Origin of the sequence: Variovorax sp. V213 (genome assembly GCF_041154455.1) — a bacterium.
Lineage (GTDB): Bacteria > Pseudomonadota > Gammaproteobacteria > Burkholderiales > Burkholderiaceae_C > Variovorax.
The window spans coordinates 113244-332827 of the sequence record NZ_AP028664.1 but is presented as its reverse complement, the minus strand read 5'-3'; the positions used below and the strand labels follow the sequence as shown (position 1 = coordinate 332827).

General features: G+C 66.8%; 237 protein-coding genes, 1 tRNA gene and 2 pseudogenes (2 of these 240 cut by a window edge). 91 read left to right on the top strand and 149 right to left on the bottom strand.

Annotated features, from left to right (window positions below):
* The 18 genes from ACAM55_RS01710 to ACAM55_RS01625 all read right to left on the bottom strand — a co-directional run.
* Positions 1 to 512, bottom strand: the 5' end (the start) of a protein-coding gene (locus ACAM55_RS01710) for an NAD(+) synthase (RefSeq protein WP_369654385.1). It extends 1570 nt beyond the left edge of the window; the window shows 512 of its 2082 coding nt (coding positions 1-512); its start codon is at positions 510 to 512; the stop codon falls past the left edge of the window.
* Between the two features lie 103 nt (positions 513 to 615).
* A complete protein-coding gene (locus ACAM55_RS01705; protein WP_369654384.1) occupies positions 616 to 999 on the bottom strand; it encodes a hypothetical protein in 384 nt (127 codons plus the stop codon).
* The gene (locus ACAM55_RS01700; RefSeq protein WP_369654383.1) at positions 996 to 1589 is read right to left on the bottom strand and encodes a hypothetical protein; all 594 of its coding nucleotides are present in this window, start codon (positions 1587 to 1589) and stop codon (positions 996 to 998) included. Before ACAM55_RS01700 ends, ACAM55_RS01705 begins: the two co-directional genes overlap by 4 nt.
* Before the next feature lie 176 nt (positions 1590 to 1765).
* Positions 1766 to 2932 carry a Gfo/Idh/MocA family protein gene (locus ACAM55_RS01695; protein WP_369654382.1) on the bottom strand — a complete coding sequence of 389 codons (1167 nt, stop codon included), beginning with the start codon at positions 2930 to 2932 and terminating at the stop codon, positions 1766 to 1768.
* Positions 2933 to 3010: 78 nt separating this feature from the next.
* Positions 3011 to 3973, bottom strand: coding sequence for a substrate-binding domain-containing protein (locus ACAM55_RS01690; RefSeq protein WP_369654381.1), 963 nt, complete (start codon positions 3971 to 3973; stop codon positions 3011 to 3013).
* A 43-nt stretch (positions 3974 to 4016) separates the two neighbouring features.
* Positions 4017 to 5042 carry an ABC transporter permease gene (locus tag ACAM55_RS01685; RefSeq protein ID WP_369654380.1) on the bottom strand — a complete coding sequence of 342 codons (1026 nt, stop codon included), beginning with the start codon at positions 5040 to 5042 and terminating at the stop codon, positions 4017 to 4019.
* Complete coding sequence (locus ACAM55_RS01680; protein ID WP_369654379.1) at positions 5005 to 6543, bottom strand: sugar ABC transporter ATP-binding protein; 1539 nt, start codon at positions 6541 to 6543, stop codon at positions 5005 to 5007. Before ACAM55_RS01680 ends, ACAM55_RS01685 begins: the two co-directional genes overlap by 38 nt.
* Positions 6540 to 7709: an ROK family protein gene (locus tag ACAM55_RS01675; protein WP_369656484.1), complete on the bottom strand. Its 1170-nt coding sequence runs from the start codon at positions 7707 to 7709 to the stop codon at positions 6540 to 6542. Before ACAM55_RS01675 ends, ACAM55_RS01680 begins: the two co-directional genes overlap by 4 nt.
* A 232-nt stretch (positions 7710 to 7941) precedes the next feature.
* Positions 7942 to 8361 (bottom strand): F0F1 ATP synthase subunit epsilon, encoded by a 420-nt coding sequence (locus tag ACAM55_RS01670; protein ID WP_369654378.1) that lies wholly within the window; start codon positions 8359 to 8361, stop codon positions 7942 to 7944.
* Positions 8362 to 8373: 12 nt separating this feature from the next.
* Positions 8374 to 9774 (bottom strand): F0F1 ATP synthase subunit beta, encoded by a 1401-nt coding sequence (gene atpD, locus ACAM55_RS01665; RefSeq protein WP_015867629.1) that lies wholly within the window; start codon positions 9772 to 9774, stop codon positions 8374 to 8376.
* 124 nt (positions 9775 to 9898) lie between these two features.
* Complete coding sequence (locus ACAM55_RS01660; RefSeq protein ID WP_369654377.1) at positions 9899 to 10276, bottom strand: hypothetical protein; 378 nt, start codon at positions 10274 to 10276, stop codon at positions 9899 to 9901.
* A gap of 86 nt (positions 10277 to 10362) precedes the next feature.
* Entirely contained in the window at positions 10363 to 11238 is an 876-nt protein-coding gene (gene atpG, locus ACAM55_RS01655) for a F0F1 ATP synthase subunit gamma (protein ID WP_369654376.1), read from the bottom strand.
* Positions 11239 to 11259: 21 nt separating this feature from the next.
* Positions 11260 to 12813, bottom strand: a complete 1554-nt coding sequence (gene atpA, locus ACAM55_RS01650) for a F0F1 ATP synthase subunit alpha (RefSeq protein WP_369654375.1) — start codon at positions 12811 to 12813, stop codon at positions 11260 to 11262.
* A gap of 48 nt (positions 12814 to 12861) precedes the next feature.
* Positions 12862 to 13392: a F0F1 ATP synthase subunit delta gene (locus ACAM55_RS01645; RefSeq protein ID WP_369654374.1), complete on the bottom strand. Its 531-nt coding sequence runs from the start codon at positions 13390 to 13392 to the stop codon at positions 12862 to 12864.
* 8 nt (positions 13393 to 13400) lie between these two features.
* Positions 13401 to 13871 carry a F0F1 ATP synthase subunit B gene (locus ACAM55_RS01640; RefSeq protein WP_007830193.1) on the bottom strand — a complete coding sequence of 157 codons (471 nt, stop codon included), beginning with the start codon at positions 13869 to 13871 and terminating at the stop codon, positions 13401 to 13403.
* A gap of 77 nt (positions 13872 to 13948) precedes the next feature.
* Positions 13949 to 14215 carry a F0F1 ATP synthase subunit C gene (atpE, locus tag ACAM55_RS01635; protein ID WP_172672154.1) on the bottom strand — a complete coding sequence of 89 codons (267 nt, stop codon included), beginning with the start codon at positions 14213 to 14215 and terminating at the stop codon, positions 13949 to 13951.
* A gap of 59 nt (positions 14216 to 14274) precedes the next feature.
* Positions 14275 to 15144: a F0F1 ATP synthase subunit A gene (gene atpB / locus ACAM55_RS01630; protein ID WP_369654373.1), complete on the bottom strand. Its 870-nt coding sequence runs from the start codon at positions 15142 to 15144 to the stop codon at positions 14275 to 14277.
* Between the two features lie 4 nt (positions 15145 to 15148).
* Entirely contained in the window at positions 15149 to 15634 is a 486-nt protein-coding gene (locus ACAM55_RS01625) for an ATP synthase subunit I (RefSeq protein WP_369654372.1), read from the bottom strand.
* A gap of 157 nt (positions 15635 to 15791) precedes the next feature.
* On the opposite strand from ACAM55_RS01625, the gene ACAM55_RS01620 reads away from it, so the two are divergent.
* The 15 genes and pseudogenes from ACAM55_RS01620 to ACAM55_RS01550 all read left to right on the top strand — a co-directional run bounded on the left by ACAM55_RS01620 (position 15792) and on the right by ACAM55_RS01550 (position 29276).
* Complete coding sequence (locus ACAM55_RS01620) at positions 15792 to 16685, top strand: D-amino acid aminotransferase (protein ID WP_369654371.1); 894 nt, start codon at positions 15792 to 15794, stop codon at positions 16683 to 16685.
* The gene (locus ACAM55_RS01615; protein ID WP_369654370.1) at positions 16682 to 16990 is read left to right on the top strand and encodes a YbeD family protein; all 309 of its coding nucleotides are present in this window, start codon (positions 16682 to 16684) and stop codon (positions 16988 to 16990) included. The genes ACAM55_RS01620 and ACAM55_RS01615 overlap by 4 nt, the downstream gene beginning before the upstream one ends.
* A 10-nt stretch (positions 16991 to 17000) precedes the next feature.
* Entirely contained in the window at positions 17001 to 17702 is a 702-nt protein-coding gene (gene lipB / locus ACAM55_RS01610) for a lipoyl(octanoyl) transferase LipB (protein WP_369654369.1), read from the top strand.
* A gap of 6 nt (positions 17703 to 17708) precedes the next feature.
* The gene (gene lipA / locus ACAM55_RS01605) at positions 17709 to 18710 is read left to right on the top strand and encodes a lipoyl synthase (protein ID WP_369654368.1); all 1002 of its coding nucleotides are present in this window, start codon (positions 17709 to 17711) and stop codon (positions 18708 to 18710) included.
* Positions 18711 to 18745: 35 nt separating this feature from the next.
* On the top strand, positions 18746 to 20191 hold the full coding sequence (locus ACAM55_RS01600; RefSeq protein WP_369654367.1) for a glycosyltransferase: 1446 nt from the start codon (positions 18746 to 18748) through the stop codon (positions 20189 to 20191).
* Positions 20188 to 20964 carry a hypothetical protein gene (locus ACAM55_RS01595; protein WP_369654366.1) on the top strand — a complete coding sequence of 259 codons (777 nt, stop codon included), beginning with the start codon at positions 20188 to 20190 and terminating at the stop codon, positions 20962 to 20964. Before ACAM55_RS01600 ends, ACAM55_RS01595 begins: the two co-directional genes overlap by 4 nt.
* A 22-nt stretch (positions 20965 to 20986) precedes the next feature.
* Positions 20987 to 21505: pseudogene (gene cysC, locus ACAM55_RS01590) on the top strand (adenylyl-sulfate kinase); the annotation flags it as partial.
* Positions 21502 to 22395 carry a sulfotransferase gene (locus tag ACAM55_RS01585; RefSeq protein ID WP_369654365.1) on the top strand — a complete coding sequence of 298 codons (894 nt, stop codon included), beginning with the start codon at positions 21502 to 21504 and terminating at the stop codon, positions 22393 to 22395. The pseudogene cysC and the gene ACAM55_RS01585, both read left to right, overlap by 4 nt.
* A gap of 46 nt (positions 22396 to 22441) precedes the next feature.
* On the top strand, positions 22442 to 23398 hold the full coding sequence (locus tag ACAM55_RS01580) for a Gfo/Idh/MocA family protein (RefSeq protein WP_369654364.1): 957 nt from the start codon (positions 22442 to 22444) through the stop codon (positions 23396 to 23398).
* Positions 23395 to 24549, top strand: coding sequence for a DegT/DnrJ/EryC1/StrS family aminotransferase (locus ACAM55_RS01575; protein WP_369654363.1), 1155 nt, complete (start codon positions 23395 to 23397; stop codon positions 24547 to 24549). The genes ACAM55_RS01580 and ACAM55_RS01575 overlap by 4 nt, the downstream gene beginning before the upstream one ends.
* On the top strand, positions 24546 to 26084 hold the full coding sequence (locus tag ACAM55_RS01570) for a class I adenylate-forming enzyme family protein (RefSeq protein WP_369654362.1): 1539 nt from the start codon (positions 24546 to 24548) through the stop codon (positions 26082 to 26084). Before ACAM55_RS01575 ends, ACAM55_RS01570 begins: the two co-directional genes overlap by 4 nt.
* Complete coding sequence (locus ACAM55_RS01565; RefSeq protein ID WP_369654361.1) at positions 26065 to 27195, top strand: SLC13 family permease; 1131 nt, start codon at positions 26065 to 26067, stop codon at positions 27193 to 27195. The genes ACAM55_RS01570 and ACAM55_RS01565 overlap by 20 nt, the downstream gene beginning before the upstream one ends.
* A gap of 36 nt (positions 27196 to 27231) precedes the next feature.
* Positions 27232 to 27945 (top strand): AraC family transcriptional regulator, encoded by a 714-nt coding sequence (locus ACAM55_RS01560; protein WP_369654360.1) that lies wholly within the window; start codon positions 27232 to 27234, stop codon positions 27943 to 27945.
* A 79-nt stretch (positions 27946 to 28024) separates the two neighbouring features.
* Positions 28025 to 28876, top strand: a complete 852-nt coding sequence (locus ACAM55_RS01555) for a DMT family transporter (RefSeq protein ID WP_369654359.1) — start codon at positions 28025 to 28027, stop codon at positions 28874 to 28876.
* A 76-nt stretch (positions 28877 to 28952) separates the two neighbouring features.
* Complete coding sequence (locus ACAM55_RS01550) at positions 28953 to 29276, top strand: hypothetical protein (RefSeq protein WP_369654358.1); 324 nt, start codon at positions 28953 to 28955, stop codon at positions 29274 to 29276.
* A 7-nt stretch (positions 29277 to 29283) separates the two neighbouring features.
* On the opposite strand, the gene ACAM55_RS01545 is transcribed toward ACAM55_RS01550, so the two are convergent.
* From ACAM55_RS01545 to ACAM55_RS01495, 11 genes are all read right to left on the bottom strand, one after another.
* Complete coding sequence (locus ACAM55_RS01545) at positions 29284 to 30327, bottom strand: NADP-dependent oxidoreductase (RefSeq protein WP_369654357.1); 1044 nt, start codon at positions 30325 to 30327, stop codon at positions 29284 to 29286.
* 104 nt (positions 30328 to 30431) lie between these two features.
* A complete protein-coding gene (locus tag ACAM55_RS01540) occupies positions 30432 to 31784 on the bottom strand; it encodes an ATP-binding protein (protein WP_369654356.1) in 1353 nt (450 codons plus the stop codon).
* Positions 31785 to 31822: 38 nt separating this feature from the next.
* Positions 31823 to 32527: a response regulator transcription factor gene (locus ACAM55_RS01535; RefSeq protein ID WP_369654355.1), complete on the bottom strand. Its 705-nt coding sequence runs from the start codon at positions 32525 to 32527 to the stop codon at positions 31823 to 31825.
* Positions 32528 to 32639: 112 nt separating this feature from the next.
* Positions 32640 to 33101, bottom strand: coding sequence for a DUF4260 domain-containing protein (locus tag ACAM55_RS01530; RefSeq protein ID WP_369654354.1), 462 nt, complete (start codon positions 33099 to 33101; stop codon positions 32640 to 32642).
* Positions 33102 to 33132: 31 nt separating this feature from the next.
* Positions 33133 to 33600, bottom strand: a complete 468-nt coding sequence (locus tag ACAM55_RS01525; protein ID WP_369654353.1) for a Spy/CpxP family protein refolding chaperone — start codon at positions 33598 to 33600, stop codon at positions 33133 to 33135.
* Positions 33601 to 33642: 42 nt separating this feature from the next.
* Complete coding sequence (locus ACAM55_RS01520; RefSeq protein ID WP_369654352.1) at positions 33643 to 34014, bottom strand: DUF4148 domain-containing protein; 372 nt, start codon at positions 34012 to 34014, stop codon at positions 33643 to 33645.
* Positions 34015 to 34161: 147 nt separating this feature from the next.
* On the bottom strand, positions 34162 to 35955 hold the full coding sequence (ptsP, locus tag ACAM55_RS01515) for a phosphoenolpyruvate--protein phosphotransferase (protein WP_369654351.1): 1794 nt from the start codon (positions 35953 to 35955) through the stop codon (positions 34162 to 34164).
* A 103-nt stretch (positions 35956 to 36058) separates the two neighbouring features.
* Positions 36059 to 36328: an HPr family phosphocarrier protein gene (locus tag ACAM55_RS01510; protein ID WP_369654350.1), complete on the bottom strand. Its 270-nt coding sequence runs from the start codon at positions 36326 to 36328 to the stop codon at positions 36059 to 36061.
* Positions 36297 to 36752: a PTS sugar transporter subunit IIA gene (locus tag ACAM55_RS01505; RefSeq protein ID WP_055807946.1), complete on the bottom strand. Its 456-nt coding sequence runs from the start codon at positions 36750 to 36752 to the stop codon at positions 36297 to 36299. The genes ACAM55_RS01510 and ACAM55_RS01505 overlap by 32 nt, the downstream gene beginning before the upstream one ends.
* Complete coding sequence (locus ACAM55_RS01500; RefSeq protein ID WP_369656483.1) at positions 36749 to 38011, bottom strand: MFS transporter; 1263 nt, start codon at positions 38009 to 38011, stop codon at positions 36749 to 36751. Before ACAM55_RS01500 ends, ACAM55_RS01505 begins: the two co-directional genes overlap by 4 nt.
* Positions 38012 to 38025: 14 nt before the next feature.
* Complete coding sequence (locus ACAM55_RS01495) at positions 38026 to 38571, bottom strand: hypothetical protein (protein WP_369654349.1); 546 nt, start codon at positions 38569 to 38571, stop codon at positions 38026 to 38028.
* Positions 38572 to 38662: 91 nt separating this feature from the next.
* On the opposite strand from ACAM55_RS01495, the gene ACAM55_RS01490 reads away from it, so the two are divergent.
* Positions 38663 to 39160 (top strand): TlpA disulfide reductase family protein, encoded by a 498-nt coding sequence (locus ACAM55_RS01490; RefSeq protein ID WP_369654348.1) that lies wholly within the window; start codon positions 38663 to 38665, stop codon positions 39158 to 39160.
* 177 nt (positions 39161 to 39337) lie between these two features.
* Here ACAM55_RS01490 and ACAM55_RS01485 read toward each other — a convergent pair whose 3' ends face one another.
* Positions 39338 to 39784: a cytochrome c gene (locus tag ACAM55_RS01485; RefSeq protein ID WP_369654347.1), complete on the bottom strand. Its 447-nt coding sequence runs from the start codon at positions 39782 to 39784 to the stop codon at positions 39338 to 39340.
* A 157-nt stretch (positions 39785 to 39941) separates the two neighbouring features.
* Between ACAM55_RS01485 and ACAM55_RS01480 the strand changes: the two genes are divergently transcribed.
* Positions 39942 to 40661: a cytochrome b/b6 domain-containing protein gene (locus ACAM55_RS01480; RefSeq protein WP_369654346.1), complete on the top strand. Its 720-nt coding sequence runs from the start codon at positions 39942 to 39944 to the stop codon at positions 40659 to 40661.
* Positions 40658 to 41245, top strand: a complete 588-nt coding sequence (locus tag ACAM55_RS01475; RefSeq protein ID WP_369654345.1) for a GNAT family N-acetyltransferase — start codon at positions 40658 to 40660, stop codon at positions 41243 to 41245. The genes ACAM55_RS01480 and ACAM55_RS01475 overlap by 4 nt, the downstream gene beginning before the upstream one ends.
* On the opposite strand, the gene ACAM55_RS01470 is transcribed toward ACAM55_RS01475, so the two are convergent.
* From ACAM55_RS01470 to ACAM55_RS01360, 23 genes are all read right to left on the bottom strand, one after another.
* On the bottom strand, positions 41242 to 41748 hold the full coding sequence (locus tag ACAM55_RS01470; protein WP_021012787.1) for a peroxiredoxin: 507 nt from the start codon (positions 41746 to 41748) through the stop codon (positions 41242 to 41244). The genes ACAM55_RS01475 and ACAM55_RS01470 overlap by 4 nt on opposite strands.
* Positions 41749 to 41842: 94 nt before the next feature.
* Entirely contained in the window at positions 41843 to 42112 is a 270-nt protein-coding gene (rpsQ, locus tag ACAM55_RS01465) for a 30S ribosomal protein S17 (protein ID WP_015867662.1), read from the bottom strand.
* Between the two features lie 9 nt (positions 42113 to 42121).
* The gene (gene rpmC / locus ACAM55_RS01460) at positions 42122 to 42331 is read right to left on the bottom strand and encodes a 50S ribosomal protein L29 (RefSeq protein WP_026284221.1); all 210 of its coding nucleotides are present in this window, start codon (positions 42329 to 42331) and stop codon (positions 42122 to 42124) included.
* Positions 42332 to 42386: 55 nt separating this feature from the next.
* Complete coding sequence (rplP, locus tag ACAM55_RS01455; protein WP_015867664.1) at positions 42387 to 42803, bottom strand: 50S ribosomal protein L16; 417 nt, start codon at positions 42801 to 42803, stop codon at positions 42387 to 42389.
* 28 nt (positions 42804 to 42831) lie between these two features.
* Positions 42832 to 43758, bottom strand: a complete 927-nt coding sequence (gene rpsC / locus ACAM55_RS01450) for a 30S ribosomal protein S3 (RefSeq protein ID WP_028259872.1) — start codon at positions 43756 to 43758, stop codon at positions 42832 to 42834.
* Between the two features lie 17 nt (positions 43759 to 43775).
* Positions 43776 to 44108: a 50S ribosomal protein L22 gene (gene rplV / locus ACAM55_RS01445; RefSeq protein ID WP_007838134.1), complete on the bottom strand. Its 333-nt coding sequence runs from the start codon at positions 44106 to 44108 to the stop codon at positions 43776 to 43778.
* A 9-nt stretch (positions 44109 to 44117) separates the two neighbouring features.
* On the bottom strand, positions 44118 to 44396 hold the full coding sequence (gene rpsS, locus ACAM55_RS01440; protein WP_007838132.1) for a 30S ribosomal protein S19: 279 nt from the start codon (positions 44394 to 44396) through the stop codon (positions 44118 to 44120).
* Positions 44397 to 44406: 10 nt separating this feature from the next.
* Entirely contained in the window at positions 44407 to 45231 is an 825-nt protein-coding gene (gene rplB, locus ACAM55_RS01435) for a 50S ribosomal protein L2 (protein WP_015867666.1), read from the bottom strand.
* 2 nt (positions 45232 to 45233) lie between these two features.
* Positions 45234 to 45569, bottom strand: a complete 336-nt coding sequence (gene rplW / locus ACAM55_RS01430; protein ID WP_007838129.1) for a 50S ribosomal protein L23 — start codon at positions 45567 to 45569, stop codon at positions 45234 to 45236.
* Positions 45566 to 46186, bottom strand: a complete 621-nt coding sequence (rplD, locus tag ACAM55_RS01425) for a 50S ribosomal protein L4 (protein WP_013543942.1) — start codon at positions 46184 to 46186, stop codon at positions 45566 to 45568. Before rplD ends, rplW begins: the two co-directional genes overlap by 4 nt.
* On the bottom strand, positions 46186 to 46866 hold the full coding sequence (gene rplC / locus ACAM55_RS01420; RefSeq protein WP_157616207.1) for a 50S ribosomal protein L3: 681 nt from the start codon (positions 46864 to 46866) through the stop codon (positions 46186 to 46188). Before rplC ends, rplD begins: the two co-directional genes overlap by 1 nt.
* Before the next feature lie 243 nt (positions 46867 to 47109).
* On the bottom strand, positions 47110 to 47652 hold the full coding sequence (locus tag ACAM55_RS01415; RefSeq protein WP_369654344.1) for a hypothetical protein: 543 nt from the start codon (positions 47650 to 47652) through the stop codon (positions 47110 to 47112).
* A 14-nt stretch (positions 47653 to 47666) separates the two neighbouring features.
* Positions 47667 to 49256, bottom strand: a complete 1590-nt coding sequence (locus ACAM55_RS01410; protein ID WP_369654343.1) for a hypothetical protein — start codon at positions 49254 to 49256, stop codon at positions 47667 to 47669.
* Between the two features lie 156 nt (positions 49257 to 49412).
* Positions 49413 to 49727, bottom strand: a complete 315-nt coding sequence (rpsJ, locus tag ACAM55_RS01405) for a 30S ribosomal protein S10 (RefSeq protein WP_007838118.1) — start codon at positions 49725 to 49727, stop codon at positions 49413 to 49415.
* Between the two features lie 21 nt (positions 49728 to 49748).
* A complete protein-coding gene (gene tuf / locus ACAM55_RS01400; protein WP_369653460.1) occupies positions 49749 to 50942 on the bottom strand; it encodes an elongation factor Tu in 1194 nt (397 codons plus the stop codon).
* A gap of 196 nt (positions 50943 to 51138) precedes the next feature.
* Positions 51139 to 53238 carry an elongation factor G gene (fusA, locus tag ACAM55_RS01395; protein WP_369654342.1) on the bottom strand — a complete coding sequence of 700 codons (2100 nt, stop codon included), beginning with the start codon at positions 53236 to 53238 and terminating at the stop codon, positions 51139 to 51141.
* Between the two features lie 96 nt (positions 53239 to 53334).
* Positions 53335 to 53808, bottom strand: coding sequence for a 30S ribosomal protein S7 (rpsG, locus tag ACAM55_RS01390; RefSeq protein ID WP_013543947.1), 474 nt, complete (start codon positions 53806 to 53808; stop codon positions 53335 to 53337).
* A gap of 153 nt (positions 53809 to 53961) precedes the next feature.
* Positions 53962 to 54339 (bottom strand): 30S ribosomal protein S12, encoded by a 378-nt coding sequence (gene rpsL / locus ACAM55_RS01385; protein ID WP_013543948.1) that lies wholly within the window; start codon positions 54337 to 54339, stop codon positions 53962 to 53964.
* 172 nt (positions 54340 to 54511) lie between these two features.
* Complete coding sequence (locus ACAM55_RS01380; protein ID WP_369654341.1) at positions 54512 to 55681, bottom strand: D-alanyl-D-alanine carboxypeptidase family protein; 1170 nt, start codon at positions 55679 to 55681, stop codon at positions 54512 to 54514.
* A gap of 41 nt (positions 55682 to 55722) precedes the next feature.
* A complete protein-coding gene (locus ACAM55_RS01375; protein ID WP_369654340.1) occupies positions 55723 to 56361 on the bottom strand; it encodes an alpha/beta hydrolase in 639 nt (212 codons plus the stop codon).
* A 72-nt stretch (positions 56362 to 56433) separates the two neighbouring features.
* Positions 56434 to 56787: a ferredoxin gene (locus ACAM55_RS01370; protein WP_369654339.1), complete on the bottom strand. Its 354-nt coding sequence runs from the start codon at positions 56785 to 56787 to the stop codon at positions 56434 to 56436.
* A gap of 44 nt (positions 56788 to 56831) precedes the next feature.
* Positions 56832 to 57947, bottom strand: coding sequence for a VanZ family protein (locus ACAM55_RS01365; protein ID WP_369654338.1), 1116 nt, complete (start codon positions 57945 to 57947; stop codon positions 56832 to 56834).
* A 9-nt stretch (positions 57948 to 57956) separates the two neighbouring features.
* Positions 57957 to 58385: a CopD family protein gene (locus ACAM55_RS01360; protein WP_369654337.1), complete on the bottom strand. Its 429-nt coding sequence runs from the start codon at positions 58383 to 58385 to the stop codon at positions 57957 to 57959.
* Between the two features lie 369 nt (positions 58386 to 58754).
* On the opposite strand from ACAM55_RS01360, the gene hemB reads away from it, so the two are divergent.
* Both hemB and ACAM55_RS01350 read left to right on the top strand, forming a co-directional pair.
* On the top strand, positions 58755 to 59744 hold the full coding sequence (gene hemB / locus ACAM55_RS01355; protein WP_369656482.1) for a porphobilinogen synthase: 990 nt from the start codon (positions 58755 to 58757) through the stop codon (positions 59742 to 59744).
* 66 nt (positions 59745 to 59810) lie between these two features.
* Positions 59811 to 60962 (top strand): magnesium transporter CorA family protein, encoded by a 1152-nt coding sequence (locus ACAM55_RS01350; protein WP_369654336.1) that lies wholly within the window; start codon positions 59811 to 59813, stop codon positions 60960 to 60962.
* 84 nt (positions 60963 to 61046) lie between these two features.
* On the opposite strand, the gene ACAM55_RS01345 is transcribed toward ACAM55_RS01350, so the two are convergent.
* On the bottom strand, positions 61047 to 61415 hold the full coding sequence (locus ACAM55_RS01345) for a DUF4148 domain-containing protein (protein ID WP_369654335.1): 369 nt from the start codon (positions 61413 to 61415) through the stop codon (positions 61047 to 61049).
* A 218-nt stretch (positions 61416 to 61633) separates the two neighbouring features.
* On the opposite strand from ACAM55_RS01345, the gene ACAM55_RS01340 reads away from it, so the two are divergent.
* Positions 61634 to 62539: a LysR substrate-binding domain-containing protein gene (locus ACAM55_RS01340; RefSeq protein WP_369654334.1), complete on the top strand. Its 906-nt coding sequence runs from the start codon at positions 61634 to 61636 to the stop codon at positions 62537 to 62539.
* A 49-nt stretch (positions 62540 to 62588) separates the two neighbouring features.
* Here ACAM55_RS01340 and ACAM55_RS01335 read toward each other — a convergent pair whose 3' ends face one another.
* Together ACAM55_RS01335 and ACAM55_RS01330 are read right to left on the bottom strand one after the other, a co-directional pair.
* A complete protein-coding gene (locus ACAM55_RS01335) occupies positions 62589 to 63272 on the bottom strand; it encodes a dienelactone hydrolase family protein (RefSeq protein ID WP_369654333.1) in 684 nt (227 codons plus the stop codon).
* 53 nt (positions 63273 to 63325) lie between these two features.
* Positions 63326 to 63931 carry a 2-hydroxychromene-2-carboxylate isomerase gene (locus tag ACAM55_RS01330; RefSeq protein WP_369654332.1) on the bottom strand — a complete coding sequence of 202 codons (606 nt, stop codon included), beginning with the start codon at positions 63929 to 63931 and terminating at the stop codon, positions 63326 to 63328.
* Positions 63932 to 64004: 73 nt separating this feature from the next.
* On the opposite strand from ACAM55_RS01330, the gene ACAM55_RS01325 reads away from it, so the two are divergent.
* Both ACAM55_RS01325 and ACAM55_RS01320 read left to right on the top strand, forming a co-directional pair.
* A complete protein-coding gene (locus ACAM55_RS01325; protein ID WP_369654331.1) occupies positions 64005 to 64751 on the top strand; it encodes an SDR family oxidoreductase in 747 nt (248 codons plus the stop codon).
* 12 nt (positions 64752 to 64763) lie between these two features.
* Positions 64764 to 65405, top strand: a complete 642-nt coding sequence (locus ACAM55_RS01320) for a MarC family protein (RefSeq protein WP_021012807.1) — start codon at positions 64764 to 64766, stop codon at positions 65403 to 65405.
* Positions 65406 to 65412: 7 nt separating this feature from the next.
* Here the strand turns inward: ACAM55_RS01320 and ACAM55_RS01315 are convergent, their stop codons facing one another.
* The 10 genes from ACAM55_RS01315 to purT all read right to left on the bottom strand — a co-directional run bounded on the left by ACAM55_RS01315 (position 65413) and on the right by purT (position 75882).
* A complete protein-coding gene (locus ACAM55_RS01315) occupies positions 65413 to 65874 on the bottom strand; it encodes an EVE domain-containing protein (protein ID WP_369654330.1) in 462 nt (153 codons plus the stop codon).
* A gap of 65 nt (positions 65875 to 65939) precedes the next feature.
* On the bottom strand, positions 65940 to 67106 hold the full coding sequence (locus ACAM55_RS01310; protein WP_369656481.1) for an ABC transporter substrate-binding protein: 1167 nt from the start codon (positions 67104 to 67106) through the stop codon (positions 65940 to 65942).
* 49 nt (positions 67107 to 67155) lie between these two features.
* Positions 67156 to 69036 (bottom strand): long-chain fatty acid--CoA ligase, encoded by a 1881-nt coding sequence (locus ACAM55_RS01305; RefSeq protein WP_369654329.1) that lies wholly within the window; start codon positions 69034 to 69036, stop codon positions 67156 to 67158.
* Between the two features lie 5 nt (positions 69037 to 69041).
* The gene (locus ACAM55_RS01300) at positions 69042 to 69815 is read right to left on the bottom strand and encodes an ABC transporter ATP-binding protein (RefSeq protein ID WP_369654328.1); all 774 of its coding nucleotides are present in this window, start codon (positions 69813 to 69815) and stop codon (positions 69042 to 69044) included.
* A 20-nt stretch (positions 69816 to 69835) separates the two neighbouring features.
* Positions 69836 to 70657: an ABC transporter ATP-binding protein gene (locus ACAM55_RS01295; protein WP_369654327.1), complete on the bottom strand. Its 822-nt coding sequence runs from the start codon at positions 70655 to 70657 to the stop codon at positions 69836 to 69838.
* Positions 70654 to 71730 (bottom strand): ABC transporter permease, encoded by a 1077-nt coding sequence (locus ACAM55_RS01290; RefSeq protein WP_028259733.1) that lies wholly within the window; start codon positions 71728 to 71730, stop codon positions 70654 to 70656. Before ACAM55_RS01290 ends, ACAM55_RS01295 begins: the two co-directional genes overlap by 4 nt.
* A 36-nt stretch (positions 71731 to 71766) precedes the next feature.
* Positions 71767 to 72642: a branched-chain amino acid ABC transporter permease gene (locus ACAM55_RS01285; RefSeq protein ID WP_369654326.1), complete on the bottom strand. Its 876-nt coding sequence runs from the start codon at positions 72640 to 72642 to the stop codon at positions 71767 to 71769.
* Positions 72643 to 72665: 23 nt separating this feature from the next.
* Positions 72666 to 73493, bottom strand: coding sequence for a helix-turn-helix domain-containing protein (locus ACAM55_RS01280; protein ID WP_369654325.1), 828 nt, complete (start codon positions 73491 to 73493; stop codon positions 72666 to 72668).
* 121 nt (positions 73494 to 73614) lie between these two features.
* Positions 73615 to 74559, bottom strand: a complete 945-nt coding sequence (locus tag ACAM55_RS01275) for an alpha/beta hydrolase (protein ID WP_369654324.1) — start codon at positions 74557 to 74559, stop codon at positions 73615 to 73617.
* A gap of 120 nt (positions 74560 to 74679) precedes the next feature.
* Positions 74680 to 75882 (bottom strand): formate-dependent phosphoribosylglycinamide formyltransferase, encoded by a 1203-nt coding sequence (purT, locus tag ACAM55_RS01270; protein WP_369654323.1) that lies wholly within the window; start codon positions 75880 to 75882, stop codon positions 74680 to 74682.
* 188 nt (positions 75883 to 76070) lie between these two features.
* Between purT and ACAM55_RS01265 the strand changes: the two genes are divergently transcribed.
* From ACAM55_RS01265 to ACAM55_RS01255, 3 genes are all read left to right on the top strand, one after another.
* Positions 76071 to 76919: a 3-hydroxybutyryl-CoA dehydrogenase gene (locus tag ACAM55_RS01265; RefSeq protein WP_369654322.1), complete on the top strand. Its 849-nt coding sequence runs from the start codon at positions 76071 to 76073 to the stop codon at positions 76917 to 76919.
* A gap of 119 nt (positions 76920 to 77038) precedes the next feature.
* Positions 77039 to 77857 (top strand): crotonase/enoyl-CoA hydratase family protein, encoded by an 819-nt coding sequence (locus tag ACAM55_RS01260; protein WP_369654321.1) that lies wholly within the window; start codon positions 77039 to 77041, stop codon positions 77855 to 77857.
* Positions 77858 to 77889: 32 nt separating this feature from the next.
* Positions 77890 to 79215, top strand: a complete 1326-nt coding sequence (locus ACAM55_RS01255; protein WP_369654320.1) for a serine hydrolase domain-containing protein — start codon at positions 77890 to 77892, stop codon at positions 79213 to 79215.
* A gap of 12 nt (positions 79216 to 79227) precedes the next feature.
* Here the strand turns inward: ACAM55_RS01255 and ACAM55_RS01250 are convergent, their stop codons facing one another.
* Positions 79228 to 80004 (bottom strand): type III pantothenate kinase, encoded by a 777-nt coding sequence (locus ACAM55_RS01250; RefSeq protein WP_369654319.1) that lies wholly within the window; start codon positions 80002 to 80004, stop codon positions 79228 to 79230.
* Positions 80005 to 80138: 134 nt separating this feature from the next.
* Between ACAM55_RS01250 and lysM the strand changes: the two genes are divergently transcribed.
* The gene (gene lysM / locus ACAM55_RS01245) at positions 80139 to 80600 is read left to right on the top strand and encodes a peptidoglycan-binding protein LysM (RefSeq protein WP_369654318.1); all 462 of its coding nucleotides are present in this window, start codon (positions 80139 to 80141) and stop codon (positions 80598 to 80600) included.
* 54 nt (positions 80601 to 80654) lie between these two features.
* Here the strand turns inward: lysM and ACAM55_RS01240 are convergent, their stop codons facing one another.
* On the bottom strand, positions 80655 to 81065 hold the full coding sequence (locus tag ACAM55_RS01240; RefSeq protein ID WP_369654317.1) for a rhodanese-like domain-containing protein: 411 nt from the start codon (positions 81063 to 81065) through the stop codon (positions 80655 to 80657).
* A gap of 199 nt (positions 81066 to 81264) precedes the next feature.
* Between ACAM55_RS01240 and ACAM55_RS01235 the strand changes: the two genes are divergently transcribed.
* The 3 genes and pseudogenes from ACAM55_RS01235 (at position 81265) to ACAM55_RS01225 (ending at position 85099) form a co-directional block, all read left to right on the top strand.
* The gene (locus ACAM55_RS01235; RefSeq protein ID WP_369654316.1) at positions 81265 to 82374 is read left to right on the top strand and encodes a TRAP transporter substrate-binding protein; all 1110 of its coding nucleotides are present in this window, start codon (positions 81265 to 81267) and stop codon (positions 82372 to 82374) included.
* Between the two features lie 117 nt (positions 82375 to 82491).
* Positions 82492 to 83159 (top strand): annotated as a pseudogene (locus ACAM55_RS01230) (TRAP transporter small permease subunit).
* Positions 83156 to 85099 carry a TRAP transporter large permease subunit gene (locus ACAM55_RS01225; RefSeq protein ID WP_369654315.1) on the top strand — a complete coding sequence of 648 codons (1944 nt, stop codon included), beginning with the start codon at positions 83156 to 83158 and terminating at the stop codon, positions 85097 to 85099. Before ACAM55_RS01230 ends, ACAM55_RS01225 begins: the two are co-directional and overlap by 4 nt.
* Before the next feature lie 21 nt (positions 85100 to 85120).
* Here ACAM55_RS01225 and ACAM55_RS01220 read toward each other — a convergent pair whose 3' ends face one another.
* Positions 85121 to 87187, bottom strand: a complete 2067-nt coding sequence (locus ACAM55_RS01220) for a PEP/pyruvate-binding domain-containing protein (protein WP_369654314.1) — start codon at positions 87185 to 87187, stop codon at positions 85121 to 85123.
* A 138-nt stretch (positions 87188 to 87325) separates the two neighbouring features.
* On the opposite strand from ACAM55_RS01220, the gene ACAM55_RS01215 reads away from it, so the two are divergent.
* Positions 87326 to 89308, top strand: a complete 1983-nt coding sequence (locus tag ACAM55_RS01215; RefSeq protein WP_369654313.1) for a DUF6600 domain-containing protein — start codon at positions 87326 to 87328, stop codon at positions 89306 to 89308.
* A 100-nt stretch (positions 89309 to 89408) separates the two neighbouring features.
* Complete coding sequence (gene gorA, locus ACAM55_RS01210) at positions 89409 to 90767, top strand: glutathione-disulfide reductase (protein ID WP_369654312.1); 1359 nt, start codon at positions 89409 to 89411, stop codon at positions 90765 to 90767.
* Here gorA and ACAM55_RS01205 read toward each other — a convergent pair.
* Positions 90764 to 91672: a ketopantoate reductase family protein gene (locus ACAM55_RS01205; RefSeq protein ID WP_369654311.1), complete on the bottom strand. Its 909-nt coding sequence runs from the start codon at positions 91670 to 91672 to the stop codon at positions 90764 to 90766. The two genes, gorA and ACAM55_RS01205, sit on opposite strands and share 4 nt — an antisense overlap.
* A 110-nt stretch (positions 91673 to 91782) precedes the next feature.
* Here ACAM55_RS01205 and ACAM55_RS01200 point away from each other — a divergent pair, with 110 nt between their 5' ends.
* From ACAM55_RS01200 to ACAM55_RS01185, 4 genes are all read left to right on the top strand, one after another.
* Positions 91783 to 92799 (top strand): hypothetical protein, encoded by a 1017-nt coding sequence (locus tag ACAM55_RS01200; protein ID WP_369654310.1) that lies wholly within the window; start codon positions 91783 to 91785, stop codon positions 92797 to 92799.
* Between the two features lie 19 nt (positions 92800 to 92818).
* Positions 92819 to 93718: a hypothetical protein gene (locus tag ACAM55_RS01195; protein ID WP_369654309.1), complete on the top strand. Its 900-nt coding sequence runs from the start codon at positions 92819 to 92821 to the stop codon at positions 93716 to 93718.
* 31 nt (positions 93719 to 93749) lie between these two features.
* Entirely contained in the window at positions 93750 to 95267 is a 1518-nt protein-coding gene (locus ACAM55_RS01190; RefSeq protein WP_369654308.1) for an AMP nucleosidase, read from the top strand.
* 112 nt (positions 95268 to 95379) lie between these two features.
* On the top strand, positions 95380 to 96390 hold the full coding sequence (locus ACAM55_RS01185) for a Bug family tripartite tricarboxylate transporter substrate binding protein (RefSeq protein WP_369654307.1): 1011 nt from the start codon (positions 95380 to 95382) through the stop codon (positions 96388 to 96390).
* Between the two features lie 9 nt (positions 96391 to 96399).
* Here ACAM55_RS01185 and ACAM55_RS01180 read toward each other — a convergent pair whose 3' ends face one another.
* The gene (locus tag ACAM55_RS01180; protein WP_369654306.1) at positions 96400 to 97095 is read right to left on the bottom strand and encodes an ArsR/SmtB family transcription factor; all 696 of its coding nucleotides are present in this window, start codon (positions 97093 to 97095) and stop codon (positions 96400 to 96402) included.
* A gap of 83 nt (positions 97096 to 97178) precedes the next feature.
* Here ACAM55_RS01180 and ACAM55_RS01175 point away from each other — a divergent pair, with 83 nt between their 5' ends.
* A complete protein-coding gene (locus ACAM55_RS01175; protein ID WP_369654305.1) occupies positions 97179 to 98363 on the top strand; it encodes a cytochrome P450 in 1185 nt (394 codons plus the stop codon).
* Here the strand turns inward: ACAM55_RS01175 and ACAM55_RS01170 are convergent.
* Positions 98357 to 99328: a pyridoxamine 5'-phosphate oxidase family protein gene (locus ACAM55_RS01170; RefSeq protein ID WP_369654304.1), complete on the bottom strand. Its 972-nt coding sequence runs from the start codon at positions 99326 to 99328 to the stop codon at positions 98357 to 98359. The genes ACAM55_RS01175 and ACAM55_RS01170 overlap by 7 nt on opposite strands.
* On the bottom strand, positions 99325 to 99975 hold the full coding sequence (locus tag ACAM55_RS01165; RefSeq protein WP_369654303.1) for a glutathione S-transferase family protein: 651 nt from the start codon (positions 99973 to 99975) through the stop codon (positions 99325 to 99327). Before ACAM55_RS01165 ends, ACAM55_RS01170 begins: the two co-directional genes overlap by 4 nt.
* Positions 99976 to 100091: 116 nt before the next feature.
* Here ACAM55_RS01165 and ACAM55_RS01160 point away from each other — a divergent pair, with 116 nt between their 5' ends.
* From ACAM55_RS01160 to ACAM55_RS01130, 7 genes are all read left to right on the top strand, one after another.
* Positions 100092 to 100982: a LysR family transcriptional regulator gene (locus ACAM55_RS01160; RefSeq protein WP_369654302.1), complete on the top strand. Its 891-nt coding sequence runs from the start codon at positions 100092 to 100094 to the stop codon at positions 100980 to 100982.
* Positions 100983 to 101039: 57 nt separating this feature from the next.
* Positions 101040 to 102017, top strand: a complete 978-nt coding sequence (locus tag ACAM55_RS01155; RefSeq protein ID WP_369654301.1) for an ATP-binding cassette domain-containing protein — start codon at positions 101040 to 101042, stop codon at positions 102015 to 102017.
* Between the two features lie 3 nt (positions 102018 to 102020).
* Positions 102021 to 102869 carry an ABC transporter permease gene (locus ACAM55_RS01150; RefSeq protein ID WP_369654300.1) on the top strand — a complete coding sequence of 283 codons (849 nt, stop codon included), beginning with the start codon at positions 102021 to 102023 and terminating at the stop codon, positions 102867 to 102869.
* 114 nt (positions 102870 to 102983) lie between these two features.
* Positions 102984 to 103436, top strand: a complete 453-nt coding sequence (locus tag ACAM55_RS01145) for a MarR family winged helix-turn-helix transcriptional regulator (protein WP_369654299.1) — start codon at positions 102984 to 102986, stop codon at positions 103434 to 103436.
* An 89-nt stretch (positions 103437 to 103525) separates the two neighbouring features.
* Entirely contained in the window at positions 103526 to 103951 is a 426-nt protein-coding gene (locus ACAM55_RS01140; RefSeq protein WP_369654298.1) for an organic hydroperoxide resistance protein, read from the top strand.
* A 174-nt stretch (positions 103952 to 104125) separates the two neighbouring features.
* Positions 104126 to 105241 carry a DUF2855 family protein gene (locus ACAM55_RS01135; RefSeq protein WP_369654297.1) on the top strand — a complete coding sequence of 372 codons (1116 nt, stop codon included), beginning with the start codon at positions 104126 to 104128 and terminating at the stop codon, positions 105239 to 105241.
* A gap of 33 nt (positions 105242 to 105274) precedes the next feature.
* Positions 105275 to 106318 (top strand): serine/threonine protein kinase, encoded by a 1044-nt coding sequence (locus tag ACAM55_RS01130; protein WP_369654296.1) that lies wholly within the window; start codon positions 105275 to 105277, stop codon positions 106316 to 106318.
* Positions 106319 to 106346: 28 nt separating this feature from the next.
* Here the strand turns inward: ACAM55_RS01130 and ACAM55_RS01125 are convergent, their stop codons facing one another.
* The 4 genes from ACAM55_RS01125 to ACAM55_RS01110 all read right to left on the bottom strand — a co-directional run bounded on the left by ACAM55_RS01125 (position 106347) and on the right by ACAM55_RS01110 (position 111167).
* The gene (locus ACAM55_RS01125; protein ID WP_369654295.1) at positions 106347 to 106910 is read right to left on the bottom strand and encodes a hypothetical protein; all 564 of its coding nucleotides are present in this window, start codon (positions 106908 to 106910) and stop codon (positions 106347 to 106349) included.
* Between the two features lie 47 nt (positions 106911 to 106957).
* The gene (htpG, locus tag ACAM55_RS01120) at positions 106958 to 109003 is read right to left on the bottom strand and encodes a molecular chaperone HtpG (protein WP_369654294.1); all 2046 of its coding nucleotides are present in this window, start codon (positions 109001 to 109003) and stop codon (positions 106958 to 106960) included.
* Between the two features lie 140 nt (positions 109004 to 109143).
* Positions 109144 to 110187, bottom strand: a complete 1044-nt coding sequence (locus ACAM55_RS01115) for an ABC transporter substrate-binding protein (RefSeq protein WP_369654293.1) — start codon at positions 110185 to 110187, stop codon at positions 109144 to 109146.
* Between the two features lie 65 nt (positions 110188 to 110252).
* A complete protein-coding gene (locus ACAM55_RS01110; RefSeq protein ID WP_369654292.1) occupies positions 110253 to 111167 on the bottom strand; it encodes a LysR family transcriptional regulator in 915 nt (304 codons plus the stop codon).
* Between the two features lie 105 nt (positions 111168 to 111272).
* Here ACAM55_RS01110 and ACAM55_RS01105 point away from each other — a divergent pair, with 105 nt between their 5' ends.
* The gene (locus tag ACAM55_RS01105; protein WP_369654291.1) at positions 111273 to 112283 is read left to right on the top strand and encodes an NAD(P)-dependent alcohol dehydrogenase; all 1011 of its coding nucleotides are present in this window, start codon (positions 111273 to 111275) and stop codon (positions 112281 to 112283) included.
* A 173-nt stretch (positions 112284 to 112456) separates the two neighbouring features.
* Positions 112457 to 113167, top strand: a complete 711-nt coding sequence (gene aqpZ / locus ACAM55_RS01100; RefSeq protein ID WP_369654290.1) for an aquaporin Z — start codon at positions 112457 to 112459, stop codon at positions 113165 to 113167.
* A 16-nt stretch (positions 113168 to 113183) separates the two neighbouring features.
* Here aqpZ and ACAM55_RS01095 read toward each other — a convergent pair whose 3' ends face one another.
* From ACAM55_RS01095 to ACAM55_RS01075, 5 genes are all read right to left on the bottom strand, one after another.
* Positions 113184 to 113522 carry a hypothetical protein gene (locus ACAM55_RS01095; RefSeq protein ID WP_369654289.1) on the bottom strand — a complete coding sequence of 113 codons (339 nt, stop codon included), beginning with the start codon at positions 113520 to 113522 and terminating at the stop codon, positions 113184 to 113186.
* A gap of 118 nt (positions 113523 to 113640) precedes the next feature.
* Positions 113641 to 115044, bottom strand: coding sequence for a sensor histidine kinase (locus tag ACAM55_RS01090; protein WP_369654288.1), 1404 nt, complete (start codon positions 115042 to 115044; stop codon positions 113641 to 113643).
* Between the two features lie 164 nt (positions 115045 to 115208).
* Entirely contained in the window at positions 115209 to 115865 is a 657-nt protein-coding gene (locus ACAM55_RS01085; RefSeq protein ID WP_369654287.1) for a response regulator, read from the bottom strand.
* A gap of 118 nt (positions 115866 to 115983) precedes the next feature.
* Positions 115984 to 117087, bottom strand: a complete 1104-nt coding sequence (locus ACAM55_RS01080; protein ID WP_369654286.1) for a winged helix DNA-binding domain-containing protein — start codon at positions 117085 to 117087, stop codon at positions 115984 to 115986.
* Positions 117088 to 117097: 10 nt separating this feature from the next.
* Positions 117098 to 117919 (bottom strand): pseudouridine synthase, encoded by an 822-nt coding sequence (locus ACAM55_RS01075; protein WP_369654285.1) that lies wholly within the window; start codon positions 117917 to 117919, stop codon positions 117098 to 117100.
* 143 nt (positions 117920 to 118062) lie between these two features.
* Here ACAM55_RS01075 and ACAM55_RS01070 point away from each other — a divergent pair, with 143 nt between their 5' ends.
* From ACAM55_RS01070 to ACAM55_RS01055, 4 genes are all read left to right on the top strand, one after another.
* A complete protein-coding gene (locus ACAM55_RS01070) occupies positions 118063 to 119199 on the top strand; it encodes a glycosyltransferase (protein ID WP_369654284.1) in 1137 nt (378 codons plus the stop codon).
* The gene (locus ACAM55_RS01065) at positions 119196 to 119690 is read left to right on the top strand and encodes a hypothetical protein (RefSeq protein ID WP_369654283.1); all 495 of its coding nucleotides are present in this window, start codon (positions 119196 to 119198) and stop codon (positions 119688 to 119690) included. Before ACAM55_RS01070 ends, ACAM55_RS01065 begins: the two co-directional genes overlap by 4 nt.
* Positions 119687 to 120217 carry a tyrosine-protein phosphatase gene (locus tag ACAM55_RS01060; protein WP_369654282.1) on the top strand — a complete coding sequence of 177 codons (531 nt, stop codon included), beginning with the start codon at positions 119687 to 119689 and terminating at the stop codon, positions 120215 to 120217. The genes ACAM55_RS01065 and ACAM55_RS01060 overlap by 4 nt, the downstream gene beginning before the upstream one ends.
* A 102-nt stretch (positions 120218 to 120319) precedes the next feature.
* Positions 120320 to 121450, top strand: a complete 1131-nt coding sequence (locus ACAM55_RS01055; RefSeq protein ID WP_369654281.1) for a zinc-binding dehydrogenase — start codon at positions 120320 to 120322, stop codon at positions 121448 to 121450.
* Positions 121451 to 121497: 47 nt separating this feature from the next.
* On the opposite strand, the gene kdpE is transcribed toward ACAM55_RS01055, so the two are convergent.
* The 7 genes from kdpE to ACAM55_RS01020 are packed head-to-tail and all read right to left on the bottom strand — an operon-like array spanning position 121498 to position 129697.
* Positions 121498 to 122193, bottom strand: a complete 696-nt coding sequence (gene kdpE / locus ACAM55_RS01050; RefSeq protein ID WP_369654280.1) for a two-component system response regulator KdpE — start codon at positions 122191 to 122193, stop codon at positions 121498 to 121500.
* Between the two features lie 4 nt (positions 122194 to 122197).
* Positions 122198 to 124942 (bottom strand): DUF4118 domain-containing protein, encoded by a 2745-nt coding sequence (locus tag ACAM55_RS01045; RefSeq protein WP_369654279.1) that lies wholly within the window; start codon positions 124940 to 124942, stop codon positions 122198 to 122200.
* A 17-nt stretch (positions 124943 to 124959) separates the two neighbouring features.
* Positions 124960 to 125541: a potassium-transporting ATPase subunit KdpC gene (kdpC, locus tag ACAM55_RS01040; protein WP_369654278.1), complete on the bottom strand. Its 582-nt coding sequence runs from the start codon at positions 125539 to 125541 to the stop codon at positions 124960 to 124962.
* Positions 125542 to 125555: 14 nt separating this feature from the next.
* On the bottom strand, positions 125556 to 127652 hold the full coding sequence (gene kdpB / locus ACAM55_RS01035; RefSeq protein ID WP_369654277.1) for a potassium-transporting ATPase subunit KdpB: 2097 nt from the start codon (positions 127650 to 127652) through the stop codon (positions 125556 to 125558).
* 11 nt (positions 127653 to 127663) lie between these two features.
* Positions 127664 to 129469, bottom strand: coding sequence for a potassium-transporting ATPase subunit KdpA (gene kdpA / locus ACAM55_RS01030; RefSeq protein WP_369654276.1), 1806 nt, complete (start codon positions 129467 to 129469; stop codon positions 127664 to 127666).
* A 1-nt stretch (position 129470) separates the two neighbouring features.
* Positions 129471 to 129569 (bottom strand): K(+)-transporting ATPase subunit F, encoded by a 99-nt coding sequence (kdpF, locus tag ACAM55_RS01025; protein WP_369654275.1) that lies wholly within the window; start codon positions 129567 to 129569, stop codon positions 129471 to 129473.
* The gene (locus tag ACAM55_RS01020) at positions 129566 to 129697 is read right to left on the bottom strand and encodes a hypothetical protein (protein ID WP_369654274.1); all 132 of its coding nucleotides are present in this window, start codon (positions 129695 to 129697) and stop codon (positions 129566 to 129568) included. Before ACAM55_RS01020 ends, kdpF begins: the two co-directional genes overlap by 4 nt.
* Before the next feature lie 177 nt (positions 129698 to 129874).
* Here ACAM55_RS01020 and ACAM55_RS01015 point away from each other — a divergent pair, with 177 nt between their 5' ends.
* The gene (locus ACAM55_RS01015) at positions 129875 to 130543 is read left to right on the top strand and encodes a helix-turn-helix transcriptional regulator (protein ID WP_369654273.1); all 669 of its coding nucleotides are present in this window, start codon (positions 129875 to 129877) and stop codon (positions 130541 to 130543) included.
* A gap of 32 nt (positions 130544 to 130575) precedes the next feature.
* Entirely contained in the window at positions 130576 to 131157 is a 582-nt protein-coding gene (locus ACAM55_RS01010) for a superoxide dismutase (RefSeq protein ID WP_369654272.1), read from the top strand.
* Positions 131158 to 131187: 30 nt separating this feature from the next.
* Here ACAM55_RS01010 and ACAM55_RS01005 read toward each other — a convergent pair whose 3' ends face one another.
* Positions 131188 to 131565: a VOC family protein gene (locus ACAM55_RS01005; protein WP_369654271.1), complete on the bottom strand. Its 378-nt coding sequence runs from the start codon at positions 131563 to 131565 to the stop codon at positions 131188 to 131190.
* Between the two features lie 198 nt (positions 131566 to 131763).
* On the opposite strand from ACAM55_RS01005, the gene ACAM55_RS01000 reads away from it, so the two are divergent.
* Together ACAM55_RS01000 and ACAM55_RS00995 are read left to right on the top strand one after the other, a co-directional pair.
* Positions 131764 to 132753, top strand: coding sequence for a Bug family tripartite tricarboxylate transporter substrate binding protein (locus ACAM55_RS01000; RefSeq protein WP_369654270.1), 990 nt, complete (start codon positions 131764 to 131766; stop codon positions 132751 to 132753).
* Positions 132754 to 132813: 60 nt separating this feature from the next.
* Positions 132814 to 133848, top strand: coding sequence for an MBL fold metallo-hydrolase (locus ACAM55_RS00995; protein ID WP_369654269.1), 1035 nt, complete (start codon positions 132814 to 132816; stop codon positions 133846 to 133848).
* A gap of 8 nt (positions 133849 to 133856) precedes the next feature.
* Here the strand turns inward: ACAM55_RS00995 and ACAM55_RS00990 are convergent, their stop codons facing one another.
* The 4 genes from ACAM55_RS00990 to ACAM55_RS00975 form a co-directional block, all read right to left on the bottom strand.
* Complete coding sequence (locus ACAM55_RS00990; protein ID WP_055802363.1) at positions 133857 to 134114, bottom strand: hypothetical protein; 258 nt, start codon at positions 134112 to 134114, stop codon at positions 133857 to 133859.
* Positions 134115 to 134139: 25 nt separating this feature from the next.
* Entirely contained in the window at positions 134140 to 134904 is a 765-nt protein-coding gene (locus tag ACAM55_RS00985; RefSeq protein WP_369654268.1) for an SDR family NAD(P)-dependent oxidoreductase, read from the bottom strand.
* Between the two features lie 64 nt (positions 134905 to 134968).
* The gene (locus ACAM55_RS00980) at positions 134969 to 135439 is read right to left on the bottom strand and encodes a hypothetical protein (protein WP_369654267.1); all 471 of its coding nucleotides are present in this window, start codon (positions 135437 to 135439) and stop codon (positions 134969 to 134971) included.
* Positions 135436 to 136206 (bottom strand): Crp/Fnr family transcriptional regulator, encoded by a 771-nt coding sequence (locus ACAM55_RS00975; RefSeq protein ID WP_369654266.1) that lies wholly within the window; start codon positions 136204 to 136206, stop codon positions 135436 to 135438. The genes ACAM55_RS00980 and ACAM55_RS00975 overlap by 4 nt, the downstream gene beginning before the upstream one ends.
* 84 nt (positions 136207 to 136290) lie before the next feature.
* On the opposite strand from ACAM55_RS00975, the gene ACAM55_RS00970 reads away from it, so the two are divergent.
* From ACAM55_RS00970 to ACAM55_RS00940, 7 genes are all read left to right on the top strand, one after another.
* On the top strand, positions 136291 to 138246 hold the full coding sequence (locus ACAM55_RS00970; protein ID WP_369654265.1) for a long-chain fatty acid--CoA ligase: 1956 nt from the start codon (positions 136291 to 136293) through the stop codon (positions 138244 to 138246).
* Positions 138243 to 139031 carry an ABC transporter ATP-binding protein gene (locus ACAM55_RS00965; protein WP_369654264.1) on the top strand — a complete coding sequence of 263 codons (789 nt, stop codon included), beginning with the start codon at positions 138243 to 138245 and terminating at the stop codon, positions 139029 to 139031. The genes ACAM55_RS00970 and ACAM55_RS00965 overlap by 4 nt, the downstream gene beginning before the upstream one ends.
* Entirely contained in the window at positions 139031 to 139960 is a 930-nt protein-coding gene (locus ACAM55_RS00960) for a branched-chain amino acid ABC transporter permease (protein WP_055802350.1), read from the top strand. The genes ACAM55_RS00965 and ACAM55_RS00960 overlap by 1 nt, the downstream gene beginning before the upstream one ends.
* A 91-nt stretch (positions 139961 to 140051) precedes the next feature.
* Positions 140052 to 141128, top strand: coding sequence for a branched-chain amino acid ABC transporter permease (locus tag ACAM55_RS00955; protein ID WP_369654263.1), 1077 nt, complete (start codon positions 140052 to 140054; stop codon positions 141126 to 141128).
* Positions 141129 to 141205: 77 nt separating this feature from the next.
* The gene (locus ACAM55_RS00950; RefSeq protein ID WP_369654262.1) at positions 141206 to 142531 is read left to right on the top strand and encodes an ABC transporter substrate-binding protein; all 1326 of its coding nucleotides are present in this window, start codon (positions 141206 to 141208) and stop codon (positions 142529 to 142531) included.
* A gap of 127 nt (positions 142532 to 142658) precedes the next feature.
* Entirely contained in the window at positions 142659 to 143471 is an 813-nt protein-coding gene (locus tag ACAM55_RS00945; protein ID WP_369654261.1) for an ABC transporter ATP-binding protein, read from the top strand.
* 43 nt (positions 143472 to 143514) lie between these two features.
* Entirely contained in the window at positions 143515 to 144762 is a 1248-nt protein-coding gene (locus tag ACAM55_RS00940) for a phenylacetate--CoA ligase family protein (protein ID WP_369656480.1), read from the top strand.
* Here the strand turns inward: ACAM55_RS00940 and ACAM55_RS00935 are convergent.
* Complete coding sequence (locus ACAM55_RS00935) at positions 144753 to 145775, bottom strand: hypothetical protein (protein ID WP_369654260.1); 1023 nt, start codon at positions 145773 to 145775, stop codon at positions 144753 to 144755. The genes ACAM55_RS00940 and ACAM55_RS00935 overlap by 10 nt on opposite strands.
* Before the next feature lie 123 nt (positions 145776 to 145898).
* Positions 145899 to 147038 carry a citrate synthase/methylcitrate synthase gene (locus tag ACAM55_RS00930; protein WP_369654259.1) on the bottom strand — a complete coding sequence of 380 codons (1140 nt, stop codon included), beginning with the start codon at positions 147036 to 147038 and terminating at the stop codon, positions 145899 to 145901.
* 82 nt (positions 147039 to 147120) lie between these two features.
* Between ACAM55_RS00930 and ACAM55_RS00925 the strand changes: the two genes are divergently transcribed.
* Positions 147121 to 148344 (top strand): citrate/2-methylcitrate synthase, encoded by a 1224-nt coding sequence (locus tag ACAM55_RS00925; RefSeq protein ID WP_369654258.1) that lies wholly within the window; start codon positions 147121 to 147123, stop codon positions 148342 to 148344.
* On the opposite strand, the gene ACAM55_RS00920 is transcribed toward ACAM55_RS00925, so the two are convergent.
* Positions 148289 to 148858, bottom strand: a complete 570-nt coding sequence (locus ACAM55_RS00920) for a type 1 glutamine amidotransferase domain-containing protein (protein WP_369654257.1) — start codon at positions 148856 to 148858, stop codon at positions 148289 to 148291. The genes ACAM55_RS00925 and ACAM55_RS00920 overlap by 56 nt on opposite strands.
* Positions 148859 to 149015: 157 nt before the next feature.
* Positions 149016 to 150206, bottom strand: coding sequence for a M48 family metalloprotease (locus tag ACAM55_RS00915; protein ID WP_369654256.1), 1191 nt, complete (start codon positions 150204 to 150206; stop codon positions 149016 to 149018).
* Between the two features lie 204 nt (positions 150207 to 150410).
* On the opposite strand from ACAM55_RS00915, the gene ACAM55_RS00910 reads away from it, so the two are divergent.
* Positions 150411 to 151385 (top strand): tripartite tricarboxylate transporter substrate-binding protein, encoded by a 975-nt coding sequence (locus ACAM55_RS00910; RefSeq protein WP_369654255.1) that lies wholly within the window; start codon positions 150411 to 150413, stop codon positions 151383 to 151385.
* A 78-nt stretch (positions 151386 to 151463) separates the two neighbouring features.
* Here ACAM55_RS00910 and ACAM55_RS00905 read toward each other — a convergent pair whose 3' ends face one another.
* Positions 151464 to 153584 (bottom strand): PQQ-dependent dehydrogenase, methanol/ethanol family, encoded by a 2121-nt coding sequence (locus tag ACAM55_RS00905; protein ID WP_369654254.1) that lies wholly within the window; start codon positions 153582 to 153584, stop codon positions 151464 to 151466.
* A gap of 166 nt (positions 153585 to 153750) precedes the next feature.
* Between ACAM55_RS00905 and ACAM55_RS00900 the strand changes: the two genes are divergently transcribed.
* Positions 153751 to 155031 carry a helix-turn-helix domain-containing protein gene (locus tag ACAM55_RS00900; RefSeq protein WP_369654253.1) on the top strand — a complete coding sequence of 427 codons (1281 nt, stop codon included), beginning with the start codon at positions 153751 to 153753 and terminating at the stop codon, positions 155029 to 155031.
* 27 nt (positions 155032 to 155058) lie between these two features.
* On the opposite strand, the gene ACAM55_RS00895 is transcribed toward ACAM55_RS00900, so the two are convergent.
* The 4 genes from ACAM55_RS00895 to xylF form a co-directional block, all read right to left on the bottom strand.
* The gene (locus ACAM55_RS00895) at positions 155059 to 156219 is read right to left on the bottom strand and encodes an ROK family protein (RefSeq protein WP_369654252.1); all 1161 of its coding nucleotides are present in this window, start codon (positions 156217 to 156219) and stop codon (positions 155059 to 155061) included.
* A gap of 40 nt (positions 156220 to 156259) precedes the next feature.
* Positions 156260 to 157042, bottom strand: a complete 783-nt coding sequence (locus ACAM55_RS00890) for an ATP-binding cassette domain-containing protein (protein ID WP_369654251.1) — start codon at positions 157040 to 157042, stop codon at positions 156260 to 156262.
* A gap of 1 nt (position 157043) precedes the next feature.
* A complete protein-coding gene (locus ACAM55_RS00885; protein WP_369654250.1) occupies positions 157044 to 158234 on the bottom strand; it encodes a sugar ABC transporter permease in 1191 nt (396 codons plus the stop codon).
* Between the two features lie 113 nt (positions 158235 to 158347).
* Positions 158348 to 159370 (bottom strand): D-xylose ABC transporter substrate-binding protein, encoded by a 1023-nt coding sequence (xylF, locus tag ACAM55_RS00880; RefSeq protein WP_369654249.1) that lies wholly within the window; start codon positions 159368 to 159370, stop codon positions 158348 to 158350.
* 245 nt (positions 159371 to 159615) lie between these two features.
* On the opposite strand from xylF, the gene ACAM55_RS00875 reads away from it, so the two are divergent.
* From ACAM55_RS00875 to ACAM55_RS00865, 3 genes are read left to right on the top strand one after another with little or no spacing between them, the layout of a single operon-like run.
* Positions 159616 to 160047, top strand: a complete 432-nt coding sequence (locus ACAM55_RS00875) for a VOC family protein (RefSeq protein ID WP_369654248.1) — start codon at positions 159616 to 159618, stop codon at positions 160045 to 160047.
* A gap of 10 nt (positions 160048 to 160057) precedes the next feature.
* Positions 160058 to 160969: an amino acid ABC transporter substrate-binding protein gene (locus tag ACAM55_RS00870; RefSeq protein WP_369654247.1), complete on the top strand. Its 912-nt coding sequence runs from the start codon at positions 160058 to 160060 to the stop codon at positions 160967 to 160969.
* Between the two features lie 39 nt (positions 160970 to 161008).
* Positions 161009 to 161932 (top strand): LysR family transcriptional regulator, encoded by a 924-nt coding sequence (locus ACAM55_RS00865; protein ID WP_369654246.1) that lies wholly within the window; start codon positions 161009 to 161011, stop codon positions 161930 to 161932.
* Between the two features lie 16 nt (positions 161933 to 161948).
* Here the strand turns inward: ACAM55_RS00865 and ACAM55_RS00860 are convergent, their stop codons facing one another.
* The 4 genes from ACAM55_RS00860 to ACAM55_RS00845 all read right to left on the bottom strand — a co-directional run bounded on the left by ACAM55_RS00860 (position 161949) and on the right by ACAM55_RS00845 (position 164582).
* Positions 161949 to 162287, bottom strand: a complete 339-nt coding sequence (locus tag ACAM55_RS00860; RefSeq protein WP_369654245.1) for a hypothetical protein — start codon at positions 162285 to 162287, stop codon at positions 161949 to 161951.
* Positions 162288 to 162352: 65 nt separating this feature from the next.
* Positions 162353 to 163249: an NAD(P)-dependent oxidoreductase gene (locus tag ACAM55_RS00855; RefSeq protein ID WP_369654244.1), complete on the bottom strand. Its 897-nt coding sequence runs from the start codon at positions 163247 to 163249 to the stop codon at positions 162353 to 162355.
* Positions 163246 to 163815 carry a gluconokinase gene (locus ACAM55_RS00850; RefSeq protein WP_369654243.1) on the bottom strand — a complete coding sequence of 190 codons (570 nt, stop codon included), beginning with the start codon at positions 163813 to 163815 and terminating at the stop codon, positions 163246 to 163248. Before ACAM55_RS00850 ends, ACAM55_RS00855 begins: the two co-directional genes overlap by 4 nt.
* Positions 163816 to 163820: 5 nt before the next feature.
* Complete coding sequence (locus ACAM55_RS00845) at positions 163821 to 164582, bottom strand: SDR family oxidoreductase (protein ID WP_369654242.1); 762 nt, start codon at positions 164580 to 164582, stop codon at positions 163821 to 163823.
* A gap of 184 nt (positions 164583 to 164766) precedes the next feature.
* Between ACAM55_RS00845 and ACAM55_RS00840 the strand changes: the two genes are divergently transcribed.
* Together ACAM55_RS00840 and ACAM55_RS00835 are read left to right on the top strand one after the other, a co-directional pair.
* Entirely contained in the window at positions 164767 to 165720 is a 954-nt protein-coding gene (locus ACAM55_RS00840) for a 2-hydroxyacid dehydrogenase (RefSeq protein WP_369654241.1), read from the top strand.
* Positions 165721 to 165739: 19 nt separating this feature from the next.
* Positions 165740 to 166813, top strand: coding sequence for an L-idonate 5-dehydrogenase (locus ACAM55_RS00835; RefSeq protein WP_369654240.1), 1074 nt, complete (start codon positions 165740 to 165742; stop codon positions 166811 to 166813).
* Positions 166814 to 166819: 6 nt separating this feature from the next.
* Here ACAM55_RS00835 and ACAM55_RS00830 read toward each other — a convergent pair whose 3' ends face one another.
* Complete coding sequence (locus ACAM55_RS00830; protein ID WP_369654239.1) at positions 166820 to 167830, bottom strand: LacI family DNA-binding transcriptional regulator; 1011 nt, start codon at positions 167828 to 167830, stop codon at positions 166820 to 166822.
* Between the two features lie 222 nt (positions 167831 to 168052).
* On the opposite strand from ACAM55_RS00830, the gene ACAM55_RS00825 reads away from it, so the two are divergent.
* From ACAM55_RS00825 to ACAM55_RS00815, 3 genes are read left to right on the top strand one after another with little or no spacing between them, the layout of a single operon-like run.
* On the top strand, positions 168053 to 169078 hold the full coding sequence (locus tag ACAM55_RS00825) for a thiamine pyrophosphate-dependent dehydrogenase E1 component subunit alpha (RefSeq protein WP_369654238.1): 1026 nt from the start codon (positions 168053 to 168055) through the stop codon (positions 169076 to 169078).
* Positions 169078 to 170040 carry an alpha-ketoacid dehydrogenase subunit beta gene (locus ACAM55_RS00820; protein ID WP_369656479.1) on the top strand — a complete coding sequence of 321 codons (963 nt, stop codon included), beginning with the start codon at positions 169078 to 169080 and terminating at the stop codon, positions 170038 to 170040. Before ACAM55_RS00825 ends, ACAM55_RS00820 begins: the two co-directional genes overlap by 1 nt.
* 13 nt (positions 170041 to 170053) lie before the next feature.
* Positions 170054 to 170476: a MarR family winged helix-turn-helix transcriptional regulator gene (locus ACAM55_RS00815; protein ID WP_369654237.1), complete on the top strand. Its 423-nt coding sequence runs from the start codon at positions 170054 to 170056 to the stop codon at positions 170474 to 170476.
* Positions 170477 to 170480: 4 nt separating this feature from the next.
* Here ACAM55_RS00815 and ACAM55_RS00810 read toward each other — a convergent pair whose 3' ends face one another.
* On the bottom strand, positions 170481 to 171242 hold the full coding sequence (locus ACAM55_RS00810) for an SDR family oxidoreductase (RefSeq protein WP_369654236.1): 762 nt from the start codon (positions 171240 to 171242) through the stop codon (positions 170481 to 170483).
* Between the two features lie 115 nt (positions 171243 to 171357).
* Here ACAM55_RS00810 and ACAM55_RS00805 point away from each other — a divergent pair, with 115 nt between their 5' ends.
* Complete coding sequence (locus ACAM55_RS00805; protein ID WP_369654235.1) at positions 171358 to 172284, top strand: LysR family transcriptional regulator; 927 nt, start codon at positions 171358 to 171360, stop codon at positions 172282 to 172284.
* 62 nt (positions 172285 to 172346) lie between these two features.
* A complete protein-coding gene (locus ACAM55_RS00800) occupies positions 172347 to 173366 on the top strand; it encodes a Bug family tripartite tricarboxylate transporter substrate binding protein (protein ID WP_369654234.1) in 1020 nt (339 codons plus the stop codon).
* Positions 173367 to 173369: 3 nt separating this feature from the next.
* On the opposite strand, the gene ACAM55_RS00795 is transcribed toward ACAM55_RS00800, so the two are convergent.
* Positions 173370 to 173693: a DUF1840 domain-containing protein gene (locus ACAM55_RS00795; RefSeq protein ID WP_369654233.1), complete on the bottom strand. Its 324-nt coding sequence runs from the start codon at positions 173691 to 173693 to the stop codon at positions 173370 to 173372.
* Between the two features lie 12 nt (positions 173694 to 173705).
* Entirely contained in the window at positions 173706 to 174974 is a 1269-nt protein-coding gene (locus ACAM55_RS00790) for a class I SAM-dependent methyltransferase (RefSeq protein WP_369654232.1), read from the bottom strand.
* 116 nt (positions 174975 to 175090) lie between these two features.
* On the opposite strand from ACAM55_RS00790, the gene ACAM55_RS00785 reads away from it, so the two are divergent.
* The 6 genes from ACAM55_RS00785 to ACAM55_RS00760 all read left to right on the top strand — a co-directional run bounded on the left by ACAM55_RS00785 (position 175091) and on the right by ACAM55_RS00760 (position 182116).
* The gene (locus ACAM55_RS00785; protein ID WP_369654231.1) at positions 175091 to 177478 is read left to right on the top strand and encodes a bifunctional salicylyl-CoA 5-hydroxylase/oxidoreductase; all 2388 of its coding nucleotides are present in this window, start codon (positions 175091 to 175093) and stop codon (positions 177476 to 177478) included.
* A gap of 86 nt (positions 177479 to 177564) precedes the next feature.
* Positions 177565 to 178041, top strand: a complete 477-nt coding sequence (locus ACAM55_RS00780) for a MarR family winged helix-turn-helix transcriptional regulator (protein ID WP_369654230.1) — start codon at positions 177565 to 177567, stop codon at positions 178039 to 178041.
* A complete protein-coding gene (locus ACAM55_RS00775; protein WP_369654229.1) occupies positions 178038 to 178892 on the top strand; it encodes an enoyl-CoA hydratase family protein in 855 nt (284 codons plus the stop codon). The genes ACAM55_RS00780 and ACAM55_RS00775 overlap by 4 nt, the downstream gene beginning before the upstream one ends.
* A gap of 4 nt (positions 178893 to 178896) precedes the next feature.
* Complete coding sequence (locus ACAM55_RS00770; protein ID WP_369654228.1) at positions 178897 to 180090, top strand: acyl-CoA dehydrogenase family protein; 1194 nt, start codon at positions 178897 to 178899, stop codon at positions 180088 to 180090.
* 5 nt (positions 180091 to 180095) lie between these two features.
* On the top strand, positions 180096 to 181721 hold the full coding sequence (locus tag ACAM55_RS00765; RefSeq protein WP_369654227.1) for an AMP-binding protein: 1626 nt from the start codon (positions 180096 to 180098) through the stop codon (positions 181719 to 181721).
* Complete coding sequence (locus ACAM55_RS00760; RefSeq protein WP_093024040.1) at positions 181718 to 182116, top strand: RidA family protein; 399 nt, start codon at positions 181718 to 181720, stop codon at positions 182114 to 182116. Before ACAM55_RS00765 ends, ACAM55_RS00760 begins: the two co-directional genes overlap by 4 nt.
* A 106-nt stretch (positions 182117 to 182222) precedes the next feature.
* Here the strand turns inward: ACAM55_RS00760 and ACAM55_RS00755 are convergent.
* The 18 genes from ACAM55_RS00755 to rplN all read right to left on the bottom strand — a co-directional run bounded on the left by ACAM55_RS00755 (position 182223) and on the right by rplN (position 191143).
* Positions 182223 to 182299: transfer RNA gene (locus ACAM55_RS00755), tRNA-Met, on the bottom strand.
* An 18-nt stretch (positions 182300 to 182317) separates the two neighbouring features.
* Positions 182318 to 182716: a 50S ribosomal protein L17 gene (rplQ, locus tag ACAM55_RS00750; protein WP_015867792.1), complete on the bottom strand. Its 399-nt coding sequence runs from the start codon at positions 182714 to 182716 to the stop codon at positions 182318 to 182320.
* A gap of 86 nt (positions 182717 to 182802) precedes the next feature.
* Positions 182803 to 183792, bottom strand: coding sequence for a DNA-directed RNA polymerase subunit alpha (rpoA, locus tag ACAM55_RS00745; RefSeq protein WP_028258417.1), 990 nt, complete (start codon positions 183790 to 183792; stop codon positions 182803 to 182805).
* Between the two features lie 128 nt (positions 183793 to 183920).
* Complete coding sequence (rpsD, locus tag ACAM55_RS00740; protein WP_013544104.1) at positions 183921 to 184544, bottom strand: 30S ribosomal protein S4; 624 nt, start codon at positions 184542 to 184544, stop codon at positions 183921 to 183923.
* Between the two features lie 130 nt (positions 184545 to 184674).
* Positions 184675 to 185079 carry a 30S ribosomal protein S11 gene (gene rpsK, locus ACAM55_RS00735; protein WP_009124825.1) on the bottom strand — a complete coding sequence of 135 codons (405 nt, stop codon included), beginning with the start codon at positions 185077 to 185079 and terminating at the stop codon, positions 184675 to 184677.
* Between the two features lie 12 nt (positions 185080 to 185091).
* Positions 185092 to 185457, bottom strand: a complete 366-nt coding sequence (rpsM, locus tag ACAM55_RS00730; protein WP_013544105.1) for a 30S ribosomal protein S13 — start codon at positions 185455 to 185457, stop codon at positions 185092 to 185094.
* A gap of 23 nt (positions 185458 to 185480) precedes the next feature.
* The gene (gene rpmJ, locus ACAM55_RS00725; protein WP_013544106.1) at positions 185481 to 185594 is read right to left on the bottom strand and encodes a 50S ribosomal protein L36; all 114 of its coding nucleotides are present in this window, start codon (positions 185592 to 185594) and stop codon (positions 185481 to 185483) included.
* Between the two features lie 74 nt (positions 185595 to 185668).
* Positions 185669 to 186982 carry a preprotein translocase subunit SecY gene (gene secY, locus ACAM55_RS00720; RefSeq protein ID WP_354396815.1) on the bottom strand — a complete coding sequence of 438 codons (1314 nt, stop codon included), beginning with the start codon at positions 186980 to 186982 and terminating at the stop codon, positions 185669 to 185671.
* 26 nt (positions 186983 to 187008) lie between these two features.
* Positions 187009 to 187440: a 50S ribosomal protein L15 gene (gene rplO, locus ACAM55_RS00715; protein ID WP_369654226.1), complete on the bottom strand. Its 432-nt coding sequence runs from the start codon at positions 187438 to 187440 to the stop codon at positions 187009 to 187011.
* Between the two features lie 11 nt (positions 187441 to 187451).
* On the bottom strand, positions 187452 to 187637 hold the full coding sequence (gene rpmD / locus ACAM55_RS00710) for a 50S ribosomal protein L30 (RefSeq protein ID WP_009124818.1): 186 nt from the start codon (positions 187635 to 187637) through the stop codon (positions 187452 to 187454).
* 35 nt (positions 187638 to 187672) lie between these two features.
* Positions 187673 to 188191: a 30S ribosomal protein S5 gene (gene rpsE, locus ACAM55_RS00705; protein WP_042577478.1), complete on the bottom strand. Its 519-nt coding sequence runs from the start codon at positions 188189 to 188191 to the stop codon at positions 187673 to 187675.
* Positions 188192 to 188209: 18 nt separating this feature from the next.
* Entirely contained in the window at positions 188210 to 188575 is a 366-nt protein-coding gene (rplR, locus tag ACAM55_RS00700) for a 50S ribosomal protein L18 (protein WP_038111818.1), read from the bottom strand.
* Positions 188576 to 188589: 14 nt separating this feature from the next.
* Positions 188590 to 189123 (bottom strand): 50S ribosomal protein L6, encoded by a 534-nt coding sequence (gene rplF, locus ACAM55_RS00695; RefSeq protein WP_369654225.1) that lies wholly within the window; start codon positions 189121 to 189123, stop codon positions 188590 to 188592.
* A 24-nt stretch (positions 189124 to 189147) separates the two neighbouring features.
* Entirely contained in the window at positions 189148 to 189543 is a 396-nt protein-coding gene (gene rpsH / locus ACAM55_RS00690) for a 30S ribosomal protein S8 (RefSeq protein ID WP_021012928.1), read from the bottom strand.
* Between the two features lie 20 nt (positions 189544 to 189563).
* On the bottom strand, positions 189564 to 189869 hold the full coding sequence (gene rpsN, locus ACAM55_RS00685; protein ID WP_258502860.1) for a 30S ribosomal protein S14: 306 nt from the start codon (positions 189867 to 189869) through the stop codon (positions 189564 to 189566).
* 8 nt (positions 189870 to 189877) lie between these two features.
* The gene (rplE, locus tag ACAM55_RS00680; RefSeq protein ID WP_013544114.1) at positions 189878 to 190417 is read right to left on the bottom strand and encodes a 50S ribosomal protein L5; all 540 of its coding nucleotides are present in this window, start codon (positions 190415 to 190417) and stop codon (positions 189878 to 189880) included.
* 11 nt (positions 190418 to 190428) lie between these two features.
* On the bottom strand, positions 190429 to 190761 hold the full coding sequence (gene rplX / locus ACAM55_RS00675) for a 50S ribosomal protein L24 (protein WP_015867799.1): 333 nt from the start codon (positions 190759 to 190761) through the stop codon (positions 190429 to 190431).
* A 13-nt stretch (positions 190762 to 190774) separates the two neighbouring features.
* Positions 190775 to 191143: a 50S ribosomal protein L14 gene (gene rplN / locus ACAM55_RS00670; protein ID WP_009124801.1), complete on the bottom strand. Its 369-nt coding sequence runs from the start codon at positions 191141 to 191143 to the stop codon at positions 190775 to 190777.
* A gap of 215 nt (positions 191144 to 191358) precedes the next feature.
* Between rplN and ACAM55_RS00665 the strand changes: the two genes are divergently transcribed.
* Positions 191359 to 192537 (top strand): esterase-like activity of phytase family protein, encoded by a 1179-nt coding sequence (locus ACAM55_RS00665; protein ID WP_369654224.1) that lies wholly within the window; start codon positions 191359 to 191361, stop codon positions 192535 to 192537.
* Positions 192534 to 193391, top strand: a complete 858-nt coding sequence (gene proC, locus ACAM55_RS00660) for a pyrroline-5-carboxylate reductase (protein WP_369654223.1) — start codon at positions 192534 to 192536, stop codon at positions 193389 to 193391. Before ACAM55_RS00665 ends, proC begins: the two co-directional genes overlap by 4 nt.
* Positions 193392 to 193412: 21 nt before the next feature.
* Here proC and ubiA read toward each other — a convergent pair whose 3' ends face one another.
* The 5 genes from ubiA to ACAM55_RS00635 form a co-directional block, all read right to left on the bottom strand.
* Entirely contained in the window at positions 193413 to 194273 is an 861-nt protein-coding gene (gene ubiA / locus ACAM55_RS00655; protein WP_369654222.1) for a 4-hydroxybenzoate octaprenyltransferase, read from the bottom strand.
* Positions 194274 to 194341: 68 nt separating this feature from the next.
* Positions 194342 to 194935 (bottom strand): Dps family protein, encoded by a 594-nt coding sequence (locus ACAM55_RS00650; protein WP_369654221.1) that lies wholly within the window; start codon positions 194933 to 194935, stop codon positions 194342 to 194344.
* A gap of 137 nt (positions 194936 to 195072) precedes the next feature.
* On the bottom strand, positions 195073 to 196038 hold the full coding sequence (locus tag ACAM55_RS00645) for a LysR substrate-binding domain-containing protein (RefSeq protein ID WP_369654220.1): 966 nt from the start codon (positions 196036 to 196038) through the stop codon (positions 195073 to 195075).
* A gap of 109 nt (positions 196039 to 196147) precedes the next feature.
* The gene (locus tag ACAM55_RS00640) at positions 196148 to 196648 is read right to left on the bottom strand and encodes a cupredoxin domain-containing protein (RefSeq protein WP_369654219.1); all 501 of its coding nucleotides are present in this window, start codon (positions 196646 to 196648) and stop codon (positions 196148 to 196150) included.
* Positions 196649 to 196793: 145 nt separating this feature from the next.
* Positions 196794 to 197246, bottom strand: coding sequence for a hypothetical protein (locus tag ACAM55_RS00635; RefSeq protein WP_369654218.1), 453 nt, complete (start codon positions 197244 to 197246; stop codon positions 196794 to 196796).
* A gap of 96 nt (positions 197247 to 197342) precedes the next feature.
* On the opposite strand from ACAM55_RS00635, the gene ACAM55_RS00630 reads away from it, so the two are divergent.
* Positions 197343 to 198281: a LysR substrate-binding domain-containing protein gene (locus tag ACAM55_RS00630; RefSeq protein WP_369654217.1), complete on the top strand. Its 939-nt coding sequence runs from the start codon at positions 197343 to 197345 to the stop codon at positions 198279 to 198281.
* 219 nt (positions 198282 to 198500) lie between these two features.
* A complete protein-coding gene (locus ACAM55_RS00625; RefSeq protein WP_369654216.1) occupies positions 198501 to 199133 on the top strand; it encodes a LysE family translocator in 633 nt (210 codons plus the stop codon).
* Positions 199134 to 199139: 6 nt separating this feature from the next.
* Here ACAM55_RS00625 and recG read toward each other — a convergent pair whose 3' ends face one another.
* Positions 199140 to 201269, bottom strand: coding sequence for an ATP-dependent DNA helicase RecG (gene recG, locus ACAM55_RS00620; protein WP_369654215.1), 2130 nt, complete (start codon positions 201267 to 201269; stop codon positions 199140 to 199142).
* 82 nt (positions 201270 to 201351) lie between these two features.
* Here recG and queA point away from each other — a divergent pair, with 82 nt between their 5' ends.
* Positions 201352 to 202398 (top strand): tRNA preQ1(34) S-adenosylmethionine ribosyltransferase-isomerase QueA, encoded by a 1047-nt coding sequence (queA, locus tag ACAM55_RS00615; RefSeq protein WP_369654214.1) that lies wholly within the window; start codon positions 201352 to 201354, stop codon positions 202396 to 202398.
* An 11-nt stretch (positions 202399 to 202409) separates the two neighbouring features.
* On the top strand, positions 202410 to 203582 hold the full coding sequence (tgt, locus tag ACAM55_RS00610; protein ID WP_369654213.1) for a tRNA guanosine(34) transglycosylase Tgt: 1173 nt from the start codon (positions 202410 to 202412) through the stop codon (positions 203580 to 203582).
* A 22-nt stretch (positions 203583 to 203604) separates the two neighbouring features.
* On the opposite strand, the gene ACAM55_RS00605 is transcribed toward tgt, so the two are convergent.
* Positions 203605 to 203988, bottom strand: a complete 384-nt coding sequence (locus tag ACAM55_RS00605; protein ID WP_369654212.1) for a hypothetical protein — start codon at positions 203986 to 203988, stop codon at positions 203605 to 203607.
* A 126-nt stretch (positions 203989 to 204114) separates the two neighbouring features.
* Between ACAM55_RS00605 and ACAM55_RS00600 the strand changes: the two genes are divergently transcribed.
* Positions 204115 to 204903: an SDR family NAD(P)-dependent oxidoreductase gene (locus ACAM55_RS00600; RefSeq protein WP_369656478.1), complete on the top strand. Its 789-nt coding sequence runs from the start codon at positions 204115 to 204117 to the stop codon at positions 204901 to 204903.
* A 71-nt stretch (positions 204904 to 204974) separates the two neighbouring features.
* Here the strand turns inward: ACAM55_RS00600 and ACAM55_RS00595 are convergent, their stop codons facing one another.
* The 7 genes from ACAM55_RS00595 to ACAM55_RS00565 all read right to left on the bottom strand — a co-directional run bounded on the left by ACAM55_RS00595 (position 204975) and on the right by ACAM55_RS00565 (position 211541).
* Positions 204975 to 205355: a DUF3597 domain-containing protein gene (locus tag ACAM55_RS00595; RefSeq protein ID WP_369654211.1), complete on the bottom strand. Its 381-nt coding sequence runs from the start codon at positions 205353 to 205355 to the stop codon at positions 204975 to 204977.
* Positions 205356 to 205445: 90 nt separating this feature from the next.
* Positions 205446 to 206555 carry a serine endopeptidase gene (locus tag ACAM55_RS00590; RefSeq protein WP_369654210.1) on the bottom strand — a complete coding sequence of 370 codons (1110 nt, stop codon included), beginning with the start codon at positions 206553 to 206555 and terminating at the stop codon, positions 205446 to 205448.
* A 46-nt stretch (positions 206556 to 206601) separates the two neighbouring features.
* Complete coding sequence (locus ACAM55_RS00585; RefSeq protein WP_369654209.1) at positions 206602 to 207408, bottom strand: DUF2145 domain-containing protein; 807 nt, start codon at positions 207406 to 207408, stop codon at positions 206602 to 206604.
* Positions 207405 to 207872 (bottom strand): hypothetical protein, encoded by a 468-nt coding sequence (locus ACAM55_RS00580; protein ID WP_369654208.1) that lies wholly within the window; start codon positions 207870 to 207872, stop codon positions 207405 to 207407. Before ACAM55_RS00580 ends, ACAM55_RS00585 begins: the two co-directional genes overlap by 4 nt.
* Before the next feature lie 53 nt (positions 207873 to 207925).
* On the bottom strand, positions 207926 to 208432 hold the full coding sequence (locus ACAM55_RS00575) for a YiaA/YiaB family inner membrane protein (RefSeq protein ID WP_369654207.1): 507 nt from the start codon (positions 208430 to 208432) through the stop codon (positions 207926 to 207928).
* A 148-nt stretch (positions 208433 to 208580) separates the two neighbouring features.
* Positions 208581 to 210536 (bottom strand): MFS transporter, encoded by a 1956-nt coding sequence (locus ACAM55_RS00570; protein WP_369654206.1) that lies wholly within the window; start codon positions 210534 to 210536, stop codon positions 208581 to 208583.
* Between the two features lie 147 nt (positions 210537 to 210683).
* Positions 210684 to 211541: a hypothetical protein gene (locus ACAM55_RS00565; RefSeq protein ID WP_369654205.1), complete on the bottom strand. Its 858-nt coding sequence runs from the start codon at positions 211539 to 211541 to the stop codon at positions 210684 to 210686.
* A gap of 140 nt (positions 211542 to 211681) precedes the next feature.
* Between ACAM55_RS00565 and ACAM55_RS00560 the strand changes: the two genes are divergently transcribed.
* Entirely contained in the window at positions 211682 to 212416 is a 735-nt protein-coding gene (locus ACAM55_RS00560; protein ID WP_028258392.1) for a helix-turn-helix domain-containing protein, read from the top strand.
* A gap of 112 nt (positions 212417 to 212528) precedes the next feature.
* Here ACAM55_RS00560 and pyrF read toward each other — a convergent pair whose 3' ends face one another.
* From pyrF to ACAM55_RS00530, 6 genes are all read right to left on the bottom strand, one after another.
* Positions 212529 to 213353, bottom strand: coding sequence for an orotidine-5'-phosphate decarboxylase (gene pyrF, locus ACAM55_RS00555; protein ID WP_369654204.1), 825 nt, complete (start codon positions 213351 to 213353; stop codon positions 212529 to 212531).
* Between the two features lie 33 nt (positions 213354 to 213386).
* Positions 213387 to 214160: a uracil-DNA glycosylase family protein gene (locus ACAM55_RS00550; protein ID WP_369654203.1), complete on the bottom strand. Its 774-nt coding sequence runs from the start codon at positions 214158 to 214160 to the stop codon at positions 213387 to 213389.
* Positions 214157 to 214699, bottom strand: coding sequence for a ribosomal protein S18-alanine N-acetyltransferase (gene rimI / locus ACAM55_RS00545; protein WP_369654202.1), 543 nt, complete (start codon positions 214697 to 214699; stop codon positions 214157 to 214159). The genes ACAM55_RS00550 and rimI overlap by 4 nt, the downstream gene beginning before the upstream one ends.
* A 61-nt stretch (positions 214700 to 214760) precedes the next feature.
* On the bottom strand, positions 214761 to 215489 hold the full coding sequence (gene tsaB / locus ACAM55_RS00540) for a tRNA (adenosine(37)-N6)-threonylcarbamoyltransferase complex dimerization subunit type 1 TsaB (protein WP_369654201.1): 729 nt from the start codon (positions 215487 to 215489) through the stop codon (positions 214761 to 214763).
* The gene (locus ACAM55_RS00535; RefSeq protein WP_369654200.1) at positions 215482 to 216501 is read right to left on the bottom strand and encodes a DMT family transporter; all 1020 of its coding nucleotides are present in this window, start codon (positions 216499 to 216501) and stop codon (positions 215482 to 215484) included. The genes tsaB and ACAM55_RS00535 overlap by 8 nt, the downstream gene beginning before the upstream one ends.
* A 67-nt stretch (positions 216502 to 216568) precedes the next feature.
* On the bottom strand, positions 216569 to 217333 hold the full coding sequence (locus ACAM55_RS00530; protein WP_369654199.1) for a DeoR/GlpR family DNA-binding transcription regulator: 765 nt from the start codon (positions 217331 to 217333) through the stop codon (positions 216569 to 216571).
* A gap of 80 nt (positions 217334 to 217413) precedes the next feature.
* Between ACAM55_RS00530 and ACAM55_RS00525 the strand changes: the two genes are divergently transcribed.
* The 3 genes from ACAM55_RS00525 to ACAM55_RS00515 all read left to right on the top strand — a co-directional run.
* Complete coding sequence (locus ACAM55_RS00525; RefSeq protein WP_369654198.1) at positions 217414 to 218001, top strand: GDP-mannose pyrophosphatase; 588 nt, start codon at positions 217414 to 217416, stop codon at positions 217999 to 218001.
* 7 nt (positions 218002 to 218008) lie between these two features.
* A complete protein-coding gene (gene dacB, locus ACAM55_RS00520) occupies positions 218009 to 219442 on the top strand; it encodes a D-alanyl-D-alanine carboxypeptidase/D-alanyl-D-alanine-endopeptidase (protein WP_369654197.1) in 1434 nt (477 codons plus the stop codon).
* A 139-nt stretch (positions 219443 to 219581) separates the two neighbouring features.
* Positions 219582 to 219584 carry the start of an alpha/beta hydrolase family protein gene (locus tag ACAM55_RS00515; RefSeq protein WP_369654196.1) on the top strand. The gene runs 1581 nt beyond the window's last position, so only the first 3 of its 1584 coding nucleotides appear in the window; it begins with the start codon at positions 219582 to 219584; its stop codon lies off the right edge, out of view.

The following is a 219584-nucleotide window of genomic DNA, read 5'->3' as shown; positions in this document are numbered from 1 at the left end:
GGCATCTGCCGCGACTGGAACAGGAGCTCGGCGCCGAAAGGCACGCGCTCGCCGCCGAGTTCGACGTCGGTCGAGAGCGCGGTGTCGGCGCCGTTGAACTGCCGGCCCTCGTAGAACTCGCCGTAGTTGGGCAGGTAGGTCTTCGGCAGCACGCCCAGCACGCGGCCGCCCGCGACCACCGCGGCGCAGTTGAAGAGGCGGTGATCCACCCGCAGCGGCAGGCCCACGACGGCCACGGCGCCGGTGTCCCGCGAGGCCGCGGCCACTTCCAGCAGCGCGCGCTCGCAGGCATCGAGCAGCGCCGCCTGGTGGAACAGATCGTCGCAGGTATAGGCGGAGAGTCCCAGCTCGGGGAAGGCAACCAGCACCGCGCCGTCGGCCGCCGCCTCGCGGTACATGCGGATGGTCTCGGCCACGTTGAATACCGGATCGGCCACGCGGTTGCGCGGCACCGCCACGGCGAGGCGCGCGAAGCCGTGGGTGTAGGGATTGGAGAACTCGTGCTCGGTCATGAACCGGATTGTGGAGCAGCCGGCGAAAGCGGTCACGATCCCGCGCCGATGCGGGCCCGCTCAGGGCGACGGGCGCGGCCAGGCGCCCGCCGCGCGTATGCCGCTAAAGAGACAGAAGGCGCTGGAAGAAGGAGCGATAGCGCCTCAAGGCCAGGCGCAGGTTCTCCGTCGATGGCTGCTCCGCCGTGTCCGTTCCGCCGTCGAGCGTGCTGCGCTCGTTCGAAAAGCTTCGCGACAGATCCTCCAGGACCTGGCGCACCAAGTCGTCGGCCTGGCGCACCGCCTGCCTCGGATCATCGACGAAGCCGATCTGGAGGGCATCCCAGCTGGCGCGGAAGTTCCGCGCCGCGTCGGGAGTGAAAAGCGGCTCCAGCGCGTCGTCTTCGCTCCTGGCGGGCGCCTTCGTCTCGGGCACCGGTACGGGCGCGGGGCGTTCCAGATCGTCCGGCGCGACGGCGCGGTCTGTCTGGGTCGATTCGCGATTCATGATCGGACCTCCACCGGCCTTGCCGGCATCCTCTCCCGCTCGACCTCCCGCACCTCGAGCAGGTCATCGAACAGGGCCCGGTAGTGCACCACCGCCCTGCGCAATTCCTCCGTGTCGGCTTCGCCGCGCAGGTTTCGCGCCCGAATGTCCTGTGCCGCGCGGTAGTTGCTCACGACGGTGGGATGGTCGACGGAGATGTCGGCCGCCCGACGCTCGAAGTCGCCCATCGGATAGCCGCGCTTGAGCATCAGCTCGCGCACCAGTTCATCCGCCTGGGCCACCGCTCCCTGGGGGTTGTCGACGAACTCGGCCTGCAGGCTGTTCCAGGCCGCGCCGAATCTGGCGGCTTCGCCCGGTGCCAGCGCAACGATGCGCAGCCCTTCGACTCGCTGCTGCCGCCTCTTGAGTTCGGCCTCGGCCTTGGAGCGGTCGCCAAGCTCATTGACGACGCGGCCGTATTCCGAACCGAAGCGCTCCTCGAGTTGCCGGGATTGTCGTTTTCGCTGATAGAGGTACACGGCCAGCGCGACCAGTGCAAGGATCACGACGACCCCCAGGACCAACACTGTCTGCGTGTTGACGGCATCCATATGCGTCTCCCTTCGATCGAACGCACCCGTGGTCCGCCGTGATCGGCGGGGCATCGCGGGTGGGTGTAGAGGGATGCTGTTCCGGCTGCCGCGCCGAGCCAGCAGTCCAGGGCAGATTCAACTGTGGGAGGCCACCTACAGCGAACTCGATGCGCGCGGCCGCCTCGCGCGCCAGCTCACCAGGCCGTCCACTTGGCCGCGCTCATGGACGAGGCCACCGTGCGCTCGATGAACCGGACGCCCCGCGCGCCATCTTCCACGCGAGGGTAGTCGGCCGCGAGCGGATCGGCGGCAATGCCCGCGAGCCGCGCGCGGATGTCGGCCACCACGCCGCCGTAGATGTTGGCAAAGGCCTCGATGAAACCCTCGGGGTGCCCCGCGGGCAGCCGGCTTGCGCGCTGCGCCGATTCGCAAAGCCACGGCGAGCCGCGCGTGAGGATGCGCTTGGGCCCGTCGTGCGGCAGGTGCAGCAGCTCGCTCGGCCGCTCCTGCCGCCATTCGAGCGTGCCCAGCGCACCTGAAATGCGCAGGCGCAGATCGTTCTCCAGGCCGGTGTTGATCTGCGAGGCGATCAGCACCCCGCGCGCGCCGCCCTTAAAGCGCAGAAGCAGGCTGCCGTCGTCGTCGAGCATGCGGCCCGGTACCAGCGCGCTCAGGTCGGCGCAGAGGCTTTCGATCTCCAGGCCGGAGACGCTTGCGACGAGGTTCTCGGCATGCGAGCCGATGTCGCCGATGGCGCCGGCTGCGCCGCTGCGCGCGGGGTCGGTGCGCCAGTCGGCCTGCTTGTTGCTGCCGCTGCCTTCGACGTGGCTCGCGAGCCAGCCCTGGTTGTATTCGACCACCACCTTGCGCAACTCGCCGAGCTGGCCCGAGCGGACCATCTCGCGCGCCTGCCGCACCATCGGGTAGCCGGTGTAGTTGTAGGTGACGCCGAACACCGTGCCCTGTCTTGCCACGGCGGCCACCAGCGCGTCGGCCTGCGCGCGCGTGTGCACCAGCGGCTTGTCGCACACCACGTGGAAGCCCGCTTCGGCAAAGGCCTCTGCCACCGGAAAGTGCACGTGGTTGGGCGTGACGATCGAGACGAAGTCGATGCGCTCTTCCGACGGCCGCTTGAGCTCGTCGGCCAGCAGCGACTGCCAGTCGCCGTGGTTGCGGCCGTCGGCCAGGCCCAGGTCGCGGCCGGAGGCGCGCGCCTTGTCCGGACTCGACGACAGCGCACCGGCGACCAGTTCGATCTGGCCGTCGAGCGCCATGGCCTTGCGGTGCACGGCGCCGATGAAGGCATCGCGGCCGCCGCCGACCATGGCGCAGCGCAGCTTGCGAAGTGTTGTATCGGTCATGTCGAGGCGTTCCTGGAAACTGTCCCCTCTCCCCTTGGGGAGAGGGAGTGAAGCGATCGACCGCGCGGCCGATGGCATTCAGAACGGCGAGTTCGGGTGGTAGAAGTCCTTGGCGTTTTCCTTGGTGATCAGCACCGAAGGAATGATCGTCGTCGCGGGCAGCTTCTCGCCCTTCAGCCGCGCTTCGGCCGTGAGCTTGATCGCGTCGTAGATGAACTTGGGCGAGTAGCTCACGTCGGCGCCGATGCGCTTGTCCTTGCCGTCCATGATGGTCTTGACCATTCCCTTGGCACCCGCGCCGCCGAAGACGATCTTGATGTCGTCGCGCTTGGCCTGCTCGATGGCCTTGAGCACACCCACGGCCATGTCGTCGTCGGCGGCCCAGATGGCGTCGATGTTCTTGAAGCGCGTGAGGTAGTCCTGCGTGACCTTGAAGGCGTCGTCGCGGTTCCAGTTGGCGTACTTGGCGTCGAGCAGCTTGATGTCGGGATGGTTCTTGAGCACCGCGTTGAAGGCGTCCATGCGCTCGTTGTCGAGCGTGGTGGCAATGCCGCGCAGGGCGACCACGTTGCCCTTGCCGCCGAGCTCCTTCGCGATGTATTCGGCCGGAATGCGGCCGAAGGCGGTGTTGTCGCCGGCCACGTACGCGTCTTGCGCGCTGGTGTCGGTCAGGCCCCGGTCGACCACGGTCACGTAGGCACCCTTGGCCTTCACCTGCGCCACCGGCTTGGTCAGCGCGGCCGACTCGAACGGGAACACCACGAGCGCGTTGATCTTGGTGACGGTCGAGAGGTCTTGCAGCTGGTTCGCCTGCTCGGGCGCGTTGGCCGCGGTCTTGATCGTGATCTTCAGGTCCTTGTGTTCCTTCTCCAGATCCTTCTTCGCCTGGTTGGCCCAGTAGTTGATGCCGCCCATGAAGCTGTGCGTGGCCGCGGGAATCGAAACGCCGAGGTTCACCTTCTCGGCAGCGAATGCCGGCAGGCTCGCGAGCGCCGCGGCCGCCACGGCCGTGAGTGCGATGCGACGTGTGAAGCTTGTCATGCTGGATGTCTCCTTGTGGTTGATGGATTGGAACGGGAACGCACTAGCGGCGTCCTCTCTGGAGGAACGCGACGATGATGATCACGAAGCCCTGCACCGCGGCGTTCAGGTACACGCTGATGATGCTGGTGAGGTTCAGGATGTTGCTGATGACCGAGAGCAGGATGGCGCCGATCACCGTGCCGGTGATGCTGCCCGCGCCGCCCTTGAGCGCGGTGCCGCCGACGATCACCGCGGCAATGGCTTCGAGCTCCCACAAGAGGCCGGTGGTCGGCGATGCCGATCCCAGGCGCGGCACGTACAGCAGCGTGGCAATGCCCACGCAGACGCCGAGCAGCACGTAGGTGAGGATCTTCACGCGGTCGACGTCGACCGCCGCGTAGCGCGCCACCTGCTCGTTCGATCCGATGGCCTGCACATAGCGCCCGTAGGCCGTGCGGTTCAGGATGACGCCGCCGATGATCGCGACGATCACGAACACCCACACCGGCACCGGAATGCCCGCGAGGCTCGCGTAGTACACCGGCGCATAGAGGTCCGAAAGGTCGTTGTCGAGCGTGAGCGCGCCGCCGTCGGCAAAGTAGGTGAGGTACGCGCGGAAGATGCCGAGCGTGCCCAGCGTCACGATGAAGGGCTCGATGCGCCCTTTGGTGATGAGCAGCCCGTGCGCGAGGCCGAACAGCGCGCCCAGCACCACCGCGAGCACCGCGCCCATCACCACCGCCAGCAGCGGCGAGCCCGAGGCCGGCCCGGCCCAGTTGATGAACATGATCACGCTGCCCGCGATCAGCGCCGCCATCGAGCCCACCGACAGGTCGATGCCGCCCGAGATGATGACGAAGCACATGCCGACCGCGATGATGCCGATGAAAGCGGTGCGCGTGAGCACGTTCATGGCATTGTCGACGGTGGCGAAGTCGCTGTTCAGCAGCGTGCCGGCGATGCACAGCAGCACGAGGCCGATGACCGGGCCGAGGCCGTGCAGGCGTTCGGTCCAGCGCGGCTTGCTCTCGCCGCGGTGTGGCGCGGCTTCAGGCTGCGGCGTGGATGTCTGCTGTTCCGGTGGCATGAGCGATGAGCTCCTCTTCGGTCAAATGGTCAGCGTTGAGCGTGGCGACCAGGCGGCCCGCGCGCATCACCGCGACGCGGTGGCACAGGCCGATGAGTTCCATCAGCTCCGACGAGACGACGATCACCGCGAGCCCTTCGCGGGCGAGTCGCTGGATCAGGAAATAGATGTCGCGCTTGGCGCCGATGTCGACGCCGCGCGTGGGCTCGTCGAGCACCACCACCTTCGGCCTGGGCTGCAGCACCTTGGCAAGCGCGAGCTTCTGCTGGTTGCCGCCCGAGAGCGACGAGGCCTTGACGTCGAGGGAGCCGGTACGAATGCCGTAGTCCTTCACGGCCTCGGCCAGCGCACCGCGTTCGGCCTCGGGCTGGAGCCAGGGCTGGGCATAGCGCTCGAGCGCCATCAGCGTGAGGTTCTGGCGCAGGCCGAAGTTCACGTGCAGGCCCTTGCCCTTGCGGTCTTCGCTCAGGTAGGTAAGCCCGTGCCGCGCGGCGTCGCGCGGGCTGCGCCAGCCCTTCTGGTCGGGCACCGGCCTGCCGAGCATCTCGACATGGCCGCTTGCGGGCCTGAGGCCCAGCAGGCCTTCGAAAAGTTCGGTGCGGCCGGCGCCGACCAGGCCTGCGAAGCCAAGGATCTCGCCGGGACGCACCTCGAAGCCGACATCGTGCGCCCAACCGGGCACACTGAAATTGCGCACGCGCATGGCAGGCGCGTCGGCGGCCACCACCACGTCGCGCGGCGGGTACAAGTCGGCGAGCTCGCGGCCCACCATGAGGTTCGCCATCTGGTGGCGCGTCACCTGGGGCGTGGGTGCGCGCGCCACGAAGCGGCCGTCGCGCATCACGATCACCTCATCAGTCACCTGCTCCACCTCGTCGAGCTTGTGCGAGATGTAGACGATGGTTACGCCGTCGGCGCGCAGCTGCGCAATGAGCTTGAAGAGGCGCTCGGTCTCGCCGGGCGTGAGCGTGGCGGTCGGCTCGTCCATGATGAGCAGGCGCGCACGTCGCGCGATGGCTTTCGCGATCTCGACGAGCTGCTTCTCGGCCACGATGAGCCGCCGCACCTTGTTGCGCGGATCGACCTGCAGGCCGACGGCGGCGAGCGCGGCGGCGGCGTCGCGCTCCATCGTGGCGTCGTCGAGCAGCCAGCCCTTCTTCCTTTCATGGCCCAGGAAGATGTTCTGCGCCACGCTCAGGTCTTCGGCAAGATTGAACTCCTGATGGATCAGCACGATGCCCAGCGCCTCCGCGTCGCGCGAGCTCGTGAACTGCTGCGTCTGGCCGTTGATGCGCAGCGTGCCGCCGGTGAGCGGCTCGTAGCCCGACAGGATCTTCATCAGCGTGGACTTGCCCGCGCCGTTCTCGCCGAGCAGCCCGTACACATGGCCGGGCGCCAGCGAAAAGCTCACGCCGTGCAGCACCTCCACCGGACCGAAGGCCTTCACCACGCCGTCGAATTCGACCGCGACGCTGCCCTTGGTTTCTGCTTGTGCCGTCATGGCGCCACTCCGCGGACTTTCAGTGTTTCATGCATCGCGAGCACGCCAGCGCCGATCAGTCCGCCCTGCACGCCCAGCGGCGCGTACTGGATCTCCAGGTGCCGCGTGGAGAGCGCAAGCGAGCGCTGGTAGACGCTCTGCCGCACGGCCGCGAGAAACAACGGGCCGATGCGCGTGATGCCGCCGCCGATGAACACATGCGACGGATTGAAGAAATTCACCACCGACGCCAGCATCTGGCCGATGAGGTTGCCCGCGCGCTGGATGATGCCGTTGGCGGCCGTATCGCCGGCGCGGCTCGCCTGGCCCACATCGACGGCATCGATGCGCCCGTGCACGCGCAGGCATTCGGCGAGCATGGCGCTTTCGCCGGCTTCGGCCGCCTGCACGGCCATGCGCGTGATGGCCGGCCCCGCGGCCATGGCCTCGACGCAGCCGACATTGCCGCAATGGCAGCGCGGGCCCTCCTGGTCGACGCAGATGTGGCCCACGTCGCCGGCCGAACCGGCCGCGCCGCGATAGACCTCGCCATGGCAGACGATGCCGCAGCCAATGCCGGTACCGATCTTGATCACGAGAAAGTTGTTGAGCGAGCGCTTCAGCCGCCAGAGCTCGCCGAGCGCCATCAGGTTCACGTCGTTGTCGACGAAGACGGGCGCGGCGTAGTCCTCGCGCAGGTAGTCGCGGATCGAGAAGCTGTCCCAGGCCGGCATCAGCGGCGGATTCACGAGCTGGCCGATCTCGAAATTGACGGGGCCGGGCACGCCGATGCCGATGCCGAGCACGTCCTTGGCGCCGCTGTTGCAGCGCGCGAGCAGTTCGCGCATGAGCACACGCACCCGCGCCAGCACCACGGCCGGGCCTTCGCGCACGTCGGCGGGTTCGTCGTGCTGCGCGAGCACGGTCAGGTCAGGGCGCAGCACCGCGACGTCGAGGCTGGTGGCGCCGATGTCGATGCCCACGAGCACACCCAGGCCGGCGTGGAGCTGGAGGTTTTCGGCGCGCCGTCCGCCCGACGAGCGCTGCAGGCCCGCTTCGGCCAACAGGCCCTGGTCGACCAGGCCCGCAATCAGCGCATTGGCCTTGCTCTTGGAGAAGCCGAGCTGCTCGGCCATGGCATGGCGCGACCCGCCAGACGACCAGAAGATGGTCTCCAGCAACCGCATTTCGTCCGCAGTGATGCCACTCCAGGGTGCCACGCGCTGTGTCTCCAATATTCTTCTTGCCCACCGCCCGCAGCGGGTGCTGTTCGGGCGAATGCGAATACTAGGTGCGCGGCTTCAGCCGAACAAGACCGAACTTCGACCAAGTTCAAACCAAAGATGCGGGCATGCAGGGCGCCAGACGCAAAAAAGCCGCCCGGAGGCGGCTTTTCTAGATGAAGAGCCTTCTTGGTTCTTACTTTTTCTGGCGGTACTTGCGCAGCGCTGCGAGTTGCGCGGCCATCACGGCCAGCTCCGACTGCGCCATCGCGATGTCGATGTCGGTCCTGGCGCTCTTGAGCGCTTCCTCGGCAGCCGCCTTGGCCTTGTTGGCCTTCTCGTCGTCGAGGTCCTTGCCGCGGATGGCGGTGTCGGACAGCACGGTGACGGCGTTGGGCTGCACTTCGAGAATGCCCCCGGCCACGAAGACGAACTCTTCGCCGCCGTCGGCCGTTTCGATGCGCACCGCACCCGGACGGATGCGCGTGATCAGCGGGGTGTGGCGCGGATAGATGCCGAGCTCACCGGCTTCACCGGGCAGCGCGACGAACTTGGCCTCGCCCGAGAAGATCGACTCTTCCGCGCTGACCACGTCCACATGAATGGTGCCTGCCATGGTGATTCCTTTTTAAGCGACCTTCTTGGCCTTCTCGAACGCCTCGTCGATGCCGCCCACCATGTAGAACGCTTGTTCCGGCAGGTGGTCGGCTTCGCCGTTCACGATCATCTTGAAGCCGCGGATGGTTTCAGCCAGCGGCACGTACTTGCCGGGCGAGCCCGTGAACACTTCGGCCACGTGGAACGGCTGCGACAGGAAACGCTGGATCTTGCGGGCGCGGGCCACGGCCAGCTTGTCTTCCGGTGCCAGTTCGTCCATGCCCAGAATCGCGATGATGTCACGCAGTTCCTTGTAGCGCTGCAGCGTGCCTTGCACGGCGCGGGCCACGTTGTAGTGCTCTTCGCCGACCACGTTCGGGTCGAGCTGGCGCGAGGTCGAGTCGAGCGGGTCCACGGCGGGGTAGATACCGAGCGAAGCGATGTCACGCGACAGCACCACGGTGGAGTCCAAGTGGGCGAAGGTGGTGGCGGGCGACGGGTCGGTCAAGTCGTCGGCTGGCACGTACACGGCCTGGATCGAGGTGATCGAGCCAACCTTGGTCGACGTGATCCGCTCTTGCAGGCGGCCCATTTCTTCGGCCAGCGTCGGCTGGTAGCCCACGGCGGAAGGCATGCGACCCAGCAGCGCCGACACTTCGGTACCGGCCAGCGTGTAGCGGTAGATGTTGTCCACGAAGAACAGCACGTCGCGGCCTTCGTCGCGGAACGACTCGGCGATGGTCAGGCCGGTCAGCGCCACGCGCAGACGGTTGCCCGGGGGTTCGTTCATCTGGCCGTAGACCATGGCCACCTTCGAGTCCTCGAGCTTCTCGAGGTTCACGACGCCGGAGTCGGCCATCTCGTGATAGAAGTCGTTGCCTTCGCGGGTACGTTCACCCACACCGGCGAACACCGACAGACCCGAGTGAGCCTTGGCGATGTTGTTGATGAGTTCCATCATGTTCACGGTCTTGCCCACGCCGGCGCCGCCGAACAGGCCCACCTTGCCGCCCTTGGCGAACGGGCACACCAGGTCGATCACCTTGATGCCGGTTTCCAGCAGGTCTTGCGACGGCGAGAGTTCGTCGTATGCAGGCGCCTTGCGGTGGATCGATGCGGTGAGGTCCTGGCTCACGTCGCCGCGCTCGTCGATCGGACGGCCGAGCACGTCCATGATGCGGCCCAGCGTGGCCTTGCCGACGGGCACCGTGATGGGTGCGCCGGTGTTGGTCACGATCAGGCCGCGGCGCAGGCCGTCGGACGAGCCGAGCGCAATGGTGCGCACCACGCCGTCGCCGAGCTGCTGCTGGACTTCGAGGGTCAGCCCGCCGCCTTCGAATTTCAAGGCGTCATACACCTTGGGCATCTGGTCACGCGGGAACTCCACGTCGACCACGGCGCCGATACATTGGACAATTTTTCCTTCAGCCATGGCGTTTCCTTCTGGATCTCAATAATGTTGCGACAGGTTCTTGCAGAAGCGTCCTTGTGCCATCGCGGGCCGCTTTTGCAAGAATGCCGGACGGGCCGGCACCCTTGATTTCAGATACTTCCGATCAGCACTTCATTGCCGCCGCCTGTGCGGCGAAGGCATCGCTGGCAGCCTTGCAAGCCTGGCCCAGCGCGGCCTTGTCGGTGCCCATCGAAGCCCAGGCAGCCTTGGTCTGCTCCACGCTCGCCTTCATCGCATCGGCAGCGGCGCCGCTTTGCGCCGACACGCAGGCCTGTGCCTTGGCGAGGTAATCGTTGCACTCTTGCGGCAGATCCGCGGCCGATGCCGTCGGCGCGGTTGCGGCCGGCGGTGCAGCTGGCGCAGGCGCAGGAGCCGGAGCTGGTGCAGCGGCGGGTGCCGGCGGTGCCGCGGGCGCCTCCTCCTTCTTGGAGCAGGCAGTCAGCGCGGCGGCCATGGCCACCAGAACGAGAAGTTTCTTCATTGTTCAGAGTCCCCTAAAAAAGGCCTTCGGTTATCGGGCTCGCAGAGCGAGCCTCGAATGGCAATGTGGCCTGGAACATTGCCTCATCAAACACCGGCGGCCGCAGCGGCGCCGGACACGATTTCCGAAAGTTCCTTGGTGATGCCTGCCTGGCGCGTCTTGTTGTAGACCAGCTTGAGCTCGCTGATCACGTTGCCGGCGTTGTCCGTCGCCGCCTTCATGGCCACCATCCGCGCCGAATGCTCGGACGCCATGTTCTCGGCCACGGCCTGGTAGACCAGCGACTCCACGTAGCGCACCAGCAGTTCGTCGATCACGCTCTGCGCGTCGGGCTCGTAGATGTAGTCCCACGAATGCTGGCCCGCCTCGACTTGCAGCGAGTCTGCGGCCAGCGGCAGCAGCTGCTCGACGAGCGGCTCCTGCTTGATCGTGTTGATGAACTTGGTGTAGCACAGGTACACGGCCGACAGCTTCCCCTCGGCATAAGCGTCGAGCAGCGTCTTGACCGGCCCGATGAGCTTGTCCAGGTGAGGCGTGTCGCCCAGGTGGGTGACGTGGGCCACCACGCGGGCGCCGATGCGATTCAGGAAGCCCAGGCCCTTGTTGCCGATGGCCACCGACTCGATGGCGATGCCTGCGCTCTGCGCTTCCCGCAGCTTGCCGGTGACGGCGCGCAGCAGGTTGGTGTTCAAGCCGCCGCACAGGCCCTTGTCGCTCGTGACGATGATGAAGCCGATGGCCTTGGCCTCGTTCTTCTTCATGAACGCGTGCGTGTACTCCGGATTCGCCTTGCCCAGGTTGGCCGCAATGTTGCGAATTTTCTCGCTGTAGGGGCGGGCGGCACGCATGCGCTCTTGCGCCTTGCGCATCTTGGAAACCGAGACCATTTCCATGGCCTTGGTGATCTTCTTGGTGTTTTCCACCGATTTGATCTTGCCGCGGATTTCCTTACCAGCTGCCATGAGAGCTCCTTGTCCGGCCGATCAGGCGAACGACTTCTTGAACGACGTGATGGCGGCGGTCAGCTCGGCTTCGGCGTCCTTGTCGAGCGCCTTGGCCTTTTCGATCTTGTCGAGCAGCGCAGCATGGCTGGACTTCAGGAACTGATGCAGGCCATGTTCGAACGGCAGCACCTTCTTGATGTCGAGGTCGTCCATGAAGCCCTTGTTCACCGCGAACAGCGTGGCGCCCATCAGCGAGATCGGCAACGGGCTGTACTGGGACTGCTTGAGCAGTTCGGTCACGCGGGCACCGCGGTCGAGCTGCTTGCGGGTGGCTTCGTCCAGGTCGGAAGCGAACTGCGCGAACGCAGCCAGTTCACGGTACTGGGCCAGGTCGGTACGGATACCGCCGGACAGGCCCTTGATGACCTTGGTCTGGGCCGACGAGCCCACGCGCGACACCGAGATACCGGCGTTGATGGCGGGACGGATACCGGCGTTGAACAGGTTGGTTTCCAGGAAGATCTGGCCGTCGGTGATCGAGATCACGTTGGTCGGAACGAAGGCGGACACGTCGCCGGCTTGCGTTTCGATGATCGGCAGAGCCGTGAGCGAACCGGTCTTGCCCTTGACTGCCCCCTTGGTGAAGGCTTCGACGTAGTCGGCGTTCACGCGGGCTGCGCGTTCGAGCAGGCGGCTGTGGAGATAGAACACGTCGCCGGGGTAGGCTTCGCGGCCTGGCGGGCGGCGCAGCAGCAGCGAGACCTGGCGGTAGGCCACGGCTTGCTTGGAGAGGTCGTCATAGACGATGAGCGCGTCTTCGCCGCGGTCGCGGAAGTATTCGCCCATCGTGCAGCCCGAGTAGGCCGACACGTACTGCATGGCGGCCGATTCGGAAGCCGATGCGGCCACCACGATGGTGTAGTCCATCGCGCCGGCTTGTTCCAGTGCACGCACCACGTTCTTGATCGACGAAGCCTTCTGGCCGATCGCGACGTAGACGCAGGTCATGTTCTGACCCTTCTGGTTGATGATCGCGTCGATCGCCACGGCGGTCTTGCCGGTCTGGCGGTCGCCGATGATCAGCTCGCGCTGGCCACGGCCGATCGGCACCATCGAGTCGATGGACTTGAGACCGGTCTGCATCGGCTGGTCGACGGACTTCCGTGCGATCACGCCCGGAGCGACCTTTTCGATCACGTCGGTCATCTTGGCGTTGATCGGACCCTTGCCGTCGATCGGCTGGCCCAGGGCGTTCACCACGCGGCCGATGAGTTCGGGGCCGACGGGCACTTCCAGGATGCGGCCCGTGCACTTGACGGTGTCGCCTTCGGAGATGTGCTCGTACTCGCCCAGAATCACGGCGCCGACCGAGTCGCGCTCGAGGTTCAGCGCCAGGCCGAACGACGGCGTGCCGTCTGCCGTGGGCGGGAACTCGAGCATTTCGCCCTGCATTGCATCGGACAGGCCGTGCACGCGCACGATGCCGTCGGTCACCGAAACGACGGTGCCCTCGTTGCGGATGTTGGCGCTGACCCCGAGGCCCTCGATGCGGCTCTTGATCAGTTCGGAAATTTCTGCGGGATTGAGTTGCATGACTCTTTCCTTCTTTCTTTGAGGCTACAAGTAGAGGGCTGAAGACCGTCAGGCCGCCAGCGCAACTTTCATTTGTTCAAGGCGCGCTTTGACGGAGGTGTCGAGCACCTCGTCGCCGACCACCACACGAATGCCGCCGATCAGTTCCGGCTCTTGCTGGACTGTGACTTGCAGCTTGCGGCCGAAACGCTTTTCGAGCGCGGCCGCCACATTGGCCAGAACCGCGGCGTCGATGGGGAAGGCGCTGTAGACCACGGCGTCGGACGAGCCGCTCTTCGCGTTGGCCAGTGTCCGGAACTGCTTCGCAATTTCCGGCAGCACCGAGAAACGCCCGTTGTCCAGGAGCGCACCCAGAAAGTTCTGGGCGTGGGCAGTCAGCGGTGCACCGAAGGCGCCGGCGACCACACCGAGAACCTGCTCGGCCGTGGCCTTGGGGTTGTCGGCGAACTGCTGGAGCTCCGGATTGGCCGCGATGGCGGCCACCTTGTCGAGCCAGACGCTGGTTCCGGCGACGTCGGACGACGACGCCTTGAAGAGCGCCTCGGCGTAGGGACGTGCGATGGTGGCGAGTTCTGCCATGGCTTCTATCAGAGTTCGGTCTGCAGACGGGCAAGCAAATCGGCGTGGACGCCCGCATTCACTTCCTTGCGCAGAATCTGCTCTGCGCCCTTGACGGCCAGTGCGGCAACCTGCTCGCGCAATGCTTCGCGCGCCTTCAGTGCCTGCTGGTCGGCTTCGACGCGTGCAGCAGCAACGATCTTGTTGCCTTCTTCGGTCGCGCGGGCCTTGGCCTCTTCAACGATGGCCTGGGCGCGACGTTCGGCGTCGGCAAGACGTTGCGCGGACTCATTGCGCGCCTGGCCCAGTTCGGCTTCCACGCGCTTGTTGGCGGCGGACAACTCGGACTTGGCCTTGTCGGCTGCAGCGAGGCCTTCGGCGATCTTCGCAGCGCGGTCGTCCAGCGCCTTGGCGATCGGCGGCCACACGAACTTCATCGTGAACCCGACCAGGATCAGGAACACGATCATCTGAACGATCAGGGTACCGGTAATGCTCACTTTTCACCCTCTCTTTGGGATTGAATGCGAAGCCATTCCACGGAGGGGAACGACGTCACGGGTCCGACGAGAAAGACTTACTTCGGCAGGTTGGCGATCTGAGCCAGGAACGGGTTGGCCGTTGCGAACCACAGAGCGATACCGGTGCCGATAATGAAAGCGGCGTCGATCAGACCAGCCAGCAGGAACATCTTGGTTTGAAGTTCACCCATGAGTTCAGGCTGACGTGCGGCCGACTCGAGGTACTTGCTGCCCATGATGCCGATGCCGATACATGCGCCCACAGCGCCCAGACCGATGATCAGGCCGGCGGCCAGTGCAACAAAGCTAATAACTTCCATGATGACTCCTAGAGGACTTTGGTTGAAGAGAAAACGAAAAAACTAAACCGAAAAACGGACGATCAGTGGTGATCGTGAGCCTGGCCGATGTAGACCAGCGCCAGCATCATGAACACGAAGGCTTGCAGCGTGATGATCAGGATGTGGAAGATGGCCCAGGCCGTGCCCGCGATGATGTGGCCGATGGCCAGGCCGATGCCGGTGGCCGAGAGCGACCAGGCACCACCCATCAGGGCGATCAGCAGGAAGATCAGTTCGCCGGCATACATGTTGCCGAACAGACGCATGCCGTGCGAGACGGTCTTGGCGACGAACTCGATCATCTGCATGGCGAAGTTGAACGGATACAGCGCCCAGTGGTTGCCGAACGGCGCCGTGAAGAGCTCGTGCACCCAGCCGCCGAGACCCTTGATCTTGATGTTGTAGAACAGGCAGACCAGCAGCACGGCAACCGACATGCCCATCGTCACCGAGAGGTCGGCCGTGGGCACGACGCGCAGATAGGCGTGGTGCGGGTCCTCGCCGGCGATGCCGAAGATCTTGGCCCAGATTGCCGGGAACAAATCGACCGGGAACAGGTCCATTGCGTTCAGCAGGAAGATCCACACGAAGATGGTGAGCGCCAGCGGAGCGACGAACTTGCGGCTGGTGGCGTTGTGAACGATGCCCTTGGCCTGCTGGTCGACCATTTCGACCAGCAGCTCGACGGCCGCTTGAAAACGCCCGGGAACGCCCGAAGTAGCCTTGCGGGCGGCCAGCCAGAGCAGCCAGCATCCCAGAATGCCCAACGCGATCGAGAAAAAAAGCGAGTCGAAATTGAAAACCGAAAAGTCCGCAACACCTCCAGGCTTGGAGCTTTGCAGGTGCGTCAAGTGGTGAATGATGTATTCACCCGCGGTCTGACCATGTTCCGCAGCGTTTTCAGCAGCCATTCAGTTACTCGTCTCTATGTTGCCGGCGCCGGGGCGAGAACATCACCGCCAACCAGGCCGCCTTCATTGTCACCACCAAGCCGACCAGCATTGCAGGCCAGCTCAGCGCCGTAATCAGCCTTGGCGCCGCGAACAACATCGCAAGCGACAAGGCCATCTTGACCATTTCCCACAGGAAGAACCCAACCACCGCAGTGCCCGGATTCAGGGAGGAAAACCGGCCGGTCAACCCCCGCGCGAACACCGCAGCAGGAATGACCACCGCGATCGCGCCGTAAGCGGCGGACCAACCCAGATTTTGCCTCCCCGTCAGCCCCCAGGCGGCCAAAGCCACCAGCAGACCGACAACCAACTGCCCCGCGATGACCCACCAAGGGGAAATCGAGGGATGCCTTGCACGCAGTTCACGCGCCTCATCGGCGGTCAACGGCTTGTATTCCGTGTCGAGGTCTTCAGCGACCCTTTCATCTTTTTGGGCGATTGTTTTCATTTCGAATGAAGCCCGGATGACGACCCAGAATTTCTACAAAGCCATTGATTATAAGTAAAAACCCAGCCCGTCCGGCCACTTGAACTGTCGCCGTTGCAAATCGAGGCTTCGTCGCCTGACGAGAACCCGACTTGGCGAGCGCAACCATAATTCCCGCATGCATCCTCTCACTGCCGCACTCCCCACCACGCTCTGCTATCTCGACGGCGAATACACCGCCGTCAAAGATGCCAAGGTCAGCGTGCTCGACCGTGGCTTCATTTTCGGCGACGGCGTCTACGAGGTCGTTCCCGCCTATGGTGGCCAGCCCTTCTGCTTCGAAGAACACATGGCGCGGCTCGATCGTTCGCTGGCCGAGTTGCAGATCGCCGATCCGCTCACGCTCGCCGAGTGGCGCGACATCGTGATGCGCCTGATCGCCCCGGGCGGCGACGCACCGCAAGCCGTCTACTTCCAGGTCACCCGCGGCGTTGCGCCGCGCGACCATGCAATGGTCAAGGGCCTCAAGCCCACCGTCTTCGTGATGGTGAACCCGCTGCCGCCGGTGTCCGATGCGGTGCGCGCCAAGGGCGTGACCTGCGTGACTGCAGACGACTTCCGCTGGCAAAAGGCCCACATCAAGAGCACCAGCCTGCTGGGCGCCGTGCTCTCCCGGCAGATCAGCGTCGAGGCCGGTGCGGCAGAGACCGTCATGTTCCGCGGCGACTGGCTCAGCGAGGCTTCGTCGAGCAACGTATGGATAGTGAAGGACGGCGTGCTGATCGGCCCGCCCAAGGACAACCTGGTGCTCACCGGCATCCGCTATGGCCTGCTCGAACGCCTGTGCCGGGAAGGCGGCATTCCCTTTGCGCTGCGGCGCGTCTCGCGCGATGAAGTATTCGGTGCCGACGAACTGATCCTGTCCTCGGCCAGCAAGGAAGTGCTGCCCGTCGTCACGCTCGACGGCAAGGCCATTGGCAATGGCCATCCCGGCCCCATCTACAAGAGCTTGTATGCAGCCTACCAGCAGGCCAAGCAACGCAACGCTGAGAAGCAAGGAGCCCCGGCATGACCGAGAACACCACCGACGCAGTCACCACACCCATTCCCGATCCGCGCAAGGAGTCGCTGATCGAATATCCCTCGCAGTTTCCGATCAAGGTCATGGGCGCCAAGGTCGACGGGTTCGTGCATGCGATCACGCAGATCGCCGAGCGCTTCGATCCGGCCTTCGACGCCACCACGGTCGAGCTGCGCGACAGCAAGGCGGGCAACTACCTGGGCGTGACGATCACCGTCACCGCCACCAGCCGCGAGCAGCTCGACGATCTCTACCGAGCGCTGTCGGCCCATCCGTCGGTCAAGGTCGTTCTCTAGGCAGGTCCTGATGACGCTGGCAGAGCACCCGGCAGACACCGCCATCGCACTGCGCTGGCTGGGCCGCGTCGGCTATGCCGAGACCTTTGCGGCGATGAAGCAGTTCACGCTCGAGCGCCAGCCGGAGACACCCGACGCGCTATGGATGTGCGAGCACGCTCCCGTGTTCACGCAAGGCCTCGCGGGCAAGCAGGACCATATCCTGAACCCCGGCGACATTCCCGTGGTGCAGACCGACCGCGGCGGGCAGGTCACCTTCCACGGCCCGGGCCAGGTGGTCGGCTATCCGCTGATCGACCTTCGGCGGGCGGGCTACTACGTGAAGGAATACGTCTACCGCATCGAGGAATCGGTGCTGCGCACTCTGGCGCATTTCGGCGTGACGGGGCACCGCGTGCCGGGCGCGCCGGGCATCTACGTGCGGCTGGACGACCCGTTCTCGCATGCGGCGCTGACCGGCCCGCTGCACGCCGGCGACCCGTTCCGGGGTCTCGGCAAGGTCGCCGCGCTCGGCATCAAGGTGAGCCGCCACGCCACCTACCACGGGGTCGCGCTCAACGTCGACATGGACCTCGAGCCCTTCTCGCGGATCAATCCGTGTGGTTATGCGGGGCTCCAAACAGTCGATCTTTCTACAATCGGCATTCAAACCACATGGGAAGAGGCTGCCCGGGTCCTGAGCCAGAAGCTCACCACCTACCTGGCGCCCTAGCATCCAATGAGCTCTACCGAAGTCGTCCGGGACGCACAAAGCGCCGAAAACTACAACCCGCTGGCCAAGCAGAAGGCCGCGGCCAAGCTCTCGCGCATCCCCGTCAAGGTGGTGCAGCAGGGCGAGGTGCTCAAGAAGCCCGAGTGGATTCGCGTGAAGGCCGGCAGCCCCACCACCCGCTTCTACGAGATCAAGCAGATCCTGCGCGAGAGCAACCTGCACACGGTGTGCGAAGAAGCCTCGTGCCCGAACATCGGCGAATGCTTCGGCAACGGCACGGCCACCTTCATGATCATGGGCGACAAGTGCACGCGCCGCTGCCCGTTCTGCGACGTGGGCCACGGCCGCCCCGACCCGCTCGACAAGGACGAGCCGCTGAACCTGGCCAAGACCATCGCCAAGCTGCGCCTGAAGTACGTGGTGATCACCAGCGTCGACCGCGACGACCTGCGCGACGGCGGCAGCCAGCATTTCGTCGATTGCATCAAGAACATCCGCGAACTCTCGCCGATGACGCAGATCGAGATCCTGGTGCCCGACTTCCGCGGCCGCGACGATCGCGCACTCGACATCCTGAAGGCCGCGCCGCCGGACGTGATGAACCACAATCTGGAGACCGCGCCGCGCCTTTATAAAGAAGCACGCCCCGGCAGCGACTACCAGTTCAGCCTCAACCTGCTGAAGAAGTTCAAGGCGCTGCACCCCGGCGTGCCGACCAAGAGCGGCATCATGGTGGGCCTCGGCGAAACCGACGAAGAGATCCTGCAGGTGATGCGCGACATGCGCGCGCACGACATCGAGATGCTGACCATCGGCCAGTACCTGTCGCCGTCGGGCTCGCACCTGCCGGTGCGCCGCTACGTGCACCCCGACACCTTCAAGATGTTCGAGGAAGAGGCCTACAAGATGGGCTTCAGCCACGCGGCGGTGGGTGCGATGGTGCGGTCGAGCTATCACGCGGACCAGCAGGCCGGACACGTTCTGGCGGGTACGCCGGCCAACGATTGAACTCGTCCGCGTTCGCAGTGGAGGCAGCCGCCCCCATGACCGGGCGCCCGTTGCGCATCCTGCTCGCGATGTGCTACCTCGTGCACCGCACGGGCGCGGAGATGTTCACCCGGGATCTTGCCCTGTGGCTGCGGCGGCGCGGCCACGCCGTCACCATTCTTGCAACGGCCTTCGGCGACATGGCCGACGAGTTGCGCCATGCGTCGATCGCGTGCATCACCGACGTGGCCGACATGGCGGCCCGACCCGACGTGATCATCGGCAACACCCACCACGAGACGGTGCGCGCCGTGCTTCACTTTCATGACGTGCCGGTTCTCACGATCTGCCACGACCGCAGCGCAGAGCACGGCCGCCCACCGCAGTTTTCACAGGTGGTGCGCCATATCGCGGTCGACGAGAACTGCGCCGAGCGGCTGGTGCACGAGTTCGGCATCGAGCGCGAGCACATCGAACTGATCCAGAACGGGGTCGATCTTTCACGCTTCCTGCCGCGCACGCCATTGCCGGCCGCACCTCGCGCGGCACTGGTCTTCAGCAACTATGCATCGCACGATGCCCAGCTCGAAGAGATTCGCGCCGCATGCGCGGAACGCGGCCTCACGCTCGACGTGATCGGCAGCGGCACCGGCAACCACCTGCCCGACCCGGCCGCCGCGCTGGGCCGCTACGACGTCGTGTTCGGCAAAGGACGCTGCGCCACCGAAGCGCTGGTCACAGGCAACGCCGTGGTGGTGCTCGATCCGAGCTCGGGCATGGGTGAGATGGTGACGGCGGCCACGGTGGCGCATGCGCGGCGCTGGAACTTCGGCCGGGCACTGATGACTCGACCGATCACGCGGCAAAACGTGATGGCCGAGCTCGACAAGTTCGATGCGGAGGATGCGGGTGAGGCCGCAGCCTGGATGCGCGCGACCGGAGGACTGGATGCAACGCTCTGCGCGCTCGAGGCCTGCGTACGGCGGGTGACCGACGGCCGAGAGATCATTGCAGTGCCCGCCGAGCAGCGTGCGCGCGAAATGGCGCGCTACATGGACGACTGGATCCGGCGTGGAAGCGCCACGACCGCGCACCTCGGCCTTGCCTCGCTGCATCAGCACGTCGCGGGGCTGCATCAGGCACTCAACGATCAGCAGCGCGCCCATCAGGCCCAGATCGAGGTCTGGCGCGCCGAGGCGCAGCGGCAGTCGGAGCATGCCGCTGCGCTGGCGGTGCGGTTGCAGGCGGCCGAAGCCTCGCTGGCCGCGCAGCAGCGGGATGCCGAGTCCGCACTGGCCTCGGCGTCCACGGCGCACGCCGCGCTCAGCGCGCGGCTGGACGAAGCCGGTTCGCGCCTGGCCGACGTCGAGCGGCGGGCGTCCAACGACGCCGCAGGCATGGACGCCCGGCTGCGCGAGATCTACGCCAGCCGGTCCTGGCGCGTCACTGCTCCGCTGCGGCAAATCTCCACTTACATACAGGCCAGAGTTCAGCGCCCATGAAGCACCTGCTGATCGCCGCTCATCCGGGACACGAGCTTCTGCTCTGGAAATGGCTTCGGAACGAACGGCCGGATGTCGTGGTGCTCACCAATGGCGCCGGATCGAATGGCGTGCCGCGGCTGGCCCCCACGGCCGACAACCTGGTGCAAGCAGGCGCAAACTGGATTCCCCAGGTGGTGTCACCCGTGGCCGATGCCGAGATCTATCAGGCCCTGCTGGACGGCGACGCGAACATGTTCGCGCAATGGCTCGACCGCCTGACGGCGCACGTCGTTTCGCAGGGCATCGGGTGCATCGTCGCGGACGAAGCGGAGGACTACAACCCTTCCCACGACCTGTGCCGCCTGTTGGCCAATCAGGTCGCCGCCCACGCGACGGCCCACGGCCATCCGGTTGCGAGTTTCGGCTATCCGACCGTCGGCCATCCCAGTCCCCCGGCGCGCCTCGCGATCGAGAACCATCTGGTGGTCGAACTCGATACGGCGGAACTGCAGGCCAAGCTGGCCGACATGCAGGGCTACGCCCAGCGCTTCGGCGGGCAGTTGCAGCGGGAACTCGACGGCTTCATAGCGGAATTCGGCACCCAAGCCTATGCCAGGGAGTGCCTGTTCGCCGCCCGGCCCACACGCTACGAGCAGGCCGAAACCCCCGTCGCCAAGCCCTTCTTCGAGATCGCCGGCGAAGAGCGCGTCGCGACCGGCGTCTACAAGCATGTCATTCGCGGTGCCCACCTGCAGGCCGTGGCCGACCGGCTGCGCAGCCACGTTCTCTGAAGCGACGATGCGTGCCGATCTGCCTCCTACCCTGTGGCTCACCGGCCTGAGCGGAGCAGGCAAGACGACCCTGGCCCGAACGCTGGCGCAAGCGCTGAACGACAGCGGCCGCCGCTGCGCCGTGCTGGACGGCGACGCATTGCGCCGTGGGCTGAACCGCGACCTGGGTTTTGATCCGGACGCGCGCAGCGAAAACATCCGCCGGACCGCCGAGGTCGCCCGGCTGATGAATGATGCCGGCCTGATCGTCGTGGCGGCGCTGATCTCCCCCCTTCGAGTGGACCGGGCGCACGCGAGCTTCATCGTCGGGACTCGGCGCTTCCTGGAGATCCATGTCAGCACCCCGCTGGAGGTGTGCGAGGCGGCGGATGTCAAGGGCCTCTATCGCAAGGCCCGGCAAGGCGAGCTCGACCAATTCACCGGCGTCAGCGCGCCCTATGAGGCTCCGGAGGCGCCCAGGCTCGCGATCGATCCCATGCGAATGGGGCTGCAGCCCGCCGTGGGCAAACTGCTTGACCTGATCGGAGACTTGACCGCATGAGCAAACATCCTCCAATGCCGGTCGTCGTGGGTGCACCGCGTTCGGGCACGACTCTGCTGCGGCTGATGCTCGATGCCCATCCAGACCTCGCGATTCCGCCCGAAACCAGCTTCCTTGCGGCAGTTTCGGCGCTGGGCCAATCGGACGGCGATCTTCGCGCCCGCTTTCTCGAAACGATCACCGCCTATCCGCCGGGTGCACCCAACTGGCAGGACTTCGGCCTCGCACGCGAAGCGCTCGCCGAAGCCGTGCAGGCGCTCGAACCCTTCACCGTGGCCGATGGACTGCGCGCCTTTTATCGGCTTTACGCGCAGCGCTTCGACAAGTCGCGCTGGGGCGAAAAGACGCCGGACTATTCGCTTCACGTCGGAACGATCGCCGCGCTGTTGCCCGAAGCCCGGTTTGTCCACCTCATTCGCGACGGCCGTGACGTGGCGGCGTCATGGCGCCAGCAGTGGTTCTCACCGGGCCACGAACCCGAAGTACTGGCGCGCGCCTGGGCCGATCGCGTCGAAGCGGCCCGCAACGCCGGTTCCGCTTGCGCCCACTACACCGAGGTCTTCTACGAAGACCTGGTGGCACGGCCTGAACCGGTGCTGCGCCGCCTGTGCGAGTTCCTGGAACTGCCATGGTCGAATCAGTTGCTCAACCATCAGGAGCGCGCCCCCAGGCGGCTCGAGGAACATCGGGCGCGCGTCTCGCTCGATGGCAGTTTCGTGGTGAGCCATGCGCAGCGCCTGCACCAGCAACGCAGAACGATGGAGCGACCGGGCACGGGGCGCATCGGCTCCTGGCGCGAGACGATGAGCGGCCAGGAAGTACAGCGCTTCGAACGCGTCGCGGGCGCCCTCCTGATCCAGCTCGGCTATGAATTGCAGGGCAACAGCTGATTCGGCGACAGGCATCTGCGCGCTTGCGGAACCCGCTGCGTCCTCCATGACCTTCACGACGCCCTCGGTCGATCAAGGCTCGGCGGCCTCCTGCGGCGACGAAGCCGAAGCGGAGATCGCTCTCGCTACCCCCGACTTGACTCATGCCCTCGTGGGCCTGGGTCGTTTCGGCAGCACCCATGCGCGCAAGCTCGCAAGCCTGCCAGGCTTCCGTCTGAGCGCCGTGGTGGACAGCTCTCCCGCGGCCAGGCCCGTCGCCGACCTTGCGGCATTGCCGCTGTTGTCCGGCATAGACGAGTTGCCGCCGGGCATCGAGTCGGCCACGGTCGCAACCAGCGACGGAACACACGCCGAAGTGGCGATGGCGCTCATGCGGCGAGGCTGCCACGTATTGGTCGAAAAGCCACTCTGCATCGACCGGCGGGACGGCGTACAGATGCTTCGGATGGCGCAGCAATGTGGCGTCGTCCTGAGCACAGGACACATCGAACGCTTCAATCCGGCGTTCGATGCGGCCGCGCTGTCGTGGATACGCCGCGCCGCCTTGCGTCATCGGGACAGCGCTCATCCTTTTCTGCGATTCCGTCGCTTTTCCTGCCGCCAGGCGAGCGCCGTGGACAGCGTGCTGGATCTGATGGTGCACGATCTCGACCTGCTCGCCTGGCTCTGCGCCATTCCGGCGGACGCGCAGTTGCAAGTGATCAGTCGGCGGATCGACGTGCGCAGCGCCCGTGTCCAGGTGCGCCTGGGCGGCCTGGTCGCGGAGCTGGAGAGTGGCTACGGCAGCATGCCTCCCGCCGCACGGCTGCAGGTGTGCAACGGCGGACGGCAACACGTGCTGGACCTGCGCAAGCCCCACCGCGCGATGGCGGGCGGCGACGATGCGCTGGCGCGCCAGTACCGGGATTTTCGCCATGCCGTGCAGGGCAACGGCAGGCGCATTGCCTCCGGCGCCGACGGCCTTGCCGCGGTCATCCGCGCGTCCCAGGTGCTGCACGCATGAAGATTCCGTTGTTCCGTTCGGCGGCATGCGTCGAACCCATGGCCGAACGACTTGTCCAGGCGTGTGCCACGGTGTTGCGCAGCGGCATCTATGTCCTCGGTCCACGGGTCAGCGCATTCGAGGCCCGGCTGTCGGACTTGCTGCAACGGCGCGAGGTGGTGGCCGTGAGTTCGGGTTCAGACGCACTGCTGCTCGCCCTCAAGAGTCTGGGCGTCGGCAGCGCGGCCGGAGGGCATCCGGAAGACGAAGTTCTGCTTCCTTCCTACACCTTTGCGGCCTGCGCCGAAGCGGTGATCGCTGCCGGTGCGCGGCCTGTGTTCGTCGACAGTGCCGCCGATGATTTTCTGGTGCCACTCGCGCATTTCCGGAATGCGAAAACGCCGCGCACCCGCGCCGTTCTCGCGGTCGGACTCTTCGGTGATCCCACCGGCCTGCCCGAGTTGGCCGCCTATTGCCGCGACGAGCAGCTGTATCTGATCGAGGACGTGGCCCAGTGCCTGGGTGCCAGCGCTTGCGGCGCGGACGGACGCGCGCAACCCGCCGGCAGCTGGGGCGACGCATCGGCGATGAGCTTCTACCCCACCAAGACCCTGGGCGCCGCCGGCGACGCGGGAGCCCTGGCCTTCAAGAACCCGCGCCATGCCGAGAAGGCGCGCCTGCTGCGCAACCACGGGTACCAGAACGGATTGCACACTTGCCTCGGCCAGAACAGCCGCATGGACGAATTGCAGGCGTGTCTCCTTCATGTGGCGCTGGATGATTTCCCTGCCGCCATTGCGCGGCGCCGCGCCATCGCCGCGCGCTATCTGGCGGCATGGGCCAAGTGCCCGATGCAATTGCCACGCGACGCCGCAGGCCATGCCTGGAACTATTTCGTCGTTGTCCTGCACGGCCCGCACGAGCGGAACGCGCTGGCGGTCCAACTGGCGACAAAGGGAATCGCCACTCGCGTTTACTATGAACAGCCGCTGCACCTGCACGAGGCGCTGGGGCGCTGGCGAGGCGAGAGCACGCTGCCGCACAGCGAGCGGCTGGCCCGCTGCTCGCTGGCCCTGCCGCTTTACCCGATGCTCAGCGACGAGGAAATCGAATACATCATTCACGCCGTAGGAGAGGCCGTCGGCGACGTAACCAGGCACAGTCAGACATGAACACGATGCAGGAGTTCGGCACCATCGCCCAACTGGTTCACGAGCACGCAACGCAAGCGCCCCGGCGCATTGCGCTGGTCGACAATGAGCAAAGCCTGACCTACGGCGCCCTCGACGCGCTGATGGACCGTATCGCGGCCAGCCTGCAGCGCAAAGGGCTCAAGCCCGGCGATGCGATCGCGGTGTGTGCGTCTTCTTCGGTCAACTACGCGGCAGTGTTCCTGGGTGCCTTGCGCGCGGGCGTCGCGGTCACGCCGCTCGCGCCCGGCTCCACCACCGCCAGCCTGGCGCGCATGATCGAGGATGCCGATGCACGCATCCTCTTTACCGACGCCTCGGCGGCCGAGGTCGTCGGCGCCCCGAAGGAAGGCGGCATTCCGCACGTGGCGCTCGACGGTTCCGCTGCCGGGCAGAGCCTCGAGAGCTGGCTGATCCCCGTGGGCACACGGCCGAGCGCCGTCGAAACGCAGCCCTCCTGGCCCTTCAACATCATCTATTCCTCGGGCACCACCGGCGAGCCCAAGGGCATCGTGCAGGGCCACGGCATGCGCTGGGCCCACGTGCAGCGCGGCGCCAAGTACGGATACGGCCCCGACACCGTCACGCTGCTGTCCACCCCGCTCTATTCCAACACCACGCTGGTGGTGTTCTTCCCCACCATCGCCTTCGGCGGCTGCGTGGTGCTGATGCCGAAGTTCGATGCGCTCGGCTACCTGCAACTGGCCGAAAAGCACCGCGTGACGCACACGATGCTGGTGCCGGTGCAGTACCGGCGCCTGATGGCGCATCCGCGTTTCGACGCGCACGACCTCTCGTCGTTCCGCTACAAGTTCAGCACCAGCGCGCCCTTCAATGCCGCGCTCAAGGCCGACGTGCTCAAGCGCTGGCCCGGCGGGTTGATCGAGTTCTACGGCATGACCGAAGGCGGCGGCACCTGCATTCTCGAAGCCCATCTGCATCCCGACAAGCTGCACACGGTGGGCAGCCCGGCCGAAGGCAGCGACATCCGGCTGATCGACGAGGACGGCCACGAGATTCCGCGCGGCAACACCGAACTTGCGGGTGAGGTGGTGGGCCATTCGGCCGGCATGATGACCGGCTACCACCGCCAGCCCGCCAAGACGCGCGAGGCCGAATGGTTCGACGCGAGCGGCAAGCGCTTCATCCGCACGGGCGACGTGGGCCGCTTCGACGCCGACGGCTTCCTGACGCTGTTCGACCGCAAGAAGGACATGATCATCAGCGGCGGCTTCAACATCTATCCGAGCGACCTCGAGACGGTGCTGCAAGGCCATGCCGCCGTGGCCGACGTCGCGGTGGTCGGCGTGCCGTCGGAGCAATGGGGCGAAACGCCGGTGGCTTTCGTGGTGCGCCGTGAAGGCGACGGCACTACCGAAGACGCCCTGCTGCAATGGGCCAACGCCCAGCTCGGCAAGACGCAGCGCCTGGCGCGCCTGCGCTTCATCGACGAACTGCCGCGCAGCGCCATCGGCAAGGTGCTCAAGCGCGAACTGCGTGAACTCGTCGGCCACTGAAGCGCGGGCAGCGGCGCCGTCCGAGGAGGGCGGCGGCAACGGCCTGCTGTGGCTGCTGACCGCCGTGGCGGTCTTGTTCGCCTTCCTGCGCCCGCGTGCGCCCATGGACTGGCTGAAGCTGGTCGATTGGCAGACCGTGGGCGCGCTTGCGGGCCTGCTCGCCATCACCCAGGGCGTGGAAAAGAGCGGCATGCTGCAGGCCGCCGCCCAGCGCCTGCTCGCGCGCACGCACAGCCAGCGCAGCCTGGCGCTGCTGCTGACCGCCAGTGCCGCATTGCTCTCCGCGCTGGTGACCAACGACGTGAGCCTGTTCCTGCTGGTGCCGCTGACGCGCGTGCTTGCCAACCAGGCGCACCTTCCGCTCGCGCGGCTCGTGGTGCTCGAAGCGCTGGCCGTCAATGCGGGTTCGGCGCTCACGCCCATCGGCAACCCACAGAACCTCTACCTGTGGCATCGCTCGGGCGAGAGCTTCGTCGCCTTCATGGGAATGATGTTGCCGACCGTGGCCGTGATGCTGTTCTGGCTCTTCACGGCGGTCTGGCTGCTGGTGCCGCGCACGCCCATCGCGCTGAAGCCCGAGGCCGAGGCCGCGCCGGTGCAGCCGCGCCTCTTGGCACTGGCAGGGGTTCTGTTCGTCGGCTTCGTGGTCGCGCTCGACCGGCACTGGCTGCTGGCGGGACTGGGCGTGGTGTTCGCGGTGTTCCTGGTCTCGTATCCGCGCGTGCTGCGCGGCATCGACTGGGCCCTGCTCGCGATCATTGCGCTGATGTTCGTGGATCTGCGGCAGCTGGCCGAGCTGCCCGCCGTCGTGGCGCTGCTGAACCATTGGCCCATCACCGAGGGATGGCGCGCCTACCTGGCCGCCATCGTCGCTTCGCAATTCATCAGCAACGTGCCTGCGGCGATCCTGCTCGACGGCCACGTGCGCGATCTGCCGGCACTGGCCGCGGGAGTGAGCGTGGGCGGCTTCGGGTGCGTGCTGGGCTCGCTGGCCAACCTGATCGCATTGCGGCTCGCCAGATTGCCGCATGGCCTGCGCGAGTTCCACCGCATCAGCGTTCCCTTCCTGCTGGTGTGCGCGGCTTCCGCATTGCTGCTGCGGCTGGGATGACAGCCGCGGAGCACGGAACGACAATTCGATCCTGCCATGCGAACCCCAGCAATGCACCCTCGCGCCGAACCGCACAGCCTTTCGCTGCGCGAGTACGGCGCTTCGCGCGGCAGCCACGCGCATGACCACTTCCAGGTGCTGATCGGCCTGGCCGGCGTGCTCGAACTCGAAGTGGAAGGCCGCGGCGCGCGCGTCGGCGCCGGTGAGGCGCAGGTCGTGGTGCCCGGCGACCGGCATGACTTCGAATCCCGCAGCGGCAGCCGGTGCCTCGTGCTCGACACCACCCACCCGATGTGGGCGCGCTGCGCCGAGCGCGCGCCCGCAGATGCTTCGCGGCTGCAAGCCCTGGCGCAGTACCTCGCGCAGTGCGCGCAGCACCCGGACGCTTTCGTGTCGACGCTGCAGCATGGCCCTGCGCTGCTGCTCGAAGCCTGGGGTGCGGCCGCGCCGGCCCCTGCGCGAAGCCGGCGCATCGACTGGACCGCGCTCGCGGCCTGGGCCCGGGCGCGCTGGCACGAGCCGCTGGGCGTTGCCGATCTCGCAGGCGTGGCGTGCCTGAGCCCCAGCCAGTTTGCACAACGCTGCCGCGACGAGCAGGGCGTGAGCGCAATGCACTGGCTGCGCACGCTGCGGCTCGCGCATGCCCGCGAACTGCGCCTGGCCGGCATGGGCGTCGCGGAAACGGCGCGCCGTACCGGCTACCGTTCGCCCTCCGCGCTTACGGCGGCATTGCGCAGGCTGGGCAACTGAACGACGGGCAAGACCACGTCGTCGCCCCGCGACGATTCACCGGCGCCGCGCGACGATGGCGCCGCTTAAGCTCGGTGCAATGTCGCCCACGCTTCTTGCCCTTGCCGCCATCGCGCTGTGGGCCACGCTCGCCTCGCTCGGCACCGCGCTCTCGCACCTGCCGCCGTTCCTGCTGACCGGCCTCGCGCTGATCATCGGCAGCATCCCGAGCTGGCCGCTCGTGTTGCGCGACCGCAGCGCCTGGAGCGTATCGCCGCGCACGCTGGCGCTGGGCATCTACGGCCTGTTCGGCTTCCACTTTCTGCTGTTCATCGCGCTGCGGCATGCCCCGCCCGTGGAAGCCAACCTGGTCAACTACCTATGGCCGCTCTTCATGGTGGTGCTGGCGCCAGCGCTGCTGCCGGGCGTGTCGCTGCGGCCGCTGCATCTGGTTGCCGCCACGCTGGGCTTCGCGGGCGCAGCAATCGCAATCCTCGGTGCACGCGATGGCTCCGCATCCAACCCGGTCGCCGTGGCCGGGTACTGGGGTTTCCTTCCGGCGCTGGGCTCGGCATTCATCTGGGCCAGTTATTCGCTCTGGACAAAGCGCGTGGCGGCGTTCCCGACCTCCGCCATCGGCCTGTTCGGCCTGGTCTCGGGCGCGTTGTCGCTCGTCTGCCATGCACTGCTCGAGACCCCGGCCATGCTCTCCGCAAAAGACTGGCTGCTGGTCGCGCTGTGCGGCCTCGGTCCGCTCGGTGCGGCCTTCTTCGTCTGGGACATGGCGCTCAAGCGCGGGGACGCACGGCAGATCGGCATCCTGAGCTACATCACGCCGCTGGGCTCCACCGCGCTGCTGCTGGCCGTGACCGGGCGCCCCCTCACCTGGAGCATCGGGCTCGCGGCCGGGCTGATCATCTCGGCCGCGGTGATGGGCACGCGAGCGCGCTGAATACGCCCGTGTCCGACGACACCGGTGCATGGTTTGTGGCTAGAGTGGAGGCTTCGGAAAAAAGGAGCCCCACCCCATGGATAACAAGAACAAGACCGATGAATTCGAGATCACGCCCAAGCTGGTGTTCGACCTGAACCTGGCGCTGTACCTCGACCTGGTAGCGGCCCTCGAAGGCGCGGGCGCCATCAGCTATCGGCAAATGGCGGCCCGGGTGCTCAACATCAGCATGGACGCCCGAGCCGACGGCGAGGTCGGCCTCTCAACGGTGCTCGAAGGCGTTGCCAAGGGCTTCGCCGGCCACGGCGACGGCCTGTCGATCGAAACGCTCAAGGCCGCCCGAGGCCTGCGCGAGGATGACGCGATGGGCGACATCCCGATGCGCCCCAGCGAGCCCTGAGCCGGCTTCAGTCTTCGGCCACCTGCAGGATCAGCTTGCCGAAGTTCTCCCCCGCGAACAGCTTGTTGAGCGACTCGGGGAAGGTATCGAGGCCCTTCACGACGTCCTCCTTGCTCTTCATGCGGCCATCTTTCAGGTAGCCGGCGAGTTCCGCCACGGCGATATGGAACCGGTCGGCGTAGTCGAACACCACGATGCCTTCCATGCGTGCCCGGTTCACCAGCAGGCTCAGGTAGTTCTTCGGACCGGCGCCCGGCATGCTGTTGGCGTTGTTGTACTGGCTGATGGCGCCGCAGATGATCACGCGGGCCTTGCGTGCAAGCCGCGCCAGCACTGCGTCGAGGATCTCTCCGCCGACGTTGTCGAAGTAGATGTCCACGCCCTTCGGGCAATGGGTCTTGAGGCCGTCGCGCACCGCCGCGGCGCCGGCCTTGTAGTCGATGCAGGCGTCGAATCCCAGCTCCTTCACCACCCAGTCGCACTTGGCGGCACCGCCGGCAATTCCGACGACCCGGCAACCCTTGAGCTTGGCCAACTGCCCCACCGTCTGTCCCACGGCGCCGGCCGCGCCGGAGACGACCACGGTTTCGCCGGGCTTGGGCTGGCCCACGTCCATCAGGCCGAAGTAACCGGTCATGCCCGGCATGCCGAGCACGTTGAGCCACTGGCCGATGGTGCCGGCATTCAGATCGATCTTCACGAGGCCGTTGCGCTTGATCTGGTCTTGCGGAATCAGGATGTATTCCTGCACGCCGAGCATGCCGTAGACCGTATCGCCGACGGCGAACTGCGGATTCTTCGAGGCGATGACCCGGCCGACGCCGCCGGCGCGCATCACCTCGTCGATGCCCACGGGCGGGATGTAGCTCTTGGCATCGTTGAGCCAGCCGCGCATGGCGGGATCGAGCGACAGCGACAGCGTCTTGACCAGCACCCCACCCTCGGCCGGCTCGCCCACGGGCTCGGTGGTGAAGCGCCAGTTCTCGCGGGTGGCCGTGCCCTCTGGACGCTTGGCGAGGCGGACCTGGTGGTTGGTGAGTGAGCTGCTCATGGTGTCTCCTTGATTGACGGGCGCTGGCACGGACGCGCATCGTAGCCCCGCATTGCGCGTCGGCTGGTAGCGCAGGTGACAGCGCAAGACACCGCGAGCGAACCCTACATGCGCACGATGATCTGCAGGCCGGGATGCGCGTTGCGAACCACGAATGTCCCGCCGTGCGCCTCGGCGATCAGCCGGCACAGGTACATGCCGAGCCCCACGCCGCCGGTGGCACGCGCACGCGCGCCGTCGGTGCGGTAGAAGGGCTCGGTCAGCCGCTCCAGTTGCGCTTCGTCGACGCCGGGGCCATGGTCCCGCACCTCGAGTTCGACCCCCTGAACCTTGCCGTCCACCACGGCCCGCAGCGACACGCACGGCGGCCGGGGCGCGCCGGTGCTGTAGCGCAATGCGTTGTCCAGCAGGTTGCGCACCAGGAGGCGAACGCGCATGCGATCGATCGAATGCGCCGGCAGGCCTTCCGCCAGGTCGAGGTGCACGTTCTGCGCGCCCGGCATCTCGGCGACGATTTCGCGCACCAGCATGGCCAGGTCGACCGGCTCGCGCTGCAGCGCCGCATGCGGGCTTGCGAGGCGCTCGCTTTCCAGCAGGTCGCTGATCAGGTCGCGCATCTCGTTCAGGTCGCGCAGCAGCGCCTCGCGCTCGGCCGCGCCCTCGGGCGTGGCGGGCAGCAGCTCGGCATTGAGCCGGGCCCGCGTGAGCGGCGAGCGCAGTTCGTGGCTCAGCGCCAGCAGCAGGCCGCGCTTGGCATCCAGCATGGCCTGGATGTCGTCGGCCATGGTGTTGATGTGCTCCGCAAGGTCTCCGAGGTCGTCGTTCTGGCGGATTGGAATGGGCTGCGTGAACTCGCCGCGGCCGAAGCGCTGTGCGCCTTCGCGAATGTCGATCAGTGGCCGCAGCAGGCGGCTCACATAGACATAGCCCAGCACCATGAGCAGCAGCAGCGCGCAGAGCGTGGCCCAGCCCGCCGCGCGCGGCGCAAGCTGCCAGAGCTTGGGCGCCCAGCCGAAGATGACGCGGTGGCCGTCGGCCGTCGGACGGATGAACCACTTGTCGTTCAGCGGCTCCTCGTCGAGGTTGTGCATCCAGCCGCCGCGGCCGTTGAGGCCGCCGGGGTTGGAATCCCAGTTGACCTTGGGGCCCACGATGCGGATCGTGATCGGCAGCCGGCTCACCAGCGCCTGTGCGCGCGCGATGTCGGGCGGCGTGCCGATCTCGGCGACGAGCCGGTCGGCGTAGTCCACCAGCATGGGCTTTGCGGCCTCGGCCCAGCCGGTGGAGAAGGACTTCTTCATGCCGCCCATGAACACCACAGCCATCACCATCGCCAGCAGCAGGAACATCATCACGAGCCGGATGCGCAGCGAACGCCGCCAGCGGCGCTTGCCCTGCACCTTCTCGTGCCACTGCTCGTGCCATTGCCTGTGCAGCTGCGCGCGGCGGCAGGCCATTTCGCGCCACGCCTTGCGCCAGCCTCTCCTCGCAGATCTCATGCGGGCTCGCTGCGCGCGACGGCCAGCGCGTAGCCGGCGTTGCGCAGCGTCTTGATGCAATCCAGCGGCTCGAGCTTCTTGCGCAGGCGGCTCACCACGATGTCGACCGCGCGGGTGTAGAGCTCGGCTTCATGGCCGCGCAGGCGGTTCAGGATGTCGTCGCGGCTGAACACCTTGCCGGGCTCGGCCGCCAGCAGCGCGAGCAGCTCGAACTCGGTGCCTGTGAGTTCCACGCGCTCGCCATGTCGCAGCACCTGGCGACGGTCGAGGTCGATCGACAGGCCGTCGAACACACGGTACTGCGCGCTGTTGCCGTTGGCCGCCGCCGCGGCGGGCGTGCTGCGCTGGCGCCGCAGGATGGTCTGCACGCGCGCCACCAGTTCGCGCGGCTCGAAGGGCTTGGGCACATAGTCGTCGGCGCCGAGCTCCAGGCCGACCACGCGGTCCATGACCTCGCCGCGCGCGGTGAGCATCACGATCGGAATGTCGCTCTCCTTGCGGATCTCGCGGCACAGCGCAAAGCCGTCCATCTCGGGCAGCATCACGTCGAGGATCGCGGCGTCGTACTGGCCGGCACGCAGCTTGGCGAGCCCTTCGCTCGGGCGCACGGCGCTTTCGAGCGTGCAGCCGAAGCGTGCGAAGTAGGTGGTCAGCGGCGCGGCGAGGTGTTCGTCGTCGTCGATCAGCAGGATGCGCGGCATGGCGGGATTGTGCCTCCTGGCGAACAATTGGCTGACGATCAGGCCCGCCGGCATTGCATCGCCATTGTCATTTCGATGGCCAGCCACCGCGGCGCGCAGCATCGTGCGACCTTCACCACGGATCGGCCCGCCCGATGCGGCCGAGGTGCGTGGCGCCGAAGCCGGCTGCGTACTTGAGACCGTAGCCCAGCGCCCTGTCGAGGCCGATGTGCGCGCACCAGATCAAGCCGCCGGCCACCGCCCATGGCAGCGCGGCGAGCACGCCGAGCACCAGCAGCGCAACGGCGCCGGCGTACGAGTGCGCCGCGTTGTAGAGCACCGCGCCCACGCGCGGGCCCGCGAGGTAGCCGAGCATCGAGAGGTCGGGCACGAGCAGCCACAGGGCGAACACGCCCCAGCCCGCGCCGAACTGCGCATAAGCCGCCAGCGCCGCGGCGAGCACCACCACGCCTTCCGCTCGCAGCAGCAGGCGCACGCCACCCGTCGGCGCCACTGCCTGGTCGTGGGATACCGCGGAACCGGCTTCGCCGGGCCGCAGGTATCGCCCCCTTGCAGGGGGTTGGCGAAGCGACACGAAGTGCGCGAAGCCTGGGGGTGAGCCAAGCCTAGCCACGATGGCCCCAGCGGCGGCCGCCACGGTCCATGAAGTCGCGCACCTTCTGCTGCTGCGCGGCGTTCAGGCTGTCGAAGAAATCGGCGGCGGCCGCGATGATTTCCGGGCTGCCGTTGCGCACGGCCGTGGTCTTCTCGTCGACGAGCCGCGCGGCGCCGGCCTGATCGAGCTTGTTGCCCGCGAACAGCGCCTTGAACTGCGAGCGCGGATCGCCCGCGCCACCCGCGCCGCGCATCGCTTCACGCTGGGCCTGCAGCTTCTCGGCCAGCGCGGTGAGCTTCTGCTTTTGCAGGGTGTCGAGTTCGAGCTTGCTGCCGACGCGCTCGACCATCTTGGTGCGGAACTCGGTGGGGTCGCCGCCGCCCCAGCCATGCCGATGGCCGGCGCAGCCGGCGATGCTGCCCGCCACCACCGCGAGGCCCGCGAAACCGAAGAGAGTGCGTTTGATCCAGTGTTTCATGATGTTCCTTGCGGCCCGGGGCGTGTGCGGCGGGCGTGAGTCTTAAAGCTTGTTGCTGTTGCCGGCGGCTGCGGCACGTGCATCGAGCGGGTTCTGCAGCGTCGAGATCACCTTGCTGTTCACGCGCGAACCCGAGGTCACGTTCTGGTCGGGTGCGGCGGCGGCGCGCATGGCTTCGTAGACGACGCCGGCGCGGTCTCTCGACACGGCCATGGTCTCGGCGCCGCGCGAGCCGCGCACCACGTTCTGGTCCGGCGCGGCGGCCGTGCGGACGGCCTCGGCGTTGACTTCGGCGCGGCTCATCGCCGATGCGAGAGGCTGGACGCCTTCGTAGGATTCAGCCTTGGCACCGGCCGCGGCCAGCAGGGCAAAGGAGCCGACGGTGACGATCTGCGTGAGGGAGAGGGGCTTCATGTTTCAGGCCTTTCTACTTTCTATAGTGGAAGAGGAGACCTGATGGTGCTTGCCGCCGCGCGGCAAGTCCTTTCACCGCAGTTTCAGCATGTTTCGTTTTATGTCAGTTCGCCCTGCATCTGAGCGAATTGAGTGCGGAAGAACTAACTATCCGGCCAGGGCGGCGGCGGGATCGTCCGATTCGAGCACGCTCTTGGCCCAGGCTTCGAGCTTGCCGGTGTCGGCGCGCAGCACTTCCTGCTTGACGGCGAGGATGCGCGAGGGATGCATCGAGAAGCTGCGCAGCCCCAGGCCGAGCAAGAGGCGCGTGAAGGCCACGTCGCCCGCCATCTCGCCGCACACGGCCACGCCCTTGCCCTGGCGGCGGCATTCGGCAATGGTGTCGGCCACGAGCTTCAGCACCGCCGGATGGGCGGGGTCGTAGAGATGGGCCACCGCTTCGTCGGCACGATCGATGGCCAGCGTGTACTGGATCAGGTCGTTGGTGCCGATCGACAGGAAATCGAAGTACTTCAGGAAGGTCTTGAGCGTGAGCGCCGCGGCGGGAATCTCGATCATTGCGCCGAGCTTCACGTTGCCGTAGACAGCGCCGCGGCTGTCGAGCTCCGTGCGCGCGAAGTCGATCAGCGAGAGCGTCTGGCGGATCTCGCTGGCGTGCGCGAGCATCGGAATCAGCAGGTGGATTTCGCCATGCGCCGCCGCACGCAAGATGGCGCGCAGTTGGGTGAGAAACATCGCCGGATCGGCCAGGCTCCAGCGAATGGCGCGCAGGCCCAGCGCGGGGTTCAGGTGCTCCTGCTTGCTGGCCGCCTTGCCGTCGATGGGCTTGTCGGCGCCCACGTCGATGGTGCGGATGGTGACCGGCATGCCCTGCATGCCCTCGACCGCGCGCTTGTAGGCCTGGTACTGCTCTTCCTCGTCGGGCAGGCGGGTCTGTCGCTGCGACTCGCGGCCCATGAATAGGAACTCGCTGCGAAACAGCCCGACGCCCACCGCGCCGGCCTTGACGGCGCCGACGGTGTCTTCGGGCATCTCGATGTTGGCGAGCAGCTCGACGCGCTGGCCATCGAGCGTGACCGCCGGCTTGTGGCGCAGGCGCGCAAGCCGCCCGCGCTCGAGATCGCCCTGGCGCTGCTTGAACCCGTATTCGGCCAGGATGATGGGCGAGGGATCGACGATCACCACGCCGGCATCGCCGTCGATGATGACCCAGTCGTCCTGGCGCACCAATTGGCTCGCGGTGCGCGCGCCCACCACGGCGGGAATGTCCATGCTGCGCGCGACGATGGCGGTGTGCGAGGTGCGCCCGCCCACGTCGGTCACGAAGCCGGCGAACACACTCTTCTTGAACTGGAGCATGTCGGCCGGCGAAAGGTCGTGCGCAATCAGCACCAGCGGCACGTCGATGCCGTCACCCGCGGTGGGGTCGTCGTCGTCCTCGGAGGCGGAGCGCTTGCGGCGCGGCGGGCTGGGGGCGAGCACCGCGGCCGTGCCCTGCATGCGGTGCAGCAGCCGCTCGACCACCTGTTCGAGGTCGGCCTTGCGCTCGCGCAGGTACTCGTCCTCCATCTCGTCGAACTGGCGCGCGATGATTTCGAGTTGCGTGGTCAGCGCCCATTCGGCGTTGTAGAGGCGCTCGGTGATCCAGTGCTTCACGCCGCCGGTCAGCGCCTCGTCCTGCAGCAGCATCTGGTGCACTTCGAGCAGCGCCGCGAGTTCGTGCGGTGCGTCGTTGGGTCCCATCAGCGCCACGTTCGTCTGCAGCTTGGCGAGTTCGTCGGCCACCGCGTTGCGTGCCGTGCGCACCCGGTCGATCTCGGTGTCGACCTCCTCGGGCTTGATGAAGTAGTGCGCCACGTCGATGCGGCTGGACACCACCAGCACCGCGCGGCCAATGGCAATGCCACGGGCAACCGGGAGGCCGTGGACTGCGAAGGTCATGGGCGCCTGCCGAAGTTCATCGGCCGCCGCAGGGCCGCGCCAGGGCGGCCGAGCCCTCTCGGGGAGCAACGACGACTTGCAGTGCCGAGCGTGGGGGCCACATTCATTCGCCTTCGCCGAACTTGTCGTTCATCAACCGGATGATGGCGTCCATCGCCTCGTCCTCCTGCTCGCCATTGGTCTCGAGCTCGACGGTCGAGCCGAGCCCGGCGGCCAGCATCATGACGCCCATGATGCTCTTGGCATTGATGCGGCGGTCGCCGCGCGAGAGCCACACTTCGCAGGGAAAGCTGCCTGCGATTTTGGTGAGCTTGGCCGATGCGCGTGCATGCAGGCCCAGCTTATTGCTGATGGTCACGGATTTCTTGATCACTGTGCTTTCTCTTCGCCTGATTCTGGGGTGCTGCCACGGCCACCTGCATGACACCGGCCGTGCCGCCCGCGATGGCGCGCTGGACCAGCGTTTCGAGCGGCTCGTGGCGGTAGGTGACCGCGCGCAGCAGCATCGGCAGGTTGACGCCCGCGACCAGCCGCGAGCGGACACCGTCCACCAGCTTCTGGGCCACGTTGCAGGGCGTTGCGCCGAACACGTCCGCCAGCACCAGCACCTGCGAACGCGGCGCATTGAGCTGCTGCTCCAGGGTGATGCGGGCGGCGGCCAGCGTTTCTTCGGGGGAGACGTTGGGCAGCACGTCGAGTGCGACGACGGCCTGCTCGCAGTCGGGGAACACATGCAGCGCGCACCGCCGCAGCGCCTGCGCGAACGGTGAGTGGGCGATGATGAGGATGCTGTTCATGCGGGTCGGAGGACTACGCGCCGATTATGCGGGGGCGCCCAAAGGAAGTAGATATATGACATAACGCAGCAGGCCAGCAAGACGGACAACGCGGCGCGGAACGACGCCAACGTGCCGAACCCGGCCCGGGTGAACAGGTCGATCAGCAGGCCGACGCCCCATTGCACGACGAAGACACCTGCGAAAACCACCAGGTTGTAGGCCGACAACGCGCGGCCCGCCAGGGCCGTCGGCAAAGCCAGCGCCACTGCAGGCTGCGCCAGCGTGACCACGGTAGTCGCGCATAAGAAGGCCGCCCAGGCCAGCGTTCCCGCTGCGGCGCCAGCTATCAAAATAAGAGCGAACACGAGCATTCCGAGCGGCAGCCCCCAGCTCAAAAGACGCGCGGCGGGAATGCCGCGTTGCGCCAGCCGCGGGTTGGCCACGCCCCAGAGCCAGTAGGTCGCAAGCAGCGCGATGCTGATCCAGAACAGCGCGCCGGCCGCCTGCTGGGGGGTGTAGCCCGCCACGCGCGTGAGCCACGGCACGACCCAGAGCGTCTGCATCGCGACGAAACCGCCGTAGTTGAAAAAGCCGATGGGCGCGAGCTTGCGAAAGAAAGGATCGCGAAACACCGCCGCGTAGCCGGCCTCTTCGCAATTGCCTGCCTTTTCGGCCTCATCCGCTGCGGCGTCGTCATTGCGCCACGCGGGCGCAGCCCAGGCGATCAGCGCCATCGACACCAGCACCGCTGCCGCCAACAGCCAGAACAGCGGCCGCCAGCCGAGGTACGGCATGAGCCACTGCACCGGCAGGGTCGCGCCGACGAGACCGGTGGAGCCGACCATCAGCATCCATGAATTGCTGCGCAGCTGCATCGGCGGCGTCAGCCAGCGCCGGTAGCCGGTGAGCGGCGCCATCAGGCAGGCGCTCACACCGACACCGGTCAGCACACGTGCGGCCAGCAGCAGCGAAAAATGCGTTGCCATCGAAAACAGCAGGCACCCGGCCACGGCGACCGACAGGAAGCAGACGATCACGCGCTTGGGACCATGGCGGTCGAGCCAGGTGCCCATGGGCAGTTGCGTGAGGGCGAAGCCCAGGAAGTAGCCACCGGCCAGCAAGCCGAGGTCGCGCGACTCGAGTGCGAACTCGGCAGTGAGGACGGGCGAGAGCGTGGCCGTGATGGCACGCACCAGCGTCGAGAAAAAGTAGGCGAAGGCAAAGGCCAGGAACACGGTGGCGATTCGCCGCCGCCCGGCGAGCAGGCCGCCGCCCATGGGGGTTGCCGCGCTCACGGGAGACGCAGCCCCTCGAAGAAAGTCTTCGCTGCCTCGGGGGACGAAGGCCGCCCGAGCACCGTGGCCTGGTAGAGCGCAACGCTGCCGTCTTTTTGGGATTGGGCGAACCAGAGCACCTGGACGGGCGCGGCGCCCTTTTGGGCCGGCTGCGCATCGAGCCGCGCTGGCGCGGGGGCCAAGGTGGCGCGTTGCAAGGCGGCGGCGCCTTCGGTCAGCTGCGCGTCGGCCAGCTGGCTGCGCATGGCCGCGCGCCACGCAGCGAGCCAGGCCTCGGCCTGCGCGGGGCTCCCGGCGGATGCATGGGCAATGGCAAAGGTCGCGCCCCCGGTCTCGCAACCCGCCATGTCGACCTGCACCGACTCGGCGCCGAGCGGCAAGGCACGGTTGGCGCGGTCGGGCTTGCAGGGCAGCAGGGCGACCAGGCCGGCATCGGCAATCGGCACCTCGCGCCAGTTGAAGGTCGGGCTGCAGGCTGCAAGCGCAACGGCGGCGGTGGCTGCGGACAGCGCAGGCCAGGAGCGGGAAACAGACGACAGCATCGGGGAACGATTATCGAGCCGCCCGGGGGCACGCCCCGGCACGATCCGCCCGGCGGAACTAAAATCGCGCCGCCCCTCTCTCTCAGTTGCCATGAAAAAATACATCGCCGTCGCCTCAGTCGTGCTTGCATTGGCCGCCGGCGTGGGCGTGTACCTGGGTTCGGGCGCCACGGCTGCGCCGGCCTCGACCTTCGTGCTGCTCGACGGAAGCAAGAAGAGCACGGATGACTTGAAGGGCAAGGTCACCCTGGTCAACTTCTGGGCCACGAGCTGTGTGACCTGCGTGGCCGAGATGCCGAAGGTCATCGCCACCTACGACAAGTACAAGTCGAAGGGCTACGACACGCTGGCGGTGGCCATGAGCTACGACCCGCCGAGCTACGTCGTCAACTTTGCCGAAACCCGCAAGCTGCCGTTCAAGGTGGCGATCGACAACACCGGCAGCGTGGCGCAGGCCTGGGGCGACGTGAAGCTCACGCCCACCACTTACCTGGTCAACAAGAAGGGCGAGATCGTGAAGCGCTACGTGGGCGAGCCCGATTTCGCCGAACTCCACAAGCTGATCGAGAAATTGCTCGCCGAGGCTTAGCCTTGGCTCGCCCCCAGGCTCCGCGCACTTCGTGTCGCTTCTCCCACCCCCTACCGGGGGCAACACCAGAGGTCCGGCAGAGCCGGTTCCCCGGTGTTTCTGGAAGGGGCAGGCGCGGCCGGTCTGGGCTGCCGGAAACCACGCTCCACTGAGCGCCTTTTGCCTTTCTGCGACGACTTACTGGTTGCGGAAGCTGTCGTGGCAGGCCTTGCAGCTCCCGGCGGTCGAGCCGAACTGGGCCTTGAGCGCGTCGATGTTGCCCGCCTTGGCCGCGACCACCAGCTTGCCGGTCTCGGCGATCATCTTGTCCTGGTGTTCCTTGAACTTCGCGGTTTCCTTCCAGACCTCGGGCTTGCTCTTGCCGCCCTCGGTTGCGGCGGCAAAACCGGCCCAGGGCAACTTGGCCATTTCGGCCACGATCTCGGCGTTGGCTGTGGCGGCCGCCGCGTCGTAGGGGACGCGGCCGTTGGCCATGGCACCGACACGGCTGAAATGCTGGCCCATCACGAACAGCGCGCTCTGGCGGTACTTGACGGCGTCCTCGGGCTTGGCGAACTGGGCCGCAGCCGGCAGGGAAATCGCGGCGCACGCAGCGGCCAGGGCGAACGAAGCAAGTCGAATCATCGGGGGGGTCCTTATAGTTGGTACGACACCGTCGAAAGCGGCGCCGCGCCGAGTGTAGAGGCACCGTTACAGCGCGCATAGCGACAACCCGAAGCATGAAGCCGGCCGGACTTTGCTAATCTGCGCCTTCCGCAGTTTTGCGCACCCAGCCTTCTCGATGACCGACTCCTCCGTGGCCTCCATGCCGGCCGCAGCGTCCGATCCCCCCGTCCGAGCACGCATCTGGGACCTGCCCACGCGGGTTTTCCACTGGACACTGAGCGCCGCCGTCGTCGGCCTGATCGCCACCGGCCTGGGCGGCGTGATGGAGTGGCACTTCCGCCTGGGCTACACGGTGCTCGCCTTGCTGCTGTTCCGCCTGTGCTGGGGCTTCGTGGGCGGGCGCTGGTCGCGTTTTGCCTCGTTCTTCTACGGCCCGGGCTCCGTCGTCGCATACCTGCGCGGGCGGGCCCACCCCCATCATGTGATCGGCCATACGCCGCTGGGCGCACTGTCGGTGTTCGCGGTGCTGGCGGTGCTTGCGGTGCAGGTGGGCACGGGGCTGGTGGCGGACGACGAGGTTTCGGCCGCGGGGCCGCTTACGCGCTTCGTTTCGAGTGCAGTGGTGAGCCTTGCAACCGGTTGGCACAAATCGCAAGGCAAGACGCTCATGATTGCGCTCGTGAGCCTGCATGTGCTGGCGGTGCTCTTCTATGTGCTGGTCAAGCGGCATCGCCTGGTGCGGCCCATGGTTTCGGGCGACAAGCTGATCACAGCGGCCGGTGCCGCAAGCCAGGTGACGCCAAGCCGCGATGACACCGCCTCGCGCGGGCTTGCGCTGGTGCTGTTCGCCATGTGTGCAGGCGTGGCGTACTGGATTGCGTCGCTGCGCGTATGAGTTCCTCGGTTTCGCGCCCCCTGCCGCTGGCCGACACGCCGGCCGTCGTGCTGTTGACGCCCGACGAACCTCATGAGATCGATGCAACGCGCGCGATCTTTCGCGACTACGCCGCTTCGCTGGGCATCGACCTGTGCTTCCAGAACTTCGACGACGAAGTGGCCGGCCTGCCGGGCGACTACGCGGAGCCGCGCGGCGCCCTGCTGCTCGCCCTGGTCGATCCGGCCCATATCAAGGAGGACACCGGACAGCAGGCGCCGACCCTCCTGCGATCCGGTGGAACGCTGGCGCACGTGGCCGGGTGCTGTGCCCTGCGCCCGCTCGACAATGCCGACTACGCCAATTGCGCGGAGATGAAGCGGCTGTACGTGCGGCCCGGCTTTCGCGGGCTCGGCGTCGGACGGCAACTTGCCGAAGCCATCCTCGATGCCGCGCGCGGCGCGGGCTATGCCTGCGTGCTGCTCGACACGCTGGACGACATGGAATCGGCCCGCGCGCTCTATGAAGACCTGGGCTTCGAGGAAGTGCCGCCCTACTATCACAACCCGATTGCGGGCGCGCACTACCTCAAGGTGGAGCTTTAGCCGCGGGCTTGCGCCAGCAGCGTCTCGGCGTTGCTGACCTCGAACTTGCCCGGTGCCTCGACGTTGAGCGAGGCAACCTTGCCGTCCTTCACGAGCATCGAATAGCGGTTGCTGCGCAGGCCCATGCCGCGGCCGGTCAGGTCGAGCGTGAGGCCGGTCGCCTTGGCGAAATCGGCGCTGCCGTCGGCCAGCATGCGCACCTTGGTGCCGGTCTTCTGGTCGCGTGCCCAGGCGCCCATCACGAAAGCGTCGTTCACGCTCACGCACCAGATCTCGTCCACGCCGGCGGCCTTGAAGTCGTCGAAGTGCTGCACATAGCCGGGCACGTGCTTGGCCGAGCAGGTCGGCGTGAAGGCGCCGGGCAGCGCGAACAGCGCAATGGTCTTGCCGGCCGTGGCCTTGCTCACGTCCACCGGGTTCGGGCCGATGCTGCAGCCTTCGCCCTCGACCTCGGAATATTCCTGCAGGGTTGCCGAAGGAAGGGTGTCGCCGACTTTGATCATCTGAGTGCTCCTGAAAAAGAAAAACGGCCCACATTGTGGGCCGTTTCCGGGTGGGTTGCCTTCGCGGGGCTTCCCGAGTTCGATCAACCAGTGATCAGACCAGCACGGCCTTCTCGACCAGGCGGGTCACGACCCAGTTCTTGGTCTTCGAGATCGGACGGCTTTCCGTGATCTCGATGGTGTCGCCCAGCTTGTACTCGCCCTTTTCGTCATGGGCGTGGTACTTGCTCGTCTTGGCCACGATCTTGCCGTAGAGCTCGTGCTTCACACGGCGCTCGACCAGCACGGTCACGGTCTTGGCACGCTTGTCGCTGACCACCTTGCCGATCAAGGTGCGCTTGAGGGATTTTTTAGCTTCCGTCATGTTCACTCCTTACTTGGCGGCTTGGGTTTCTTGCTGCTTCTGAGCAAGAATGGTCTTGGCGCGCGCGATGTCGCGGCGCGTCACGCGCAGCGTCGAGGTGTTCGACAGCTGTTGCGTGGCTTTCTGCATGCGCAGGCCGAAATGGGCCTTCTGCAGGTCCTTGATTTCAGCTTGCAGGCCTGCGACGTCCTTCGTGCGCAGGGTTGCAGCCTTGGTCACCTTGGCCGGAGCCGCAGTTTCTTTTTTCTTACGTGTTGCCATGGATGTTCTCCTCTCAGGCGCCGAGCTGGCGAGCGACGAACGTCGTGCGCAGCGGAAGCTTGGCGGCGGCCAGGCGGAACGCTTCGCGGGCGAGTTCTTCGGGCACGCCGACGATCTCGAACACGATCTTGCCAGGCTGGATTTCAGCGACGTAGTACTCGGGGTTGCCCTTACCGTTACCCATCCGCACTTCGGCGGGCTTGGTCGAGATCGGCTTGTCCGGGAACACGCGGATCCAGATACGGCCACCGCGCTTCACGTGACGCGAAATCGCGCGGCGAGCGGCTTCGATCTGGCGCGCCGTGAGGCGGCCGCGGTCGGTGCATTTGAGACCGAAGTCACCGAAGGCAACCGAGTTGCCCCGGGTTGCGACGCCGGTGTTGCGGCCCTTTTGTTCCTTGCGGAACTTTCTGCGTGCAGGTTGCAGCATTTTTAATACTCCGTAGTTCTAAGACCGATCACTCGGTCTTGGCACCGTCAGCTGCTGCAGCTGGCGCGGCTTTGCGGACGCGCTTAACGGCGGGTTTCGAGTCTGCACCCGGAGCAGCGGGAGCTGCGCCAGTGGCTTCTGCGGGCTTGTCGCTGCCGTCGGCCGGGGCGGTGTTGCCACCGATCGGGCCACGGGCACCGGCGCGCGGGCCGGGACCACGACGGTCCGAACCCGGACGGTCGCCACCCGGGCGGCCATCACGGCGCGGACCACGCGGACGACGCTCTTCGTCGGGACGCGGCGTTTCGACGGCCGGCAGGTCGTTACGACCCAGCGTGTCGCCCTTGTAGACCCAGACCTTGACGCCGATGACGCCGTAGGTGGTCTTGGCTTCCGAGGTGCCGTAGTCGATGTCGGCGCGCAGCGTGTGGAGGGGCACGCGACCTTCGCGATACCACTCGGTACGAGCGATTTCGATGCCGTTCAGGCGGCCAGCCGACATGATCTTGATGCCTTGGGCACCCAGACGCATGGCGTTCTGCATGGCGCGCTTCATGGCGCGGCGGAACATGATCCGCTTTTCGAGCTGCTGCGTGATGCTGTCGGCGATCAGCTGGGCATCGATTTCGGGCTTGCGCACTTCTTCGATGTTCACTGCCACCGGCACGCCGAGCTGCTTGCCCAGTTCGCGCTTGAGGTTCTCGATGTCTTCGCCCTTCTTGCCGATCACGACGCCCGGACGAGCCGAGTAGATCGTGATGCGTGCGTTCTTGGCGGGACGCTCGATCATGACGCGCGAGACCGAAGCGTTCTTCAGCTTCTTCTTCAGGTATTCGCGAACCTTGATGTCTTCGGCCAGCATGCCCGCGAAATCGCGGTCGCTTGCGTACCAGCGGCTGGACCAATTACGGGTAACCGCAAGGCGGAAGCCGGTCGGATGGATTTTCTGTCCCATATTTCTTCCAGGCGTTCTTAGTTGCCAACCGTCACGTACACATGGCACGTGGGCTTGCTGATGCGGTTACCGCGACCCTTGGCTCGCGCCGTGAAGCGCTTGAGCGTGGCACCTTGCTCGACGTAGATGGTCTTGACCTTCAGTTCGTCGATATCGGCGCCATCGTTGTGCTCGGCGTTGGCAATTGCCGACTCGAGCACCTTCTTGATGATCACAGCGGCCTTTTTCTGCGTGAATTGCAGAACGTTGAGCGCTTGATCAACCTTCTTGCCGCGGATCAGGTCAGCGACCAGACGGCCCTTGTCGACCGAGAGGCGGACACCGCGGAGGACTGCACGTGTTTCAGACATGGTCGTTCCTTACTTCTTCTGGACTTTCTTGTCCGCGGGGTGCCCCTTGAACGTGCGCGTGAGCGCAAATTCGCCGAGCTTGTGGCCGACCATTTGATCGGTAATGTAGACAGGCACGTGCTGCTTGCCGTTGTGCACGGCAATGGTCAGGCCGATGAACTCGGGCAGAACCATCGAGCGGCGCGACCAGGTCTTGATCGGCTTCTTGTCCTTCGTCGTCACAGCCTTGTCGGCCTTGGCCACGAGGTGATGGTCAACAAACGGACCCTTTTTGAGAGAGCGAGTCATTTGCTATCCCTTACTTCTTGCGGCGCGACACGATGAAGACCTGCGTGCGCTTGTTGTTACGGGTACGGTAGCCCTTGGTCAGGTTGCCCCATGGGTCGACAGGATGGCGGCCTTCGCCAGTCTTGCCTTCGCCACCACCGTGCGGGTGGTCGACCGGGTTCATCACCACACCGCGAACGGTCGGGCGAATACCCATGTGACGCTTCACACCGGCCTTGCCGAGTTGGCGCAGGCTGTGCTCTTCGTTCGCGACTTCACCGATGGTGGCGCGGCATTCGATGTGGATGCGGCGCACCTCACCCGAACGCATGCGGACCTGGGCGTAGACGCCTTCGCGAGCCAGCAGCGTGGCCGACGTGCCGGCCGAACGTGCGATCTGCGCGCCCTTGCCGGGTTGCAGTTCGATGCAGTGGATCGTCGAGCCGACCGGAATGTTGCGGATCGGCAGCGTGTTGCCGGCGCGGATCGGGGCTTCCGAACCGCTCAGCAGCGTGGCACCAGCCTCAAGACCGCGCGGGGCGATGATGTAGCGGCGCTCGCCGTCGGCGTAGCAGACCAGGGCGATGTGGGCGGTACGGTTCGGGTCGTATTCGATGCGTTCGACCTTGGCCGGGATGCCGTCCTTGTTGCGCACGAAGTCGACAACGCGGTAGTGGTGCTTGGCACCGCCGCCACGATGACGGATCGTGATGTGGCCGTTGTTGTTGCGGCCGGCCTTCTGGAACTGGGGTTCCAGCAGAGGCGCGTGAGGAGCACCCTTGAACAGGTGGTCCCGCGAAATCTTCACCGCGCCGCGTTGGCCCGGCGAAGTGGGTTTCATCTTGATGACGGCCATGATTAAGCGCCTTCCCCGACGAGGTTGAGCTCTTGACCGGGCTTCAGGGTCACATAGGCCTTGCGAACGTTGTCGCGGCGGCCGATGGACTTGCCAAAGCGCTTGGTCTTGCCCTTGGTGTTGAGCACCGACACGCCCTGGACTTCGACCTTGAACATCAGTTCGACAGCGGCCTTGATCTCGGGCTTGGTGGCGTCTTGCAGCACCTTGAAAGTGACAGCGTTCGACTTTTCGCCGACCATCGTTGCCTTTTCGGACACGATCGGGGCGACCAGCACCGCCATCAGGCGGCCTTCTTCGAACGTACGTTCAGCGGCGGTAGGGTTCACGCGGCTCATGCGAACATCTCCTTGAGCTTGTCGACGGCACCCTTGGTGACCAGCACCTTCTTGTAGTGGACCAGCGACACCGGATCGGCGTAGCGGGGTTCGACCACGAGAATGTTGACCAGATTGCGCGAGGCAAGGTACAGGTTTTCGTCGACTTCTTCGGCGATCACGAGCACGGACTCGAGATTCATTGCCTTGAAACGGGCTGCCAGCGGCTTCGTCTTGGGCGAATCCACGGTCAGCGAATCCACCACGGCCAGACGGCCTTCGCGAGCGAGCTGCGAGAAGATGGCGGCCATGCCGGCGCGGTACATCTTCTTGTTGATCTTCTGCGAGAAGTTTTCGTCAGGCATGTTCGGGAAAATCCGGCCACCCCCGCGCCACAGCGGCGAGGACGTCATACCGGCGCGGGCGCGGCCCGTTCCCTTTTGCTTGAAAGGCTTCTTGGTCGAGTGCTTGACCTGTTCGCGGTCCTTCTGGGCGCGCGTGCCTTGGCGGGCGTTGGCCTGGAATGCAACGACGATCTGGTGGACCAGGTCTTCGTTGTAGTCACGGCCGAACACGGTCTCGGGGGCGTCGTACTTCGACGCGGCCTGGCCTTGTTCGTTCAGGAGTTCGAGTTGCATTACTTCGCTCCTTCGGCCGCTTGCGGCTTGGCCTTGATGGCGGGACGCACGGTGACGAAGCCACCCTTTGCGCCCGGGATCGCGCCCTTGATGAGCAGCAGTTGACGCGCTTCGTCGATGCGGAACACATCGAGGTTCTGCGTGGTCTTGGTGACGTCGCCGAGGTGGCCCGTCATGCGCTTGCCGGGGAACACGCGACCGGGGTCCTGTGCCATACCGATCGAGCCGGGAACGTTGTGCGAACGGCTGTTACCGTGCGACGCGCGTTGCGAGCTCATGTTGTGGCGCTTGATGGTGCCGGCGTAGCCCTTGCCGATCGAGGTGCCTTGCACGTCGACCTTCTGGCCCACCGAGAACACGCTGCTCGCGGCGATGACGCCACCAGCCTTGTGCTGGCCGGCGGTGTCGGCGGTCACGCGGAATTCGCGGATGATTTCACCAGCTTCGACACCCGCCTTGGCGAGGTGGCCGGCTTGCGGCTTGGTCACGCGCGATGCTTTGCGCGAACCGAACGTCACTTGCAGTGCGACGTAGCCGTCGGTCTCTTGCGACTTGATCTGGGTCACACGGTTGTTGGACACATCCACCACCGTGACAGGAACTGCGTCCCCGTCATCGGTGAAGAGACGCATCATCCCCACCTTGCGGCCCAGCAACCCGAGGGAGTTGCTCAGACTCATTTGTTTTCTCCAAAAATGGAAACTCCCCTCGCCGCTGCCACTTCAATTGGCGACAGCGTTTGGCCGGTCCCTGAAGGTGCCCGGCCTGCGAAAGAAGGTTGATAAATCTCCGCTCCCATGGCGTCCGCATAGACGCAAGAAGGGCGGAGCCAGCGATTATAGCCCGCGATGCGGGCGCAGTGCAAGCAGCGTTGCGAAGCGGCCCCAGGGCGTGTTCAGCCCCGGAGCGGGCCTGCGTTTTACCTATTTCACCGGCATCGTGATGATGCCGTCACCGCCCGGCGTGGGCTTCATCTCGCCTGGGGATTTCAGGGCGGGCGCCGCCATTCCGGTCTGGATGGGGACCGAAATCGCGCTCGAGGCGCCGCCCTGGATGATGAACACATTGAGGTAGGCCAGGCCTTCGGCCTCGCTCACCACGACGACGGTGGCCGTGGTTCGCTTGCCCGCCGGCAGCCTCAGCGTGCTGTTGCCCTGGAGCGTCAGCCCGCGGTCGGCACTCAGGCGGACCGTGGCGCCCTCAGCCTCGGTCACGTCATCGAACTGCAGCACGACGGGCGTTGCCCGGCCCACTTGCGGCGTGGCGTCGAGGCGGTATTGGAGCTTGACTCCGGAACTTCCGGGCTTTTGCGGTGCGGTGGTCATGGGCGCGGTGCCGTGCTGCGCCCCCGCATGCTTGGGCTTGGCGCTGCGCGCCGCAGGGTCGCCGTCCGCCGCGGCCGGCGCCGACAACGAGGCCAGCGCGAGGTATGCGATGGCCATCATCGAGTTCGATCGGATGTGCATGGCGGCCTTTACTGCTACTGGATGGAGACGTTGAAGCATGTGTCCGTATTGTTGAGGTCCGTCACTGCAAGAACGTACTCGCCAGCCGACAGGCTGACCGTATTGCTTTCTCGAGCAATGAATCCGCCTCTGAAGAGGTCGAAATCGGGATTCGACCCGGCCTGACCTCCGTTGACCACGATCTGGTAGCTGCGGCTGGCAGGCGCGGTGAAGCGAAGGTAGGAGAAGCTGCCCAGCTTGTTGTCGGTACCGGCCGAATTGGAAACGCAGGCCTGGGTCGGCGCGCCGCCGACGGTCGCGACCCTGTACATCGGAAGCGTGATCGCGATTCCGCCATCGTTCGTCTCCGCGCCGCCGTAGGGATCGTTGCCCGTTGCGTGGATGTCCTGCCCGGCGAGCAAGGTTGCCAGCGATGCGGCGCTCGTCGGCGCCGTCGCATTGAAGGCCGCCGCGAACGGATGAATCGATGTGACGGCGGCGCCGCTCCTGAAGAGGATTCCGGTCAGGGTGTCATGGATCGGCTTGAAACCGACCTGTTGATTGAGATTCCAGAAAATCGACTGGATCGAAGGCTCGCGGTACCAGCCCGGCGTCGTCGCGGCGCCGGCAGCGAGGTCGATGTTGATGCTGAACTGCGGCGCCGCCTGCTGGGGGCCGCCCGAGTCGACATAGTTTCGACGTCCGAGCGCGATGCCCGACCAGGCGTTGCCCCAGCCCTCGGAGAAGGCAAGCCGGCGATCGAGGCGCTGGCTCTGCGAATGGGAACCACCCATCGAATCGTCGCGGCTGAAGGCCGATTGGTAGTAATGGCCCCATTCATGCGCGATCACCGAATTGTCGTATTCGTCGGTATCCACGTCTTCCTTGCCGAGCACATAGATTTCGCGGCCGCTGCTTCTGTTGACGAAGAAAGTCGTGCCGATCTGCCCTGCCGCGACACTGCCGGGAGACGGCGCGTTGTTGATGCTCCAGTACACGCGCAGCACCGGAAACGCCGTGGCCGGGGCGACCGACATCACCTTCTGCATGGCGGCGTAGATCGCATCGAGTACCGCAAAAGGCGCTGCCGCCCGATCGCCGGTATAGCTCGAGCCGCCCCAGCCCGACGGCGCATGGATGTCGCGCACCAGCGCCACCGCACCCGACGAGAAAGCGGGGGTCTGCATGCTGTACAGCGCGCCGGACCGGGTGTTGTCACGCACCGTCACATCCCAGCTTGCGCCCGGCCCGCTGCGGGCCAATTGGGCCTTGACGCGCACGGCGACTGCCGTGTTTGCAGGCACAGACACCGAATAGGCGCCGTTGTCGTCTGTGGTCGCCGCGGCCAGCTGCGCGGAGGTTGCCGCATCGAGCACTTCCAGCAGCGCGCCGCGCACCGGCTTGGGCGCGGCGCTGGCATAAACCAGCGTGCCATCCGGGTTCGGAACCGATTCATATGTGGCCGTACCGCTCAGCGTCACCGCGCTCGCCGCCCCAGAAACTGTCGGCAAAAAGGGCAGGCCACCGCCGCCTCCTCCGCCCCCACCACCGCCGCAGCCGACCAGCAGCGATGCGGCCGTGATGCACGCCATCACACCCGACACAAAAGAGATGCCCTGTCTCATGCTGTGCTGCCCTCGTTTGACGCTGACCAATGCCTCTCCACGGGATGGAAGGGCCGCCGCCCCGGCGAGGATGCCACATCCGTGCGACAAAAAACAAAGCCCGCCTGCATTTCTGCAGTCGGGCTTCATCAACAACGCGGCGCGAGGCCGCGGTGCTTATTGCAGCTTGATTTCGACGTCCACGCCGGCCGGCAGGTCGAGCTTCATCAGCGCGTCCACGGTCTTGTCGGTCGGGTCGACGATGTCCATCAGGCGCTGGTGCGTGCGGATTTCGAGCTGGTCGCGCGACGTCTTGTTGACGTGCGGCGAACGCAGGATGTCGAAACGCTTCATGCGGGTCGGCAGGGGCACGGGGCCCTTGACGATCGCGCCGGTGCGCTTGGCGGTGTCCACAATTTCAGCGGCCGACTGGTCGATGAGCTTGTAGTCGAACGCCTTCAGGCGGATGCGGATTTTTTGCTTGGTGGCCATGATGATTCCTTTGCGTCCGGCTTAGATGTCGAGGATCTTGGCCACGACGCCCGAACCCACGGTGCGGCCGCCTTCACGGATGGCGAAGCGCAGGCCTTCTTCCATCGCGATCGGGTTGATCAGCTTCACGGTGATGCTGACGTTGTCGCCAGGCATGACCATTTCCTTGTCCTTGGGCAACTCGATCGCGCCGGTCACGTCCGTCGTGCGGAAGTAGAACTGCGGACGGTAGTTGTTGAAGAACGGCGTGTGACGGCCACCTTCGTCCTTGGACAGCACATAGACTTCAGCGGTGAAGTGGGTGTGCGGCTTGATCGAACCCGGCTTGCACAGCACTTGGCCGCGCTCGACTTCTTCGCGCTTGGTGCCGCGCAGCAGCACGCCGACGTTGTCGCCCGCCTGGCCTTGGTCCAGCAGCTTGCGGAACATTTCCACGCCGGTGCAGGTGGTCTTGACGGTCGGGCGGATGCCCACGATCTCGATTTCCTCGCCGACCTTGATCACGCCGCGCTCGACAGCGCCGGTCACCACGGTGCCGCGGCCGGAGATCGAGAACACGTCTTCGACGGGCATCAGGAAGGTGCCGTCCACGGCGCGCTCAGGCGTCGGGATGTAGGTGTCGAGGGCCTCGGCCAGCTTCATGATGGCCTGCTCGCCCAGGGGACCCTTGTCGCCTTCCAGGGCGAGCTTGGCCGAGCCGTGGATGATGGGGGTGTCGTCGCCCGGGAACTCGTACTTGTCCAGGAGTTCGCGCACTTCCATTTCGACCAGCTCGAGCAGTTCGGCGTCGTCGACCATGTCGCACTTGTTCAGGAACACGATGATGTAGCCCACGCCGACCTGACGGGCCAGCAGGATGTGCTCGCGGGTCTGGGGCATCGGGCCGTCGGCGGCCGAGCACACCAGGATGGCGCCGTCCATCTGGGCAGCGCCGGTGATCATGTTCTTAACGTAGTCGGCGTGGCCGGGGCAGTCCACGTGTGCGTAGTGGCGGTTGGCCGTCTCGTACTCGACGTGGGCGGTGTTGATGGTGATGCCGCGGGCCTTTTCTTCGGGCGCCGCGTCGATCTGGTCGTAGGCCTTGGCTTCGCCGCCGAACTTGCTCGACAGCACCGTGGCGATGGCCGCCGTCAGCGTGGTCTTGCCGTGGTCGACGTGACCGATCGTGCCCACGTTCACGTGCGGCTTGGTGCGGGTGAATTTACCTTTTGCCATTTTTCAATCCTTGAAAGAGCATTCCCGTGTATTGGTTTTATGTCTGCACCCGATTGCTGGTTCGCCCCGCACGGGAACAGGGCGGCACCGGATCGCAGACAAGAGGGGACGCGCACTGCGCGTCCCGACATTCTTTTCAATCAGTTGGGGACAGAGCAAATTTGCTGCGCAAATCCTGGCCTGTCCCGCAAGGACCTTACTTAGCGCGAGCAGCCACGATGGCTTCTGCAACGTTGCGCGGAGCTTCGGCGTAGTGCTTGAACTCCATCGTGTACGTGGCGCGGCCTTGCGACATCGAGCGCAGCGTGGTCGAGTAGCCGAACATTTCCGACAGCGGCACTTCGGCCTTGATGGCCTTGCCGCCACCAACCATGTCGTCCATGCCCTGCACCATGCCGCGGCGTGAGGACAGGTCGCCCATCACGTTGCCGGCGTAGTCTTCGGGCGTTTCGACTTCCACGGCCATCATCGGCTCGAGGATCACGGGGCTGGCCTTGCGGGCGCCTTCCTTGAAACCGAAGATCGCGGCCATCTTGAACGCCATTTCGTTCGAGTCCACGTCGTGGTACGAGCCGAAGTGCAGCGTGACCTTGACGTCGACGACGGGGTAGCCCGCCAGCACGCCCTGGGTCAGCGCTTCGACAACGCCCTTTTCCACCGCGGGGATGTATTCGCGAGGAACCACGCCGCCCTTGATGGCGTCGACGAACTCGAAGCCCTTGCCGGCTTCCTGCGGCTCGAGCTTGAGCACGACGTGGCCGTACTGGCCCTTGCCGCCCGACTGGCGAACGAACTTGCCTTCGGCTTCTTCGACCGTCTTGCGGATCGTTTCGCGGTAGGCAACCTGGGGCTTACCCACGTTGGCTTCCACGCCGAACTCGCGCTTCATGCGGTCCACGATGATTTCGAGGTGCAGCTCGCCCATGCCGGCGATGATGGTCTGGCCCGATTCTTCGTCGGTCTTGACGCGGAACGACGGGTCTTCCTGAGCGAGACGCTGCAGGGCGATGCCCATCTTTTCCTGGTCGGCCTTGGTCTTGGGCTCGACGGCCTGCGAGATCACCGATTCCGGGAACACCATGCGCTCGAGCGTCACGATGGCCGTCGGGTCGCACAGGGTTTCGCCCGTGGTCACTTCCTTCAGGCCCACGCAGGCGGCGATGTCGCCAGCGCGGATTTCGTTGACTTCTTCGCGGTTGTTCGCGTGCATCTGCACGATACGGCCGATGCGTTCCTTCTTGCCGCGCACCGGGTTGTAGACGCTGTCGCCCTTGGTGAGCACGCCCGAATAGACGCGCACGAAGGTCAGCTGGCCCACGAACGGGTCGGTCATCAGCTTGAACGCGAGGGCCGAGAACTTCTCGTTGTCGTCAGCCTTGCGGGTGACGGGCGCTTCGTCTTCATCCAGACCCGAAACCGGGGGGATGTCCAGCGGCGACGGCATGTATTCGACGACGGCGTCGAGCATGGCCTGCACGCCCTTGTTCTTGAAGGCCGAGCCGCACAGCATCGGCTGGATTTCGCCGGCGATGGTGCGCTGGCGGATGGCCTTCTTGATTTCTTCCTCGCTCAGCTCGCCGCCTTCGAGGTACTTGTTCATCAGCTCTTCGCTCGCTTCGGCAGCGGCTTCGACGAGCTTTTCGCGGTATTCGTTGCAGACGTCGGTCAGGTTCGCGGGGATTTCACCGTAGGTGAAGGTCACGCCCTTGTCTTCGTCCCAGATGATGGCCTTCATCTTCACGAGGTCGACGATGCCCTGGAAGTGCTCTTCGGCGCCGATCGGGATCTGGATCACGACGGGGTTGGCCTTCAGGCGGTCCACCATCATCTGGCGCACGCGCAGGAAGTCGGCGCCGGTGCGGTCCATCTTGTTGACGAACGCGAGACGCGGAACCTTGTACTTGTTGGCCTGGCGCCAGACGGTTTCCGACTGGGGCTGCACGCCGCCGACGGCGTCGTACACCATGACGGCGCCGTCCAGCACGCGCATCGAGCGCTCGACTTCAATCGTGAAGTCCACGTGGCCGGGGGTGTCGATGATGTTGATGCGGTGTTCGTCGAACTTGCCGGCCATGCCCTTCCAGAAGCAGGTGGTGGCAGCCGAGGTGATCGTGATGCCACGCTCCTGCTCTTGCTCCATCCAGTCCATCGTGGCGGCGCCATCGTGCACTTCACCGATCTTGTGGTTCACACCGGTGTAGAACAGGATGCGCTCGGTCGTCGTGGTCTTGCCGGCGTCGATGTGCGCGGAGATGCCGATGTTGCGGTAGCGCTCGATGGGGGTCTTGCGGGACATGATTTACTTTCGGGTTAAATGCGTTGAGCGCTGGGCCTTGAGCCCGGGCGACATCGCCCGACACTCAACACCCAACGCCCAAGCGAAGTTTGATTCTTAGAAGCGGAAGTGGCTGAACGCCCGGTTGGCTTCTGCCATGCGGTGCACTTCGTCGCGCTTCTTCATGGCGCCGCCACGGCCTTCCGTGGCTTCCATCAGCTCGTTGGCCAGACGCAGGGCCATCGACTTTTCGCCACGCTTGCGGGCGGCTTCCTTGATCCAGCGCATCGAGAGCGCCAGGCGGCGCACCGGACGCACTTCGACCGGCACCTGGTAGTTGGCACCGCCGACGCGGCGCGACTTGACTTCGACCATCGGCTTCACGTTGTTAATGGCAACGGTGAAAGCTTCGAGCGGGTCCTTGTCAGGGTTCTTCTTTTCGATGAAGTCGAGCGCGCCATAAATGATGCGCTCGGCGATCGCCTTCTTGCCGCCTTCCATGATCACGTTCATGAACTTCGACAGCTCGACATTGCCGTACTTGGGATCCGGCAGGATTTCACGTTTGGGGACTTCGCGACGACGTGGCATGTTACTAACCTCTTTGCTTCAGTTGGCACCGTTTCCGGCACCGCGAGAGCCATTCCGGACTCTCACTTACTCGACCCGACAGTGGGTCACTTCGTTCGATGTGCCCGCCAAGGCAACCGAACACCGTTTGTTTGTTTTTTACGACAGGAAGGCTTAAGCCTTCTTGGGACGCTTCGCGCCGTACTTGGAACGCGACTGCTTGCGGTCTTTCACGCCTTGCAGGTCGAGCGAGCCGCGCACGATGTGGTAGCGAACACCGGGCAAGTCCTTGACACGACCGCCGCGAACCAGCACGACGCTGTGTTCCTGCAGGTTGTGGCCTTCGCCGCCGATGTAGGAAATGACTTCGAAGCCATTGGTCAGGCGGACCTTGGCAACTTTACGAAGCGCCGAGTTGGGCTTCTTGGGCGTCGTGGTGTAGACGCGGGTGCAGACGCCGCGGCGTTGCGGCGAGTTCTGCATGGCAGGGCTCTTCGAATTGATCTTTTCGACCGTTCGACCCTGACGCACCAGTTGATTGATGGTTGGCATGAATGAATTAGTCCCAAAACACCCCGGTCCTGGCCCTGAAGCCGCCCTTTCCTTGACGTGACGCAAGGAAAGAAAACCGGGAATAACGAAAACGTGAAACCCTTCGGAAAATTCCGAAAAGCCCACGAGTATAGCAGTCCACCCCGCCGTCAGCAATTCCAGTGCGCGGGCATCACTTGATCCAGAGCCGAATGGCATCCCAGGCGCGGCCAAAAATACCCGCCTGCTCGACGCCTTCCAGCGCCACCAGCGGCACGTCCGCCAGCGGCTGGTCGTCCAGGGTCACCTTGAGCGAGCCCACGGACTGGTACTTGGTGAACGGCGCCACCAGCGGATCGGGGCGCGCCACCTGGGTCTTGATCTTGTTGGCGGTACCAGCCGGTACCGCGACCACGATCGCCTCCGGACGGCCCAGCTTGAGCGTGTTGGCCTTGCCCTTCCAGACCGCCGGCGTGGCGGCCGGCTGGCCGGCGTCGAACAGGCGGACGGCATCGTAGGCGGTGTAGCCCCAGTTCAGCAGCTTTTGCGACTCGTTGGCCCGCACGGTTTCGCCCGAGGTGCCCAGCACGATCGACAACAGGCGGCGGCCGCCGGTCAGGTTGGGGAAATCTCGCTTGGCGGTGGCGATCATGCAGTAGCCGGCCGCCTCGGTATGGCCGGTCTTGAGGCCGTCGACGGTCGGGTCGCGGAACAGCAGCAGGTTGCGATTGGTGTCGTTGGTCGAGGGCGTGCCGGGGTAGCGGTACTTCTTGATGGCGTAGTACTTGGCTTCTTCGGGGAAGTCGCGCACCAGGCGCGTCGCGAGAATGCTCAGGTCGCGCGCCGTGGTGGTGTGGCCGGGGGTGGTGAGGCCCTCGGGGTTCTTGTAGGTGGTGTTCTTCATGCCCAGCACCTTGGCCTGGGCATTCATGAGCTCGACGAAATGCTCCACCGTGCCGCCCACGCCTTCGGCCAGCGCCACCGTGGCGTCGTTGCCCGACTGGACGATGAGCCCCTTGATCAGGTCTTCGACCGGCACCTGCATCTTGGGGTCGATGAACATGCGCGAACCCGGCATCTTCCAGGCGCGCTGGCTGACGGGCATCGTCTGGGTCAGCGTGATCTTCTTGGCGCGCAGAGCGTCGAAAACGATGTAGGCCGACATCAGCTTGGTGAGCGAGGCCGGCTCGACCGGGCTGTCGATGTCCTTCTGGGCGAGGATCTGGTTGGCCGTGACGTCGAGCAGCAGGTAGCTGCGCGCGGCAACTTCCGGCGGCGCCGGCACCTGGGCAGCGGCAATCATGCAGACCGAAGCGGCGGCGCCCAGCACCAGGGCGCGAAACGCGGCAAGAAAACGATTCATGGGAGAGATTGGGAGATAACGAAAACAAGCCCGCAGGGCTTTCATGCGATGCCCGCGCGCAGATGGCGGGCGACCAGACTTTTGAGCAGCGGCAATTGTCCGTGAAAGAAATGGCCGCCTCCGGGGACAACCGTGACAGGAAGTGACTGCGGCCGCGCCCAGTCCATGACGGCCGACAGCGGCACCGTGTCATCGGCTTCGCCGTGGACCACCAGCGTGCGCTCATGCGCTTCGGCCGGCAGCGTGGCCACGGAAAAGCGCGAGGCCGCGGTTCCGACGAGCACAAGCTGCCGAATGTCGCGGGACGCCCAGAGCTTTTCGGCCGCGCAACTCGCCACGAAGGCGCCGAACGAAAACCCGGCGATGGCCAGCGGGCCCTCGGGGGCGAGCCGGTCGACGACGTTCAGCATGTCTTCGCATTCGCCGCGGCCCTCGTCGTGCACGCCCTCGCTTGCGCCCACGCCGCGAAAGTTGAAGCGCACCGCGGTCCAGCCGCAGGCGACGAATGCACGCGCCAGCGTCTGCACCACCTTGTTGTCCATGGTGCCGCCGAACAGCGGATGCGGATGGGCGATGACCGCGATGCCGCGGGTGCTGTCGGCCTCGGACGGCCGGTCGCGCTGCACCTCGATGACGCCGGCGGCGCCTTGCAGGCGGATCTTTTCGGTCTGGGAATTCATGGTGCTGTGGATGGAGCGGCCCGTCTGCGGCGGGCTGGGAGCACGGTACGAGCGCGGGACTTCCGGAAAAGTTCAGCGGCCGACATCGGGTGGCAGCACGAGGCGCTCGACGATCTTGCCGTTCTTCAGATGCGATTCGACGATTTCGTCGATGTCTTCGGCATCGACGAAGGTGTACCAGACCGCCTCGGGGTAGACCACCGCCACGGGCCCGCCGGCGCAACGGTCGAGACAGCCGGCCTTGTTGACCCTGACTTTGCCCGGGCCGGCCAGCCCCGCTTCCTTGACCTTTGCCTTGCAGCGGTCGAAGCCCTGCTGGGCGTTGTGCAGGGCGCAGCAGTCTTCACCGTTCTTGCGCTCGTTGAGGCAGAAGAAGATGTGGCGGCCGTAGTAGCCGTGCGGCGCGGCGGGAGTGGAGCTGGACATCAATGGATTTTAGTGACGCCCGCCATGCGCCATCGATCACCCTCTCAACCGGCCTGGCGGCCGCGGCGCGACAGCGCGGCCACCACATAGGCCAGCACCGCAAACGGCCATACCCAGCCCAGCCACTGTGCCAGGCCGTGAAAGCGGATGAAGCGCCCCTGTTCCCAGGTGGCCAGGGTCTGCGCGAAATAGGCACTCTCGGGCGCCTGGTTCAAAAGGCTCAGCTGGATCACCAGGCCCACCAGCAGCAAGGCCGCGCACAGCCGGCGCGGCGCTCCCAGCAGCAGCATGCCCGCAAACAAGGCGCTCGCAATGCCGACCTGCACCGGCAGGCCCAGCCAGGCCCACGCGTGCTCCGGCCCGTAGCTCAAGGCCGCCGACAGCGCCGAGGCGCCAATGCCAGCCAGCAGCGTGAGCGGCAGCAAAACGGCTCGACGGGCCACCGTGCGCGTCACCAGGAAAGCCAGCAGGCAGGGCACCAGGGCCCCGAGCATCACGCACAGCAGTTCGACGGCGGGCACCAGCGGCTCGAGCTCGAACTGGCGAAGCGGCATCCAGTCGATGAAAGGCGTATCGAGCAGCCACTCCGAGATGGCGACTTCGAGCCGCTCGAACACCTGGCCGAGCCCAAAGGTCACGGCCGCCGGAAACAGGAGCGCGATGGGCCACAGCGCCAGCAGCACCAGCGCGCCGCGGGAGTCTTCGACGAACCATTGCGAGCGCGTGCGGCTCCAGTGCGCCACCGCGCCCAGGCGCTCCAGCCCCGCCGCCAGCATGGCCCCCAGAAGGGCGCCGGAGGTGTTCAGCCCCAGGTCGACATTGGAAGGAATGCGCGCCGGCAAGTAGCTCTGCAGCGTCTCCATCGCAAAGGCCACCGCCGCCCCGGCGATCGTCGCGCGCAGCATGGCGCGCCAGACGCTCGCGTCGCGTCGCGTGCGCAGCACGGCCAGCGCGCAAAGAAAGCCGAAGGGCACGTAGCCGCCGACGTTGATCGCGAAATCGAAGCCCGTCCAGTACTTGGGCCACGGCGCCGACAAATAGGCCCAGGGTGCGATGCCCTGGTCGCGCCAGTCGGCAAACGGATAAAGGCTGGCATAGACGATCAGCGCCGCATAGGCGAGCGCAAGAGGCAGCGCGGCGGTCTTGTGCTGCGTCTCCACCTTGGCGGCTCAGAACGGCTTGACGACCACCAGCACCACGATGCCGAGCAGCAGCAAGATGGGCAGTTCGTTGAACCAGCGATACCAGCGATGGCTGCGCTGCGAGCCCCCGGCCACGAAGCGGCGCAGCAGCACGCCGCAGCCATGGTGGTAACCGACGGCGGCCAGCACCAGCGCCAGCTTGGCATGCATCCAGCCGTTGCCCGGCCCGCGCCCGATGCCGTAGCCCAGCCAGAGCCAAAGACCGAAACCCAAGGCCGGAATGGCCAGGAAAGTCGTAAACCGCAACAGCTTGCGCGCCATCAGCAGCAAGCGCTCACGTTCGGCAACGGACTCTGGCGGCACCATCGCCAGATTGACGAATATCCGCGGCAGATAGAACAACCCCGCGAACCAGCTCGCAATGAAGACAATGTGAAAAGATTTGACCCAGAGCATGGCGGCAGTTTAGTGGTCGGCTGCGCGCTTCCGGCCTTTGCCTGCCGGAACGGACACAGCAGGCAAAAAAAAGCCCGACGTCTGCACGTCGGGCTGGGAAGCCCTTTTGCTGTCACACATCAAGGCACCCGCTCAGGGAGGAAAAGCGGGGAGCGGCAAGCCGCCCGCTTTAGAATTTAACAAAGACGAAACAAGGTTTCAAGCGAAACGGCCACTTTCTTTGACATTTCCACGCAAAAAAAGAGAACCTTCGAGGTACCGATTCGAGGGGTGATCAGAGCGCCTTCTGGCAGGGCGGCGCATACCGTGGATTGGCGCTTCAGGCACAATTTTCCGCTTATGACGCCCTCTTCCTTCTCCTCCTTCGCCATGTATCCCGCCGGCCGGCCGCGCCGCTTGCGCCGCGATGCCTTCACCCGCAACCTGGTCAGGGAGCATGCGCTGACGGCGCACGATCTGATCTATCCCGTGTTCGTGCAGGAAGGCGAGAAAAAGCGCGACGCCGTGTCTTCGATGCCCGGCGTGGACCGCCTGAGCCTCGACCTGCTGCTGCCGCTGGCGGAGCAGTGTGTGGAAGCGGGCATTCCGGTGATGGCGCTTTTTCCGGTCATCGACGCCAGCCTCAAGACACCGTCGGGCGATGAAGCCTTCAACCCCGACGGGCTGATTCCGCGTGTGGTCGCCGCGCTCAAGTCGCGCTTTCCAGAGCTCGGCGTGATGACCGACGTGGCGCTCGACCCCTACACCAGCCATGGGCAGGACGGCCTGCTCGACGAGACCGGCTACATCCTCAACGACGCCACCGTTGAAGTCCTGGTGAAGCAGGCGCTCGCACAATCGCAGGCCGGCGTGGACATCGTGGCGCCCAGCGACATGATGGACGGCCGCATCGGCGCCATCCGCAACGCGCTGGAGGCCCGCGGCGACGTTCACACCCGCATCATGGCGTACAGCGCCAAGTACGCCAGCGCTTTCTACGGCCCGTTCCGCGATGCCGTGGGCTCGGCCGCGACGCTCGGCAAGAGCAACAAGAAGGTCTATCAGATGGACCCGGGCAACAGCGACGAGGCGCTGCGCGAAGTCGGCCTCGACATCGCCGAGGGCGCCGACATGGTGATGGTGAAGCCCGGCATGCCCTACCTGGACATCGTGCGCCGCGTGAAAGACGAATTCCGCGTGCCCACCTTCGCCTACCAGGTGAGCGGCGAATACGCGATGCTCAAGGCCGCCGCGCAGAACGGCTGGCTCGACCACGACGCGGTGGTGCTCGAAAGCCTGCTCGCATTCAAGCGCGCTGGCGCCGACGGCGTTCTCACCTACTTCGCACTTGACGCTGCGCGTTTGCTACAAAAACAATAGCTCACCACCTTTGGGATCCGCCGGGGCGGGCCCGAACGGCAATGAAAGAGAGCAACAAGGCGGCGCATGCGCATCATTGAAATCAACCGCTCGCTGGTGAGCGAGCACCAGGCGCTGGCGCCGCTCGCGGTGCCGGGCGCCTGCGGCGCACAAGGCTATCTCTGGATCTCGCTGACGCGGGAGGAGTTTCGCGCCTCGCTCGCGGAAGTTCAGCAGATCCTGCAATCGCTCTGCCTCACCCAGCTGGTCGACCTGCACGTGGCCGACCTGCTCAACGACCAGCTGCCTTCGCACTTCGACTACACCTCGAAATACGACGTGCTGGTGTTCCGGCGCCTCTCGAGCGGCCCGGGCCAGACGGCCGCGGGCAATGGCAAGGACGGTGGCGGCGAGCCGCCCCTTGCCGGGCGCCGCGGCCCTCCGGTGCTGCGCCGGGTGGACACCCGCCCGGTGGGTTTCGCCGTGTTCGATCGCGTGCTGCTCTCGGTGCACCCAGAGGACGGCGCGGTGCGCGACGCCTTTGCGGCTCGGCTGCTGGCGGCCGGGTCGCCCGACGACCAGGGCGCCCCGGCGCTGGACGTGCGCGCCACCTCCGCCCGCGTACCGACCGGCACCGCCGACCTGATGCTTCGGGTCATCAACCAGATCGTCGACGGTTACCTGGACATGCGCCGCGAGCTCACCCGCCAGCTCGACCATTGGCAGACCGAGCTGATCGATCCGCGCAGCCGCTTCACCAACTGGGGTGCGTTGATGGAAGCCCGGCAGTCGCTGCACCACCTGGACGAAATCTGCGAGGACCAGCGCGCCGCCATACAGGACTGGATCGATCTGCTCGAAACCCTGCCGTCGCCGAAAGGCGAAGCAGAGCAGCGCGAGCGGGAACTGGTCATGGTGCGAAGCCGCGACGTGCTCGAGCACATCGAGCGCGTGGTGCATCACGTGCACCGGCTCGAGCAGAACGCGGAAACCGCGGTGCAGATGCATTTCAGCGTCCAGGGCCACCGCGCCAACGACATCATGCGGGTGCTCACCGTGCTGACCGCCATCTTCCTGCCGCTCAACCTCATTGCCGGCATCTTCGGCATGAACTTCGAGTTCATCCCGCTGGTGCACAAGGCGGACGGCTTCTGGATCGCTATGGGCGCAATGTTGGCCATCGCGGTGCTGCTGGTCGTGATCTTCTGGCGCAAGCGCTATCTCGCGCGAACACGCTGACCCCGCCTGCCCCCATAAAAAAAGCCACGCTTTTGCGTGGCTTTTTTTTCAAAGCGGCCCCGAAGGGCCAGCTTTCCTTGTCGCTTACTTGGCGACGGCGCCCGAGCCTTGCTGGGCTTGAACGCGTGCGTCCATCGGGTGGGCCATGGTCGAGATGACCTTGCTGTTGACGCGCGAACCGCTGGACACGTTCTGGTCCGGAGCGTAGGCGGTGCGAACGGCTTCGGCTTCGACGATCGCACGGTCCTTCGACACGGCGACCGTTTCCGGGCCGCGCGAACCGCGGGTCACGTTCTGGTTCGGAGCCGATGCGGTGCGCACGGCTTCGGCGTTCACTTCGTCACGGCTCTTGGTCGAGACGGCGGTGTTCACGCCGTCGTAGCTTTCGGCTTGGGCGCCGGTAGCGGCCAACAGGGTCAGGGCGGCGGCAGCGAGGATGTGCGAGGTCTTCATTTTCAGTTCCTTGTGTTCGTTGGATGGTTCGTCCACCAGGCTCGCTCGTTCGCTCACCTGTGCGGCGAGTTTCCAACTGAAACAGCCCCGCAAAACACGCGGAACAGAGACACCGTGTTTCCTCTATTGAAACAATGACAGGCCAAAGGCATGCGCCCGCATTTCCCGGAAAATCAGGGCATGCCGGTCCCCGGAACGGAAACAATGGGCACTTTGACATGGACAGTCTCGATCTGATCAGAACCTTCCGGGAGGTGGCTTCGCAGGGCAGCTTTTCGCATGCGGCCAAGAAGCTCGACATGTCGAAAGCCACCGTCAGCAAATACGTGGCGGAGCTCGAAACGCGCTTCGGCGTGCGCCTTCTCAACCGCTCCACGCGTTCGGTGAGCCTGACCGACGCCGGGCAATTGCTGCTCGAGCGCAGCACCCCCGTGCTCGAGATGGTGGAGCTCACCCAGGCCGAATTGCAGGAGCGCGCCAGGCAGCCCGGCGGACGGCTGCGGATTTCAGCGCCGCACGGCATGGGCAACGGCGAATTTCCGAGCCTTTTGGCCGACTTCATGCGCTACTACCCGGATGTGAGCATCAGCCTGCAGTTGACCAACCGCGCGGTCGATCTCGCGGAAGAAGGCATCGACGTCGACATCCGCAGCGGCCCGGTCGCCGATGCCAACCTGATCGTGCGCAAACTGATGCTCATGGACATGGTCGTCTGCGCATCGCCGGTCTACTGGAAGAAGCACGGCAAGCCCGAACATCCGCGCGATCTCGCGGGACACGACGCGCTCACGCATTCCCTGCTGGGCGCCCAGCCGGTCTGGCGCTTCGACGACGCCGGCCAGCCGCTGGACGTACCGGTCAAGAGCCGCATGGACTGCACCGAGGGCGCGCCGCTGATCCGGGTCGCGATGCGCGGCTTCGGCGTGATCTACCTGCCCTCGATCCTCGTGCAGTCGCACATCGACCATGGCGAACTGGTGCCGGTTTTGCAGGACTATGCGCGCAAGGACATGTGGCTCTCGGCCGCCTATCTGCAGCGGCGCCACAACAGCGCCGCCCTGCGCGCGCTGCTCGACTTTCTCCAGACCCGCATCGGTACGGGGCCGGGCTCTCGCAAAAAATAGAAAAAGCCCGGCGCGGGCCGGGCTTCACTTGCGCAGGGCCAGGGCTTGGTCAGCCGACATGCTTGGCAAAGAATTCGAGCGTACGCGAACGAGCCAGCTTGGCGGCCTCGGCGTTGTATGAGCCGCGCTGGTCGCAGTTGAAGCCGTGGCCCGATTCATAGACATGCACTTCCACCTCGGGATGCGCTTTCTTGAAGGCCTCGATGGTGTCGAGCGGAATCCAGTGGTCCTGGTTGCCGAAATGCGCCAGCACCGGCACCTTGGGCTGGCGAGCGGTTTCTTCCGGCGTCGTCATGCCGCCGCCGTAGTAGGGCGCAGCGGCAGCAATACCCGAAACCAGGCTCGCGGCGCGCCACACCAGGAGGCCGCCCCAGCAATAGCCCACGATGCCGACCTTGCCGGCCTTTGCCGCGTAGGCCACGGCGGCCTCGATGTCCTGCAGCACGCCGGGTGCGGGCAGCGCCTCGACCGCGGTCTTCAGCGCGAAGCCGGCCTTCATGTCCTCGTCGCTGTAGCCGAGCTCGACCCCCGGCTTCACGCGATGAAAGGTCGAGGGAGAGACCGCGAGGTATCCGTCCGCCGCATAGCCGTCGGCCACCGAGCGGATGTGCGAGTTGACGCCGAAGATTTCCGGCACCACCACCACGGCGCCCCGCGGCTTGCCGGCAGGTTCGGCCACGTAGGCCGGGAAGACAAAGCCGTCCTTGGCGGTGAGATCGATGAATTGACCCATGGTTGTCATGCTCCTTGATAGCGAATGAGTTGAATCGAACGAAAGGATTGCCGCTAGCGCTTTTGCTGCAGCGCGCGCTCGACGAAATCGAGCCGGTCCTGGCCCCAGAATATCTCGCCATCGATGACATAGCTTGGCGCACCGAACACCTGGATGTCGATCGCTTCCTGGGTGTAAGCCTCGTAACGCTCCTGCACGGCCTGGCTCAGCGACTGCTCCGTGCGCTTGGGTGGCAGGCCGCATTCGGCGACGAGCGCTTCGAGCACCTTGGGGTCGCCGATGTTCCGCTCCTGAACCCACACGGCTGCAAATATCGCGCTGCACACCCGCATGGCCACGTCGGTGCCGTCGTGCAGGTCCACCGCGATGATCAGCCGCGCGGCATCGTCGCCTGCCACCGGGAAGAACTTCGGCTTGAGGTTCAGCGGCAGATCGAGGTGGCGCGAAAAGCGCGCCAGTTCCACCAGCCGGTAGGCCTGGCGCTGCGGTGCCCGCTTGCCGAGCGGTAGCCCGCCCGAGATCGGATAGACACTGCCCAGGTCCACGGGCCGCAGGCGCACCGTGGCGCCCGACGCGGCCGCGATGGCGGAGAACCGGGCATGCCCCAGATACGTCCAGGGACTCTGCGGCGCAAAGTAATAGTCGATCGTATGGCTCATGGGCTCGCCCTCGGTGATGTAATCCAAGCCAACGGTTTTAACTGACACGCAGTTTTTGTGCAGGAGGTCGGATTTGGACCAGGTACTCTTGATCACGGGTGGCGGCCGCGGCATCGGCGCCGCAACCGCCTTGCTGGCGGCAAGGCGAGGCTACGCGGTGGCCGTCAACTACGCGAGCAACTCGCTGGCCGCCGACGAGGTGGTGCGCACCATCCGCGCGGGAGGCGGCACCGCCGTGGCCGTGCAGGCCGACGTGGGCGACGAGGCGCAGGTGACCGCCATGTTCCAGAAGGTCGATGCCAGGCTCGGCCGCCTCACGGCACTGGTCAACAGCGCCGGGGTGGTCGACGTGCAGGCCCGTGTCGATGAAATGAGCGTGGGGCGCCTGGAGCGCATGTTCCGCATCAACGTGATCGGCAGCTTCCTCTGCGCGCGCGAAGCCGTCCGGCGCATGAGCACCCGATACGGCGGCTCGGGCGGCGCCATCGTCAATGTCTCCAGCGCCGCCGCGCGGCTGGGCTCGCCCGGCCAGTACGTCGACTACGCGGCCAGCAAGGGCGCCATCGACACCTTCACCATCGGCCTGGCCAAGGAAGTCGGTGCCGAGGGCATCCGCGTCAACGCCGTGCGCCCCGGCCTGATCGACACCGAGATCCACGCCTCCGGCGGCATGCCCGACCGCGCCTTCGAGCTGGCGCCCACCGTGCCGATGCAGCGCACCGGCAGCGCGGAAGAAATTGCCGGCGCGATCCTGTGGCTGCTGTCCGAAGAGGCCAGCTACACCACCATGGCCCTGCTCGACGTGACCGGGGGGAGGTAAGTGAGTACCTCGATGGACCTGATCAAGCCGCTGGTCACGCTGGTGGCCATCGTCAACCCGCTGGCCATCGTGCCCTTCTTCATCCACTACACGCAGGGGTATTCCGATGCGCAGCGCCGGCACACGGTGCGCATGTCGGCCTTCAGCGCGTTCGTGGTGATTGCGGTCAGCGCGCTGATCGGGCTGCAGCTGCTGGCGTTCTTCGGCATCTCGATTGCCAGCTTCCAGGTGGGCGGCGGCCTGCTGCTGCTCATGAGTTCGCTGTCCATGCTCAATGCGAAGCCGGCCGAGAGCAAGACCAACGTGGAGGAGCTGCGCGCCACGGAGGTGAAAGCGTCCATGGGCGCGTCCATCGCGGTGGTGCCGCTCACCATTCCACTGCTCACCGGGCCGGCCACCATATCGACCGTGGTGATCTACGCCGACAAGACGCAGCACCTGTGGGAGCTCGGGTTGCTGGTGGGCTACGGCGTGGTGGTCGCACTGGCTACTGCACTGGCCTTTTCGCTCGCGCAGCCGATTGCGCGCGTGCTCGGCAAGACCGGCATCAACATCATGACGCGACTCATGGGCCTGATCCTCGCGGCGCTCGCGGTCGAGGTCATGGCCGACGGCCTCGGCAAGCTGTTTCCGATATTGCAGCGCGTGGGCTAGGGCCTGTTCAGGCCAGCATCTTCTCGATGACCCGCCAGTGCGCGGGCTCGACCGGCGTGATCGACAGCCGGTTGCCCTTGCGCAGTACGACCAGATCGGCCAGCTCGGGCCTGGCGCGCAGCTCGGGCAGTGCCAGCAGCCGGGTCTTGCGAACGGCCTGCACGTCGACCAGCAGCCAGCGTGGATCGTCCTTCTTCGAGGCCGGGTCGTAGTACGGCGACTTGGGGTCGAACTGCGTCGGATCGGGCTTGATGCCCGAAGCCACGCGCGCAATGCCCGCGATGCCCGGCTCGGGGCAGCTCGAGTGATAGAACAGCACGCCATCCCCGACCTTCATGCCGTCGCGCATGAAGTTGCGTGCCTGGTAGTTGCGCACGCCAGTCCACGCCACCGTGGCGCCGGGTGCGGCAAGCGCGTCGTCGATCGAGACCTCGTCGGGCTCGGATTTCATCAACCAGTACTGGGGCATGGCAATCTCGCGAGGGAGTTTCGCGAGCGAATATAGCCGCCCTCCCCGGTACTGGCGAGCGCTGCTTACGGCGTCACGTAATCAGAAACCACGACCCATTTGCCATCCTTGATTTGCGACAGGCGCGATTGGTCGTTGCCCAGGCGCTTGGTGGCGGTGTAGGTGCTCTTGGCGCTGCCGAACATGTCGGGCTCGAAGGTCATGGTGTCCATCGCCTTGATGAAGCTGTCGGTCGTCAGATTCGGGCCGGCCTTCTGCGCCGCCTTGATGAACGAATCGATGATGACGTAGCCATAGACCGAGAACACCGTCGGATCTTCATTGAACTTGGTCTTGTACTTGTTGGCCCAGAAGCGCAGCGGCTGCGACTGCTCGTCGGTGTAGGGGTTCTGCACCGTCATGGTGGCGTAGATGCCGTCCATCGCCTTGCCGCCGAGCTTGTGGATCAGGTCGGTATAAGAGGCGCTCGAGCCCAGGAAGGTCGGGTTGAAGCCGGTCTTGCGCGCCTCGCCCACGGTGCCGATGGTCTCGCGGATGATGGTGCCGAGCACCACGAGGTCGCAGTTGGCAGCCTTCATTTTGGCGACCTGCGAACTGAAGTCGGTGGCGCCGCGCTTGAACGAGGTTTTTTCGGCCAGCTCCAGGCCCGCCGTCTTCAGGCCGGCCTCGGCGCCGCGCAGCACCTCGAGCCCGAACTCGTCGTCCTGGTAGATGGTGCAGACCTTCTTTGCGCCCTTCTCCTTGATCATCTTGGGCAGGGCCAGGCGGATCTGGTCGTAGTAGGTGGCCGCGAACGAATACTTGAGCCGGTTCAGCGGCTCGTACATTTCGCGCGCCGCGGTGATCGGCATGAAGTTGACGATGTTCTTCTCGAACTGCACCGGCATGGCCGCCATGTTCTGCGCCGTGCCGATGTGGCCGGCCATGATGAAGATCTTTTCCTGGTTGACCAGCTTCTGCGCCGCGAGCACGGCCTTCTTCGGGTCGTAGCCCGAGTCTTCGACGAAGAGCTTGAGCTTGCGACCGTGGATGTTGCCCTGCTCGTTGAGTTCGTCCACGCGCAGCTGCATGCCGTTGCGCGCCTGCTTGCCGAAGCCCGCGAGCGGGCCCGAGAGATCCTGGATCGTGCCGATGCGGATTTCGTCCTTGCTCACGCCCTGTTGCTGCTGCGCGGACGCGAACGTTGCAACCAGGCCCAGCACGGCCAGGGTCGTCACTGTCTTGAGCTTCATCATGGCGTTGTCTCCTCGGGTTTGACAAAAAACGGTTCGGCGATGCCGGTCAGCGGTACATCGCCTCGATGCGCTCGGCATACTTGGTTTGCACCAATTTGCGCTTGAGCTTCATCGTCGGCGTGAGCTCTTCGTCCTCGGCACTCAACTGCGTTTCGAGCAGGAAGAATTTCTTGATCTGCTCGACCCGCGCAAACTTGGCATTGACGCGGTCGATCTCGCCCTGGATCAGGTCCAGCACCTCTTGCGCACGCGTGAGGCTTTCGTAGTTGCTGAAAGGCACATCGTGGTCCTGCGCAAACTTCTCGACGTTCTCCTGGTCGATCATGACGATCACCGTCAGGTAGGGTCTCTTGTCGCCGATCACCACCGCATCGGTGATGTAGGGGCTGAACTTGAGTTCGTTCTCCAGCTCGCTCGGCGTGATGTTCTTTCCACCTGCCGTGATGATGATGTCCTTCATGCGGTCGGTGATGCGGAAATACCCTCCCGCGTCGACCGTCCCCACGTCGCCGGTGTGCAGCCAGCCGTCGGCGTCGATGGTCTCGGCGGTTTTCTCGGGCAGGTTGAGGTATCCCATGAAGACATTGGGGCCGCGCACCAGGATTTCGCCGGTTTGCGGATCGAGCCGAACCTCGTTGTAGCTGGTGGCCGGGCCGATCGAGCCCGGCATGATGCGCGACGGCGGCACGCCCGTGGAGGCACCGCACGATTCGGTCATGCCCCACACCTCCAGCATGGGCACGCCCAGCGCAAGGTACCAGCGCACGAGGTCGGGCGAAATCGGCGCTGCGCCGGTCACGAGAAAGCGCGCGCGGTGAATCCCGATGAGCTTGCGTACGTTGTCGAGCGCCAGCCAGCGCGCCAAGCGGAACTTGAGGCGCAGCCCCGCGCCCACCGGCTGGCCCTGGAGCACGCGCTCGGCAATCTGCCGGCCCACGCCAATGCTCCAGCCGTAGGCAGCCTGCTGCAGCCGGCTCGCCTCTTTCAGCGCAATCATCACGCCGGAATAGAACTTCTCCCACACGCGCGGCACGGCCGTGAACACCGTGGGCGAAATCTCGCGCACGTTCTCGGGCACCGTTTCGGGGTTCTCGACGAAGTTGAGGATCGAGCCGGTATACATCGCGAAGTATTCGCCGCCCATGCGCTCGGCAATGTGGCACAGCGGCAGGAAGCACATGCGCTCGTCGCCCTCGCCCTGAGACAGCAGGGAGTTGTAGCCGCGCATGGTGTACACCAGCCCGCGGTGGCTGTGCATCGCGCCCTTGGGCTTGCCGGTGGTGCCCGAGGTGTAGACGAGGATGGCCAGGTCTTCGGGCCGGCAGGCGGCAATGCGCTGCTCCAGCGCCTGCGGATGGTCCTGCAGATGCGCCCGGCCGAGCGCGCGCAGTGCGTCCAGGCTGATGACGCCGGGATCGTCGAGGTCGCGCAGGCCCTCCATGTCGAACACGACGACCTTGCGCAGCAGCGGCAATTGCGCGCGCACCTCGAGCGCCTTGTCGAGCTGCTCGTCGTCCTCGACGAAGAGCACGGTGGTGCGCGAGTCTTCGCAGAGGTAGTGAACCTGCGGGGCCGCGTCGGTCGGGTAGATGCCGTTCGACACGCCGCCGCAGCTGAGCACGGCGATGTCGCACAGCACCCACTCGATGACGGTGTTGGCGAGGATCGATGCGCATTCGCCCGGCCCGAAGCCGAGCGCCAGCAGGCCACCCGCAATCTCGCGCACGGCCTCGGCGGTTTGCCGCCAGGTCCAGCTGCGCCAGATGCCGAATTCCTTCTGCCGCATCCAGACCTTGTCGGCGCGCAATTCCACGGCCTTCCAGAACACGGCGGGAATGGTGTCGCCGGGCACGACGATGCCGGGCTTGGGCTGCAGGTGCGCCAGGTCCCAAAGGCCGGCGGGAGCGCGCAAGGCGGTAGTGCTCATGTCGCTCATCTCCAGGTCTTCTTTTTCTTCCAGCGCCGCTCGCCGCGCACGCCGTCGTCCTTGACGCCAAGGTAGAACTCCTTGATGTCTTCCTTCTCGCGCAGGCGTTCGCAGGTGTCTTCCATGACGATGCGGCCGTTCTCGAGCACGTAGCCGTGGTCCGACGCATTGAGCGCCATGTTGGCGTTCTGCTCGACCAGCAAGATGGTGGTGCCGCGCTCGCGGTTGATGCGCACGACGATCTCGAAGATCTCCTTCGTCAGCTTGGGGCTGAGGCCAAGGCTGGGTTCGTCGAGGAGGATGAGGTGCGGCGCGGCCATGATGGCGCGCGAAATGGCGAGCATCTGCTGCTGGCCGCCGGAGAGCAGCCCGGCGTCCTGCGTGGCGCGCTCTCGCAGGATGGGAAAGTAGGTGTAGACGCTCTCCATGTCCCGCGCCACGCCATCGCGGTCCTTGCGGGTGTAGGCGCCCATGAGCAGGTTTTCCCTCACCGAAAGCAAGGGGAACACTTCGCGCCCTTCGGGTACGTGGCTCAGGCCCTGCTGGACGATGTAGGCGGGGTCCTTGGCGGTGATGTCCTTGCCCTGGAATTCGATGCTGCCCTTTCTCGGGTCGATGATTCCCGAGATGGTTTTGAGGATGGTCGTTTTTCCTGCGCCGTTGGAACCCAGGACCGTCACGATCTCGCCTTGCCTGACTTTCAGGCTCACGCCGCGGATGGCCTTGATGGGGCCGTAGGCGCTTTCGACGTTGAGCAGCTGGAGTACGACGTCGCTCATTGGGTGCCCCCCCCGGCGGCTCATGCCGCCACCCTCCTCAAGCTGCTCACGTCGTCCACAGTCCCGAGATAAGCCTCGATGACACGCGCGTCCGCCTGCACCTCGCGCGGCGTGCCGGTCGCCAGCACCTCGCCCATGTTCATGGCCAGCACGCGGTCCGACACCTTCGACACCAGCGACATGTCGTGCTCGACCATCAGCACCGACACACCCAGCTCGTGCTGGATGTCCTGGATCCAGAACGCCATGTCGGCCGTCTCCTCGACATTGAGACCGGACGAGGGCTCATCGAGCAGCAGCAGCTTGGGCTCGGTGCACAGCGCACGCGCGAGTTCCACCACCTTGCGAACGCCATAGGGCAAGCCGGCCACCATCGAATCCCGGTGATGCTGCAGGTCCAGCAGCTCGATCACCTGCTCCGCCTTCTCGCGCGCCGCAATTTCGGCGCGCCGCGTCGCGGGTGTGAAGAACACCTCGCTCCAGAAACCCGTCTGCCGATGCGTGTGGCGGCCGATCAGCAGGTTGTGCAACACGGTGGCATGCTCGAAGAGTTCGATGTTCTGGAAGGTGCGCGCAATGCCGAGCGCGGCAATTGCGTGTGGCGCCTGGTGCGTCAAGGCCAGCGGACCGGCCGCTTCGCCGTGCCACGTGATCTCGCCCATGGTCGGCGTGTAGATGCGGCTGATGAGGTTGAACACCGTCGTCTTGCCCGCGCCATTCGGGCCGATCAGCGTGAACACCTCGCCGCGCCGCACGTCGAAGCTCACCTTGTTGACCGCGAGCACGCCGCCGAAGCGCACGCTCAGGTCTTTCGCCGAAAGAAGAATGTCGCCGCTGCTCATCTCAGTCGATCCGACTTGGTGAACGACTTCTGCCGCTTGAACAGGCCCTTGCGGTAGAACGGGAAGAGCTGCAGCCAGGTTCGGATCTTGAGCCAGCGGCCATAAAGCCCCAGCGGCTCGAACAGCACGAAGGCGATCAGCACCAGGCCGTACACCAGCCCCTGCAGCCCCGGCGCCTGGCCGACCACGGCCGGCAACCAGTCCTTGCCCATCGAGATCAGTTGCGGCATCGCGATCAGGAAGATCGCACCCAGGAATGCGCCGTGCACCGAACCCAGCCCGCCGATCACCACCATCAGCAGCAGGTCGATCGACTGCAGGATGTTGAACTGGTCCGGCGAAATGAAGCTGAGCTTGTGCGCATACAGTGCGCCGCCCAACCCCGCGAGCGCGGCCGAGATCGCGAACGACATCGTCTTGTAGCGCGCCAGGTGAATGCCCATGCTCTGCGCCGAAATCTCCGAATCGCGGATGGCGACGAAGGCCCGTCCCGTCGGCGAGCGCAGCAGATTCAGGATGCCCAGTGTGCTGAGCACCGCCACCACCAGGCACAGGAAGTAGAAGCCGTTGCCCGACCCCAGCGACCAGCCGAAGAGTTGCGGCGACTTCACGTGCAGCCCCGCATTGCCGCCCGTGACGCTCTCCCAGCGCGCGAACACCTCCTCGACGATGAAGCCGAACGACAGCGTCGCGATGCCGAGGTAGATGCCCTTCACGCGCAAGGCCGGCAAGGCCACCACCACGCCCACCGCCGCAGACAGCGCCGCGGCCGCGAGCAGCGCGATCGGAAACGGCACGCCCAGGTTGGTCAGCACGCCCTGCGTGTAGGCACCCGCGCCGAGAAAGGCCGCATGGCCGATCGAGAACTGGCCCGTGAAGCCCGCCAGCAGCATCAACCCCAATCCGACGATGCCGTAGATCAGCACGAATGTCAGCTGCGCGAGCCAGTATTCGTCGATCGCCCATGGCGCGACGATGAGGAACGCGACCAGGAGGCCATACCAGAACACATGGCCGCCGTGCCGCGCGAGGCGGATGTCCTGGTCGTAGCTGGTCTTGAAGATGAAGCGCATGGGTCAGATCCGCCGAAGAGCGTGGGGGCGCATGGTTCAGACTTTCTTGCGCAGCTTTTCGCCGAACAGGCCATTGGGTTTGATCATCAGCATCAGCAGCACCACGATGTAGGGCGCGGTGTCCTTGAAGCCGTCGGGCAGATAAAACCCCGCGAACGATTCGACGATGCCGATCACCAGCCCGCCGACGATGGCGCCCGGCAGGCTGCCGAAGCCGCCCACCACCGCGGCCGGAAAGGCCTTGAGCCCGATGAAGCCCATGTTCGCGTGCACGAATGTGATGGGCGCGAGCAGCATCCCCGCGATGGCCGCGACCGCTGCCGCCAGGCCCCACACGAGCCCGTTGAGCCGCTTCACCGGAATCCCCATGTAGTAGGCCGCCAGCTGGTTCTGCGAAGAGGCCTGCATGGCGATGCCGAGCTTGCTGTAGCGGAACATCGCGAACAGCAGTCCGCACAGAATGGCCGTGGCAATGATGATGGCCAGTTGCTCGAGGTTGACCACCAGCCCGCCCAGCTTCCATATCTGGTCCTTGTAGGGCACGGCCAGCGTGTGGGTGTCGGTGCCGATGCCCGGCACCATGGTGATGAGTCCGCGCGCCACGTAGGCAATGCCGATGGTCAGCATCACGATCGAGAACTGCGGCTGCCCGAGGATCGGCCGGATCACCACCAGCTCGAGCAGCACGCCGAAGGCGGCCATGGCCACCACCGCGAGAAGGGCCGCGAGCCAGAACGGCAGGCCGAACAGCGACATGCCGGCAAATGCACCGAAGGCGCCGAGCATCATCAGGTCGCCCTGCGCAAAGCTCACGGTCTCGGTGGCCTTGTAGATCAGCACGAACCCCAGCGCGATCAAGCCATAGATGCAGCCCTGCGCAATGCCTGACAGAAGGAGCTGGAGAATCTGCATGCGGCTTCTGTCTCTCTGTATGTCTAGTGCCTGAAGCCGCCGGCCGCGTCGTGCAGCGCCAGGCGACGCGAGCCGGCCAGGATGTCGCTCGGCTTGAGCCCATAGACCTGGCGGATCGAATGGCTGAAATGCGTCGAATCGGGGTAGCCGGTGTCCAGCGCAATGTCGGTCAGCGTGGTGGTCTGGCGCACGTAGCGCAGCAGGCTGCGCGCGCGCTTCCAGGCCCGGAAGGCGCGAAACGCCATGCCGGTTTCCTGCTTGAACAGATGCAGGAAGCGCGAGAAAGAAAGGTGCACCGAGGCCGCGCAGTCTTCGGCCGATGTGGGCGCGGCCGGGTCGGCGTTGATGGCGTCGATGACCTTGCGGATGCGTGCATCGAGCGCGCGCGGCGCCAGCGCCTCGCCGAAGAACAGTCGGTCGAACTCGAGGCCTTCGAAGCCCTGGCGGCCCGAGAGCGCAAGCAGTTGCGCGTGGGCATCGCGCACGCGCTGCACGAATGCCGGCGCATCGACCGGTCCGCAATGCTGGAGAAAGCCCGGCAGGCGCGCGGGATCGACCGATTCCGATTCGATCAGCAGGTTGAAGATGAGCGGATGCGCGCTTTCCACCCGGTGCGGCACCTGCGGCGGCACCACCAGCAGCTCGCCCGTCTGCCAGGCGCCTCCGCCAATGCGGAGGCGGTTGGGCGGCGCCCCCGCCGGCGACACGTACACGCCGTGCCCGCCCACCGTGCGTTCGGCCGCGGCGCCGAGCAGCCCCGCGTAGAACACCCGCTGATGCGTGAGCCACATCAGGCGCTCCCCGCGCTCTGCGCCGCCGCTTTCCGGCGACGCCGTTTTCGTTCGCTGCATGGTGTCCGTCTCCTGCATCCGGCCGCCGCCGGCCAGGGGCCGGCATTGCGTTGGCTGGATCGTAGCGGCGAGGGCCAGCTGCAAGGTGGGCATTTGCGCGAGGACTTTCCCTAGGCCGGCTCTAGGCCGACGCAAGCGCGCGGCGGAGTTCTACGCAGCACAGCGCGATGGCCGTATCGGCTTCGTCGAGCACCTTGCCCATGGTGATGAAGCCATGGATCTGGCGCTCGAAGCAGACGTATGCGGCGCGGTTACCAGCGGCAGTCAGCGCCTCGGCGTAGGCCATGCCTTCGTCGCGCAGCGGGTCGAAGCCGGCGGTGAGCACCAGCGCGGGCGGCAGGCCCGACAGATAGGCGTGCAGCAGCGGCGACGCGCGCCAGTCGAGGTCGTGCCGGGGGTCGTCGATGTAGTGGTCGTGGAAGTACGCCATCGTGTCGCGGGTCAGCAGGTAGCCCTGGCCGTTGGCCTGGTGCGACGGGTGGCCGCGGCGCATGTCGGTGGCGGGATAGATCAGCAGCTGGAAGGCGATGGGCAGGTCGCCGGCATCGCGCGCCGCAATGGCCGCCACCGCCGCGAGGTTGCCGCCCGCGCTGTCGCCGCCCACTGCGAGGCGGCCGGCATCCAGGCCGAGCGAGGCGGCCTCACGGCGCACCCAGCGGGTGGCCGCCAGCACGTCGTCCACGGCGGCCGGGAAGCGATGCTCCGGTCCCATGCGGTAGTCGATCGAGGCGACCGCGCAGCCCGCGCCGTTGGCGAGCGAGCGGCACAGCACGTCATGCGTGTCGAGATCGCCGATGACCCAGCCGCCCCCGTGGAAGTACACCAGCACGGGCAGCGCCGCATCGGCCGTGGCGCCCAACGGGCGATAGAGGCGCACCGGGATGGTGCCGTGCGGCCCTTCGGCCTTCAGTTCGCGGACTTGCGCGACGGGCGGCGCTTCGGGTTGCGTGGCGGCACGCCGTTCGCGATAGAACGCACGCGCCTCGGCCGGCGAAAGCGTGTGGGTCGGCGGGATGCCGCGCGCCTCGATGAAGTCGAGCAAGGCGCGCGCCTGGGGGTGCAGCATGGTGTCTCCGGTGGGTCGGGCTGGTGTTCTCCCGATCTCATCCGGACGATGCCCGCAGGCGCCCGGCGCCGCTTGCGAAAACTGGCTGTCAAACTACTGGCTGTGCCGGGCTCGCGCCCTTCAGGCCTTGCGCGGCTTCACGCGCGAGGCGGCTTCCTTGGCGAGCCTGCGGGCGGTGTCGGTGTCGGCCGCGTGCACGAGCGCCACGCCCATGCGGCGCTTGGCAAAACTCTCGGGCTTGCCGAAGAGGCGCACGTCGCTGCCGGGCACCTGCAGTGCCTCGGCGACGCCGTCGAACGCGATGCCGGTGGCATCGACGCCGCCGTAGATCACCGCGCTGGCGCCAGGACTCTTGAGCGAAGTGTCCACCGGCAGGCCGAGGATGGCGCGCGCATGCAGCTCGAACTCGTTCTGCCATTGCGTGGCCATGGTGACCATGCCGGTGTCGTGCGGGCGCGGGCTCACTTCGCTGAACCACACGTCGTCACCCTTCACGAACAGCTCGACGCCGAAAAGACCCTGGCCGCCGAGGTCGGCCGTGACGGCCTCGGCGATCTGCTGCGCCTTTTGCAGCGCGGCAGGCGCCATGCGATGCGGCTGCCAGCTCTCGACATAGTCCCCGCTGACCTGCACGTGGCCGATGGGCTCGCAGAACTGCGTCTGCACCGCGCCGGCCGCGTCCCTGGCGCGCACGGTCAAGAGCGTGATCTCGTAGTCGAAATCGATGAAGCCCTCGACGATCACGCGGCCATGGCTCACCCGGCCGCCGGCCATGGCGTAGTCCCAGGCCTTCTGCACGTCGGCCGGACCGTCGATCTTGCTCTGGCCCTTGCCGGAGCTGCTCATCACGGGCTTGACGATGCAGGGATACCCAATGCCGCCGTCGATGGCGGCCTGCAGCTCGGCCAGCGAGTCGCAGAACTTGTAGGGGCTGGTCGGCACGCCCAGCGTTTCGGCCGCCAGGCGGCGAATGCCCTCGCGGTCCATCGTGAGGCGGGCGGCGCGGGCGGTGGGAATCACGCGCACCACGCCGGCGTCTTCGAGCTGCTGCAGCATCGGCGTGGCGATGGCCTCGATCTCGGGCACCACGAGCAGGGGCTTCTCGGCCTCGATCAGCGCCTTGAGCTGCTCCGGGTCGCTCATGGTGATGGTGCGCGCATGGTGGGCCACCTGCTGGCCGGGCGCGTTCTCGTAGCGGTCGACCGCGATGGTCTCGACGCCCAGGCGCTGCAGGGCGATGAGCACCTCCTTGCCGAGCTCGCCGGAGCCGAGCAGCATCACGCGGGTTGCGGAGGGGGAAAGAGGGGTGCCGAGGGTGGTCATGGTCGGGATCGAAAAGAGGGAAGAAAAGGCAACCGCCGCACTGTAAGCCACCCGCGGGCGGCCCGTGTCACGCGCGGCAACGGCGGCCTGGCGAGGCTGCTTCACAATCGATCTCCTGCCGTGGTGGCGGCCAGCGCCCCACCCGCTCCCCTTCCCCTGTTTTTTGTTTTTCTTCAAGGAGTTTTCTCATGACGATCCAGACTGTCGGCATCATCGGCGCCGGAACGATGGGCAACGGCATTGCGCAGGCCTGCGCGGTGGCCGGCGTCAACGTGGTGATGGTGGACATCGCCCAGGCGGCCGTCGACAAGGGCCTGGCCACCGTCTCGGGCAGCCTCGACCGGCTGATCAAGAAAGAGAAGCTCACAGCCGAGCAGAAGACCGCGGCGCTCGCGCTGATCAAGGGCTCGACGAACTACGACGACCTGAAGAGCGCGCAGCTGGTGATCGAGGCCGCCACCGAGAACCATGCGCTCAAGCTCAAGATCCTGAAGCAGATCGACGAGCTGCTGGCGCCCGAGGTGATCATTGCCTCGAACACCTCCTCGATCTCGATCACCCAGCTCGCGGCCGCCACCTCGCGCGCCGACCGCTTCATCGGCATGCACTTTTTCAACCCCGTGCCGATGATGGCGCTGGTGGAGCTGATCCGCGGCTACCTCACGAGCGACGCCACGCACGACGCCGTCAAGGCGCTGGCCGAGAAGCTCGGCAAATCGCCCATCACGGTGAAGAACGCGCCGGGCTTCGTGGTCAACCGCATCCTGGTGCCGATGATCAACGAGGCCTTCTTCGTGCTGGCCGAAGGCATTGCCACGGCCGAGGACATCGATGCCGGCATGAAGCTCGGCTGCAACCAGCCCATCGGCCCGCTGGCGCTGGCCGACATGATCGGCCTGGACGTATGCCTGGCCGTGATGGAGGTGTACCTCGAGCAGTTCGGCGATTCCAAGTACCGCCCCTGCCCGCTGCTGAAGGAAATGGTCGCGGCCGGCCAGCTGGGCCGCAAGACCGGACGCGGCGTGTATACGTACTGACCCCCAGGCTTGCCCACTTCGTGTGGCAGCGCCCACCCCCTTCCAGGGGGCAACACCAGCGGCCCGGCAAAGCCGGTTCCGCGGTGTTCCACGACGAGAGAAAAAGACAGGAGACAGACATGACGACGACGACGCCAACCACACCGCCGCTCGAGGGCTGCATCGACACCCAGGTGATCGACCACGTGCTGCTGATCGGCATCAACCGCCCCGCCAAACGCAACGGCTGGACACCGCCGATGTTCAAGCAGCTGGCCGAGGCCTACACCCGGCTCGACGACGACCCGGACCTGCGCGTGGGCGTGCTGCATGCCTTCGGCGACCATTTCACGGCCGGGCTCGACCTGCCGGCGGTCACCGAGTACATGAAGCGCGGCGAGAAGGCCATTCCGGCGGGGCTGGTGGAGCCGCACGACTTCGGCCTGCCCGACTACCGCCGCCGCACCAAGCCGATGGTGGTGGCGGTGAAGGGCATCTGCTTCACCGTCGGCATCGAGCTGATGCTCGGCGCCGACATCGTGGTGGCGGCCGACAACTGCCGCTTCTCGCAGATGGAAGTGCAGCGCGGCATCATGGCCACGGGCGGTGCCACGCTGCGCATGGCCGAGCGCGCGGGCGTGGGCAACGCGATGCTGCACCTGCTCACCGCCGACGAGTTCGACAGCGCCGAGGCCTATCGCCTCAACTTCGTGCAGAAGGTCGTGCCGGCCGGGCAGGAGCTCGACGCGGCGCTGGCCATTGCGCAGCGCATCGCGGCGCAGGCGCCGCTGGCGGTGGTCGCCACCCGGCTCAACGTGATCAAGGCCGTGGAACAGGGCCCGCTCGCGGCGGTTTCGGAGTTCATCGAGACGCAAAAGCGCCTGTCGAATAGCGAAGACGCAGCCGAAGGCGTGCGTTCCTTCGTCGAACGCCGGCCCGCTCGCTTCAGCGGCCGTTGATGGCGGTGAATTCCACCGGAGCGCCGCTGCCCATGTCCTTTTTCAAACGCACGGCGCTTGCCGCCGCCTTCACACTCCTTGCCGTGAACACTTCCAACGCCCAGACGTCCCCGCCCGCCGCGCCCCCCGACCCCGCGGCCACGTCGGTCGAGGCCCTGGGCTGGATGAAGGGCTTTCCGCCCCCGCCCGACAGGCTGATCACCTTCGACAACCCGGCCGGCGGCGTGTTTCCGCGCACGCGCTGGAGCTTCTCGCATGTGCGCGAAACCGTGCCCACCGCCAACGTCTGGCGCGGCAGCGGCGCAGCCAGCCCTTTGCCGGCGGCGCCACGCAACGACATCGAGTCCGTCACCTTCAAGCCCCTGGGCAGCGAAGAAGCGGTGACCTTCGCCCAGATGCTCCCGCGTACCTACACCGACGGCATCCTGGTGCTGCATCGCGGCCGCGTGGTCTACGAGAAGTACTTCGGCGCGCTGTCGCCCGAGCGGCCGCACATCGCGATGTCGGTCACCAAGTCCTTCGTGGGCACGCTGGCGGCCATCCTCGCGGACGAAGGCAAGCTCGATCCGTCGGCGCCGGTCACCCGCTACCTGCCCGAACTCAAGGACACCGCCTACGGCGATGCCACGGTGCGCCAGGTGATGGACATGACCATCGGCGTGTACTACTCGGAGAACTACGCCGACCCGAAAGCCGAGATCTGGGACTACGCGCGTGCCGGGGGCATGCTGGTGCAGGGCCCGAACTACGCGGGCCCGAAGTCGTTCTACGAATTTCTCGCCACGCTGAAGAAGGAAGGCGCGCACGACGCCGCCTTTGCCTACAAGACGGTGAACGCCGAGGTGCTCGCCTGGATCCTGCGCCGCGCCAGCAACCAGTCGCTCGCCGACCTGCTGAGCGAAAAGATCTGGCGCCGCATCGGCGCCGAGCAGGACGCCTACTTCATGGTCGACCGCATCGGCACCGAGTCGGGCGGCGGCGGGCTCAACACCGTGCTGCGCGACATTGCGCGCTTCGGCGAAACCATGCGCAACGGCGGCCGCGCGCCCAACGGGCAGCAGGCCATTCCCAAGGCGGTGGTCGAAGACATCGCGCGCGGCGGCGACCCGGCCAAGTTCGCCAAGGCGGGCTACGCTCTGCTGCCGGGCTGGTCGTACCGCAACATGTGGTGGGTCACGAACAACCCGCACGGCGCCTACATGGCGCGCGGCATCCACGGGCAAAGCATCTACGTCGATCCGAAGGCCGAGATGGTGATCGTGCGCTACGCCGCGCACCCGGTGGCGGCCAATGCGGGGAACGACCCGCTCACGCTGCCCGCGTTCCAGGCCGTGGCCGAAGCGCTCATGCGCCCTTGAGTTCTTGAGGGCTCAGCCCGCGGCGCGCTCGCGGGCAATCACCAGCAGGCCGTCCATGATCAGGCTTTCGACGAGTTCGAAGTCGCCGTTCATGACGGGCGCCATCTTCCAGCCCGCGCCGCCGGTCATATAGCAGGCGGGCTCGGCGCCGCAATGCGAGCGCACGTGCTGCACCATGCGCTCGACGGCGCCGGCAATGGCGTAGGTGCCGCCGCTGGTCAGGGCGTCGCTGGTGTTGGTGGGAAATTCGCGCACCTCGCCGGTGGGCACGTGCAGCCCGGCCGTACCCGATTCGAGCGCGCGCAGCATGATGCCGTGGCCCGGCAGGATCAAACCGCCCAGGAACTTGCCACCGGCGTCGATGGCCTCGACCGTGACGGCCGTGCCGATCATCACCACCACCATCGGCCGCGCCGGCCCCGCCTCCAGCATGCGGTGGCGCGCGCCGATCATTGCCACCCAGCGGTCGGCGCCCAGCCGCGTCGGATGGTCGTAGCCGTTGACGATCCCGGCTTCGGCCGCGCTCGACACCACCCAGCGCGGCGCGCAATCGAAGCGCTCGACGATCTGCTCCTCGGCGCGGCGGCGCACCGCGTCGCCGGCCACCACGCACCCGAGCATGGAGCCGGGCGCGGGCAGGTCGGCCCAGGGGCCATCGGCCAGCCGTTCGATGTGGTCCAGAAACTCGGCCCCATGCGCCTGCAGCGCCGCCCCCGGATGCGCGGCATCGTAGAGAGCCCATTTGAGGCGGGTATTGCCGATGTCGATCGCGAGGAAGGGGGATGCCATGCGCGGGATTATTGCGACTTTGTCGGCATTCATGCTGGCACGTCGTTGACACACGCGGCGCGGGCCTACGCCGGCGCACACCGTTCCGCCGCTACATTCGCCAGTTCCATCCACCACGGCACAAGGAGATCACCATGGGATTGCTCAGTTTCATCAAGGAAGCCGGTGAAAAACTGTTCGGCGGATCGTCGGCCCAGGCGGCCGAGCCGGACGCGAACACCAAGGCTGCGGCGGCCATCAAGACCTACATCGAGACGCAGAATCTCGGGCTCACGGGCCTCCAGGTGACCTACACCGCCAGCAGCGGGCTGGTGACCCTGGCCGGCCAGGCGCCCTCGCAGGAGGCCAGCGAAAAAGCCGCGCTCGCCGCCGGCAACGTGGCCAACGTGACGAGCGTCGACAACAAGCTGGTCGCCCCGGCCGCGCCGCCCGCCCAGTACCACGACGTGGTGAAGGGCGACACGCTCTCGGCCATTTCGAAGAAATACTACGGCGACCCCAACAAGTACAACGCGATCTTCGAGGCGAACAAGCCGATGCTGAGCCATCCGGACAAGATCTACCCGGGCCAGAAGCTGCGCATTCCGGCGCCTTGACCGTCCCGAACCCATGAAAAAACGCCCGCCGCGCTCCGGCGGGCGTTTTTCATTTCAGTTCTGCTTCCAGGGCAACCCCCGCTTGCGCCAGCCGCCGATCGTGCCGCGGTGCCCCTGTTCGTCGGCGTTGCCCTCGAAGCCCTCCAGGATGTTGTAGGCCTCCAGGCCCAGTTCGGTGGCGCGCTTCGCGGCGGCAATGGAACGCACGCCGCTGCGGCACAGCAGCACCAGCTTCTTCTTGCCCTCGCCCGCGGCACGGATGCCGTCGTCGAAGGCGGGATTGGGCACCATGCCCGGCCACTGCTTCCAGGGCACCGCCACGGCGCCGGGTATGTAGCCGACCCATTCGCGCTCGGCGTCGCTGCGTATGTCGACCACCACGGCCTCGCCGCTCGCCATCCACAGCGCCGCCTGCTCGGGCGTCACGTCGCCGGCGTAGCCTTTTTCCCCAACGGGTTCAGTCATCTCTCTGCGTCCTTCCTATTCATAGGGTTACTGCTTCGGCATCCCCGGCCCCCGGATAGTGGAATTTTTCACCAGTTCGTGAAAACCCTGTTTGTCGCATATTCCGGCGCGCCAAAGATGCGGATGGGCCTGCTGAACATAACGCCACAAAGGCGGGCAGGGTTTCTTCGTCATCAGAACTTGTATGGAGAGAGACAACATGACAGACAACAAATCGCCCCGCCGCCGCAACCTGCTCAAGGGTGCGGCCGTGGCCGCGGGCGCCATGTCGGCGCCGATGGTCAGCATGGCCCAGACCACCTCGCTGCGCTTCCAGAGCACCTGGCCAGCCAAGGACATCTTCCACGAGTACGCCAACGACTTCGCCAAGAAGGTCAATGACATGGCCGGCGGGCGCCTCAAGATCGAGGTGCTGCCCTCTGGCGCGGTAGTGCCGGCGTTCCAACTGCTCGAAGCGGTGAACAAGGGCACGCTCGACGGCGGCCACGGCGTGGTGGCCTACCACTACGGCAAGAATTCAGCGCTCGCGCTGTGGGGTTCGGGCCCGGGCTTCGGCATGGACGCCAACACGGTGCTGGCCTGGCACAGCTACGGCGGCGGCAAGGCGCTGCTTGAGGAGATCTACAAGAGCCTGAACATGGAGGTGGTGTCGTACCTCTACGGCCCGATGCCCACCCAGCCGCTGGGCTGGTTCAAGAAGCCGGTGGCCAAGGTCGAGGACATGAAGGGGCTCAAGTTCCGCACCGTCGGGCTGGCGGTCGACATGTTCACCGAGATGGGCACGGCCGTGAATCCGCTGCCCGGCAGCGAGATCGTGCCCGCACTCGACCGCGGGCTGATCGACGCGGCCGAGTTCAACAACGCATCGAGCGACCGCACCCTCGGCTTCCCCGACGTGGTGAAGAACTGCATGCTGCAGAGCTTCCACCAGTCGGGCGAGCAGTTCGAGGTGCTGTTCAACAAGGCCAAGTACAGCGCCCTGTCGCAGGAACTGCGCTCGATCATCGACTACGCCGTGCAGGCCGCGAGCGCCGACATGAGCTGGAAGGCGGTGCAGCGCAACTCGCAGGACTATGCCGACATGAAGAAGGCCGGCATCAAGTTCTACAAGACGCCCGACGCGGTGCTGCGCGCGCAGCTCGCGGCCTGGGACAAGACCGTGGCGAAGAAGTCCGAGGAGAACCCGCTCTTCAAGAAGGTGCTGGAGTCGCAGCGCGTGTTCGCCGAGCGCGCGCTGCAGTGGCAGAACGACTACGCGGTCGACTTCAAGATGGCCTACGCCCACTACTTCGGCAAAAAGAAGGGCTAACCCCCCAGTCTGCGCGCACTTCGTGTCGCTTCGCCAGCCCCCGTCCAGGGGGTAACACCTGTGGCCCGGCGGAGCCGGTTCCACAGTGTTCCACGAACGGGTCTTGTCCATCACGCCATGAACATTCAACGCTTCCTCCACACCGTCGACCGGTTCAGCATGATCGTCGGCAAGACCTTCTCGTGGCTCATCGTGGCGCTGATGCTGCTGGTGTGCGGCGAGGTCTTCAAGCGCTACGCGCTCAACGCGCCCACCGCCTGGATCTTCGACGCCAACAACATGCTCTACGGCACGCTCTTCATGATGGGCGGCGCCTACACGCTCTCGCAGGCAGGCCATGTGCGCGGCGACTTCCTCTACGGCAGCATGAAGCCGCGCACGCAGGCCGCGCTCGACCTCGTGCTATTCGCGCTCTTCTTCCTGCCCGGCGTGGTGGCGCTCACCTGGTCGGGCTGGACCTACTTCGGCGATTCGCTCGCGATGCACGAGCAGACCTTCAATGCCGACCCGATCCCCCTCTATCCCTTCAAGTTCGTCATCCCGGTGGCCGGCGCCGTGCTGCTTCTGCAGGGCATTGCAGAGATGGTGCGCTGCGTGCTGTGCCTGAAGACCGGTGCATGGACGCCGCGCCTGAAGGATGCGGAAGAAATGGACGTGGTCGGCGACCAACTCGCCGGCAGCAGCTACGTCGACGAGGCCGACAAGCGCGAGGTGATCGAGCGGGCCAAGGCATCGAGCAGGCCGCGCAGCAGCGTAAGAGCGACAGCACGGGGGGTTCCACATGAGCGACCCCGCACTCGGCCTCTCGATGCTCGGCCTGATCGTGGTCGTGATCATGCTCGGCTTTCCCACGGCGTTCACGCTGATGGGGCTGGGCATGTTCTTCGGCTTCATCGCCTTCTACGACCCCGCCGCACCCTGGCTCGACAACAAGATCTTCGACCTGATGGTGCAGCGCGCCTTCGGTGCCATGACCAACGAGACGCTGCTGTCCATCCCGCTGTTCGTGCTGATGGGCTATGTGATGGAGCGCGGCGCGCTGGTCGACAAGATGTTCCACAGCGTGCAGCTCGCCTTCCGCCGCGTGCCGGGGTCGCTCGCGGTGACGACGCTGATCGTCTGCACCTTCTGGGGCATCGCGAGCGGCCTGGTCGGCGCGGTGGTGGTGCTGATGGGCGTGATCGCGATGCGGCCGATGCTCAACGCCGGCTACGACACGCGCCTCGCAGCCGGCGTGATCACGGCGGGCGGCACGCTCGGCATCCTGATTCCGCCCTCGGTGATGATCATCGTGTACGCGGCCGTGGCCGGGCAGTCGGTGGTGAAGCTGTATGCGGCGGCGATGTTTCCCGGTTTCTTCCTCGCCTTTCTCTATCTGGTCTACGTGATCGGCTGGGCCGTGCTGCAACCAAAGGTCGCGCCCAAGCTGCCGGCAGACAAGCAGCGCGCGCCGATCTCGCCCTGGGTCGCGCACATCGCGGCCAGCTATTCGCCGCGCATGCTGCCCGCGCTCGCCGCGGCCGTGGTGTCGCCGGCGCGGGCGCTGCGCGGCGCGGCCAAGGGCGTGCGCATCACCTGGTGGATGCTGCTGCGCAGCCTGCTGAGCGCGCTGGTGCCGCTGGCGCTCGCGGCCGTGACGCTGGGTTCGGTCTGGTGGTACGTGGCGATCTACTCGCAGAAGGACAACAACGCGCCGGTGGCGGAGCAGCAGGCAACGCAGAAGGCCGCGGGAACGGCTGCGGCGCTGCCCGATGCCTCGTCCTCTTCCTCTTCCAGCACCGGGCTGGCCGAACCGCCCGCTTCGGAAGAGCCGAAAGAGGCCGCATCGGAAGGCGGCCTGCAGGAGCCGCCCGGCGGCGTCGAGGAACCACCCGGCAGCGAAGCCGCTTCCTCGGCCTCGACGGCTGCCGAGGGCGGCCTGCAACAGCTCGGCGAAGCGGTCGATGCGCCGAAGACCGCCGCAGTGCCCGAAGCCTTCTACACGGGCTTCCTGGTGGCCGGCCTCTTCACGCTCGTGCTGCTGGCCTGGTACTACTGGCGCATGGATGCGGAGCAGTTCGAGATCCTGCGCATGCTGGTGTCGTCGGTGATGCCGCTCGCCACGCTCACGCTGGTGGTGCTGGGCGTGATCCTGTTCGGCATCACGACCGCCACCGAATCTGCTGCGGTGGGCGCGGCCGGCGCCTTCCTGATGGCGTGGCAGGCCGGCACGCTGAACTTCAAGAAGACCAAGGAGGCCGTGTTCCTCACGCTCAAGACCACCTCGATGGTCTGCTGGCTGTTCGTGGGCTCGGCGCTGTTCTCGGCGGTGTTCGCGTTGCTGGGCGGCCAGCGCATCATCGAGCAATGGGTGCTGGGCATGAACCTCAGCCCGCTGCAGTTCCTGCTGCTGTCGCAGGCGATCATCTTCATCCTCGGCTGGCCGCTCGAGTGGACAGAGATCATCGTGATCTTCGTGCCCATCTTCCTGCCGCTGCTCGCGCATTTCCAGATCGACCCGCTGCTGTTCGGCGTGCTGGTGTTCGTGAACCTGCAGGCGGCGTTCCTGTCGCCGCCGGTGGCGATGTCGGCCTTCTACCTGAAGGGAGTGTCGCCACCGCACGTGACGCTCAACCAGATCTTCGCGGGGATGATGCCGTACATGCTGATCGTGATCCTGTGCATGGTGTTCATGTACATCTGGCCGGGGTTGACGCTATGGTTGCCGCAATACCTGTATGGATAGCATGTACTCCACAGCCCGCCATCAGCGTCGCCGCTCCACATACGGCCGCGCCTGCAACAGCACGATCTTGTCCCCCACCGTCGCCCACTCGATGTCCTGATCGACCGCATTGAACGTGCGCTTCACGGCCGCCCCCACATTGGCAAGCCGCACCACCAGTTCATCCGTCAGCACGTTGCGGCCAGACTCCACCGGCACCTCCTTCACCCCGCCATCCTTGTCGAGCTGCAACGCCGTCTCTTCCGCCGAGCGGCTCAGCACCTGGATCGCCTTCGACCAGCTCGAATACATCACCTGCTCGGCCACGCGCTGGCCCTCGACCACGCGGATGCCGATGCCGCGCTTGGCCGAGATGTAGGTGACGTGCGGGTGCCCTGCGTCGAAGGGGTCGCGCGTGATCATCACGCCGGCGTTGGTCGAATCGATGGCGGTCTGCACGAACACGCCCATCAGCACCGACTCGGCGCCGAAGCCCGCCGCGCTGCGCGCCTCCCAGGCTTCGGGGTTGAAGACCGAGGCCCAGACCTTCTTCACCGCGAGCTCGAGCGCGTCGCCGGTCTTGACGTTGGGCACCGTGGTGTAGAGGCCCGCGCCGCTGAAGCCGGGCAGGTCTTCGGAGTTGGAGGAGCTGCGCACGAACACGCCGCCGCCGCCCAGCTGCGACTGCCATGCGGCGCGCCAGGCCGCCGCGGTGGCGGGCTCGACCGGCCATTTGACGATCTCGTCGCGCAGTTGCGCCAGCGCCCTCTGCCTGATCTGCGGGTCGCTCGCAAACCCGGGGCGCTGCTGCATGCGCGCGATGTGGTCGGCGAGGCCGTTGGCGCGCATGAAGCGGTCGTAGTGCGCAAAGGGAATACAGAAGCCGTCGGGCACCGTGGTGGACGGAATGCGCGCGGCCAGCACCGCGCCCAGGTTGGCGGCCTTGGAACCGCACTGCGCGTTGTTGCGGGCGCGCAGGGACGCGAGCGGCAGCAGGCGGGTTTCGCGCAGGTCGGGCCTGGAGGCTTTCGCACTGCCGGGCACCGCGCCGATGGCCGCGGTGCGCACGCTGCGCGGCGGCAGCGCGGCAACCTCGTCGGGCGTGAGGCGGCGCACCTGGTAGCCCGAGGCCGCGACCTTGAGCGCCACCCACTGGCCTGCGTGCTCGCGCAGCACGGCTGCGGCGTCGCGCACATAGGCGTTGGGAATGCCCCAGCCCTTGGCCAGCAGGTTGACGTGCGAAAGCGCGGTCGACGGCCGCTCGGTCAGCACGCCGGCCACGGGCGGCAGGCTGATGGGAACCTGGCGCAGCACGGCGATGTCGTCGGGCAACAGCGCATTCAATGCGTTCGCGCCCGAGGCTTCGTCCACGATGCGAATGCGGCCCGTGGCCGTGCCGAGGTTCATCGGCATGTAGGGCTGTTCGCGGATCAGTGCTTCCTGGCTGACGAAGTCGATGCCCGCTTCTTTTGCCACCCGCTCGTGCAGCGTGGAGTTGGTCTTGAACTTCACGGGCGCGAAGAAGCTGGCCTTCACCTGCGCGTCGGCCTGGCGCAGCAGCGCGGGGGTGAGCTGGTCGCCCTCCCAGAACTCGTAGGTGAAGCTGCCGATGTTCTGCTGCCAGCTCAGCGTGCCGAACAGGAAGCGACGATCGGGCACGAGGTAGTTGCGGTCGATCTCGCGCTTGCCCGCGCCCGGCGCAAGGCCGGTGTCCCGCACGAAGCGAACGTGCAACTGGTAGCGCGGCGTGTCGATGTAGTAGGTGCGCACCGGCCTGGCCTGGCGGTCGACCGCGAACAGCACGTGGGCCAGCTGCATCGGCGTGCCGGCGTCGTAGACGCGCGCCAGGGTGTCGAAGTCGCCGCGGCTGCGCAGCATGGGCAGCGACGCTGGTGCCGCCACGCGCGCTGCGGGCTGCCCGGCCGCGCCCTCGGAAGCGGCCTTGTTGCTCTGCTGCTGATAGTAGGAAGGCTTGCGCGCCAGCTGGGCTTCCGCCGGCAGGATGGCGATGGCCATCGCGCCCAGCGCCAGCGTCGCGAGCCAGCGCGGCCTGCTCTTGTTTCGGTAGCGTGGTTCGCCCGATGTGCCTTGATATTTGTCGTTTTTCATACAGGGTCCCTCATTACAAGCGGTTGCCGAATGTGCCTGCGCTTCACCAAGCAGGGGACCTGCGCTGACAGCGGCAGCGGATTCTCGCGCGTTACATATCCATTGCTTTCATCCGGTCCCGCGAACCAGAGACAAACCATGAAACGCCCCGCCTTTTCCATCTTTCCTCCCCGGCCGCTGCACCGGTGGCTGCTCGGCCTGGCGCTGCTGTGCCTCGGCGCCGCGGCGAGCGCACAACAAGACCCGCCGGGCCGCGTGGCACGCCTGAACCTGCAGGAGGGCGCAGTCAGCTTCGCGCCGGCCGGCGAAGACAGCTGGTACGACGCGCAACCCAATCGCCCCATCACCACCGGCGACCGGCTCTGGACCGACCGCAATGCACGCGCCGAAGTGCACATCGGCTCGGCGACGCTGCGCATGGACGGGCAAACGCATGTCGAGTTCTCCGAGCTGGACGACGACACCGTGCGCCTCACCGCGAACCAGGGCAACCTGCAGTTGCGCGTGCGCGACGACCTTTCGGGCCAGCGCGTCGAGGTCGACACCGGCAACCTTGCCGTGGTGATCGACGCACCCGGCGAATACCGCATTGCGGCCGACCCGGCCGCCGACACCACATGGATCGCGGTGGCCTCGGGCCGCGTCACGCTCCATGGCGAGAACGGCGAATCGCAATCGCTGGGCGCACGGCAGCAGCTCACGGTAGGGGGCCGCAACCTGGCCGCGGTGGGCGGCGCGCCGGGGCAGAACGGCCGCTTCGACGCCTGGGTGGCGGAACGCAATCGCATCGAGGACCAGTCGATTTCCGCCCGCTACGTGTCGCGCGAAGTCGTCGGCTACCAGCAGCTCGACATCTACGGCGACTGGCAAAGCGACCCCACGTACGGCGACGTCTGGTTTCCGCGCAACGTGGACGCCGACTGGGCACCCTACCGCGACGGCCAGTGGGTGAACATAGCGCCCTGGGGCCTGACCTGGGTCGACGCCGCGCCATGGGGCTTTGCGCCTTTCCACTATGGCCGCTGGGCCCGCGTGGGTCCGCGCTGGGCCTGGGTGCCGGGGCAGCCCACGGCGCGGCCGGTGTATTCGCCGGCGCTGGTCGGCTTCGTGGGCGGCGGTGCGAACGCCACCCTGCAGATCGGCGATGGCCGCAGCGGCGTGGGCTGGTTCCCGCTGGCGCCCGGCGAGCCATGGCGGCCCGGCTACCGCGCGAGCCAGCGCTACATGGACCAGGTGAACCGCATGGCGGCCTACCGGAACCGGCAGGCCGAGCTGCGCAACGACTTCTATGCCAACCAGCGGATGCCGGGCGCCGTGACCGTGCTGCCGGCCGACCGCTTCGGCCGCGGCCCCTTCGGCCGGCGCGACCTGGTGCGGGTGCCGGACGACCGCTTTGCGCGCGTGCCGGTGGCGCCGGCGCCGGGTGTTCCCGTGCACAACTTTGGCAGCGGCTTCGGCCGGCCCGCGGCCGTGCTGCCGCCCAGCCCGCCGGTGGCGCGCCAGCAGCAGGAACTGCAGTACGAGCAGGCGCGGCAGGCCCGGCAGATGCAGCAGGCGCAGCAGCGCGCATTGCAGGGGCAGCCCTCCCAGCAGCTGCAGCAACAGCAGCAAATGGAATGGCAGCGCCAGCAGGGCTTGCGCCAGCAGCAGGAGGGGCCGCAACGCGGCGCGCCGGACCCGTGGCAACAACGCCAGCAGCACCAGCAGCACCAGCAGATGCAGCTCCAGCAACAGCAACAGCAACAGCAACAGCAGGCGCAGCGGCAGCAGCAGGAGATGCAGCAGCGCGCGGCAGCCCAGGCGCAGGCACAAGCCCAGCAGCAGTTGCAGCAGCAACAGCGAGCGGCGCAGCAGCAGGCCCTGGCCCAGCAACAGATGCTGCGCCAGCAGCAAGAGGCACAGCAACGCGCCGCCCAGGCGCAGCAGCAGCTCCAGGCACAACAGCAGGCCCAGCGCCAGGCCCAGGAAGCGCAGGTGCGCGCGATGCAACAGCAACGCGGCTTCGCGCCGCCACCTCAAGCCCAACAGCCTCAGGCCCAGCCTCAACCCCCGGCCCAACCGGGCCAACACTCTGGCGACGACCGCCGCCGGCTCTGGACCTCTCCCGACCAGCAGCGCTGAAGGCCGGTCGCGCGGCGCTGCGTCGCAAACGCGCGCAAGCCCCGCCAACACCGGCGCCTCCGGACGGCGGCTACAGTCGCCGCCAAGGAGAGTCTTTTCCATGCGCACATTCGACTTCGATCTTTTCGTCATCGGCGGCGGCAGCGGCGGCGTCCGGGCCGCGCGGATGGCGGCTCAGCAGGGCGCGCGCGTGGGATTGGCCGAGGCGGCCGAACTCGGCGGCACCTGCGTCAACGTGGGCTGCATTCCCAAAAAGCTCTACAGCTACGCAGCCGGCTATGCCGAATCCTTCGAGGAATCCGCAGGCTACGGCTGGAAGCTGCCGGAAGCGCCGCAGTTCGACTGGGCCTACCTCAAGACGCAGCGCGCCAAGGAAATCGCGCGGCTCAACGGTGTGTATGCCTCGCTGCTGAAAAATTCCGGCGTCAAGCTGCTCACGGGCTGGGCGCAGCTGGTCGACGCCCACACGGTCGAAATCGACGGCCGGCGCCACACGGCCCGCCACCTGCTGGTGGCCACCGGTGGCACGCCCTTCGTGCCGGAGATTCCGGGGCGAGAGCACATCGTGAGCTCCGACGCGATGTTCGATCTCAGTCCTTTTCCGAAACGCCTGCTGGTGGTGGGCGGCGGCTACATCGCCTGCGAGTTTGCGTCGATCTTCAACGGCCTGGGCGCCAAGGTGACGCAGCTGCATCGCCGTGCGCATCTGCTCACCGGTTTCGACGACGACGTGCGGCAGTTCCTGGCGCACGAAATGGGCAAGGCGGGCGTCGACGTGCGGCTCAACATCGAGGCGACGTCGATCGCGCGCGGGCCGCACGGGCTCGTCGTCACGCTCGCGCGCGGGCAGCAGATCGAAGCCGACACGGTCCTTTTTGCCACCGGCCGCGTGCCCAACACGCAGGGCCTCGGCCTGGAGGCCGCGGGCGTGGCGCTCGACGAGCGCGGCGCGATCGCGGTCGATGCGAATTACCGCAGTTCGGTGCCGTCGATCTATGCGGTGGGCGACGTTTCCACCCGCGTGCAGCTCACGCCGGTGGCGCTGGCCGAGGCCATGGTGGTGGTCGATGCCCTGTTCGGCCAAGGCAAGCGCGCACTCGACTACGAATACATCCCGACGGCGGTGTTCACGCATCCGAACATCGGCACCTGCGGCTACACGGAGATCGACGCGCGCGCCAGGTTCGGCGATGTCACGGTGTTCTCCAGCGAATTCAAGTCGCTGCGCCACACGCTCTCGGGCCGCAGCGAACGCACCTTCATGAAGCTGGTGGTGCAGAAGGCCACAGACCGCGTGGTCGGCCTCCATATGGTGGGCGCCGACGCGGGCGAGATCGTGCAGGGCTTTGCCGTGGCCATGCGTGCGGGCGCGACCAAGGCGCTGTTCGACAGCACCGTGGGCATCCACCCGACCGCCGCCGAAGAGTTCGTGACGATGCGCGAACCGATGCCGGGCTAGAGGCCGGCCTTCTGCTGCTTGCCTTCGAGCAGCTTCACCAGGACGAGCAGCACGCGGTTGGCGGGCGTGGACACACCGAGCGCCTCGCCGCGGCGCACCACGAAGCCGTTGAGATGGTCGATCTCGCTGGTCTTGCCGCGCGCGAGGTCTTGTGCGGTCGATGAGTACTGCGAGGGCATTGTCTGCGCAATGCCGCGCACGGCGGCGCCGGTGTCGCCGGGTATGGCGACGCCTTCGGCTTTGGCGACGGCAAGGCATTCGGCCACCACGTCGCGGATGACTTCGGCAACGCCCTGGCCCTTCACCAACTCGCCATAGGGCAACTGGGTGATGGCCGAGAGCGCGTTGTAGGCGCAGTTCAGCACCAGCTTGGCCCAGAGCGAGCCGCGCACGTTGTCGGAGATTTGCGTGGGCACGCCGGCAGCGGCCAGGTGTTGCGCGACCTGCCCGCTCGCGCGTGAAGGTGCGATCACCAGTTCGCCGCGGCCATGGTGCTTCACATGGCCCGGCCCGGCCATCTCGGTGGCCACGTAGACCACGGCGGCGGCCACGTCGTTGGACGGCAGCACCGAGCGAACGCGCTCGTCGTTGTCGACGCCGTTCTGCAGCGTGAGCACCAGCGCATCGGGCGAGAGATGCGGCTTGATCTGCGCCGCGGCCGACTCGGTGTCGGTGGACTTCACGCAGAACAGCACCAGGTCGGCGGCCTGCACCGCGCTGGCTTCGGTGCTCGCGCCGAGCCGCACGTGCTCATCGAAGGTTTTGGTCTCCAGCCGCAGCCCGTTGGCGCGCATGGCCTCCACATGCGAGGGCCTGCCGATCAGCACCACCTCGTGGCCCGCGCGCGCCAGCATGGCGCCGTAGTAGCAACCGACTGCGCCGGCGCCCATGACTGCGACTTTCATTGCTTCACCTTTGTCGGTTGTTGATGGAAAGCTGTCGAGGTTAACGGTCTGAAGCCGGGCACAATGCGCGCGGCCCATCGTTCTCCACCCCCTACCCCAGAGTTTCTGCCATGAGCGTCTCCGCCCTTCGCCTGCGCGAGAACCTGTCCGTCGCGTTCCAGCGCGGCAAGGCAAGCGAGCAGCGCATCGAGCAACTGAGTGCGCCGGCCGTCGAAGGCGGCAACCCACCGGCGGTATACGACTACCTGGGCGACTTGCAGCTGCGCTTCATGTTCACGGCGTCCGACGGCACCAATGCGGTCGCCAAGGAGGCCGACCTGCAACGCCTGAACCTGACACCTCAACTCGCGATGACGCAGGTCACCGTGAACTCGCGCCGCGCGCGCGGCGCGCCCAAGCATGCGCTGTTCGGCCAGGGCGTCTACCAGTTCACGGGCCGCGGCGACGCAGACACGGATGCCAGCTACCTGTTGGATCGCGGCTTCTGGCGCACCCAGCTGCAGGCCTTTCCAAGGGGCGTGGTCGCAGCGATACCGCGGCGCGGCAGCCTGTTCTTCGCGGATGCCGGCGACAGCGCCGCGACTGAGGAGCTCTCGCGCATGGCCTCACGCCTGCACGATGCGGCAGGGGAGCACCGGGTGTCGAGCTTTCTGTACATATTCAGCTCGCGCGGCTGGGAAGTTCTTGGCGCCCTGCCCACGGGGACACCGGCGGCTGCAACCGCGACAGAAGGCCGCGGCCGGCCTGGGGCCCGCCAGCCGGCCCGGGAAGCTGCCGATCTGCACGACGAACAGGAGCTGCCACTATCGCTCGTTGCGAGCGGGCAGAAGTTGGTCATCTACTGCCTCATCGCGAACTTCGTGCTGTCGGCAGCCGCACGGGGAGGATCGATCCCGCCGCTGATTGCTTCGGCGCTGTACATCGCCACGGCGGCGGTGAGCCTGTTCGGCATCGTGCGCATCTGCTCCGGGCTGGGCCTCGGCACCTCGGGCAAGATCTTGTTCATGGTGCTGGCCTTCGTTCCCCTGGTGAACCTGATAGCCCTGGTCTACCTGAGTGCAAGGACCAACCGGTTGCTGCGCGACGCCGGCTGGCGCGTGGGCCTGCTTGGCGCCAAGGCATCGTGAAGAAAGCCGGGGACCCACGATGAGCGGCAACAGCATGTTCGCAATCCCTGCCGGCCAGCAAGCCGGCCTGTGGCTGAGCTACGCCGTCGTGCTGCTGCTGTTGCCCGTATGCGCAGTGATTGCCGGCGTTGTCGTGGGCGTCTCGAACCGCGACCAGTCGCCGGAGGACGGCAGCCTGGTGCGGCAGTTCCTGTTGTTCCTTGCCATCTTCGCGGCCGCGACGTGGGGCATCAGCCGCTTGCCGTCGGTTCAGTCGCGCATCAATCCCGAGATCAAGGTCCGGGAACAGCTGAGCGCGAACCCCGCGTACGAAGCCATCCGGAAATACGCACCGAGCGATGCGGCCAAGGTACAGGCGGCGCTGGGCAGCGAAGTCGGCAGCGGGGTGAAGCTCGGGGACGCCTTCGTACGCATTCGCCCCCTGTTCGCCACGCTGGTTCGCGAGCGGCTGGGCTTCGTCGACCAGGCCACGGCCGTAATGTGGGCCCACCTCATGCGCGACGTGCTGCAGCAGATGAAGGCGTCCGATCCGCAGAAGTGCGTTCGCACTCTTTACCCCGTCCGGGGCGTGCCACATCCACTTTCCGAGCCAGTGCTGAGCGACGCGGGCAACACCGCCTTCATGAAGGCGGTCGCGGATGTCTACGCTTCCGCCTCGGCGGGCATGCGCAACGACCCTGTTCGCAGCGACCCCCACGTCGAACTGCAGGCGCTCCAGACCGAATACCGGCTGGTGATGGAGCAGATGAAGGGCGAATTCGGCGACGACGCGGTCCGAACCAAGGACCCCCAGTGGCGCGAAGCGCATCCGGACCTCTACTGCGACATGGTGCTGCGCAAGATGCAGCTGATACTGCAGCGCGAGGCGGCCATGGCGGGCTCGTTGCTGCGCGAATACCTGCGCGGCGATATCAGCTGATCTGGCCGCGGCGGCATTGCACAATGCCGTCATGCCCTACATGCCCACTTTCGTCGCTCCCGCCCGCTTCACCGACGCCGCCGCCGCTCTCGAACAGGTCAAGTCGATCTACCAGGCTGGCCTGGCGCACCTGCGGGAGTCGATGCTGCGTTTCGTGGCCGGGGAGGCGCTGCCGGGCCGGGTACGGGCCTGCTACCCCTTCGTGCGGGTGCACACGCACACCGTGTCGCGCCATACGCCGCCGGCGAACGCGGGCCTGAGCTACGGATTCGTCGCCGGGCCGGGCCGCTACGAGACCACGCTCACACGGCCGGATCTTTTCTCGCGCTACTACCTGGACCAGTTCCGCCTGCTGCTCGAAAACCACCAGGTCGACATCGAGGTCGGCACCAGCACACAGCCGATTCCCATCCACTTCTCGTTCGCCGAGAACGACCACATCGAAGGCACGATGAGCGAGGAGCGGCGCGCGCTGATGCGCGACGTGTTCGACCTGCCCGATCTGGGCGTGATGGACGACGGCATTGCCAACGGCACCTACGAGGCGCAGGCCGGCGAGGCGCAGCCGCTCTCGCTCTTCACGGCGGCGCGGGTGGATTACTCGCTGCACCGGCTGCGGCACTACACCGGCACGGCTCCCGAGTGGTTCCAGAATTTCGTGCTGTTCACCAACTACCAGTTCTACATCGACGAGTTCGTGCGCCTCGGACATGAGGCCATGGCCGACGAAAAAAGCGAGTACGTCGCCTTCGTCGAGCCCGGCAACGTGATCACGCGCCGGCGCGGGCTGCCCGCGGGCGCAAGCACCAACTACGGCGGCCTGCTCGACGGCAGCCAGGGCACGGCGCCGCCGCGCCTGCCCCAGATGCCTGCCTACCACCTGGTGCGCGAGGACTGCAGCGGCATCAGCATGGTGAACATCGGCGTCGGCCCGGCCAACGCCAAGACCATCACCGACCACATCGCCGTGCTGCGCCCGCATGCCTGGATGATGCTGGGCCACTGCGCGGGCCTTCGCAACGCGCAGCAGCTCGGCGACTACGTGCTGGCCCACGCCTATGTGCGCGAGGACCATGTGCTCGACGAGGAACTGCCGCTGTGGGTGCCGATTCCGGCGCTCTCGGAAATCCAGCTCGCGCTGGAAAAAGCGGTGGCCGACGTCACGCGCTACGAAGGGCCCGACCTGAAGAAGATCATGCGCACGGGCACGGTGGCGAGCACCGACAACCGCAACTGGGAACTGCTGCCCGGCAACCAGCCGCAGCGCCGCTTCAGCCAGAGCCGGGCGGTGGCGCTCGACATGGAAAGCGCCACCATCGCGGCCAACGGCTTCCGTTTCCGGGTGCCCTACGGCACGCTGCTGTGCGTGAGCGACAAGCCGCTGCACGGCGAGATCAAGCTGCCCGGCATGGCCAATCACTTCTACCGCGAACGCGTGGAGCAGCACCTGCGCATCGGCATGCGGGCCATCGACATCCTTCGCGAACAAGGCTCCACACGCCTGCACAGCCGCAAGCTGCGCAGCTTCGCCGAGGTCGCTTTTCAGTAATAGTTCGCACTTTCCTGGCCTCGACCTAGGGTTTACACCTACTTTTAAGGGTAGGCGCTTGACGCATTTCGCGGACATCATTCAGTTACTGTTCTGAACAAATGGAAACAAAATGCCTCGTTCACTGCCCACGAGCCTTTCGCGCCGCAATTTCAACGCATGGATGGCGGGCGCGGCCGCCGTCGCGGGTGCCGGGCATGCCGCTCTGTGGCCCCGTTCGGCCGGGGCGGCCGAGCCGCAACTGATTTCCAAGCTGCGCATCGTCATTCCGGCCAACGAAGGCGGCGGCTGGGACCAGACCGGCCGTGCGCTCGGCGCGGCGCTGCTGGCCTCGGGCGCCGCGGGCGAGGTGACCTACGAAAACATCGGCGGCAAGGGCGGCACCATCGGGCTGGCCAAGTACGTCGAAAAATACGATGCCGATCCCGACACGCTGCTGATGAGCGGCATGGTCATGGTCGGTGCAGTGGCCCTGCAGAAGCCGGCCGTCACCATGGCGCAGGTCGCGCCCGTCGCGCGCCTCACCAGCGACTACGAAGTGGTGGCGGTGAAGGCCGACTCGCCCATCAAGACGCCGAAGGACCTGATCGCCCAGCTGCGCACCGACGCGGCCAAGACCGTCATCGCCGGCGGCTCGGCGGGTGGGGTGGATCACATGTACGCCGGCATGCTGGCGCGCGTGGCCGGCAACACCGCGAACCTGGTCTACCAGCCGTACCCCGGCGGCGCCCAGGTGGTGGAGGCACTCACGACCGGCAAGGCCGTGGCGGGCATTTCGGGCTTCAGCGAATTCAGCGAGAGCCTGGCCAGCGGCAAGCTGCGCGCCATCGGCGTGTCGTCGAAGCGGCCGTTCCTCGGCATTCCGTCGGTGCGCGAGCAGGGCGTGGACGCCGACCTTGCCAACTGGCGCGGCGTGCTCACCGGCAAGAAGGTGCCCGCGGACCGCAAGGCCGTGCTGCTCGAAGCCGTGCACCGCGCCACCACCGCCGACGTGTGGCAGAAGACCATCAAGCGCAACAACTGGGATGCGTACTGGATGGCGGGCAAGGATTTCGAGAGTTTCCTCGAACTGGACCTGGCCATGGCCGGGCCGATGATCTACCTGCTCAAACTGAAGGCCTGACGAAGCCCTTCAGGCGAACAGCTCCGGCATCTCGCGCTGCGCCTTGGGCGTGAGCGTCAGTTCGCGCCCGTCGAGCGCCTGGCGCACCCAGCCGCGGCGCAGCGACAGCTGGAGCCACGCCGCGCCGAGTGCGCCGCCCAGGTGCGGACGGCGCTCGCTCCAGTCGAGGCAGGCACAGGCAAAGCGCCTGCGCGAGCGGCGCACCGCGTCGATCTCGACACCCAGGCTCTCCAGCGCGATGGCACCTTCGGGCGTAAGCTCGTACGAGCCGCTCTGCAGGCCGCTCAGCCAGCCCTGCGCATGCAGCCGGTCGTGCAGCGCGACGCCGGCCGTGCCGGCCATGTGGTCGTAGCAGGTGCGCGCGGTGCGCAGCCTGCTTGGCGTGCTCGGCTTGAACTCGGCGGCGCGCGGTGCGCCGGCCACCACCATGAGGCTCTCGAGCGCGGCCGCAACGTTGTCGCCGGCCAGGCGGAAATAGCGGTGCTTGCCTTGCACCAGCAGCTCGACCAGCCGCTCTTCCTTCAGGCGCGCGAGATGCGCACTGGCGGTGGAGGCGGCCACCTCGGCCACGGCGGCAAGCTCGGTGGCGGTGCGCGCGTGGCCGTCCATCAGGCAACTCAACATGCGGGCGCGCGCGGGCTCGGCAATGGCGCCGGCCAGGCGTGCCAGCTGGAAATCGGCGTTCGATGAGGAGTGCGTGTCCATGCGCCGATCCTAAGACGCTGCCGCAACCCACACTTCGTTCATGAGCGAAGTGTGGCGGCGGCTTCGATTGCACACTGCGGCTCATGAATCCGAGCCCCACCACCAGCCCCGCCTCTTTCGCCGATACACCCGTCGACCCGGTCGCGGCCGCCACGCATGCCGACCCCTATCCCTTCTATGCCGAGCTTCGCGCGGGTCCGCCGCTGGTGTGGAACGAGAGGTTGCACGCGTGGGTCGCGAGCCGCGCGGAGGTCATCGAATCGCTGCTGCTCGCACACGGCGCGCTGCGCGTGCGGCCGGCCGCCGAGCCGGTGCCGCGTGCCATCGTGGGCGGCGCGGCGGGCGAAGTGTTCGGCCACCTGGTGCGCATGAACGATGGCGCCGCGCACCAGGCGCACCGGCCCGCGCTGCAACGTGCCCTGGCCGGGCTGGACCTGGATGCCGCTCACTCGGCGGCCCTGCAGGTCGCACGCAGCGTGCCCGCACAACCCTTGTCCAATGCGCTGTTCTCGATGCCGGTGCGGGCCGTGGCCCATCTGCTCGGCTTTGCCGACGACGCGCTGCCGCAGGTCGACGGCTGGATGCGCGACTTCGTCGCATGCCTGTCGCCGCTCTCCACCGCCGACCAGTTGCAAGGCGCCGGCGTTGCGGCGGGCGAACTCATGGCTCGATTCGAAGCCCTGGCCGCATGCGCGCCAGCGCGAAACGGAACCTTGCTCGCGGCGGTGCTGGCCGAAAGCGATGCCGGTGCCTCCCTCTCGCGCTCCCTGCTCGCCAACCTCGTCGGCCTGCTCTCGCAAACCTGCGATGCGACGGCGGGCTTGCTGGGCAACAGCCTCATCGCGATCATGTGCGAGCCTGCGCTGCGCGACACCGCGCGAACGCGCGACGGATTGCAGGCCATCGCCCTGGAGACGGCGCGGCACGACCCTTCGGTCCAGAACACGCGCCGCTTCGCGGTCGAACCCATCACCATCGCCGGCACGACGCTGGCGGCCGGCGATGCGGTGCTGCTCGTGCTGGCGGCCGCGAATCGCGACCCGGGGTTCAACCCCGACCCCGACCGCTTCATGCTCGTGCGCGCGCGGCGCCGCATGCTGGGCTTCGGCCACGGCGTGCACGCCTGTCCGGGGCAGGCGCTGGCCTGCACGCTCGCGGCGGCAGGACTCGAGGCTTTGCTGGACCGCACGCCCGATCTCGATGCGCTACGCGCGCGCGGCTGGAGTTATCGGCCTTCGGCCAACGCGCGCATTCCCGTCTTTCATTGACGGGCCCAGCGCCCCGTGCCCGCCAGATGCGGCGACAGCTCGGCATCGCCCCAGCGCAACGGCAGCGCGGCGGGCCGGCGCAATGCATGTTCGACATGCAGCCGCAGCAGGCGCTCGGCGCCTTCGAACCGGGCGAGCTCGGAGCCGTCCAGCACGATTTCGGCCGTGGCCGCCACGTGCAGGAGTTCGCCGCTGTCGAAGTCGACGAAGAGCAGGCCCGCGCGCGGATGGGCCACCAGGTTGCCCAGCGTGTTGAAGAAGCGGTTGCCGTTGAAGTCGGGCACGGTCAGCACGCCGCCTTCATCGACGCGAACGAAGCCCGGCAGGCCGCCGCGGTGCGACACGTCGACACCGTGCGACCTTGCATCGGCATCGTCGCCGGCCGCCGCTTCTTCCGGGTACGCTGTGGCGATGAACAGCGTGTCCGCGCTGCCGATGAGCCGCTGTGCGGCCAGATCGAGCGTTTCGAGCCGCTGCAGCGGCGGCGCGGCGGCGTTGTTGCGCGCGGCCGCGAACACGGGCTCGCGCGCCTGGATGTACCGCGGGCAGTTGCCGAAGCTCTGCTGCACCTCGACCATGAAGCCCGCGGCATCGAGCGACTCGACCGTGCCGTTCATGCGGTTGCGCCGCCGCGTGTGGGGCTCGATGCCCAGGAGGCCCAGCGAAGCGCCTTGCGCGAGCTGGCCGGCCAGTGGATCGCCGGCCGCCGGCAGCGCATCGATGCGCAGGTGCGTTGGGTCGGGCGAATGTGCGAACCCTGCGGGCGCCGCGAGCGCGCTGGCCCAGGGCTGCAGGCTGGCATCGAGGCTGCCGACCACGAGGAACGGCAGCTGCGCGAAGAATTCGCGGTGCTGGTCGGGCATGTAGTCGCGGATCACGCGCGGGCCCGCGGCCTCCATCCGATCGCGCCAGCCGGTCTGGGCTTGCAGCGCGCGCTCGCCCGCATGGAACGGCGCGGAGATCATGCCGCCATCCCGACAGGCGTGCGCACCATCGGCACGAAACCGGGCAAGGCCTCCACGCGCGCGAGCCACGCCCGAACATGCGGATACGGTTCGAGCGACACGCCGCCTTCGGGCGCATGCGCAACGTAAGCATAGTTCGCAATGTCGGCCAGCGTGGCGGAGGGGCCGGCCAGGAAGGGCTGCTGCGCCAGGTGGATCTCCATCACCGCAAGAAGCGCGTGCGAACGCGTCACCGTCTCGGTCGGATCGACGGCCAGGCCGAACAGCGCCATGACGCGCGCCGCGGCGGGACCATGGGCCAGCGGGCCGGCCGCCACCGAGAACCAGCGCTGCACGCGCGCCGCGCCCACCGGGTCGCGCGGCATCCAGGCCGCCGGGTCGGAGGCGTAGCGTTCATTGAGGTAGACCATGATCGCGTTCGAATCGGCCAGCGTGACTTCGCCGTCCTCGATCACTGGCACCTGCCCGAAGGGATTGCGCGCCAGGAACTCGGGCGTGCGGCTGGCGCGCTGGCGCAGGTCGAGCTCGATGCTCTCGAAGGGCAGGCCGAGCATCGAGAGAAACAGCCGCACCCGGTGCACGTGGCCCGAGATGGCGCTGCCGTAGAGCTTGATGGGTTGTGCGGGAAGTCTGGCAACGGCGTTCATGGAGAGGTCCTTTTTGGAATGGATGGAGGGCGTGGTCCGGATTCTTCTCTCTTGCGGCAAATGAATGAATAGCCATTCCTGGATTTAACTGCTGCGTTTTCCGGTTTAATTGCGCCATGGACCGCTTCAAAGCCATGCAGACCTTCGTGCAGATTGCCGAGCAGGGCAGCCTGACCCGTGCCGCCGAATCGATGGGCAGCTCGCTGCCCGCGGTGGTGCGCTCGCTCGCCGCGCTCGAGGCGCACCTGGGCGTGCGCCTGTTCCACCGCACCACGCGCCGCCTCTCGCTGACCGAGGAAGGCCGCCACTATCTGCCCAGCGCGCGCGAGGTGCTGCTCGCGGCCGACGCCGCGGACCTCGCGCTGAAGGCGGAAGCGCACGAGCCCGCGGGCCTGCTCACCATCACCGCGCCGGTGCTGTTCGGCCACATGTACGTGGCGCCGGCCATCACGCGCTTCATGAAACGCTACGACAAGGTGCGCTGCAGCGTGCTGCTGTACGACCGCACGGTGAACCTGCTGGAGGAAAACATCGACATCGGCATCCGCATCAGCCCGCTGCAGGATTCATCGCTCGTGGCCCAGACACTCGGCACCATCCGGCGCGTGGTGGCGGCAAGCCCGGACTTCCTCGCCCTCCATGGCACGCCGCGGCATCCGCGCGACCTTGCCGGCGCCCCCTGCGTGCGCGGCCGCATCGACGCGCCGCCGCAGTGGCAGTTTCACGAGCGCGGCAAGACCGTGAGCGTGACGCCCAGCAACCGCCTGGAGTTCAACCACCTCGCACCTGCCGTGGAAGCGTGTGCCGCGGGCATGGGCTTCGGCACCTTCTTCTCGTATCAGGTGCTGCCGTACGTGGCGCAAGGTCGGTTGAAGCTTGTGCTGGAAGACTACGAACCGCCACCGCGGCCGGTGAGCGTGATCTACCCGAACGCGCGGCTGCTGCCGGCGCGCACGCGGGCTTTCATCGACTGGATGAAGACCGAGTTCAGCGGCCTGCGGATGTAGGGCGCCAATGGCCGGGAGCCGGTGCGAACGCGCAGGGGATGTCCATCGGTTGAAGCGATGGCGGCAAGTGTCGCGAGGCTGGGCCAGAATGGCCGCGTGCCGTCCTCCTCTTCCACCCCCCTCTTCCACGCCAGCCGTCTCCTCAAGCGCTATGGCGACACCACCGTCGTCGACGACCTGTCGTTCGAGATCGCGCCCGGTGAATGCCTTGGCGTGATCGGCCCGAACGGCGCGGGCAAGACCACCACGATCCGCATGTGCCTGGGCCTGACCACGCCCGACGGCGGCGAGATCTCGGCACTGGGCTTGCAGATGCCGCGCGATGCGCTGGCCATCAAGGCGCAGCTTGGCGTGGTCTCGCAGTTCGACACGCTCGACCCCGACTTCAGCTGCGCCGAGAACCTCGTGGTGTACGGTCGCTACTTCGGCTTCAGCAAGGCGCAGGCGAGCGAACGCGTGCCGCAGCTGCTGGAGTTCGCCGCCCTCTCGCACAAGGCGAACGCGAAGCCGGGCGAACTGTCGGGCGGCATGCGGCGGCGCCTTTCGCTGGCGCGCGCGCTGGTGAACGACCCCAAGCTGCTGCTGCTCGACGAGCCGACCACCGGGCTCGATCCGCAGGCGCGGCACCTGATGTGGGAGCGGCTGCAGGTGCTGCTGCAGCAAGGCAAGTCGATCCTCCTGACCACGCATTTCATGGACGAGGCCGAGCGCCTGTGCTCGCGCCTGCTGGTGCTCGACCACGGCCGAAAGATTGCCGAAGGACGGCCGCGCGACCTGATCGCGGAACACCTGGAGCCCGATGTGGTCGAGGTGTACGGCAACGGCGCGCTCTCGCTGGCCGAGTCGCCTGAACTCAAGGCCATGGCGGCACGCGTGGAAGTGAGCGGGGAAACCGTGTTCTTCTACACGCAGGATGCGCGCCGCCTGCTCGATGCGCTGACGCGGCACGGGCGCCTGCGCACCTTCCATCGGCCCGCGAACCTCGAAGACCTTTTCCTCAAGCTCACGGGCCGGCAGATCCGCCAGGAGGGCTAGTCAATGAACACCACGACGACGGCAAAACCAACAACAGCAACCGGCACCACGCCGCCATCGCCTTCGGTGTGGCGCGCGCCCGAACTCTCGCTGCGCTGGTGGCCGGTTTTCCTGCGCAACCTGCTCGTGTGGCGAAAGCTCGCGATACCGAGCCTCATCGGCAACATCGCCGAGCCCTTGATCTGGCTCGTGGCCTTCGGCTACGGCATGGGAGCGCTGGTGGGGCAGGTGTCGGTGGATGGCGTGAAGGTGCCTTACATCCTGTTCCTCGCGAGCGGGTCGATCTGCATGAGCGCGATGAATGCCGCGAGCTTCGAGGCGCTGTACTCGGCGTTCTCGCGCATGCAGGTGCAGAAGACCTGGGACGGCATCATGAATGCGCCGGTCGGGCTCGACGACATCGTGCTGGCGGAGATGCTGTGGGCCGCCTTCAAGTCGATCTTCACCGTGACCGCGATCCTGTTCGTGATGCTCGGTCTGGGGATCAGCCACAGCCCCAAGTTGATCGTCGCGTGGATGGTGCTGATCGGTGCGGGCATCACCTTCTCGTCCATTGCGCTGATCTTCAACGCGCTGGCGAAGAGCTACGACTTCTTCACCTACTACTTCACGCTGTTCATGACGCCGATGATGTTCCTGAGCGGCGTGTTCTTTCCTTTGGAGCAATTGCCTGCGGCTGTTCGGGCCGTGGCCGCCTGGCTGCCGTTGACCAATGCCGTGGCGCTGGTGCGGCCGCTGTTCATGGACCAATGGCCTGTGGGGTGGTGGCGGCATGCGGTGGTGTTGGCTGTTTATGCGGTTGCGGCTTTCTGGATTGCTCTGGGGTTGACTCGGAAGAGGTTTCGGGGGTGACCTTGTTTTGAGTTCCGGGGCCGGGTCTCGCCCCGGCCTCGGGAAACAGCCACCTCCAAAGAATCCAAAATAATTACATTGCACGCAATTGAATTGCACGCTACAATTCAACCCATGCGCACTCCACATGCCTCGGACGAAATGCTCAAGCTGGACAACCAGCTCTGCTTCGCCGTCTATTCCGCCTCGTTGGCCATGACCCGCCTCTACAAGCCGGTCCTGGAGAAGCTGCAGCTCACCTACCCCCAATACCTCGTGATGCTCGCCCTCTGGGAGCAGGACAGCCCCACGGTCTCCGCGCTCGGCGAACGCCTTTCGCTCGACTCCGGCACGCTCACGCCGCTGCTCAAGCGGCTCGAAGCCAACGGCTACGTGGCCAGGGTGCGTGACGCGGCCGATGAGCGCCGCGTCCACATCACGCTCACCACCGCCGGCCGCAAGCTCAAGACCCGCGCCGCCAACGTGCCCGAATGCCTGATGGCCGCCGCGCAGTGCTCGGTGCCCGAACTGATTTCGCTCACCCAGCAGATCCAGTCGCTGCGCGACCGCATCAAGAAGGCGGCCTGACGGACACCCCCGGTTCTCTCCACGCTTCGATCAAAAAAGAGAGCGAAGCTTTTTTCACCCTCCCCTCCATCATCATCAAAGGAATCACCATGACCACCAAGCTCGACAAGGTTCTCTACACCGCTGAAGCCCACACCGTCGGCGGCCGTGACGGCGCAGGCAAGTCCAGCGACGGCGCCATCGACGTCAAGCTGAGCTCGCCCGGTTCGGGCAAGCCCGGCACCAACCCCGAGCAGCTGTTCGCGGTCGGCTATGCCGCCTGCTTCATCGGTGCGATGAAGGCCGTCGGCCCGAAGATCGGCGTCAAGGTGCCTGAAGACGTGGCCATCGACTCGAAGGTTTCCCTCGGCCCGACGAACGGCGGCGCCGCCTATGGCATTTCCGTCCAGCTCGCGATCACGCTGCCCGGCCTGGACGCAGACCAGAAGCAGAAGCTGGTCGACACCGCCCACCAGGTGTGCCCGTACTCCAACGCCACCCGCGGCAACATCGACGTCGAAATCTCGATCGCCTGATTCCGCGCCCCGCGCAACAAGAGGCGCCCCGGCCACGAGCCGGGGCGCCTTTTTTTCATGCCCGCGGTTGTCTCACGGGTGACGCCGGAACGCAGAATGCGATAGCGCCTTTCATCAAGCTTGGCTAATGTGGCTGCACGCAACAAAACTCACACCACGCGGGAGATCGACACCATGAGCACCACCAGCTTCCTTGTCCGCAAAGACCAGCTCGCCACCACGCGCCTGCACACCGCCACCGACCAGCCGCTGGCCGACGGCCAGGTGCGCGTGCGCATCGACAGCTTTGCGCTCACCTCCAACAACATCACCTACGCCGCCTTCGGCGATGCGATGAGCTACTGGCAGTTCTTTCCCTCCGAGGAAGAAGGCTGGGGCAGCATTCCGGTGTGGGGCTTCGCGAGCGTGGTGCAGTCGCTGCACCCCGGCGTGGCCGTGGGTGAGCGGCTCTATGGCTACTGGCCGATGTCCTCGAGCGCGGTGCTGAGCCCCGACCGCCTCTCGTCCGCGCGCTTCACCGACGCTGCTGCGCACCGCGCCGAACTGCCCGCGGTCTACAACCAGTATTTCCGCTGCAACGCCGATCCGCTCTACACCACGAACACCGAAGACCTGCAGGCGCTGCTGCGTCCGCTGTTCATCACCTCGTGGCTGATCGACGACTTCATGGCCGACAACGACTTCTTCGGCGCCAACACCATGCTGCTGTCGAGCGCATCGAGCAAGACGGCCTACGGCACGGCTTTCCAGCTGCACCAGCGCAAAGGCATCGAGGTGGTTGGCCTGACCTCGCCCGCCAACGTGGCCTTCTGCCAAAGCCTGGGCTGCTACGACCGCGTGGTGACGTACGACGCGCTCGACCGCATCGCGGCCGATACGCCCGCCGTCTATGTGGACTTCGCCGGCAACGGCGATCTGCGCAAGGCCATCCACACGCGGTTCGCGAACCTCAAGTACAGCTGCTCGATCGGCGGTACGCACGTCGAGCAGCTCGCCGCCCAGGGGGCGGGCAAGGACCTGCCGGGCCCGCGCGCCACGCTGTTCTTCGCGCCGGCGCAGATCAAGAAGCGCACCGCCGAATGGGGAGCGGACGAATTCGGCCGGCGCATGGTGGCCGCCTGGCGCAACTTCCTTGCCACGGTGACCGACGCGAACAACCCCTGGCTGCACGCAGAACACCACCACGGCGGCGAGGCGGTGCAAGCCGCCTACGCGCAGGTACTGGCCGGCAAGGGCGACCCGCGCACCGGGCATATCCTTTCGCTTTACAAACAACCCGGCGGACTGTGACGCCGCGAGGGCCCGTGTAGCGACAATCGCTGCATGACCCTCTCCCCCGCTGCGCCCGCCAACACACATCCTTACGAGAGCCTCACGCCCGACGTGGTGCTCGACGCGCTCGCGACGCTCGGCCTGCACGGCGATGGCCGGCTCACCGGCCTGAACTCCTATGAGAACCGGGTCTACCAGGTGTTCCTGGAAGACCCGGATCCGCATCCGGCCGTGGTGGTCAAGTTCTACCGCCCCGAACGCTGGAGCGAGGCGGAGATCCTGGAAGAGCACGGCTTCTCGCTCGAATTGGCAGCGGCCGAAGTGCCCGCCGTCGCGCCGCTGGCCTTCGACGGCACCACCCTGCACCGCCACGGCGGCTTCGCGTTCAGCGTGAGCCCGTATCGCGGCGGCCGCGCGCCGGAGCTCGACGATTTCGAAGTGCTCGAATGGGTTGGCCGATTTCTCGCGCGCATCCATACCGTGGGCGGCGCCAAGCCCTTCGAGGCCCGGCCTCCGCTCGACCTGCAGACCTTCGGCATCGCCTCGCGCGACTGGCTGCTGGGCCACGACAAGGTGCCGCTCGACGTGCAGCGCGACTGGGAAAAGGCCTGCAACGAGGCGCTGGACATGATTGCCGCCACGGCGCTGGCGGTGAACGCCCCCGCTTCCGAGTTCCAGCCGCGCAAGCTGCGGCTGCACGGCGATGTGCACCCGGGCAACATTTTGTGGACGCCCACCGACCGGCCGGGCGGTGGCCCGCATTTCGTCGACCTCGACGATGCGCGCACCGGCTTCGCGGTGCAGGACCTGTGGATGCTGCTGTCGGGCGAACGCGCGCAGCGCACCGCGCAGCTCTCGGGCCTGCTCGACGGTTACGAGCAGTTCCGCGAATTCGACCGCCGCGAACTCGCGCTGATCGAGCCGCTGCGCACCTTGCGGCTCATCCACTACAGCGCCTGGCTGGCCCGGCGCTGGGAAGACCCCATCTTTCCGATCAACTTTCCGTGGTTCGGCTCCAGCGACTACTGGAAGGGCCAGATCCTCGTACTGCAGGAGCAGTGCGAGCAGATGGCGGAAGAGCCGCTGTACGCCTGAACGACTGGCGCAGTAGCCAGGAATGCCATCAAGGCGCGACGGGATTGCCCGGCGTGCCGAGGCTGCCGGCCGGAAGGGCCGCGGCGTCGGCCGGCGTGCGGTAAGACACGCGCACCGACGAAAGCTGCGGCGCTGCCTGCGGTGCGGCGGCGGCCGGCCTGGTCGCGCCCCCCTTGGTGACCGTGACCGGCGCCGCGGGCGGAATGGTCGCCACGGGAGCCACGCCGGTGATGCCGGACGTACCGGATACCGGGACCGTGGCCCCGATCGCCGCCGTGGTGACTGGTGCGGCGCCGCCCGCCGGCGCGTACCCGGCTTTCCCTGCATTGGGGTCGTGCAGCACCACGCTCTTGCCGACGCCGACGCCGGTGCCGATCGGCCCGATGCCGACGCCGACACCCACGCCCGCGGTGCCGGCCACCACACCGGTGTTGTTGACCGCCACGCCCGCGCCGAGCGGGCCCCAGCCGGTGTTGAGCCCGACGGAGAAATTGCCGTCCTTGGTGGCGCCAAGACCCAGCGAGAGCCCCGGCACCAGCGGAATGCCGATGTGATAGTGCGAACAGCCGCCCACCAGGAGCAACAGCGGCACCGCCACAGCGGCGGCGGCTGTTGCGCGAGCGGTGCGCGGCCGGGGGCTCACACCAGCAGCGCGTTCACGCGCCTCACGTAGGCCGCGGGGTCGGCCGGCAGGCCGCCTTCGGCCAGGAGCGCCTGGTCGAACAGGATGTTGGCAAGGTCGTCGAAATGCGCCGAGCCATCGAGCTTCTTCACCAGCGCGTGCTCGGCGTTCACTTCAAGCACCGGCTTGAGGTCGGGTGCCGGCTGGCCGGCCTGCTTGAGCATGCGCGCGAGCTGCGTGCTCATGCCGCCGTCCTGCACCACGAGGCAGGCGGGCGAATCGACCAGCCGCGTGGTCACGCGCACGTCCTCGGCCTTGTCCTTGAGGGCTTCCTTGAGCTTCTCGAGCAGCGGCTTGAAGGACTCGGCGGCTTCCTCGGCGGCTTTCTTCTCGGCCTCGTCCTGCAGCTTGCCGAGATCGACCGCGCCCTTGGCCACGCTCTGCAAAGGCGTGCCGTCGAACTCGGTGAGGTAGTTGAGCGCCCACTCGTCGACGCGGTCGGTCATGAGCAACACCTCGATGCCCTTCTTCTTGAAGACCTCGAGCTGCGGGCTGTTCTTGGCGGCAGCGAGCGTGTCGGCCGTGATGTAGTAGATCGCGTCCTGGCCTTCCTTCATGCGCGCCTTGTAGTCGGCAAAGCTCACGCTCACCGCGTCGCTGGTGGTGGAAGCAAAGCGCAGCAGCTTGGCGATACGGTCGCGGTTGCCGAAGTCCTCGCCCAGGCCTTCCTTCAGCACGGCACCGAACTCGGCATAGAACCTGGCGTACTTGCCCGATTCGTCGGCGTACTCGGCCGCCGCCTCGGCAGCCGGCATGGCTTTCTTGTCGACCACGTCGGTGACGTCGGCCGCGACCTCGGTCGGATCGGGCGCGGGCACCGATTCCCCGGAGCCGACGTCGATCTTGCCTTCGGCGCTTTCGGGTGCGGTCTTCTGCTTTTTCGCCAGGTCTTCGAGCATGGAGAGCACGCGCTTGGTGCTGCCCTCGCGGATGGCCTTCACGTCGCGGCTTTCCTGCAGCAGTTCGCGGCTCACGTTGAGCGGCAGGTCGGACGAGTCGATCACGCCCTTCACGAAGCGCAGGTAGCTCGGCAGCAGCGCCTCGGCATCGTCCATGATGAAGACGCGCTTCACGTAGAGCTTGACGCCCGCGCTCTTTTCGCGGTTCCACAGGTCGAACGGAGCCTTCGACGGAACGTAGAGCAGCTGCGTGTACTCGGTGCTGCCCTCCACCCGGTTGTGGCTCCAGGCGAGCGGCGCCTCGTAGTCGTGGCTGATGGTCTTGTAGAACTCTTCGTACTGTTCGGGCGTGATGTCCTTCTTGTTGCGGCTCCAGAGGGCGTTGGCCTTGTTGACCGTTTCCCATTCGCCGGTCTTGACCATGTCGCCGGGCTGGTCGTTCTCGCCTTCCTTCCATTCCTCTTTTTCCATGAGGATGGGCAGCGAGATGTGGTCGGAATACTTGCCGACGATCTGCTTGAGCTTCCAGGCGTTGAGGTATTCGTCGGCGTCGTCGCGCAGGTGCAGCGTGATGCTGGTGCCGCGCTCGGCCCGCGTGATGTCGGCCACATCGAAGTCGCCCGCGCCGGCGCTCGCCCAGCGCACGCCCTGCTCGGGCGGCAGGCCCGCGCGGCGCGACTCGACCGTGATCTTGTCGGCCACGATGAAGCCCGAATAGAAGCCCACGCCGAACTGGCCGATGAGTTGCGCGTCGGCCTTCTGGTCCCCGCTGAGCTTGCTCATGAAGTCCTTGGTACCACTCTTGGCGATGGTGCCGAGGTTGTCGATGGCTTCCTGGCGCGACAGGCCGATGCCCTTGTCGGTGATGGTGATGGTGCGCGCGGCCTTGTCGAAGCTGAGGCGCACGTCCAGGTTGGGCTGGTCTTCATACAGCGCGGGATGGTCGATGGCCTCGAAGCGCAGCTTGTCGCAGGCGTCCGAAGCGTTCGAGACCAGCTCGCGCAGGAAGATTTCCTTGTTGGAATACAACGCATGGGTGACGAGGTGCAGCAGTTGTGCAACTTCAGCCTGGAACGGGAGTTTCGTGTTGGAGGAATCAGCCATGGGAAAGAAGAAATGTCGAACTGAAAAATTCTAAGCCGGCCGGCCGCCGGGGCGCGTTCGGCTTATCAACTCTGCGAGTTGGGGCTTCCGCCCCGAAAAACAATACCTGCCGCAAGCGCGCCTATGGCGCCTGTTTCGAGCTATCTCGGTTGCGACTCGACCTCGCGGGTCCAGCGGTCGATCAGCCGCTTGCGCTCGGCGGCCTTGCCGTATTTCTCGAAGTCGTACTTGATGAGCTTCACGTCGCTCATCGACGGAATGCGCGCATCGGGCTTGAAGGTCTTGTTGGCGGGCGACTGCAGGCTGCCGGCCTGGCCGCCGATCGCCTGGCCCGCCGGGCTCATGAGCCAGTCGTAGTAGCGCCTGGCATTCTCCTTGTTGCGAGCGCCCTTGACCAGCGCGATGCCGCCCACCTCGTAGCCGGTGCCTTCGCAGGGCGCGGCCGTCTTCACCGGAAATTTGTCGTATCGCCAGCGCTCGAAGCCGAAGATGAAGCTCACGCCGATCGCCACCTCGCCCTTGGCCACGTTGGGCGCCTGCGCCTGGCCGCTGCGGGTGTAGCTGGTGACGTTGCGATGCAGCTTCTTGAGGTAGTCGAAAGCCGCGTCTTCGCCCATCTGCTGCACCAGGCCCGCGATGATGGTGTAGGCCGTACCGCTCGTGGCCGGATGCGAGATCTCGATCTCGCCCCTGTACTCGGGCTTGACCAGGTCGGCCCAGCACTTGGGTTCGGGCAGCTTCTTTTTCTTGAGCAGGTCGGTGTTGAAGCCGAAGCCGATGGCGCTGGTGTAGAAGCCGCCCACCATGTTCTGCGACATGGCGTACTGGCGCACTGCCCAGTCGTGCAGGTCGTTGATGTACGCCGGCCGGTAGGGCTCGAGCAGGCCCTGCTCGGCGGCCTGCAGGAACGGGTCTCCGGTGCCGCCCCACCAGATGTCGGTCTTGGGGTTGGCCGCCTCGGCGCGCAACTGGGCGCCGATTTCTCCGGTGCCCTTGTGCGCCTGCTGCACCTTGATGCCGGTCTCGCGCGTGAAGGCCGCGGCAGCCGCTTCGCACCAGCCCGCATCGGTGCTGCAGAGCGCGTTCACCGTGCCCTGCGCCGCGGCGCCCGGAGAAAGGAAGACCGTCACGGCGCCCGCGCATGCGGCAAGCGCCGCGGCAGTCCTGGTGGCAAAGGGGCGCATGCGTTCTTCTCCTGCAAATGGTTTTATTGGAAAGACCCAGGCCGCAGGATAGCGGGCAAAGCCGCTCAGCGGGCCGCCAGAAGCGGCGGCAGGTGCTCGGCCAGCCAGTCGACCACCACCCGTGTCTTGTGGGGCAGGTAGCGGCTGCGGGAACGGATGACGTTGAGCTCGAAGCCGAACGGCCGCGGCTCGTCGAACACGCGCACCAGCGTGCCGGCGGCCAGCGCATCGGCCGCGAGCCAGGCCGGCAGGCGCGCCAGGCCCATGCCGCCGATGGCGGCTTCGAGCAGCACCTCGGCGCTGTCGCAGCGCAGCCGCGAAGGCGGCGCCATCTCGACCAGCCGGCCGTCGGCGTCGTGGAAGCGCCAGGGCGAGATCTGCCCGTCGCGGGCGTAGAGCACCGCCTCGTGCGCCGAAGCGCCGAGCTCGGCCACGCCGGCGGGGCGCCCGCGCTCGGCAAGGTACGCGGGGGCGGCGCACAGCACCATCCATTGCACGCCGACCGGACGCGCCACCAGGTCGGCGCTGTCGGGCAGCTCGCCGCTTCGAATGGCGAGGTCGAGGCCTTCTTCGGCCAGGTCCACGCGCCGGTCGTTGAAAGAAAGCTCCAGCGAAAGCCCGGGGTGCCGGCGCGCCAGCGCGAGCAGCAGCGGCCCGACCTTCAGGCGCCCGAGCATCGCCGGCATGCTCAGGCGCACCAGCCCGGCGGCCGTGCTGCGCGCGGCGTCCGCCATGGCTTCCGCCGCATCGAGTTCGGCCAGCGCGCGCCGGCAGCGCTCGTAGAAGCCGTGGCCTTCTTCCGTGAGGCTCTGGCTACGCGTGGTGCGCAAGAAGAGCCGCGTGCCCAGCCGCGCCTCGAGCCGCGCAATGCTCTTGGCCACCGCTGAGCGCGTGACGTGCAGCCGCTCTGCCGCACGCGCAAAGCTGCCGGCCTCCACCGCGGCGACGAATTCTTCGATGCCTTGGAGACGTTGGCTCATTGGATATTTTTCAGCACCATGAAGTTGAAAATTATCCACCGCTGGATAACCCAAGTCGCCAATAGCATGAAGGCTCCCTTGTTTTTTCGAAGGAGTCCTTTTTTCATGCAGGAACCTCAAACGCTTCGCCGCTGGCAACTTTCTTCCTTCGGCCGCGAGCAGCTCGAGCAGGTCCAACAGCCGCTCCCCACGCCCGGACCGGGCCAGATCCTCGTGCGGGTGGGCGCGGTGTCGCTCAACTACCGCGACCTCCTGATGGTCCGCGACGGCATGGGCATGAAGTTCGACATGCCGTTCACGCCCGGCTCCGACATGGCGGGCACCGTGGTGGCCACGGGCCCGGGCGTGCAGCGCTTCGCCATCGGCGACCGCGTGGTCAACACCTTCTGGGGCGGCTGGATCGACGGCCAGTGGCCAACAGGAGCCGTGCTGCTCGGCGGGCCCGGTCCGGGCATGCTGGCCTCGCACGTGCTTCTCGATGCGGCCGGGGCGGTGGCGGCGCCGGCCACGCTGGACTTCGCCGAAGCGAGCACGCTCCCCTGCGCCGGCCTCACCGCCTGGTTCGCGCTGGCCGAGACCGGCGCGCTGCGTCCCGGTCAGACCGTGCTGATCCACGGCACCGGCGGCGTCGCGCTGTTCGGCCTGCAGCTGGCAAGGCTGCACGGCGCGCGCACCATCGTCGTTTCGGGCAGCGAAGACAAGCGTGCGCAAACGCTCGCGCTCGGCGCAACACACGTACTGATGCGCGACAGCGACTGGCCGGCCGAAGTGCGCCGGCTCACCGAAGACCGCGGCGCGGACCACGTGCTCGAACTCGCAAGCGGGCCGAATCTGGATCGTTCGCTGCAGGCCACGGCGCAGGGCGGCCGCGTGTCGATCATCGGCATGCTGGGCGGCGAGACACTGAGCGCATCGTTCTACGCGATGGTGCTCGGCCGCATCGCGGTGCAAGGCATCGGCGTGGGCCATCGGCGCGCGCTCGAAGAGCTGGTGCGCGCCATCGACCTCAATGCGCTCAAGCCCGTGATCGCGGCACGCTATGCCTTCGCCGAGCTGCCCGATGCGCTCGACCATCTCGCGCGCGGCGCGTTCGGCAAGATCGTCGTCACGCTTTGATGAGGGCCAATAGCCTCTTGCACGCCTCGTGTCAGAAACAAAAGGCCGCCGATTTGTGAACAGGTTCCGTTAGCTGCAACAACATGCATGACGCATGCGTATTCCGTTCCTAGAATCCGCCCGCACGATGGCCGGTAGGCCATGCACTTTTCTCAACTTCAGGACGCAACAGCATGGAACATAGCACTTACAAAAAGTGGTCGGCCGAGTTCATAGGTACTTTCTGGCTCACGCTGGGCGGCTGTGGAAGCGCCGTCCTCGCGGCGGCCTTTCCCAACAACCTGGGCATCGGCTTCCTGGGCGTCTCGCTGGCGTTCGGCCTCACGGTGGTAACGGGGGCCTATGCTCTCGGCCCCATCTCGGGCGGCCACTTCAACCCTGCCGTGTCGATCGGCCTCGCGGCCGCGGGGCGGTTCAAGGCCTCGCAGCTCGCGGGCTACATCGTTGCGCAAGTGCTGGGCGCCATTGCCGCGGCCGGCGTGCTCTACCTGATTGCAACCGGCAAGCCCGGCGCCGACGTCGGCGGCTTTGCCACCAACGGCTATGGCGAGCACTCGCCCGGCAAGTACGGCATGACCGCCGCGCTGGTGTGCGAGGTGGTGATGACCGCGGTGTTCCTGATCGTGATCCTCGGATCCACCGCCAGGCGCGCGGCCGGCGGCTTCGCGGGCCTGGCCATCGGCCTGTGCCTCACGCTGATTCACCTGGTCTCCATTCCGGTGACCAACACCTCGGTCAATCCGGCGCGCAGCACGGGGCCGGCGCTGTTCGGCCCGTCATACGCCCTGTCGGAACTGTGGCTCTTCTGGGCCGCGCCCATCGTGGGCGCGATCGTCGGCGCGGTGATCTACCGCGTGCTGCTCAGCAACACCAACGACGACTGAAGTCTCCGGCCACCGATCAGCCGCCGCTGGCCGACTGCACGAGCGGCAGCGAGGTCGATTGCCCGATCGATTCGGTGCCGGTGGCGTGCGACGCCGCATAGGCACCGGCCTGCACATCGGACACCGGGATGGTCGAGTTCATGGCCGGCGCGCTGGTCGACTGGCCGATGGATTCGGTGCCGCTTGGCCGCGCGGCGGCCATCGCGCCCGCCTGCACGTCGGGGTTCTCGGGCGAACTCATCTGCAACGGGTGATAGTCCGAACCGTCAGTCGTCTCGGCCGACGCATGGACGGCACCGAGCGCCGCGAGCGCGGCAAAGGAACCAAGGGCAAGAAACTTGAAGGAAGTGCGCATGGTGTGTGCTCCTGAGTGGCTGTGGGTTGTCTCCGGCCGCGTGCCATCGCGCGAACTGCGCGTGGCAGGGCCTGAACGCACTCTAGGCAGCCGGACTGAGCGGGCCGTGAGCAATCAATTAGGCCGACGTGAGCGGCATGGATGACGAAGGCAGGTGCACCCGCGCCATCAGTCCCGGCCCGCCGCCTTCCTCTTCATCGCGGTTGCGCAGCTCGACGCGCAAGCCATGCCGTTCGGCGGCCGTGCGCGCAATGGCCAGCCCGAGCCCGCTGCCGCCCGCCGGCGCGCCCGGCACGCGAAAGAATCGGTCGAACACGCGGCCGATCGACGACGCCGGAATGCCCGGCCCGTTGTCGAGCACGTCGACCACCGCATGGCCTTCGAACTCGTGCAGCCGCACATCGACCACGCCCCCTTCGGGCGCATAGCGCAGCGCGTTGTCGATCAGGTTGTCGAACACGCTGCGCAGCTCGGCGGGCGGCGCCATCACCACGGGCGCGATGCGGCCTTCGAATCCGATGTCGACGCGGCGCGCATCGGCCAGCACCATCAGCTGGCTCACGCTCTCGCGCAGCAGGGTTTGGATGTCGACCGGCTCGCGCAACGTGGGGCGGCCAGGCGCATCCTGGCGCGAAAGGCTCAGCAATTGCTCGGTCAGGTGCTGCGCGCGCGTGACGCCCGCTTCGAGCTGATTGAAGCGCTCGGTCGCTTCGCCGGCGGGCACGTGCGCGCGCAGGTTCTCGATCTGCAGGCCGATGGCAGCCATGGGGGTGCGCAGCTCGTGCGCCGCGTCCTGCACGAAGCGGCGCTGCGTGGCAAAGGCATTGCGGACGCGCGACAACAGCTGGTTGAACGCCTGGACCAGCGGCGCAATCTCGTCCGGCACGCGCGCCAGCGAAAGATCGGTCGGGCTGCGCTCGTCCTGCGAGGCCACGTCGCGCGCCACCGCCCTGAGCGAACGCGACGCCGCCGACACGATGAGCCACAGAATCAAGAGAGCCAGAGGCAGCAGCAGCGCGATGGGCAGGCCTTCGAGCAGCGCGCGTCGCAGCGTCCGGCGCCGGCGGTAGTCCTCGTTCTGCAAGACCTGCACGCGCGGCTGGTCGGCGCGCGCGCCGGGTTCGGCCGTGAACACGCGCCAGCGCGAATGCGGGTGCACGCCGGTGCCCACATCGCCAAAACCCGGCTGCGGCTGCAAGGGCACCACGGCCAGCGGCGGCCAGGAACTCGCGCGCAGCGTGCGGCCGTCGGCGCTCCATAGCTGAACCACGAAGGCGCCGCGCACCAGGGCTGCCTCGGCATCGAGCGGGCGCGGGGTCCGGGGCGGGTCGCCACCCGCATAGGAATCGGCCACCAGCCGCATCTGCTCGTCGAGCGCGTTGTGGATCAGGTCGCCATACGCCACGAAGGTGAACCACGCGGTGATCGCCGCCGCCACCAGGTGCAGCGTGATGAGCCAGAACAGCAGCTGCGTGCGCAGCGAGCGCGGGCGCCACCAGCGGCCGCCGCCCGTGGCGGTCATTGGCAAACCTTCGTGCTTCGCACCGGCGCGGCGCTCATCGGCAAACCTCCGTGCTCCGCACTGCGGTGCGAGCTTGCTTGGGGCAGCCCGGCGCTGAGGTCATCGGCATACCTCCGTGCTCCGCACTGCGGTGCGAGCTTGCTTGGGGCGGCCCGGCGCGGCGCTCATGCCGCGACGCGCCAGCCCAGTCCGCGCACGTTGCGGATCGAATCCGCGCCGAGCTTGCGGCGCATGCCGTGGATCAGCACGTCGATGGCGTTGCTGGTCACTTCTTCGCCCCAGCCGTAGATGCGGTTCTCGAGCTGCTCGCGCGAAAGGATGGCGCCGGGCCGCTCGAGCAAGGCGTGCAGCAGCGCAAACTCGCGCGCCGTGAGCGCCTCGCGCGCGCCATGGACCACCACCTCGCGCGTGGTCAGGTCGAGCTGCAGCGCGGCGCCTCCGATCAGCGAATGCGCGGCGCCGTCGCGCCGGCGCACCACGGCCCGCATGCGCGCGAGCAGCTCGCGGAATTCGAAGGGCTTCCGCAGGTAGTCGTCGGCGCCCAGGTCGAGGCTGTGGACGCGGTCGTCGAGTCCGTCGCGTGCGGTGAGCACCAGCACCGGCGTGGCATCGCCGCGTTCGCGCGCGCGCCGCAACACCTCGGTGCCGTCCTGCCGCGGCAGGCCCAGGTCGAGCAGCACGCAGGTGTAGTCGCCGTCGCCGAGCGCGCTTTGCGCCAGCTCGCCGTCGCGCACCCAGTCGGTCGACCAGCCCGCGCCCTCGAGCGCCTGCTTCAGGCTTCGCCCGATCATCTCGTCGTCTTCCACCAGCAGTACACGCATTGCGTCGACTCCTTGGACCGCAAGGTAGCACGTGATCGGGATGATCATGGCCCTGCGCCGCGGCGCAGCGTAGAGGCCAAGTCTTAGACGGGGCTTAGACGCCGTGCAGGCACAAGGGTCACAGCACGCGGACGTCGTGCCGCTCGCCCTCCCCGCCCGCGGCGAAGGCCAGCAGGCGCATGGCTTCTTCCTGCACACCGAGCCGGTCGGCTTTGGACCAGCGCATGAAGGGCTCCAGCACCACCGTGGCTGCGTTCTTCGCCCGCTCGATCTTCCAGGTGCCCGCGACGAAACCGTCGAGCAGCACCGTGCCGCGCACGATGCCATTGACGGTGAACACCCGGGCACGGTGCGCCTCGCTCATCACGCGGCTGCGGTCGGCGTGCGAGAGCAGCAGGTTGTCCCATTCGGCGACGAGGCGCGGCGGCGCCGGGGCGTCGGGACCGGGACGCGGCGCGCGCGGCAGGTCGAACAACTCCTGGCCCTGTTCGCCAACGAACATGCGCAGCTGCGGCCGCAGGCGCTCGGCCACAGCCTTCCAGCCCGTGAGGCCCGACCACGCGCCGGCATCGGCGAGCGTGGCGGGACCGAAGGCCGCCAGGTAGCGCAGCAGCAGATCGTCCTGCGTGGCGGCCGCGGCATCGGCGGCGGACTCGCCGAGCCACTGTCCGATGGGCTGCAGCCGTGCGCTCTGGTGCGAGTTCCAGCTGCCCGCGGGCGGCAGGTGTACCAGCGGCACGTTGTTGCGGATGAGTGCGGCGAGCGAGGCGGGCTGGCGGTCTTTCCAGCGCGCCGCGAGTGCCTGCCCGAGTTCGGAACCGGTGAGCGGGCCTTCGCGCAGCAGCGCCCACCCCGCCTTCACCACAGCCGCACGGTCGATGCCTTCGAGAGCCCGCGCGTGCTCGCCCGCGAGGCCGCGCTGATGCACGGGTTCGAGCAGGGGCCGCCAGGCCAATGCATCCGATGCGGCCATCAGGTGCAGGGTCGCGCGCATCGTCGACATGCGCACGACGCGGCGCTTCTCCAGGGCGTCGGTCAATTGCTCGCGCCGAAAGCCTTCGAGCCGGCTCCAGAGACCGATGTAAGGCGGGTTCGGCGCCTGCGCCTGCAGCCCGGCCAGCTTTTCGATGGCCAGCGCGACCGTCGCCCTGCGCCGCTCCAGCAGCATCTGCCGCGCCAGCGTGGCCCGGTTCAGCGCGCGCTGGCTCAGCACCACGGCCATCGGCGAGAACTCAGAACTTCTCGTGCGGACCGAGGTAGCGCCACTGCCCCACGGGCAGGTTGCCGAGCATCACCTTGCCGATGCGCACGCGCTTCAGGCCCACCACTTTCAGGCCGACCAGCTCGCACATGCGGCGGATCTGGCGCTTCTTGCCCTCGGTGAGCACGAAGCGCAGCTGCTCGGGGTTCTGCCATTCGACCCGCGCCGGCCTGAGCGGCTGGCCGTCCAGGCTCAGGCCGTGGCGCAGCCTGGCCAGCATCGCCGGCGGGAAGACCGCCTGCACATTGGTCGTGACGGGATCGTCGTCGTCCATGCGCACGAGCTGGCCGGTGGGCGCGGGCTGGCCGAGGCCGTGGTAGGCCACGCGCACCAGGTACTCCTTCTCCATCACCGAGTCTTCGCCGATCAGCTGGCGCGCGACGCGGCCGTCCTGCGTCATCACCAGGAGGCCGATGGAATCGATGTCGAGCCGGCCGCACGGCGCCAGGCCGCGCAGTTGCTGGGGGTTGAAGAAGAAGCGCGTGTTGTCTTCGGCCCAGCGGTTCTGCGGCGTGAACAGCGAGACCGCCGGCTCATGGCCGTCTTCGGCCTGCGCGCTCACATAGCCGATGGGCTTGTTGATCAGGATGGTGACCTGGTTCGCCTGCTGGCCCTTGGCGGCCTTGTCGACCTCGATGCGGTCGGCCGGCGTCACCTTCACGCCCATCTCGGCCGGCTTGCCGTTCACCTTCACCCAGCCGTTGGCGATCCACTCATCGGCCTCGCGGCGCGAGCAGATGCCGAGTTCGGCCATGCGTTTGTTGAGGCGAATCGGTGCGGTGGCGTCGGTCATGCGGGGGGCGCGGTGAGTTGGGAGCAGGTCACGCCCGGTGGAGCGGTGCGCAGGACATTTTCGCCCATCGGCGCTGTCTCCGGAATGTGTCGCAATGCATGGGGATAATGCGCGCCAATGGCCCGCCGACGGCCCGGACCCGAATGACAAAAATCCTGATCCTCAGTGTGAGCGCCGGCAACGGCCATGTGCGCGCAGCGCAAGCCCTCGAAGCCGCCATGCAATCGACCCCGCCGCACACGGCCGTCCACATGGACGCCATGGCCCACGTGGCCGGCGGGTTCCGCAAGGTGTACACCGACTGGTACATCCAGCTCGTGAACCGCGCCCCCGAGCTGTGGTCGTACCTGCACCAGCGCTCCGACGCCACGCCGCACCATGCGCCTTCGCAGCGCCTGCGCCGCGGCATCGAGCGGCTGAGCACCGGCACGCTGGTGCGCGAGATTCGCCGCGAAAAGCCCGACGCCGTGGTCTGCACGCACTTCCTGCCGGCCGAACTGCTGATGCGCGAGCGCAATGGCGGCCGCATCGACTACCCGGTGTGGCTCCAGGTCACCGACTACGACCTGCACAACATGTGGCTGGTGCCGGGCATGCAGGGCTACCTGGCCGCGACGGACGAAGTGGCCTTCAGGCTGCGCGCGCGCGGCATTCCCCCGGAGCGCATCCACGTGACGGGCATTCCGGTGATGCCCGCATTCTCCGAACCCGATGCGCCGGCGCTCTCCCACGATGCCTGCGCCAGGGCGCTCGGCCTCGACCCGGCGCGGCCCGTGCTGCTGATGGCATCCGGGGGCGCCGGCGTCGGCGACCTGGCGAGCATGGTCGAGCGCGTGCTCTCGCTCAGCGGCGACAGCGGCCTGCAGGTGATTGCCGTGGCCGGCCGCAACGCCGAGACCCACGGCAAGCTCCAGGCCCTGGCCGCCCGCCATCCGGGCCGCGTGGTCGCCATCGGCTTCACCAACGAGATGCACAAGCTCATGGCCGCAGCCGACCTGGTGGTCACCAAGCCCGGCGGGCTCACGGTGTCGGAATGCCTGGCGCTGGGCAAGCCGATGCTGCTGATCTCGCCGATTCCGGGGCAGGAAGAGCACAACGCCGGCTTCCTGATGGAAGAAGGCGCGGCCTGGCTCGCCTACGACACCATCGGCCTTGACTACAAGGTGGCGCGGCTGATGGCCGATCCCGCCAAGCTGGCGGACATGGCCCGGCGCAGCCGCGCGCTCGGCAAGCCGCGCGCCGCGACCACGGTGCTGCGCCACGTGCTGGGCCAGGAATGAACGGCAGCGCGGAAAAGACGGGCGTGGCCCGCACGCTCGGCTACCTGGCATGGGTGGTGGCGATGGCGTTCTTCTTTGCCAACGCCGAGATCCAGATCGAGGGCGGCGCCGGCTGGGCCACCTCGCTGCCCACGTGGCGCATCGAGAACAGCATCTGGCTCGATATTTTCTGGGGCGGGCGCGCGATGACGGGCTACCACGCCTGGGTGTTCACCTTCATGGCGCTGGTGTTCTTCTCGCCGCTGGCCTTCAACGGCCGCTGGACGCTGCGCGACCTGGGCCTGGCCGTGGCGGGCCTGATCGTGTTCTGGGTCTGCGAAGACTTCCTGTGGTTCATCATCAACCCGGCCTTCGGCTGGGCACGGTTCAATGCGGTGGATGCGTTCTGGCACAAGCACTGGATCTGGGGTGCGCCGGTCGACTATTGGGGCGGCCTGGCGGTCGCCCTGCTGATACTCCTCGGGCGCCACTGGCGCCGCTCGCCCTCATGACGACCGATCCACGTCCCTCGCACTGGGCAGATCCGCTGGATGTGCTGCAGGTCGAGAACCTGCACCGCATCACGCCCACGCTCTATCGCAGTGCCCAGCCTCGCATCGCCAACGTGGCAGCGCTCAAGTCGCTCGGCATCCGCACCATCGTGAGCCTGCGCTCCTTCAACGACGACAAGAAAGTGTTCGCGGGCCACGACATCCGCCTGGTGCGCGTGCCGATCAACACCTGGTCGATCGATGACGCCAAGGTGCTGCGCGCGCTGGTCGCCATTCGCGAAGCCGAAAAGCAGGGCCCGGTGCTGATCCACTGCATGCACGGCGCCGACCGCACCGGCGTGGTCGCCGCGGTCTACCGCATGGCGGTGCAGGGCTGGGACAAGGAAAGCGCGCGGCAGGAGATGTTCCGCGGCGGCTACGGCTACCACACGCTGTGGCGCAACATCCCGCGCTACATCGACCGGCTCGATCCCCAGAAGATGCGCCATGCGCTGGCCCATGCGCCGGTGATCCCCATGGTGTCCTGAAGGCGCCTGCAGCTTTCGCACGCCGCTCCTATACTGGCCGCCCCGTGGCCCCCGGGCCATGTTCGAACTTGCCTTTTTCACAAGGCCACAAGGGGCTCATCCATGGCACTCCAACTCCGCTCTCTCATTCGCGCGAACGGCGAACTCGAACTCTCGCTGCACGACGAACCGATTCCCGAACCCCAGGCTCACGAAGTCGTGATCCGCGTCGAGGCGTCGCCCATGAATCCGTCGGACCTGGGGCTGCTGTTCGGCGCTGCGGACATGAGCACCGCCAAGGTTTCCGGCACGCCCGCGCGTCCCGTCGTGACGGCCACGGTGCCGGAACGTGGCATGCCCGCGATGGCCGGGCGGCTGGATCAGTCGATGCCGGTCGGCAACGAAGGCGCCGGCGTGGTGGTCAAGGCCGGTTCGTCGCCCGCGGCGCAAGCGCTGCTGGGCAAGACGGTGGCCGCCATCGGCGGCGCGATGTATTCGCAGTACCGCGCGGTGGCGGCGGCCCAGTGCCTGGAGCTGCCCGCGGGTACGCCGCCGGCCGAAGGCGCATCGTGCTTCGTGAATCCGCTCACCTCGCTCGGCATGGTCGAGACGATGCGGCGCGAAGGCCACAAGGCGCTGGTGCACACGGCCGCCGCTTCCAACCTGGGCCAGATGCTCAACAAGATCTGCCAGAAGGATGGCATCGACCTGGTCAACATCGTGCGCAAGCCGGAGCAGGAAGCACTGCTGCGCGGCATCGGCGCGAAGTACGTGTGCAGCACCAGCTCGCCCACGTTTATCGAAGACCTGACGCAGGCACTGGTCGAGACAGGCGCCACGCTGGCCTTCGACGCCACCGGCGGCGGCAAGCTCGCGGGCCAGATCCTCGGCTGCATGGAGGCGGCGCTGAACCGAACGGCCAAGGAATACAGCCGCTACGGCTCGACCACGCACAAGCAGGTGTACATCTACGGCGGGCTCGACCGCTCGCCGACGGAGTTCGTGCGCAACTTCGGGATGGCGTGGGGCATGGGCGGATGGCTGCTGTTTCCGTTCCTGCAGAAGCTCGGGGATGAAGGTACGCAGCGTTTGCGGGCGCGGGTCGTGGCTGAATTGAAGACCACGTTTGCGAGCCACTACACGCGGGAAGTTTCTCTGTTCGAGGCGCTGCAGCTGGATGCCATTGGTGTGTATGGCAAGCAGGCGACGGGGGAAAAGTTCTTGCTGAATCCGAACAAGGGCTTGGCGGGCTGAGCTTCTTTTGGGGTCTGCGGTGGCGTGAATGCCGCTGCCCTCACCCCCTAAACCACCAACCGATACCCCACCGCAGTCTCCGTCAGCAGATGCCGCGGCTGCGCCGGATCGGCTTCGAGCTTCTGCCGCAGATGCCCCATGTAGATGCGCAGGTAATGGCTCTGGTCAGTGTGCGACGGTCCCCACACCTCGCGCAGCAATTGGCGTTGCGTGAGCACGCGGCCGGCGTTGGCGACCAGCACGGAGAGCAGGCGGTACTCGGTCGGCGTCAGGTGCACCTCGGCGCCGGCGCGGCGCACGATGCGCGCGGCGCGGTCCAGTTCGACCTCTCCGAAACGGAACAGGGCTTCTGCCGGATCGTCGCCGTTGCCTGCTGCGCGCGGGCGGCGCAGGTTGGCGCGCACGCGAGCCAGCAGTTCGCCGGTGCCGAAGGGCTTGGTCAGGTAGTCGTCGGCGCCGGCATCGAGCGCGGCGATCTTGTCGGCCTCGTCGCTGCGCGCCGACAGCACGATGATCGGCACCGCCGACCAGCCGCGCACATCGCGGATCAACGAAACACCGTCGCCGTCGGGCAGGCCCAGGTCGAGCACCAGCAGGTCGGGCTGGCGCGTGCCGGCCGCCGCGAGCCCATCACGCAGCGTGCCGGCCTCGTGCACCAGCCAGCCTTCGGCCTCGAGCGCGCCGCGCACGAAGCGGCGGATCTGCGGCTCGTCCTCGATCACGATGGCGGTGGGGGATGGCATGGTTTCAGAGTTGTGCTTCGGCCGGTTCCGGTGGCTCGCGGCGCGGCAATGTCACCGTGAATTCTGCACCGCCGCCCTGCGCATTGGCAGCCGCAATCTCGCCGCCATGTGCGCTCACCACGGCGCGGCAGATGGCGAGGCCCAGCCCCACGCCCGGCGTGGCCGATTCGGTTTCGCCACGGGTGAACTTGTCGAACAGCTTCTGCTCGCGGCCCAGCAGCGCGGCGGGCAGGCCCGGCCCATGGTCGCGCACCGTGAGCACCAGCGTGCCGGTCTCCGCCCGCGCGCCGACGACGATGGGCGGCGCACCGTACTTGGTGGCGTTTTCGATCAGGTTGACCAGCACGCGCTCGATCAGCACGGCGTCGAACTCGACCAGCGGAAGATCCGGATCGAGCGCGGTTTGCACAATGGTGTTGCCCAACGATGTGCGCGCCGCGCGAATCGCCGAGCCCACCACTTCCTCGACCGATTGCCAGTCGCGCCGCAGATTCACCGTGCCGCCCGCAATGCCGCTTTCGAGCCGCGCCATGTCGAGCAGGTTGTTGACCAGCGCATGCAGCTCGTGCGCCTGCGCGACGATGGCGCGAGCCGCCTCGGCGTGCGCTTCGGGCGGCAGGGTCTGCAGCGATTCGGCGAGTGCGATCAATGCCGTGAGCGGCGTGCGCACGTCGTGCGAGATGGCGCCGAGCAGGGCGTTGCGCAGGCGCTCCGATTCCATCTCGACCACGGCCTGCTGCGCCACCTCGACATAGTGCACGCGCTCCAGCGCGATCGCGATCTGCCGGGCCAGCGTGTCGAGCTGCTGCGCCTGCTCGGGAATCAGCAGCCAGCGCGGCTGCGCCGGCGACAGCGCAAGCACGCCGCGCACGCGCATGGGCGCCTGCAGCGGCACGTAGTGCCAGGGCTGGGCGGCGAGCGTGGCGGTGGCCAGGCCGGCGGGCTGGCCATGGCGGAAGGCCCAGTCGGCCACCTGCGCATCGAAGCCCTCCGGCGGATTCTTGGGGATCACGAGCTGGTCGGCCGCGTCGGTGACCAGCACCAGCGCATGGCCGCCAAAATGGCCCCGCACCGCGGCAGCGCCCAGCGCGACCACCTGCGTGCTCTCCAGCGCCGCCGAGAGTTCGCGCGTGAGCTCGAACAGCGAGCGCGCCCGCCGCTCGCGGCTGGTCGACACGCCGGCCGCAAAGCGCAGCCCCGCCATGAGCTGGCCCACCAGCAAACCCACGCCAAGCATGACCGCGAAGGTCAGCACGTACTGCACGTCGCTCACCGCGAACGACAGGCGCGGCGGCACGAAGAAATAGTCGAACGCCGCCACGTTGAGCAAGGCCGCGAGCGCCGAAGGCCCACGGCCGAAGCGCATGGCCACCCCGATCACGCCAAGCAGCAACAGCATCACGATGTTGGACAGCTCCAGCACGCTGGCCAGCGGCGTGCACACCAGCGTGAGCGCCACGCTGGTGGCTGTGGCCCAGGCGTAGCCCGGCCAATGAATAGGCGCCTTGTCGTGATCGCCCTCGTCGGCGCGCATGCCGTTGATGGCTGCGCGCGAGAGGCGCCGCGAACTGTCGGCATGGCCCACTTCCAGGATGTCGAGCGCGGGCGCGCGTTGCGCCAGCGCCCGCGGCAGCGGCATCGGCGTGGCGGGCCACCAGCGGCGCCAGCCCTTGAGGGGCTCCGAGCGTCCCAGCACCAGCGTCGCGCAGTTGAGCCGCCGTGCCTGCTCGGCCAACTGCTCCGCCACGTCGGAACCCGTGAGCACCGCGGTTGCCGCGCCCAGTTCCTCCGCGAGCTTGAGAACCGCGAGGATGCGGTCGCGCTCCTGCGCGGCGAGCCGTTGCAGCCGCGGCGTCTCGACATAGGCTGCGTGCCAGCGCACGTTGAGCTGACCCGCCAGCCTCGCCGCGGTGCGCACCGTCTGTGCGGCACCCTCGTGCGGACCGACGCACGCGAGGATCGCGCCCGAGGTGTTCCAGGCCTGCAGCGCGCCGCCTTCGCCGTTGCCGGCCGCGCCCGACTGCTCGACGCGCCAGCCACGCACATCGTCTTCCACGTGCTCGGCGGTGCGGCGCAGTGCAATCTCGCGCAGCGCGATCAGGTTGCCCTTGCGGAAGAAGTTCTGCGCGGCACGCTCGGCCTGCTGCGGCAGATACACCTTGCCGGCGGCAAGCCGCGCCGTGAGCTCGTCGGGCGTGACGTCGACCAGCACCACCTCGTCGGCTTCGTCGAGCACGGTGTCGGGCACGGTCTCGTGCACCCGCACGCCGGTGATGGCCCCCACCGTGCCGTTGAGGCTTTCCAGGTGCTGCACGTTGAGCGCGGACCAGACCTCGATGCCCGCGGCCAGCAGCTCCTGCACGTCCTGCCAGCGCTTGGCATGGCGGGATCCGGGCGCGTTGGTGTGGGCCAGTTCGTCGACCAGCAGCACGGCGGGCTTGCGCGACAGGGCAGCGTCGAGATCGAACTCGGCCAGCCTGCGGCCGCGGTAGTCCACCTCGCGCATCGGCAATGCCTCCAGCCCCGCAAGCAGCGCCGCGGTTTCGCTGCGGCCGTGCGTTTCGGCCACGCCGACGAGCACGTCGCGGCCCGCCGCGTGCTCGCGCTGTGCGGCGCTGAGCATGGCCCAGGTCTTTCCCACGCCCGCGCTGGCGCCGAAATAGATGCGCAGCTTGCCGCGCTGTGCGCGCGCCGCATCGCTGCGCAATTGCGCAAGCAGGGCGTCGGGATCGGGGCGGGCGTCGGGCATGGTGGTGGCTGCGCAGGTTAGCGCATCGGCGCGTTCCCATCGAGCGCAAGATTCAGTGCCAGCACATTGACGCGCGGCTCGCCCAGCAAGCCCCACAGCGGTGCCTGCGTGTGGCTGGCGACCAGCGCATCCACCTGTTCGACCGGCACGCCGCGCACGCGCGCCACGCGCGCCGCCTGATAGCGCGCAGCGGCGGGGCTGATGTCGGGATCGAGCCCGCTGGCCGAGGCGGTGACGAGGTCGATTGGCACCGGTGCGGTGTTGCCCGGGTCCGCGGCGCGCAGGGCTTCGATGCGCGCCTTGACCGCATCGACCAGCGCCGGATTGAGGGGCCCCAGGTTCGAGCCGCCCGAGGCGCTCGCGTTGTAGGGCTGCGGCGCGGTGGCCGATGGCCGGCCCCAGAAGTGCTTCGGATCGCTGAAATTCTGGCCGATGAGCGTCGAACCCACCGTGGTGCCGCCCTGCACGATCAGGCTGCCGGCCGCCTGCGAAGGAAAGAACGCCTTGGCGGCGCCGGTGACGGCCATCGGATAAATCAGGCCGGTGAGCGCACCCAGCAATGCAAAGAGCACGAGCGCGGGACGAAAGAGGTTGTTCATGATGATGTGCTTCCTCAAACAAGATGCGTGGCAACGAGCAGCCAGTCGATCAGCTTGATGCCGATGAAGGGAACCAGCAGACCGCCGAGCCCGTAGATGGCCAGGTTGCGGCGCAGCAGCGCGGCCGCGCCCACCGGCCGGTAGCGCACGCCCTTGAGCGCGAGCGGAATCAGAAAGACGATGACCAGCGCGTTGAAGATCACGGCCGACAGGATGGCCGAGGACGGGCTTGCGAGCCGCATCACGTTGAGCGCGCCGAGCTGCGGGTAGGTCGAGACGAAGATCGCCGGAATGATCGCGAAATACTTCGCCACGTCGTTCGCGATCGAGAAGGTGGTGAGCGAGCCGCGCGTCATGAGCAGCGCCTTGCCGGTCTCCACCACTTCGAGCAACTTGGTCGGGTTCGAATCCAGGTCGACCATGTTGCCGGCCTCCTTCGCGGCCTGCGTGCCGCTGCCCATGGCCACGGCCACGTCGGCCTGCGCGAGGGCCGGCGCGTCGTTGGTGCCGTCTCCGGTCATCGCGACCAGGCGGCCTTCGGACTGGTACTTGCGGATCAGCGCCAGCTTGTCCTCGGGCGTGGCTTCGGCCAGGAAGTCGTCGACGCCGGCCTCGGCCGCAATGGCCGCGGCCGTGAGCTTGTTGTCGCCGGTGATCATCACCGTCTTGATGCCCATGCGGCGCAACTCGGCAAAGCGCTCCTTGATGCCGGTCTTGACGATGTCCTTGAGCTCGACCACGCCAAGCACGCGGCCACCCTCGGCCACGGCCAGCGGCGTGCTGCCGCGGCGCGCCGTTTCTTCGGCCGCGCGCAGCATCTCGGCGGGCACGCTGCCGCCCAGCGATTCGACATGCCGGCGGATCGCATCGACCGCGCCCTTGCGCAGCAGCACCGCGTCGGTGTCGAGGCTGTTCGGCGCGGCCGGCAGGTCGACACCGCTCATGCGGGTCTGCGCGGTGAAGGGAACGAAGCGCGCGCCTTCGACCGGCCTGGCATCGAGCCCGTCGCGGCGCGCAAGTTCGACGATGCTGCGGCCTTCGGGCGTCTCGTCGGCCAACGACGCGAGCATGGCGGCGCGTGCCAACCGTGCCTTGGGAATGCCCGGTGCGGGCAGGAAGGCGCTGGCCTGGCGGTTGCCGTGCGTGATGGTTCCGGTCTTGTCGAGCAGCAGCACGTCGACGTCGCCGGCCGCTTCCACGGCGCGGCCCGAGGTGGCGATCACGTTGGCCTGCATCATGCGGCTCATGCCGGCCACGCCCACGGCCGAGAGCAGGCCGCCGATGGTGGTCGGGATCAGGCACACCAGCAGCGCCACCAGCGCAGTGAGCGACACCACGGTGCCCGCGCCCGCAGCCTCGACGCTGAAAAGCGAGAACGGCAGCAGCGTGACCGTGACCATCAGGAACACCAGCGTCAGCGCCACCAGCAGGATGGCGAGCGCGATCTCGTTGGGCGTCTTGTGGCGCTTGGCGGCTTCGACCATGCCGATCATGCGGTCGAGGAAGGACTCGCCGGGGTTCACCGAGATGCGCACCACCAGCCAGTCGGACAGCACGCGGGTGCCGCCGGTCACGGCCGAGAAGTCGCCGCCCGACTCGCGCACCACGGGCGCCGATTCGCCGGTGATGGCGCTCTCGTCGACCGAGGCCACGCCTTCGATCACTTCACCGTCGAGCGGGATGACGTCGCCGGTCTCGACCAGCACGACGTCGCCCTTTCGGAGATTCGGCGCCTGCTCCGGGAGCCACTTTGCACCGTGATGCGGCTCCTGCAGCTTCCTGGCCCAGGTGTCCTTGCGCAGGCCCCGCAGCGAGGCGGCCTGCGCCTTGCTGCGGCCTTCGGCCAGTGCCTCGGCGAAGTTTGCGAACAGCACGGTGAACCACAGCCAGACGGACACCGCGAGCACGAAGGCCGGCTTCATGCCGGTGTCGCCCGGGAAGGTCAGCGAATGGACCCAGAGCAGCGTCGTGAGGATGCTGCCGATATAGACGATGAACATCACCGGGTTGCGCCACTGGGTGCGCGCATCGAGCTTGGCGAAGGCGCCCCACAGCGCGGGCTTGACCAGCGCGGCGTCGAACAGCGAAAGGGAAGTCTTGGTGTTTGTCATGGTGCGCTCCTTCACTTCCAGAGCACGAGGTGTTCGACGACGGGCCCGAGGGCCAACGCCGGAACGTAGTTGAGCAGGCCGACCAGCAGCACGGTGCCGATCAGCAGCGAGACGAACAGCGGCCCATGCGTGGGCAGGGTGCCGCTGGTGACCGGCAGGCGCTGCTTGGCCGCGAGCGAACCGGCAATGGCCAGCACCGGCACGATCACCGCAAAGCGGCCGAGCCACATGGCAAGCCCGAGCAGGCCGTTGTAGAAAGGCGTGTTGGCCGAGAGCCCCGCGAAGGCGCTGCCGTTGTTGTTGGCGGCCGAGCTCAGCGCATACAGGATCTCCGAGAAGCCGTGCGCGCCGGGGTTCGCGATACCGGCCTTGCCGGCGCCGGCCATCACCGCCACCGCAGTGCCGGCAAGCACCAGGATCGGCGTGACCAGGATGGTGATGGAGATCAGCTTCATCTCGCGCACCTCGATCTTCTTGCCCAGGTACTCGGGCGTGCGGCCGATCATCAACCCCGCGATGAACACCGCGAGCATCGCGAAGATCAGCATGCCGTAGAGGCCGCTGCCCACGCCGCCGAAGACCACCTCGCCAAGCTGCATCAGCACCATCGGCACCATGCCGCCGATGGGCGTGAAGGAGTCGTGCATGGCATTCACCGCGCCGCAGGACGCCGCGGTGGTGATGGCGGCAAAGAGTGCCGAGGCGTCGATGCCGAAGCGCACTTCCTTGCCTTCCATGTTGCCGCCGCTTTGCAGCGCGCTCGATATCTGGTCGACGCCCAGCGCGCCGAAGAGCGGATTGCCGGCCTGCTCGGCCGGGATGATGACCGCCACCGCGACGACGAACATCACCGCCATCGCCGCGAGCACCGCCCAGCCCTGGCGCATGTCGCCGACCACGCGCCCGAAGGCGAAGCACAGTGCCGCCGGAATCAGGAAGATCGCGAGCATCTGCAGCAGGTTGCTGAGCGCGGTCGGGTTCTCGTACGGATGCGCCGAGTTGGCGTTGAAGAAACCGCCGCCGTTGGTGCCGATCATCTTGATGGCTTCCTGCGACGCGACCGGGCCCATGGCGAGCGTCTGCGTCCTGGTGGTGGCGTTTTCCATCACCGGCTCGCCCTTCCCGTTCTTCAGCGGCTGGCCGTCGGCGCCGTTCTTCGGCTGCTGGAACGCCGTGGCTTCGACCGTGTGCACGGTCTTGTAGCCGTCGAAGTTCTGGATCGCGCCCTGGCCCACGAAGAACAGCGCGAGCACGAACGACAGCGGCACCAGGAGCCAGAGCGTGATGCGCGTGAGGTCGGCCCAGAAGTTGCCGACCAGGCCTCGGCTCTTGCCGTCGCCGCGGCGCGCGAAGCCGCGCACCAGCACGAAGGCCACCGCAATGCCCGTGGCGGCCGAGAAGAAATTCTGTACCGTGAACCCGAGCATCTGCGTGAGATAGCTCATGGTCGATTCGCCGCCGTAGCCCTGCCAGTTGGTATTGGAAACAAAGCTCACCGCAGTGTCGAAGGCCGAGTCGGGCGACACGGCGCCCATGGCGGCGGGGTTGAGCGGCAGCCAACCTTGCAGGCGCTGCAGCGCGTAGAGGAAGATCGCGCCCACGGCATTGAAGGCCAGCAGCGCAAGCGCATAGGTCAGCCAATGCATCGATTGCCCCGGCTGGGTGCCGGCGAGCTTGTAGAGCGGTGCTTCGATGCGCTGCATCCAGCGCGGCACGCGCTCATCGCACAGCGCGGCCAGGAACTTGCCGACAGGCCAGGCCAGCAGCAAGAGCACGACGAGAAAGGAAGCCAGCAAGGACCAGGCGGAGGCGGTCATGTCAGAACTCCTCGGCGCAGATCAGCGCGAACACCAGGTACGCGAACAGCGCCACGGCGATCAATGCGCCGAAACCATAGAGAGCTTCGAGGCTGATCATGGCCGTTCTCCCACGCCGGCTTTCGGCGCGCCTGCCCCGTTCGGCCCGTTGAGCCGGTTCAGCCCGAAGGCCATGGCCGCCACCACCGCCCACAGCGCCAGCAAGGCGCCCATCCAGACGAAATCCATTCATCACTCCTGCAGCGAAACAAGGCCTCGAGTCTCGGCAGGCACCCGTAAAAACGGGGAACAGAGTCGGCCGCGGCGCATAAAGAAACCGTAAAGGCGCCTGCTCTTTTTCAAAGTGCTCGACAACGGCCCGGGTGTCCCTTGATAATCAAAGAACCATCTTTGAATAACAAAAGGATGACCACGCGCCCCCCCGATGCCAAGCCCGCCTGGATGCCGCACCAGCCGGCAGACCGCATCCTGTCCACGCTCAAGACGCGTGGCGCGCTCGGCATTCCCGACATTGCCAAGGTGCTCGACGTCACGGTGGAGGCCGTGCGACAGCAGATGGCCAAGCTGCAGGCCGAGGGCCTGGTCGATGCCGAGAGCCGCCCGGCGGGCCGCGGCCGGCCGACGCAGATCTGGCGGCTCACCGGCGCCGGGCACGCTCGCTTTCCCGACACGCACGCCGAGATGACGGTGCAGATGATCAGCGCGGTGATCAGCGTGTTCGGCGACAAGGGCATGGACCAGCTCATCGGCGCGCGCGAGGAGACCATGCGCACCAGCTACCGCGAGGCGCTGCACGGCGCGCGCAGCCTCAAGGCCAGGCTCGAACGGCTGGCCGACATCCGCAGCCGCGAAGGCTACATGGCCGAGTTCCGGCCCGAGGGCGACGGCTTTCTGTTCATCGAGAACCATTGCCCCATCTGCACCGCGGCACGGGCCTGCACGGGCTTTTGCCGCAGCGAACTGCAGCTGTTCGACGCAGTGCTGGGGCCCGGCGTGAGCGTGAGCCGCGTCGAGCACGTGCTCGCGGGCGCGCGGCGCTGCGCCTACCAGGTGAGTCCGAAGAGCTCGCCTTGATCCATTTCTAAACCCGAAAGGAAAAACCCACCATGGAACACACCCTCCCACCCCTGCCTTACGCCCTCGACGCGCTGGCACCCGAGTACTCGAAGGAGACCCTCGAGTACCACTACGGCAAGCACCACAACGCCTACGTGGTGAACCTCAACAACCTGCAAAAGGGCACCGAGTTCGAGTCGATGACCCTCGAGGAGATCGTCAAGAAGTCCAGCGGCGGCATCTACAACAACGCCGCCCAGATCTGGAACCACACCTTCTTCTGGAACTGCATGAAGCCCCAGGGCGGCGGCGCTCCCACCGGCGCGCTGGCCAAGGCCATCGATGCCAAGTGGGGCAGCTACGACGCCTTCAAGGAAGCCTTCGTGAAGTCGGCCGTGGGCAACTTCGGCTCGGGCTGGACCTGGCTGGTGAAGAAGGCCGACGGCTCGGTGGACATCGTGAACATGGGTGCCGCGGGCACGCCGCTGACCACCGGCGACACCCCGGTGCTGACGGTGGACGTCTGGGAGCATGCCTACTACATCGACTACCGCAACCTGCGCCCCAAGTTCGTGGAGACCTTCCTGGCCAAGCTGGCCAACTGGGACTTCGCCGCCAAGAACTTCGGCTGACGGCAGCCGAAGTTCCTGCCGTCGGCATCCTCACTCGTTGACCAGGTTGAGGATGTTGCCGTCCGGGTCCTTGAACCAGGCGACCTTCATCTTGTCCATGACGTGGATGTCGCCCGTGAGCGTTGTGTTCGGCATGTCGTAGTGCTCGAAGCGTATGCCCTTGGCCTTGAGCGCCGCCACGATCCGCTCGAGGTCGTCACCCACTACCCAGGTCACGGCCGTGGCCTGGTTGGTGCCGGCGAATGAAGACTGGTAGACATTGATACGGGTGTTACCGCTGCGATAGGCGATCAAGCCCTCGCAATCCGTGTCGGCCGGCGACAGGCCCAGCGTGTCTTCGTAGAAGCGGCGGGCCGCGCCAAGGTCCTTCACCGCGAGGTTGGCCACGGCATTGATGTTTCCGAGCATGGCTGTCTCCTGTGTGGATGGACTCCCATCTTCTGCGCCGCAGTGGGCATGTCAAGCCGCCGCTACCCGATACGGCCCCCATCTCGAACGAAGCAAACCACACGGCTGCGACTGCGGCACACTGCACCCTTGGTGCAGTGCCCGACGAGGCCTGAAGCCTGACCCACCGATTTGCTCCCCCGATACAGAGACAAACCCATGATCCGCAAACTCAACCGCTCGCTGGCCCTGGCGCTGGCGCTTCCCCTGGCTCTCTCCCTCACGTTCAGCACGGCCGCCCACGCGCAGGCCTACCCCGCCAAGCCCGTGCGCATGATCGTGCCGTTCCCGCCCGGCGGCGGCACCGACATCCTGGCGCGGCTGGTGGCGCAGAAGCTCACCGAGGCCAACCACTGGACCGTGGTGCCCGACAACCGCGCGGGTGCCGGCGGCACCATCGGCATTGCCGAGGCCGCGCGTGCCGCGCCCACCGGGTACGACATCGTGATGGGCCAGAAGGACAACATGGTCGTCGCGCCCTGGCTCTACAAGAACCTGAGCTACAACCCGGTGAAGGACCTCACGGCCGTGGCCCACGTGGCCTATACGCCGGTGGTGATCGTCACGCAGGCCAACTCGAAGTTCAAGACACTGAACGACGTGGTGACCGCGGCGCGCGCCGCGCCCGACACCGTCACCTACGGCTCGCCGGGCAACGGCACCACCATCCACCTGGCCGGCGAGATCTTCAATGGCGCCGCCCAGATCAAGATGCGCCACGTGCCCTACAAGGGCTCCAACGCGGCCATGATGGACGTGCTCGCGGGCAATGTCGACCTGATGGTCTCGTCGGTACCCTCGGCCCTGGCGCAGATCAAGGCGGGCAAGCTGCGCCCGCTGGCCGTGACCTCGGCCAGGCGCAGCACTTCGCTGCCCGACACCCCCACCGTGGCCGAGCTCGGCTACAAGGGCTTCGACGTGTCCACCTGGTACGGCCTCTTCGTGCCGGCCAGGACACCGAAGGACGTGATCGCCACGCTGAATACCGAAGTCAACAAGCTGCTGGCCACGCCCGAGATGAAGGCCGCCATCGTCGCCCAGGGCGCCGAGCCGCAGGGCATGACGCCCGAACAGTTCGAGACGCTCTTGAAGACCGACTACGAGAAGTGGAAGGGCATCGTGCAAGCCTCGGGCGCGACCATCGAATAAGCGCCCGCGTCGCACAATCGCGTCTCCACAACCGGCCGCATCGACGGCATGGAGACAGCGATGGCACAGCGCAAGAACGATTCGAAGAACGCCTTCCCGCTGAAGACAACCGCCCTGGCAGCGGTTGTCGCCTTGATCCAGGGCTGCGCACAAACGCCGCCGCGGCAGCAGGCGCCGTCGGAGGCCACCGTTGCCGCTCATGTGGCGGCCGCCACGCACGCTGCCGCCACCGACCTCGCGCCGCTGCTGACGCTCTGCAAACCCGCGCCCGCCGCGCGGCCAGCGCAGGCCGAACTGGACAAGGGCCTGGCCGCCTTCATCGCCAAGCCCGCACCGCCGCCAGGCCAGGCCTTCGACAACCTGTACTTCGTGGGCGCCGACTGGGTCAGCGCCTGGGCCATCAAGACCTCGGACGGCATCATCCTCATCGATGCGCTCAACACCCAGGCGGAGGCCGCGGCGCTCATCGAAGGCGGCATGCGCAAGCTGGGGCTTGATCCGGCGCAGATCAAATACGTGCTCGTAACGCACGGCCACGGCGACCACTACGGCGGCGCGCCGTACCTCGCAGAGAAGTACCGTGCACGCGTGGTGATGAGCGACATCGACTGGACCATGACCGAGACCCGGCTCGAATTCGCAACGCCGATCTGGGGTGCGCCGCCGAAGCGCGATGTTTCGGTAAAAGACGGCGACCGCATCACGCTGGGCGATACCTCCGTCTCGATGTACATCACGCCGGGTCACACCATGGGCACGATCTCGCCGGTTTTCGATGTGACTTCCAACGGCCAGAGGCACCGCGCCATGCTCTGGGGCGGCACGGGCTTCAACTTCGGTAAGGACGTGCCGCGGCTCGACGCCTACATCGGCGCCACGCAGCGCATGGGCGCCGTGGTGCAAAGCCAGCGCATCGACGTGCTGCTGTCGAACCACTCCAACATCGACGGCTCGCAGGCCAAGCTGGCCGCGCTGCGGCAGCAGCCCGCGGCGGCGGCGAACCCCTTCGTACTCGGCACCCCGACAGTGGAACGGTCACTGGCGGTGATGGGCGGATGCGCGCAGGCGCAGCGCGACCGGTTCTTGCTGCAGTAGCCCGGAACTCAGTCGGGCGTGAACTTCTTGTTGAAGATGTCCACGTCCGATGCCAGCTCGAAGGTCGCCACCTGCCCCATCTTGCCGTCGCTGAGGCGGCAGGCGGCAAACAGGCTGTAGCGGCCCTTGAAGTAGAACTCCTCCATCACGATCAGCGCGTACGGATACGGCACGAAGACCTGGTGTTCGAAGATGACGCGGTGCACGTTCCTCGGCGAAGGAAAGAGCTTGTAGTCGCTGGTGTCGATCGACTTTGCGGTGGCCATGTTCTTTGTGCTCGTTTTCTTGCGTTCAGGCCGGGTCGCGCACGTCGGCCACGGGGTTGTTGCCGAAGTCTTCGCGCGCCAGGTATTTGAGCACCTTGGCCGCGGCGCTCTCGGGACTGTCGAGCATGCCGTCGTTCTTCAGGCGTTCGAAGCGCGCGCGGTCCGGAAACTTCTCGGCCGATGCGCCGCGCAGCTGCACCTGCATGTCGGTGTCGATCACACCGGGCGCGAGCGAGACGATGCGCGCGCCGTTCGATGCGGAGGCTTCCTCGAGCGCCACGGCGCGCGAGAAGTGATCCATGCCGGCCTTCGCCGCGCAATAGGGTGCCTGGCTGCCCATCGCGTTGCGGCCCAGGCCCGACGAAATGTTCAGCACCTTGCGCGTGCCGCGCCATTGGCGCGTGGCGCCAAGGAATGCGGCAGTCAGCAGCATCGGTGCCTCGAGGCCGATGCGCAGCGCCTGCGACAGTTCGGCGCCGACGGCACTCGACAGCGGTGCGGGGTTGCCGACGGTGCCGGCGTTGTTGATCAGGGTCACGCTGTCGAAGCGCTGGCCGTCGAGCGTCTTCAGCCAGGCCGAAACACGGGCCGATGCCGCGACGGGGTCGGACAGGTCCTGCTCCCACTGGATGAGTTCCGCGCCCGCCTGTTGCGCTAGCTCGGCCAGCTGGGGATCTTGCCGGCGCGAAATGCCGAGCACCATGTGGCCCGCTTGCAGCAGCTGTACGGCCATGGCATGGCCGAGGCCGCGCGAGGCGCCGGTGATCAGGGTGAGATGGGAAGCGGTCATCGGGAAAGTCTTTCTGAAACGGAGCCAGGGAGCGTAAAGGGGTTCGAATCCACGCGCGGCACGCTCAGCCGGTGCGGAACTGCTTGCGCAGGAAGGCCCGGTGGCGCGCGATGTGCTGCAGCTGTGCCGGTGCAATGGTGCCGCCCAGGTCGACCTCGTCCGCGCCGTTGAGCACTGCGTTGGCATGGGTCATCGCACGCGCCACCACCTCTTCCTCGCTCACGCCGAGCTGCGCCGCAAGGTCGAGCGCCACGCGCCGCATGGCGCGCTGCGAGAGCATCCACATCGCGCCGAAGCGATCCCAGGCCAGCGCGGCCTCGTCGGCCTTCTCGCGCTCGGCGAGGATCTCGCCGAGCGGCTTGGCCAGCACGGCGTTGAGGGCATCGAGCTTCTCGGTCAACACGTGGTTGCGCTCGATGGCTTCCTCGAGCGTCGGGCCGGCGGATTCCGTCTTTGCCTTCGGTGTTTCGGGCGGTGGAATGAAGGCCGCTTCCGCATTCGCGGAAACGATCTGGAGCTGGTCGGACAGGGTCATGAGTTTTCGGTTTCCGGTGACGGGTGCTTCTTGTTCGACATCGCGGTGGCGCGCAGGCCCGGCAGGTCGAGCACGCGCAGCCCACCGTACTCCACGCGGATCAACCCTTGCGCCGACAGGCCGTTGAGTGCCTCGTTCACGCGCTGGCGCGAGAGACCGACCAGGTAGGCCAGCTCCTGCTGCGTGATGCGCAGCACCTCGCCCACACCGGGGTAGAGCACCGGGTTGAACAGCGACACCAGGTTGCGCGCCACGCGCGCGTCGGGGTTGTTGAGCCGGTCGATCTCCAGTGCCGCGATGAACTGGCCGAGCCGCTCGTTGAGCTGGTTCATCACGAAGCGGTTGAAGCCGATGGAATGGTCGAGCAGCCAGTGGAAGCTCTCGATCGGCAACCCCGCCACCACGCTGCGCCGCAGCGCCTGGATGTTGTAGCGGTAGGGCTCGCGCTTCATCACCGTGCCTTCGCCGAACCAGCCGCCGGGCGGTATGCCGGCGTATGTGACGGAGCCGCCATCGGCGTTGTCGTTGCTCATCTTGAGCAGGCCCTCGACCACGCCGAACCAGTAGGTGGGAGAGCGGCCGACGCGGCACACCAGGTCGCCGACCTCGGCTTCGCCGACCGCCAGCGCGGCTTCGGCACGGCGGCGCTCGGCCGGCGTGAGCGTGGGCAGCCACGGAATGCCGTCCAGCTCGGCGGCGGTGGCGCAGCGCACGCGGTCCTTGATCGAACCGCCGAGCACGCTGTGGTGTGAATCGCCGTGAGGCATCGGGAAACTCCGGGGAGTAGTGTCCCTAGGATTGTCGTTGGAACGACAACCCAGCGTCAAAGTGGGGCCTACGATCCGCCCACTGTGCAAACCACCGCCCCCACCTTTCCCCGTCTGTTGCTCGCCCACGCCCAGGCCCAGCCCGAGGCGCCCGCCATCCGCGAGAAGGACCTCGGCATCTGGCAAACCTGGACCTGGAGCGCCGTGGCGCAGGAGGTGCGCGAGATCGCCTGCGGCCTTGCGAGCATGGGCTTCAAGGCCTTCGACAACCTGGCCATCGTGGGCGCCAACCGCCCGCACCTGTACATGGCGGTGGTCGCGGCGCAGAGCCTGCGCGGCGTGCCGGTGCCGCTCTACCAGGACGCGGTGGCCGGCGAGATGGTCTTCATGCTGCAGGACGCGAGCATCGAGTTCGTGATCGTCGAAGACCAGGAGCAGGTCGACAAGCTGCTCGAGTGCCGCGAGCTCCAGACGGGCAAGCAGCCCAGCATCCGCCACATCATCTACGACGACCCCAAGGGCCTGCGCCACTACGACCAGCCCGGGCTCATGAGCTATGAGCGGCTGCGCGAGCTGGGCCGCGAATTCGACAAGACCCACGTCGGCTACTACGACCGCGCGGTGGCGAGCGGCGAAGCCACCGACGTCGGCGTCATCCTCTACACCTCGGGCACCACCGGCCGCCCCAAGGGCGTGTGCCAGACGCATGCGAGCTTCATCGCGGCGGGCCGCGGCGGCGTGGAGATCGACCGGCTCGGCCCCGGCGACAACATGATGAGCTACCTGCCGATGGCGTGGGTGGGCGACCACCTGTTCTCGGTGGCGCAATGGCTGGTGGGCGGCTACACGCTCAACTGCCCAGAGTCGTCCGAGACGGTGATGAACGACATGCGCGAGATCGGCCCGAGCTACTACTTCGGGCCGCCGCGCACCTTCGAAGGCCTGCTCACGGCCGTGTCGATCCGCATGGAAGACGCGGCCGCGCCGAAGCGCTGGCTGTATGCGAAGTTCATGGCGCTGGCCCAGCGCGTGGGCGCCGACATCCTCAACGGCGCCCCCGTGAGCACGGGCGACCGGCTGATGTACGGCCTGGGCAACCTGCTCATCTACGGGCCGCTGCGCAACGTGCTGGGCATGAGCCGCATCCGCGTGGCCTACACGGCGGGCGCGGCCATCGGGCCCGACCTGTTCCGCTTCTATCGCTCCATCGGCGTGAACCTGAAGCAGTTCTACGGCCAGACCGAAACCTGCGCCTACGTGTGCCTGCAGCAGGACGGCAAGGTCAAGCTGCAGACGGTCGGCACCGCGGCGCCGGGCATCGAACTCAAGATCGCGGACGACGGCGAAGTGCTGGTGCGCGGCGTGTCGGTGCTCAAGGAATACTACAAGCGCCCCGACGCCACGGCCGAGGTGCTCGACGCCGACGGCTACTTTCACACCGGCGATGCGGGCGTGCTCGACAGCGAGGGCCACCTGCGCATCATCGACCGCGCGAAGGACGTGGGCCGGCTCGCGAGCGGCGCGATCTTTGCGCCCAACTACATCGAGAACAAGCTCAAGTTCTTTCCGCAGATCAAGGAAGCCGTGTGCTTCGGCAACGGGCGCGACGAAGTCTGCGCGGCCATCAACATCGACTTCGAGGCGGTGGGCAACTGGGCCGAGCGGCGCGGGCTGGCCTACGGCGGCTATGTCGACCTGGCCGGCAAGCCCGAGGTGCTGGCGCTGATCGGCGAATGCATTGCCAAGGTGAACGCCGACCTTGCGAGCGAAGACGGCATGGGCGAGACGCAGATCGCGCGCTTCCTGGTGCTGCACAAGGAGCTCGACCCCGACGACGACGAACTCACCCGCACGCGCAAGGTGCGGCGCGGCTTCATCGCCGAGAAATACGCGGTGCTGGTCAATGCGCTTTACGGCGGCAAGACCGAGCAGTACATCGAGACCCAGGTCAAGTTCGAGGATGGACGCACCGGCGTGGTGAATGCCACGCTGAAGATCGTCGAGGCCAGGACCTTCCCCATCGTGAAGGCGGCGGCATGAGCAGCAACAGAAAAGTCGGCGACGTCATCCTCGACGTGCAGAACATCAGCTTGAGCTTCGGCGGCGTGAAGGCGCTGACGGACATCAGCTTCAACGTGCGCGAGCACGAGGTGCGGGCCATCATCGGGCCCAACGGCGCGGGCAAGAGCTCGATGCTCAACTGCATCAACGGCGTGTATTGGCCGCAGCAGGGCTCCATCACTTTCCGCGGCCAGACCTTCAAGCACATGAACTCCCGCGAGGTGGCCGAGATGGGCGTGGCGCGCACGTTCCAGAACCTGGCGCTCTTCAAGGGCATGAGCGTGCTCGACAACATCATGACCGGGCGCAACCTCAAGATGAAGTGCGGCATGTTCGCGCAGGCCCTGCGCTGGGGCCCGGCGGAACGCGAGGAGCTGCGGCACCGCGAATTCGTGGAGCACATCATCGACTTTCTCGAGATCCAGGCGCACCGCAAGACACCGGTGGGCCGCCTGCCCTATGGCCTGCAAAAGCGCGTCGACCTGGGCCGCGCGCTCGCGATGGAGCCGCAGGTGCTGCTCCTGGACGAACCCATGGCCGGCATGAACGTGGAAGAGAAGCAGGACATGAGCCGCTTCATCCTCGACGTGAACGACGAGTTCGGCGCCACCATCGTCCTCATCGAGCACGACATGGGCGTGGTGATGGACATCTCCGACCGCGTGGTCGTGCTCGACTACGGCAAGAAGATCGGCGACGGCACGCCGGACGAAGTGCGCAGCAACGAGAACGTGATCCGTGCCTACCTTGGGGTCGAACACTGATGGCCTTCTTTCTCGAAACCCTCTTCGGCGGCCTCATGGTGGGCATGCTGTATTCGCTGGTGGCGCTCGGCTTCGTGCTGATCTTCAAGGCCTCGGGCGTGTTCAATTTCGCGCAGGGTGCGATGGTGCTGTTCGCGGCGCTCGCCATGGCGCGCTTCGCCGAATGGATCCCTATGTGGACCGGCATCGAGAGCCGCTGGTTCGCCAACGGCGCGGCCTTTGTCGTGGCGGGGCTCGTGATGTTCGCGGTGGCGTGGCTGATCGAGCGGCTGGTGCTGCGCCACCTGGTCAACCAGGAGGGTGCAACGCTGCTGATGGCGACGCTCGGCATCGCGTACTTCCTGGACGGCGCGGGCCAGACCCTGTTCGGCAGCAACATCTACAAGATCGACATCGGCATGCCGAAGGACCCGATCTTCCTTCTCGGCTCGGTGTTCGAGGGCGGCATCCTGATCAACAAGGAAGACCTGTACGCCGCCGCGATCGCGGCCGCGCTGGTGGCGCTGCTCTCGCTGTTCTTCCAGAAGACCGGCACCGGCCGCGCGCTGCGTGCGGTGGCCGACGACCACCAGGCCGCGCAGTCGATCGGCATTCCGCTCACGCGCATCTGGGTCATCGTGTGGTGCGTGGCCGGCGTGGTGGCGCTCGTGGCCGGAATGATCTGGGGCAGCAAGCTGGGCGTGCAGTTCTCGCTCACCACGGTGGCGCTGCGCGCGCTGCCGGTGGTGATCCTCGGGGGCCTCACCTCGGTGCCGGGCGCCATCATCGGCGGGCTGATCATCGGCGTCGGCGAGAAGCTGTCGGAGGTGTACCTGGGCCCTTATGTGGGCGGCGGTATCGAGATCTGGTTCGCCTATGTGCTGGCGCTGGTGTTCCTGCTGTTCCGGCCGCAGGGCCTCTTTGGCGAAAAAATCATTGATCGCGTATGAAAGCAATAGATTATTTTTCGATGGAGGCTAACTTGCGCAGCAAGTTAAGCGCAGCGGGCCGTAACCAAAAAATAATCGATCGGGTCTGAACATGTTCTATAGAGAAAACGGACAGTTCAAGTCCAGCTACCGCGCCGACCAGCAGGTCTTCCCGATCCTTCAGGACCGCGTGGCCATCGGCCTGGTGCTGATCTTCGCGTTCGCGGTCGTGCCCTTCCTCGCCAGCGACTACCTGATGCGGGCGATCCTGATTCCCTTCGTGATCATTTCTCTGGCGGCGCTCGGCGTGAACGTGCTGGTGGGCTACTGCGGGCAGATCTCGCTGGGCTCGGGCGCCTTCATGGCGGTGGGTGCCTACGGGGCCTACAACTTCTTCGTGCGCTTCCCGGGGCTGCCGCTGATTCCCGCGCTGATCCTGGGCGGCCTGTGCGCAACGCTGTTCGGCATCCTTTTCGGACTGCCCAGCCTGCGCGTGAAGGGCCTCTACCTCGCGGTCGCGACGCTGGCGGCGCAGTTCTTCAGCGACTGGATGTTCCTGCGCATCAAGTGGTTCACGCTCGACACGCCCTCGGGCTCGGTGTCGGTGTCGAACCTGCAGGTCTTCGGCTTGCCGATCGAGAGCGCCGCGAGCAAGTACCTGCTCTGCCTGGCGATGCTGGTGGTGATTGCCGTCCTGACCAAGAACCTGGTGCGCGGCGCCATCGGCCGCGAGTGGATGGCCATCCGCGACATGGACGTGGCGGCCGCCGTGATCGGCATCCGTCCGATGTACGCCAAGCTCAGCGCCTTCGCGGTCAGCTCGTTCATCATCGGCGTGGCCGGCGCGTTGTGGGCCTTCGTCTATCTCGGTGCCTGGGAGCCCGCGGCCTTCTCCGTCGACCAGTCGTTCCGGCTGCTCTTCATGGTGATCATCGGCGGGCTGGGCTCGATCATGGGGGCTTTCTTCGGTGCGGCTTTCATCACCGTGCTGCCGATCGTCCTGAACCAGGCGCTACCGGTCATCGCCGGCTGGTTCGGCGCGCAGATCTCCACCGTCGGCATTGCGCATGCGGAGCTGATGATCTTCGGCGGCCTGATCGTGTGGTTCCTGATCGTCGAGCCGCATGGCCTGGCCAAGCTCTGGTCGACCGGCAAGCAGAAGCTGCGGCTCTGGCCCTTCCCTCATTGACCGCACCCGCGCACCGACATGTTTTTCGAAGCGCCCTTTTTTTCCAGCGTGCCTTCCCATTCAACCAGGAGACAACCATGAAACTGAAATCACTCGCACTTGCCGTGGCTATCGTGTCCGCGCTCGCGGGCGCGGCCCCCGCGTTCGCGCAGGCCAAGGAGCAGTTCATCCCCGTGCTGTCGTACCGCACCGGCGCCTACGCGCCCAACGGAACGCCCTGGGCCAATGGCTATGTCGACTACCTCAAGCTGGTGAATGCGCGCGGCGGCATCAACGGCGTGAAACTCACCTTCGAGGAATGCGAAACCGGCTACGACACGGCGCGCAGCGTGGAGTGCTACGAGCGCCTGAAGGGCAAGAACGGCGGCGCCTCCCTGGTGCAGCCGCTGTCCACCGGCGCGACCTTCGCCATCACCGAGAAGGCGCCCGTCGACAAGATTCCCGTGGTGACCGTGGGCTACGGCCGCAGCGAAAGCGCCGATGGCACGGTGTTCAAGTGGAACTTCCCGATCGCCGGCACCTACTGGGTGGCCGCCGACGCGATCATCCAGGCCATCGCCCAGAAGGAAGGCGGGCTCGACAAGCTCAAGGGCAAGAAAATCGCCCTGATCTATCACGACAGCCCGTACGGCAAGGAGCCGATCCCGCTGCTGCAGGAGCGCGCAAAGATGCATGGCTTCGACCTGCAGCTGCTGCCGGTGACGGCGCCTGGCGTCGAGCAGAAGGCCACCTGGCTGCAGGTGCGCCAGGCCCGGCCCGATTTCGTGCTGCTGTGGGGCTGGGGCGTGATGAACTCGACCGCGCTGAAGGAAGCGCAGGCCACCGGCTTCGCCCGCGAAAAGATGTACGGCGTGTGGTGGGCCGGCGCAGAACCCGACGTGAAGGACGTGGGCGACGGCGCCAAGGGCTACAACGCCGTGACCATGCAGCACGGTGCCGAGCCGCAATCGAAGCTCGCGAAGGACGTGGTTGCGATGCTGCACGACAAGAACCAGGGCACGGGCCCCAAGGAAGAAGTGGGGCAGGTTCTCTACATGCGCGGCGCCATGAGCGCGATGCTCGGCGTGGAGGGCATCCGCGCCGCGCAGGAACGCTTCGGCAAGGGCAAGGTCATGACGGGCGAACAGGTGCGCTGGGGGCTGGAGAACCTGAGCCTCACGCAGGCCAAGCTCGACGGCCTGGGCTTTGCCGGCGTGATGCGCCCGATCAGCACCTCGTGCACCGACCACATGGGTGCCGCCTGGGCGCGCATCCACACCTGGGACGGCAAGGCCTGGAAGTTCACGTCCGACTGGCTGCAGGCCGACGAGCAGATCATCAAGCCGCTCGTGAGGTCGACCGCCGCCAAGTACGCGGCCGAGAAGAAGCTCACGGCGCGTACCCCGGCGGATTGCCAAAGCTGACGCTTTGGCCGCCCGCCGGGGCGCGCCGTGCCGCCGTCCGTGGGGCACCCTCCCCAACCCCTCCCGCCAGGCGGGAGGGGCGGCGGCCCGCAGGGGCCGCGGCTTCGCCGGTCTTTTTGGAAACATCATGAGTAGCAGCAACATCGTTCTCAACGTCAACGGCATCGAGGTCATCTACAACCACGTGATCCTCGTGCTCAAGGGCGTCTCGCTCGTGGTGCCCGAGGGCGGCATCGTGGCGCTGCTGGGTGGCAACGGTGCCGGCAAGACGACCACGCTGCGCGCGGTGAGCAACCTGCTCGCGGGCGAACGCGGCGCGGTGACCAAGGGCACCATCGAACTGCGCGGCGACCGCATCGAGGCGCTCTCGCCCGCCGAACTGGTGAGGCGCGGCCTGATCCAGGTGATGGAAGGCCGGCACTGCTTCGCGCACCTGACCATCGAAGAGAACCTGATGACCGGCGCCTACACGCGCACCGACGGCAAGGCCGCGGTGCAGGAGACGCTGGAGAAGGTGTACGCATATTTCCCCCGCCTGAAGACGCGGCGCACTTCGCAGGCCGCCTACACCTCGGGCGGCGAGCAGCAGATGTGCGCCATCGGCCGCGCGCTGATGGCCAACCCGACGATGGTGCTGCTCGACGAACCCTCGATGGGCCTTGCGCCGCAGATCGTCGAGGAAGTGTTCGAGATCGTGAAAGACCTCAACGCCAAGGAGCGCGTGACCTTCCTGCTGGCCGAGCAGAACACCAACATGGCACTGCGCTATGCCGACTACGGCTACATCCTGGAGAACGGCCGCATCGTGATGGACGGCGAGGCGAAGAGCCTGCGCGAGAACGAGGACGTGAAGGAGTTCTACCTCGGCGTCGGCGGTGCGGACCGAAAGAGCTTTCGCGATGTGAAGAGCTACAAGCGCCGCAAGAGGTGGCTGGCGTGACCCCACCCCCGCTCGCCATCCGATGAAGAAGGGCATTGAAGCCATGACCGACCACTACGACGCCCTCGAAATCCGCGACCCCGCCGAACGCGAACGCGACCTGCTGGCCGCGCTGCCGAGGCAGATCGCACAGGCCCAGAGCGCGGCACCCGCGTTTGCCAAGATCCTCGACGGCGTGAAGCCGGCGGACATCAGCACGCGCGAAGCGCTCGCCAAGCTGCCGGTCACACGCAAGACCGAGTTGCTCGAGCTGCAGAAACAGCGCCGCGCCGACGACCCCTTCGGCGGTTTTTCCGCCATCGGCCGCGGCACCCGCATGCCGCGCGTGTTCGCAAGCCCCGGCACCATCTACGAACCTGAAGGCGAAGCGCGCGACTACTGGCGCACGGCGCGCGCGCTGCATGCGGCCGGCTTTCGCACCGGCGAGCTGATTCACAACAGCTTCAGCTACCACATGACACCGGCCGGCTCCATCATGGAAAGCGGCGCGCGCGCCATGGGCTGCACCGTGTTCGCGGGCGGCACCGGCCAGACCGAGCAGCAGCTCGAGGCCATGGCCGACCTGAAGCCCGAAGGCTATGCGGGCACGCCGAGCTTCCTGAAGATCCTGCTGGAGAAGGCCGAAGAAAAAGGCCTGAAACTGCCTTCGCTCACCAAGGCGCTCGTGTCCGGCGAGGCCTTTCCGCCCAGCCTGCACGACTGGATTGCCGCGCACGGCGTGAAAGGCACGCAGTGCTACGCCACCGCCGACCTCGGCCTCATCGCCTACGAGACCAGTGCGCGCGAAGGCCTGGTGATCGACGAAGGTGTGCTGGTCGAGATCGTGCGCCCCGGCACCGGAGACCCGGTGCCCGACGGCGAAGTGGGCGAAATCGTGGTGACCACCTTCAACCCCGACTATCCCCTCGTGCGCTTCGGCACCGGCGATCTTTCGGCCGTGCTTGCAGGCGCCTGCCCCACGGGCCGCACCAACAAGCGCATCAAGGGATGGCTCGGCCGCGCCGACCAGACCACCAAGGTGCGCGGCATGTTCGTCCACCCCTCGCAGGTGGCGGAGATCGCGCGGCGCTTTCCGGAGATCCAGCGTGCGCGTCTCGTGGTCTCGGGCGAGATGGGCGACGACCAGATGACCTTCAGGCTCGAATGCGCCGGCGCACCGGCCGGGCTCGATGCGCGCATCGCCGATGCGGTGCGCGAAGTGACCAAGCTGCGCGGCACCATCGAACTGGTGGCGCCGGGCACCCTGCCGAACGACGGCAAGGTGATCGAGGATGCGCGCAGCTACAAGTAGCGGCGGTAGAAGCGGCGCGTGATCGCACGCACGAACACCACCAGCAGCACAAGGTAGAGCGCCACCATCACGGCGGCGAGCGCCACGAGGCGGCTGTCGCTGCTGCTGCCCGAGAAGCTCGCGCTGGCGATCCACAGCAGCCCGCCGATCGCGAGGGCGGCGCAGACCGCCTGCAACAGCACGAAGGCCGACACCGCAGCCGCCACGGCACGGAAGGGACGCGTTTGCGCGGGCCGCGGCGCGGCGCCGAGCCAGCCACCCCAGAATGCCAGCGCACAGATCAGCAGCGGCGCCGCGAACCAGCCGAGAAGAAGCGGCACCAGATCCGACTCCCTCGAGGTGTCGACCCAGCCGCTCGCGGCGTTGCCGATCCATGACTGCAGCGAGACGAAGATCGCGGCCGTCACGAGTGCCACGGCATTGCGAGGCGATGCGCGAGCGCCGAGGTCCGGCACACCGGACGGTTCGCCGGCAAGCGCAGCGCCGCGCTCGCGCAGCGCGAACCAGGCGGCGAGCCACACGCTCGCGATGAGAACGAGCATCTGGAGGGTGGACTGGATCAGCATCGACGCGGCCATGAGCGAGCGCATGCCGTACATGTCGACGTGCTCGTGCAGCGGGCCGCCCGGCATGAAGAGCACCTGCGCCTGGTAGAGCAGCGGCGTCAATGCAAGGACGTTGACGACTGTCGCGGCGAGGTACACGGCGGCAAAGCGGCTGCCAGGGCTGCGAAGCTGCGCGACGCGGGCCGCGCCGCGCTCGTCGAGCGCCTTGCGCGCATGGCACCACGCCAGGGTGGCAGCCAGCAGCCACACCGTGACGACGCGGGACAAGAGCGGAATCCACACGCCCGGCTGCGCATACACACTGCGCATATGCTCGCTGTGCGGCGAGGAAGGCAGCAGCAGCACCGTCATGTTCACCGCGAACAGGGCCGCACCGACCGCCAGGGCGATCCATGCGAAATGGGTGGGCAGGCGCTGCGCGCGCTCGAACGAAGTGGATGCCGCCATGGGTTGGAGTACTTTCGCCTTGCAGGGGCACCACGCTGCACGAGCCGTGCAGGCGATGCGAAGAAAACGGCAAGCGTACCGGAACGCGGCGACGGTCCGAAGACCGGGGGACGCGGCGTGCGCTCAGCGCGCGAGCGCGGCTTCGGCCTCATGCGGAGCGGGCCCCACGTACACCGATTGCGGCCGGATCAGCCGCCCCTTCTTCACCTGTTCGCGTGCATGCGCCACCCATCCGCTCACGCGGCCCGCCGCGAACACGCAGGTGAAACTCTCGCGGCGAAAGCCCAGGGCTTCGAGCAGCAACGCGGTATAGAACTCTACGTTGGTTTCCAACGCGCGATCGGGCTTCTTCTCGCGCAGGATGGCGAGCGCGGCTTGCTCCGCTGCTTCGGCCAATTCGAAGCGCGCGGCCTGAACGGTGTCCGCGCTGCCTTCGGCGCCCAGCCGACGCAGCGCGCCCTTGAGCGCATCGGCGCGCGGATCGCGCACGCGGTAGATGCGATGGCCGAAACCCATCAGCCGCTGGCCGCTGGCGACAGCGCCCTCGAGCCATGCACGGGCATTGGCCGCGGTTCCGATGGCATCGAGCGCGTCGAGCACCGGACCGGGCGCACCGCCATGCAGCGGGCCCTTGAGCGCGCTGATGCCGGCGAGTACCGCCGATGCCAGTCCCGCGCCAGTTGAAGCGACCACGCGCGCGGCAAAGGTCGACGCGTTGAGGCCGTGGTCGCACACGGTGACGAGGTACGTGTCCAGTGCGGCAACCTGCGCTTCGGTGGGCGCGCGGCCATGCAGCATGCGCTGCATGTCGGCCGCCTGCGGCAGTGTTTCATCAGGCTCAAGGGCCTGTGCGCCCGACCGCCAACGCATCACCGCCGCCGTATAGACCGCGGGCGCCGCCACCAGCCGCAGCGCAGTGGCCAGGTCGTCGCCATCGGGCAGGCGCGCGATCAGGGCGCGCACCGCTTCGATGGGCGGCAGCTTGCGCAGCACGGCATCGTCGTTCGGCGGCAGGCGCTCGAAGGCTTCGCGCCGTGCGCGGCCCAGTGCTGCGCGCAGGCCAACCGCGTTGGGCAACGTGTCGAAGAAGCCCTGCAACAGCAGCGCCACCGCGTCTTCGTAGCGCCAGTGCCGTGCAATCTCGTCGAGCTGGTGGCCGCGGATCACCAGCCGGCCGGCGGCACCGTCCACCTCGGACAGCACGGTGCGCGCGGCCACCACGCCTTCGAGGCCGCCGTCTCTGTTGTTGTCGTCGTCGTTCATTGCCTTGTACTCCTGCGTTTGCATGACGAGACTGATTCTGGCGACGCTAATATTGACGTCAATCTTGATTTATTTCATCAACATGACGACGAAGACTCCGCTCTGGTTGCCTGCCGCCGAAGCTCTCGAGCTGATGCAGGTCCGTCCGCAGACGCTCTACGCGAGCGTGAGCCGCGGGCGCGTCCGCGCCAAGCCGGATGCGGCGGACCCTCGGCGCAGCCTCTATCACCGGGACGACGTGCAGCGCATCGCGGCGCGCATGCGCGGCCGGCGCAGCAGCGAGGCGGTCGCGAGCGAGGCCATTCGATGGGGTGAGCCGGTGCTGCCTTCCGCCGTGTCCACGGTGTCCGAGGGGCGCCTCTGGTACCGCGGGCAGGATGCTTGCCTGCTTGCGGAACATGCCACGCTCGAAGACGTGGCGGGGCTGCTGTGGGAAAGCGCGCCGCCGCGCTTCGCCCTGGCCGACGCTCCCAAGCCGTTGCATGGCGAACGCGCGACGCCGCTGCAAGCCGGCCTGCTGGCGCTCGCGTCACGTGCCGCGACCGACCTGCCCTCGCGCGGCCGCGCCGCCGCGGTGCTGAAGTCCGAGGCGGCAGAAGTGATCGGCACGCTGGCCGATGCATTGCTCGGGCCGCCGCCTTCGCGCACCGCCCCGCTCCACATGCGTCTTGCCGCGGCATGGCGCCGTCCGCGCGCCGCCGATGTGCTGCGCCGCGCACTGGTACTGCTGGCCGACCATGAACTCAACGCCTCGACCTTCGCCGCGCGCGTGACGGCATCGACGGGCGCCTCGCTCGCGGCGTGCCTGCTCACCGGCCTGTCCACGCTCACAGGTCCATTGCATGGCGGTGCCGCGGCGGCGGTGCAGGCGCTGGTGCGCAGCGCCACGGCCATGGGCAGCGAGGCCGCGGTGCGCGAGTGGCTCGCGCACGACCGGCCGCTTGCGGCTTTCGGCCATCCGCTCTATCCGCAAGGAGACGCGCGCTGCACCGCCCTGCTTGCCGGCATCGAGCTGCCACCCGTGCTCGCGGCACTGCGCGCCACCGGCGAAACGCTCGTGGGCGAAGCGGCGAACGTCGATTTCGCGTTGGCAGCGCTGGCGGCCGTGCACAAGCTGCCGGCCGATGCGCCGTTGACGCTGTTCGCGCTGGCGCGCACGGTCGGCTGGACGGCCCACGTGCTCGAGCAGCAGGCCTCGGGGCAATTGATACGGCCGCGTGCGCGCTACACGGGGCCGGGCGTCGCAACCCTCAGTGAATCGCCGCTTCGTGCGCGAGCTCGAACAGCTTCGTCATCTCGCGGTTGAATGCGGGCAGGTCGTCGGGCCTGCGGCTCGTCACCAGGCCGCGGTCGACCACCACTTCATGGTCGGTCCACTTCGCGCCCGCGTTCATCAGGTCGATGCGCAGCGAAGGCCACGACGTCAGCTTTCGGCCCTTGACGCCATCGGCGTTGATGAGCGTCCATGGACCGTGGCAGATGGCGGCAATGGGCTTGCCCGATTCGACGAAGGCGCGCACGAAAGCCACGGCCTTCTGGTTGATGCGCAGTGCATCGGGGTTGACGACGCCGCCGGGCAGCAGCAGCGCATCGAAGTCGTCGGCATTGGCGTTCTTCAGCGGCACGTCGACCTCGAAGGTGTCGGCCGGCTCCAGGTGCTTCCAGCCGCGCACGCTGCCGTCGAGCGGCGAGACGATCTGCGTCTGCGCACCGGCACTTTCGAGCGCCTTGCGCGGCTCGGTCATCTCGGCCTGCTCGAAGCCGTCCGACACGAGGATGGCAACCTTCATTCCGTCCAGCGAGGATGAGGTGATGGGCATGGGTGAAGTTCTCCTTGTTGGATGCCTGGTGATGGCGGCAAAGACTTCACCCTAGAACCCACCCCCGTGGAGGGCATCGGCACGCGTCGGGTCTGCCTGTCGGACAGTTGGACGGCCGGCAAACTTCTCTTACGACTGTATGTCGTTCAATTTGCCGCTATTTGCGGCAGGCGATCGGCAGTGCCTTGTCAGCCAGGTCGTCACCGGCCACGCAGTTCCATGCAATGCCGTCATCGGTGGCCGAGGGCTCCATGCGCAGCGTGCCTGCCGCCTTTGGAAGCGCGACTTCGACCACCATGGTGTCCGGATCGAGCGTCAGCTCCGCGCCGCCGGGCAGGCTTTCGGGGGCACCGGCGATCGAGAGCGAGTCGGGAATCTCTTCCTTCTGCTTGTAGTAGTTGCCGAGCGCTTCGCGCACTGGCGCGGCCTCCGACCAGGCCTGGGAAACGACCGCGCGGGTCTGGTATTCCTTGTAGGCCGGAATGGCCACGGCGGCCAGCACGCCGATGATGGCGACCACCATCACCAACGCCAGTGCACCGCCGCCGGCACGGCCGGTGTACGGCACGAAGACGGCGAGCAGGTAGGCCACGGGATTGCGGCTCGGCAGCTTCGCATCCGCGTCGATGGTGCGCGCCACGCGCTTGGTGAGCCAGGGGTAGCCGGCGATCACTTCATGGAACGAGCCCCAGAAGCCGCTGTTGCCCACCGACTGGTCGGCGTAGCGCTGCAGGTCGACGTTGCGCCATTGCTGCGCACCGGCGGCCAGCGCCACGAGTGCGCGGGGTGCGGAGTCGGGCTGCTCGCAGCAGGCGGCGCCATGCAGGTCGCAGGTGTATTCCTTCGCGCGAGAGTAGGCGGCGCCGAGCAGTGGCAGCCAGAGCACCGGGGCGCGCCAGATGTGGCCCGTGAGGTGGCCGCGCCGGATGTGGCCGAGCTCGTGGCCGATGTAGAAGTTGATGCCGTCGGGCTGGGCTTCCATCGCGTCGACCACGTCGGACAGCAGCACCACGAAGTTGCGGCCGAAGAAGCGGGTGGCAAAGGCGTTGAAGATGCCGTCGCCATGCAGCAGGTAGGCCTCGGGCGGGTGCTCGATGCCGAGATGGCCGCAGCAGGCCTGGAAGCGCGCATGCAGGTCCGGCAGCTGGGTGGGCGAAAGCTTCACGGCCGTGCCCTTGATCCAGGCGATGACGGCCGACTGTGCGAACACATAGGCAATGAAGCCGAGCAGTACATAGACGAGCGCAATGCCCAGGGTGCCGAGCACCAGCAGCACCCAGACCAAGAGGCCGAGTCCGAGCGTGATGTTGCCGAGCCAGCGCTCGCGCGGATAGACCCATGGATCCATATGGAAATTCCTCCTCGATGCGGCCCGTGGGCCTGCGGTGTTTATGGTTTTTTCTTCGCGCCTCCCCAGGCGCGACTTGCGAGCGCGCATCATGCCCCAGGAAAGTGCGCTTTCTGGCGCGTCCCTAGGGCTATTCGCTATGGGTCAGGTCGTGGTCAGCCTTTATGATCGCGGCCGTTTTCATTTCAATCGTCGGGAGACATCATGAAGAAATTGCTTGCATTTACGGCGATTGCCGCTGCCGCCGCGGGCGCCTACGCCCAGGATTTCCCTGCAGGCAAGACTGTCACGCTGGTAGTGCCTTTCTCAGCCGGCGGCCCGACCGACCGCGTGGCGCGCGACCTGGCCGAAGCCATGCAGAAGACCCTCGGCACGACGATCGTCGTGGACAACACCGCGGGCGCCGGCAGCTCCATCGGCACCGCCAAGGTCGCTCGCGCTGCGCCCGACGGCTACACCATTCTGGTGAACCACATCGGCATGTCCACGATGCCGGCGCTCTACCGCAAGCTGCCGTTCAACGTCGAGAACGACTTCGAATACCTCGGCATGGTCAATGAAGTGCCGATGACGCTCATCGGCAGGCCCACCCTGCCCGCCAACAACTACAAGGAACTGACGGCGTGGATCGCTGCCAACAAGGGCAAGATCAACCTCGGCAATGCCGGGCTGGGCGCCGCGTCGCACCTGTGCGGCCTGCTGTTCCAGAGCGCGCTCAAGGTCGAAATGACACCGGTTCCCTACAAGGGCACCGCACCGGCCATCGCCGACCTGCTGGGCGGCCAGATCGACCTGCTGTGCGACCAGACCACCAACACCACCTCGCAGATCGAGGCCAAGAAGGTCAAGGCCTATGCCGTGACCACGAGCAAGCGCCTGAGCACGCCGGCCCTGAAAGATCTGCCGACGCTGGCCGAATCGGGCCTGAAGGACTTCGAGGTCTCGATCTGGCACGGCGTGTATGCGCCCAAGGGCACGCCGGCGCCGGTACTGAAGAAGCTCAACGAAGCCGTCAAGGCCGCGCTGAAGGACCCGGGCTTCATCAAGCGCGAAGAAGCGCTGGGCGCCGTGATCGTCGCCGACAAGCGCACCGAGCCGGCCGAGCACAAGAAGTTCGTCTCGGCTGAAATCGCCAAGTGGGGGCCCATCATAAAGGCTGCCGGCGTGTACGCCGACTGATCGTTTCGATCCCTCGCCAAAAAAAGAAGCGCCGCCGGGCCATCAGGTCCGGCGGCTTTTTTCATGGCGGCGACAGCGTCACTTCGGCCGGATCGCGTCCGCCGTGCCCTGGATGAAAGCCTTGATGCTCTCGATCTCCTCGCCCGAGAGCTTGCCCGTGAAGTCGGGCATGCCGCGCGCCATGGCCGGGCCCTTGAGGATGAATTTGTCGAGGTTCTCGATGTAGGCCGCATCCATGTAGCCGAGGTTCGGGATATTGCCGCCGCGGTCCACGCCCGGCACGCCGTGGCAGAACACGCAGTTGCTCACATAGAGCATGGTGCCGGCCTGGACCTTGGCGGGGTCGTACTTCACGCCCTGCACCAGCTTGTCCATGCGGTACTGCACGAACTCCGGCATCTTGGCCGTGCCACCGACCGCGAAGGTGTAGACCGTGCCCGGCCCCTGCCGCTCGGTGGCGCGCTGCGCGAGGCCGTACACGCCGCCCCAGCCCACCGCAATCGACACGTACTGCTTGCCGTCGACCATGTAGGTGGCAGGCGCCGCGACCACGCCGGTGCCCGTGGGCGTCTCCCAGAGCTTCTCGCCGGTCTTCGCGTTGTAGGCCACCAGGCGGCCGTCGGCCGTGCCCTGGAACACGAGGTTGCCGGCGGTGGTGAGGGTGCCGCCGTTCCACGGCGAGGCGTAATCCACGCGCCAGGCCTCCTTCTGCGCCACCGGGTCCCAGGCGACGAGGCGGCCGAAGGGCTTGCTCTTGGGCGGCTCGGCGTTGGCGAACATGCCAGTGTTCCAACCCAGTGCAGCGTGCGGGCGGCCGGGCGCGTTCTGGTCGAATTTCCAGTCCTTGTCGTCCATCAGGTTGAGCGGCACGTTCTGCGCGGGCAGGTAAGCCAGGCCGGTTTGCGGGTTGAACGACATCGGGTGCCAGTTGTGCGCGCCGAAGGGGCCGGGGATGCTGTCCCCGGGCTTTTCGTTCTGTCGCGCGGCAGCGATCTCGATGGGCCGGCCGTTCTTGTCGTAGCCGGTGGCCCAGTTCACCTCGACAAAATTCTTCGCCGAGATGAACTTGCCATTGGTGCGGTCGATGACAAAGAAAAAGCCGTTCTTCGGCGCATGCAGCAGCACCTTGCGCGCCTTGCCGCCCAGCTTGACGTTGGCCAGGATCATCGACTGGGTGGAGGTGTAGTCCCAGTTGTCGCCGGGTGTCTCCTGGTAGTGCCACACGTACTTGCCGGTGTCGGGGTTCAGGGCCACCACCGAACCCAGGTAGAGATTGTCGCCGCCCTTGGGGCTGCGCGCCTTGTGTGCCCAGGGAGAGCCGTTGCCGGTGCCCACGTACATCAGGTTGAGCTCGGGGTCGAAGGCGAAGCTGTCCCATGCGGTGCCGCCGCCGCCCGCTTCCCAGTACTTGCCGCTCGGGTCCCAGGTCTTGGCGGCGCGCGCCATGGATTCGTCCTCGAAAGGCTTGCTCGGATCGCCCGGCACCACGAACCAGCGCCACTTCTGGTCGCCGGTCTTCGCGTCGTAGGCCGTGACGTAGCCGCGCACGCCGTATTCGGCGCCGCCGTTGCCGATGATGACCTTGCCCTTGAACACGCGCGGCGCGCCGGTGATGGTGTAGGAGCCCTTCTGCCCCTCGATGGTGTTCTTTTCCCAGACCTTCTGGCCCGTGGCCGCATCGAGCGCGATGAGCCGGCCGTCGTAGGCGGCCACGTAGACTCGGCCCTCGTGCAGCGCAACGCCGCGGTTCACCACGTCGCAGCAGCCCCGGAAGCCCTTGGACTTGTCGACCTGCGGATCGAAGGTCCAGAGCCTTTGCCCGGTGCGCGTGTCGATGGCGTGCACCACGCTCCACGAGGCGGTGACGTACATGACGCCGTCGACCACGAGCGGCGTGGCTTCCACGCCGCGCGTGGACTCCAGGTTGTAGGACCAGACCAGGCCGAGCTGCTTGACGTTGCTGGCGTTCACCTGATCGAGCTTGCTGAAGCGCGTCTCGGCGTAGTCGAGGCCGTAGCTCGGCCAGTCGGGCGTCTTCTTCTCTGCCGCATTGGCGCGGATGAAGTCGCCGTTCACCTGCTTGACGGCCGCCGCGGCGCGGTCCTGCGGGTTGCCCGGAGCCTGGGCCGAAACCGTCGACGCGCCCAGGCACAGCCATGCAGCGGCGAGCGGAAGCAGCCCGGCGTGGATCTTTTTCATCGTGAGTCTCCTTTGTGCCGCAAGGATCGTTTTTGTCGCCCTGGCCTTCACCTTCGGGATTTCCCCAGTCCGGCGCTGTTCCATTGCAGAACACATTCGAGAGGGGCCAGCGATTTCCGGTTCCCCATTTTCCTGATTCCCCCGACTTCGAGGAGCAGCGAATAGCATGGCTTTCGAAAGGCTGGGCACGGCAACCGCGCCGCGCCAACTCTTTTCCACCACGCCCGCGCAGCGCGTGGCACTTGCGCGGCAACAGTTCTTCGAGGAAGGCGTGCGGCCCTCGGGCCTGGTCGGCGAAGCGGTGATCCAGTCGTGGCTGCGCTGCACCCGCAACCACAGCGACCGGCAACGCATCGTGCCTTTCGATGCGGTCACGCCCAGCCGGCTGCACGCCACGCTGGCGCGCAACCGCGAACTGCTCGAGGTCGCGCGGCAGGAGCTCGCGAGCATGGAAAGCGCGCTCTCGGGCACCGACTGCCGCGTGATCCTGACGGACGGCGAAGGCGTGGTGGTGCACGTCACGCAGCAGCCGGCCGGGGCGCACCAGCCGGTGCTGCGCAAGACCGCGCGCGTGGGCGTGAACATTTCGGAGCGCATCGTCGGTACCACCGCGCCGGGCATCGTGGCGACCACCGGACAGGCCTGCACCGTCGACGGCGCGGAGCACTACTTCGACGTGCTGTCGCAGATGCAATGCGCCGCGGCGCCCATTCGGGACGTGGCGGGCCAGCTTGCCGGCGTGCTCGACATCACGATGGAGGCGCGACGCTTCGGTTTCGACGCGGCCTCGATGGTGGCGCTGTACGCCACCACCATCGAGAACCGGCTGCTGCAGGCACAGTCGCGCGACCACCTGATCCTGCGCTTCCAGGCCAGCCCGACCTTGCTGGGCACGCCCATGGAAGCGCTGGCCGGCGTGGCGCCCGACGGCACCATCGCCTGGCTCAACGGCGCCGGCGCGCGGCTGATCGGCCGCCTGCCGGAAGAAGCCTGCGAGCGCGATGTCGAGTCCATGCTGGGCCACGATCTCGCCAGCCTGCTACGGCTGCAACGGCGCGAAGCGGCGCAGCCGCTGCGCCTGGCCAGCGGCCTCGGCGTGTGGGTGCAGGCGCGGCTCAAGGCGGCGGAAGGCGCGGACTTCAGGCACGCGGTGGCAATGCCCGGCGAGACCGGCGCGGTGATGTCCATCGAGCCCTCGACGCCGATCGACGCCTGTGCGGCCAAAGACAGCACGGGAGCGGTGGTTCCCCGCCACGTAGAAACGGAAACGCCGCACGGCGAAACACTGCGCGAGCACAGCCGCAAGCTGATCGAGGAAGCGCTGGCGGCGCAGGGCGGCAACGTGTCGCAGGCGGCGCGGCAGCTGGGCGTGTCGCGCGGCACGCTGTACCGGCGGCTGCGCGACTGGCGCGAAGCGGACAAAGGCGCGGCGACCGCGCCGGGCTGATCGCGTACTGGTCCCCTCGCAGGTTTTTCAGGCCGAAGAAATCCGGTACTCGCGCGCGGCACGGGCCCGGCGCGCACGCGCATCGAGCTGAAGAGGCCGCAGGTACTCGTGCAGCGCCAGCGCGGCCGCGCCCACCGCGGGAGCCAGCTCGCCATAGCGGGCCAGGCGCAGATCGGGCGCGGGCATGCCGGCCGCATCGGCATGGCGCTTCACCATCTCGAAAGCCTCCTGCGCCAGGCCGCGATGGTGAGTGCACGACTTGCCGCCGAGCACGATGGCGCGCGGATCGAAGGTGACCCACAGGTTCTGCAGCAGCACGCCGAAGAAGGCGGCCGCGCGCGCCGTGTCGGGTGCGTCGCGCTCCAGCGCACGCGAACCGAAGAAGGCTTCGGCGCAGCCTCTTCGCCCGCACGAGCACAGCGGCCCGTCGATCTGCAGGATGGTGTGGCCGATCTCGCCCGCCATGCCTTGCGCGCCCGTGAACAGGCGGTCGTTCAGCACCACGCCGGCACCCACGCCGACGTCGCAGCTGACGAAGATCAGCGGATCGCCGCCCTCGCCGCCGAAGAACTCGTACTCGCCGAGCGCGGCGGCATCGGCATCGTTCTGCAGCTGCACCATGACGTCCGGCAGGCCCGCCGCGGCAAAGGCTTTTTCGAGCGCGGGCAGCAGGCTCACGTTGCGCCAGCCGAGGTTGGGCGCAAAGCGGACCACGCCGGTGCAATCGTCCACCGCGCCCGGCACGCAGACGCCGATGCTCGACAGGCGCAGCCCCAGTTCGTCCAACTGCCGGTGCGCGGCCGCGGCCATGCGCGCGACCTGCGCGCAGACGCCCGCCGGAGCGCTGTCGGTCAGCGCATGCGTGTCGGCATGCAGCACCTCGCCCTGCAGCGAGACGCAGGCCAGGCGCACCGTTTCGACGGCGATCTCGACGCCCATCAGCGCGCGCATGCCGACGTTGATCTGCAACGGCGTGGAAGGCCGTCCCAGACCATCCGCAACAGTCGTACCTGCCTCGCTGAGCCAGCCCTCGTCGAGAAGCTCGCGCACCAGCAGGCTCACGGTCGATTTGGTGAGGCCGCTTTCGGTGGCGAGCCGCGCACGCGAGAGTCCCGGCCGCGCGCGCAGCAGCCGCAGCAGGACGCTGCGGTTCATCCGCTTGAGCAGCTGTTGATCGCCGATGGTCACGAACCCGTCCTCAGCCTGCGAACCATCACCGCGCCTGCATTCACCGGTGCGCCTGCTCTTTTCCTTCAGGACGCTTGCCGGCGATGATCATGCCGAGCACTTCGTCTTCGGTGACTTCCGCGGTGCGGTAGGTGCCGACGAGCTTGCCGTTCTTCATGACCGCAACGCGGTCGCTCAGCGAGAACACGTCGGGCATGTCGTGCGTGATCAGGAAAATGCCGACGCCATCGGCCTTGAGCTGCTTCACGAGCCCGCCGACCATCGCGGTTTCCTCGGGGCCGAGCGCGGCGCAGGGTTCGTCCATGATCAGGATGCGCGCATTGAAGTACAGCGCACGCGAGATCGCCACCACCTGCCGCTGCCCGCCCGAGAGCCGGCGCACCGGAATGCGGATGTTGGTGAAGTTCTTGTTGAGGCGGTGGAACACCTTGCGCGCCTGGACTTCCATGAAATGGTCGTCGAGCGTGTTCCAGCGCGTCATCTTCTCGCGCCCGAGAAAGAGGTTGGACACCGAGTCGAGGTTGTCCGCCAGCGCCAGCGTCTGGTAGATGGTCTCGATGCCCAGCGCCTGCGCCTCGGCGGGCGTGCGGATGTGGACCTTCTCGCCCGCGATCAGCGTGTCGCCCGAGTCGATCGGGTAGGCCCCCGCAAGCATCTTCATGAGCGTGGACTTGCCGGCGCCGTTGTGGCCGAGCACCGCGACCACTTCGCCCGGATGGAGGTTCACGCTCACGCCGTCCACGGCCTTCACTCCGCCGAAGGCCTTGCGGATCTCGCGCAGCTCGACGAGGGGTTTGGAGGGATCGATGATGTTGGCACTCATCTCAGTTCTCCCCGAAGCGCTTGCGATAGAGCACGTCGAACACCACCGCCACGATCAGCACCTGCCCGATGATGACCATGCGCTTGCCGATCGGCACGTCCAGCAGCAGCATGCCGCTGTCGAGCGACTGCATGATGAGGGCGCCCAGCACCGAGCCGAAGATCGAGCCGCTGCCGCCCGCGAGCGCCGTGCCGCCGATGACGGCGGCCGCGATCACGTACAGCTCCATGCCCGTGCCGAGCGAGTTGGTGCCGGCATTGAGCCGCGCAATCGACACGATGGCCGCCACCGTGACCAGCACCGCGAGCAGTGCGAACAGCATCAGCGTGACCCGCTTCACCGGAATGCCCACCAGCGCCGCCGCGTCAGGGTTGCCGCCCATCGCGAACACATAGCGGCCAAAGCGCGTGCGGTGCACGATGAACGACAGCACGATGGCCACCACGGCCCAGATCAATACCGGAATCGGCAGACCCTGCGGTGCGTCCTTCGAGGCGATCTGGTAGTTGTTCATGACCGCCGCGAAGACGAACACCACCGCCACCGGCACGGCGGTCAAGAGCAGTTCGAGCCAGAGCGGCTCGTTGGGCATCTCGTGATGCGCGCGCGCGCGGCGCTTCTGCAGCATGCGCGCGAACAGCACCACCGCCACGAACACCGCGAGAATCCAGGTCGCGGTGGTGCCGATGCCGCCGTCGTACCCGCCGCCCAGGCGCTGGAAGAACTCGTCGTTCACCGGCTGCGTCTTGCCGTCGGCCACCAGGAACGCGGCGCCGCGGAACGACATCAGCCCGCCCAGCGTGACCACGAACGACGGCACGCCCAGCATCGCCGTGAGCCAGCCCTGGTAGATCGACACCAGCAGCGCCACCGCGAGGCCCGCCAGGCAGGCCGTGGGCCACGACCAGCCCGAGGTGTATTGCAGGTAGGCGATCAGCACCCCGACAAAGCCCATGACCGAGCCCACGGACAGGTCGATGTGGCGCGCCACGATGACCAGCACCATCACCGTCGCGACGATGCCCACCACGGCCGTCTGCTGCGCCACGTTGTAGAGGTTCTCGGGCGACAGGAACACGCCGCCCGACATCACGTTGAAGACGATGCCCATGACGACCAGCAGCACGCTCATCAGCAAGAGCCGCAGATCGACGCCCGCGCGCCGCCACCAGCCTGGCGTTTGATTGCTCATTTTTCAGATCCTCTCGAAGAAACAGGTGCGCGGCGGCACGCCGCGCCCGACCCTTGGGCCGGCCCGGACACCACGGTGCGGCGCGTATTGACGGCGCTTTTTCTTTGCGCCTGCTACTTGCAGGCTGCGGGCGCGCTGGCGGCCGGGACGCCCTTGCAGAGCTCGTCCTTCTTGATCCAGCCGGCCTTCACGACCACGTCGAGGTTGTCGCGCGTGATCGGCACCGGCGTGAGCAGGCGCGACGAGAGCGAGATCTTCTTCGGACCGGAATTCCACGGTGCGGCCTTCTCGGCCGGCTTGCCCTGCGTCAGCGCGATGGCGGCGCTGGCGGCTTCGCGGCCGAGTTCGCGCGAGTCCTTGAAGACGGTGGCGGTCTGCGTGCCCAGCGCAATGCGGTTGAGCGCCGCAAAGTCCGCGTCCTGTCCCGATACCGGAACGCCGCGCAGACCCTTGGCCGTGAGGGCCGCCACCGCGCCGCCGGCCGTGCCGTCGTTGGCCGCCACCACCGCGTCGACCTTGTTGCCGACCTTGGTGAGGATCTGTTCCATGTTCTTCTGCGCGACCTCGGGCTTCCAGCCCTCGGTATATTCGTCGCCGACGATCTTGATGTCGCCCTTCTTCACGGCGGCGTCCAGCACCTCTTGCTGGCCCGCGCGCAGAAAGTCGGCGTTCGGGTCGCTCGGCGAGCCCTTGATGATCACGTAGTTGCCCTTGGGCTTGACCTTGAAGACCTCGCGCGCCTCCATGCGCCCGACCTCGACGTTGTCGAAGGTGATGTAGAAGACGCCCGGCGCCTCGATCAACCGGTCGTACGCGACCACGGGCACCTTCTGGCGCGTGGCCTTGGTGATCGCGGGCAGGATCGCGTCCTTGTCCATCGCAAGCACGATGAGCGCCTTGGCGCCCTTGGACATCAACCCCTCGATGTCGCCCAGCTGCTTCTCAGGCGAGCCGCCCGCGTCGGCACTGATGTACTTGGCGCCAAGCTTCTCGAGCTGGGCCTTGATGGCGGCCTCGTCGGTCTTCCAACGCTCTTCCTGGAAATTGGACCAGCTCACGCCGACCACGGTCTGGGCCAGTGCGCCCACTGCGGTGAGGCCGAAGGCCATGGCGGCCAGGGTGTGCTTGAGTTGCATCGATGTCTCTCCTTGGAGGATTTGCCCGGCAAAAGCCGTGTAAGAAATTAGTTAGTTTGAAGGGCGAACTAACTATCCCATTGCCGCTGGACGATGGGCATCCGGGAATTCCCGGGGAACAGGCGCGCGGAGGATTGGCGAATCATCGAAATATTCGATGCTCAGAGAAAAAATATATCGTTTTCGGTTATGCGACTCGGTGCTTAAAGTTCGGCGCTCCTGAACTCACCGATGCGATTTCCATCATGACCGCGCCCACCGAAAGAATTCCGTTCCACCTGGCTTTTCCCGTTCGCGACATTGCCGAAGCGCGCGCCTTCTACGGCGAGCTGCTGGGTTGCCCCGAAGGCCGCAGCGCGCCCGAGTGGGTCGATTTCGATTTCTACGGCCACCAGATCGTGGCGCATCTGGCGCCCGATGAATGCGGCCACAAGGCCAGCAGCGCGGTGGACGGCCACGACGTGCCGGTACGCCATTTCGGCGCGATTCTTCCGATGGACAAATGGCAATCGATGGCCGACAAGCTGGTCGCCCGGCAAACCCGGTTCGTGATCGAGCCCTACATCCGCTTCAAGGGCGAGCCGGGGGAGCAGGCGACGATGTTCTTTCTCGATCCCTCGGGCAATGCCATCGAGATGAAGTCGTTCGCGAATCTGGACTCGTTGTTCGCCGTCTGAAAGCGCCCACATGAAGAGACACTTCCTTCTTGCCGGCGCAACGGCCGCGGCACTCCTGCTGCCGTTCGGCAGCGCGTTTGCGCAAACCGACATCCTGAAGAAGATCAAGGACTCCGGCGCCATCACCATGGGCGTGCGCGATGCCTCGGGCGCCATGTCCTTCACCCTCGGGCCGGGCAGCTACACGGGCTTTCATGTCGAGGTCTGCCAGCGTGTCGTCGCCGATATCGGGAAGGCACTGCAACTCGACAGGATCGACGTGAAGTACCAGCTGGTCACGCCGCAGAACCGCATTCCCCTGGTGCAGAACGGAACGGTCGACATCGAGTGCGGCACCACCACCAACAACGCGGCGCGCCAGAAAGACGTGGCGTTTGCACCGACGCTGTATGTGGAAGGTGTTCGCATCGCCGTGAAGGCGGCATCGGGCATCGTGTCGCCAGCCCAGTTTGCCGGCAAGTCCGTGGCCGCGACGACCGGCACCACGTCCGTGCAACTCCTGAGAAAGCTCAAGCGCGACGGCGCGGGCGAGATCGCGGAGGTGCTGGCCAAGGACAACAGCGAAGGCTTCCTGCTGCTCGAGTCGGGCCGCGTCGAGGGCTTTGCGGCCGATGGCCAGATCCTTTCCACTCTCATTTCCAAGAGCAGGGAGCCGGCGCAGTACAAGCTGCTCGACCAGGTGCTCAGCGTCGAGCCGATCGCGATCATGCTTCCAAAGGGAGACGCCGCGTTCAAGAAGCTGGTGGACCAGAGCGTGGTGTCGCTGGCTAGAAGTGGAGAAGCCGCGCGGCTCTACGACAAGTGGTTCATGCAGCCCATTCCGCCTCACAACTCGAAGGTGGGACTGCCGGCCAGCGCCTTGACCAAGGCCGCCTGGAGCAATCCCACCGACAAGCCGATGGAAGAGTACGAGACGCGATGACTCATTGAAGCAAGCATCGATTCTTGAGATGCTCGGTTCATGATCAACGAGCTCAGAACCTTCATCTCCGTTTGCCGCCATGGCACCTTCGCCGCCGCGGGAGAGCGGATCGGCTTGACCCAATCGGCGGTCAGCAGCCAGATCAAGCGGCTCGAAGACGCCTTGGGGTTCGAACTCTTCGACAGGACGGGGCGGTCGGCGACGCTGAACGCCGCCGGCGAGACGACGCTGGCCCGCGCCGAGGAGATCTGTGCGCTCTATGCAAGGCTTGGCGAACTGCCGGACGACGCAGCGAACGGCGGGCTGCTGCGGATCGGCGCCATCGCCTCGGCCCAATCGACGCTGGTGGCGCGGGCCCTGGCAAGGCTGCGCACCACGCTGCCGCTGCTCCGTGTCCACGTATCGCCAGGCGTGTCGATGCGGCTGATGGACGAGCTCGACGCAGGCACGATCGATGCGGCCGTGATGATCCGGCCACCGTTCGGGATTCTTCCGGACCTGATGTGGCAATCGCTGGTGCACGAGCCTTACGTTCTCATTTCACCCACGAAGGTGCCGGGGAAAGACTGGCGCACGCTCCTCCAGGAGCAGCCCTTCCTGCGCTACGACCGCGCGTCGTTCGGCGGGCGCATGGTGGAAAGATTTCTTCGGCGCGAAGGGATTGTGGTGAAAGACTCCATCGAGCTGGATGAGATACCCGGCCTCATCCACATGGCCGCCAAGGGACTGGGCGTTGCGCTGGTTCCGCTGGTCGAGGCACACCTTCCCCTTCCGGCGGGCGTTCGCGCGCTCTCGCTGGGCGAGCTCACCTTCTATCGCGAGGTTGGACTTCTTCAACGCAGGCCGCGGGCGAATCCGCCGGTGGTTGCTCAGTTCGCGCAGTGCTTGCGGGAGGCTGCAGAAGTCACGGAAGAAAAGGCCCGGCCTCCGAAGGCGAAGACCGAAGGAGCCAAGCGCCGCTAGGCCGTCGCCTGCCGCATCAACGGTTGGCGAGCGGAAATTCTTCGGCGCTGAACACCGTGTGAAAGACCGTGCCGTCGAACATCTCGAACAGATGCTTGGAGAGCTCGCGGCTTTCGTAGCGCACGGGTGAATCGAGCGCCTGCGCGATGTCTTCGCGGCTCGCATAGCGGGTCGACAGCACCATGGCCAGTTCGGGATCGCTCACGTCGCTTTCGATCTGGCGCAACACGCGCACTTCGAGCACGCCGGGAAAGCGAGTCCAGAGCGGCACCAGCTTGTCGTGCACGTGCCGGTCGAAAGCCTCTTCCATGCCGGCCTTGACCTTGCCCCGGAAGAACGCGCAACGGATGAACATGGGTGTTTTCCTTCCTGGTTGAAATGTGTTGCCGGACCGCGCGCAGGGTGCGGCCGATGCGCGCTTCAGTCGCGCGCGTAGCCGTTGAACTGCCGCATCATGGCCGCCGTGTCCTCGGCCCCGAGACCGGCCGCCACGAAGGCGCGATGCAGCTCGGAAACCGCGCCCGCCAGCGGCAGCGGCAGGCGTTCGCCCTGTGCAAAAGCCTGCACCGCCTCGAGGTCCTTGAGCATGTTGTCGATGCGGCCCGTAGGCGTGAAGTCGCGCGCGGCCATCTTGGGACCGAACTCGCGCAGGATCTGGCTGTCGGCGCGGCCGCCGGCCAGCGCGGTGTGCAGCTTCGACGCATCGACGCCGCCGGCTTCCGCCAGCCGCACCGCCTCGGCCACGGCCTGGAAGCCGATGGCGCAAAGCAGCTGGTTGACCAGCTTGGTGGTCTGTCCCGCGCCGCTGTCGCCCATGTGGGTGTAGTTGGCACACAGGCTGTCCATCACGGCGCGCGCGCGTGCCACGTCGTCCTCGCTGCCGCCGGCCATCACGGTCAGCCGGCCGAGCAGGGCCTTGGGAGCGCCGCCCGAGAGCGGCGCATCGACGAAACCCATGCCCGTGCGTTCGCGCAGCAACTGCGCGAGACGGCGCGTGGAAACCGGATCGATGGACGACATGTCGATCAGCAGCCGGCGCGAATCCGCAGGCTCGGCGGCGGCCACGCCGGTTTCGCCGAAGAGCGCACGCTCCACCACCGCCGCCGAATTGAGGCTGGTGATGACGAAGTCGCTCGCCGACGCGGCCATGGCCGCGGTGCCGGCGGCGTGCGCGCCGTGCGGCTCCAGCGCGGCGACCTTGGCGGGGTCGAGGTCGAACACGCACACCGCGTGGCCGCATTCGAGCAGGCGGCGCGCAATGGCCGAGCCCATGATGCCGACGCCGATCACGGCCACGCGCTGGCTTGGAAATGTCATGCGGCAGCTTTCAGTGAGGCGGCGCAATTCTGTGCGCACTCGATCAGGCGCGCCCCCACGGAGGCCACGATCAGCGGCACCGGCTCCTCGATGCCGGCGTGCAGTACCTCCGGCTCGTCCGCGCCGGGTTTCTCGAAGCTCTGCAGTTGGCTGTCGAGCAGCGCGGGCGGCATGTAATGGCCGCTGCGTTCCTCCAGACGGTGCCGGACCAGCGCGCGCGGACCGTCCAGGCAGACGAAGTGCAGGCCGGGTGCCGCCGTGCGCAAGCGGTCGCGGTAGGCACGCTTCAATGCCGAACAAGCCACCACCACGCCTGCCGGCGCCGCGGCTTCGTCGCTCAGCCGCGCACCGATGCGCTCCAGCCAGGGCCAGCGGTCCTCGTCGCAGAGCGGCACACCGCCGCGCATGCGCGCCACCGCCTCTGGCACGTGCAGGTCGTCGCCGTCCACCCAGGGCACGCCCAACACGCAGGCCAGGCCGGCGGCCACGCTGCTCTTGCCGGTGCCCGACACGCCCATCACCACGACGGCCAGCCTTGCCCGGTGCGGTTGCTGCTGCAGGGCCATGGAGATCAGAGGCTGGCGGTGATGCCGCCGTCCACGTACAGGATGTGGCCGTTGACGAAGCTCGATGCATCCGACGCGAGAAAGATCGCCGCGCCGCCGAGTTCTTCCACGTCGCCCCAGCGCCCGGCGGGCGTGCGGCCGGAAAGCCACGCGGTAAACGCTTCGTCGGCCACCAGCGCCTGCGTCAGCTCGGTCTTGAAATAGCCCGGCCCCAGGCCGTTGACCTGGATGCCATGCTTGCCGAGGTCGATCGCCATGCCCTTGGTGAGCATCTTCACGGCGCCCTTGGTGGCGGCGTAGGGCGCGATGCCTGGGCGGCCGAGCTCGCTTTGAACCGAGCAGACGTTGATGATCTTGCCGCGCTTGCGCTCGATCATGCGCTGCGCCACGAAGCGGCCGACGAAGAACACGCTGTCGATGTTGGTGGTGGTGATCTTGTGCCAGGCGTCGATCGGAAACTCCGCGAACGCGCCGCGGTGCTGCATGCCCGCGTTGTTGACCAGGATGTCGATGGGGCCGACTTCGCCCTCGATGCGTGCCACGCCCGCCTCCACCGCGGCGGCGTCGGTCACGTCGAAGGCCATGGCTTCGGCCGCGACGCCCCGGGCGCGCAAGGCGTCGCGCGCGGCTTCGAGGGCGCCGGCATCGCGCGCATTGAGCACGATGCGTGCGCCGGCCGAGCCCAGCGCCGCGGCCAGCGCAAAGCCGATGCCCTTGCTGGAGCCGGTGATGAGGGCGGTGCGCCCGGAGAGGTCGAAGAGTTTCAAGCGGAGCTCCAGGAGGAATGGGCGGAATGCGCCCGTGGCGGCAATGCAAATACGTTACCGGTATCCTATTGAACCGTCAAGGGTGAAAACCTTGGTGGAACTTCCTTTGAACGCCTTCAGGCAGCGGTTAAAGTTACCGGTATCTATATTGCGCCCAGCCGCGCCATCCCAGAGGAGAATCCGCTTGACCGCTGCCGCCAGACCCCCGCACGTGCTGATGCCCGGCCCCTATCCGGAATGGGACATGGCGCCAATGGCGGCGAGCTACACGCTGCTTCGCTGGTGGGAAGCGCCGGACCGGCAGGCCTTCATCGCCGAACACTCCCCGGAGATCCGCGCGGTGGCCACGCGGGGCGAGCTGGGCGCGAGCGCCGAGCTGATTGCCTCCCTGCCCAGGCTGGAGCTGGTCGCCTGCTACGGCGTGGGCACCGACGGCATCGACCTTGCGGCCTGCCGCGCGCGCGGCATCCGCGTCACGAACACACCCGACGTGCTCAACGGCGACGTGGCCGACCTCGCCGTGGGCCTCACGCTCGCGCTGCAGCGGCGCATTCCGGCCGGCGACCGCTTCGTGCGCAGCGGCGAATGGGCCAAGGGCCCGATGCCGCTGGCCACGCGCGTCTTCGGCCAGCGCGTGGGCATTGCCGGTTTCGGGCGCATCGGCAGCACCATCGCGCGGCGGCTCTCGGGCTTCGAGATGGAGCTGGGGTACTTCAGCCGCACGGCGCGCGAAGACAGTCCGCTGCGCCACTTCAACAGCCTCACGGCCATGGCCGAATGGTGCGACGTGCTCATCGTCATCCTGCCCGGCGGCGAGGCCACGCGCGGCATCGTCGACGCCGAGGTGCTGCAGGCGCTCGGCCCCAAGGGCTGGCTGGTGAATGTGTCGCGCGGCACCACGGTGGACGAGGGCGCGCTGCTGCAGGCGCTCGAGCAGCGCGCCATCGCAGGCGCGGCGCTCGACGTGTTCCTGAACGAGCCCCGCATCGACCCGCGCTTTGCGGCGCTCGACAATGTGGTGCTGCATCCGCACCATGGCAGCGGCACCGAGGAGACCCGCCGCGCCATGGGCGAACTGGTTCGCCGTAATCTGCAGGCCCACTTCGGTGGCCAGCCCCTCGTCACCCCGGTCGCCTGAAGGCCTGAAGGAGAACCCCATGCGTATGCGTTGTATGTGCCTCGTGATCCACGCCCCCGATGACCTGCGCCTGGAAGAACAGGACGCCGGAGACATCGGTCCGGGCCAGGTGCTGGTGAAGGTTGGCATGGGCGGCATCTGCGGCTCCGACCTGCATTACTTTCACAACGGCGGCTTCGGCACCGTGCGCATCAAGGAGCCGATGGTGCTGGGCCATGAAGTGGCCGGCACCGTGGTGGCCACGGCGCCCGGCGTCGACAGCGTGCGCATCGGCGACAAGGTGGCCATCAACCCGAGCCGCCCGTGCGGCGCCTGCAAGTTCTGCCTGGAGGGCCTGCCCAACCAGTGCCTCGACATGCGCTTCTACGGCAGCGCCATGCGCACGCCGCACGTTCAGGGCGCGTTCCGCAACATGCTGCTGTGCGAGGCCACGCAGTGCGTGAAGGTGGCGGCGCACGTGCCGCTGCGCCTCGCGGCGCTGGCCGAGCCATTCTCGGTGGGGCTGCATGGCGTGTCGCGCGCAGGCCCGCTCTTGGGTAAGCGCGTGCTGGTGTCGGGCTGCGGGCCCATCGGCGTGCTGGCCATTGCAGCCGCGCGTGCACACGGCGCGGCCGAGATCACCGCCACCGACGTGGTCGACGAGCCGCTCGCCTTCGCGCGCGCCATGGGCGCCGACCACACCATCAACGTCGCACAGGACAAGGCCTGGGTGTCGCGCTATTCGGCCGACAAGGGCACCTTCGACGTGATGCTCGAATGCTCGGGCAACGAGCGCGCCCTGCGCGACGGGCTGGAGGTCATGCGCCCGCGCGGCGTGGTGGTGCAGCTGGGCCTGGGCGGCGACGTGAGCATTCCGCAGAACATGGTGGTTGCGAAGGAACTCAGCATCTGCGGCTCGTTCCGCTTCCATGCGGAGTTCGCGCTGGCGGTGCGGCTCATCAACGAAGGGCGGGTCGACCTGTCGCCGGTCGTGTCGCACACCTTCCCGATGCAGCAGGCGCGCGAGGCCTTCGAGCTGGCAAGCGACCGCCAGCGCGCGATGAAGGTGCTGATCGACTTTGCCGACGCCGGCGCGGAAACCGCCGCGGCCTGATCGGTCTCAGGAGCTTTCCCGCTGCTCGATGCGAAACGGGATCAGCACCGTTTCCGCGGGCGGCCGGAGGCCTTCGCGGGCGCGGTCGATCACCCGCAGCAGCAGTTCGCCCGCGGCCCGCCCGATGCCCACGCAGTCCACCGCCACGGTGGTGATGCGCGGATGGCAGGCGCGGGCCACCTCGAAGTCGCCGAAGCCCGCGATCGCGATGCGGCCCGGCACGTCCCAGCCGCGGCGCTGGCATTCCATCAGCGCGCCGAAGGCCGAGAGGTCGGACACGCACATCACCGCATCCACGTCGGGCCATTGTCGGATCAGCTGCACCACGGCCTCGCCACCTTGCGCCATCGAGATGGGCGGCTGGCCGAAGCTGATGACGCGGCCATCGGGCAGCCCCAGTTCGCGGATCGCCTCGGCATAGCCGCGCTGCCGGTCGGCCCCACGGGTGTCGCGGTTCGAGGTGCCGCCGATAAAGGCGATGCGCCGGTAGCCCTGGGCGTGCAGGTGCCGCACCATCGCGGCGGCCGCTTGCGCGTTGGAGAAGCCCACCGTGTGCTCGATGGGCGTGGCGGGCAGGTCCCAGGTCTCGACCACCGGGATGCCGGCCGCCTGCAGCATGGCGCGTGCGGCGGGCGTGTGGGCGCCTCCGGTGAGGATCACGCCCTCGGGGCGGCGCGCGAGCATCGCCCGGACAAGGCGCTCTTCCGTCTCCACCCGGTAGTCGGTGTAGCCCAGCAGCAGCTGCAGCCCGCGCGCTTCCAGGGCGGCCGCAATGCCTTGTGCGGTCTCGGAAAAGTTGGAGTTGTTCAGCGACGGAATCAGCACCGCGACGAAGCCCGAGCGCTTGCTGGAGAAGGTGCGCGCGGTCTGGTCGATGACATAGCCCATCTCTTCGCAAGCCTGCAGGATGCGCTGGCGCAGCGCCTCCGAGGTCGCGCGGTCGCTGCCCGTGCGGCGGTTGAGCGCACGCGACACGGTCATCTTGGAGACGCCGACGCGCGCGGCGACGTCGGCCATCGTCGCCGGACGAGGCAGGGGGGCGGAGGCTTTGGTCGAGGGCAAGGGACTGGGTCTCTCTGGAATGCAGGTCCGAGGATAGGCGACGGATGGCTGGAAGAGAGAGCTTAGGTTACCGATATCGCGAAGCCGAGCCGGCGGGGGTAAGCCCCGTGCCGGATTTCCGTCTCGTTTGATACGATTTTTGCCAGAGCCGCCGGTTTCAACGGCGTTGGAGACAAGATGGGTCCGAGCATTTCACCGCGCGGCGCCGGCCAGGCGCTGTACCGCACCATGGTGCGCATCCGCGCCTTCGAGAATGCTGCGGAAGCGGCGAGCCAGGGCGGCGTGAGCGCCTATGGCCAGCAGGCCGCCGGCTCCGCCAAGGTGCGCGGACCGCTGCACCTCTCGACCGGACAGGAAGCCGTGCCGGCCGGCGTGTGCGCCCATCTGCGAACGAGCGACTACCTCACCTCCACCCACCGCGGCCACGGCCATACGCTGGCCAAGGGCGCGGACCTGACACGGATGATGTGCGAGCTGTTCGGCAAGGCCACCGGTTTCAACGGCGGCAAGGGCGGCTCGATGCACATCGCGGATTTTTCCGTCGGCATGCTGGGCGCGAACGGCGTGGTGGCGGCCGGCCTGCCGATTGCGGTGGGTGCGGCGCATGCGCAGAAGCTGCTTCAGAAAAGCGGCGACATCACCGTTTGCTTCTTCGGCGATGGAGCGATCAACCGCGGGCCCTTTCTCGAGGCGCTGAACTGGGCGCGCGTGTACGACCTGCCGGTGCTCTTCGTCTGCGAAGACAACCGCTGGAGCGCCACCACCGCGAGCGGCCCGATGACCGCCGGCGAAGGCGCGTCGGCACGCGCCGCCTCGATGGACATCGCGGCGACGCAGGTCGATGGAAACGATGTATTCGCAGTGCACGAGACTGCGGCAAGGCTGGTCGCCGAGGTGCGCGGCGGTGGCGGGCCGCGCCTGCTGCATGCGCTGACCTACCGGGTGAAGGGGCATGTGTCGGTCGACGTCGCGGCTTACCGTGATACGGCCGAACTGGCTGCCGCGCTCGAAACCGATCCGATCGCGCGGGCGCGCGGGCACCTCCTCTCGCACGGCGTCAGCGCCGCCACGCTCGATGCGATCGAGAACACGGCGCGCGACGAAGTCGATACCGCGCTGGCCGTGGCCGACGCGGCGCCCTGGCCCGAGCCCGGCGACGCCTTCGCGGACGTGCAGACCATCGGAGCTGGGCAATGGCACTGATGATGACGACGGACCTCAGCTATTCCGAAGCCGCCGTGCTCGCCGTCCAGCGCGAGATGGAAGCCGATCCGCGCGTGGTGGTGCTCGGCGAGGACGTGGGCCGCGGCGGCATCTTCGGCCAGTACAAGGGCCTGCAGCAGGCCTTCGGCGCCGAGCGCGTGATCGACACGCCGATCAGCGAGGCCGCGATCATGGGCGCGGGCGTGGGCATGGCGCTCGCGGGCCTGCGGCCCGTGGTGGAAATGCGCGTGGTCGACTTCGCGCTCTGCGGCATGGACGAGCTGGTGAACCAGGCCGCCAAGAACCGCTTCATGTTCGGCGGGCAGGGCCGGGTGCCGCTGGTGGCGCGCATGCCGGGCGGCATCTGGGATGCCTCGGCCGCGCAGCATTCGCAGTCGCTCGAGGCCTGGTTCGCGCACCTGCCGGGCGTGGTGGTGGTGAGCCCCGCGACGCCGCAGGACAACTACAGCCTGTTGCGCGCGGCGCTGCAATGCGGCGATCCGGTGGTCTACATCGAGCACAAGACGCTCTGGGGCCAACGCGGCGTAGTGAACGAGGACGTGGCTGTGCCGCTCGGCAAGGCGCGGCGCGTGCGCGAGGGCGACGCGCTCACGCTCGTGAGCTGGAGCAAGCAGATGCAGGCGTGCGCCGCGGCGTGCGACACGCTCGCGGCCGAAGGCATTGCGGTCGACCTGATCGACCTGCGCACGCTCTGGCCCTGGGACCGCGAAACGGTGCTCGCTTCGTGCGCGCGCACCGGGCGGCTGCTGGTGGTGCACGAGGCGGTGCAGGTGGCGGGCTTCGGCGCCGAAATTGCCGCCAGCGCCGCGGAGGCCACGGGCTGCCGGGTGGCGCGGCTGGGCGCGCCGCGCATTCCGGTCGGCTACGCACCGGTGCTCGAGGCGCAATCGCGCGTGGGCGCCGAAGCCATTGCGGCCGGCGCGAGAAAACTGCTGGGCTGAGCCGCCGCGCGCCATGGACCCGCTGTTCTTCAAGCTGGTGCGGGTGGTGAACCTCACGGCGCGCCCCTTTCATGAAAAGGTGGGCCGCGAGCATCACCTCACGCTGAACGAATGGCGCGTGATGGCAGTGCTTGGTGCAGAGCCCGGGCTCAACGCGACCCAGATTGCCGACCTCACCGGCCTCGACAAGATGGCGGTGAGCCGCGCCCAGGCCGGCCTGAGGCGCCACGGGCGCGTGCTGCGCCATGACGACCCCGCCGACCGGCGCCGCGGCCGGCTCTATCTCACGGCGGCCGGCAAGGCGCTGCACGAGATCGTCGGCGCGTCCGGCCGGCAGCGCGAAGCCGTGCTGTTCGAGGGCGTGACGGCCGACGAACTGGCCCGCCTCGACGCCACCCTGGACAAGCTCATTGCCGCCGTCCAGCGCGCCGACTGAGTCGTCAAGCCGCGAAGCCGCCGTCGATGTTGAGGCTGGCGCCCGTGACGAAACCGGCCTCGGGGCTGGCCAGGTAGGCCACCATGCCGGCGATTTCTTCGGGGCGCGCATGGCGGGCCAGCGCCATCAGGCCGTGCATGGCGGCGGCGTTAGGGCCGTCGACGGGGTTCATGTCGGTGTTCACCGGGCCGGGCTGCACGTTGTTCACCGTGATGCCGCGCGGGCCGAGGTCGCGCGCGAGGCCCTGCACCAGTCCCTTCAGTGCCGACTTGCTCATGGCATAGGCGCTGCCGCCGGGCCAGGGCATGCGCTCGGCGTTGGTGCTTCCGATGTTGATGATGCGGCCGCCTTCGCCCATGTGCCGCACGGCGGCCTTGGCGGCCACGAACACGGCGCGCACGTTGATGTCCAGCGTGCGGTCGAAATCCTCGAGCGAGAAATCTTCCAGGGTGCCGGGCAGGAACACGCCGGCGTTGTTGACGAGCACGTCGATGCGGCCGAGCGTGCGTGCGGCCTCGTCGATGCCGGCGGTGAGCGCGGCGGCGTCGGCGCTGTCGATCTTCAGCGCCAGCGCGCGGCCGCCCTCGGCTTCGATGCTGCGCACGAGTTCGTCGGCCGGGGCGCCGGAGCTGGCATAGCTGAAGGCGACGGCGGCGCCGTCTTCGACCAGGCGGCGCACGATGGCGGCGCCGATGCCGCGCGAACCGCCGGTGACGAAAGCGACTTTGCCCGCGAGGACAGGGGAGGGTGATTTGCCGAGAGACATGAGGATTTTCCTGTCGGTTTTGAGATGGAGACCTTCAGTGTCGTGATTCCATTACCTTTGCGGTAGCCGCCAATTAGCGCAATCAAATTCAACCCATGGTTGAAAATAGCGGTCCATGGAACCGCTCAATCACCTCGAGTCCTTCGTGCAGAGCGCGGAAGGCGGCAGCTTCTCGGCCGCGGCCCGGCGGCTTGGGCTCACGCCTGCCGCGGTCAGCAAGAACGTCGCGCGGCTGGAAACCCGGCTGGGCGTGCGGCTGTTCCAGCGCAGCACGCGCCGCCTCACGCTCACCGAAAGCGGCGAGCGATTCCTGGGCCAGATCGGGGGCGCGCTCGCCACCCTGCAAGACGCGGTGGCCGATATCTCGAAGGACAACGGCCAACCCGCTGGCACGCTCAAGGTGAGCATGGGCCAGGCGTTCGGGCGCGAGCACGTGCTGCCGATGATGGGCGACTTCCTCGCGCGCTACCCGTCGATCCTGCCGGACTGGCACTTCGACAACCAGCAGGTGGACCTGGTGGGCGAAGGCTTCGACGCGGCCATTGGCGGCGGCATCGAGTTGTCGCCCGGCATGGTGGCGCGGGAGCTGTCGCGCATTCACGTGGTGGCGGTGGCCGCCCCCGGCTATCTGGCGGGCCGCACGCTGCCCGCGCACCCGGCGGAGCTGGTGCGGTTCGACGCGCTGCTGCGCCGCTCCTCGCCCACGGGCCGCCTGCGCAGCTGGACGCTGCAGCACGCGGGCGGCGACCAGACCACGGTGGAACTGCCCCGCCCGCGCGCGATCTTCAACGACCCCGAAGCCATTGCGCATGCCGCGCTGATGGGGCTGGGCGTGGCCATGCTGCCGATGCCTTTCGTCGAGCGGGGCCTTCGCAGCGGCGAACTGGTGCGCCTGCTGCCCGAGTGGCATTTCGACGCGGGCGCCGTCTGGCTCTACTACCCGAGCAAGAAGCTGCTGCCCGCCAAGACGCGCGTCTTCATCGACTTCGTGCTGGAGCGTTTTCGCAGCGAGCGCTTCGCAGAGCGGATGCAGGTGGCATAGACCGGCACCACCGGGGTTTTTACTCGCGGCGCGCGAAGCCGTTCACCTGTACAAACGCGCGCATGACTTCTTCAACTTTCAAAACGAATCGGCGGGTAGCGCTTGCCGCTTCTGCGGCTGCCGCCATCGCCCTCGTGGCAACGCCCTCCTGGGCCCAGACCACCTGGCCGAACAAGCCGGTGCGCATCGTCGTGCCCTTTGCAGCGGGCGGCACCACCGACATCCTGGCGCGCGCCGTTGCGCCCGAGTTGTCGAAGGCCTTCGGCCAGCAGTTCATCGTCGACAACCGCGCCGGCGCGGGCGGCAACGTGGGCGCCGAGGTCGTGGCACGCGCGCCGAACGACGGCTATACGCTGCTGATGGGCACGGTCGGCACGCACGGCATCAACCGGGCGCTTTATCCCAAGCTGCCGTTCGACCCGATCAAGGACTTCGTGCCGATCACGCTGGTGGCGGCCGTTCCGAACGTCATGGAGATGAATGCCGACAAGGCAAAGGCATTGAACATCCGCAACGTGCAGGACTTCATCAAGTACGCCAAGGCCAATCCGGGCAAGCTCAACATGGCGTCGAGCGGCAGCGGCACCTCGATCCACCTGGCGGGCGAGCTCTTCAAGAGCATGACCGGCACCTTCATGGCGCACATCCCGTACAAGGGATCGGGCCCGGCGCTGCTCGACATGGTGGGTGGCAATGCAGACGTGATGTTTGACAACCTGCCCTCGTCGATGGCGCAGATCAAGGGCGGCAAGCTCACGGCCCTGGCCGTGACCAGCGCCCAGCGCTCGCCCGCGCTGCCTGACCTTCCGACGGTCGAGGAAGCGGGCGGCCCGGCGCTCAAGGGGTATGAAGCCAGCTCGTGGTTCGGCCTGCTGGCGCCCGCCGGCACCTCGCCCGACATCGTGAACCGGATCCAGCAGGAGGTGGCCAAGTCGCTTGCGACACCCGCCATCAAGGAAAAGATGCTGGCTCAGGGCGCGATTCCGAGCGGCAACACGCCGGCCGAATTCACCAAGCTGATTGCCAGCGAGCACGTGAAGTGGGCGAAGGTGGTGAAGGACTCCGGCGCAAAAGTCGACTGACGCTCAGGTCTTCCAGGTAACGTCTTTTTTCTCGGCCAGCGAGTCCCTCAGCATGTGGAGCAGGGGGGCTGCGCGCTGGTGCAATCCCACGTGCTGCTTCTCAGCCTCGGCGGCGTGGCCTTCGACGGCGTAGTCGTCGTTATTGTGGGGATTGCTGGCTTCGCGTGCCAGCGCGGATTCGAGCGCCGCAATGGCAGCGGGAATCTGCTCGACGGTGACGATGCCTTTGGGCGCGATGTCCTTGCCGATGATGTCGAACAGCTGGCGCGCGTGCACCTCGAGCATCACGAAGTCAGGGGAGGCGCGGGACTGGAATCGGTACAGCATGATTGTTTTCACTCACTTGTAGATGTAGTCACGGGCAAAAGGGTACACCGATTGGGCGCCGCGCAAAACACCGTGCTCGACCCTGCCGTCGGGCTTGGTGGAAAGCATCTGGTGCAGTGAGATCCAGCCTTGTTCGAAGCTCATGGCGGAGCCCGCCAGATAGAGGCGGTAGGCGCGCAGGATGCGCTCCGCGTTCTCGCCCTGCCGCCCACCCGCACGCGCGAGCACCTCGCGCGCCGTTCCGAGCTGCCCCTCGAGCGCGTCGGACCAGGCCCATAGCGTGCGCGCGTAGTGCGGGCGCAGGCTCTCGGTGTCGACCATCTCCAGGCCCGCGGCGGCCGTCTCGCGCAGCACGTGCGTCACGTGCAGGAGTTCGCCGCCCGGGAAGATGTACTTCTCGATGAAATCGCCCATGCCCGCGCCCAGCTGCCGGTAGTCGAGCTGGCCCGAGGTGATGCCGTGGTTCAGGACCAGGCCGCCGGGCTTCAAGAGCGAATGGATCTTGCGGAAGTACGTGGGCATGTTGGCCGCGCCCACGTGCTCGAACATGCCGACCGACGAGATCTTGTCGAAAGGCGCGTCGGCGGAAAGCTCGCGGTAGTCGCGCAGCTCCACGCGCACGCGGTCCTGCAGGCCCTTTTCCTCGATCAGCTGCCGCACATGCGCATGCTGGTTCTTCGACAGGGTGATGCCGGTGGCGTCGACGCCGTAGTGCTCCGCCGCCCACAGCAGCAGCCCGCCCCAGCCGGAGCCGATGTCCAGAAAACGCTCGCCGGGCTGCAGCATCAGCTTGCGGCAGATGTGGTCGAGCTTGGCTTCCTGCGCCTGTGCCAAGGTCAGCTCGGGAGTGCGAAAGTACGCGCACGAATACACCCGGCGCGGGTCGAGCCACAGCGCGTAGAAGTCGTCGGAAACGTCGTAGTGGAACTGGATCTGCTCCGCATCCTTGTTCAACGAATGGGAGCCGCGGGACTTGGCCAGGCGCAGCAGGCGGGTCCACCAGGCGGTGTCGGTCTCGGCGGGGTTGCCGGGCAGCATGCCGACCGTCGCATCGATCAGGTCGCGCATCGCGCCCTCGATCTGCACCTTGCCCTCCACGTAGGCCTCGCCGATGGCGCCCACCTGGTGCGCCGCCAGCTTGGCCAGCGCCGACCACTCGCTGAACGCCAGCGTCACGCGCGACCCCGGCTTGGCCACTCTTCGGCCGTCGGGCAATTCCAGCGCGATGGGCACGGGCAGCGACGCAAGCTGCGACTCGATCTTGGGTATCAAGCTTTGCATGGTGAGCCCATGGTATTGATTTTTTCGGTTTTTTGCATGACATCACACGACTTGCTGGGTACCCCTGTGGTATGACCCCGTTGACACCAGATTGTTTATGCTTAAACTATTCAACCATGAACAGCCTCACCGCCGGCCTTTCCGCCGCACCCGCCATGGACCTTCAACGCATCCTGTGCATCGGCGGCGGCCCCGCGGGCCTCTACTTCGCCTTGCTGATGAAGGCGCGCAAGCCGGCGCTCGAAATCACCGTGGTGGAGCGCAACCGCCCTTTCGACACCTTCGGCTGGGGCGTGGTGCTGAGCGACCAGACGCTCGCCAACCTGGCCGCGGCCGACGCCGAAACCGCGTCGCTCATCGGCCATGAGTTCCACCACTGGGACGACATCCAGGTGTTCTTCAAGGGGCGGCAGGTGCGCTCGGGCGGCCACGGCTTCTGCGGCATCGGCCGCAAGCGGCTCTTGAACATCTTGCAGGAGCGCTGCCTGGCGCTCGGCGTGAAGCTGGTCTTCGAAACCGACGCCACCGACGACCAGGCCATGGCCGCCCAGTACAACGCCGACCTGGTGATTGCCAGCGACGGCCTCAACAGCCGCATCCGCCAGCGCTACGCCGATGTGTTCAAGCCCGACATCGACCTGCGCAACTGCCGCTTCGTGTGGCTCGGCACGCACCAGACCTTCGACGCCTTCACCTTCGCCTTCGAACAGACCGAGCACGGCTGGTTCCAGGCCCACGCCTACCAGTTCGACGACAAGACCTCGACCTTCATCGTCGAGACGCCCGAGGCGGTGTGGAAGGCCCACGGCCTGGACCAGATGGAGCAGCCCGAGGCCATCGCCTTCTGCGAGAAACTGTTTGCCAAATACCTGGGCGGCCACCCGCTCATCAGCAACGCCACGCACCTTCGCGGCTCGGCCAACTGGATCCGCTTTCCGCGCGTGGTGTGCGAACGCTGGACGCACCGCATCGACGTGGAAGGCCGCTCGGTGCCCGTGGTGCTGATGGGCGATGCGGCGCACACGGCGCACTTCTCGATCGGTTCGGGCACCAAGCTCGCGCTCGAGGACGCGATCGACCTGGCGAACGAGTTCGAGCGCGGCGGCACGGTCGACCATGTGCTCGAAGGCTACGAGGCGCGCCGCAGCGTCGAGGTGCTCAAGATCCAGAACGCGGCACGCAACTCGACCGAGTGGTTCGAGAACGTGCCTCGCTACACCGGCATGCAGATCGAGCAGTTCGCCTATTCGCTGCTCACGCGCTCGCAGCGCATCAGCCACGAGAACCTGCGCGTGCGCGACACCGAATGGCTCGGCGGCTACGAGCGGTGGCTCGCCGGGGGCACGCCCGTGGCGCCCATGCTGATGCCGTTCACGGTGCGCGGCCTCACGCTGAAGAACCGCATCCTGGTGTCGCCGATGGCCACCTACAGCGCGGTCGACGGCGTGCCGCAGGATTTTCTGCTGGTGCACCTGGGCGCGCGCGCGCTCGGCGGCGCCGCGATGGTGTGCGTCGAAATGACCAGCCCGACGCCGGAGGGGCGCATCACCCCCGGCTGCACGGGTCTGTACAACGACACGCAGCAGGCGGCGTTCAAGCGCATCGTCGACTTCGTGCACACGCAGTCGAGCGCGAAGATCGCCATGCAGCTCGGCCACAGCGGCCCCAAGGGCTCCACCCGCGTGGGCTGGGAAGGCACCGACGAGCCGCTCGAAAGCGGCAACTGGCCGCTGCTGGCCGCGAGCCCGGTCGCGTATGGCGAACAGAACCAGCTGCCGGCCGCGATGACGCGCGAGCAGATGGACACCATGCGCGAGCGGTTCGTGGATTCCACGCGCCGCGCAGCCGAATGCGGCTTCGACTGGCTCGAGCTGCACTGCGCGCACGGCTACCTGCTGTCGGCCTTCATCAGCCCCCTTACCAACCAGCGCACCGACGAGTACGGCGGCGGCATCGAGGCTCGCTGCCGCTATCCGCTCGAGGTGTTCCGCGCGATGCGCGCCGTGTGGCCGGCCGACAAGCCGATGAGCGTGCGCATCTCGGCGCACGACTGGGCACCCGGCGGCAACACGGATGCCGATGCGGTCGTGGTGGCGCGCCTCTTCAAGGAAGCCGGCGCCGATTTCATCGACGTGTCTTCCGGCCAGACCACGCGCGCGGCCAAGCCGGTGTACGGCCGCATGTACCAGACGCCGTTCTCGGACCGCATCCGCAATGAGGTCGGCATTGCGACCATCGCGGTCGGCGCCATCACCGACGCCGACCAGGCCAACAGCATCATCGCGGCCGGCCGCGCCGACTTGTGCGCCATCGCGCGCCCGCACCTCGCGGATCCCGCCTGGACATTGCACGAAGCCGCCAAGCTGCAAAGCCGCGATGTCGACTGGCCCAAGCAATACCTGAGCGGACGCGACCAGCTCTACCGCGAGATCGCCAAGCAGCAGCAGATGGCCGCAGCCGCGAATGCGGCGCTGGCGGCGCGGAACACCGAGGAGACACACTGAAATGAAACCCCCGCGCTCATCGCTTCGCGTATCGCTGCCCCCCGAGGGGGCGCGTCAGTGCCTTCGGGCGGCCGGGCGCCACTGACATGGACCTCGAAGCACGCGCCCATAGCGAGCACCCCGAGGCCCTGCGCCTCTGGCTGCGGCTCCTCACCTGCACCCAGTTGATCGAGAAGCAGGTGCGCAACGAACTGCGCTCGCAGTTTTCGACCACGCTGCCGCGCTTCGACCTGATGTCGCAGCTCGAACGCTCCCCCGATGGCCTGAAGATGAACGAACTCTCGCGCCGCATGATGGTGACGGGCGGCAACGTCACCGGCATCACCGACCAGCTGGTGACCGAGGGACTGGTCGAGCGCATCAACGTCGAGGGCGACCGCCGTGCCTGGCGCGTGCGGCTCACCGCCCGCGGCCGCAAACTATTCAACGACATGGCGCAGCAGCACGAGGACTGGATCGTCGATGCGTTCGCGGGCCTCAGCGCCAAGGAGATCGCGCAGCTTCACAAGCTGCTCGGCAAGGTCAAGCAACACTCACACAGCCAGATGGCGGAGGCCGAATGAAGCACTACATCGGCGCGGGCAATCCCATGCGCGCGCAATTCGAGGCCAAGGCGCCTTATGAGGCCAGGCACTTCGCGTGGAGCTACGAGGCCGGCGTCGGCACCATCACGCTGAACCGGCCCGAGCGCAAGAACCCGCTCACCTTCGACTCTTACGCCGAGCTGCGCGACCTGTTTCGCGCGCTGACGTATGCGACTGACGTGAAGGCCGTCGTGATCACCGGCGCGGGCGGCAACTTCTGCTCGGGCGGCGACGTGCACGAGATCATCGGCCCGCTCACCACGATGCGCATGCCCGAGTTGCTCGAGTTCACGCGCATGACGGGCGACCTGGTGAAGGCCATCCGCCATTGCCCGCAGCCCATCGTCGGGGCGATCGACGGCGTGTGCGCCGGTGCGGGCGCGATGATCGCGCTGGCTTGCGATCTTCGCTATGGTTCTCCTTCGACGCGCACGGCTTTCTTGTTCACCCGCGTGGGCCTTGCCGGCGCCGACATGGGCGCCTGCGCGCTGCTGCCGCGCGTGATCGGCCAGGGCCGCGCCTCGGAGCTGCTGTTCACCGGCCGCGCGATGACGGCGCAGGAAGGCCAGGCCTGGGGCTTCTTCAATGCGCTGCACGAAAGCGATGCATTGCTCGAAGCCGCCACCAAGGTGGCGCGCGAACTGGCCGAAGGCCCGAGCTTCGCGCACGGCATGACCAAGACCATGCTGTCGCAGGAATGGTCGATGACCATCGACCAGGCCATCGAGGCCGAAGCGCAGGCGCAGGCGATCTGCATGCAGACCGAAGACTTCAAGCGCGCCTATGAAGCCTTTGCCGCCAAGCGCAAGCCTGTGTTCGGTGGGGACTGACGCCATGATGACGAAGATTCCCGCACCGCCTTCGACAGCGCACCTCGCGCTGCCGTTCTTCGACGACGCCCACCAGGCGCTTGCACGCGACCTGCTGCCCTGGTGCGCAGCCCAGGAGGTGGATGAGCGCGACGACCGCGCCGCTTGCCGCGAATGGGTGCGCCGCCTCGGCGATGGCGGCTGGCTGCGCTATGCCGTGCCCGGCAGCGCGGGCGGCGCGCTGGAACGCCTCGATTCGCGCGCGCTGGTGCTGCTGCGCGAGACGCTCGGCTACCACTCGCCGCTGGCCGACTTCGCGTTTGCGATGCAGGGCCTGGGCAGCGGCGCGATCACGCTCGCGGGCACGCCCGATCAGCAATCGCACTACCTCACGTCCGTCGGCAAGGGCGGCAGGATCGCCGCCTTCGCGCTCAGCGAACCCGAGGCCGGTTCGGACGTGGCCGCCATGGCCATGCGCGCAGAGGCCACGGCCGACGGATGGCGCCTGCATGGCGAAAAGACCTGGATCAGCAACGGCGGCATCGCCGACTTCTATTGCGTGTTCGCGAAGACGGAGCCGGCGGCCGGCACGCGCGGCATCACCGCGTTCATCGTCGATGCGAAGACGGCCGGTCTCGATACGTCCGAGCACATCGACGTGATGGCGCCGCACCCGCTTGCCACCTTGCGCTTCGAGAACTGCATCGTGCCGCGCACGGCGCAGCTCGGCGAGCTCAACGGCGGCTTCAAGCTGGCAATGCGCACGCTCGACATCTTCCGCGCGTCGGTGGCGGGTGCCGCGCTCGGCATGGGCCGCCGCGCACTCGCCGAGGCGATTGCGCATGCGAAGGGCCGGCGCATGTTCGGGCAGACGCTGGCCGACTTCCAGCTCACCCAGGCCAAGCTCGGCGAGATGGCGGCGCTGATCGACAGTGCCGCCTTGCTCACCTACCGCGCGGCGTGGATGCGCGATGACGCCGAACAGCGCGGCGCCCCCCCGGTAGGCGACGTGTCGGCTGCCGCGGCCATGGCCAAGATGTGCGCCACCGAGAACGCAAGCCGCGTGATCGACATGGCACTGCAGATGCACGGCGGCCTTGGCGTGAAGGTCGGCACGAAGATCGAGAGCCTCTACCGCGACATCCGCTCGCTGCGCATTTACGAAGGCGCGACGGAAGTTCAACAACTGATCATTGGCAAATCCGTTCTGCGGGGATAAACACCGTGTCTGCACAAGTCGACCGCTTCGTTCACGACCGCCTGCCGCCCGCCGAGCAGTTGCCGGTCTTCCGCTACGACCTGCCGGAGTTGCAGCTGCCCGATCAGCTGAACCTGGTCGAGGAGCTGCTGGACAAGGCACCCGCCAAGGGGTTCGGCGACAAGCCGATGCTGCGTTCCCCCACCGGTACGCTGACGTATTCGCAGGCCGCCGTCGAAGTCAACCGCATCGCGCAGGTACTGGTCGAAGACCTGGGCCTCGTGCCCGGCAATCGCGTGCTGCTGCGCGGCGGCAATTCGGTGTCCATGGCCTTGTCGTGGCTCGCCGTGGTGAAGGCCGGCTTGATCGCGGTGGCCACCATGCCGCTGCTGCGCGCCAAGGAACTGGGCGAGATCATCGAGAAGGCCCGCCCCGTGGCGGCGCTGTGCGACGGCCGGCTGCTCGACGAGCTGGTGCTCGCGCAGCGCGAACATCCAGTGCTTGCCACGGTGGTGGCGTTCAACAAGCCCGACGCGCCCGATTCGTTGTCGGCACGCGCGGCCGGCAAGAGCGGCGTGTTCACCGCATGCCCCACGGCGTCGGACGACATCGCCCTGCTCGCTTTCACTTCCGGCACCACGGGCAAGCCCAAGGCACCGGTCACCACGCACCGCGACGTGCTGGCGATGTGCGAAACCTGGCCGCGCCACGTGCTGAAGGCGCAAAGCGACGACATCGTGATCGGCTCGCCGCCGCTGGCCTTCACGTTCGGACTCGGCGGACTGCTGGTGTTTCCGATGTGGGCCGGCGCTTCCGTGTACTTTGCCGATGCGCCCTTCACGCCCGAAGGGTTGGTGAAGCTCATCAACGAAGTTGGCGCGACGATCTGCTACACCGCGCCCACCTTCTATCGCCAGATGGCGCCCTTCGTCCGGCAGCACGGCGCGCCGAGCCTGCGCATCTGCGTGAGCGCCGGCGAGGCGCTGCCCGACGCCACGCGGCAGCTCTGGAAGGAAGCCACCGGCATCGAGATGCTCGACGGCATCGGCGGCACCGAGGTGTTCCACATCTACATCTCCGCCGCGGGCGACGAGGTTCGCCGCGGCGCGGTCGGCAAGGTGGTGCCGGGCTTCACGGCGAAGGTGGTGGACAACCAGGGCAACGAGGTGCCGCGCGGCACGGTCGGCAAGCTGGCGCTGCAGGGGCCGGTGGGCTGCCGCTATCTCGACGATCCGCGCCAGGCCGATTATGTGAAGAACGGCTGGAACTACCCCGGCGATTCGTTCGTGCAGGACGACGACGGCTACTTCTTCTACCAGGCACGCGCCGACGACATGATCATCACCGCCGGCTACAACGTCGGCGGGCCGGAGGTGGAGGATGCACTGCTCAAGCACCCGGCCGTGGCCGAGTGCGGCGTGATCGGCAAGCCGGATCCCGACCGCGGCATGATCGTGAAGGCCTTCTGTGTATTGAAACCCGGCCATGAAGGCGATGCGGCACTCGTCAAGGCGCTGCAGGACCACGTGAAAGCCACCATCGCGCCATTCAAATACCCGCGGGAGATCGAATTCGTGACGGTGCTGCCACGCACTGAGACCGGCAAGCTCCAGCGCTTCAAACTGAGACAACTCGACCACACCACATCATGATGAACAAACTCTTGCAGCCACCAGGCTGGTTGCCCCCCAAGGGCTATGCGAATGGCGTGGCCGCGCGCGGCACCATGGTGTTCGTCGGCGGACAGATCGGCTGGAATGCGCAGCAGCAATTCGAATCGGACGACTTCATCGACCAATGCGGCCTGGCGCTGCGCAACATTGCCGAGGTGCTGCGCGAAGCCGGCGCCGGCCCCGAGCACATGGTTCGCATGACCTGGTACGTGACGGACCGCGACGAGTACAGCCGCCGGCTGGCGGAACTCGGACCCGTGTACCGTGATGCCATGGGGCGCAACTTCCCGGCCATGACCTGCGTGCAGGTGGCGGCGCTGGTCGAGCCGCGCGCCAAGATCGAGATCGAGGTCACGGCGGTCATCCCGGACTGACGCAAACTCGACCCATAAAAAAAGCCCTCTTCGCGAGGGCATTTTTTTATTTGAATTCTTCGACCCAAGAAAAAAGGCCCTTTGAAATTCAAAGGGCCTTTTAAATTGGTTGCGCGAGCAAGATTTGAACTTGCGACCTTTGGGTTATGAGCCCAACGAGCTACCAGGCTGCTCCATCGCGCGGCAAGATGGAATTATACCTTATTCAGCAGCGCCTTGCTCGGCGGCTTCTTCTTTAATTTCAGGACGATCGACCAGTTCGACCAGTGCCATGGGTGCATTGTCGCCAACGCGGAAACCCATCTTCAGGATGCGGGTGTAGCCGCCCGGACGCGCTGCGAAACGCGGGCCGAGTTCGCCGAAGAGCTTGACGACGCTGTCGCGGTCGCGCAGGCGGTCGAAGGCCAGGCGCTTGTTGGCAACCGTGGGCTTCTTGGCGAGCGTGATCATCGGTTCGATGACGCGGCGCAGTTCCTTGGCCTTGGGGACCGTGGTCTTGATGACTTCGTGCTCGATGAGCGAATTCATCATGTTCTGCAGCATCGCAAGGCGGTGCGAGCTGGTGCGGTTGAGTTTGCGGAGTCCGTGTCCGTGACGCATGGTGCTTTCCTTTACTTTATTAAACAGGCAGCCGTATCAGGTACTGCCCGGTGCACGGGCCCTCGTGGGCCCACTTCTTCAAAAAATCAACGCTTGTCGAGGCCGGCCGGCGGCCAGCTTTCGAGCTTCATACCCAAGGTCAGGCCGCGCGAGGCAAGCACTTCCTTGATTTCGTTGAGCGACTTGCGACCCAGGTTCGGGGTCTTGAGCAGCTCGTTCTCGGTGCGCTGGATCAGGTCGCCGATGTAGTAGATGTTTTCGGCCTTCAGGCAGTTGGCCGAACGCACGGTCAGTTCGAGTTCGTCGACAGGGCGCAGCAGGATCGGGTCGAATTGCTGTGCGCTGCGCGGTGCCGGCGTATCGAACGCAGCCAGTTCGCCGCCTTCGAGCTGTGCGAACACGGCCAGTTGCTCGACCAGGATTTTAGCCGAGGCGCGCACGGCGTCTTCGGCGGTGATCGCGCCGTTGGTTTCGATCTCGACCAGCAGCTTGTCCAGATCGGTGCGCTGTTCGACGCGGGCGCTTTCGACCGTGTAGCTCACGCGCTTCACGGGCGAGAACGAAGCGTCCAGGACGATGCGGCCAATCGACTTGGTCGGCTCGTCGGCGTAGCGGCGCATCGTGCCGGGCACATAGCCGCGGCCCTTTTCGACCTTGATCTGCATGTCGAGCTTGCCGCCTTGCGACAGGTGCGCGATCACGTGGTCGGGGTTGATGATCTCGACGTCGTGCGGGGTCTGGATGTCCGACGCCAGGACCGGGCCTTCGCCGTCCTTGCGCAGGCTCAGCGTGACTTCGTCGCGGTTGTGGAGCTTGAACACCACGCCCTTGAGGTTCAGAAGGATGTTGACGACATCTTCCTGCACGCCGTCGATCGACGAGTACTCATGCAGAACGCCGGCGATCGTGACTTCAGTGGCCGAATAACCGACCATCGACGACAGCAGAACGCGACGCAGCGCGTTGCCGAGCGTGTGGCCGTAGCCTCGCTCGAAAGGCTCGAGCGTGACCTTGGCCTTGTTGGCGGCAAGTTGCTCGACCTGAATGGTCTTGGGTTTCAGCAGGGTGGTTTGCATGCAGACTTCCTCTCAATACCCCCGGCTCGTTACACCGGTAAGGCTGGTGAAGCACCCGTCGAGAGTGCCTCCCGATGGGAACAAAAAATTCAAGTTCGTGCCGCGCGAAGCGGCACGTTATCGTCTGTTTAGCGCGAGTACAGTTCGACGATCAGCGATTCGTTGATGTCGGCTGCGAATTCGTCGCGATCGGGCACCTTCTTGAAGGTGCCTTCGGCCTTGTCGGCATTCACTTCGACCCAGGCCGGGATACCGACTTGTTGGGCGAGCTGGAGCGCTTCGGCAATGCGGGTCTGCTTCTTCGACTTGTCGCGAACGGCGATCACGTCGCCGGTCTTCACCAGGTACGACGGGATGTTGACCGACTGGCCATTCACCGTGATCGCCTTGTGCGACACGAGCTGGCGTGCTTCGGCGCGCGTCGAGCCGAAGCCCATGCGGTAGACGACGTTGTCCAGGCGCGATTCGAGGATGAACAGCAGGTTGGCGCCCGTGTTGCCACGGCGGCGATCGGCTTCTTCGAAGTAGCGGCGGAACTGCTTCTCGAGCACGCCGTACATGCGCTTGACCTTCTGCTTTTCGCGCAGCTGCAGGCCGTAGTCGGAGGTGCGCTGACCCGAAGTGCGGCCGTGCTGGCCGGGCTTGGAATCGAACTTGGCCTTGTCCTGGATGGAGCGGCGGGCGCTCTTCAGGAACAGGTCGGTGCCTTCACGGCGGGAGAGTTTGGCCTTGGGGCCGAGGTAGCGTGCCACGAGTTTTCCTTTGTGTCATCTGCCGCAGTTGCCTGCGGGAGCCATCGGCGCGGACGCGGATGGCGGTGGGCTTAGTAAAAAAACAAATGCGCAGCCGCTCAAAAGCCGGCTGCGCCTTGCGGACTGACGATCAGATGCGGCGACGCTTCTGGGGACGGCAGCCGTTGTGCGGAACGGGCGTCACGTCGGCAATGGAATTGATCCGGATGCCGAGCGCAGCCAGTGCGCGCACCGACGATTCGCGACCGGGGCCCGGGCCCTTGATCTCGACGTCGAGGTTCTTGATGCCTTGTTCGACCGCAGCACGGCCGGCCACTTCGGAAGCCACCTGCGCAGCGAACGGCGTCGACTTGCGCGAGCCCTTGAAGCCCTGGCCACCCGACGAAGCCCACGACAGGGCGTTGCCCTGGCGATCGGTGATCGTGATGATGGTGTTGTTGAACGAGGCATGCACGTGGGCGATGCCGTCCGCAACGTTCTTGCGAACCTTCTTGCGAACGCGCTGTGCGGCGTTGTTTGCAGGTGCTTTAGCCATGCTGGTCTATCCTTATTTCTTCAGGGACTGCGCAGCCTTGCGCGGACCCTTGCGGGTGCGGGCATTGGTGCGCGTGCGCTGGCCGCGCATCGGCAGGCCGCGACGGTGACGGAAGCCGCGATAGCAGCCGATGTCCATCAAACGCTTGATGTTCATCGTCGTCTCGCGACGCAGATCGCCTTCGATGGTGAAGAGAGCGATCTGGTCGCGGATCTTTTCGAGATCGGCGTCGGTCAGATCCTTGATCTTCTTCGAATATTCGATGCCGCTCGCTTCGCAGATTTGACGGGCGCGCGTGCGACCGATGCCGAAGATGGCGGTCAGGCCGATTTCAGCGTGCTTGTGCGGCGGAATGTTGATGCCAGCAATACGTGCCATGTGCGTCCTCTAATACTCTTCAATCAACCCTGGCGCTGCTTGTGGCGCGGGTCGGTGCAAATCACACGCACCACACCTTTACGGCGGATGACCTTGCAATTACGGCAGATGGTTTTGACCGAAGCCGAAACTCTCATTTCATTCTCCTAAAACTGTTTAACGTGGCGGTACACCGCCCATACCCAAATTCTCAATACTGAAACTCACAGCCCTACGATGTCTTGAAGTTGGCCTTCTTCAGCAGCGATTCGTACTGCTGGGACATCATGTAGTTTTGCACCTGGGCCATGAAGTCCATCGTGACGACCACGATGATCAGCAGGGAGGTACCACCGAAGTAGAACGGCACGTTGTACTTCAGGATCAGGAACTCGGGCAGCAGGCAGACGAAGGTGATGTACACCGCGCCAGCCAACGTCAGGCGAACCAGAATCTTGTCGATATAGCGAGCGGTCTGGTCACCCGGACGAATGCCCGGAATGAAGGCACCGCTCTTCTTCAGGTTGTCGGCCGTTTCCTTGCTGTTGAACACGAGCGCCGTGTAGAAGAAGCAGAAGAAAACGATCGCGGCAGCGTACAGCAGCACATAGATCGGTTCGCCCGGGCGCAGTGCGCCGGCAATGTCCTTGATCCAGCGGAAACCACCTTCGCCGGTGCTGAACCAGCCGACCACCGTCGCGGGCAGCAGGATGATCGACGAGGCGAAGATCGGCGGAATCACACCGGCCATGTTCAGCTTCAAGGGCAGATGCGACGACTGGCCGCCATACACCTTGTTGCCGACCTGGCGCCGCGCATAGTTCACGAGGATCTTGCGCTGGCCGCGTTCGACGAACACCACGAAGTAGGTGACAAGCACCACGACCGCGATGATGAAGAGCGCAATGATCGGATTCATCGCACCGGTGGTCACCAGCGAAGCGAGGCCGCCGATGGCGTTCGGCAGACCGGCCGCGATACCTGCAAAGATCAGGATCGAGATGCCGTTGCCCAGGCCGCGTTCGGTGATCTGCTCGCCGAGCCACATCAGGAACATCGAACCTGCCGTGAGGCTCACCATCGCGGTCAGGCGGAAGCCGAAACCGGGAGCGATGACCAGGCCGGCCGACGATTCGAGGGCCACTGCAATGCTGAACGACTGGAACAGGGCCAGGCCCAGCGCGCCGTAGCGCGTGTACTGCGTGATCTTGCGGCGGCCGGCCTCGCCTTCCTTCTTCAATTGCTCGAAGGTCGGAAGCACGTAGGTCATCAGCTGCATGATGATCGACGCCGAGATGTACGGCATGATCCCCAACGCGAACACGGTGAAGCGCGACAGCGCCCCGCCCGAGAACATGTTGAACAGGCTCAGGATGCCGCCCTGCTGGCCCTGGAACAACGCAGCCAGCTGGTCCGGGTTGATACCCGGCACAGGAATGTGCGCGCCGATCCGGTAGACCACGAGCGCGAGCAGCAAAAAGACGAGCCGACGACGGAGGTCGCCGAACTTGCCTGTTTTTGCGATCGTTGCCGCGTTAGTTGCCACGAAGAACTTCTTTCAGTCCAGTGTGATCAGGCGACGCTGCCGCCGGCTGCTTCGATCGCAGCCTTGGCACCAGCGGTTGCACCCACGCCCGTCAGCTTGACGGCCTTGGTGAGTTCACCGGTCTTGACGACCTTGACCACCTTGGCGAGCTGGCCCACGAGGCCGGCTTGCTTGAGCGCCAGGACATCGACTTCGGCCAGGCCGAGCTGCTCGAGGGCAGTCAGCGTGACTTCAGCGTTGAACTTCAGCAGGTGCGACTTGAAGCCGCGCTTCGGCAGGCGACGCTGCAGCGGCATTTGACCGCCTTCGAAGCCGACCTTGTGGAAACCGCCTGCGCGCGACTTCTGGCCCTTGTGACCGCGACCTGCGGTCTTGCCGATACCGGAGCCGATACCGCGGCCGACACGGCGCTTGGCGTGCTTGGCGCCATCCGCCGGCTTGATGCCATTGAGTTCCATATCAGTCTCTCTTACAGAACTTTGACCAGATAACTGATCTTGTTGATCATGCCGCGCACCGCCGGGGTGTCTTGCAGCTCGCTCACGCTGTTGAGCTTGCGCAGGCCGAGGCCACGCACGGTCGCGCGATGCGATTCCTTGGTGCCAATCGGGCTCTTGACCAATTGCACCTTGAGGGTTTGTTGTTGCGTCGTCATTTGAATGCTTCCTTCAGCCTTGCGAGAGCTTGCGCTCAGGCGAAGATTTCTTCGACGGTCAGGCCGCGCTTGGCAGCCACTTCGGACGCGGTCGTCGAGTTCTTCAACCCGTCGAGCGTGGCGCGAACCATGTTGTAGGGGTTCGACGAACCATGGCTCTTGGCCACGATGTCGGTGATGCCCATGACTTCGAACACGGCGCGCATCGGGCCGCCGGCGATGATGCCGGTACCCTTCGGGGCGGGGATCATGACAACCGAGGCGGCGCCATGGTGACCCGTCACGCGGTGATGCAGCGTGCCGTTCTTGATCGAGATCTTGGCCAGGTTGCGGCGGGCCTCTTCCATCGCCTTTTGCACGGCAGCAGGCACTTCCTTCGACTTGCCCTTGCCCATGCCGACGCGGCCTTCGCCGTCGCCCACGACGGTCAGTGCTGCGAAACCGAGGATACGACCACCCTTCACCACCTTGGTGACGCGGTTGATCGCGATCATCTTCTCGCGCAAACCGTCTTCAGGGCCTTCGTTCTGCGTTCTTGCTTGAATCTTTGCCATTTTGAATCTCGTGTCCGGTTAGAACTGCAGACCGGCTTCGCGAGCCGCATCGGCCAGCGCCTTGACGCGGCCGTGGTACGCAAAACCTGCGCGGTCGAAGGCGACCTTCTCGACGCCGGCAGCCTTCGCCTTTTCGGCGATGCGCTTGCCGATGGCCGTTGCAGCGGCGGCATTGCCGCCCTTGCCCGAGCCGCCGAGTGCGGTGCGCACTTCGGCTTCGGCCGTCGATGCGGTGGCGATCACCTTGGTGCCGTCGTCGGAGATGACGGTGGCGTAGATGTGCAGGTTGGTGCGGTTCACCGTCAGACGGGCCACGCCCTGCGTCGCGATGCGGATGCGGGTCTGGCGCGAGCGGCGAAGACGCTGTGCTTTTTTGGTCAACATCATTTTGCTGCCCCTTACTTCTTCTTGGTCTCTTTGATCACGATCTTCTCGTCCGAATAACGGATGCCCTTGCCCTTGTAAGGCTCAGGCGGACGAACAGCGCGGATCTCAGCGGCGATTTGACCAACGCGCTGACGGTCAGCACCCTTGATCACGATTTCGGTCGGGGTCGCGGTGGCCACCGTGATGCCTTGGGGCATGTCGATGTTGACCGGGTGCGAATAACCGACTTGCAGGTTCAACTTGTTGTTGGAGGCTGCAGCCTTGTAGCCGACGCCGACCAGGTTGAGCTTCTTCTCGAAGCCCTTGGTCACGCCAACCACCATGTTGTTCACCAGCTGACGGATCGTGCCGCTCATCGCGTTCGCTTCACGCGACTCGTTGGCGGGCTCGAAATTCAGCTTGCCGTCATTGCTGACGACCTTGACCAGGGCATTGCGTGCGAGGTTGAGCGTGCCGCCCGTGCCCTTGACGCTGATCTGGTCTTCCTTGATCGACACATCCACGCCTGCGGGGATGGTGATCGGCATTTTTCCTACTCGGGACATTTCAGTTACTCCTCGATGTCTCGGTTAGGCGACGTAGCACAGCACTTCGCCACCGACACCGGTAGCGCGTGCCTTGCGGTCCGTCATCACGCCCTTGGGGGTCGTGACGATCGCAACGCCGAGGCCGTTCTGGACTTGCGGAATGGAAGCACTGGCCTTGTAGACGCGCAGGCCGGGACGGCTCACGCGCTCGATGCGCTCGATGACCGGACGGCCAGCGTAGTACTTCAGGGTGATGACGAGTTCGGACTTGCCGTCTTCGGTCTTGACCTGGAAACCGTCGATATAGCCCTCGTCCTTCAGGACCTGCGAGATCGCGATCTTCACCTTGGAAGACGGGACCGACACAGTGGGCTTCGCCACCATCTGCGCGTTACGGATACGCGTCAGCAGGTCGGCAATGGGATCACTCATGCTCATGTTGTTTGCTCCTGCCTGGCTTACCAGCTGGCCTTGGTGACACCGGGGATGTCGCCATTGAAAGCCAGTTCGCGGATCTTGGCGCGGGCCAGACCGAATTGACGGAAGGTGCCACGGGGGCGACCGGTGATTTCGCAGCGGTTGCGCTGACGCGTGGGGTTCGCGTTGCGCGGGAGCTTTTGCAGGCCCAGGCGGGCAGCAGCGCGCTCTTCGTCGCTCTTCTTCACGTCGTTGGAAATTGCCTTCAGTTCCGCGTGCTTCGCAGCGTACTTGGCGACCAGCTTGTCGCGCTTGAGTTCGCGCTGGATCAAAGATGCTTTAGCCACAGATCACCTCAGTTCTTGAACGGGAAACGGAAACCAGCGAGAAGCGCCTTGGCTTCTTCGTCGGTCTTGGCCGTCGTCGTGATGCTGATATTGAGACCGCGCAGGGCATCGACCTTGTCGTATTCGATCTCGGGGAAAATGATCTGTTCCTTGACGCCGATGTTGTAGTTGCCACGGCCGTCGAACGCACGGCCGGAGATGCCGCGGAAGTCGCGAACACGCGGCAGCGCGATGGTCACGAAACGGTCCAGGAACTCATACATCTGCACGCCGCGCAGCGTGACCATGCAGCCGATGGGCTGGTTCTCGCGGATCTTGAAACCGGCGATGGCCTTCTTCGACTTGGTGACCACGGGCTTCTGGCCGGCGATCTTGGTCAGGTCGGCGACAGCGTTGTCGAGAACCTTCTTGTCGGCGACAGCTTCACCCACGCCCATGTTGAGCGTGATCTTGGTGAGGCGGGGGACCTGCATCGGCGACTTGTAGCCGAACTTTTCCGTCAGGTCTTTCGCGATCTTTTCGCGATAGTGTTGTTGGAGACGTGCCATGTGAGTACCTCTTAGGCGAACTTGATTTCGTCGCCGCTGGACTTGAAGACGCGAACAGCCACGCGCTTGCCGTCAGCACCCTGGGTGATCTTGATGCCCACGCGATCGGCCTTGCCGGTCGCGGCATTGAAGATCGCCACGTTGGATTGGTGGATGGGCATGGTCTTCTCGACGATGCCGCCGGTCGTACCCTTGAGGGGGTTCGGCTTGGCGTGCTTCTTGACGATGTTCACGCCCTCGACGACGAGGTGCGAATCGTCCTTGCGCAGCGAGACGGTGCCGCGCTTGCCTTTGTCGCGCCCGGCCAACACGATGACCTGGTCGCCTTTGCGAATCTTGTTCATGGCGTTGTTGTCCTTACAGAACTTCGGGGGCCAGCGACACGATCTTCATGAACTTTTCGGTGCGCAGCTCGCGCGTCACCGGTCCGAAGATGCGGGTGCCGATAGGCTCCAGCTTGGCGTTGAGCAACACGGCTGCGTTGCCATCGAATTTGACCAGGGAGCCGTCGGCGCGACGGATGCCCTTGGCGGTGCGGACCACCACTGCGCTGTAGATCTCGCCCTTCTTGACGCGACCACGCGGAGCGGCTTCCTTGATGCTGACCTTGATGACGTCGCCCACGCTGGCATAACGCCGCTTGGAGCCACCGAGCACCTTGATACACAGGACGGACTTCGCGCCTGTGTTGTCGGCCACTTCGAGCCGGGATTCAGTTTGGATCATTGCTAGTAGTTCCCAACTTGTACCGATGCGCCTCCGGGAGGGAAACGCTGCGGTCAGTCTTGGGCCCGTCGTCTGCACCTCGAACCACTCGAGGCACTTCCGCTTTGGGCTGAAAGCTTCGCCTTTTTTGAAGCGAAGCCTGCGATTGTTGCACGCAGGCCAAGGCATGTCAACTGCCTTCTGACGCGAAATGCACTGGAACTAGACTTGGCGGCGTGCGCACCGTCAATTCAGGCCCCATAGCTCCCGCGTCTCCCCTGCGCCGCGGGCTGCTGGCCAGCGCGGCCGCCGCGGCGGCGGGGCTGGGTGGACTGGTCGGCTGCGGCAGCCCGGTGATCCCATCTGCCACGGCGGTACGGTTGCGCCGCGTGGCCGAGGCGTACTGGCCGCACCGGCTGAATATACAAGGCACCACGGCAGGCGGCCTCTCCGGCATCGACTATGACACGGAAAGAAGTGAGTACATCCTTCTCAGCGATGACCGGTCAGACATGGACCCCGCCCGTTTCTATACCGCGCAATGGCCGGCGCCTTGGGTTCAGCCGCCCGAACCGAAAAGCGTCGTGCAGTTGCAACGCCCCGGCGGCGGCCCCTGGCTCGCGCGCCGCCGCGCCGAGCCCCGGACGCCCGTGCCCGACCCCGAAGCACTGCGCCTGCGGCCGGGCGCCGGCACCCTGCTTTGGACCAGCGAAGGCGACGTGGCTCGGGGCTTCGGGCCCGCTTTCTACGAATCGGCGCGCGACGGCCGCCTGCTGCGCGAATTTGCCTTGCCGGCCATGTTCAACGCCGATGTGTCGCAGCGCCGCGGCCCGCGCGACAACCTGGGCCTGGAGGGCCTGGCGCTGACGCCCGACGGCCGCCACGCCTGGCTGGCCATGGAAAACGCACTGATCCAGGACGGCCCCCTTCCCACCACCAAGGCGCCAGGCGGCCCCTGCCGGCTGACCCGGATGGACCTGGAAACCGGCCAGGCGACGCGCCAGATTGCCTATGTTCCCGACGCGATCCCGTTGCGGCCGCTGATTCCCGGCAGCTACGCCGACAACGGCATCAGCGAGGTCCTGATGCTCGATGCCGACCGCATGCTGGTGCTGGAGCGCGCCTATGCCACGGGCGCCGGAAACTCGCTGCGCCTCTACGAGATCGATACCCGCGACGCCACCGACGTGCTGGAGAGCGATACGCTGGCCGCGGGGAACCATCGCCCCGCGGCGAAGACGCTGGTCGCCGACTTTGCCCAGCTCGGCCTTTCGCTCCTGGACAACACCGAAGGCATGTGCTGGGGGCCGGCGCTGCCGGACGGCAAGCGCATGCTGATGGTGGTGAGCGACGACAATTTCAACCCGCTGCAGACAACCCAGTTCGCGGCATTCGAATACACCGACCGACCATGACCATTGCCGTCACATTCCTGCCCCGCACCGGCCCGGCGCCGCTCCCCCCCATTGCCTTCATCGGCGGCGGCAACATGGCCAGCGCCATCATTGGCGGACTCATCAAGCAAGGCACGCCCGCCGACGCCTTCGAGGTGGTCGAGCCTTTCGAGGAGGCTCGCCGGAAGCTGGCGCAGTCCTTCGGCATCCATGCGCACGCCGAGGCCGGCGAGGCCCTTTCGCGCTGCGCCGTGGTGGTGTGGGCGGTCAAGCCGCAGACTTTTGCGGACGCCGCCCAGCCGGTGCGCCCGTTCGCCGAACACGCGCTGCACCTGAGCGTGGCGGCAGGCATTCCATCGGGCAGCATTGCGCGCTGGCTCGGCAGCGAACGCGTGGTGCGCGCCATGCCCAACACCCCCGCGCTGGTCGGCCAGGGCATGACCGGCCTCTATGCACGCGCCGGGGTGGACGCCGCCGACCGCGCCCTGGTCGGGCAGTTGCTGGCACCGACCGGCGAACTGCTCTGGGTCGACGATGAAGCCGCGCTCGACGCGGTCACGGCCATGTCCGGCTCGGGCCCTGCCTATGTGTTCTATTTCATCGAGGCCATGACCGAAGCCGGCATCGAAATGGGCCTGTCGCCCGACCAGGCCCAGCGGCTGGCCATCGGCACCTTCACCGGGGCCTCGGCACTGGCGCACAGCGCCACCGAACCGCCGTCGGTGCTGCGCGAACGCGTGACCTCGAAGGGTGGAACGACCTACGCGGCGCTCACTTCGCTCGAGGGGGCCGACGTCAAGGCGAAGTTCAAGACCGCGATTCGCGCGGCGCAGAAACGGGCCGCCGAGCTGGGCGAGGAATTCGGCAAAGCCTGAGGCCCCCGCCCATCGCCCGATCTACTTCAGCGCATAGCCGGCCGCGATGCCGGCAAACACCGTGAAGCCGAGCCAGTGGTTCAGGCGGAAGGCCTTGAAGCAGCCGTCGCGGGTGCGGCCGCGAATCAGCCGCCAGTGCCAGGCGGCCTGCGCCACGGCGATGCCGATGGCGGCGAAAAACACCGCCCCCAGGCCGCGGCTGGCGCCGGCCCAGGCCCAGACGGCCAGAAAGACGCCGTAGCTTGCCATCACGGCCGCCACGTCGAAGCGGCCGAAGGTAATGGCCGAGGTCTTCATGCCGATCTTGAGGTCGTCGTCGCGGTCGACCATGGCGTATTCGGTGTCGTAGGCCAGCACCCAGAACAGGTTGCCGGCGAGCAGCCACGCGGCGAACACCGGAACCGTGGATTGCACCGCCGCAAAAGCCATCGGAATGCCGAAGCTGAAGGCGATGCCCAGCACCGCCTGCGGAACCGACACGAAGCGCTTGGCGAACGGATAGACCAGCGTGATGGCCAGCGCCGCGAACGACCACAGGATGGTGACCCGATTGGTCGTGAGCACCAGGCCGAAAGCCAGCAGCGCCAGCACCGCGCCCAGCACCAGCGCCTCCCTGACCGAAACCGCGCCGCTGGTCACCGGCCGCTGTGCGGTCCGCTTCACATGGCGGTCGAAGTCGCGGTCCGCCACGTCGTTGACACAGCAGCCCGCGCTGCGCATGAGGATGGTGCCCAGCACGAACACGGCCAGAAGGCGCCAGCCCGGCCAGCCCTCGGCCGCAAACCAGAGCGCCCCCAGCGTGGGCCAGAGCAGCAGCAGCCAGCCCGCGGGGCGGTTCCAGCGAATCAGGTCGAGATAGAGCGCAAAACGGCGGGCAAGCATGCGGCAGGCAAAAAAAGAGCGGCCATTGTGCCGCTCTCGATACCGGGGCTCGGGGCCCGGGCGCTTTTTCAGTCCTCGAGCAGCGAACGCAGCATCCAGGCGGTCTGGTCGTGCACCGTGCAGCGTGCGGTCAGCATGTCGGCCGTCGGGTCGTCACCGGCCTCCTCGGCCACGGGAATGAATTCGCGCGCAATGCGCGACACGGTTTCGTGGCCCTTGACGAGGATGCGCACCATCTCCATCGCCTTGGGCGGGGTCTGGGGCACGTCCGGCACGGTGGCGATCTTGCTGAACTCCGCGTAAGAGCCCGGCGCGTAATGGCCCAGCGCGCGAATGCGTTCCGCGAGCACGTCGGTGGCGCCCCAGAGTTCGGTGTACTGGCCCATGAACATCGCATGCAGCGAGTTGAAGTGCGGCCCCGTCACGTTCCAGTGAAAGTTGTGGGTCGTGAGGTAAAGCGTGTAGGTGTCGGCCAGCACGCGGCTCAGGCCCTCGGCAATGGCGGCACGGTCCTGGCGCTCGATGCCGATGTTGATGATGGGCGCGTTGCGGCTGCCGGACTCCTGCGCCACCAGGGCATTGCCTTTCTTGGGCACCTTGCCCTGCGACGAGGACGACGACGACGATGATGTTTTCTTTGAGGTCTTCGATTCTTTTGCCATGGCGTGAAACTCTTTCTTCGACATTTGAGGGACAGCTTGATTCTGAAAGCCGACCCGCGGCTTCGCAACAGAGTCACTCTATCCCGCCGATGAACGAAATCGAACGGCCGCCGCGTAGGCCAAGTTCGCGAATTTTTCTATGACAGCCGCTTGACGCCCGGCAGCTCGCACGCATAGATGGCGTTGCGCAACGCGGCAATCGCCTCATAGCGCGTGAAGGTGCGGCGCCAGGCCAGCACCACGCGGCGCGTGGGCGGATCGCGGTCCTGCGCGTCGCGTACCGGCAGGTAGCGCACCATCTGCTCAGGCTCCTTGCGCCCCTTGACCTTGGGCTTGAGCGCTTCGGCAGGCACCGACAGGCGCGGCACCAGCGTCACGCCCATGCCCGAGGCCACCATGTGCTTGATGGTTTCGAGCGACGAGCCCTCGAAGCTCTTGCGAATGCCCTCGGCATTGCTCGAGAAGCGCGCGAACTCGGGACACACCTCGAGCACATGGTCGCGAAAACAATGGCCGGTACCGAGCAGCAGCATGGTTTCGTTCTGGAGCTCTTCCGAAGTGATCGATTCGCGGTCGGCCAACTTGTGCTTCATGGGCAGCGCCGCCATGAAAGGTTCGTCGTAGAGCGGCGCCATCGCCAGGCCCGTGTCGGGAAAAGGCTCGGCCATGATCGCGCAATCGATCTCGCCGGCGCGCAGCATTTCGAGCAGCTTGGCGGTGAAATTTTCCTGCAGTACCAGCGGCATCTGCGGCGTGCGCGCAATCACCTGGCGCACGAGGTCGGGCAGCAGGTACGGCCCGATGGTGTAGATCACGCCAAGGTTCAGCGGGCCGGCCAGCGGGTCCTTCCCGCGCTTGGCAATTTCCTTGATGCTGGCGGCCTGGTCGAGCACGCTCTGCGCCTGCTGCACGATCTGCTCGCCGAGCGGCGTGACGGTCACTTCGCCGGCGCTGCGCTCGAAGAGCTTGACCTCGAGCTCGTCTTCGAGCTTCTTGATGGCCACCGAGAGAGTGGGTTGGGAGACGTAGCAGGCCTCGGCCGCCTTGCCGAAGTGCCGTTCGCGGGCTACTGCGACGATGTATTTGAGTTCGGTGAGAGTCATAGCTTGCGTCAATTATGCGCAAGCGTCTGTGACCGGGCATGGTCCGGGGCTTAGCTGCTGCCCGCAGAGGGCAGGATCTTGCGATGGAGGACGGCAGATTCGGGCCGGCTCAGGACCTCGCGGCGGCGACGACCTTGACCTTGCCCACCATGCCGGCCTGGTAGTGGCCTGCGATGAGGCAGGCGAAATCGAAGTCCCCGGCCCGGTTGAAGGTCCAGACGATTTCCCCGGTCTTGCCGGGCGGAACGTGCGCCATGTAGGGCTCCGAATGCTCCATGCCCGGGAACTTCATCATCAGCGCCGCGTGCTCGTCGAGTTCCTTCTTCGTGCCGAGCACGAACTCGTGCATGACCTGCCCGTCGTTCCGGATTGAAAGCCTCACGGTCTCGCCCTGCTTCACCTGGATGCGCTCGGGGGCGAAGCGCATGTTGTCGGTCATCCTGAACTCGAGCTTTCGCGTCGCGCTGGCCGCGTCGCCTGCGATGCCCCACTCTTTCTGTTCCTTGCGAACCGGCCCGCTCGGCGCGCTGTGATCCTCGTCGCCATGCGCGAAGCCGGGGTTCGAGAACGCAAGGGTGCTGGCGAGCATCAATGCCTTGATGGTTTTCATGGGGTTCCTGCGTGGGTTCATGCATTCATTGATTCAGGCTGCCGATGCGGCCCTGCGCCACTGCAGCCGGGTGACCGACCAGGCCCCTGCCGTGCGCAGCACCAGGTAGACGGCCGCGACAAGGAGGTACACCTCCACCTGCAGCTCACGGCGCCGGGGCGGTTTCAATGAGCCGCAAGGCTTGTTTCATCTGGTCGACGGCCATGTTCTCCAGGTCGGCGTAGACCTTCATGTCTGCCGACAGCCGCGCAAAGGTTTCCCGCGCCGCCGCGACCTTGACCGGATCGTTGGTCTTCGGATTGGCCAGCGCCGCTTCGAAGCGCTTGTACTCGCTGGTGAGCAAGGCCGGCTGCTCGCCCAGCGCCCGCAGGCCAGCATTGGTCATCGAGCGGATGCGCAGCACCATCTTCACGTCGGATTGCTCCATCTCGGCTTGCGCGCGTTCGAATGCGAGCTTCGCGGCCAGGGCCGCTTCGCTGTCGAGCTTCTTCGTCGCCGCAACGGCGTTGAACTTGGCGATGTCGGCCGAAAGGTCATGTGCCCACGAGGGCGCAGCCAAAGCCAGTGCGGTCACTGCAAAGACGGTTCGAAGTTTCACGTCGCTTCTCCAAGTGGGTGGCTGAAGCCGCAACTCTAGGACCGCGCAGATAATCTGAATCGCTCTCGAAGTTCTATTTCCATAAGTGGTTGTTATATGTTGCTGCGCGAGATCGAGGTGTTTCGTTCCGTGATGTCGGTGGGGTCCGCCAGCAAGGCCGCCGCGCTGCTGGGGGTCACGCAGCCCGCCATCAGCCAGTCGCTGAAACGGCTCGAAGACGCGGCCGGCTTCGCGCTTTTCCGCCGGCTACGGGGCCGCCTGCATCCGACGCCCGAAGCGCAGGCGCTGCTGGTCGAGGTGGAGCGCGTTTTCGTGGGCCTCAGCAGCATCGAGCACCGCATGCGCAGCCTGAAGCGCTTCGGCGTCAACACGCTGCGCATGGCGGTCTATCCCGCCTTCGGCCTGACCTTCGTGCCGCGGGTGCTGTCGCGCCTGGTCACCGAGCGTCTCGACGCCGAGGCCAGGCCACAGATTTCGCTGCAGGTGCTCAGTTCGCGGGAGGTGCACGAGGCCGTGCTGGGGCGCCAGGTCGACTTCGGGCTGATGGCCGACGAAATGCCGACCACGGGCCTGGAGCACTCCGAATTCGCGCGCTTTCCGGGCGTGGTGGTCATGCATCCGAAGCACCGCCTGGTCAATGCCAGGATCATTCAGCCGCAGCAGATTGCGGAAGAACCGTTTCTTGCGCTCAACCCCGAGGACGCTTCGCGAAGACGCCTCGAGCGTGCGCTGGCGGAGCGCAACGTCGCCCTGAGCGTGCTGGTCGAAACGCCGTATGCGGCAAGCGTCTGCGAAATGGCGCTGAGCGGAATGGGCATCGGCGTCGTCAATCCGGTCACGGCGCTGGAGTACGCGCGGCGCGGATTGGTCATCCGCCCGCTGTCGCTCGACGTCTCTTTCGCAGGGCTGCTGGTGCTGCCGCCGGGGCAGCCGCTGTCGGGGCTCGCCCTGCGCATGCTGCAGCTCATGCGCATGCAGCTTGCCGAGGACCAGAAGGCCCTTGCGGCCTTTCTCAAGCCCCGCGCCAAGGCCTGAGAGCCCTTGCTTCGGCGTGTCTCCTCGGACTGGATCGCGGTGCGGGCGAGCCGCCCGAACCGCCGTCCTTTCTTCGGCCCGAGCCTCGGGCTTGGCGCCCATGGGTCTGGCGTTCCTCTTCGCCTCCGCGCGAGATGTGGGCTGCGCCTGCGATTCGTGTTGAATTCCGCGGGTTTCTGACCCAAGATCGGGCGCCCCCTGTCGACACCGGTAATCCCCATGACCTTGTCCACCTACCTGCTGTTCCTGCCGGCCTGTTTTGCCATCAACATGGCCTTCGGCCCCAACAACCTGCTGTCGGTCACCAACGGCGCACGGCACGGCGTTTCGCCGGCGGTCATCGCGGCCGGCGGACGCCTGGCGGCCTTCGCGATCATGATCGCCATCGCAGGCCTGGGCATGGGCGCGGTGCTGGTCGCGTCGGAACTGGCTTTCGACGTCATCAAGTACATCGGCGCCGCCTACCTCGTGTGGATCGGCATTCGCCTGCTGCGTGCGCCGGCACCGGTGGCCGAATCGCAGGCGCCGGACGCGGCCGCGCCGCCTTCGATGCGCTCGCTGGTGCGCCAGGAGTTCACCGTGGCGGCGGGCAATCCGAAGGCCATTTTGGTCTTCACGGCCTTCTTCCCGCAGTTCGTGGTGCCCGGCGCCTACGCCGCCAGCTACCTGCTGCTGGGCGTGACCTTCCTGTTGCTCGAGGTGGTCGCGATCGCGCTCTACGCCATGCTCGGGGCGCGCATGCGCCGGCTCGCCAACGGCAGCCGCGCCATGCGCTGGTTCAACAAGGTGAGCGGCAGCATGATGATCGGCTTCGGCTTGATTCTGGCGTTCACGCGCAGGCCTGCCGCCTGACGCAACCTACGCCTTCAGGTATTCGGCCTTGGTGCCGAGCCAACGATCGATGTGGCGCTGGGCGAGGTCCGGGTGCTTCTCGAGCATGCGCGGCGCCAGTTCGCGCGCCCAGTCGAGCAGCATCACGTCGGTGGCCAGATCGGCAAAGCGCAGCAGCGGAGCACCCGACTGTCGCGCGCCCAGGAATTCGCCAGGCCCGCGAATCTCGAGGTCGCGCCGCGCAATCTCGAAGCCGTCGCTGGTTTCGGCCATGGCCTTGAGCCGCGCCCGCGCCGCCTCGCCCACGCGGCCGCTGTCGCCGGGCGCATAGAGCAGCACGCAGGCCGAGGCCGCCGCGCCGCGCCCCACGCGGCCGCGCAGCTGGTGCAATTGCGAGAGGCCGAAGCGCTCGGCATGCTCGATCACCATCAGGGAGGCGTTCGGTACGTCCACGCCCACCTCGATCACGGTGGTGCTCACCAGCACCTGGATTTCGTTGGCGGTGAAAGCCGCCATCACCGCCTGCTTCTCGGCCGTGGGCATGCGCGAATGCAGCAGCCCGACGTTGACGGCCGGACCGAGTGAGTCCGCGAGCTCGTCGCGCGTTTCGGTGGCGTTGCGCAGGTCGACGGCCTCGCTCTCTTCAATCAGCGGGCAGACCCAGTAGACCTGCCGCCCTTGCCCGAGCTGCGCCTGGATGCGCGCGATCACCTCGTCCCGCCGGTGGTCGGCCACCAGCTTGGTCACGATGGGCGTTCGGCCCGGCGGCAGCTCGTCGAGCGTGGAAACGTCCAGGTCGGCGTAGTAGCTCATCGCCAGCGTGCGCGGGATCGGCGTGGCGCTCATCATCAACAGGTGCGGCTCGAGATGGCCCACGGCCTTGCCGCGCAACGCCAGCCGTTGCGCCACGCCAAAGCGGTGCTGCTCGTCGATGATCGCGAGCGCCAGGTTCTTGAAGCGCACCTTTTCCGAAATGACGGCATGGGTGCCGATGACCAGCGCGGCTTCGCCGCTCTCGACCGCGGCCGACATCGCGTCGCGCTCCTTCTTCTTCTGGCTTCCCGTGAGCCAGGCCACCCGCAGACCGCGTTCGGCCAGCAGCGGATCGAGCCAGCCGACCAGCTTGCCGAAATGCTGGGCTGCAAGAATTTCGGTGGGCGCCATCAACGCGCACTGAAAGCCCGCGTCGATGCAGCGCGCCGCCGCGAGCGCCGCCACCACGGTTTTGCCCGAGCCCACGTCGCCCTGCAGCAGGCGGTGCATCGGAATCTCGCGCCCCAGGTCGCGCGTGATCTCTTCACCCACGCGCTGCTGCGCGCCGGTGAGGCCAAAGGGCAGCACTGCGAGCAACTGCGCATGCAGCGAACTGGGCTGCGGTTCGGGCGAAGCGGGCAGCATCGGTGCGCGCTGCGCCGCACGCTCCAGCCGCGCCTGCAGCTGCGACAGCTGCTGCGCCAGCAGCTCTTCCGCCTTGATGCGCTGCCACGCCGGATGGCTGTGGTCCTCGAGCGTCGCCATCGCCACGTCGGGCGTGGGATAGTGCAGAAAGGTCAACGCGCTGCGCAGGTCCCATGCGCCGCGCAGTCCGATCTGCACCGGAATCGTCTCGTCGAGCACCGCGCGCGCCAGGCCCGAGCGCACCTCGCGCCGGAGCACCGGCTGCGCGAGTCCCGCGACCGTCGAGTAGACCGGCGTGAGCGCCTCGGGCAGCGCGGTGCCGGCCGCCTTGACGGTCGGATGCATGATCTGCCGCCCGACGAAGCCGCCGCGCACCTCGCCGCGCACGCGCACCCGCGCGCCGACCGCGAGCTGCTTCTGCTGCGAGGGATAGAAATTGAAGAAGCGCAGCTGGCAGGTGTCGCTGCCGTCGTCGAGGGTGGCAATCAGTTGCCGCCGCGGGCGGAACACCACCTCGCACTCGGTCACCACGCCTTCCACCTGCGCCATGTCGCCGTCGCGCGTGTCGGCCAGCCGCACGATGCGTGTCTCGTCTTCGTAGCGCATCGGGAGGTAGAGCGCAAAGTCGATGTCGCGCACGAGCCCGAGCTTGCGCAGCGCGCGCTGCACGAGGCTCAACCCGGCGCCGGGCGCGGCTGGGGCGACGGTGGGCGGGTTTGCGGTCTTTTGGGGGCGCACTGACTTCGCGGAAGCGGGCATGGGACAATTCTGCCCGGCTCCGGCCTTGTTCTTCTTCCTTTCCATGCCTCCTTGGCACGGGCCCGTCCGGCCCTCAAGCACCATGCGCGCCTTCACGCTCTCCGATTTCGATTTCGCCCTGCCGCCCGAGCTGGTGGCGCAACACCCGGCCCCCGAACGCACGTCCTCCCGCCTCCTCGACGGCACAGGCGGCGGCCCGGTCGACCGCATCTTCAAGAACCTGCCTTCGCTGCTGCGCGCAGGCGACCTGCTGGTCTTCAACGACACGCGCGTCGTCAAGGCCCGGCTCTTCGGCGAGAAGCCGACTGGCGGCAAGCTCGAGCTGCTGGTCGAGCGCGTGCTGCACGGCCACGAGGTGGTGGCGCACATGAAGGTCAGCAAGAAGCCGCCGGTGGGCACCATGCTCGAGATGGTCGGCGGCTTCCGCGCAACGCTCCTGGGGCGTTGGCCTGAGGAAGACGGCGCGCTGTTTCGCTTCGGCTTCGAGAGCGACGCGGGCGAAGACCCCTACGCGCTGATGGCCCGCTGCGGCCACGTGCCGCTGCCGCCCTACATCACCCACACCGATTCGGCCGACGACGAGCGCCGCTACCAGACCGTGTTTGCGCGCGTGCCCGGTGCAGTGGCCGCGCCTACGGCAGCGCTGCATTTCGACGAAGCGCTGCTGGACGAACTCGAAACCCGCGGCGTGCAGCGCGCCAACGTCACCTTGCACGTGGGCGCGGGCACCTTCCAGCCGGTGAAAACCGAGAACATCGCCGAGCACACGATGCACGCCGAGCGCTACGAAGTGCCCGCGGCCACGCAGCGTGCGATTGCCGCGTGCAAGGCCCGCGGCGGCCGCGTCGTCGCGGTCGGCACCACCACCGTGCGCACGCTCGAATCGTGGGCCAAGAGCGGCGAGGCCACCGGCGACACGCGCATCTTCATCACGCCGGGGTTCGCGTTCGAGCACGTCGACCTGCTGGTGACCAACTTCCATTTGCCGAAGAGCACGCTGATGATGCTGGTCTCGGCCTTCGCGGGCTACGAGCGCGTGATGTCGCTGTATGCCCATGCGATTGCCCACCGATACCGCTTCTTCAGCTACGGCGACGCCATGCTGCTGGCACGACAACAACAAGATTGAAGACAACGACCATGCTGAACTTCGAACTCCTGAAAGCCGACCCCGACAGCCACGCGCGCCGCGGCACGCTCACGCTCAACCACGGCGTGGTGCAGACGCCGATCTTCATGCCCGTGGGCACCTACGGCACCGTGAAGGGCGTGATGCCGCGCAGCCTCGAAGAAATGGGCGCACAGATCATCCTGGGCAACACCTTCCACCTTTGGATGCGACCCGGCCTCGACGTCATGGCGAGCTTCGGCGGGCTGCACCAGTTCGAGAAGTGGAACAAGCCGATCCTCACCGACTCGGGCGGCTTCCAGGTCTGGTCGCTGGGCGCCATGCGCAAGATCAGCGAAGAGGGCGTGAAGTTCGCATCGCCCGTCAACGGCGACAAGCTGTTCCTCACGCCCGAGGTCTCGATGCAGATCCAGACCATTCTCAACAGCGACATCGTGATGCAGTTCGACGAGTGCACGCCCTACGACACCAAGGGCCACATCACGACCGAGGCCGAGGCGCGCATCTCGATGGAGCTGAGCCTGCGCTGGGCCAAGCGCTGCCAGCACGAGTTCGCGCGGCTCGAGAACCCGAACGCGCTGTTCGGCATCGTGCAGGGCGGCATGTTCGAGAACCTGCGCGAAGAGTCGCTCGCCGCGCTGGTGGAGATGGACTTTCCGGGCTACGCCATCGGCGGCGTGAGCGTGGGCGAGCCCAAGGAAGAGATGCTGCACATCATGGGCCACACGCCGCACCGGCTGCCGGCCCAAAAGCCGCGCTACCTGATGGGCGTGGGCACGCCCGAAGACCTGGTGCAGGGCGTGGCCGACGGCGTCGACATGTTCGACTGCGTGATGCCCACGCGCAACGCGCGCAACGGCACGCTGTTCACGCGCTTCGGCGACCTGAAGATGCGCAACGCGCGCCACAAGAACGACCCGCAGCCCATCGACCCGAGCTGCACCTGCCATGCCTGCGCCGGCACCTCGGGCGTCTCATGGAACGACGGTGGGCGCGAAGGCTTCAGCCGGGCCTACCTGCACCACCTCGACCGCTGCGCCGAGATGCTGGGGCCGATGCTCACCACCATCCACAACCTTCACTACTACCTGAATCTCATGCGGGAGATCCGCGAAGCCCTCGAGGCGGACAGCTTCACGGCGTTCAGGGCCCGCTTCAAGGCCGACCGCGCGCGCGGCGTGTAGCCGCCACGCATGGGCGCACCGTTTACTTGGCGGCCGCCGGTGCCTTGACCGGCAGCGGCGTGGTGTATGGCTCGATGCGCAGGAGCTCGTTCTTGAAGACGGCCACCTGCCGCAGCGGGGCCTGCACCAAGGCGCCCCCGGCGTCCTTCTGCGATGCGTATTGCCAGAGCGTGAGCTGTCCCTTGGCCGCCAGCAATTCGGCCAGGCGCTGTACGGCGGGCCCCGAGCCCGTGCCGAGTTGGGCGGCCTCCACGCCGACGACGATCTCGTCGCGTGGCGAAACCAGTTTGAAAAGCTGAATGGACGCAGGCGTTTGTGCCCGGACAGGCCGCACGGCGGCGGCCAGCGGAAGAATCGCCAGGGCGGCGAGGCCGGTCATTGCGCGGCGACGGTAAAGGATGTTCATGGGCGTCAAGCGTAGCCACGCGAGCGTCCGTTGCCCACCTGCCGGAAGCCATACGCCACATACGCCAGAGGTATGCAGGAGTAAACCGGGTGCGCTTGAATGCGTTCATCCGCTACGCTCAACGTCATGACCACCGCTTCTTCTTCACCACCCACTGCGTACACCGCCCGCTATCCCTCGCTGGCCGGCCGCACCGTGTTCATTTCGGGCGGCGCCACCGGCATCGGCGAAGCGCTGGTGCGGGCATTCCACGCCCAGGGCGCGAAGGTGGGCTTCTGCGATCTCGACGCCGCCGCGGGCCGCGCGCTCGCGGCCCGACTGCAGGGCAGCCACCCGGCGTTTTTTTGCGAGTGCGACGTGACCGACACTGCGGCGCTCACCGCCGCCATTGCCGCGGTTCGCGCGCAGTTCGGCCCGGTCGGCGTGCTGCTGAACAACGCGGCCAACGACCGGCGCCATGACATGGCCGACGTGACCAGCGAAGACTTCGATCGCCTGGTGGCGGTCAACTTCAAGCACCAGTTCTTCGCCGCGCAGGCCGTGGCGGACGACATGCGCGCGCTGGGCAGTGGCTCGATCATCAATTTCGGCTCGATCAGCTGGATGATCAAGGGCCGGGGCTACCCGGTCTACCAGGCCTGCAAGGCTGCCGCGCGCGGCCTCACGCGTTCGCTTGCGCGCGACCTGGGCAAAGAGAACATCCGCGTCAATTCGATCGTGCCGGGATGGGTCATGACCGAGCGGCAGATCAAGCTGTGGGTCAAGCCGGAGTCTGGCGCCGAGATCGATGCGGCCCAGTGCCTGCCGGGCCGCGTGATGGCCGAGGACATTGCCGCCATGGCGCTCTTCCTTGCCGCCGACGATTCGAGAATGTGCACCGCGCAAGACTTCGTGGTGGATGCCGGCTGGACCTGAACCTCTCGCGCCCTCTCCCCTCGAAGCAAGAAGCCCGGCATGCCGGGCTTCTTGCTTCGAGGGGCGGACGATCAGTCGCGCAGTTCTGCAGGAACCTTGCCGCCGTTGGCCGCCAGCTTGGTCATGACCTGGCGATGCAGCCAGATGTTCATCTTGGCGCTGTCGCTCGTATCGGCGCCGTAGCTGAGTTCGGCCGCCAGCTGCTTGCGCGCGTCGAGGCTGCTGTCCAGCCCGAGCAGCTTCATCAGGTCGACGATGGAAGTGCGCCAGTTCAGGCTGCTCGCGCCGGGCATGCCGTCGAGCAGGGCCTCGACGTCCACCACCGTGATGGCGGGTGGCGGTGCCGCGGCAGCCGGAGCGCCCGCGGGGACGGGGGCCGGAGCAGCCGCGGGTGCGTTGGCGGCGTTTGCGGACGGGAAGATCTTGGAAAGAATGCTGCCGAAAATGCTCATGCGTGTGCTCCATCAATGTTGAGAACTGAAAACCCGCGGCCACGTCGGTGCCGCAGCCGGACGTTGTAGCACGCTGGTGCGGCGCTTCCGCTACACGGCGGGCTGAGCCGGTGCGCCGGGTGTGAACGAATCCACAGACCCCGCGGCCGATGCGAGCGGCGCCCGCGGCGCAGCGGAGGTGCCGCAGGCATGGCAGAACTTCGAGAACGCGCTCTTGCGGGTTTCGCACTGGCCGCAATGGTCGAACAGGCCGATGCCGCAATGCGGGCAGAAGTCGATCTCGTTGTTCTTCAGGTCCACCGGCCGCTCGCAGCCGGGACACACGTTCTTGCCGAGCCGCACCAGCGCGGTGTCGTAGCTGAGTTCCTCGCGCCGCACCTGGTCGGGTTGCTGCTCGGCCAGCTTCTGGCGCGCAAGGTAGCGGTTCAGCGCGACGATGGCATAGCGCCCCACGAGCACCGTGGCCAGGATGCCCACCACGTAGCGCACATAGCCGCCGTAGCTCGGCAGGTAAGGCACCAGCTCGACGAAGAAAGCGAACAGCGCAAAGAAGATGAAGCCCCAGACAAAAGGCCAGGAGGTGCCCTTGCGCTTCTTCACGAACAACCAGCCTGCCACCACCAGCAGGGGCAGCGTGAGCGCCAGCCGGTAGCCGAACACGCGCAGCTCGACGCGCCGGTACTCGGCCTCCAGCTTCTCCTGGGCGGCACGCTCCAGCACCGCCAGTGATTGGCGGGCGCGCTGCTCGGCCTGCCGCGCATCGAGCACGATCTGGCGCTGCGCAGCCACCTTGCGCTGGGCTTCGTCCTCCTTCTGCTTGAGCGCATCGAGCGTCTTGGTGCGCGCGATCAGCTCCGGGTCCTGGTCGGGCTGCGCAGTGGCGCGCCGCGTGGCAATCCAGTTGCCGAAGGTTTCGCGGGCGTTGGCGCTGGCCTGCTGCGCGGCAGTGAGCTGCAGGCGAACCTGATCGAGCTCCCGCGTGGCGACCAGCTCGGTTTCTTCCGACGTCTTGATGGTGCTTCGCAATGGCTCGGCCGCGGCCCGGTCGATGAAATCGTCGAGCTGGAGCGCCCGTTCGACCTTTGGCAGGTCGTCCACGATGGTGCCGCCAAGCCCGATCAAAAAGCTCGCGAACACCAGCGCCACCAGCCACAGGCCGCGGCGAAACCACTTTTCGGACAGACGCAATGACTTGCTCATTTCTTCTTCCTCTTTTGTCTTCGAAGCGCGAGCGCTCCTGTTGCCACTACAGCTTGAACGCCACCGGTGCCGCCCCCAGCCCCGCGCGCGGCAGCCATGCGAACACCGAATCGACCGTGACCGTTTCGATGCGGTCCGAAAACCGCTTGTCGTTCGGATGATCGTCGAACGCCACGTTGGCCGACCCTATGCGGCCGCCCAGGCGCGTGAGCGGCCCGAGCCGCAGTGTCGTCGGCTCGTAGCCCTTGAACTGCATCCAGGCCTGCGCCTGCGCGCGGTTGCCGATGGTGGCGGGCTCCATGGCCGCGGCCAGCGTCTCGACCGCCCACTGGTTCGACTGCTGGTATTTCTGGCCCCAGACGTAGCTCACGATGCTGTAGGGCGCAATATTCAGCCGCACGATGCGCGACGGCGATTCGCGCAACGCGGCCAGCAGTTGCGTTTGCACCTGCGGCGTGGGCACCGACCAGGCCGCTTCGTAGCGCCAGAGGTCGTCGAGGAAGAACTCGCCGAGCCCCTGCCGGTACACCGCCGCCTCGGCCGTGCCGCACTGGTTGAGCTTGTGCACCACGCGCCACGGACCTTCGTCTGTCTTGTAGGCGATGCCAAGGTGCGAATAGCGCAGGCCGTACTTGCTCAGGTCCTGACCTGCCCGCGCCAGCAGCACGACGCGGGCGCCGCTCGCGTCCAGCTGCTGCGACGTGCGCTCGGCCAGCTGCATGCCCTTGACGATCACCTCGGCGGTCGGCCTGGCCTGTTCGCAGGAGCGGCCGGCCTGCGCCTGCAGCGGCAATGCCATTGCGAGCGCAAGCAGGAACGCCGGGGGAGGCGCCGTGAAAAGCGCGCGATTCATGACAGCCTCTCGTTGTGCAACAGCGCGCGGCCGATGGCGTTGGGCACGAAGGCCAGCACCTCGCCCGCGGCCGACAGCACGATGCCGCTGCCGATCACGCTGACCAGCACGCCCTTGCCGACCGCCGCGGACACGCCGTTGGCTGCGCGCCCCATCACCTTGACGCTGGCGCGTGCGCCATCCGAAGCGCGTTCCAGCAGGTAGACGGTGCCATCGGCCGAAGCCTCGACCGCAATCACCGTCAGCATCGAGCCGCCCACCGACAGCGCGGCGGGCACCGCGACCACCGCCGTGGCCGAAGCGCCCACGGCTGAAGCGGCGCCCACGACGGACGCCACGGGCAGCAGCGAGAGCGCGGCCGAAGCCTCGGAACCCCGGGATTGAGCCTGGGCATGAAGAGGGAGCGTGGCGCCTGCGAATGCGGTGCAAGCGGCGACCAGAAGAGAAGCAATCGACTTTTTCATGACGGTCTTTCGTTGGCTGATGTGCGGGTTGGCGTGAAGTGGAGAAGCGGCGCTCATTCGGCCGCGGCGGAAGAAGCCGCGGCTTCCTGGCGGGCGGCGCGGCGGCCTTGCAGGCGCGCTTCGACCAGATCGGCTTCGTGGCGGTCGCGCAGCGTCTTGGCCAGCGTGAAGGCCGAGCTGATCAGGAACAGCCAGCTCACGCCCAGGAAAGCCTTGTAGGCGTCGTTGATCTCCATGCGCACCAGGCCCCAGCCGGTCAGGCCCATGGCGGTGAAGAAGCTGCCCCAGACCACGAGGCGCCACATCGGCACGTCGCGGCCCGCGGCGGCGCTGGCGTCCGCGTGCTGGTTGTCGCGCACGAACTTGGCCAGCATGAAGGCGGTGCTGAGGCAGAACACATAGCCCATCACCATGAACGCACGGTCCAATGCCTCGCCCGGCAGCCAGCTCAAGCCGGTGGCGCACAGGAACACGGCGACGGCGAACGAAGCCCAGGCCTGGAACTGCCAGGCCCGCGTGTCGCGCTGGATCGAAACGGTGGTGGACGGGAAGGGTTGCATGAAGGCCTCGCGGCGTAGTGAAGGTGAGCGAATGATGGTTCGCTCCCGCACTGCGAGGCTCAAATGCTTAAACCAGTTCTGGTTTGAGCCGCCGCGGGTATCTCGAAGAGATACTTTTCGGCGCCTTGCACGCCGGACAGGCCGCGCGTCAGGCCCCGAGCAAGCCGCTCACGCGCTGCTGCAGCGTCTCGGGCCGGACATCGGCCGTCGGCACCGCGTGGCCGACATTGAGCCCTACGCGGCTGTAGAAACCGCGGCGGAAGGGCTTGGCCATCGCCACGTTCTGGCCGCCGCGCAGCTCGATGCGGCTGAAGTAGGAGCCCCAGAGGTTGGTCAGCGCCATCGGGACGACCGGCGGCTCGATGCCTTCGGCGCGCGCACTCTCGATGATCTTCATCACGCCGCCCTTGAAGGGTTGCAGCTTGCCGTCGCGCGTGATGGCGCCTTCGGGAAAGATCGCCAGCAGGTCGCCTTCGCGCAGCACCTGCAGCGCCTTGGCAAAGGCGGCTTCATAGGCTGCCGGGTCTTCCTTCTGCGGCGCAATGGGAATGGCCTTGGCCAGCTTGAACAGCCAGCCGAGCACCGGCACCTTGAAGATCCGGTGGTCCATGATGAAGCGGATCGGGCGCGGGCTCGCGGCCATCAGCAGTATTGCGTCGATGAAGCTCACGTGGTTGCACACCAGTACCGCCGCGCCTTCGGTCGGAATGTGCTCGTCGCCCTTGATCTCGAAGCGGTAGACGAAGTGCGAGAGCAGCCACGCGATGAAGCGCAGCAGGTACTCGGGCACCAGCATGAAGATGTAGAACGCCACCACGGCGTTGGCGATGCCGGTGAAAAGGAAGATCTGCGGAATCGTGAAGCCGGCGCCGAGCAGCGCGCCCGCGATGACCGAGCTGCCGATCATGAACAGCGCATTGAGGATGTTGTTGGCCGCGATGATGCGCGCGCGATGCGTCGGCTGGCTGCGCAGCTGGATCAGCGCGTACATCGGCACGCTGTACAGGCCCGCGAAGAGCGACAGCAGCGCCAGGTCGGCCATCACGCGCCAGTGCGCGGCCTGGCTCACGAAGGTGCCGAGCCCCATGACCGCCACCGGCGGCAGCGCGCGCGACGCAAAGTACAGGTCGATGGCGAACACGCTCATGCCGATGGCGCCCAGCGGCACCAGGCCGATCTCCACCTGCCGGCGGCTCAGCGTCTCGCACAGCAGCGAGCCGATGCCGATGCCCACCGAGAACACCACCAGCAGCAGCGAAGCGACCTGCTCGTCGCCATGCAGCACTTCTTTCGCGAAGCTGGGGAACTGGCTCAGGAACACCGCGCCGAAGAACCACATCCACGAGATGCCCAGCAGCGACCGGAACACCACGATGTTGCCGTGCGCGAGCTTGAGATTGCGCCAGGTCTCGCTGAACGGGTTCCAGTTGATCACCAGGCCCGGATCGGTCGCGGGCGCCGCCGGAATGGCCTGGGCCACACCGCGCCCGGCCAGTGCCAGCAGCACGCAGGCCACCGCCACCGTGGTGTGGCCGACCTGCGGCAAGGCCACCAGCAGCCCGCCGGCCACCTGGCCGAGCAGGATGGCGACGAAGGTGCCCATCTCGACCATGCCGTTGCCGCCGGTGAGCTCGCGCGCATCGAGCACCTGCGGCAGGTAGGCGAACTTGACCGGCCCGAACAGCGTGGAATGCAGGCCCATGAGGAACACGCAGCCCAGCAGCACCACCGCATCGGCCCGCACGAAGCCCCAGGCCGCGAGCAGCATGATCGCGATCTCGAGGTTCTTCACGAAGCGGATCATCTTCGTCTTGTCGAACTTGTCGGTGAGCTGCCCGGCCGTGGCGGAAAACAGCAGAAACGGCAGGATGAACAGCGCGCCGATGGCCAGGCCCGCCATGGCCGGCGGCATCCAGCTCAGCTGGAGCTGGTAGGTCACCATGACCGTGAAGGCGAACTTGAAGAGGTTGTCGTTCGCTGCGCCCGCGAACTGCGTCCAAAAGAAGGGCGCGAAGCGCCGCTGCCCGAGAAGCGCGAACTGGTTGGCGTGCGCGTTCGCTTCGTGAGGCGCGGTAGCAGCAGCAGCGGCGGCGGGATTTGTCATTCGAAGCAACTCCTCTTGTCTTGTTATCTACACACTGCCCCCGCTTCTTCGTGCAACACCGCGGATCCGGATCTGCCGGTCCGCCGGTGTTGCCCCCGGCAGGGGGTTGGCGCAGCGACACGAAGTGCGCGAAGACTGGGGGCGAGCCTATGTCACCAGGGCGGCTGCGTCGGGATTGTGCCGCAGCAGGGCCCTGCGCCAGCTCACGTCGAGCTTCCTGAGCGCCGCGAGCACCGGCAGGCCGGCCAGCGATGCCGCCAGGTGCTTGAGGCTGTGGCCGGAGATCAGCTGCCCGGACATCTCGTAGATCGGCTCGTCCGCCAGCTCGAAGCCCTTGGCCAGCACGTAGAAGAAGATCACCCAGCCGAGCTTGAGGCCGACCGCGCCGCGCATCGGCGTGGCCAGGGCCAGCGTCAGCACCAGCGCCATGCCGCCGAACTGCACGATCGCCCAGGGCAGGACATTGCCGCTTTCATGGAACACCTCCGCCGAGAGCAGTCCCGCCATCAGCACGAACCACGCCGCCGGCCAGCCGGCGCGCTGGCTCACGCGCTCGCAGACCGCAATGCCGATCAGGCCCGCGAAGGCCACGGCCATCCCGGCGCGGTCGGCCGCGAGCCGGGACGCGTCTGGCATCAGGTGAAAGAAGGCCGAGCCGGCGGCGGTGGCGATCAACCCCGCGAAGAAAAGCCAGGCGCAGTCGAGCGTGTTGTCCGGCGGGTCACTGGCCGGCGGCGCCAGCGGGAATTCGGCCAGCGCCTGCTGGTGGGCGCGGTCGATCCGGTTGAGCCGGTACAGGCCCCAGCAGCCGACGAGCGCGAAGGGCAGGTTGCTGAGCACGTCCATCGCGTTGGGTAGGCCGTGCCAGGCGCGGCCATCGGCAAACACCGATGCGATCGCCACGTCGGCGGCCGGCAGCGCCGGTCCGAGCAGGGCCGCCAGCGCGAGCAGCACAAGGGTGAAGAGCAATCCGCGTTCGCGGCGGCTGAGGGTGGGCGGGAGCATGGCGGTCCTCGTTGGGTGGGTGATACGAGCCGCGGAATTTAGTTGCCAGCCTCTCTACAGGAATCGAGAATCGATACGAGGCATTAATTCACACCTTTCGGTATCTTCTTTTAATACCCCCTTGCCAGCAAGCCACTTTCATGAGTACCACCGTCGACCTCGTCCAAGCCCTCAAGAACGAACTCAAGAGCGCCCGAATGACCTATGCCGACCTGGCGCGGTCGCTCGACATGGCCGAATCCAGCGTGAAGCGCATGCTGGCCAAGAGCGACATGCCGCTGTCGCGCGTCGACGCGATCTGCCGGGCGCTCAAGATCGACTTTGCCGAACTGGCGCGCCGCGTGGCCGACGCCCAGCCGCTCCTGAAGGAACTCACGCAGGAGCAGGAAAAAGCGGTGGTCAAGGACAAGAAGCTCTTGCTGGTGGCCATCAGCGTGCTGAGCCAGTGGACGCTGGAGCAGATCGTGTCGTCGTACCGGATCAGCGAAGCGGAATGCATCGGCTTTCTGGCCCAGCTGGACCGCATCGGCATCATCGAGCTACGCCCGCTCAACCGCTACCGGCTGAAGCTGGCCAAGACCTTCCGCTGGCGGCCCCACGGCCCGGTGATGGAGTTCTTTCGGGAGAACGTGGTGCTCGACTACTACCGCGGCGGTTTCGACGGCCCGGCCGAAGGGCTGCTGCTGGTGCACGGCTCGATCAGCCGCTCGCTGGCGCCGGCGTTCCTGGAGCGGCTGCAGCGCGTGGCGCAAGACTTTGCGCAGCAGCACCAGACGGACCAGAAGCTCTCGGCAAAAGACCGCGAGGGCTACACGCTGCTGCTGGGCATGCGCAACTGGGAATTCGAGGCCTTCACGCGCCTGCGCAGAGCCTGATTGGCTCTCCCCCAGGCTTCGCGCACTTCGTGTCGCTTCTCCACCCCCCTCACCGGGGGCAACACCAGCGGCCCGGCAAAGCCGGTTCCGCGGTGTTCCACGAAAAAGCCCCTCAGGCCTTGGCGGATTCCAGCGCGTCGCGCGTGGTGCGCGCAGCCTTTTGGGCCGCCTCGGCAAAGTCTTCGCCCGACGAGGCATAGATGATGGCGCGCGACGAGTTCACGATGATCGGCGCATCGGCGCGCCAGCCGGCACGCACCGTGGCCACCGCATCGCCGCCCTGGGCGCCAACACCCGGAATCAGCAGCGGCACCGTGGGCGCGAGTTCGCGCACGCGTTCGATTTCCGCCGGGTAGGTTGCACCCACCACGAGGCCGAGCTGGCCGTTGAGGTTCCACGGACCCTGGGCCAGCTTGGCGACGTGCTCGTAGAGGAAAGGCTGGCCCTCGATGTCCGCCAGCCGCTGGCCCTGCAGGTCGGAACCGCCGGGGTTGCTGGTGCGGCAGAGCAGAAAGGCGCCCTTGCCTTCATGCTTGAGGTAGGGCGCCACCGAATCGAAGCCCATGAAGGGCGACAGCGTCACCGCGTCGGCGCCATAGCGCTCGAAGGCCTCGATGGCGTACTGCTCGGCCGTGGAGCCGATGTCGCCGCGCTTGGCGTCCAGGATCACGGGCACATGGGGCGCATTGCGGCGCATGTGCTCCATCAATTGTTCGAGCTGGGCTTCGGCGCGGTGGGCTGCGAAATAGGCGATCTGCGGCTTGAAGGCGATGACCAGGTCGGCCGTGGCGTCGACGATGCGCGCGCAGAAGTCATAGATGCGGCCCGCGTCGCCCTTGAGCTGCCCCGGGAACTTGGCTGGCTCCGGATCGAGCCCCACGCAGAGCAACGAACCGTTTTTTTGCTGTGCGGTGGCCAGCTTGTCGAGGAAAGTCATGGGGTCCGATTTTAAGGACCCGGCCGCAGCGCCCTAATTCGAAGCGGTTTTCTGCGCTGCGGCCAGGCAGAGATCGGCCCAGGCGCGCGCCTTGTCGGCGGGGTTTCGCAGCAGGTACGCCGGGTGGTAGGTGGCCACCACCGGCACGCCGTCGACCGATGGCAGCGGCACGGCGCGGCCGCGCAGCTTGCCGAGCGGATCGCCGCTTTGCATCAGGCTTTGCGCCGCCAGCGGCCCCATGGCGAGCACCAGGCCCGGTGCCAGCGCGGCGGCGTGTTCCTCGAAGGCCTCGGCCATCGGGCGCGGGCTGCCGGGCTGGCCGGCGGCGACGCCGCGGTGCGTGCGCATCAGGTGCACCGGCGTCTTGCCGTCGTGCAGCTTGAGGGCGCGCAGCATGTTGTCGAGCAGCTTGCCGGCGTCACCGGCAAAGGGCTCGCCGTGGCGGCCATCGGCCTCGGGTGGCATGTCGGCCACGACCAGCCAGCCGCCCTGGGCCGGTGCGGCTCCGGCCTCGGCGTAAAGGCGGCGGGGGGCCTCGACCAGCACCGCGGCGCCATGGGCGATCGGCGCGGCCGCGGGGCGAGCCGCCGGGGCGGCGGCGGGCCTTGCGGCCGGGGCGGGCGCCTCGGCAACGAAGCGTTCGCGCGCCTCTTCAACCGGCGGTGCTTCCGCGAGCACCGCTTTCGTTTCAACCGCGGCCGTTGGCGCTTCCACCACTTCGGGCATCGGCCACCAGACCTTCACGCCCATCTCGTCGAGCATCGCGCGCTGCCGCGCATCGAGCTTCAATGTCTGTACCGCGCTCATCGCAAAGCTCCCCAGGCCGAGCCTGTTTCATTCAGTCGCAGGCTCATGACGACGGCGTCTTCGCGCTTGCCGTCATGGGCCGGGTAGTAGCCCTTGCGCACGCCCACACTGCGGAAACCCTGGCGCACGTAGACGTCGAGCGCACGCTGGTTGCTCTGGCGCACTTCGAGCCAGAGCCACTGCGCACCTTCGGCGCGCGACCATCCGGTCAGCGCCGCGAGCATCAGCGGTGCCCACCCCTGGCGCTGGAAAGCCGGCGCCACCGTGAAGTTGAGCAGATGCACTTCGTCCACGCCCTTCATGGCGACGAAATAGCCGATCAGCGTTTCGCCGAGGCTGGTCACCGGCGTGGCCAGGTCGGGCACGGAGACCGGCGCGAGCAGGCATTGGCAGTGGTAGCCGACGGCCATCGAATCGATGAAATTCGCCCGCGTCCACGGGTGGCTGTAAGCGGTGTGCTCGACCGCGCAGACGGCATCGAGCCGCTCGACGGTGAGCGGTTCGAGGCGGGCTTCGACAGGCTGAAGAACGGCGCTCATTCGATTACCTCCGTGCTTCGCACTGCGGTGCGAGCTTGCTTGGGGCGGCCCGGCGCGGCGCTCATGGTTTGCTGGCAACAGGTGGAACCGCGACGGCGGCCGCCTTGATGGCAGCGCGCTCATCGGTCGTTTGCGCCACTTTATCGCGAACATAGAGCGGCCAGGCATGTGCCGCGTCCACGGTGCGGCCGGCGGCCAGCAGCGCGGGCGCGAGGCGGAGCATGGCGGTGGCGGTCGGCAGCACCTCGTGGCGCGCCGCGGCCGGCGCAAGGCGCGGGCCATAGGCGGCAAAGGCGTTGCCGGCGAGGGACCAGCCGGCGGGCACCTCGAGCGCTTCGGGCGCGAGCAGCAGCGGCTCGCCGCCATCGCCTGGCAGGGCGCCCAGCGCAGCGCCGCCATCGAAGTCGTAGCGCGCGGCATAGAGCTGGTCCATGCGCGCGTCGAGCGCGGCCACCACCTGGCGGGCGCCGAAGGCATGGCGGGCCTCCTCGGCCACGGCCAGCAGCGTGTCGACCGGCAGCAGTGGCACGCGGGAGCCGAAGGCCAGGCCCTGCGCCACCGAGCAGGCGGTGCGCAGGCCCGTGAAGGAACCCGGCCCGCGGCCGAAGGCAACGGCGTCCAGCGCGGCCAGCTCGAGCCCGGCCTCGCCCAGCAATTGCAGGATGAGCGGGATCAGCGTGCTCGACGCCTGCGCCCCGCCGGCCCCGCTGTGCGTGAACAGGCGCTCGCCGTGGCGCACCGCCACCGACAGGTGTTCGGTGCTGGTGTCGAAAGCCAGGAGCTTAGGCATCGCGTCGCCCCATGGCGGCGGCCGGAACCGTGGGCATCGCGGCATTGCGCGCCCCGGTCGCCGACTTCTGCACGCCGAACAGGATGCCGGCGGTCACCAGAAGCAGGCCGGCGATCAGGTTCCAGTGCAGCGGCTCGTCGAGCCAGATCACCGCGCCGAAGGCCGAGAGCCCGGGCACGAGCGCCGTGATCATGGTGCTGCGCACCGGTCCGAAGTACTGGATCATCTTCGTGAACGTGATGCCCGAGATGACGACCGAGCCGACGCCCTGGAACAGCATCTGGAACGCCACCTCTGCCCACGGTGCGGAGCCGATGCGGCTCGCCACCGCACCGCCAGCCACCAGCAGGCTGTACACGGGTACATAGGTCAGCAGCGCGAAGACGGTGATGGCGATGGTCGCGCGCACGGCGTCGAGCCCATGGCGGCGCGCCACCACGCTGTAGCAGGCCCAGCAGAAGGCGGCCGCCATGAAGAGCAGGTCGCCCTTCCAGACCTCGCCGCCCTCAAAGGCGTGCAGCAGGCTGCGCCCGCCGACCACCAGGTCGCCGGCCACGATCAGCGCCAGCCCGAAAGCGCGGCCCGGCGTGATGCGGTCGCGCAGCACCAGGGCCGCCAGCAGCGTGGTCCACAGCGGCAGGCTGCCGGGCATCAGCACCGAGGCGTGGCCTGCTGGCGCGAAGAAGAAACCGCTGTAGGCCAGCATGGCATAGGCCACGCCGCCGAGGATGCCGGCGCTTGCGGTCACGCGCAGCGACAGGGGCGAGAGGCCGAAGAGCGAAGAGGCGGTGAGTCCGTCCTTTTGCCGGAGGTCCTTCATTACCATCCAGGCACCCCAGGGCACCAGCACCAGGCTGGCGCCGCAAATGCGCGCCAGCGCCAGGTCGAACGGGGTGAGCGAGCGTGCGGCCGAGGCCCGGGCGATCACGATGAAGGCCGTCCAGACCAGCACGGTGACCACGGCCGCGCCGATGCCGAGCGTGCGGGGCGAGAGACGGGGCATGGCGGGCATCCCCCGATTATCGAGGGCCCGCACTGGGCCGCGCCGGCCAGGGGCGAATCGGCGCCGAATGCGGCGATCAGCCGCCGTCGCTGCGAAGAATGTCGAGCCCGGCCTTGCGCAGCGGCGCCAGCGCGGTCGCCGGCGCTTCCGGCGACACCAGCAGGCGGGTGGCCGCCGATACGGGGTTGACCATCCAGGCCGAGGCGGCGCCGATCTTTTCCGACGAGGCCAGCACCACCGTCTCGGCCGCGGCGGCCATGAGCGCGCGCTTGATCGCGGCCTCTTCGGCATCGCCGGTGGTCAGTCCGGCCTCGGCATGCACGCCGGTCACGCCCAGGAAGCAGGTGTCGGCGTGGATGCGCGAGATGGCGTCCATCGCCGCCGCGCCCACCGCCACCATCGAATGCCTGAAGAGGCGCCCGCCGATCAGCACCACTTCGATGTCGGCGTGGTCCACCAACTCGACCGCGACCGACGGGCTGTGCGTGACCACGGTGGCGCGCAGGCTCTTCGGCAGGTGCCGCGCCATCTGGACCGCCGTGGTGCCGCCGTCGATGAACACCACCTGCCCGGGCCGCACCAGGCGCGCCGCGGCGCGGCCGATGGCCACCTTCTCCGCGGTCGCGAGCTGCAGCCGGCCCGCGAAATCGGCTTCGGCCCTGGCAAGCGGGAGCGCGCCGCCGTGCACGCGCTGCAGCAAGCCCTCGGCGGCCAGCTCCCGCAAGTCGCGCCGGATGGTGTCTTCCGACAGCCCGAGCTCCCCGCTGAGCGACTTGGCGACGACGTTGCCGTCGCGCTGCAGGACCGAAAGGATGTGTTGCTTGCGCTGGCGGGTGAGCATCGGGCGATGGTAGCTGGCAGGACAGTCGTTTGCACGAATTTTCTTGTTTATGCACGAATTTACGCATAAGCTGCGCTCCCATGACGATTCACGACCGCGTCCGGGTGCACGAAGTCACCTTGCTTTCCGACAACTGGTACACGCTGAAGACCACCGCCTTCGACTGGCGGCGCAACGACGGCCAGTGGCAGCGCACGCACCGCGAAACCTACGACCGCGGCAACGGTGCCACGCTGCTTCCGTACAACCTGGCGCAGCGCACGGTGCTGCTGACGCGGCAGTTCCGCTACCCGGCCTTCGTCAACGGGCACGACGACCTGCTGATCGAGGCCGCGGCGGGCCTGCTCGACAACGCGGCGCCCGAAGAGCGCATTCGCGCCGAGGTGGAAGAAGAACTGGGCTATCGGCTCGGTGCGGTGCAGAAGATCCTCGAAGCCTTCATGAGCCCGGGCTCGGTCACCGAGAAGCTGCACTTCTTCATTGCCGAATACGACCCTTCGATGCGCATCGGCGATGGCGGAGGCTTGGCCGACGAGGGCGAGGACATCGAAGTGCTCGAACTGGGCATCGACGAGGCGCTGGCCATGGTCGCGGACGGGCGCATCGTCGATGCCAAGACGGTGATGCTGCTGTATCACGCGCAGCTGCATGTTTTCGCGCCGGGATAATCGGTCGATGCCTCATCTTCGCCGCCGCTCCTTCGTTCGTGCCGCCTGCGCCTTTTTCTTCACCGCAGGGGCCGCGGCGGGAGCCCTTGCACAGCAGGCTTTTCCGGCCGGAGTCGAGGCCGCCCTGGCGCGTGCCAAGGTGCCGCGCGATTCGGTGACGATGCTGGTGGCCGACGCCGACGGCGTGCGCCCGCCGCGGCTGGCCTGGCGCACGCAGGTGCCGGTCAACCCGGCGTCCATCATGAAGCTGGTCACCACCTATGCCGCGCTCGACCTGCTGGGTGCGGCCTACAGCTGGAGCACGCCGGTCTATGTCGACGGCACGGTGAGCAACGGCGTGCTCAACGGCAACCTCTACATCAAGGGCCAGGGCGATCCCAAGCTGGTGCTGGAACGGGCCTGGCTGCTGCTGCGGCGCGTGCAGGGGCTGGGCATCACCACCGTGAGCGGCGACATCGTGCTCGACCGCAGCGCCTTCGAGAACACGATCGAGAACGACCCGGGCGCCTTCGACGGCGAGCCGCTGCGCCCCTACAACGCCTCGCCCGACGCGCTGCTGGTCAACTTCAAGTCGGTCAACATGATCTTCACGCCCGAGCGCGGCGGCCAGCAGGCGCGCGTGAGCTACGAGCCCCCGCTTGCCAGCGTGTCGATGCAGCCCACGGTGGCGCTCGCGCCCGGCGAATGCGGCGACTGGCGCGCGGCGCTCAAGCCCGACTTCAGCGACCCGAACCGCGTCCGCTTCATGGGCGGTCTTCCGGCTGCCTGCGGCGAAAAAAACTGGGCGGTGGCGTATGCCGATCCGCGCACCTACGGCCTGCGCGCCATCGGCGGCCTGTGGGCGGAAATGGGCGGCCGCGTCGGCGGCCAGATGCGCGAGGGCCGGGTGCCGGCGGGCCTCAGGCCGGCCTTCGAATTCGGATCGCCGCCGCTCGCGGAGGTGGTCCGCGACATCAACAAGTACAGCAACAACGTGATGGCGCAGCAGGTGTTCCTCACGATCGGGCTCACGCAGAAGAACCGCGGCAGCTTCGAGGCCTCGCGCAACGCGCTGGGCCAGTGGTGGCGCGACCGCATCGGCACCGGCGAGGCGCCGCCGGTGTTCGACAACGGCTCGGGCCTGTCGCGCGACGAGCGCATCAGCGCGGCGGCGCTAGCCAAGATGCTGCAGGTGGCCTGGCGCTCGCCGGTGATGCCGGAACTGGTGTCGTCGCTGCCCGCCACAGGGGTGGACGGCACACTCAGGAAGCGCGCGCTGCGCTCGGGCGGCGCGGCCCACCTGAAGACGGGCTCGCTGCGCGATTCGGCCGGGGTGGCCGGCTACGTGCACGGCGCGAGCGGCCGGCGCTACGTGCTGGTGGCCATTGCCAACGGCGAGAACGCGGGGGCCGCGCGCGCCGCCTTCGACGCGCTGGTCGACTGGGCCTCCCAGGACAACTGAGCCGGCGGCCGGCATCCGTTCCGGGGCGGCCGTGTACTGAAAACTTCTCTAGGTATACGCGCCGCTTGCGCCCGGGCATGGCGCTGCACAGAATCGGACGCCCGTTCGGTCCGACAAATAAAATGCCAGGAGGCACGCCGTG

Coding starts and splice junctions, on each gene's coding strand:
- ACAM55_RS01705 (WP_369654384.1), bottom strand. CDS start 999: ATGAATCGCGAATCGACCCAGACAGACCGCGCCGTCGCGCCGGACGAT.
- ACAM55_RS01700 (WP_369654383.1), bottom strand. CDS start 1,589: ATGGATGCCGTCAACACGCAGACAGTGTTGGTCCTGGGGGTCGTCGTG.
- ACAM55_RS01695 (WP_369654382.1), bottom strand. CDS start 2,932: ATGACCGATACAACACTTCGCAAGCTGCGCTGCGCCATGGTCGGCGGC.
- ACAM55_RS01690 (WP_369654381.1), bottom strand. CDS start 3,973: ATGACAAGCTTCACACGTCGCATCGCACTCACGGCCGTGGCGGCCGCG.
- ACAM55_RS01685 (WP_369654380.1), bottom strand. CDS start 5,042: ATGCCACCGGAACAGCAGACATCCACGCCGCAGCCTGAAGCCGCGCCA.
- ACAM55_RS01680 (WP_369654379.1), bottom strand. CDS start 6,543: ATGACGGCACAAGCAGAAACCAAGGGCAGCGTCGCGGTCGAATTCGAC.
- ACAM55_RS01675 (WP_369656484.1), bottom strand. CDS start 7,709: ATGCGGTTGCTGGAGACCATCTTCTGGTCGTCTGGCGGGTCGCGCCAT.
- ACAM55_RS01670 (WP_369654378.1), bottom strand. CDS start 8,361: ATGGCAGGCACCATTCATGTGGACGTGGTCAGCGCGGAAGAGTCGATC.
- atpD (WP_015867629.1), bottom strand. CDS start 9,774: ATGGCTGAAGGAAAAATTGTCCAATGTATCGGCGCCGTGGTCGACGTG.
- ACAM55_RS01660 (WP_369654377.1), bottom strand. CDS start 10,276: ATGAAGAAACTTCTCGTTCTGGTGGCCATGGCCGCCGCGCTGACTGCC.
- atpG (WP_369654376.1), bottom strand. CDS start 11,238: ATGGCAGCTGGTAAGGAAATCCGCGGCAAGATCAAATCGGTGGAAAAC.
- atpA (WP_369654375.1), bottom strand. CDS start 12,813: ATGCAACTCAATCCCGCAGAAATTTCCGAACTGATCAAGAGCCGCATC.
- ACAM55_RS01645 (WP_369654374.1), bottom strand. CDS start 13,392: ATGGCAGAACTCGCCACCATCGCACGTCCCTACGCCGAGGCGCTCTTC.
- atpB (WP_369654373.1), bottom strand. CDS start 15,144: ATGGCTGCTGAAAACGCTGCGGAACATGGTCAGACCGCGGGTGAATAC.
- ACAM55_RS01625 (WP_369654372.1), bottom strand. CDS start 15,634: ATGAAAACAATCGCCCAAAAAGATGAAAGGGTCGCTGAAGACCTCGAC.
- ACAM55_RS01620 (WP_369654371.1), top strand. CDS start 15,792: ATGCATCCTCTCACTGCCGCACTCCCCACCACGCTCTGCTATCTCGAC.
- ACAM55_RS01615 (WP_369654370.1), top strand. CDS start 16,682: ATGACCGAGAACACCACCGACGCAGTCACCACACCCATTCCCGATCCG.
- lipB (WP_369654369.1), top strand. CDS start 17,001: ATGACGCTGGCAGAGCACCCGGCAGACACCGCCATCGCACTGCGCTGG.
- lipA (WP_369654368.1), top strand. CDS start 17,709: ATGAGCTCTACCGAAGTCGTCCGGGACGCACAAAGCGCCGAAAACTAC.
- ACAM55_RS01600 (WP_369654367.1), top strand. CDS start 18,746: ATGACCGGGCGCCCGTTGCGCATCCTGCTCGCGATGTGCTACCTCGTG.
- ACAM55_RS01595 (WP_369654366.1), top strand. CDS start 20,188: ATGAAGCACCTGCTGATCGCCGCTCATCCGGGACACGAGCTTCTGCTC.
- ACAM55_RS01585 (WP_369654365.1), top strand. CDS start 21,502: ATGAGCAAACATCCTCCAATGCCGGTCGTCGTGGGTGCACCGCGTTCG.
- ACAM55_RS01580 (WP_369654364.1), top strand. CDS start 22,442: ATGACCTTCACGACGCCCTCGGTCGATCAAGGCTCGGCGGCCTCCTGC.
- ACAM55_RS01575 (WP_369654363.1), top strand. CDS start 23,395: ATGAAGATTCCGTTGTTCCGTTCGGCGGCATGCGTCGAACCCATGGCC.
- ACAM55_RS01570 (WP_369654362.1), top strand. CDS start 24,546: ATGAACACGATGCAGGAGTTCGGCACCATCGCCCAACTGGTTCACGAG.
- ACAM55_RS01560 (WP_369654360.1), top strand. CDS start 27,232: ATGCGAACCCCAGCAATGCACCCTCGCGCCGAACCGCACAGCCTTTCG.
- ACAM55_RS01555 (WP_369654359.1), top strand. CDS start 28,025: ATGTCGCCCACGCTTCTTGCCCTTGCCGCCATCGCGCTGTGGGCCACG.
- ACAM55_RS01550 (WP_369654358.1), top strand. CDS start 28,953: ATGGATAACAAGAACAAGACCGATGAATTCGAGATCACGCCCAAGCTG.
- ACAM55_RS01545 (WP_369654357.1), bottom strand. CDS start 30,327: ATGAGCAGCTCACTCACCAACCACCAGGTCCGCCTCGCCAAGCGTCCA.
- ACAM55_RS01540 (WP_369654356.1), bottom strand. CDS start 31,784: ATGGCCTGCCGCCGCGCGCAGCTGCACAGGCAATGGCACGAGCAGTGG.
- ACAM55_RS01535 (WP_369654355.1), bottom strand. CDS start 32,527: ATGCCGCGCATCCTGCTGATCGACGACGACGAACACCTCGCCGCGCCG.
- ACAM55_RS01525 (WP_369654353.1), bottom strand. CDS start 33,600: ATGAAACACTGGATCAAACGCACTCTCTTCGGTTTCGCGGGCCTCGCG.
- ACAM55_RS01520 (WP_369654352.1), bottom strand. CDS start 34,014: ATGAAGCCCCTCTCCCTCACGCAGATCGTCACCGTCGGCTCCTTTGCC.
- ptsP (WP_369654351.1), bottom strand. CDS start 35,955: ATGACCTTCGCAGTCCACGGCCTCCCGGTTGCCCGTGGCATTGCCATT.
- ACAM55_RS01505 (WP_055807946.1), bottom strand. CDS start 36,752: ATGAACAGCATCCTCATCATCGCCCACTCACCGTTCGCGCAGGCGCTG.
- ACAM55_RS01500 (WP_369656483.1), bottom strand. CDS start 38,011: ATGGGCGGCGGCCTGCTCGCCGGGCGGCGGCGAATCGCCACCGTGTTC.
- ACAM55_RS01495 (WP_369654349.1), bottom strand. CDS start 38,571: ATGCTGTCGTCTGTTTCCCGCTCCTGGCCTGCGCTGTCCGCAGCCACC.
- ACAM55_RS01490 (WP_369654348.1), top strand. CDS start 38,663: ATGAAAAAATACATCGCCGTCGCCTCAGTCGTGCTTGCATTGGCCGCC.
- ACAM55_RS01485 (WP_369654347.1), bottom strand. CDS start 39,784: ATGATTCGACTTGCTTCGTTCGCCCTGGCCGCTGCGTGCGCCGCGATT.
- ACAM55_RS01480 (WP_369654346.1), top strand. CDS start 39,942: ATGACCGACTCCTCCGTGGCCTCCATGCCGGCCGCAGCGTCCGATCCC.
- ACAM55_RS01475 (WP_369654345.1), top strand. CDS start 40,658: ATGAGTTCCTCGGTTTCGCGCCCCCTGCCGCTGGCCGACACGCCGGCC.
- ACAM55_RS01470 (WP_021012787.1), bottom strand. CDS start 41,748: ATGATCAAAGTCGGCGACACCCTTCCTTCGGCAACCCTGCAGGAATAT.
- rpsQ (WP_015867662.1), bottom strand. CDS start 42,112: ATGACGGAAGCTAAAAAATCCCTCAAGCGCACCTTGATCGGCAAGGTG.
- rplP (WP_015867664.1), bottom strand. CDS start 42,803: ATGCTGCAACCTGCACGCAGAAAGTTCCGCAAGGAACAAAAGGGCCGC.
- rpsC (WP_028259872.1), bottom strand. CDS start 43,758: ATGGGACAGAAAATCCATCCGACCGGCTTCCGCCTTGCGGTTACCCGT.
- rplV (WP_007838134.1), bottom strand. CDS start 44,108: ATGTCTGAAACACGTGCAGTCCTCCGCGGTGTCCGCCTCTCGGTCGAC.
- rpsS (WP_007838132.1), bottom strand. CDS start 44,396: ATGACTCGCTCTCTCAAAAAGGGTCCGTTTGTTGACCATCACCTCGTG.
- rplB (WP_015867666.1), bottom strand. CDS start 45,231: ATGGCCGTCATCAAGATGAAACCCACTTCGCCGGGCCAACGCGGCGCG.
- rplW (WP_007838129.1), bottom strand. CDS start 45,569: ATGAGCCGCGTGAACCCTACCGCCGCTGAACGTACGTTCGAAGAAGGC.
- rplD (WP_013543942.1), bottom strand. CDS start 46,186: ATGCAACTCGAACTCCTGAACGAACAAGGCCAGGCCGCGTCGAAGTAC.
- rplC (WP_157616207.1), bottom strand. CDS start 46,866: ATGAGTCTGAGCAACTCCCTCGGGTTGCTGGGCCGCAAGGTGGGGATG.
- ACAM55_RS01415 (WP_369654344.1), bottom strand. CDS start 47,652: ATGCACATCCGATCGAACTCGATGATGGCCATCGCATACCTCGCGCTG.
- ACAM55_RS01410 (WP_369654343.1), bottom strand. CDS start 49,256: ATGAGACAGGGCATCTCTTTTGTGTCGGGTGTGATGGCGTGCATCACG.
- rpsJ (WP_007838118.1), bottom strand. CDS start 49,727: ATGGCCACCAAGCAAAAAATCCGCATCCGCCTGAAGGCGTTCGACTAC.
- tuf (WP_369653460.1), bottom strand. CDS start 50,942: ATGGCAAAAGGTAAATTCACCCGCACCAAGCCGCACGTGAACGTGGGC.
- fusA (WP_369654342.1), bottom strand. CDS start 53,238: ATGTCCCGCAAGACCCCCATCGAGCGCTACCGCAACATCGGCATCTCC.
- rpsG (WP_013543947.1), bottom strand. CDS start 53,808: ATGCCACGTCGTCGCGAAGTCCCCAAACGTGAAATCCTGCCGGATCCC.
- rpsL (WP_013543948.1), bottom strand. CDS start 54,339: ATGCCAACCATCAATCAACTGGTGCGTCAGGGTCGAACGGTCGAAAAG.
- ACAM55_RS01380 (WP_369654341.1), bottom strand. CDS start 55,681: ATGAATCGTTTTCTTGCCGCGTTTCGCGCCCTGGTGCTGGGCGCCGCC.
- ACAM55_RS01375 (WP_369654340.1), bottom strand. CDS start 56,361: ATGAATTCCCAGACCGAAAAGATCCGCCTGCAAGGCGCCGCCGGCGTC.
- ACAM55_RS01370 (WP_369654339.1), bottom strand. CDS start 56,787: ATGTCCAGCTCCACTCCCGCCGCGCCGCACGGCTACTACGGCCGCCAC.
- ACAM55_RS01360 (WP_369654337.1), bottom strand. CDS start 58,385: ATGCTCTGGGTCAAATCTTTTCACATTGTCTTCATTGCGAGCTGGTTC.
- hemB (WP_369656482.1), top strand. CDS start 58,755: ATGTATCCCGCCGGCCGGCCGCGCCGCTTGCGCCGCGATGCCTTCACC.
- ACAM55_RS01350 (WP_369654336.1), top strand. CDS start 59,811: ATGCGCATCATTGAAATCAACCGCTCGCTGGTGAGCGAGCACCAGGCG.
- ACAM55_RS01345 (WP_369654335.1), bottom strand. CDS start 61,415: ATGAAGACCTCGCACATCCTCGCTGCCGCCGCCCTGACCCTGTTGGCC.
- ACAM55_RS01340 (WP_369654334.1), top strand. CDS start 61,634: ATGGACAGTCTCGATCTGATCAGAACCTTCCGGGAGGTGGCTTCGCAG.
- ACAM55_RS01335 (WP_369654333.1), bottom strand. CDS start 63,272: ATGGGTCAATTCATCGATCTCACCGCCAAGGACGGCTTTGTCTTCCCG.
- ACAM55_RS01330 (WP_369654332.1), bottom strand. CDS start 63,931: ATGAGCCATACGATCGACTATTACTTTGCGCCGCAGAGTCCCTGGACG.
- ACAM55_RS01320 (WP_021012807.1), top strand. CDS start 64,764: ATGGACCTGATCAAGCCGCTGGTCACGCTGGTGGCCATCGTCAACCCG.
- ACAM55_RS01315 (WP_369654330.1), bottom strand. CDS start 65,874: ATGCCCCAGTACTGGTTGATGAAATCCGAGCCCGACGAGGTCTCGATC.
- ACAM55_RS01310 (WP_369656481.1), bottom strand. CDS start 67,106: ATGAAGCTCAAGACAGTGACGACCCTGGCCGTGCTGGGCCTGGTTGCA.
- ACAM55_RS01305 (WP_369654329.1), bottom strand. CDS start 69,036: ATGAGCACTACCGCCTTGCGCGCTCCCGCCGGCCTTTGGGACCTGGCG.
- ACAM55_RS01300 (WP_369654328.1), bottom strand. CDS start 69,815: ATGAGCGACGTCGTACTCCAGCTGCTCAACGTCGAAAGCGCCTACGGC.
- ACAM55_RS01295 (WP_369654327.1), bottom strand. CDS start 70,657: ATGAGCAGCGGCGACATTCTTCTTTCGGCGAAAGACCTGAGCGTGCGC.
- ACAM55_RS01290 (WP_028259733.1), bottom strand. CDS start 71,730: ATGCGCTTCATCTTCAAGACCAGCTACGACCAGGACATCCGCCTCGCG.
- ACAM55_RS01285 (WP_369654326.1), bottom strand. CDS start 72,642: ATGCAGATTCTCCAGCTCCTTCTGTCAGGCATTGCGCAGGGCTGCATC.
- ACAM55_RS01280 (WP_369654325.1), bottom strand. CDS start 73,493: ATGCAGCGAACGAAAACGGCGTCGCCGGAAAGCGGCGGCGCAGAGCGC.
- ACAM55_RS01275 (WP_369654324.1), bottom strand. CDS start 74,559: ATGCTGCACCCCCAGGCGCGCGCCTTGCTCGACTTCATCGAGGCGCGC.
- purT (WP_369654323.1), bottom strand. CDS start 75,882: ATGACCACCCTCGGCACCCCTCTTTCCCCCTCCGCAACCCGCGTGATG.
- ACAM55_RS01265 (WP_369654322.1), top strand. CDS start 76,071: ATGACGATCCAGACTGTCGGCATCATCGGCGCCGGAACGATGGGCAAC.
- ACAM55_RS01260 (WP_369654321.1), top strand. CDS start 77,039: ATGACGACGACGACGCCAACCACACCGCCGCTCGAGGGCTGCATCGAC.
- ACAM55_RS01255 (WP_369654320.1), top strand. CDS start 77,890: ATGTCCTTTTTCAAACGCACGGCGCTTGCCGCCGCCTTCACACTCCTT.
- ACAM55_RS01250 (WP_369654319.1), bottom strand. CDS start 80,004: ATGGCATCCCCCTTCCTCGCGATCGACATCGGCAATACCCGCCTCAAA.
- lysM (WP_369654318.1), top strand. CDS start 80,139: ATGGGATTGCTCAGTTTCATCAAGGAAGCCGGTGAAAAACTGTTCGGC.
- ACAM55_RS01240 (WP_369654317.1), bottom strand. CDS start 81,065: ATGACTGAACCCGTTGGGGAAAAAGGCTACGCCGGCGACGTGACGCCC.
- ACAM55_RS01235 (WP_369654316.1), top strand. CDS start 81,265: ATGACAGACAACAAATCGCCCCGCCGCCGCAACCTGCTCAAGGGTGCG.
- ACAM55_RS01225 (WP_369654315.1), top strand. CDS start 83,156: ATGAGCGACCCCGCACTCGGCCTCTCGATGCTCGGCCTGATCGTGGTC.
- ACAM55_RS01220 (WP_369654314.1), bottom strand. CDS start 87,187: ATGAAAAACGACAAATATCAAGGCACATCGGGCGAACCACGCTACCGA.
- ACAM55_RS01215 (WP_369654313.1), top strand. CDS start 87,326: ATGAAACGCCCCGCCTTTTCCATCTTTCCTCCCCGGCCGCTGCACCGG.
- gorA (WP_369654312.1), top strand. CDS start 89,409: ATGCGCACATTCGACTTCGATCTTTTCGTCATCGGCGGCGGCAGCGGC.
- ACAM55_RS01205 (WP_369654311.1), bottom strand. CDS start 91,672: ATGAAAGTCGCAGTCATGGGCGCCGGCGCAGTCGGTTGCTACTACGGC.
- ACAM55_RS01200 (WP_369654310.1), top strand. CDS start 91,783: ATGAGCGTCTCCGCCCTTCGCCTGCGCGAGAACCTGTCCGTCGCGTTC.
- ACAM55_RS01195 (WP_369654309.1), top strand. CDS start 92,819: ATGAGCGGCAACAGCATGTTCGCAATCCCTGCCGGCCAGCAAGCCGGC.
- ACAM55_RS01190 (WP_369654308.1), top strand. CDS start 93,750: ATGCCCTACATGCCCACTTTCGTCGCTCCCGCCCGCTTCACCGACGCC.
- ACAM55_RS01185 (WP_369654307.1), top strand. CDS start 95,380: ATGCCTCGTTCACTGCCCACGAGCCTTTCGCGCCGCAATTTCAACGCA.
- ACAM55_RS01180 (WP_369654306.1), bottom strand. CDS start 97,095: ATGGACACGCACTCCTCATCGAACGCCGATTTCCAGCTGGCACGCCTG.
- ACAM55_RS01175 (WP_369654305.1), top strand. CDS start 97,179: ATGAATCCGAGCCCCACCACCAGCCCCGCCTCTTTCGCCGATACACCC.
- ACAM55_RS01170 (WP_369654304.1), bottom strand. CDS start 99,328: ATGATCTCCGCGCCGTTCCATGCGGGCGAGCGCGCGCTGCAAGCCCAG.
- ACAM55_RS01165 (WP_369654303.1), bottom strand. CDS start 99,975: ATGAACGCCGTTGCCAGACTTCCCGCACAACCCATCAAGCTCTACGGC.
- ACAM55_RS01160 (WP_369654302.1), top strand. CDS start 100,092: ATGGACCGCTTCAAAGCCATGCAGACCTTCGTGCAGATTGCCGAGCAG.
- ACAM55_RS01155 (WP_369654301.1), top strand. CDS start 101,040: ATGGCGGCAAGTGTCGCGAGGCTGGGCCAGAATGGCCGCGTGCCGTCC.
- ACAM55_RS01150 (WP_369654300.1), top strand. CDS start 102,021: ATGAACACCACGACGACGGCAAAACCAACAACAGCAACCGGCACCACG.
- ACAM55_RS01145 (WP_369654299.1), top strand. CDS start 102,984: ATGCGCACTCCACATGCCTCGGACGAAATGCTCAAGCTGGACAACCAG.
- ACAM55_RS01140 (WP_369654298.1), top strand. CDS start 103,526: ATGACCACCAAGCTCGACAAGGTTCTCTACACCGCTGAAGCCCACACC.
- ACAM55_RS01135 (WP_369654297.1), top strand. CDS start 104,126: ATGAGCACCACCAGCTTCCTTGTCCGCAAAGACCAGCTCGCCACCACG.
- ACAM55_RS01130 (WP_369654296.1), top strand. CDS start 105,275: ATGACCCTCTCCCCCGCTGCGCCCGCCAACACACATCCTTACGAGAGC.
- htpG (WP_369654294.1), bottom strand. CDS start 109,003: ATGGCTGATTCCTCCAACACGAAACTCCCGTTCCAGGCTGAAGTTGCA.
- ACAM55_RS01115 (WP_369654293.1), bottom strand. CDS start 110,187: ATGCGCCCCTTTGCCACCAGGACTGCCGCGGCGCTTGCCGCATGCGCG.
- ACAM55_RS01110 (WP_369654292.1), bottom strand. CDS start 111,167: ATGAGCCAACGTCTCCAAGGCATCGAAGAATTCGTCGCCGCGGTGGAG.
- ACAM55_RS01105 (WP_369654291.1), top strand. CDS start 111,273: ATGCAGGAACCTCAAACGCTTCGCCGCTGGCAACTTTCTTCCTTCGGC.
- aqpZ (WP_369654290.1), top strand. CDS start 112,457: ATGGAACATAGCACTTACAAAAAGTGGTCGGCCGAGTTCATAGGTACT.
- ACAM55_RS01095 (WP_369654289.1), bottom strand. CDS start 113,522: ATGCGCACTTCCTTCAAGTTTCTTGCCCTTGGTTCCTTTGCCGCGCTC.
- ACAM55_RS01090 (WP_369654288.1), bottom strand. CDS start 115,044: ATGACCGCCACGGGCGGCGGCCGCTGGTGGCGCCCGCGCTCGCTGCGC.
- ACAM55_RS01085 (WP_369654287.1), bottom strand. CDS start 115,865: ATGCGTGTACTGCTGGTGGAAGACGACGAGATGATCGGGCGAAGCCTG.
- ACAM55_RS01080 (WP_369654286.1), bottom strand. CDS start 117,087: ATGGCCGTGGTGCTGAGCCAGCGCGCGCTGAACCGGGCCACGCTGGCG.
- ACAM55_RS01075 (WP_369654285.1), bottom strand. CDS start 117,919: ATGACCGACGCCACCGCACCGATTCGCCTCAACAAACGCATGGCCGAA.
- ACAM55_RS01070 (WP_369654284.1), top strand. CDS start 118,063: ATGACAAAAATCCTGATCCTCAGTGTGAGCGCCGGCAACGGCCATGTG.
- ACAM55_RS01065 (WP_369654283.1), top strand. CDS start 119,196: ATGAACGGCAGCGCGGAAAAGACGGGCGTGGCCCGCACGCTCGGCTAC.
- ACAM55_RS01060 (WP_369654282.1), top strand. CDS start 119,687: ATGACGACCGATCCACGTCCCTCGCACTGGGCAGATCCGCTGGATGTG.
- ACAM55_RS01055 (WP_369654281.1), top strand. CDS start 120,320: ATGGCACTCCAACTCCGCTCTCTCATTCGCGCGAACGGCGAACTCGAA.
- kdpE (WP_369654280.1), bottom strand. CDS start 122,193: ATGCCATCCCCCACCGCCATCGTGATCGAGGACGAGCCGCAGATCCGC.
- ACAM55_RS01045 (WP_369654279.1), bottom strand. CDS start 124,942: ATGCCCGACGCCCGCCCCGATCCCGACGCCCTGCTTGCGCAATTGCGC.
- kdpC (WP_369654278.1), bottom strand. CDS start 125,541: ATGAACAACCTCTTTCGTCCCGCGCTCGTGCTCTTTGCATTGCTGGGT.
- kdpB (WP_369654277.1), bottom strand. CDS start 127,652: ATGACAAACACCAAGACTTCCCTTTCGCTGTTCGACGCCGCGCTGGTC.
- kdpA (WP_369654276.1), bottom strand. CDS start 129,469: ATGACCGCCTCCGCCTGGTCCTTGCTGGCTTCCTTTCTCGTCGTGCTC.
- kdpF (WP_369654275.1), bottom strand. CDS start 129,569: ATGATCAGCCTCGAAGCTCTCTATGGTTTCGGCGCATTGATCGCCGTG.
- ACAM55_RS01020 (WP_369654274.1), bottom strand. CDS start 129,697: ATGGATTTCGTCTGGATGGGCGCCTTGCTGGCGCTGTGGGCGGTGGTG.
- ACAM55_RS01015 (WP_369654273.1), top strand. CDS start 129,875: ATGACCACGCGCCCCCCCGATGCCAAGCCCGCCTGGATGCCGCACCAG.
- ACAM55_RS01010 (WP_369654272.1), top strand. CDS start 130,576: ATGGAACACACCCTCCCACCCCTGCCTTACGCCCTCGACGCGCTGGCA.
- ACAM55_RS01005 (WP_369654271.1), bottom strand. CDS start 131,565: ATGCTCGGAAACATCAATGCCGTGGCCAACCTCGCGGTGAAGGACCTT.
- ACAM55_RS01000 (WP_369654270.1), top strand. CDS start 131,764: ATGATCCGCAAACTCAACCGCTCGCTGGCCCTGGCGCTGGCGCTTCCC.
- ACAM55_RS00995 (WP_369654269.1), top strand. CDS start 132,814: ATGGCACAGCGCAAGAACGATTCGAAGAACGCCTTCCCGCTGAAGACA.
- ACAM55_RS00990 (WP_055802363.1), bottom strand. CDS start 134,114: ATGGCCACCGCAAAGTCGATCGACACCAGCGACTACAAGCTCTTTCCT.
- ACAM55_RS00985 (WP_369654268.1), bottom strand. CDS start 134,904: ATGACCGCTTCCCATCTCACCCTGATCACCGGCGCCTCGCGCGGCCTC.
- ACAM55_RS00980 (WP_369654267.1), bottom strand. CDS start 135,439: ATGACCCTGTCCGACCAGCTCCAGATCGTTTCCGCGAATGCGGAAGCG.
- ACAM55_RS00975 (WP_369654266.1), bottom strand. CDS start 136,206: ATGCCTCACGGCGATTCACACCACAGCGTGCTCGGCGGTTCGATCAAG.
- ACAM55_RS00965 (WP_369654264.1), top strand. CDS start 138,243: ATGAGCAGCAACAGAAAAGTCGGCGACGTCATCCTCGACGTGCAGAAC.
- ACAM55_RS00960 (WP_055802350.1), top strand. CDS start 139,031: ATGGCCTTCTTTCTCGAAACCCTCTTCGGCGGCCTCATGGTGGGCATG.
- ACAM55_RS00955 (WP_369654263.1), top strand. CDS start 140,052: ATGTTCTATAGAGAAAACGGACAGTTCAAGTCCAGCTACCGCGCCGAC.
- ACAM55_RS00950 (WP_369654262.1), top strand. CDS start 141,206: ATGAAACTGAAATCACTCGCACTTGCCGTGGCTATCGTGTCCGCGCTC.
- ACAM55_RS00945 (WP_369654261.1), top strand. CDS start 142,659: ATGAGTAGCAGCAACATCGTTCTCAACGTCAACGGCATCGAGGTCATC.
- ACAM55_RS00940 (WP_369656480.1), top strand. CDS start 143,515: ATGACCGACCACTACGACGCCCTCGAAATCCGCGACCCCGCCGAACGC.
- ACAM55_RS00935 (WP_369654260.1), bottom strand. CDS start 145,775: ATGGCGGCATCCACTTCGTTCGAGCGCGCGCAGCGCCTGCCCACCCAT.
- ACAM55_RS00930 (WP_369654259.1), bottom strand. CDS start 147,038: ATGAACGACGACGACAACAACAGAGACGGCGGCCTCGAAGGCGTGGTG.
- ACAM55_RS00925 (WP_369654258.1), top strand. CDS start 147,121: ATGACGACGAAGACTCCGCTCTGGTTGCCTGCCGCCGAAGCTCTCGAG.
- ACAM55_RS00920 (WP_369654257.1), bottom strand. CDS start 148,858: ATGCCCATCACCTCATCCTCGCTGGACGGAATGAAGGTTGCCATCCTC.
- ACAM55_RS00915 (WP_369654256.1), bottom strand. CDS start 150,206: ATGGATCCATGGGTCTATCCGCGCGAGCGCTGGCTCGGCAACATCACG.
- ACAM55_RS00910 (WP_369654255.1), top strand. CDS start 150,411: ATGAAGAAATTGCTTGCATTTACGGCGATTGCCGCTGCCGCCGCGGGC.
- ACAM55_RS00905 (WP_369654254.1), bottom strand. CDS start 153,584: ATGAAAAAGATCCACGCCGGGCTGCTTCCGCTCGCCGCTGCATGGCTG.
- ACAM55_RS00900 (WP_369654253.1), top strand. CDS start 153,751: ATGGCTTTCGAAAGGCTGGGCACGGCAACCGCGCCGCGCCAACTCTTT.
- ACAM55_RS00890 (WP_369654251.1), bottom strand. CDS start 157,042: ATGAGTGCCAACATCATCGATCCCTCCAAACCCCTCGTCGAGCTGCGC.
- ACAM55_RS00885 (WP_369654250.1), bottom strand. CDS start 158,234: ATGAGCAATCAAACGCCAGGCTGGTGGCGGCGCGCGGGCGTCGATCTG.
- xylF (WP_369654249.1), bottom strand. CDS start 159,370: ATGCAACTCAAGCACACCCTGGCCGCCATGGCCTTCGGCCTCACCGCA.
- ACAM55_RS00875 (WP_369654248.1), top strand. CDS start 159,616: ATGACCGCGCCCACCGAAAGAATTCCGTTCCACCTGGCTTTTCCCGTT.
- ACAM55_RS00870 (WP_369654247.1), top strand. CDS start 160,058: ATGAAGAGACACTTCCTTCTTGCCGGCGCAACGGCCGCGGCACTCCTG.
- ACAM55_RS00865 (WP_369654246.1), top strand. CDS start 161,009: ATGATCAACGAGCTCAGAACCTTCATCTCCGTTTGCCGCCATGGCACC.
- ACAM55_RS00860 (WP_369654245.1), bottom strand. CDS start 162,287: ATGTTCATCCGTTGCGCGTTCTTCCGGGGCAAGGTCAAGGCCGGCATG.
- ACAM55_RS00855 (WP_369654244.1), bottom strand. CDS start 163,249: ATGACATTTCCAAGCCAGCGCGTGGCCGTGATCGGCGTCGGCATCATG.
- ACAM55_RS00850 (WP_369654243.1), bottom strand. CDS start 163,815: ATGGCCCTGCAGCAGCAACCGCACCGGGCAAGGCTGGCCGTCGTGGTG.
- ACAM55_RS00835 (WP_369654240.1), top strand. CDS start 165,740: ATGCGTATGCGTTGTATGTGCCTCGTGATCCACGCCCCCGATGACCTG.
- ACAM55_RS00830 (WP_369654239.1), bottom strand. CDS start 167,830: ATGGCCGACGTCGCCGCGCGCGTCGGCGTCTCCAAGATGACCGTGTCG.
- ACAM55_RS00825 (WP_369654238.1), top strand. CDS start 168,053: ATGGGTCCGAGCATTTCACCGCGCGGCGCCGGCCAGGCGCTGTACCGC.
- ACAM55_RS00820 (WP_369656479.1), top strand. CDS start 169,078: ATGATGACGACGGACCTCAGCTATTCCGAAGCCGCCGTGCTCGCCGTC.
- ACAM55_RS00815 (WP_369654237.1), top strand. CDS start 170,054: ATGGACCCGCTGTTCTTCAAGCTGGTGCGGGTGGTGAACCTCACGGCG.
- ACAM55_RS00810 (WP_369654236.1), bottom strand. CDS start 171,242: ATGTCTCTCGGCAAATCACCCTCCCCTGTCCTCGCGGGCAAAGTCGCT.
- ACAM55_RS00805 (WP_369654235.1), top strand. CDS start 171,358: ATGGAACCGCTCAATCACCTCGAGTCCTTCGTGCAGAGCGCGGAAGGC.
- ACAM55_RS00800 (WP_369654234.1), top strand. CDS start 172,347: ATGACTTCTTCAACTTTCAAAACGAATCGGCGGGTAGCGCTTGCCGCT.
- ACAM55_RS00795 (WP_369654233.1), bottom strand. CDS start 173,693: ATGCTGTACCGATTCCAGTCCCGCGCCTCCCCTGACTTCGTGATGCTC.
- ACAM55_RS00790 (WP_369654232.1), bottom strand. CDS start 174,974: ATGCAAAGCTTGATACCCAAGATCGAGTCGCAGCTTGCGTCGCTGCCC.
- ACAM55_RS00785 (WP_369654231.1), top strand. CDS start 175,091: ATGAACAGCCTCACCGCCGGCCTTTCCGCCGCACCCGCCATGGACCTT.
- ACAM55_RS00780 (WP_369654230.1), top strand. CDS start 177,565: ATGGACCTCGAAGCACGCGCCCATAGCGAGCACCCCGAGGCCCTGCGC.
- ACAM55_RS00775 (WP_369654229.1), top strand. CDS start 178,038: ATGAAGCACTACATCGGCGCGGGCAATCCCATGCGCGCGCAATTCGAG.
- ACAM55_RS00770 (WP_369654228.1), top strand. CDS start 178,897: ATGATGACGAAGATTCCCGCACCGCCTTCGACAGCGCACCTCGCGCTG.
- ACAM55_RS00760 (WP_093024040.1), top strand. CDS start 181,718: ATGATGAACAAACTCTTGCAGCCACCAGGCTGGTTGCCCCCCAAGGGC.
- rplQ (WP_015867792.1), bottom strand. CDS start 182,716: ATGCGTCACGGACACGGACTCCGCAAACTCAACCGCACCAGCTCGCAC.
- rpoA (WP_028258417.1), bottom strand. CDS start 183,792: ATGCAAACCACCCTGCTGAAACCCAAGACCATTCAGGTCGAGCAACTT.
- rpsK (WP_009124825.1), bottom strand. CDS start 185,079: ATGGCTAAAGCACCTGCAAACAACGCCGCACAGCGCGTTCGCAAGAAG.
- rpsM (WP_013544105.1), bottom strand. CDS start 185,457: ATGGCACGTATTGCTGGCATCAACATTCCGCCGCACAAGCACGCTGAA.
- rpmJ (WP_013544106.1), bottom strand. CDS start 185,594: ATGAGAGTTTCGGCTTCGGTCAAAACCATCTGCCGTAATTGCAAGGTC.
- rplO (WP_369654226.1), bottom strand. CDS start 187,440: ATGGAACTCAATGGCATCAAGCCGGCGGATGGCGCCAAGCACGCCAAG.
- rpmD (WP_009124818.1), bottom strand. CDS start 187,637: ATGACGACGCAACAACAAACCCTCAAGGTGCAATTGGTCAAGAGCCCG.
- rpsE (WP_042577478.1), bottom strand. CDS start 188,191: ATGGCAAAGATTCAAGCAAGAACGCAGAACGAAGGCCCTGAAGACGGT.
- rplR (WP_038111818.1), bottom strand. CDS start 188,575: ATGTTGACCAAAAAAGCACAGCGTCTTCGCCGCTCGCGCCAGACCCGC.
- rplF (WP_369654225.1), bottom strand. CDS start 189,123: ATGTCCCGAGTAGGAAAAATGCCGATCACCATCCCCGCAGGCGTGGAT.
- rpsH (WP_021012928.1), bottom strand. CDS start 189,543: ATGAGCATGAGTGATCCCATTGCCGACCTGCTGACGCGTATCCGTAAC.
- rplE (WP_013544114.1), bottom strand. CDS start 190,417: ATGGCACGTCTCCAACAACACTATCGCGAAAAGATCGCGAAAGACCTG.
- rplX (WP_015867799.1), bottom strand. CDS start 190,761: ATGAACAAGATTCGCAAAGGCGACCAGGTCATCGTGTTGGCCGGGCGC.
- rplN (WP_009124801.1), bottom strand. CDS start 191,143: ATGATCCAAACTGAATCCCGGCTCGAAGTGGCCGACAACACAGGCGCG.
- proC (WP_369654223.1), top strand. CDS start 192,534: ATGACCATTGCCGTCACATTCCTGCCCCGCACCGGCCCGGCGCCGCTC.
- ubiA (WP_369654222.1), bottom strand. CDS start 194,273: ATGCTTGCCCGCCGTTTTGCGCTCTATCTCGACCTGATTCGCTGGAAC.
- ACAM55_RS00650 (WP_369654221.1), bottom strand. CDS start 194,935: ATGGCAAAAGAATCGAAGACCTCAAAGAAAACATCATCGTCGTCGTCG.
- ACAM55_RS00645 (WP_369654220.1), bottom strand. CDS start 196,038: ATGACTCTCACCGAACTCAAATACATCGTCGCAGTAGCCCGCGAACGG.
- ACAM55_RS00640 (WP_369654219.1), bottom strand. CDS start 196,648: ATGAAAACCATCAAGGCATTGATGCTCGCCAGCACCCTTGCGTTCTCG.
- ACAM55_RS00630 (WP_369654217.1), top strand. CDS start 197,343: ATGTTGCTGCGCGAGATCGAGGTGTTTCGTTCCGTGATGTCGGTGGGG.
- ACAM55_RS00625 (WP_369654216.1), top strand. CDS start 198,501: ATGACCTTGTCCACCTACCTGCTGTTCCTGCCGGCCTGTTTTGCCATC.
- recG (WP_369654215.1), bottom strand. CDS start 201,269: ATGCCCGCTTCCGCGAAGTCAGTGCGCCCCCAAAAGACCGCAAACCCG.
- queA (WP_369654214.1), top strand. CDS start 201,352: ATGCGCGCCTTCACGCTCTCCGATTTCGATTTCGCCCTGCCGCCCGAG.
- tgt (WP_369654213.1), top strand. CDS start 202,410: ATGCTGAACTTCGAACTCCTGAAAGCCGACCCCGACAGCCACGCGCGC.
- ACAM55_RS00605 (WP_369654212.1), bottom strand. CDS start 203,988: ATGAACATCCTTTACCGTCGCCGCGCAATGACCGGCCTCGCCGCCCTG.
- ACAM55_RS00600 (WP_369656478.1), top strand. CDS start 204,115: ATGACCACCGCTTCTTCTTCACCACCCACTGCGTACACCGCCCGCTAT.
- ACAM55_RS00595 (WP_369654211.1), bottom strand. CDS start 205,355: ATGAGCATTTTCGGCAGCATTCTTTCCAAGATCTTCCCGTCCGCAAAC.
- ACAM55_RS00590 (WP_369654210.1), bottom strand. CDS start 206,555: ATGAGCAAGTCATTGCGTCTGTCCGAAAAGTGGTTTCGCCGCGGCCTG.
- ACAM55_RS00585 (WP_369654209.1), bottom strand. CDS start 207,408: ATGAATCGCGCGCTTTTCACGGCGCCTCCCCCGGCGTTCCTGCTTGCG.
- ACAM55_RS00580 (WP_369654208.1), bottom strand. CDS start 207,872: ATGAAAAAGTCGATTGCTTCTCTTCTGGTCGCCGCTTGCACCGCATTC.
- ACAM55_RS00575 (WP_369654207.1), bottom strand. CDS start 208,432: ATGCAACCCTTCCCGTCCACCACCGTTTCGATCCAGCGCGACACGCGG.
- ACAM55_RS00570 (WP_369654206.1), bottom strand. CDS start 210,536: ATGACAAATCCCGCCGCCGCTGCTGCTGCTACCGCGCCTCACGAAGCG.
- ACAM55_RS00565 (WP_369654205.1), bottom strand. CDS start 211,541: ATGCTCCCGCCCACCCTCAGCCGCCGCGAACGCGGATTGCTCTTCACC.
- ACAM55_RS00560 (WP_028258392.1), top strand. CDS start 211,682: ATGAGTACCACCGTCGACCTCGTCCAAGCCCTCAAGAACGAACTCAAG.
- pyrF (WP_369654204.1), bottom strand. CDS start 213,353: ATGACTTTCCTCGACAAGCTGGCCACCGCACAGCAAAAAAACGGTTCG.
- ACAM55_RS00550 (WP_369654203.1), bottom strand. CDS start 214,160: ATGAGCGCGGTACAGACATTGAAGCTCGATGCGCGGCAGCGCGCGATG.
- rimI (WP_369654202.1), bottom strand. CDS start 214,699: ATGAGCGCCGTTCTTCAGCCTGTCGAAGCCCGCCTCGAACCGCTCACC.
- tsaB (WP_369654201.1), bottom strand. CDS start 215,489: ATGCCTAAGCTCCTGGCTTTCGACACCAGCACCGAACACCTGTCGGTG.
- ACAM55_RS00535 (WP_369654200.1), bottom strand. CDS start 216,501: ATGCCCGCCATGCCCCGTCTCTCGCCCCGCACGCTCGGCATCGGCGCG.
- ACAM55_RS00530 (WP_369654199.1), bottom strand. CDS start 217,333: ATGCTCACCCGCCAGCGCAAGCAACACATCCTTTCGGTCCTGCAGCGC.
- ACAM55_RS00525 (WP_369654198.1), top strand. CDS start 217,414: ATGACGATTCACGACCGCGTCCGGGTGCACGAAGTCACCTTGCTTTCC.
- dacB (WP_369654197.1), top strand. CDS start 218,009: ATGCCTCATCTTCGCCGCCGCTCCTTCGTTCGTGCCGCCTGCGCCTTT.